Source organism: Limnohabitans sp. 2KL-51 (genome assembly GCF_003063645.1).
Taxonomy (GTDB): domain Bacteria; phylum Pseudomonadota; class Gammaproteobacteria; order Burkholderiales; family Burkholderiaceae_C; genus Limnohabitans_A.
The window spans coordinates 1-177,697 of sequence record NZ_NESJ01000011.1 but is presented as its reverse complement, the minus strand read 5'-3'; the positions used below and the strand labels follow the sequence as shown (position 1 = coordinate 177,697).

At 60.3% G+C, this 177,697-nt stretch carries 170 protein-coding genes, 2 tRNA genes and 2 riboswitches; of the genes, 98 read left to right on the top strand and 74 right to left on the bottom strand.

Translation table 11 applies throughout. From position 1 onward, the window contains the following. Positions 1–138: 138 nt before the first annotated feature. From B9Z49_RS13385 to B9Z49_RS13365, 5 genes are all read right to left on the bottom strand, one after another. Complete coding sequence (locus tag B9Z49_RS13385) at positions 139–1,167, bottom strand: S1C family serine protease (RefSeq protein ID WP_158273499.1); 1,029 nt, start codon at positions 1,165–1,167, stop codon at positions 139–141. A 226-nt stretch (positions 1,168–1,393) separates the two neighbouring features. Continuing rightward, complete coding sequence (locus B9Z49_RS13380) at positions 1,394–3,055, bottom strand: long-chain fatty acid--CoA ligase (RefSeq protein ID WP_108353941.1); 1,662 nt, start codon at positions 3,053–3,055, stop codon at positions 1,394–1,396. A gap of 110 nt (positions 3,056–3,165) precedes the next feature. Beyond that, on the bottom strand, positions 3,166–3,801 hold the full coding sequence (locus tag B9Z49_RS13375) for a flavin reductase family protein (protein WP_108353940.1): 636 nt from the start codon (positions 3,799–3,801) through the stop codon (positions 3,166–3,168). A 104-nt stretch (positions 3,802–3,905) separates the two neighbouring features. Next, the gene (locus tag B9Z49_RS13370; RefSeq protein WP_108353939.1) at positions 3,906–4,328 is read right to left on the bottom strand and encodes a type II toxin-antitoxin system VapC family toxin; all 423 of its coding nucleotides are present in this window, start codon (positions 4,326–4,328) and stop codon (positions 3,906–3,908) included. A gap of 9 nt (positions 4,329–4,337) precedes the next feature. Further along, on the bottom strand, positions 4,338–4,568 hold the full coding sequence (locus tag B9Z49_RS13365) for a CopG family transcriptional regulator (RefSeq protein WP_108353938.1): 231 nt from the start codon (positions 4,566–4,568) through the stop codon (positions 4,338–4,340). A 242-nt stretch (positions 4,569–4,810) separates the two neighbouring features. On the opposite strand from B9Z49_RS13365, the gene B9Z49_RS13360 reads away from it, so the two are divergent. Then, positions 4,811–5,239: a hypothetical protein gene (locus tag B9Z49_RS13360; RefSeq protein ID WP_108353964.1), complete on the top strand. Its 429-nt coding sequence runs from the start codon at positions 4,811–4,813 to the stop codon at positions 5,237–5,239. Positions 5,240–5,241: 2 nt separating this feature from the next. Here B9Z49_RS13360 and B9Z49_RS13355 read toward each other — a convergent pair whose 3' ends face one another. Beyond that, positions 5,242–6,222: a tripartite tricarboxylate transporter substrate binding protein gene (locus tag B9Z49_RS13355; RefSeq protein ID WP_108353937.1), complete on the bottom strand. Its 981-nt coding sequence runs from the start codon at positions 6,220–6,222 to the stop codon at positions 5,242–5,244. Between the two features lie 377 nt (positions 6,223–6,599). On the opposite strand from B9Z49_RS13355, the gene recC reads away from it, so the two are divergent. Genes recC through recD form a run of 3 tightly spaced genes read left to right on the top strand, consistent with a single transcriptional unit; the run spans position 6,600 to position 15,927 of the window. Next, entirely contained in the window at positions 6,600–10,133 is a 3,534-nt protein-coding gene (gene recC, locus B9Z49_RS13350) for an exodeoxyribonuclease V subunit gamma (protein WP_108353936.1), read from the top strand. Beyond that, positions 10,130–13,843: an exodeoxyribonuclease V subunit beta gene (recB, locus tag B9Z49_RS13345; RefSeq protein ID WP_108353935.1), complete on the top strand. Its 3,714-nt coding sequence runs from the start codon at positions 10,130–10,132 to the stop codon at positions 13,841–13,843. Before recC ends, recB begins: the two co-directional genes overlap by 4 nt. Continuing rightward, a complete protein-coding gene (recD, locus tag B9Z49_RS13340) occupies positions 13,834–15,927 on the top strand; it encodes an exodeoxyribonuclease V subunit alpha (RefSeq protein WP_108353934.1) in 2,094 nt (697 codons plus the stop codon). Before recB ends, recD begins: the two co-directional genes overlap by 10 nt. Positions 15,928–15,982: 55 nt before the next feature. On the opposite strand, the gene B9Z49_RS13335 is transcribed toward recD, so the two are convergent. Beyond that, positions 15,983–16,261 carry a hypothetical protein gene (locus B9Z49_RS13335; RefSeq protein ID WP_199225055.1) on the bottom strand — a complete coding sequence of 93 codons (279 nt, stop codon included), beginning with the start codon at positions 16,259–16,261 and terminating at the stop codon, positions 15,983–15,985. 101 nt (positions 16,262–16,362) lie between these two features. On the opposite strand from B9Z49_RS13335, the gene B9Z49_RS13330 reads away from it, so the two are divergent. Next, positions 16,363–17,559, top strand: coding sequence for a pyridoxal phosphate-dependent aminotransferase (locus tag B9Z49_RS13330; protein ID WP_255418907.1), 1,197 nt, complete (start codon positions 16,363–16,365; stop codon positions 17,557–17,559). A gap of 110 nt (positions 17,560–17,669) precedes the next feature. On the opposite strand, the gene B9Z49_RS13325 is transcribed toward B9Z49_RS13330, so the two are convergent. Beyond that, positions 17,670–19,064, bottom strand: a complete 1,395-nt coding sequence (locus B9Z49_RS13325) for an N-acetylmuramoyl-L-alanine amidase (protein WP_108353932.1) — start codon at positions 19,062–19,064, stop codon at positions 17,670–17,672. Next, positions 19,054–19,623 carry a tRNA (adenosine(37)-N6)-threonylcarbamoyltransferase complex ATPase subunit type 1 TsaE gene (gene tsaE, locus B9Z49_RS13320; protein ID WP_369913553.1) on the bottom strand — a complete coding sequence of 190 codons (570 nt, stop codon included), beginning with the start codon at positions 19,621–19,623 and terminating at the stop codon, positions 19,054–19,056. Before tsaE ends, B9Z49_RS13325 begins: the two co-directional genes overlap by 11 nt. Here tsaE and queG point away from each other — a divergent pair, their 5' ends adjacent. After that, positions 19,624–20,733 carry a tRNA epoxyqueuosine(34) reductase QueG gene (gene queG, locus B9Z49_RS13315; RefSeq protein ID WP_233254621.1) on the top strand — a complete coding sequence of 370 codons (1,110 nt, stop codon included), beginning with the start codon at positions 19,624–19,626 and terminating at the stop codon, positions 20,731–20,733. 48 nt (positions 20,734–20,781) lie between these two features. On the opposite strand, the gene B9Z49_RS13310 is transcribed toward queG, so the two are convergent. After that, positions 20,782–21,690, bottom strand: coding sequence for an AEC family transporter (locus tag B9Z49_RS13310; RefSeq protein WP_108353931.1), 909 nt, complete (start codon positions 21,688–21,690; stop codon positions 20,782–20,784). 153 nt (positions 21,691–21,843) lie between these two features. On the opposite strand from B9Z49_RS13310, the gene B9Z49_RS13305 reads away from it, so the two are divergent. The 4 genes from B9Z49_RS13305 (at position 21,844) to B9Z49_RS13290 (ending at position 26,779) form a co-directional block, all read left to right on the top strand. Beyond that, positions 21,844–22,818, top strand: a complete 975-nt coding sequence (locus B9Z49_RS13305; RefSeq protein WP_108353960.1) for a tripartite tricarboxylate transporter substrate binding protein BugE — start codon at positions 21,844–21,846, stop codon at positions 22,816–22,818. A gap of 10 nt (positions 22,819–22,828) precedes the next feature. Then, positions 22,829–23,737 carry a site-specific tyrosine recombinase XerD gene (gene xerD / locus B9Z49_RS13300; protein ID WP_108353930.1) on the top strand — a complete coding sequence of 303 codons (909 nt, stop codon included), beginning with the start codon at positions 22,829–22,831 and terminating at the stop codon, positions 23,735–23,737. A 127-nt stretch (positions 23,738–23,864) separates the two neighbouring features. Further along, entirely contained in the window at positions 23,865–25,559 is a 1,695-nt protein-coding gene (locus tag B9Z49_RS13295; protein ID WP_108353929.1) for a glycosyltransferase family 4 protein, read from the top strand. Beyond that, positions 25,556–26,779, top strand: coding sequence for a glycosyltransferase family 4 protein (locus B9Z49_RS13290; RefSeq protein WP_108353928.1), 1,224 nt, complete (start codon positions 25,556–25,558; stop codon positions 26,777–26,779). The genes B9Z49_RS13295 and B9Z49_RS13290 overlap by 4 nt, the downstream gene beginning before the upstream one ends. Before the next feature lie 37 nt (positions 26,780–26,816). Here B9Z49_RS13290 and B9Z49_RS13285 read toward each other — a convergent pair whose 3' ends face one another. The 3 genes from B9Z49_RS13285 to B9Z49_RS13275 are packed head-to-tail and all read right to left on the bottom strand — an operon-like array spanning position 26,817 to position 29,836. Further along, positions 26,817–28,568, bottom strand: coding sequence for a glycosyltransferase family 4 protein (locus B9Z49_RS13285; RefSeq protein ID WP_108353927.1), 1,752 nt, complete (start codon positions 28,566–28,568; stop codon positions 26,817–26,819). 10 nt (positions 28,569–28,578) lie between these two features. Continuing rightward, entirely contained in the window at positions 28,579–29,031 is a 453-nt protein-coding gene (locus tag B9Z49_RS13280; protein WP_108353926.1) for a hypothetical protein, read from the bottom strand. Beyond that, the gene (locus B9Z49_RS13275) at positions 29,024–29,836 is read right to left on the bottom strand and encodes a ferritin-like domain-containing protein (RefSeq protein WP_108353925.1); all 813 of its coding nucleotides are present in this window, start codon (positions 29,834–29,836) and stop codon (positions 29,024–29,026) included. The genes B9Z49_RS13280 and B9Z49_RS13275 overlap by 8 nt, the downstream gene beginning before the upstream one ends. 86 nt (positions 29,837–29,922) lie before the next feature. Here B9Z49_RS13275 and B9Z49_RS13270 point away from each other — a divergent pair, with 86 nt between their 5' ends. Both B9Z49_RS13270 and B9Z49_RS13265 read left to right on the top strand, forming a co-directional pair. Beyond that, positions 29,923–30,447, top strand: coding sequence for a gamma carbonic anhydrase family protein (locus B9Z49_RS13270; protein ID WP_108353924.1), 525 nt, complete (start codon positions 29,923–29,925; stop codon positions 30,445–30,447). Between the two features lie 79 nt (positions 30,448–30,526). After that, on the top strand, positions 30,527–31,513 hold the full coding sequence (locus B9Z49_RS13265) for an Hsp33 family molecular chaperone HslO (protein WP_108353923.1): 987 nt from the start codon (positions 30,527–30,529) through the stop codon (positions 31,511–31,513). 81 nt (positions 31,514–31,594) lie between these two features. On the opposite strand, the gene B9Z49_RS13260 is transcribed toward B9Z49_RS13265, so the two are convergent. The 13 genes from B9Z49_RS13260 to B9Z49_RS13195 form a co-directional block, all read right to left on the bottom strand. Then, entirely contained in the window at positions 31,595–32,854 is a 1,260-nt protein-coding gene (locus B9Z49_RS13260; protein ID WP_108353922.1) for an acyl-CoA dehydrogenase family protein, read from the bottom strand. Between the two features lie 41 nt (positions 32,855–32,895). Continuing rightward, entirely contained in the window at positions 32,896–33,981 is a 1,086-nt protein-coding gene (locus tag B9Z49_RS13255) for a phosphotransferase (RefSeq protein WP_108353921.1), read from the bottom strand. Between the two features lie 64 nt (positions 33,982–34,045). Beyond that, positions 34,046–34,765 (bottom strand): Crp/Fnr family transcriptional regulator, encoded by a 720-nt coding sequence (locus tag B9Z49_RS13250; RefSeq protein ID WP_108353920.1) that lies wholly within the window; start codon positions 34,763–34,765, stop codon positions 34,046–34,048. Positions 34,766–34,822: 57 nt separating this feature from the next. Then, positions 34,823–35,602 carry an oxepin-CoA hydrolase, alternative type gene (locus B9Z49_RS13245; RefSeq protein ID WP_108353919.1) on the bottom strand — a complete coding sequence of 260 codons (780 nt, stop codon included), beginning with the start codon at positions 35,600–35,602 and terminating at the stop codon, positions 34,823–34,825. Between the two features lie 134 nt (positions 35,603–35,736). After that, the gene (locus B9Z49_RS13240; protein ID WP_108353959.1) at positions 35,737–37,257 is read right to left on the bottom strand and encodes a 3-hydroxyacyl-CoA dehydrogenase; all 1,521 of its coding nucleotides are present in this window, start codon (positions 37,255–37,257) and stop codon (positions 35,737–35,739) included. 131 nt (positions 37,258–37,388) lie between these two features. Next, a complete protein-coding gene (locus B9Z49_RS13235) occupies positions 37,389–38,396 on the bottom strand; it encodes a D-2-hydroxyacid dehydrogenase family protein (protein ID WP_108353918.1) in 1,008 nt (335 codons plus the stop codon). Between the two features lie 587 nt (positions 38,397–38,983). After that, the gene (lexA, locus tag B9Z49_RS13225; RefSeq protein WP_108353916.1) at positions 38,984–39,655 is read right to left on the bottom strand and encodes a transcriptional repressor LexA; all 672 of its coding nucleotides are present in this window, start codon (positions 39,653–39,655) and stop codon (positions 38,984–38,986) included. A 318-nt stretch (positions 39,656–39,973) separates the two neighbouring features. After that, the gene (gene adk / locus B9Z49_RS13220; protein WP_108353915.1) at positions 39,974–40,630 is read right to left on the bottom strand and encodes an adenylate kinase; all 657 of its coding nucleotides are present in this window, start codon (positions 40,628–40,630) and stop codon (positions 39,974–39,976) included. A gap of 106 nt (positions 40,631–40,736) precedes the next feature. Beyond that, entirely contained in the window at positions 40,737–41,540 is an 804-nt protein-coding gene (gene kdsB / locus B9Z49_RS13215) for a 3-deoxy-manno-octulosonate cytidylyltransferase (RefSeq protein ID WP_108353914.1), read from the bottom strand. 10 nt (positions 41,541–41,550) lie between these two features. Further along, positions 41,551–41,757: a Trm112 family protein gene (locus tag B9Z49_RS13210; protein ID WP_108353913.1), complete on the bottom strand. Its 207-nt coding sequence runs from the start codon at positions 41,755–41,757 to the stop codon at positions 41,551–41,553. Positions 41,758–41,819: 62 nt separating this feature from the next. Continuing rightward, a complete protein-coding gene (gene lpxK / locus B9Z49_RS13205; protein ID WP_108353912.1) occupies positions 41,820–42,812 on the bottom strand; it encodes a tetraacyldisaccharide 4'-kinase in 993 nt (330 codons plus the stop codon). A 5-nt stretch (positions 42,813–42,817) separates the two neighbouring features. After that, complete coding sequence (locus tag B9Z49_RS13200; RefSeq protein WP_108353911.1) at positions 42,818–43,240, bottom strand: biopolymer transporter ExbD; 423 nt, start codon at positions 43,238–43,240, stop codon at positions 42,818–42,820. An 11-nt stretch (positions 43,241–43,251) separates the two neighbouring features. After that, the gene (locus B9Z49_RS13195) at positions 43,252–43,869 is read right to left on the bottom strand and encodes a MotA/TolQ/ExbB proton channel family protein (RefSeq protein ID WP_108353910.1); all 618 of its coding nucleotides are present in this window, start codon (positions 43,867–43,869) and stop codon (positions 43,252–43,254) included. 353 nt (positions 43,870–44,222) lie between these two features. Here B9Z49_RS13195 and xseA point away from each other — a divergent pair, with 353 nt between their 5' ends. Both xseA and B9Z49_RS13185 read left to right on the top strand, forming a co-directional pair. After that, the gene (gene xseA / locus B9Z49_RS13190) at positions 44,223–45,578 is read left to right on the top strand and encodes an exodeoxyribonuclease VII large subunit (protein ID WP_108353909.1); all 1,356 of its coding nucleotides are present in this window, start codon (positions 44,223–44,225) and stop codon (positions 45,576–45,578) included. Between the two features lie 189 nt (positions 45,579–45,767). Beyond that, complete coding sequence (locus B9Z49_RS13185) at positions 45,768–46,349, top strand: superoxide dismutase (RefSeq protein WP_108353908.1); 582 nt, start codon at positions 45,768–45,770, stop codon at positions 46,347–46,349. 215 nt (positions 46,350–46,564) lie between these two features. Here the strand turns inward: B9Z49_RS13185 and B9Z49_RS13180 are convergent, their stop codons facing one another. After that, positions 46,565–47,326: an SDR family NAD(P)-dependent oxidoreductase gene (locus tag B9Z49_RS13180; protein ID WP_108353907.1), complete on the bottom strand. Its 762-nt coding sequence runs from the start codon at positions 47,324–47,326 to the stop codon at positions 46,565–46,567. A gap of 111 nt (positions 47,327–47,437) precedes the next feature. Between B9Z49_RS13180 and B9Z49_RS13175 the strand changes: the two genes are divergently transcribed. The 5 genes from B9Z49_RS13175 to B9Z49_RS13155 all read left to right on the top strand — a co-directional run bounded on the left by B9Z49_RS13175 (position 47,438) and on the right by B9Z49_RS13155 (position 50,759). Further along, entirely contained in the window at positions 47,438–48,547 is a 1,110-nt protein-coding gene (locus tag B9Z49_RS13175; RefSeq protein WP_108353958.1) for an NAD(P)/FAD-dependent oxidoreductase, read from the top strand. A 158-nt stretch (positions 48,548–48,705) separates the two neighbouring features. Further along, positions 48,706–49,209 (top strand): hypothetical protein, encoded by a 504-nt coding sequence (locus B9Z49_RS13170; RefSeq protein WP_146188528.1) that lies wholly within the window; start codon positions 48,706–48,708, stop codon positions 49,207–49,209. Positions 49,210–49,281: 72 nt separating this feature from the next. Further along, the gene (locus B9Z49_RS13165) at positions 49,282–50,109 is read left to right on the top strand and encodes an acyl-CoA thioesterase II (protein WP_108353905.1); all 828 of its coding nucleotides are present in this window, start codon (positions 49,282–49,284) and stop codon (positions 50,107–50,109) included. A 70-nt stretch (positions 50,110–50,179) separates the two neighbouring features. Next, complete coding sequence (locus B9Z49_RS13160; protein WP_108353904.1) at positions 50,180–50,479, top strand: BrnT family toxin; 300 nt, start codon at positions 50,180–50,182, stop codon at positions 50,477–50,479. Further along, complete coding sequence (locus tag B9Z49_RS13155) at positions 50,469–50,759, top strand: BrnA antitoxin family protein (RefSeq protein WP_108353903.1); 291 nt, start codon at positions 50,469–50,471, stop codon at positions 50,757–50,759. The genes B9Z49_RS13160 and B9Z49_RS13155 overlap by 11 nt, the downstream gene beginning before the upstream one ends. 24 nt (positions 50,760–50,783) lie before the next feature. Here B9Z49_RS13155 and B9Z49_RS13150 read toward each other — a convergent pair whose 3' ends face one another. Continuing rightward, positions 50,784–51,827 carry a quinone-dependent dihydroorotate dehydrogenase gene (locus B9Z49_RS13150; RefSeq protein WP_108353902.1) on the bottom strand — a complete coding sequence of 348 codons (1,044 nt, stop codon included), beginning with the start codon at positions 51,825–51,827 and terminating at the stop codon, positions 50,784–50,786. 92 nt (positions 51,828–51,919) lie between these two features. Between B9Z49_RS13150 and rpiA the strand changes: the two genes are divergently transcribed. Then, positions 51,920–52,591 carry a ribose-5-phosphate isomerase RpiA gene (gene rpiA / locus B9Z49_RS13145; RefSeq protein ID WP_108353901.1) on the top strand — a complete coding sequence of 224 codons (672 nt, stop codon included), beginning with the start codon at positions 51,920–51,922 and terminating at the stop codon, positions 52,589–52,591. A 17-nt stretch (positions 52,592–52,608) separates the two neighbouring features. On the opposite strand, the gene ribD is transcribed toward rpiA, so the two are convergent. From ribD to B9Z49_RS13120, 5 genes are read right to left on the bottom strand one after another with little or no spacing between them, the layout of a single operon-like run. Beyond that, positions 52,609–53,712 carry a bifunctional diaminohydroxyphosphoribosylaminopyrimidine deaminase/5-amino-6-(5-phosphoribosylamino)uracil reductase RibD gene (ribD, locus tag B9Z49_RS13140; protein WP_108353900.1) on the bottom strand — a complete coding sequence of 368 codons (1,104 nt, stop codon included), beginning with the start codon at positions 53,710–53,712 and terminating at the stop codon, positions 52,609–52,611. Between the two features lie 52 nt (positions 53,713–53,764). After that, positions 53,765–54,265: a hypothetical protein gene (locus B9Z49_RS13135; protein ID WP_108353899.1), complete on the bottom strand. Its 501-nt coding sequence runs from the start codon at positions 54,263–54,265 to the stop codon at positions 53,765–53,767. Beyond that, positions 54,262–55,524: a hypothetical protein gene (locus B9Z49_RS13130; protein ID WP_108353898.1), complete on the bottom strand. Its 1,263-nt coding sequence runs from the start codon at positions 55,522–55,524 to the stop codon at positions 54,262–54,264. The genes B9Z49_RS13135 and B9Z49_RS13130 overlap by 4 nt, the downstream gene beginning before the upstream one ends. Next, on the bottom strand, positions 55,521–56,198 hold the full coding sequence (locus B9Z49_RS13125) for a PilW family protein (protein WP_233254618.1): 678 nt from the start codon (positions 56,196–56,198) through the stop codon (positions 55,521–55,523). Before B9Z49_RS13125 ends, B9Z49_RS13130 begins: the two co-directional genes overlap by 4 nt. A gap of 49 nt (positions 56,199–56,247) precedes the next feature. Beyond that, positions 56,248–56,709 carry a type IV pilin protein gene (locus tag B9Z49_RS13120; protein ID WP_108353897.1) on the bottom strand — a complete coding sequence of 154 codons (462 nt, stop codon included), beginning with the start codon at positions 56,707–56,709 and terminating at the stop codon, positions 56,248–56,250. A gap of 125 nt (positions 56,710–56,834) precedes the next feature. On the opposite strand from B9Z49_RS13120, the gene B9Z49_RS13115 reads away from it, so the two are divergent. Further along, the gene (locus tag B9Z49_RS13115) at positions 56,835–57,386 is read left to right on the top strand and encodes a GspH/FimT family pseudopilin (RefSeq protein WP_158273500.1); all 552 of its coding nucleotides are present in this window, start codon (positions 56,835–56,837) and stop codon (positions 57,384–57,386) included. A 78-nt stretch (positions 57,387–57,464) separates the two neighbouring features. On the opposite strand, the gene nrdR is transcribed toward B9Z49_RS13115, so the two are convergent. The 3 genes from nrdR to B9Z49_RS13100 all read right to left on the bottom strand — a co-directional run bounded on the left by nrdR (position 57,465) and on the right by B9Z49_RS13100 (position 60,219). Further along, positions 57,465–57,914, bottom strand: coding sequence for a transcriptional regulator NrdR (gene nrdR / locus B9Z49_RS13110; RefSeq protein WP_108353895.1), 450 nt, complete (start codon positions 57,912–57,914; stop codon positions 57,465–57,467). 12 nt (positions 57,915–57,926) lie between these two features. After that, positions 57,927–59,171 carry a serine hydroxymethyltransferase gene (glyA, locus tag B9Z49_RS13105; protein WP_108353894.1) on the bottom strand — a complete coding sequence of 415 codons (1,245 nt, stop codon included), beginning with the start codon at positions 59,169–59,171 and terminating at the stop codon, positions 57,927–57,929. A gap of 51 nt (positions 59,172–59,222) precedes the next feature. Continuing rightward, a riboswitch (ZMP/ZTP riboswitch) is annotated at positions 59,223–59,389 on the bottom strand. 38 nt (positions 59,390–59,427) lie between these two features. After that, positions 59,428–60,219, bottom strand: a complete 792-nt coding sequence (locus tag B9Z49_RS13100; RefSeq protein WP_158273498.1) for a transglycosylase SLT domain-containing protein — start codon at positions 60,217–60,219, stop codon at positions 59,428–59,430. 361 nt (positions 60,220–60,580) lie between these two features. On the opposite strand from B9Z49_RS13100, the gene B9Z49_RS13095 reads away from it, so the two are divergent. Continuing rightward, on the top strand, positions 60,581–63,439 hold the full coding sequence (locus B9Z49_RS13095; RefSeq protein WP_108353892.1) for a DUF349 domain-containing protein: 2,859 nt from the start codon (positions 60,581–60,583) through the stop codon (positions 63,437–63,439). A 31-nt stretch (positions 63,440–63,470) separates the two neighbouring features. Here the strand turns inward: B9Z49_RS13095 and B9Z49_RS13090 are convergent, their stop codons facing one another. The 4 genes from B9Z49_RS13090 to B9Z49_RS13075 all read right to left on the bottom strand — a co-directional run bounded on the left by B9Z49_RS13090 (position 63,471) and on the right by B9Z49_RS13075 (position 66,045). After that, positions 63,471–64,274, bottom strand: a complete 804-nt coding sequence (locus B9Z49_RS13090) for a UDP-2,3-diacylglucosamine diphosphatase (protein WP_108353891.1) — start codon at positions 64,272–64,274, stop codon at positions 63,471–63,473. An 11-nt stretch (positions 64,275–64,285) separates the two neighbouring features. Next, entirely contained in the window at positions 64,286–64,792 is a 507-nt protein-coding gene (locus B9Z49_RS13085; RefSeq protein WP_108353890.1) for a peptidylprolyl isomerase, read from the bottom strand. A gap of 4 nt (positions 64,793–64,796) precedes the next feature. After that, positions 64,797–65,495: a peptidylprolyl isomerase gene (locus tag B9Z49_RS13080; protein ID WP_108353889.1), complete on the bottom strand. Its 699-nt coding sequence runs from the start codon at positions 65,493–65,495 to the stop codon at positions 64,797–64,799. A gap of 64 nt (positions 65,496–65,559) precedes the next feature. After that, positions 65,560–66,045 (bottom strand): tetratricopeptide repeat protein, encoded by a 486-nt coding sequence (locus B9Z49_RS13075; protein ID WP_233254617.1) that lies wholly within the window; start codon positions 66,043–66,045, stop codon positions 65,560–65,562. A 295-nt stretch (positions 66,046–66,340) separates the two neighbouring features. On the opposite strand from B9Z49_RS13075, the gene cysS reads away from it, so the two are divergent. The 6 genes from cysS (at position 66,341) to B9Z49_RS13045 (ending at position 71,939) form a co-directional block, all read left to right on the top strand. Beyond that, positions 66,341–67,717, top strand: coding sequence for a cysteine--tRNA ligase (gene cysS / locus B9Z49_RS13070; protein WP_108353887.1), 1,377 nt, complete (start codon positions 66,341–66,343; stop codon positions 67,715–67,717). Continuing rightward, positions 67,714–68,364, top strand: coding sequence for a DNA-3-methyladenine glycosylase (locus B9Z49_RS13065; protein WP_108353886.1), 651 nt, complete (start codon positions 67,714–67,716; stop codon positions 68,362–68,364). The genes cysS and B9Z49_RS13065 overlap by 4 nt, the downstream gene beginning before the upstream one ends. 47 nt (positions 68,365–68,411) lie before the next feature. Then, positions 68,412–69,386: an acetyl-CoA carboxylase carboxyltransferase subunit alpha gene (locus B9Z49_RS13060; RefSeq protein WP_108353885.1), complete on the top strand. Its 975-nt coding sequence runs from the start codon at positions 68,412–68,414 to the stop codon at positions 69,384–69,386. A gap of 27 nt (positions 69,387–69,413) precedes the next feature. After that, entirely contained in the window at positions 69,414–70,370 is a 957-nt protein-coding gene (gene tilS / locus B9Z49_RS13055) for a tRNA lysidine(34) synthetase TilS (protein WP_108353884.1), read from the top strand. A gap of 195 nt (positions 70,371–70,565) precedes the next feature. Further along, entirely contained in the window at positions 70,566–71,828 is a 1,263-nt protein-coding gene (locus B9Z49_RS13050; RefSeq protein ID WP_108353883.1) for an aspartate kinase, read from the top strand. 18 nt (positions 71,829–71,846) lie between these two features. Continuing rightward, positions 71,847–71,939 (top strand) — tRNA-Ser (locus tag B9Z49_RS13045). Positions 71,940–72,173: 234 nt separating this feature from the next. On the opposite strand, the gene B9Z49_RS13040 is transcribed toward B9Z49_RS13045, so the two are convergent. Beyond that, on the bottom strand, positions 72,174–73,088 hold the full coding sequence (locus tag B9Z49_RS13040) for a LysR family transcriptional regulator (protein WP_108353882.1): 915 nt from the start codon (positions 73,086–73,088) through the stop codon (positions 72,174–72,176). Between the two features lie 153 nt (positions 73,089–73,241). Between B9Z49_RS13040 and B9Z49_RS13035 the strand changes: the two genes are divergently transcribed. Genes B9Z49_RS13035 through B9Z49_RS13010 form a run of 6 tightly spaced genes read left to right on the top strand, consistent with a single transcriptional unit; the run spans position 73,242 to position 78,363 of the window. Then, positions 73,242–74,237 carry a tripartite tricarboxylate transporter substrate binding protein gene (locus B9Z49_RS13035; RefSeq protein WP_108353881.1) on the top strand — a complete coding sequence of 332 codons (996 nt, stop codon included), beginning with the start codon at positions 73,242–73,244 and terminating at the stop codon, positions 74,235–74,237. 11 nt (positions 74,238–74,248) lie between these two features. Then, complete coding sequence (locus tag B9Z49_RS13030) at positions 74,249–74,968, top strand: isochorismatase family protein (RefSeq protein ID WP_108353880.1); 720 nt, start codon at positions 74,249–74,251, stop codon at positions 74,966–74,968. 23 nt (positions 74,969–74,991) lie between these two features. Then, entirely contained in the window at positions 74,992–75,696 is a 705-nt protein-coding gene (locus tag B9Z49_RS13025; protein ID WP_108353879.1) for an isochorismatase family protein, read from the top strand. After that, the gene (locus B9Z49_RS13020) at positions 75,696–76,649 is read left to right on the top strand and encodes a D-2-hydroxyacid dehydrogenase family protein (protein ID WP_108353878.1); all 954 of its coding nucleotides are present in this window, start codon (positions 75,696–75,698) and stop codon (positions 76,647–76,649) included. The genes B9Z49_RS13025 and B9Z49_RS13020 overlap by 1 nt, the downstream gene beginning before the upstream one ends. An 8-nt stretch (positions 76,650–76,657) precedes the next feature. Then, positions 76,658–76,972 carry a DUF4387 domain-containing protein gene (locus B9Z49_RS13015; RefSeq protein WP_108353877.1) on the top strand — a complete coding sequence of 105 codons (315 nt, stop codon included), beginning with the start codon at positions 76,658–76,660 and terminating at the stop codon, positions 76,970–76,972. An 8-nt stretch (positions 76,973–76,980) separates the two neighbouring features. Beyond that, positions 76,981–78,363 carry an acyclic terpene utilization AtuA family protein gene (locus tag B9Z49_RS13010; RefSeq protein WP_233254616.1) on the top strand — a complete coding sequence of 461 codons (1,383 nt, stop codon included), beginning with the start codon at positions 76,981–76,983 and terminating at the stop codon, positions 78,361–78,363. Between the two features lie 114 nt (positions 78,364–78,477). Here the strand turns inward: B9Z49_RS13010 and B9Z49_RS13005 are convergent, their stop codons facing one another. Further along, positions 78,478–79,452: an NADPH:quinone oxidoreductase family protein gene (locus tag B9Z49_RS13005; RefSeq protein ID WP_108353875.1), complete on the bottom strand. Its 975-nt coding sequence runs from the start codon at positions 79,450–79,452 to the stop codon at positions 78,478–78,480. Positions 79,453–79,624: 172 nt separating this feature from the next. Between B9Z49_RS13005 and surE the strand changes: the two genes are divergently transcribed. The 5 genes from surE to rlmD all read left to right on the top strand — a co-directional run bounded on the left by surE (position 79,625) and on the right by rlmD (position 84,397). Further along, positions 79,625–80,395, top strand: a complete 771-nt coding sequence (gene surE / locus B9Z49_RS13000) for a 5'/3'-nucleotidase SurE (RefSeq protein ID WP_108353874.1) — start codon at positions 79,625–79,627, stop codon at positions 80,393–80,395. After that, a complete protein-coding gene (locus B9Z49_RS12995) occupies positions 80,392–81,228 on the top strand; it encodes a protein-L-isoaspartate(D-aspartate) O-methyltransferase (protein WP_233254615.1) in 837 nt (278 codons plus the stop codon). The genes surE and B9Z49_RS12995 overlap by 4 nt, the downstream gene beginning before the upstream one ends. Positions 81,229–81,242: 14 nt before the next feature. Further along, positions 81,243–82,073, top strand: a complete 831-nt coding sequence (locus B9Z49_RS12990; RefSeq protein ID WP_108353955.1) for a peptidoglycan DD-metalloendopeptidase family protein — start codon at positions 81,243–81,245, stop codon at positions 82,071–82,073. A 36-nt stretch (positions 82,074–82,109) separates the two neighbouring features. Then, complete coding sequence (locus tag B9Z49_RS12985) at positions 82,110–82,895, top strand: 3'-5' exonuclease (RefSeq protein WP_108353873.1); 786 nt, start codon at positions 82,110–82,112, stop codon at positions 82,893–82,895. Positions 82,896–82,960: 65 nt separating this feature from the next. Next, positions 82,961–84,397, top strand: coding sequence for a 23S rRNA (uracil(1939)-C(5))-methyltransferase RlmD (rlmD, locus tag B9Z49_RS12980; protein WP_108353872.1), 1,437 nt, complete (start codon positions 82,961–82,963; stop codon positions 84,395–84,397). An 88-nt stretch (positions 84,398–84,485) separates the two neighbouring features. Here rlmD and B9Z49_RS12975 read toward each other — a convergent pair whose 3' ends face one another. Continuing rightward, on the bottom strand, positions 84,486–85,178 hold the full coding sequence (locus B9Z49_RS12975) for a Bax inhibitor-1/YccA family protein (protein WP_108353871.1): 693 nt from the start codon (positions 85,176–85,178) through the stop codon (positions 84,486–84,488). 196 nt (positions 85,179–85,374) lie between these two features. On the opposite strand from B9Z49_RS12975, the gene B9Z49_RS12970 reads away from it, so the two are divergent. Next, entirely contained in the window at positions 85,375–85,782 is a 408-nt protein-coding gene (locus B9Z49_RS12970; RefSeq protein ID WP_108353870.1) for a heme-binding protein, read from the top strand. 104 nt (positions 85,783–85,886) lie between these two features. Here the strand turns inward: B9Z49_RS12970 and ilvD are convergent, their stop codons facing one another. Next, positions 85,887–87,590, bottom strand: coding sequence for a dihydroxy-acid dehydratase (gene ilvD, locus B9Z49_RS12965; protein WP_108353869.1), 1,704 nt, complete (start codon positions 87,588–87,590; stop codon positions 85,887–85,889). A gap of 103 nt (positions 87,591–87,693) precedes the next feature. Here ilvD and lgt point away from each other — a divergent pair, with 103 nt between their 5' ends. Together lgt and B9Z49_RS12955 are read left to right on the top strand one after the other, a co-directional pair. Continuing rightward, entirely contained in the window at positions 87,694–88,491 is a 798-nt protein-coding gene (gene lgt / locus B9Z49_RS12960) for a prolipoprotein diacylglyceryl transferase (protein WP_108353954.1), read from the top strand. Between the two features lie 87 nt (positions 88,492–88,578). Further along, entirely contained in the window at positions 88,579–89,961 is a 1,383-nt protein-coding gene (locus B9Z49_RS12955) for an alpha/beta fold hydrolase (protein ID WP_108353868.1), read from the top strand. Here the strand turns inward: B9Z49_RS12955 and B9Z49_RS12950 are convergent. Further along, positions 89,955–90,968: a helix-turn-helix domain-containing protein gene (locus B9Z49_RS12950; RefSeq protein WP_158273497.1), complete on the bottom strand. Its 1,014-nt coding sequence runs from the start codon at positions 90,966–90,968 to the stop codon at positions 89,955–89,957. The two genes, B9Z49_RS12955 and B9Z49_RS12950, sit on opposite strands and share 7 nt — an antisense overlap. A 157-nt stretch (positions 90,969–91,125) precedes the next feature. Between B9Z49_RS12950 and B9Z49_RS12945 the strand changes: the two genes are divergently transcribed. From B9Z49_RS12945 to B9Z49_RS12900, 10 genes are all read left to right on the top strand, one after another. Beyond that, positions 91,126–91,854 carry a type 1 glutamine amidotransferase gene (locus B9Z49_RS12945; RefSeq protein ID WP_108353953.1) on the top strand — a complete coding sequence of 243 codons (729 nt, stop codon included), beginning with the start codon at positions 91,126–91,128 and terminating at the stop codon, positions 91,852–91,854. After that, positions 91,851–93,116, top strand: coding sequence for a cytochrome P450 (locus B9Z49_RS12940; RefSeq protein ID WP_108353866.1), 1,266 nt, complete (start codon positions 91,851–91,853; stop codon positions 93,114–93,116). Before B9Z49_RS12945 ends, B9Z49_RS12940 begins: the two co-directional genes overlap by 4 nt. Positions 93,117–93,127: 11 nt before the next feature. Beyond that, the gene (locus B9Z49_RS12935) at positions 93,128–94,420 is read left to right on the top strand and encodes a glutamine synthetase family protein (protein ID WP_108353865.1); all 1,293 of its coding nucleotides are present in this window, start codon (positions 93,128–93,130) and stop codon (positions 94,418–94,420) included. An 18-nt stretch (positions 94,421–94,438) separates the two neighbouring features. Then, entirely contained in the window at positions 94,439–94,753 is a 315-nt protein-coding gene (locus B9Z49_RS12930; RefSeq protein ID WP_108353864.1) for a 2Fe-2S iron-sulfur cluster-binding protein, read from the top strand. A 42-nt stretch (positions 94,754–94,795) separates the two neighbouring features. Beyond that, complete coding sequence (locus B9Z49_RS12925) at positions 94,796–96,280, top strand: aldehyde dehydrogenase (RefSeq protein ID WP_108353952.1); 1,485 nt, start codon at positions 94,796–94,798, stop codon at positions 96,278–96,280. 18 nt (positions 96,281–96,298) lie between these two features. After that, positions 96,299–97,663: an aminotransferase class III-fold pyridoxal phosphate-dependent enzyme gene (locus B9Z49_RS12920; RefSeq protein ID WP_108353863.1), complete on the top strand. Its 1,365-nt coding sequence runs from the start codon at positions 96,299–96,301 to the stop codon at positions 97,661–97,663. Then, a complete protein-coding gene (locus B9Z49_RS12915; protein WP_108353862.1) occupies positions 97,660–98,919 on the top strand; it encodes a Tm-1-like ATP-binding domain-containing protein in 1,260 nt (419 codons plus the stop codon). The genes B9Z49_RS12920 and B9Z49_RS12915 overlap by 4 nt, the downstream gene beginning before the upstream one ends. Further along, on the top strand, positions 98,912–99,580 hold the full coding sequence (locus B9Z49_RS12910; protein WP_108353861.1) for an HAD-IA family hydrolase: 669 nt from the start codon (positions 98,912–98,914) through the stop codon (positions 99,578–99,580). Before B9Z49_RS12915 ends, B9Z49_RS12910 begins: the two co-directional genes overlap by 8 nt. Positions 99,581–99,728: 148 nt before the next feature. Continuing rightward, a complete protein-coding gene (locus B9Z49_RS12905) occupies positions 99,729–100,724 on the top strand; it encodes a tripartite tricarboxylate transporter substrate binding protein (RefSeq protein WP_108353860.1) in 996 nt (331 codons plus the stop codon). A 76-nt stretch (positions 100,725–100,800) separates the two neighbouring features. Next, positions 100,801–102,366, top strand: coding sequence for a malonyl-CoA synthase (locus tag B9Z49_RS12900; protein ID WP_108353859.1), 1,566 nt, complete (start codon positions 100,801–100,803; stop codon positions 102,364–102,366). A 63-nt stretch (positions 102,367–102,429) separates the two neighbouring features. Here B9Z49_RS12900 and B9Z49_RS12895 read toward each other — a convergent pair whose 3' ends face one another. Together B9Z49_RS12895 and B9Z49_RS12890 are read right to left on the bottom strand one after the other, a co-directional pair. After that, positions 102,430–102,696 carry a hypothetical protein gene (locus B9Z49_RS12895; protein WP_108353858.1) on the bottom strand — a complete coding sequence of 89 codons (267 nt, stop codon included), beginning with the start codon at positions 102,694–102,696 and terminating at the stop codon, positions 102,430–102,432. Positions 102,697–102,720: 24 nt separating this feature from the next. Then, positions 102,721–103,563, bottom strand: a complete 843-nt coding sequence (locus B9Z49_RS12890) for an ABC transporter substrate-binding protein (protein ID WP_158273496.1) — start codon at positions 103,561–103,563, stop codon at positions 102,721–102,723. Between the two features lie 4 nt (positions 103,564–103,567). Between B9Z49_RS12890 and B9Z49_RS21810 the strand changes: the two genes are divergently transcribed. Continuing rightward, positions 103,568–103,735, top strand: coding sequence for a hypothetical protein (locus B9Z49_RS21810; protein WP_158273495.1), 168 nt, complete (start codon positions 103,568–103,570; stop codon positions 103,733–103,735). Positions 103,736–103,871: 136 nt separating this feature from the next. Here B9Z49_RS21810 and B9Z49_RS12885 read toward each other — a convergent pair whose 3' ends face one another. Then, positions 103,872–104,315 (bottom strand): universal stress protein, encoded by a 444-nt coding sequence (locus B9Z49_RS12885; RefSeq protein WP_108353856.1) that lies wholly within the window; start codon positions 104,313–104,315, stop codon positions 103,872–103,874. A gap of 107 nt (positions 104,316–104,422) precedes the next feature. On the opposite strand from B9Z49_RS12885, the gene B9Z49_RS12880 reads away from it, so the two are divergent. From B9Z49_RS12880 to B9Z49_RS12840, 9 genes are all read left to right on the top strand, one after another. After that, a complete protein-coding gene (locus B9Z49_RS12880) occupies positions 104,423–106,819 on the top strand; it encodes a cation-translocating P-type ATPase (RefSeq protein WP_108353855.1) in 2,397 nt (798 codons plus the stop codon). A 9-nt stretch (positions 106,820–106,828) separates the two neighbouring features. Beyond that, the gene (gene ccoS, locus B9Z49_RS12875; protein ID WP_108353854.1) at positions 106,829–106,966 is read left to right on the top strand and encodes a cbb3-type cytochrome oxidase assembly protein CcoS; all 138 of its coding nucleotides are present in this window, start codon (positions 106,829–106,831) and stop codon (positions 106,964–106,966) included. Between the two features lie 69 nt (positions 106,967–107,035). Then, positions 107,036–108,484, top strand: coding sequence for a cytochrome-c oxidase, cbb3-type subunit I (ccoN, locus tag B9Z49_RS12870; RefSeq protein WP_108353853.1), 1,449 nt, complete (start codon positions 107,036–107,038; stop codon positions 108,482–108,484). 13 nt (positions 108,485–108,497) lie between these two features. Next, a complete protein-coding gene (gene ccoO / locus B9Z49_RS12865) occupies positions 108,498–109,124 on the top strand; it encodes a cytochrome-c oxidase, cbb3-type subunit II (RefSeq protein ID WP_108353852.1) in 627 nt (208 codons plus the stop codon). A gap of 9 nt (positions 109,125–109,133) precedes the next feature. Then, positions 109,134–109,274, top strand: coding sequence for a cbb3-type cytochrome c oxidase subunit 3 (locus B9Z49_RS12860; protein ID WP_108353851.1), 141 nt, complete (start codon positions 109,134–109,136; stop codon positions 109,272–109,274). Between the two features lie 39 nt (positions 109,275–109,313). Then, complete coding sequence (ccoP, locus tag B9Z49_RS12855; RefSeq protein ID WP_108353850.1) at positions 109,314–110,246, top strand: cytochrome-c oxidase, cbb3-type subunit III; 933 nt, start codon at positions 109,314–109,316, stop codon at positions 110,244–110,246. Positions 110,247–110,354: 108 nt separating this feature from the next. Next, positions 110,355–111,761 (top strand): cytochrome c oxidase accessory protein CcoG, encoded by a 1,407-nt coding sequence (gene ccoG, locus B9Z49_RS12850; RefSeq protein ID WP_108353951.1) that lies wholly within the window; start codon positions 110,355–110,357, stop codon positions 111,759–111,761. Positions 111,762–111,787: 26 nt separating this feature from the next. Further along, positions 111,788–112,072, top strand: a complete 285-nt coding sequence (locus tag B9Z49_RS12845) for a FixH family protein (RefSeq protein WP_108353849.1) — start codon at positions 111,788–111,790, stop codon at positions 112,070–112,072. A 17-nt stretch (positions 112,073–112,089) separates the two neighbouring features. Beyond that, positions 112,090–112,326 carry a hypothetical protein gene (locus tag B9Z49_RS12840; protein WP_108353848.1) on the top strand — a complete coding sequence of 79 codons (237 nt, stop codon included), beginning with the start codon at positions 112,090–112,092 and terminating at the stop codon, positions 112,324–112,326. 38 nt (positions 112,327–112,364) lie between these two features. Here the strand turns inward: B9Z49_RS12840 and fnr are convergent, their stop codons facing one another. Beyond that, a complete protein-coding gene (gene fnr / locus B9Z49_RS12835; protein WP_108353847.1) occupies positions 112,365–113,087 on the bottom strand; it encodes a fumarate/nitrate reduction transcriptional regulator Fnr in 723 nt (240 codons plus the stop codon). Between the two features lie 207 nt (positions 113,088–113,294). Between fnr and hemN the strand changes: the two genes are divergently transcribed. From hemN to B9Z49_RS12820, 3 genes are all read left to right on the top strand, one after another. Then, on the top strand, positions 113,295–114,677 hold the full coding sequence (gene hemN / locus B9Z49_RS12830) for an oxygen-independent coproporphyrinogen III oxidase (RefSeq protein WP_108353846.1): 1,383 nt from the start codon (positions 113,295–113,297) through the stop codon (positions 114,675–114,677). 98 nt (positions 114,678–114,775) lie between these two features. Next, positions 114,776–115,453, top strand: a complete 678-nt coding sequence (locus tag B9Z49_RS12825) for a sulfite exporter TauE/SafE family protein (protein WP_108353950.1) — start codon at positions 114,776–114,778, stop codon at positions 115,451–115,453. A 100-nt stretch (positions 115,454–115,553) separates the two neighbouring features. Beyond that, positions 115,554–116,294 (top strand): SIMPL domain-containing protein, encoded by a 741-nt coding sequence (locus B9Z49_RS12820; RefSeq protein ID WP_158273494.1) that lies wholly within the window; start codon positions 115,554–115,556, stop codon positions 116,292–116,294. A gap of 42 nt (positions 116,295–116,336) precedes the next feature. Here B9Z49_RS12820 and B9Z49_RS12815 read toward each other — a convergent pair whose 3' ends face one another. From B9Z49_RS12815 to B9Z49_RS12805, 3 genes are all read right to left on the bottom strand, one after another. Beyond that, complete coding sequence (locus B9Z49_RS12815) at positions 116,337–117,152, bottom strand: sulfite exporter TauE/SafE family protein (RefSeq protein WP_108353844.1); 816 nt, start codon at positions 117,150–117,152, stop codon at positions 116,337–116,339. A 253-nt stretch (positions 117,153–117,405) separates the two neighbouring features. Next, positions 117,406–117,738 carry a cell division protein ZapA gene (locus B9Z49_RS12810; RefSeq protein WP_108353843.1) on the bottom strand — a complete coding sequence of 111 codons (333 nt, stop codon included), beginning with the start codon at positions 117,736–117,738 and terminating at the stop codon, positions 117,406–117,408. Continuing rightward, entirely contained in the window at positions 117,735–117,974 is a 240-nt protein-coding gene (locus tag B9Z49_RS12805) for a DUF904 domain-containing protein (protein WP_108353842.1), read from the bottom strand. The genes B9Z49_RS12810 and B9Z49_RS12805 overlap by 4 nt, the downstream gene beginning before the upstream one ends. Before the next feature lie 84 nt (positions 117,975–118,058). Next, a riboswitch (cobalamin riboswitch) is annotated at positions 118,059–118,306 on the top strand. Between the two features lie 169 nt (positions 118,307–118,475). On the opposite strand from B9Z49_RS12805, the gene B9Z49_RS12800 reads away from it, so the two are divergent. The 6 genes from B9Z49_RS12800 to B9Z49_RS12775 all read left to right on the top strand — a co-directional run bounded on the left by B9Z49_RS12800 (position 118,476) and on the right by B9Z49_RS12775 (position 124,899). After that, positions 118,476–120,287, top strand: a complete 1,812-nt coding sequence (locus B9Z49_RS12800; protein ID WP_158273493.1) for a TonB-dependent siderophore receptor — start codon at positions 118,476–118,478, stop codon at positions 120,285–120,287. Between the two features lie 13 nt (positions 120,288–120,300). After that, positions 120,301–121,104, top strand: a complete 804-nt coding sequence (locus tag B9Z49_RS12795) for an ABC transporter substrate-binding protein (protein ID WP_108353840.1) — start codon at positions 120,301–120,303, stop codon at positions 121,102–121,104. Positions 121,105–121,168: 64 nt separating this feature from the next. Next, positions 121,169–122,068, top strand: coding sequence for an ABC transporter substrate-binding protein (locus B9Z49_RS12790; RefSeq protein WP_108353839.1), 900 nt, complete (start codon positions 121,169–121,171; stop codon positions 122,066–122,068). Next, complete coding sequence (locus tag B9Z49_RS12785) at positions 122,065–123,087, top strand: iron ABC transporter permease (RefSeq protein WP_108353838.1); 1,023 nt, start codon at positions 122,065–122,067, stop codon at positions 123,085–123,087. Before B9Z49_RS12790 ends, B9Z49_RS12785 begins: the two co-directional genes overlap by 4 nt. Beyond that, positions 123,084–123,872 (top strand): ABC transporter ATP-binding protein, encoded by a 789-nt coding sequence (locus B9Z49_RS12780; RefSeq protein ID WP_108353837.1) that lies wholly within the window; start codon positions 123,084–123,086, stop codon positions 123,870–123,872. Before B9Z49_RS12785 ends, B9Z49_RS12780 begins: the two co-directional genes overlap by 4 nt. Before the next feature lie 37 nt (positions 123,873–123,909). Then, positions 123,910–124,899: a TauD/TfdA family dioxygenase gene (locus B9Z49_RS12775; RefSeq protein ID WP_108353949.1), complete on the top strand. Its 990-nt coding sequence runs from the start codon at positions 123,910–123,912 to the stop codon at positions 124,897–124,899. Positions 124,900–124,914: 15 nt separating this feature from the next. On the opposite strand, the gene B9Z49_RS12770 is transcribed toward B9Z49_RS12775, so the two are convergent. From B9Z49_RS12770 to B9Z49_RS12740, 7 genes are all read right to left on the bottom strand, one after another. Continuing rightward, on the bottom strand, positions 124,915–125,523 hold the full coding sequence (locus B9Z49_RS12770) for a DUF2894 domain-containing protein (RefSeq protein ID WP_108353836.1): 609 nt from the start codon (positions 125,521–125,523) through the stop codon (positions 124,915–124,917). After that, on the bottom strand, positions 125,520–126,161 hold the full coding sequence (locus B9Z49_RS12765) for an OmpA family protein (RefSeq protein ID WP_108353835.1): 642 nt from the start codon (positions 126,159–126,161) through the stop codon (positions 125,520–125,522). Before B9Z49_RS12765 ends, B9Z49_RS12770 begins: the two co-directional genes overlap by 4 nt. Next, the gene (locus B9Z49_RS12760) at positions 126,161–128,332 is read right to left on the bottom strand and encodes a DUF802 domain-containing protein (protein WP_108353834.1); all 2,172 of its coding nucleotides are present in this window, start codon (positions 128,330–128,332) and stop codon (positions 126,161–126,163) included. The genes B9Z49_RS12765 and B9Z49_RS12760 overlap by 1 nt, the downstream gene beginning before the upstream one ends. Next, entirely contained in the window at positions 128,329–129,177 is an 849-nt protein-coding gene (locus B9Z49_RS12755) for a DUF3348 family protein (RefSeq protein ID WP_108353833.1), read from the bottom strand. Before B9Z49_RS12755 ends, B9Z49_RS12760 begins: the two co-directional genes overlap by 4 nt. A gap of 208 nt (positions 129,178–129,385) precedes the next feature. Then, positions 129,386–130,276 carry a tRNA glutamyl-Q(34) synthetase GluQRS gene (gluQRS, locus tag B9Z49_RS12750; RefSeq protein ID WP_108353832.1) on the bottom strand — a complete coding sequence of 297 codons (891 nt, stop codon included), beginning with the start codon at positions 130,274–130,276 and terminating at the stop codon, positions 129,386–129,388. A 6-nt stretch (positions 130,277–130,282) separates the two neighbouring features. Continuing rightward, positions 130,283–131,329 (bottom strand): NAD(P)/FAD-dependent oxidoreductase, encoded by a 1,047-nt coding sequence (locus B9Z49_RS12745; RefSeq protein WP_108353831.1) that lies wholly within the window; start codon positions 131,327–131,329, stop codon positions 130,283–130,285. A 77-nt stretch (positions 131,330–131,406) separates the two neighbouring features. Continuing rightward, positions 131,407–132,345, bottom strand: a complete 939-nt coding sequence (locus tag B9Z49_RS12740) for a LysR family transcriptional regulator (protein ID WP_108353948.1) — start codon at positions 132,343–132,345, stop codon at positions 131,407–131,409. Between the two features lie 130 nt (positions 132,346–132,475). Between B9Z49_RS12740 and B9Z49_RS12735 the strand changes: the two genes are divergently transcribed. After that, complete coding sequence (locus tag B9Z49_RS12735) at positions 132,476–133,189, top strand: pirin family protein (RefSeq protein WP_108353830.1); 714 nt, start codon at positions 132,476–132,478, stop codon at positions 133,187–133,189. Between the two features lie 88 nt (positions 133,190–133,277). Continuing rightward, positions 133,278–133,811: a flavodoxin family protein gene (locus B9Z49_RS12730; protein ID WP_108353829.1), complete on the top strand. Its 534-nt coding sequence runs from the start codon at positions 133,278–133,280 to the stop codon at positions 133,809–133,811. Between the two features lie 26 nt (positions 133,812–133,837). On the opposite strand, the gene B9Z49_RS12725 is transcribed toward B9Z49_RS12730, so the two are convergent. Further along, positions 133,838–135,226 (bottom strand): serine protease, encoded by a 1,389-nt coding sequence (locus B9Z49_RS12725; protein ID WP_158273492.1) that lies wholly within the window; start codon positions 135,224–135,226, stop codon positions 133,838–133,840. Positions 135,227–135,361: 135 nt separating this feature from the next. Here B9Z49_RS12725 and B9Z49_RS12720 point away from each other — a divergent pair, with 135 nt between their 5' ends. Continuing rightward, on the top strand, positions 135,362–136,057 hold the full coding sequence (locus tag B9Z49_RS12720; RefSeq protein ID WP_108353827.1) for a DUF599 domain-containing protein: 696 nt from the start codon (positions 135,362–135,364) through the stop codon (positions 136,055–136,057). Between the two features lie 86 nt (positions 136,058–136,143). Continuing rightward, positions 136,144–139,671, top strand: a complete 3,528-nt coding sequence (dnaE, locus tag B9Z49_RS12715; protein WP_108353826.1) for a DNA polymerase III subunit alpha — start codon at positions 136,144–136,146, stop codon at positions 139,669–139,671. Between the two features lie 114 nt (positions 139,672–139,785). Here dnaE and B9Z49_RS12710 read toward each other — a convergent pair whose 3' ends face one another. The 10 genes from B9Z49_RS12710 to B9Z49_RS12665 all read right to left on the bottom strand — a co-directional run bounded on the left by B9Z49_RS12710 (position 139,786) and on the right by B9Z49_RS12665 (position 147,161). Further along, positions 139,786–140,409, bottom strand: coding sequence for a hypothetical protein (locus B9Z49_RS12710; RefSeq protein WP_146188527.1), 624 nt, complete (start codon positions 140,407–140,409; stop codon positions 139,786–139,788). A gap of 187 nt (positions 140,410–140,596) precedes the next feature. Next, positions 140,597–141,571 carry a cell envelope integrity protein TolA gene (tolA, locus tag B9Z49_RS12705; protein WP_233254614.1) on the bottom strand — a complete coding sequence of 325 codons (975 nt, stop codon included), beginning with the start codon at positions 141,569–141,571 and terminating at the stop codon, positions 140,597–140,599. A gap of 11 nt (positions 141,572–141,582) precedes the next feature. Continuing rightward, positions 141,583–142,002, bottom strand: coding sequence for a biopolymer transporter ExbD (locus B9Z49_RS12700; protein WP_108353824.1), 420 nt, complete (start codon positions 142,000–142,002; stop codon positions 141,583–141,585). 12 nt (positions 142,003–142,014) lie between these two features. Further along, the gene (gene tolQ, locus B9Z49_RS12695) at positions 142,015–142,719 is read right to left on the bottom strand and encodes a protein TolQ (RefSeq protein WP_108353823.1); all 705 of its coding nucleotides are present in this window, start codon (positions 142,717–142,719) and stop codon (positions 142,015–142,017) included. Then, positions 142,716–143,162: a YbgC/FadM family acyl-CoA thioesterase gene (locus B9Z49_RS12690; protein WP_233254613.1), complete on the bottom strand. Its 447-nt coding sequence runs from the start codon at positions 143,160–143,162 to the stop codon at positions 142,716–142,718. Before B9Z49_RS12690 ends, tolQ begins: the two co-directional genes overlap by 4 nt. Further along, a complete protein-coding gene (locus B9Z49_RS12685) occupies positions 143,159–144,346 on the bottom strand; it encodes a pyridoxal phosphate-dependent aminotransferase (protein WP_108353822.1) in 1,188 nt (395 codons plus the stop codon). The genes B9Z49_RS12690 and B9Z49_RS12685 overlap by 4 nt, the downstream gene beginning before the upstream one ends. 19 nt (positions 144,347–144,365) lie before the next feature. Further along, positions 144,366–144,890: a transcription antitermination factor NusB gene (nusB, locus tag B9Z49_RS12680; protein ID WP_108353821.1), complete on the bottom strand. Its 525-nt coding sequence runs from the start codon at positions 144,888–144,890 to the stop codon at positions 144,366–144,368. Beyond that, the gene (ribH, locus tag B9Z49_RS12675) at positions 144,890–145,396 is read right to left on the bottom strand and encodes a 6,7-dimethyl-8-ribityllumazine synthase (RefSeq protein ID WP_108353820.1); all 507 of its coding nucleotides are present in this window, start codon (positions 145,394–145,396) and stop codon (positions 144,890–144,892) included. Before ribH ends, nusB begins: the two co-directional genes overlap by 1 nt. A gap of 2 nt (positions 145,397–145,398) precedes the next feature. Beyond that, positions 145,399–146,526, bottom strand: a complete 1,128-nt coding sequence (gene ribBA, locus B9Z49_RS12670) for a bifunctional 3,4-dihydroxy-2-butanone-4-phosphate synthase/GTP cyclohydrolase II (RefSeq protein ID WP_108353819.1) — start codon at positions 146,524–146,526, stop codon at positions 145,399–145,401. Then, complete coding sequence (locus B9Z49_RS12665) at positions 146,523–147,161, bottom strand: riboflavin synthase (protein ID WP_108353818.1); 639 nt, start codon at positions 147,159–147,161, stop codon at positions 146,523–146,525. The genes ribBA and B9Z49_RS12665 overlap by 4 nt, the downstream gene beginning before the upstream one ends. Positions 147,162–147,455: 294 nt before the next feature. On the opposite strand from B9Z49_RS12665, the gene phaR reads away from it, so the two are divergent. Both phaR and rimO read left to right on the top strand, forming a co-directional pair. Then, positions 147,456–147,959 carry a polyhydroxyalkanoate synthesis repressor PhaR gene (gene phaR, locus B9Z49_RS12660; RefSeq protein WP_233254620.1) on the top strand — a complete coding sequence of 168 codons (504 nt, stop codon included), beginning with the start codon at positions 147,456–147,458 and terminating at the stop codon, positions 147,957–147,959. A gap of 57 nt (positions 147,960–148,016) precedes the next feature. Next, positions 148,017–149,414, top strand: coding sequence for a 30S ribosomal protein S12 methylthiotransferase RimO (gene rimO / locus B9Z49_RS12655; RefSeq protein ID WP_108353816.1), 1,398 nt, complete (start codon positions 148,017–148,019; stop codon positions 149,412–149,414). Positions 149,415–149,555: 141 nt separating this feature from the next. Here the strand turns inward: rimO and B9Z49_RS12650 are convergent. Then, positions 149,556–149,640 (bottom strand) — tRNA-Leu (locus tag B9Z49_RS12650). A gap of 51 nt (positions 149,641–149,691) precedes the next feature. Here B9Z49_RS12650 and rnr point away from each other — a divergent pair. After that, complete coding sequence (rnr, locus tag B9Z49_RS12645) at positions 149,692–151,935, top strand: ribonuclease R (RefSeq protein ID WP_199225054.1); 2,244 nt, start codon at positions 149,692–149,694, stop codon at positions 151,933–151,935. A 14-nt stretch (positions 151,936–151,949) separates the two neighbouring features. On the opposite strand, the gene B9Z49_RS12640 is transcribed toward rnr, so the two are convergent. Together B9Z49_RS12640 and B9Z49_RS12635 are read right to left on the bottom strand one after the other, a co-directional pair. Beyond that, entirely contained in the window at positions 151,950–153,440 is a 1,491-nt protein-coding gene (locus tag B9Z49_RS12640) for an NAD(P)H-hydrate dehydratase (RefSeq protein WP_108353814.1), read from the bottom strand. 4 nt (positions 153,441–153,444) lie between these two features. Next, complete coding sequence (locus tag B9Z49_RS12635) at positions 153,445–154,800, bottom strand: amidase (RefSeq protein ID WP_108353813.1); 1,356 nt, start codon at positions 154,798–154,800, stop codon at positions 153,445–153,447. A gap of 224 nt (positions 154,801–155,024) precedes the next feature. Between B9Z49_RS12635 and rpsB the strand changes: the two genes are divergently transcribed. The 17 genes from rpsB (at position 155,025) to greA (ending at position 173,287) form a co-directional block, all read left to right on the top strand. After that, the gene (rpsB, locus tag B9Z49_RS12630) at positions 155,025–155,774 is read left to right on the top strand and encodes a 30S ribosomal protein S2 (RefSeq protein ID WP_108353812.1); all 750 of its coding nucleotides are present in this window, start codon (positions 155,025–155,027) and stop codon (positions 155,772–155,774) included. 78 nt (positions 155,775–155,852) lie between these two features. Next, entirely contained in the window at positions 155,853–156,746 is an 894-nt protein-coding gene (gene tsf, locus B9Z49_RS12625; protein ID WP_108353811.1) for a translation elongation factor Ts, read from the top strand. A 60-nt stretch (positions 156,747–156,806) separates the two neighbouring features. After that, positions 156,807–157,529 (top strand): UMP kinase, encoded by a 723-nt coding sequence (pyrH, locus tag B9Z49_RS12620; protein WP_108353810.1) that lies wholly within the window; start codon positions 156,807–156,809, stop codon positions 157,527–157,529. 24 nt (positions 157,530–157,553) lie between these two features. Continuing rightward, positions 157,554–158,114, top strand: coding sequence for a ribosome recycling factor (frr, locus tag B9Z49_RS12615; protein WP_108353809.1), 561 nt, complete (start codon positions 157,554–157,556; stop codon positions 158,112–158,114). 73 nt (positions 158,115–158,187) lie between these two features. Further along, the gene (locus B9Z49_RS12610) at positions 158,188–159,036 is read left to right on the top strand and encodes a phosphatidate cytidylyltransferase (protein WP_108353808.1); all 849 of its coding nucleotides are present in this window, start codon (positions 158,188–158,190) and stop codon (positions 159,034–159,036) included. 16 nt (positions 159,037–159,052) lie between these two features. Beyond that, complete coding sequence (gene ispC, locus B9Z49_RS12605; protein WP_108353807.1) at positions 159,053–160,246, top strand: 1-deoxy-D-xylulose-5-phosphate reductoisomerase; 1,194 nt, start codon at positions 159,053–159,055, stop codon at positions 160,244–160,246. Positions 160,247–160,455: 209 nt separating this feature from the next. Then, positions 160,456–162,774: an outer membrane protein assembly factor BamA gene (gene bamA, locus B9Z49_RS12600; protein WP_108353806.1), complete on the top strand. Its 2,319-nt coding sequence runs from the start codon at positions 160,456–160,458 to the stop codon at positions 162,772–162,774. Next, on the top strand, positions 162,774–163,289 hold the full coding sequence (locus tag B9Z49_RS12595) for an OmpH family outer membrane protein (protein WP_108353805.1): 516 nt from the start codon (positions 162,774–162,776) through the stop codon (positions 163,287–163,289). Before bamA ends, B9Z49_RS12595 begins: the two co-directional genes overlap by 1 nt. 23 nt (positions 163,290–163,312) lie before the next feature. Beyond that, on the top strand, positions 163,313–164,305 hold the full coding sequence (gene lpxD / locus B9Z49_RS12590; protein WP_108353804.1) for a UDP-3-O-(3-hydroxymyristoyl)glucosamine N-acyltransferase: 993 nt from the start codon (positions 163,313–163,315) through the stop codon (positions 164,303–164,305). Continuing rightward, positions 164,302–164,748: a 3-hydroxyacyl-ACP dehydratase FabZ gene (fabZ, locus tag B9Z49_RS12585; RefSeq protein ID WP_108353803.1), complete on the top strand. Its 447-nt coding sequence runs from the start codon at positions 164,302–164,304 to the stop codon at positions 164,746–164,748. Before lpxD ends, fabZ begins: the two co-directional genes overlap by 4 nt. Positions 164,749–164,753: 5 nt before the next feature. Further along, positions 164,754–165,548, top strand: coding sequence for an acyl-ACP--UDP-N-acetylglucosamine O-acyltransferase (gene lpxA, locus B9Z49_RS12580; RefSeq protein WP_108353944.1), 795 nt, complete (start codon positions 164,754–164,756; stop codon positions 165,546–165,548). A gap of 56 nt (positions 165,549–165,604) precedes the next feature. Next, entirely contained in the window at positions 165,605–166,723 is a 1,119-nt protein-coding gene (gene lpxB / locus B9Z49_RS12575; protein ID WP_233254619.1) for a lipid-A-disaccharide synthase, read from the top strand. Beyond that, complete coding sequence (gene rnhB, locus B9Z49_RS12570) at positions 166,695–167,312, top strand: ribonuclease HII (RefSeq protein ID WP_108353802.1); 618 nt, start codon at positions 166,695–166,697, stop codon at positions 167,310–167,312. Before lpxB ends, rnhB begins: the two co-directional genes overlap by 29 nt. Then, positions 167,309–168,082 carry an RNA methyltransferase gene (locus tag B9Z49_RS12565; protein WP_108353801.1) on the top strand — a complete coding sequence of 258 codons (774 nt, stop codon included), beginning with the start codon at positions 167,309–167,311 and terminating at the stop codon, positions 168,080–168,082. Before rnhB ends, B9Z49_RS12565 begins: the two co-directional genes overlap by 4 nt. A 200-nt stretch (positions 168,083–168,282) precedes the next feature. Then, positions 168,283–169,446 carry a glutamine-hydrolyzing carbamoyl-phosphate synthase small subunit gene (carA, locus tag B9Z49_RS12560; RefSeq protein ID WP_199225053.1) on the top strand — a complete coding sequence of 388 codons (1,164 nt, stop codon included), beginning with the start codon at positions 168,283–168,285 and terminating at the stop codon, positions 169,444–169,446. Position 169,447: 1 nt separating this feature from the next. After that, complete coding sequence (gene carB / locus B9Z49_RS12555) at positions 169,448–172,708, top strand: carbamoyl-phosphate synthase large subunit (RefSeq protein WP_108353800.1); 3,261 nt, start codon at positions 169,448–169,450, stop codon at positions 172,706–172,708. Positions 172,709–172,810: 102 nt separating this feature from the next. Continuing rightward, entirely contained in the window at positions 172,811–173,287 is a 477-nt protein-coding gene (gene greA / locus B9Z49_RS12550; protein WP_108353799.1) for a transcription elongation factor GreA, read from the top strand. 68 nt (positions 173,288–173,355) lie between these two features. Here greA and B9Z49_RS12545 read toward each other — a convergent pair whose 3' ends face one another. Next, positions 173,356–173,829 (bottom strand): YhbY family RNA-binding protein, encoded by a 474-nt coding sequence (locus B9Z49_RS12545; RefSeq protein WP_108353798.1) that lies wholly within the window; start codon positions 173,827–173,829, stop codon positions 173,356–173,358. Positions 173,830–173,860: 31 nt separating this feature from the next. On the opposite strand from B9Z49_RS12545, the gene B9Z49_RS12540 reads away from it, so the two are divergent. The 3 genes from B9Z49_RS12540 (at position 173,861) to folP (ending at position 177,486) form a co-directional block, all read left to right on the top strand. Next, positions 173,861–174,523, top strand: coding sequence for an RlmE family RNA methyltransferase (locus B9Z49_RS12540; RefSeq protein ID WP_108353797.1), 663 nt, complete (start codon positions 173,861–173,863; stop codon positions 174,521–174,523). A gap of 106 nt (positions 174,524–174,629) precedes the next feature. Further along, on the top strand, positions 174,630–176,546 hold the full coding sequence (gene ftsH, locus B9Z49_RS12535) for an ATP-dependent zinc metalloprotease FtsH (RefSeq protein WP_108353796.1): 1,917 nt from the start codon (positions 174,630–174,632) through the stop codon (positions 176,544–176,546). Positions 176,547–176,637: 91 nt separating this feature from the next. Continuing rightward, complete coding sequence (gene folP / locus B9Z49_RS12530; RefSeq protein WP_108353795.1) at positions 176,638–177,486, top strand: dihydropteroate synthase; 849 nt, start codon at positions 176,638–176,640, stop codon at positions 177,484–177,486. Positions 177,487–177,697 lie beyond the last annotated feature (211 nt).

Sequence of the window (177,697 nt, the reverse complement as noted above, 5' to 3'; positions counted from 1 at the left end):
GTCGCCCAATCAGCCTCGTAGTCCCTGATCCACAGTCACTGACCGAGAAGACAAAAGAAACAGAGAGAGAAAGCTGAAAAACAACCGGCACCTATTGACAGGTCAATCCATACCAGGAGCCCACCCCTGTGGGCGATGTCAAATCCCGCTGGGCCGTTTGAGTGCCGTTGCACGATCGGTGCTTAGAAACTCTACCTCACGGCTTTGGCCCTCCTTGCGCACCGTGAGGGTCAAGCGGCTGCCCGCTGGCCCCAAGGCCCGCAGGCGGCGGTAAAAGTCAGGCAGGTCCTGCAGCATTTGGCCTTGCAGGGCCAGCAAGGTGTCGCCCACGGCAATGCCCGCCAGCGCGGCCGGGCTGTCGGGCGATACACGCAATACGGCCAAGCCTCCGCTGGGCAGGCGCTGGCTGGTGATGCCCAGCCAGGGCGTGGCCGGGCCAGTGCGTTTGCCGCTGCGCACCAAGTCAGGCAGAGGGTCTTTGAGCAGGTTCACCGGCACAAACAAATTGCCCGGCAACGGGACTTGGTCGCCAAACACGTCTTGCACCAACAAGGAGCCGATGCCGACCAATCGGCCTTGGTCGTCGAACAAGCCCGCGCCACTCCAGTTGTTCACCGCGGGCAGCGTCATCAGGGGGGCTTCCAAAAGGTATTCCCAACTGCCTGCGAAGACCTTTCTGGAGACCAACTCCAGCTCGGTGGGGGCGCTCTCGCTTTGACCCAGCGTCCAGAGCTTACCGGGTGTGGGCAGGCTGTCCGAGTCGCCCAGTGGCACGGCATCCAGGCGCAAGGGAATCAAAGTGCGGATCAGCCCCAGGCCACTGAGGTTGTCCACTGCCCGCACTTGTCCTGGAATGCGACGGCCCTGGTGGTCGATCAGGTCCACGCTTTCGGCCTCCAGCAGCAGGTAGCCAATGGTCAGCACCAGGTCGGGGCCAATCACCACGCCCGTGCCTTCGCGGCGCTGGCCCAGAGTGCGACTGGTGTTGGCCTGCGCATCGCTGCGGCTTTGCACCGTCACCACAGATTGCATGACCCTCTGAAGAGGCTCTGGCGGCAAGGTGATGGTTTCGCCTGGCTTGGCTTCAAGCGGGCTGACAGGCTGCGCCCAAGCCAGCGTGCAAAACAACAAGACTGCGCATAAAACGGTCAAGAACCGGTGATGCATGCCCATCCCCTAGAAAAATTGGCGCTACAGCAGCGCAAATCTATTTTGTGCCTTGCCTCTTAACCCCATGCACGGAAAGCCTAATGATCCAGCGCTTTGACGTTATCAAATGTCGGCGAAAGCGGATGGACCCCGGGTCTTCGCCCGGGGTGACAGACAGAGGGATTGGCCCCGGGCCTCCGCCCGGGGTGACAGCAGCAGGGGCTGCGCTGACCATTCAACTTCGTCAGGCCGGAAAGCGCTCGCGCAATTTGAGCTTGTAAAACTTGCCCGTGGAGGTGCGGGGCACGGCGTCGATAAACTCATAGCGGTCGGGCGCCTGCCACTTGGCAAAGCCGTGTTGAAGCAGGTGCGCGGCAAAGTCTTCGGGCCGGGGCGCTTTGCCAGGTTTGAGCACGATGCAAGCCAGCGGCCGCTCGCTCCACTTGGGGTCAGGGATGGCGATCACCGCCGCTTCGGCCACGTCGGGGTGGGCCATCAGGGCGTTTTCAAGATCGACCGAGCTGATCCATTCGCCGCCGGACTTGATCAGGTCTTTGGTGCGGTCGGTGATGCGCACAAAGCCCATGGCGTCCACGCTGGCCACATCGCCCGTGCGCAGCCAGCCGTCGGCGCTGAATTTTTCCTCGTTCACGGGCACCTGGTGGTAGCTGCCAGTGATGAAGGGGCCACGAACCTGGATTTCGCCAACATGCTGGCCATCCCAGGGGGCGTCTTGCCCGTCTTCGCCCCGTATGCGCAGCTCGGTCAGTGGCACAGGCACGCCCGCCATGGCGGCGCGTCGGTAGCGCTCGTCCATTGACGCGTTCTTGAGCTCCGACTTGGGGTAAGACACGGTGCACAAAGGCGAGGTTTCGGTCATGCCCCAGCCTTGCAAAAGCCAAATGTCGTGCCGGTCAAAGGCGCGGATCAGCGCCTCCGGCACGGCCGCGCCCCCCACCAAAGAGCGCATACCGGCGGGCAGCTTCCAACGGCCCGGCTGGGTGGTTTGCGCGGCCTCAAAAGCCTGGATCAGGCCCATCCAGATGGTGGGCACGCCCAGCGACAGCGTGGGCGGTTCGGCCGTCATCAGGTCCAACAAATCCTCCGGGTGCAGGTGCGGCCCGGGGAACACAAGCTTGACGCCCATCATCACGGCGCCGTAGGGGATGCCCCAGCTGTTGGCGTGGAACATGGGGGTGACGGGCAAGACGACGTCGCTGCCTTTGAGGGCCCAAAAGTCGCCCAAACAGCCCACCAGGGTGTGCAAGATGGTGGAGCGGTGCGAGTACACCACGCCCTTGGGTCGACCCGTGGTGCCCGAGGTGTAGCACATCGACACCGCATCGTCTTCGGCATGCGGGGCGTATTGAAAGCCCTGGGCGTCTGTGCTGGCCAGCAGCTGTTCATAGTCGGTGAAGGGAACGGGCACGGCTGCACCGGAGAAGGGAAACACGATCACGTGTTCGAAGTGGTACAGGTGCGCAAACTGCTGGTACAGCGGCAGCAACACGTCGTCGATGATCAGTACTTTGTCTTGTGCGTCGCCCGCGATCCAGGCGATCTCTTCGGGCGACAGGCGCAGGTTGAGGGTGTGCATCACGCCACCTGCGGCCGGAATGCCGAAATAACACTCCAGGTGCGCGTGGTGGTTCCAGCACAACGTGGCCACGCGTTCGCCTTTTTGCAGCCCCAGGTTTTGCAGGGCTTGCGCCAGTTGACGGGTGCGTTGGTAAAACGCGCCGTAGCTGTGCCGGCGCAGCGACTTGTCGGGCAGGCGCGAGACGATCTCGTTGCTGGCAAACAAAGTGCCTGCGCGTTCGAGCAAGTGGTTCAGCGACAGCGGCACCTGCATCATGGTGCTGCAGATGGGGGGCTGGGCAGGGGCTGGTGAGGTTACTGTGGTCATGAAGGGCGTGGGTTGAACGGGTCAGCCCAAATCATGCGGCCCACCGTGCCCCGCTTGGGCTAGGGAAAACCCAAGGCCCGTGTCACTTGGGTCAAGTCACTTGGGCAAGCTCACTTGGGCAGGTCGCGGGCACCGCTTTCGGGGCGGTACATCTTGAAGAGTTGTTCCGGTCCGATGCTGAAGTAGTCGGCTGGGCCTCCCCCGCGCAAGATGTGCCCCGCATTGGCCGTGTCGTAGACCCCGTTGTTCAGCAGCCGCTGGTCGATGTGGACGCCCACCACCTGGCCAAACACCATCCAGGTCTCGATCTTTTTGCCGTCCAGATTTTCGAGTTGCAGGATTTGTGTGCAGCGGCATTCAAAGCTCACTGGGCTTTCGGCCACACGCGGCACGCTCACGATGCGTGAGGGCTCTGGGCTCAAGCCCGCCAATTCAAACTCGCTCACCTCGGGCGCCACCGCCTCGCAGGTCTGGTTCATCACCTCGGCCAAGTCACGCGTGACCAGGTTCCAGACAAACTCACCCGTGGCTTCGATGTTGTTGAACGAGTCCTTGCGCCCGACACTGGAAAACCCGATCAGCGGGGGCACGTAGTTGAAGGCGTTGAAAAAACTGTAGGGCGCCAGATTGAGCACCCCGCTGGCGCTGCGGCTGGACACCCAACCAATGGGGCGGGGACCCACGATCGAGTTGAACGGGTCGTGCTTGAGGCCGTGGCCCAGATGGGGTTCGTAAAAGTGCATCATGACTGGACTTTAAATTGAGGTGGGGTTCAAACCAGTCATGTGCATGACAAACCGACAGTTGACCTGGGGTGTGGGACGAACTGGCGTTGGGCCTTTTTGTTCGGTCAGGGGTTAAGGGCTGGCCTGTCGTCGTGCCAGTTGATCCATCGCAGGCCCGGTACCCGAGAAAACTCGCGCACATTGCGCGTGATGAGTGTGGCCTGATGGCGCATGACTGTGGCCGCTATCAAGGTGTCGTGTGGGCCGATGGGTGTACCTGCCGCTTCCAAAGCGATGCGAATTTTGGCGGCCTGCAAGGCACATTCATCATCAAAGGGCAGCATTTGCATGGGTCGAAGAAATTGTGCCAAGGCGACCAAGCGAGGTTCGGCCGCTTCTTTGGGTAAGCGCATGAGTCCGTAGCGTAACTCGTACGCCACAACGGCCGAAACGCCAAGCGTGCCTGGCCTCACCGCTTGCAAGCGAGGCACCACCTGCGGGTCGCCTCTGAAGTAATAGCTGATGGTGTTGCTGTCAAGGATCAACATGGCCGGGCATCAATAAATCAGGCGAGGCACATCGGCAGGCTGGATGCCGGGCGCATCTTCCTTCAAGGGGAAGTCTGCAAAACGGCCCGCCAGCGCCAAGCAATCTTGCGGCCAATCGTGCGCCGCATAAGTGCGGATGATGTCCGCCACCCATCGGCTCTTGGAAACCCCATTGGCTTTGGCGGCTTCATCGACCAGGGCTTGCGTAGCGTCGTCCAAATACAGCGTGATTTGTGCCATGTTCAACTCCGGTATAAAAAAGTATATGTGGGAGTATATGTGCTTTGTACCTGAGTGCCAATTTGGGCCCGACACTCAACGCCAAACAGGGTGCCCAAGCTGTTGAGCCTGTCACCATCGACCTGTTCGAACGGGTGGTCCGAAGGGCCGTAAAACTGATAAATTCTGATCGCTAAAACTTTTCTCTCACCCCTGCGGCAGCGATCGCGATCCGTGCCGACAACCCTTGGAACTCCATGGCCATGAAACCACCACCGCGCCTCGACGCCCCAGGCTTGAAAGCTTTGGCCAAAGCGGCTTCACCCCAAAAATGCCAATGCGCTTTGGGGCCTTGTGCCGGCTGGGAAAGCATGACGGAAGACCGTTGGCCCGGCCCACTAATGACGGCTGTGGGCAGCTTGCGTGCAGCACTCTCTGAAGAGGGAAATGCTGCAGGCAGCGAGCCCACCTTTGAAGAGTTCCACCCTCAAAGCACCCGATACGACAGCCCGCTTGCGCCCTTTGCACCACAATTTTTCCCCTGCAACCGAAGCGATGTTTTTTCTTGCAACCGCTGCCAACGCTTGTTGCTCAGGTACACCGAGTTTGGCGGCTACTACGTGGACCACCGGGTCCGCGCACTGAACGCGGATTTGGTGGTCGACGCATCGCCGCCGGATGCGGCGGCTTGAACTTAGTCGGGTTTGATGCCGTTGTCGCGCACCACTTTGGCCCAGGTGTCGATCTGGCCGTCGATGAAGGTCTTGGCTTTTTCAACACTGCCGCCTGAAATTTCAATGCCCTGAGCCACCAAGCGCTTGGAGACGTCCGGGTTGGCCAGCGCCTTGTTCAGCTCTTCGTTCATGCGTTTGATGATGTCCGGGGGCGTTTTGGATGAGGCCAACAGCGCCCACCAAGCGGGGGCTTCGAAGCCTGCAAAGCCTGCTTCGGCAATGGTCGGGACATCAGGAAAATCGGCGACACGTTTGGCCGATGTCACCGCCAGAGGCCTCAAGCGCTTGCTGTCGATGTGCGGTTTGTTCAAAAATACGGTGGCCATCGACAGGGGGATGTGCCCTGCGATGGCGTCGTTCATCAAGGGGCCACCGCCCTTGAAAGGGACATGGTTGAATTCCATGCCGCCGCTTTTGCCCAACAAAGACATGGCCAAATGCGCCAGACTGCCATTGCCAATGGAGCCATAAGAGACGTTCTTTTTGGCCTTGGCTGCGGCCACCACATCGGCAAAGGTTTTGTATTCGGTGTTGGCGTGCGTGGTCAGCATCATGGCCGAAGTACCCACCAGAATCAGAGGGGTCAAGTCCCTTTTGCTGTCGTACGGCATGTTGGGCATCAGGCTTTGGTTGACGCCATGCGTGTCGAACACCACCGCAAAGGTATAGCCATCGGCGGGGGCGCTGAGCACGCCCGCCGTGCCGATCACGCCCGATGCGCCGCCTTTGTTTTCGACCACCACGCTTTGGCCCAGTTGCTGAGACAAGGGGCCAGACAAAATGCGCGCCACTTGGTCCACCGATCCACCAGGCGGGAACACGGCCACCAGTTTGATGGGCTGTTTACTGGGCCATGCTTGGGCCCAAGCGCACAGGGGCATGCCGATGGCCAGTAGCGCGCCCGTGAGGCACACCGCGCGTTTGATCCAAGAGACGGTCATGGGGGTTCCTTTTGTATCGATGACCAAAGTATGTTCTGGCTGCAGGTTTTTCTCTTCAGCGTATTCCCTTAAGCGGCTCAGCTCTTTGTGCACCAAGTGCTGGGGCTACAGCAGGTGCCACTTGATGCCACTACTTTGGTATACCTCTGTGGCATGGCTTGCTGAGGTGAAGTTTACCCAAGGTGTGATTTCCCCCCAAACCCCGTGCCCAAAGGTGTGGATAAGTCCTTGCACAACTGCGCCAAGCCGCATCCTGATTGGCGTGGCAGCTGGTGCTTAAAAATTGGGCAATGCAGGGTTCATGTCATGAGCCTGGTGGCGGGCACGATTGCGGCTATTCTTGTCTCTTCGCTTCCATGTCTGCACTTGTTCACCGCATGTCTGTCTCCACCATTTCCCCCGGTTTCATAGCCTTGCACAGCCACCGCTCCGAGCGGCTGGCCGACACCCTGACGGGTTGGTTGCGTGCGCACCCGTTGCACCCGCTCGAGAGTGAAGTGGTGCTGGTGCAAAGCAACGGCATGGCCGAGTGGATCAAGATCGAGCTGGCGCGCCAGGCTGGCGTGTGCGCGGCCACGCGGGTGGAGTTGCCTTCGCGCTTTTTGTGGCGCACTTACCGGCAGGTGCTGGGCGCGCACAATGTGCCGCCCGACTCGCCGCTGGACAAACTGCCCATGACCTGGCGGCTGATGGCTTTGTTGCCGAGCTGCTTGGGTGACCCCGCCTTCAAGCCCGTGGCGGGTTTTTTGCGGGGCGATGAGCCGGACCGCCTGCTGCAACTGGCGAGCCGCTTGGCGGATTTGTTTGACCAGTACCAGATTTACCGCCCTGACTGGCTGCAGGACTGGGCCGCCGGACGTGATGTACTGCGCAAGGCCGCAGGTTCGGACACGCTGGCCGAAGACCAACTTTGGCAGGCCGAGTTGTGGCGGCGCGTGCTGGCCACACTCGATGATGCCCAGCGCCAAGCCACCCGCCCAGCGCTGCATGCGCGGGCGCTGGCGCACCTGCAGTCGAGCTTGCCGCTGGCCAGCGCCGTGGCGCGGCGGGTGTCGGTGTTTGGCATGAGCCACATGCCGGGACAACTGCTGGAGATGCTGGCGGCGCTGGCCACGCACAGTCAGGTGATGCTGGCCGTGCCCAACCCGTGCCAGTACCACTGGGGCGATATCATCGACGGGCGCGAATGGCTGCAAGCCGAGCGGCGTCGCCACGCTTACCGGGGCGAGGCCTTGGCCAGTTTGCCGCTGGCGCAGATGCACTTGCATGCGCCCACGCTGTTGGCCGCTTGGGGCCGCCAGGGGCGCGACTTCATCCGCCAGCTCGACGCCTTTGACGACCTGCAAGCGGCCCAGCAACTCACGCAGTGGCCGCGCCTGGACTTTTTTGACGATGTGCCTGGCGAAGACGGCACGCGCTTGCTGGCGCAGTTGCAGCGGCGCATCCGCGACCTGGAGCCGTCCAGCGGTGGTACGGCGCCTGAGCTATTGGTAACAGGCGATGAATCGGTCGTTTTCAAAATCGCCCACAGCCCGGTGCGCGAACTGGAGGTATTGCACGACCAACTGCTGCAGTGGTTCCATACCCCGCCGGGCGATCAACCTGTGTCACCTCGCGACGTGGTGGTCATGGTGCCCGACATCGAAACCATGGCCCCGGCGATCCGTGCCGTGTTTGGCCAGTACAAGCGCGCCGATGCGCGCTTCATCCCTTACGACATTGCCGACTTGGGCGCGCAGGCCACAAGTGGGCTGATTCATGCGGTGGAGTGGTTGCTGGCCTTGCCGCAGCAGCGCAGCCGCATGAGCGAACTGGTCGAGCTGCTCGAAGTGCCAGCGCTGGCCGCCCGCTTTGGTTTGAACGAAGACGGCCTGCCCACGCTGCTGCGCTGGATGGCCGGATCGGGCATCCGCTGGGGCCTGTCGGCCGAGCATCGCGCAGGCCTGGGGCTGGGCATGTGCGGCGACGACAACTCGGCGTTGTTTGGCGTTCAGCGCATGCTCATGGGTTATGCCTGCGGGGCAGACCCTGTGAATGTCGATGCGCCCGGTGCCACGCCTTACCCCGAAGTGGGCGGGCTGGACGCTGAGCTGGCCGGGTCTTTGGCGCACCTGCTGCAGGCCTTGATCGACTGGTGGCAAACCTGCACGCAAGAGGCCAAGCCCGCGCAATGGGCTGAGCGAGGCCGAGCCTTGCTGGCCGCGATGTTCAAGCCGCGAGACGACAACGACCGCAACGCGATCGCGGCGCTCGACCAGGCGCTGACCGATTGGGTGCGCGCCTGCGTCGAGGCTGGTTTTGCAGAGGCCGTGCCGCTGGCGGTGGTGCGATCAGCCTGGCTCGAGGCGCTCAAAACGCCCCGGCTGGAACAACGCTTTCGGGCTGGGGGCGTGACCTTTTGCACGCTCATGCCCATGCGGGCGATCCCATTCAAGGCGGTGTGCCTGCTGGGCATGAACGACGGCGACTACCCGCGCCGCAGCCCGCGTGCCGACTTTGACCTGATGGGCCTGCCCGGCATGAGCCGCCCCGGCGACCGTTCGCGCCGCGATGACGACCGCCAGCTCATGCTCGAAGCCCTGCTTTCGGCGCGCCAAGTGCTTTATGTCAGCTGGAGCGGCCGCAGCGTGCGCGACAACAGCGAACAACCGCCTTCGGTGCTGGTCTCGCAACTGCGTGACGAGATCGACCTGCTGTGGGGCAAGGGCACGGCCGGGCGCCTGACCACGGAGCACCCGCTGCAAGCCTTCAGCCGCACTTATTTTGAAGAGGACAGTGGTTTGCAGACCTATGCCAAAGAGTGGCGTGCGGCGCAGAGCACTTCCCCCGCAGGCGTGGTGTCCGACCGCGAAGCCCTTGCCGAAAAGCCATCGCGGTCAGAGACCGCTCTTACCGGATCATCGGTCGACTTGCTGCCCCCGCTCGAATCCGCGCAGGGCGTGCCCGTCATCACGCTCACCCAACTCACCCGTTTTCTGCGCAAGCCGGTGGGCGCGTTTTTCCGCGAGCGATTGCAGGTGCATCTGGAGGACGAACGCAGCGAATTGCATGACGAAGAGCTGTTTGGGCTGGCGGGCCTGGACCTGTACCAGTTGATCGACCACGAGCTGCAGCATGTGCCCACCGAGTTGAGCGCCGACACCTTGTCCGCGCATGTGCAGCAGGTGGTGCAGCGCCTGTGTCAAGCCGGGGCCTTGCCGCTGGCGGGCGTGGGCAAGCTCGCCGCAGAACATCTCAAGGCCCGCCTGCAGGCTATGTTGGGCGCAGCGTTGCGCGAGCGGCAGGTTTATCCCGAAGCGGCCGAGCGGCTGTTGGTGGACCTGGGCCACCCCCAAGTGGCCTTGCAAGACGCGCTGGGCGATGTGGGTGTGGGCGAGGGAGGTCAAATGTCCTTGCACCTGCGCGCCAGCGACCTGGCCAACCTGAAAACCAAAACACCACAGGCCCATCCGGACAAGCTGATCGACATTTGGCTGCTCTCTCTGGCCGCTGCCGCCATGGACCAGCCCTTGCGGTGTGTGGTGGTGGGCCGCAACGCCGTGCTGCGCATGGCCGAGCCAGAGCCAGAGGCCGCCCGCGCCCAGTTGACCGTGCTGTTGGCCGTTTGGGCTGAGGGCATGTGTTGGCCGCTGCCGCTGCCGCCCGGTGTGGCGCTGCAGTGGCTCAAAGACCCGGACAACCCCAACGCGCTGGCCGATGCTTACGAGGGCAGTGACTTCAAGCGCGCAGAAAAAGACAAAGACCCGGCACTGGCCCGCACCTATGCCACGGTGGAGGACTTGCTGGAGACGGGCGCTTTCGAGCGCTTGGTCCAAACCGTTTACGCGCCCTTGAAGGCCTGGGCCGAGCAAGCCGAGATCGAGGCCTTACCCGATGCGTTGCACGACAGCGAAGAGGGAGAGCTGGCATGAGCACCACCCACACTCCCACCCCCCACGCCCCCCACGCCCTCAATGCGCACACCTTTCCCCTGCGCGGCAGCCACCTGATCGAGGCGAGCGCAGGCACGGGCAAGACCTGGACCATTGCCGCGCTGTATGTGCGCCTGGTGCTGGGCCACGGCCAAGAGGGCACCACACCTGTGCGCCCCATGCTGCCGCAAGACGTGTTGGTGATGACCTTCACCCGCGCCGCCACCCGCGAGCTGTCGGATCGCATCCGAGCCCGCTTGACCGAGGCGGCGCAGGTGTTCCGGGGCATGGCCACAACCGACGACGCCTTCCTGCAGCAACTGAAAGACGAGTACCCCGAAGGCGAGCTGCGCGAGCAAGCCGCGCACCGCTTGGCGCTGGCCGCGCAGGCCATGGACGACGCGGCCGTTTACACCATCGACGCCTGGTGCCAGCGCATGCTGCGCGAACACGCGTTTGACAGCGGCAGCTTGTTTGAAGAAAACCTGGTGGGCGACGAAGCCGCGCTGCGACTCGAAGCTGTGCAGGACTACTGGCGTCAGCAGCTCTACCCCATGGGCACGGCCTTGGTGACGCAGGTGCTGGACGTTTGGCGCGATGTGCCCGCGCTTGAACAAGACATGCGCGCCCTGATGGCTGTGCCGCTGGACGATGCCGAACCCGGCACGCTGGCGCAGGTGTTGGGTGCGGCGCAGGCCGAGCGCGACGCGCAACTGCAGGCCCTCAAACTGGGCTGGGACGTGAAGGCCGACAATTTGTTGGGTTGGATCGAGGCGCAGCTGGAGCATCACAAATCCAGCTGGGATGGACGCAAGCTGACGTACAAAAAAAGCGCCGAGTGGTTGGCCCTGCTCAAAGACTGGGCGCAAGGGCCAGAAGATGGCAAGCGCCTTGAAAAAGCCATGAAAGCCGGCTGGGCGCGCTTCACGCCCCAAGGCCTGCTCGAATGCCGAAAGCCCGGCGAAGCGCCCGTGGATTGGCCGCCAGAGTCTCAAGCCTATTCCGATCTGCAAGCCGCTTTGTTGACCTTGCCCGATCCCACCCAAGTCGCCCGCCTGCACGCCCGCACCCATGTGCTGCAGCGCATGGCCGAGCTCAAGCGGCACAGCGGTTTGTTTGGTTTTGCCGACATGCTGCAGCGCCTCGATGTCGCGCTGGCCGACCCGGAGGCGGGCGAGCGCTTGGCGCAGCGCCTGCGCGAGCAGTTCCCGGTGGCGATGATCGACGAGTTTCAGGACACCTCGCCGCTGCAGTTCCGCATCTTTGACCGCATCTACCGCACGGCCGAGAACCTGCCTGAGATCGCGCTGTTGTTGATCGGCGACCCCAAACAATCGATCTACGGTTTTCGGGGCGCGGACATTCACAGCTACTTGGCTGCGCGCCGCGCCACCGCAGGCCGTCACCATGTGCTGGGCACGAACTTCCGCTCCACGAAAGCGGTGGTGGCGGTGGTCAACCGCTGGTTTGAGATTTCGAAAGACGCTTTTGGCTACCGCCAAGGCGATCAAGATGATCAAGATCCATTGCCCTTCCAGCCCGTGAGCGCGAAGGGCCGCGATGAAATCTTCAAAACCAGCGCAGGCGATGTACAAGCCATGACCGTGGTGCACGACGCCACTTTGCGCAGCACACGCGATGCGCAGACGCATTTGTCGTCCCTGTGCGCCGAGCAAATCGTGGCCTGGCTGAGCGACCCACAAGCGCGTTTTGCCGATGCACAAAACGGCGACAAACCCTTGCAGCCCAAAGACATTGCCGTGCTGGTGCGCACCGGCAAAGAGGCCGCCGCCGTGCGCGACGCGCTGCGGGTGCGTGGCGTGGCCTCGGTGTATTTGTCAGACCGCGACTCGGTGTTTGCCAGCGACGAAGCGCAAGACCTGTGCCTGTGGCTGCGCGGCGTGGCCGAGCCGCAAGACATGCGCCGGGTGCGTGCTGCGCTGGGCACGCGCACGGTAGGCCTGTCGTTGGCCGAGCTGTACGACCTGGCCACGCAAGACGAATTGCTGGACACCCGCGCCGAGCAAATGCGCGAGCTGCACCAAACTTGGCAAAGCCAAGGCGTGCTGGCCATGCTGCGCCAGTCGCTGCATGTGCTGAAGTTGGCCGGGCGCTGGCGCGGCCAGAGCGACGGCGAGCGGCGTCTGACCAATGTGCTGCATTTGGCTGAATTGCTGCAAGCGGCCAGCAGCCAGATCGATGGCGAGCAGGCCCTGATCCGCTGGCTGGCCCAGCAAATGGACGAAGCGCAGTCGGGCAACACCAGCGGTGGCGAAGAGCAAACCGTGCGGCTCGAAAGCGATGAAGACCTGGTCAAGGTCATCACCATCCACGCCAGCAAGGGCTTGGAGTACCCGGTCGTGTGCCTGCCTTTTGCGCACAGCCACCGCGTGGTCACGGCCGACAAAGCCGCAGTGCTCCAATTGGACGATGGCGAGGGCGAGCGCCACTGGACGCTGGACTTCGACAAGGAAGACTCCAAGCTCGCTGACCACGACCGCCTGCGAGAAGACCTGCGCCTGTGGTACGTGGCGCTCACGCGGGCTTGCCATGCCCTGTGGGTGGGCTGGAGCGCAGTCAAACGCGGCAACGGCAAAACCTGCGTGAACCACACCTGCGCCGCCGGGCATTTGCTGAGCAGCGGTCAAGAATGTGAGGCCGCCGATTGGCTGAACAAGTTGCAAGCCCTGCAGACGGATGCGCAAGGCCAGGCCTTGTCGGTGCACATGCAAGTCGCCCCCGCCGATGTGCCGCTGACACTGTGGCAAAAACCTGCGCAAACCACCGCACTGCGCGAGGCGCTGAACTGCACCGCCCGCATCGACAAGTCGTGGACCATCGCGAGTTTTTCGCGCCTGACGCGTGACCTGTCCTCGCAGACCCTGACGCCCTTGGTCTTGCACCTGAATCCGCCGCGCCCCGCCGACGACGAACCGCCTGAGGATGCGGCCATGCCCATGGCCTCGGTGGCCAGCCCCGGTGCTTCGGCCCCGTGGCACGGCTTTGCCAAAGGCCCCACGGCAGGCAACTTTTTGCACGACCAACTCGAATGGTTGGCGGCCGATGGCTTTGCGCTCGATGCGTCCAAGGCCGAGCGCCTGAAACACCGCTGCGAGAACGCAGGCTATGCAGCCCAGGCCGACCTCGTGCTGCAGTGGCTCAGCCGAGTGGTGGCCCAACCTTTGCGCGGTCCGAACGCGCCGCTGAACGCTCTGGGTGACCTGCTGCCCGAGATGGAATTTTGGTTGCCCGCCGAGCGTCTGCATGCACGCCAGGTCGATGCCCTGTGCCAGCAGTACCTGTTGCCCGGTGTGAGCCGTCCGCAGCTGCCCGATGCGCAACTGCACGGCATGCTGATGGGCTTTGCCGATCTGGTGTTCGAGCACGAAGGTCGCTATTGGGTACTCGACTACAAATCGAATTACTTGGGGGCCGATGACGCGGCGTACACCGCACAGGCCCTGGATGCGTCCATGGCCCAGCACCGCTATGAGGTGCAGGCTGCGCTCTACATGCTGGCGCTGCACCGCTTGTTGCGCGCCCGTTTAGGAACTGCCTACGACCCGGCGCAGCAGCTGGGCGGTGCGGTGTATTTGTTTTTGCGCGGCATCGACGGGCCTGCGGGGGGCTGCTGCACCTTGCCCGCGCCACTGGCATTGCTCGATGGCCTGGATGCCATGTTGAACAGCGAGGTGGTGGCATGGGTTTGAAAAATTCATCACGCCTCACGAATGTGCCCACCGCGCAAATGGATTGGCTCAAGGACCTGCCCGCCCAGGGCTTGAACGCTCTCCAAACCCTGCAATGGCTGAATCTGTGGACCGGCCAAGGCCTGCTGCGCCACATCGACAGCGCTTTCGCCGCGCAAGTGCTGCGGCTCGATGCCGGGGCGCCTGCACCTTTGCTGGTGGCTGCGGCCATGTTGGCGCACATGGAAGGTCGAGGCCACACCTGTCTGCCTTTGGCCGATCTGTGTCAGCCGCCCGTGGCCTTGCTGGCCTGGCCTGCGGCGGCGGTGGACGGTGCGCAGGGCCTGAAGGCCTTGTGGACGCACCTGCCCGCCACGCTGGTCGATTGGCAAACAGCTTTGCAGGGCACTGTGTCAGGCCCGTGTTGGCGTGGGGTCGATGCCCCCGACCAAGGCCAACCGCTGGTGCTGGGCGGATCGGCCGATGCGCCGATCTTGTACTTGCGCCGCTATGCGGGCTATGAGCAGCGCGTGGGCCAGAACCTGTTGCAGCGTGCCAGCGAGTTACTGGCCGTGCCCGAAGCGGCGGCACGTGAATGGCTGGACCGCTTCTTTGTGCCAAACCCCGAAGAACCCACCCCCCAAGCGCACAACCTCACCGACTGGCAGAAAGTGGCCTGCGCCGTGGCGCTGCGCGCGCGGCTGTCGGTCATCACGGGTGGGCCCGGCACCGGCAAGACCTACACCGCCGCCCGTTTGCTGGCGCTGCTGTTGGCGCTGCACCCCGATGGCAGCCCGTTGCGCGTGGCGCTGGCAGCGCCCACGGGCAAGGCGGCGGCGCGCCTGAAGCAGTCGATCGACGATGCCCTGACCCGCTTGCCCGTGCCCGCTGATGCGGGCTTGGACCTGAGCGCGCTGATCGCCCGCATGGGCCCGGCGCGCACGCTGCACGCGTTGCTGGGCGCGCGGCCCGACACCCGGGCTTTTCGCCACCACGCCGCCAACCCGCTCGATGTGGATGTGCTGATCGTGGACGAGGCTTCGATGGTGCACTTGGAAATGATGGACGCGCTGCTGTTGGCCTTGCCGCCCACGGCGCGCTTGGTGCTGTTGGGCGACAAAGACCAGCTGGCCTCGGTTGAAGCCGGGGCTGTGCTTGGCGACTTGTGCCAAGACGCGGCAGCGGGCCGCTACAGCGCGGCCACGGTGCAGTTTGTGCAGCACGCAGCCGGGCAGACATTGGCTGCCGAATTTGTGCTTCCTGACCCGGCCCCCGTGCTGGCCCAGCAAACTGTGATGCTGCGCCAAAGCCGCCGCTTCAAAGGGGCCATTGGCCAATTGGCGCTGGCCGTGAATTTGGGCGACGCGACGGCTGCCCGCGCCTGCTTGGCTGGCCCAGGCAACGCTGTGACCTCGCCGGTGCTGGCGCTCCAGCCGAGCAGCCCCCAAGCCGTGTGCGCCTTGGCGCTTGGCGCAGCGGGAAAGCCTTCGTATGCCGATTACCTGCGGCTTTTGCAAAACGGCCCGGCAAGGCGGGGCGCTGAGGTGTCAAGCGAAAGCCACGCCCAATGGGTGGGCAACGTGCTCCAGGCCTTCGAACGGTTTCGCATTTTGTGCGCGGTACACCAAGGCGACTGGGGCACGCAAGCGCTGAATGTGGCGGTGCAAAAAGCCCTGGCCGATGCGGGCCTGCTGCAAGTCAAAGGCGAGTGGTACGAGGGGCGGCCCGTCATGGTCACGCGCAACGATGCGCAGTTGGGCGTTTTCAACGGCGACGTGGGCGTGGTGTTGCCGGGTACCGAAGGCAAGCCCAAGGTCTGGTTTTTGGACGGTGAAGCCTTGCGTTCGGTGAGCGTCATGCGCTTGGCGCAGGTCGACACCGCGTTTGTCATGACGGTGCACAAAAGCCAGGGCTCGGAGTTCGAGCACACCGCTTTGGTGCTGCCGCCAGGTGGCGCCGAGGTGCTCAGCCGCGAGCTGGTCTACACCGGGCTCACGCGGGCACGCGAGCAGTTCACTTTGGTCGAGGCCGAAGCCGGTTTGCTCGAAGCAGCCATTAACCGCCCCAGCGTGCGCGCCAGCGGTTTGAGCCAATGGTGGTTTTGATCACTCGGGCACAGCGCTGAAGAGCTGAAGAGCTGAAGAGCTGCCCCCGAAGTCCTCAACTGGCAAAGCCTTCGCACGCGCCCGCATTGGCCTTGCCCCGGCATTCGCGCAGCAGGCGTTTGTCGCGTTCGGCTTTACTTTCGCCCGAGCCGGACGGGGCCGGTTTAGGTGGCTTAGGTGGTTTGGCTGCTTTGGGTTTTTGGGGTTTTGCCGTTTTTTCTGCAGAGGTGACGGCCGTGAAGCTGTCTGCTGCGGCGCTGGCAGGGGGCATGGCCAGCAAGCAAAGTCCACATCCGAGGCTCGCAAGTGTTGACGATAAATGCCGTGTGTTCATGGCGATCTCCCTGTCTTTTGTTGTGGTTCTCATCATAGGCAAGCGCAGCTTTTGCGCAAGTGGCGACACATTCCTTGACGGGTAGCCATTAGGATGGCGGCATGAACAAAAACACCGCCCCTTTCATGCGCCAGGCCGTCATGGACCTGGAAGAGTCTCGCATCCGTGAAGTTGCCAACGCGGGCATGGGCCGTCCCGATGTACTGGCCTTTTGGTTTGGTGAATCTGACGAGGTCACGCCCGACATCGTGCGCCAAGCCGCCATCGATTCGCTGCAAAAGGGCGAGACCTTTTATTCGCACAACCTGGGCCTGCCGGAGTTGCGCGAGGCGGTGGCTGATTACATGTCGGCCCTGCATGGCCCCGTTGGAGTGGACCGTTTGGCCATCACCTCGGGCGGCGTGAACGCCTTGATGCTGGCGGCGCAAGCCCTTATCGATGCCGGTGACGAAGTGGTCGCCGTGACACCCGTGTGGCCCAACCTGACGGCGCAGGCGCTGGTGATGGGCGCGAATTTGAAGTGCGTGTCGCTGAGTCCCGTGAACGGCCAGTGGCAGCTCGACATGGCGGCGCTCAAAACCGCCGTCACGCCCACGACGCGTGTGTTGATCGTCAATTCGCCCAACAACCCGACAGGCTGGACGCTCAGCCGCGCCGAACAGGCTGACATTTTGGCGCACTGCCGCAACACCGGCACCTGGGTGCTGGCCGACGAGGTGTATGAGCGCCTGTATTACGAAACCGACACCGCCAACGGCTGCGCACCGTCTTTTCTGGACGTGGCCGAGCCGGATGACCGCCTGGTCGTGGTGCACAGCTTTTCCAAGAGCTTTTTGATGACCGGCTGGCGTTTGGGCTGGCTGGTCATGCCCGCCGCCATGACGCCGCACATGGGCAAACTGATCGAATTCAACACCTCCTGTGCTTCGGTGTTCACCCAAAAGGCGGGTGTGGTGGCTTTGCAAAACACCGCCGACATCACGCCGGGTGTGGTGGCTCACCTCAAAGCCTGCCGCGACACACTGGTGCCGCTGTTGCAAGCCGTGCCGGGCGTGCAAGTGGCCCCGGCCAAGGGCGGCATGTACGCGTTTTTCAAGCTCGACGGGCACCCCGATTCGGTGCAGACGGCCAAACGTCTGGTGGCCGAGGCCGGACTGGGCTTGGCCCCGGGCGAGGCCTTTGCGCCAGAAGCGGCCGGTTGGCTGCGCTGGTGCTTCGCGTCCAAAGATCTGGCGCGGTTGGCGCAAGGTGTCGAGCGGCTCAGGGCTTGGCTGCTCGCCAATGAGGCAGGGGGCTGATGTATGGGCAGTAGGGTGGGCTAAAGATTGACGGTGAATCAGCCGATTCACCTTTAAATACTTTCACAACGGCACGTTGAGGCGGTCTGGGTGGGTGAGCCCAGCGACCGTCAAATGGAACGATTGCGCGCCAGCGGTGGGTTGCGCGAAAAATACTGCAGGATGCCGCGCAGCAGGGCGTCAGTCAGTTGCTTCTGGTACGCCTCGCTGCGCAGTTTTTCTTCTTCTTCCGGGTTGCTGATGAAGGCGGTCTCGACCAGCACGCTGGGGATGTCGGGGGCTTTTAGCACCGCAAAACCGGCTTGCTCGACACGGGGTTTGTGCAACTTGCCCACGCTGCCGATCTCGCGCAGCAAGCTGTTGCCCAAAGACAAGCTGTCCTTGATTTGCGCTGCGGTGCTCATGTCGAGCAAGGCGTGTTGCACCTGAGCATCTTGCCCGCCCAAGTTCACGCCGCCGATGTCGTCGGCCTTGTTTTCTTTTTGCGCCATCCAGCGCGCCGCAGCGCTCGTGGCCCCGCCCTGGCTGAGCGCGAACACGCTGGCGCCTTGCGGACGTGGGGTGTAGAAGGCATCGGCGTGGATGCTGACAAACAAGTCAGATTGCACGCGCCGGGCTTTTTGCACGCGCACATGCAGGGGCACAAAAAAGTCAGCATCTCGCGTCAGGAACGCCCGCATGGGGCTGCCGCCCACGCTGCTGGCGTTGATGCGCTCGCTCAACATTTTGGCGATTTTGAGGACCACGTCTTTTTCGCGCGTGCCGCCTGGGCCAATGGCACCCGGGTCCTCGCCGCCATGGCCCGGGTCCAACGTGACCACGATCAGCCGGTCGGTGCGTGGTGGCTCGGGTGTTTTGCCCGGGCGGCTCGGGTTGTCCATGAAGGGGCCTTCGCTGCGGGACAGGTCGGGTCGGCGGGTCGTTGGCGCGGGCAAAGGCAAGGCACTTGCGCCGGGCTGGGTTTGCCGGGCGATCAGATCGCCCAAGGGGTCATTCACTGCGGCCGAGGCTCCGGGCAGGTTGTCCACGGCAGACGGGATTTTGGCCGCGGTGCGCTCCTGGATCAGTTGCTCCAGAGGGTCAATGGCCTGGCTGGGGTAGAGGTCGAGCACCAAGCGGTGTGCGTAAGGGGCCACGGGTTGCAGGCTAAAGACCTGCGGTGCAATGGGGTGCTTGAGGTCGATCACCAGGCGCACCACGTTGGCGCTGAATTGGCCCACGCGGATGCCGGCAATGTTCGGGTCAGACGCTTGAACCTTCCCCACCAGCTCGCGCAATGCGGCGTTCAGTTGCATGCCTTGGATGTCTACCGCCAGGCGCGGTGGTGAGGCGATGAACGTCTGGGTGCTTTGGATGGGCGCATCCGATTCGAGCGTGACTCGGCTGTAATCGGCCGCAGGCCAAATGCGCACCGCCAGCATGTTGGCGCCCCGAGCGATCTGTGCAGCGCCCAGGCTCAGCACCAGAAAACCCGCCTTGATCAGGCAACGGCGGTCACTTCGCATGGGCTGCGCCTTGCATCCAGGCTTGAAGCCACATGCGCCCGCGCTCTGTGCCTGTGCTGATGCGCACCTGGCGCTGGTTTTCGTCGATGGCGTCGAGCGCGATCACCCAATCGGGCGGGGGCAGTTGCCCGGCCACTTTGTCGGGCCACTCCATGAGTTTGAGGCCCGGCCCGGCAAAGATGTCGCGAAAGCCGGCGTCTTCCCATTCTTGGGGGTCGTTGAAACGGTAAAAGTCAAAATGCCAGATGGGCCAGACGGCATCGTTTGTGCCCGCAGGGTTGACCACTTGGTGCGGCTCCACCACGGCATAAGTCGGGCTTTTGATGCGCCCCGTGACCCCGGCGGCGCGCAGCAGGTGGCGCACCAGGGTGGTCTTGCCCGCGCCCAGGTTGCCGCGCAACTCGATGCGCGCATCGCGTCCGCCGGGCCAGCTTTGCAGGCCTTGCGCCAGCAGCTCACCAAAGGCTTGGGTGTCGACCTCGTGCAGCCACAAACCCTCCCAATGCGCCGGGACGGCGGGGCTTTCTACAATCGGCGGGTGACTGCTCAACGTACTCAAATCGACCTTCTTGAACTGTGGCCCCAGATCCAGATCTGGGCGCTTGAGTCGGGATTGTCCCAAATCGGCGTGAGCGGTATCGATTTGTCCTCGGCAGAGCCCGGATTACAGGCTTGGTTGGCCGCAGGATTTCACGGCAGCATGGGCTACATGGCAAGCCATGGCATGAAGCGCGCCCGCCCGGCCGAGCTGGTGCCGGGCACAGTCAGCGTGATCACCGCCCGCATGGACTACTTGCCGCAGGACACGCCGCCCGACTGGCTGGCCCACGAAACCGCCCGCAGCCTGCAACCAGGAGAGGCGGTGGTGTCGCTCTATGCCCGGGGGCGTGACTACCACAAGGTCTTGCGCAGCCGCCTGCAAAAACTGCAGGACCGCATCGCCCTGGCGATTGGCCCCTTTGGCCACCGCGTGTTCACCGACTCGGCGCCAGTGCTGGAGGCCGAGCTGGCCACCCGCAGTGGCTTGGGTTGGCGTGGCAAACACACCTTGGTCCTCTCACGCGAGGCCGGGTCGATGTTTTTTCTGGGCGAGTTGTTTGTGGACTTTGCTTTGCCCGAAACGCCCGCCGTGTCGGGGCATTGTGGCCAGTGCACCGCCTGTATGGACCTGTGTCCCACGCAGGCCATCGTCGGCCCCTACAAGCTCGATGCGCGGCGCTGCATTTCTTATTTGACGATCGAGCACGCCGGGCCGATCGACGAGGCCTTGCGTCCGCTGATCGGCAACCGCATTTATGGCTGCGACGATTGCCAACTGGCCTGTCCGTGGAACAAGTTCGCACAAGTCAGCCCCTTGCCCGACTGGCAAGCGCGCGAAGGCTTGGGCGCGGGCAGCATCGCTGAGTTGATGTCTTGGAATGAAGCCGAATTTTTGCGCCGCACCGAAGGCAGTGCCATCCGCCGCATCGGGCACGCCCGCTGGTTGCGCAATTTGGCGCTGGCGGCGGGCAATGCGCTGGCCTCGTCGGCCTTGTCTGAAAGTGAACGTCAGGTTTTGCTGCAGGCTTTGGCTGTGCACACAGGTCACCCAGATCCGGTGGTTCAAGAGCAAGTGGCATGGTCCCAGGCCCAAAATGCAGCCCGCCTTGCGCCAAGAAGTCGGACCTGAAGGCGCCGTCCTACAAAACCGAGCCTTGGCTGGTGGTGCCAATTTTGTTCAGCCGCGCAGCACACCCAATGCAAAAGGCAAGCTCAACATGCCGGCCAAGGTGGACAGTGTGACCAGGCCCGCCACATAAGGTCCGTTGTAGCCCATGCGGGCGGCCAGGACATAGCAAGTGGAGGCGGTGGGCAAGGCTGAAAAAGCCAGCAGCATGGTGGTTTGGTTGGGGTTCAGGCCAAAAAGCAGCGACAGACCCATCGCCATCAGGGGCATCAACATGTGTTTGATCAGCAGCACAGCGGTGCTCAGCAGTTTGCCTTGGCGCAATCTGCCCAGTTGCATGCCTGCGCCGGCCGCCATCAAACCCAGCGCCAAAGAGGCTGCACCAATGCGGCTGACGCTGGGCTCCAGCACATCGGGCATGCGAAAGCCCAGCAAGTTGGCAGCCAAGCCTGAAACGGTGGCGATGATGAGGGGGTTGCGTACCAGTTCTCGCAAAAAGCCAGTCTGGGCTTGTCGGGCCATAGGCCAGACCGCAGCAATATTGAACAGGGGCACGCAAAAACCAATCAGAACCGCAATCATCAGCAAGCCTTCGGGCCCGGCCAAGCGTTCGGCCAGCGCCAGTCCTATGAAGGAGTTGAAGCGAAAGCCAACCTGCGCCGCCGCAGCGTGGTCACGCCGGTCCAGATAGCGGCCCAGCACAGGCCAGTAGGGCAGGCTATAGGTCAGAGCAATGGCCCCCAGCGCCAGGCTCAGGCCCGCTCCAATCAGGCTGGAGGCAGCCGCCAGGTCCAGTGGGCTTTTCACGATGGAGTGAAACAACAGCACCGGGAACAAGAAGAAAAACACCAGGCTCTCCACCTGTTGCCAGACCGGGCGGTTCAGGGCCGTGAAGCGGCAAATCAGATAGCCGCACAGGATCAGGGAAAAATCAGGAAATAGGAGTTGGGCAAAATTCACGGGGCTAGGATAACCCAGTGCGGGTGTGTCCTTGACGAGCGGCTGTCACCTCTAACGCCTTCTTGCGCGGTTTCAGGGCTTTGTGGGTTTCCCCCCTCACGCCAGACCCCATTTTTTGCCTATCATGTGAGATCTTTTATGGAGTTTTATCAAATGAAGCGTCGTAGTTTGGTTTCTGCAGCCAGTTTGGCTGCCACCGTGTTGGCCAGCGGTTCGGTATGGGCCCAGGCTTACCCCAGCAAAACCATTCGTCTGCAGGTGCCGTTTGCCCCCGGTGGCACGACCGACATCGTGGCCCGCGTGATTGCCGAGCCTCTGGGCAAAGCCCTGGGCCAAAGCGTGATCGTTGAGAACAAGGCCGGTGGCGGCGGTGTGGTGGGCGCGACCGAAACCGTGCGAGCTGCGCCCGATGGCTACAACCTGGGCATGGCCACCGTGTCGACCACGGCCGCCAACCCGGCCATCAACCCCAAGATTCCGTACAACGTGCTGACCGACTTCACGCCCATCATCAACATTGCGGCCACACCCAATGTGATCGCGGTACACCCCAGTTTTCCGGCCAAGGATTACGCCGGCTTTGTGGCCGAGTTGAAGAAGAACCCCGGTAAATATTCCTACGCATCCTCGGGCACGGGCGGCATTGGCCACCTTCAGACCGAGCTGTGGAAGAGCCTGGCGGGCGTGTTCATCACCCACATTCCTTACCGCGGTGCAGGCCCGGCCCTGAACGACACCGTGGCCGGCCAGGTGCCGATCATTTTTGACAACCTGCCTTCGGCGCTGCCATTCATCCAGTCCGGCCGTTTGGTGCCCATCGTGGTGGCCGCACCCCAGCGCTTGTCACAGCTGCCCAATGTGCCCACCTTCAAGGATGTTGGTCTTGAGCCTGTCAACCGCATGGCCTATTACGGCATCCTGGGCCCGAAAAACCTGCCCAAAGAGGTGGTCGACAAAATCAGCGCGGGTGTGAAAAAAGCCCTGCAAGAGCCGGGCGTGACCAAGCGCATCAATGACACCGGTTCTTTGGTGGTGGCCAACACGCCTGAAGAGTTCACGGCCCAGATCAAGGCCGAGTTCGAGGTCTACAAAAAGGTGGTGGACCAGCAAAAACTCAAGCTGGACTGATTTTTAGTCCATGCACGAGGCCAGCCAGAGCGCCATCGACCGATTTGCCGAGGCCCTCTGGCTGGAGGACGGACTGGCCGCCAACACCTTGGCGGCTTACCGTCTCGATTTGTCCCTCTACGCCACCTGGTTGTTTTTGACGCACAGGCTGGCGCTGGAGGCGACCCAAGAACACCACCTGCAGGCTTACTTTGCCGAGCGCCATGGCCAGACCAAGGCCACATCGGCCAACCGCAGGCTCACCGTGTTCAAGCGTTTTTTCAGGTGGGCGCTGCGCGAACGCCTTGTGCAATCCGACCCCACCTTGCGCATGCTGGCCGCCAAACAGGCGCTGCGTGTGCCCAAAACGCTGGGCGAGGCGCAAGTCGATGCGTTGTTGTCTGCACCCGATGTGGCCACACATCTTGGCCTGCGTGACCGAGCCATGCTGGAGCTGATGTACGCCAGTGGCCTGCGTGTCAGCGAGTTGGTGAGCCTCAAAACCCTGCATGTCTCGCTCAATGAGGGTGTGCTGCGCATCATGGGCAAGGGCAGCAAAGAGCGTTTGGTGCCTTTTGGCGAAGAGGCGCGTGAATGGTTGCAGCGCTACATGGGCCAGGCCAGACCGGCCATGTTGGGCCAGCGACAAACCCAAGACCTGTTCGTCACCACCAGCGGCAGCACACCCGGCACAGCGATGTCTCGCGTCATGTTCTGGAGCTTGGTCAAGCGCTACGCCATCGACGCGGGCATCACCGCGCCCCTGTCACCGCACACCCTGCGCCACGCTTTCGCCACGCATTTGCTCAACCATGGGGCCGATTTGCGCGCCGTGCAGATGCTACTTGGCCATGCCGACATCTCCACCACCACCATCTACACCCATGTGGCGCGTGAGCGGCTTAAGACGCTGCATGCGCAGCACCACCCGCGAGGATAGGATCTGGGCCTCAGTGGGCCACCTGGTTTTTTTGAGCGCGCAAGGCAAAACAAATGCGCAGACAAGAGCACAAAAAGTTGTTCAAGACCTTGCAAGGCCTCATGGATAATTCTCACTAGGAAAAAACATGAAACCAGTACTTCCCTCTGTCTTTTTGTCGCCCGATGCCGTGCAAACACAAACCGCCAAATTGATGGGGCGACAGTCAGCGGGCAGGGGGTTCATGCGTGGCTTGGCTGCCGCTTACCGTGATGACGACCGCAGTTTGGTGCTGGTGCATGGTGGTGGCTCGCAACAAGCTGTGCTCGAAATCGAGGCGCGTGACACGGGGTGGGTGCGGGGCATTGAACATCGGCGGGTGCAAGAGCCCTCCACTTGGCCCCAAGGGGTCATGCATTACCCGGCACCTTTCAATACACGGATGGGGTGGCAGCGCCACCGCCAAGGGCCAGCGGGCCTGGCCTTCAGCGGGGTGACACACACCATCAGTTCGTCTGGCGTGCTGGCGCAAATCGCCGACTACGTGCAAGGGCCGTTCACAGTCGCTGACGCGTTGATCTGCACCTCGCAGAGCGTGCACAAGGCGGTGCACCAGGTGTGGCAGGCGCAAGCAGAGTGGCTGGGACGACGATTGGGCGTTGAGGTCAAGCCTGAGGGCCCCATGACGCCCGTGATTCCCTTGGGCATTCCTACACAAGATTTCACACCCGAAGAGGCCACGCGTGCGCAGGGGCGGGCGCGTTGGGGCCTGCAGCCCGACGAAGTGGCCGTGTTGTTTGTGGGTCGGCTGAGCCTGCATGCCAAGGCCAATCCTTTGCCCATGTATTTGGCGGTGGTGCGAGCAGCGGCCCTGACTGGCCGACGCTTGCGTGTGTTGGAGTGCGGCTGGTTTTCCAATGACGCCACATGCCAGAGTTTTGATGAAGCGGCCCAATTGGCAGGGGTTCAGGTGACGCGCATGGATGGCCGAGAAGCCGGCGTGACGCGTCTGGCCTATGCCAGCTCAGATGTATTCATGTCCTTGTCCGACAACATCCAGGAGACTTTTGGTCTGACACCGCTCGAAGCCATGGCCAGTGGCCTGCCAGTTATTGCGTCGGATTGGGACGGTTACCGCGAAACGCTGCGCGACGGGGTGGATGGCTTCCTGATTCCCACCCTGCAAATCGGGGTGCCGGCTGCAGCCCAGGCCAGCAGCGAGGCCTATGAAGACGGCCGACTCAACTACGACCATTACATTGCCCATGCGCATTTGCAGGTGTCCGTGGATGTGCAGGCCTGCGCTCAGGCATTGGCACGCTTGGTGCAAGACGACGCTTTGCGCCAGCGCATGGGCGCGGCAGGCCGAGAGCGTGCTGTGCAGGTTTATGACTGGGCTGTCGTGATGCGCCAATACCAAAGCTTGTGGGCTGAGCAGACCGAACGCCTGGCCCATTTGGCGGCCGATGCTGCTGCAGCAAAGCCGCAGCGCGACCCTGCCTTCATGAACCATTTGCAGCTTTTTGACCATTACCCCAGTGCCCTGCTGCAGGGCCACCACCGACTTTGGCGCGCAGCCGAAGTGGACGAGAACGCTTTGGGCCGCATGCGCGATTTGGCTATGTGGCAGTTTGCTGGCAACAGGCTGTCAAATGTGGAAGCTTTGACGCAAGCCTGGCGTGCCTTGCCCGAGGGCATGACCGAGGCGCCCGAACTGCAGGCCTGGGCGCGATCGCAGGGCTGGATTTTGCCGCTGGCGCTGCGCAATGCGACGTGGCTCGCCAAGGTGGGTGGGGTGCACACCGATGCACAGCCCAGCCCAACGTTGGGAGCGATGACTTGAAAATTTTGCTCGTCCACCAAAATTTTCCAGGCCAGTTTCGGGGCTTGGTGCCCGAGCTGATCGCGCTGGGTCACGACGTGCGTGCCATCTCCATGCGCCAGGAAACGGTTTTGGCCGGGGTGGCCAACACGCCGTACAAACCTGCGCGCAGCAACGGCAAAGACACGCACCCCTGGCTCGGCAATACCGAGACCGCCGTGCTGCGCGGCGAAGCTGTGGCGAGTGTCGTGCGCAGCATGCAGACTTCAGGCTGGGTGCCTGATGTGGTGCTGGGGCACACCGGTTGGGGTGAAATGCTGTATCTGCGGCAAGCTGCACCCGGGGCGCGTTTGCTCGGGTTGTGCGAGCTGTATTACCAGGCCGAAGGCGGTGATGTGGGCTTTGACCCCGAGTTTCCGGCCCCTCCACGATTGGCCGAGCGGCTGCAAACGCGCAACATGCACTTGGCATCGAGTCTGCTCAGTTGCGATGTGGGTGTTACGCCCACCCAATGGCAAGCCAGCTGTTTTGTGCCCGCTTTGCGTGAGCGCTTGCGCGTGATCCACGATGGCATCGAAACCGATCAACTGGTACCCGATACCAGCGCTTGGATTAGCCTTTCACGGGATGGGCTGAGGCTGAAGGCGGGCGACGAAGTGGTGACCTTCGTCAACCGCAACCTGGAGCCGATGCGTGGTTACCACCAGTTCATGCGCGCTTTGCCGCGCATTTTGGCCGAGCGACCGAATGCGCGCGTGGTGATTGTGGGTGGCGATGGCGTGAGTTATGGCAGCCAGCACAGCAGCGGTGAGAGTTACAAAAACATTTACCTCAACGAGTTGCGCGATCAGCTGGATTTATCCCGGGTGCATTTTGTCAACCGCGTGCCCTACAAAGTGTTGCTGTCGCTGTTGCGTGTGTCGGCTGCGCACGTTTACTTGACGGTGCCGTTCGTGTTGAGTTGGTCCATGCTGGAAGCAATGAGTTTGGGCGCTTTGGTGATTGGTTCCGACACAGCGCCGGTGCGCGAGGTCATTGAGCATGGTAAGAACGGGCTGCTGGTGGATTTTTTTGATTCGCAGCAATTGGGCCGGATGGTGTGCGATGTGCTGGCTGAGCCTCAGCGCTTCGCCCACTTGCGCGAGGCTGCACGCCAAACGGTGGTGGACCGTTACGACTTCAAAACTCGCGCCTTGCCCGCCTATCTGGCATTGATTGAAGGTCGCCAAGAGGCTTTGTGATTCCTGAGCATTCTTGAGAAATCGGACACTTTGTGGCTTATGCCACACGCACCAAACCCGTTTTGATGAGCCAACCGAGATGCCGAAGCACTGGTGGGGTTTCTTTGTCGGAGGTGCTCCAGCTGGACCATGCCAGACCCTGGGGCGCTTGGGCCACTTGGTGGAGCAATTGTTGCAGCTGCGCTTTGTCCAGTTCTTTTTTGATCCCGGCATAGACAGGCCGCTCCAGCAGCTGCGCGAGGGCTTTCTCGCGGGCCTTGGGATCGGTGGGCAGCAAGGGACCGGGCAGCAAGGTCAGTGTGCCTGACAGGGTGTGGGTCGGGTAGTGCGAGAACGAATGAAAGGGATCGCTGCGGCGCGGGTGGCGATGGCCCCACTGTGAGTTGTGGTGTTGACCATGGTGATGCCAATGGCTCACCTTCTGCGCTTGCTGGCGTACGCGGGCCAGTTCCGTAAAAAGCGCTGTGTAACGCTGAATGAGTTGTACCCAATCGTAATCTCGCCGGGCGTGTTGCTGGCCGGCTTGGCCCATGCGCTGGCGCAAAGCCGGATCACGGGCGAGTTGGGCATAGGCCATGGCGGCCTGCGCGATGTCCAGGCCAATGAACGCGCTGGCCCGGCTGACGTAGTCGCGGTAGTCGATCGCCAAATCGGCGTGTCCATCCATCAGATCGATGCCTTCACCAGCGGCCGGCTGCCAGGTGCGGATGCGCATGCCGTCAACGCCATCGCGCACCGATTCCCGGTAGCCGTCATAGTCACTCACCACCACGGGCAAACCAGCGGCCATGGCTTCAATAGGGGTCAGGCCAAAGGTTTCCTGGATGTTGTCGACCAAGCTGGTGAACAGGTCAGCGGCGTGCCACACGCCTTGTCTGGCTTCGGGTGTTCGGCCGTCTTCAAACACCACACGCACATCCGGGCAGACTTGGGCGACGGCGGCGCGCAGTTGGTTTTCGTCCCATTCGCTGGCAAACCAGCCCGCCAGCACCAAGTGCAGTCGGGGGCCGTTTTCAGCCTGCAGTTGCTGCGCGGCCAATTGCAAGGCGTCCAGCATGGGCAACAAATTGGCTTTGGTGCGCAGGTCAAGACGGCCCATGTACAGCACGCAAACATCCCGGTCGCTCAGCGCCCATTGCTGACGCCAACGTGCTCGGTGTTGGGCCTTGTCAGCCGCAGGCAGATCCAATGCAGCGCAGTCAACTCCCAGCGGCAGCACGGGCAGTGGGGGGCTTTGCACGCGGGTAGCGCCCAGGTGTTCGCGCAACCAGGCGGCTTCGTCATCCAGCAGACGCTGCACCATGGTTTGCACAGAGACGCTGGGGCAGATTTGTGCATCCCAGGGGTAAACCGGGGCGGTGAGCATGTTGGCCAGGCCATCTTGAATGGACAGTTCGCAGCTGGTGTGGGTCATGCCCACGATGCTGAAATCGGTGGCGCTCGCTAGCGCATCACGTCGGCGCATCCAGGCCAGGTCGGCCACTTGAGGGCCCGGTGCATAAAGTGTCCCAACGCTGCGTATGCGGTGGATCTGCTGCTGAGCAATCCATCGGTACACCGGTTTGGCCTGGCGCCCCTGATGAACTTGCTCGCCAATTCGGGCAAATACCTGCGCCTCGTCGCGAAACCGGGCCATGCACCAGAACTCGGCGTGTCCACTGTGCCTAAACCAAGAGGTCAGAAAGCCCTCGTTGGCCGACTGCCGGCCCATGAGTGTGGGGCCCGATGTGCTGTAGCTGTCTTTGGCCGGGACGCGAATGACGCAGTTGAGCGCGGTGGATGTGTTCATGGGCTTGGGCTTAGGCGTTCTTCGCTGGGGATGATGTGCGCGTGGCTTTGGCCGGTGTGGATTCTTTGCAGAAAAGACATGGGTCGACCCACAAAGCGGCTGATGTCAGGAATGTGTTGGGTGTAGCCCCAAAAGCAAACGTCAGCGGGACTGAATTTTCCCGAAAGGGGTTTGACCTTTCCTGAGTAATGCAGAACTTGGCTACGCTCAAATGCCGGAAGTCCAGTCCGCTCAGGAATTGGGTGATTGATACGGCATGCAGCGCCAGACGATGCCCGAAGCGCAACACGATTTGCCCCAGGACATGTTTGGCTTCGTGATTCAGGGTCTCATCGTGCAGCAGGTGCACCACCATCGGCACGCTGGTGTGCTGGCACACCGATGTCACCGTCACCGCCACATACGGCCAGTAAGTGCCGTGGCGGTCGTGCAAAGCCAGTGCGATGTGGGTGTTGTCAGACATGTTGGCGTTGATTATTTTTCAACAGGTCGTTGCCCAAGCATGCCAATTCCACCTCTTCAAAACCTGCCAATCGCCGTGCTGGCATGTTGAAGGGCGGACGCAGCTTGGGCGCGTCGTATTGCGCGATCAACTCGGAATAGGTGTGCACGGGGTCCAAGCCGCGCTCTTTGCACAGGTAGCGGTACCAGCGGTTGCCCGCGGCGACATGGCCGATTTCTTCTTCCAGAATGATGTCGAGGATCTCACCGGCGCGATGGTCGCCCACGCTGACCAGTTTGTTTTTCACGCCCGGTGAGGCGTCCAGACCGCGCGCCTCCATGGTGCGCGGCACGATGCCGATGCGGGCCAGGATATCTCCCTGGGTGCGTTCGGCCATGTCCCACAAGGTGTTGTGGGCCGGAAAGTCGCCGTAGTCAAAACCCAAGTCCAGCAAGTGCTGGCGCAGCAAGCTGAAGTGCTTGGCTTCTTCTTGGGCAATGCGCACCCAGTCGGTGTAAAAAGCCTCGGGCATGCCCGCAAAGCGCCAGACCACATCCAAGGCCAAATCGATGGCGTTGAGCTCGATGTGGGCGATCGAGTGCACCAGCATGGCACGGCCTTCGGGCGTGGTCATGGATTTGGCTTTGAGCTGGGTGTGCGGCACCAGCAGCGGGCGGGCGGCGCGGCCGGGGCCAGCAGTGGGGGCGCTTAGGCTGTCGTGTGCGCCCACGGGCAGGCTCAGGTCCAGTGCCAAAGTGGCCTGGGCCTTCAGGTTCGGGTCGGTTTGCGCCCAAGGGAGCAGGGCGGCAATGCGCAGGGTGTGCATGGTGATGGGTGACTGCGCCCACGGCCAGTGGTGGGCATCCCTACAATTGTAGGTTTTCAAAACCCCAACACCGACAGGAGAGACTCATGGCACTTTACCAACTGGATGATCAAAGCCCCAATGTGGCCGACAGCGCCTGGGTGGCCGACAACGCACAGGTGATGGGCGCGGTCAAAATTGCCGCCGATGCCAGCATCTGGTTCGGCGTGACGGTGCGCGGCGACACCGAAACCATTGAGATCGGTGAGGGCAGCAATATCCAGGACGGCAGTGTGTTGCATGCCGACCATGGCAAGCCGATCAAGATCGGCAAGCACGTCACAGTGGGCCACATGGTCATGTTGCACGGCTGCACGATTGGTGATGAGTCGTTGATCGGCATTGGCGCGGTGGTGCTCAACGGTGCCAAAATTGGCAAGAACTGCCTGGTGGGGGCGGGCTCGCTGGTGACCGAGGGCAAAGAGTTCCCCGATGGCTCCATGATCATGGGCACCCCCGCCAAGGTGGTGCGGGAACTCAGCCCCGAGCAGATCGAAGGCTTGCGCCAAAGTGCTCGCCATTACGTGGAAAACGCCCGCCGCTTCAAGGCAGGTCTGAAAAAAATCAGCTGACATTTTGGATGATTTTTTTTACCAGTCCAAACGCTTTTTAACTTTTGAGGATCGGCCCTACGGGGCTGTCAACTGAACTTTGTCCGAACTTCATAAATTCATTTTCGAAGGCCTGCCGGTGCGCGGCATGCTGGTGCGCCTGACCGACGCCTGGCAAGATATTCTGGCGCGGCGCGCTGCCAACTCCGAAACCGGTGCCTACCCCGCGCCCGTGCGCCAGTTGCTGGGCGAGATGGCTGCAGCGGGCGTGTTGATGCAGGGCAACATCAAGTTCAATGGCGCTTTGGTGTTGCAGATTTTTGGGGACGGACCGGTCAAGCTGGGCGTGGTCGAGGTGCAACCGGATTTGAGCCTGCGCGCCACCTGCACCCAAGTGGGCGAGGTGGCCGACAACGCCACCCTGAGCCAGATGGTCAACGTGAACAACGAAGGCCGTTGCGCGATCACCCTCGACCCGCAAGACCGCTTGCCGGGCCAGCAGCCTTACCAAGGCGTGGTGCCGCTGTTTGGCGACCGGGGTGAAAAGCTGGAGAACATCAGCGAAGTGCTGGAGCACTACATGCTGCAGTCCGAGCAGCTGGACACGGTGCTGGTGCTGGCGGCCGATGACAAAGTCGCTGCAGGCCTGCTGATTCAGCGATTGCCCACCGAGGGCGAGGGCAATTTGGCTGGGCAGGTGGATTCGTTGATGCGTGAATCGGTGCTGGGCCAAAGCGAGGACTTCAGCCGCATTTCGATCTTGACCAAAAGCATCAAGCGCGAAGAGCTGCTGGGTTTGGATGCAGAAACAATTTTGCACCGCTTGTATTGGGAGGAGCCGCTGGCGCGTTTTGAGCCCTTCATCGGCGAGACTGGACCGCGCTTTGCATGCCGCTGCAACCGCGAGCGTGTGGGCAACATGATCCGCAGCCTGGGCTCCGAAGAGGTGGAAGGCATCATCGCCGAGCAGGGCCAGGTCGAAGTGGGTTGCGACTTTTGCGGCGCGCAATACCGATTTGACCCGGTGGATGCGGCGGGCTTGTTCACCGGATTGCCGAATGGTTTACCCCCGGGCTCGGTCCACTGAACTCAGGCCAGGTCAATCAAAGTGGGCCTTTGCATCTAGCAGCGGTCTTGAAGCCGCTGCCGGACGCTGCACACAGGGCGATCAGCTGCCCCGGGTGATGGGCATCCCCAAATCACCGGGCAATGCCAGTTGTTTGGCCAGCTCCAGTTTGGCCAGTGAGTTGCGATGTACTTCGTCCGGACCATCTGCCAGTCGCAAGGTGCGCTGGTGGGCGTAGGCATAGGCCAGCGGGAAGTCTTGCGACACACCGCCACCACCGTGCGCCTGAATGGCCCAGTCGATGATCTGGCAGGCCATGTTCGGGGCCACGATCTTGATCATGGCGATCTCGGCCTTGGCCACCTTGTTGCCCACAGTGTCCATCATGTGTGCGGCCTTGAGTGTGAGCAGGCGGGCTTGTTCGATCATGCAGCGCGATTCGGCAATGCGTTCTTGCCACACGGTCTGGCGAGCCACTTCACGGCCAAAAGCCACACGCTCGTTCAGGCGTTTGCACATCAGCTCCAGGGCTCGTTCGGCGATACCGATGGTGCGCATGCAGTGGTGGATGCGGCCAGGGCCTAAGCGGCCTTGGGCGATTTCAAAGCCACGGCCTTCGCCAAGCAAAATGTTCTCGGCTGGGACACGCACGTTTTTGAGCAACACTTCCATGTGGCCATGCGGCGCGTCGTCGTAGCCAAACACCGACAAGGCCCGCACTACGGTGATGCCGGGTGAGTTGGCGGGCACCACAATCATGGACTGCTGCTCGTGGCGGCCTGCGTCGGGATTGGTTTTGCCCATGACAATGTAGACCGTACAACGCGGGTCACCCGCGCCAGACGACCACCACTTGCGGCCGTTGATCACGTAATCGTTGCCATCGCGGCGAATCTCGCATTCGATGTTGGTCGCGTCGGACGAGGCCACATCGGGCTCGGTCATCAAGAAAGCCGAGCGGATTTCACCGCGCAGCAAAGGCTCCAGCCATTCGTCTTTGAGGCTTTCACTGGCATAGCGTTCCAGCGTTTCCATGTTGCCGGTGTCGGGTGCCGAGCAGTTGAAAATTTCGGCGGCAAAGGGGACGCGGCCCATGATCTCGCACAGGGGGGCGTATTCCAAATTCGACAGCCCTTGTGGTGCGCGTGTGGATTTGGGCAGGAACAAGTTCCACAAACCGGCGGCCAGCGCCTTGGGCTTGAGTTCCTCGACAATTTTGGTGGGCACCCAGGCGTTGCCCTTGGCGCGGTTTTCGGCAATCTCTTCAAAGAACCTCGCTTCGTTGGGGTAAATGTGCTCGTCCATGAAGGCCAACAAACGGGCCTGCATGTCTTTGACCTTGGGGGTGTATTCAAAATCCATGGTCTATCTCCTTGAAGTGATGGGTCGTAAAAAAAGGGGGGTTAGGCTTTGCAGGCGAACTGCCAGGCCAACTCGGCCATCGGGCGCGCACCGGCACCGGAGGTTTTGGCTTGCTCGCTGGACGCAGTGCCGTCTTCGACGCGTTTGGCAATGCCTTGCAAAATCGCGGCAATTCGGAACATGTTGTAGGCCAGATAAAAGTTCCAGTCTTTGGCTAAAACCTCTGGTGTGGTGAAGCCGGTTCGCTCGCAGTAGCGGCGAATGTATTCTTGCTCGGACGGAATGCCCAAGGCCGCAAAGTCCAGACCGCCAATGCCACGGAAGGTGCCGGGGTTGATGTGCCAAGCCATGCAGTGGTAGCTGAAGTCGGCCAGCGGGTGGCCCAGCGTGGACAGTTCCCAGTCGAGCACGGCCAGCACGCGCGCTTCGGTGGGGTGGAACATCAGGTTGTCCAGGCGGTAGTCACCATGCACAACGCCAACCATGGACGCGTCTTTGGCGCTGTCCGGGATGTTTTTGGGCAGCCATTCGATCAGCTGGTCCATCTCGGGAATGGGCTGGGTGACGGAGGCGGCGTATTGCTTGCTCCAGCGGCCAATTTGGCGCTCGATGTAGTTGCCCGGTTTACCGTAGCTGGACAGGCCTTGCTGGGCCACATCGACCTTGTGCAGCGCGGCCAGCACACGGTTCATTTCGTCGTAAATGGCGCCCCGCTCAGCAGTCGTCATGCCGGGCAATGATTGGTCCCACAACACGCGGCCTTGCACGAACTCCATGACGTAAAACGCGCGACCAATCACCGCTTCGTCGTCGCACAGCACATGCATCTGGGCCACGGGTACGTCGGTGCCGTGTAGGCCTTTCATGACCGCAAACTCGCGCTCGATGGCGTGAGCCGAAGGCAGCAGCTTGGCCACCGGGCCGGGCTTGGCACGCATCACGTATTGTCGTGTGGGCGTGATGAGTTTGTAGGTGGGGTTGGACTGGCCGCCTTTGAACATTTCCACGCTCAAAGGGCCTGCAAAGCCGTGGAGTCTGGCGCTGAGCCAGGCTTCTAGGGCTGGGATGTCGAAGGCGTGGGTGCCCGTGACAGGCCGGGTCCCCACGAAATGATCAAATGCACTCATGGGTTGACCCGTTGAAAATCAGTGGTCGCCGCAGTCAGCGGCGATAGGGTGGAAATGTGTCGTGTCAGTGGTCCGCGTTGACGATGAGCAGCAGCGCGTCGCGGTCCAACACCACCAGGCCGCCCGGCTCGATGCGGATGATTTGCTCGCGCTCCATTTGCTTGAGTTCTTGGTTCACGCGTTGGCGTGAAGCCCCCAGCAATTGCGCGAGCTCTTCCTGGGCCAGTTGCAAGCTGATGCGGATTGCCTTGGCGTCCGACAAGCTCGGCACACCATAACTGCGCAACAAATGGTTGAGCTGTTTGGCCAAACGTGCACGCAAGGGGAGGGTGTTGAGGTCTTCCACCAAGCCGTAGAGCTGGCGAATGCGCCGCGCATGCAGGCGCAACATGGCGTCGTAAAACTCGACGTGCTGCGTCAGGATTTTCTTGAAGTCGGCCTTGGCCACGTTGAGCGTGGTCGTGTCGCCGTGTGCGTAGCAGTCGTGCGTACGCCTGTCTCCGTCGAAGATCGAGACATCGCCAAACCAGATGCCCGGCTCCACATAGGTCAAAGTGATTTGCTTGCCCGACACCGAGGTGGAGCTCACGCGCACTGCCCCCTTGGCACAGGCGATCCACTGCTCGGGTGGATCCCCCCGTGCCGCGAGCATGTCGCCGTCCTTGTGGCGTTTGACGTAAGCGCATCGAAGTATGTCGTGACGAAGTGAAGGTGAAAGGCTTGAGAACCAGCGACCACCATTGATCGCCTCTCTTTCCTCCATTGTCAGAATGGGTTCGTCCATGCTCTGTCCTTTGAGTGACTGATGATCGGGTTTTTGTCGCCTGGGGGACCAGCCGCTTTACTCGTATTCGGGTTTTTGCTTGTTCAAAAACGCACCAATGCCAATACCGGCGTTGGGGTGGTGCAGGTTTTTGACAAAGTGGTTGCGCTCACGCGCCAGTTGCGCGTTCAAGCTGCTGCCATCGGCGTCGGCCAGTAAATCCTTGATGCTGGTCAAGGCATTGGGAGCGCGGGCGTTGAGTTGTTGGCACAGATCCAAAGCTTGCTGCAAGGCTTGCCCTGCATCCGCGAGTCGATTCACCACGCCCAGCTGCTGCAGGCGCTCGGCACCGATGCGCTCGCCGCACATCAGGAGTTCGGTGGCCAGCTGGCGCGGCACTGCGCGCGACAGGCCCCAACTGCCGCCACCATCGGGTGACAAAGCAATGGAGCTGTAGGCCATCACGAACACGCTGTTGCGGGCTGCGACGATCATGTCGCAGGCCAGCGCCAGTGAAAAACCAGCACCAGCTGCTGGGCCTTCGACGGCGGCGATCACGGGCTTGGGGAAGGTGCTTATGGCTTCGATCCAGTTGTGCAGGCCTTCGATGCTTTGCGCCTGGTGTTCCGGCGGCAATTGGCGGTTGTTTTGCAAGCGCTGCAAATTACCGCCTGCGCTGAAGATGCCGTTGGCCCCGGTGATCACCACGCTGCGCACATCGGGGTTCGATTCGGCCACGCTCAGGGCTTCCACGCCTGCGGCGTACAGCTCGGGGCCAAGGGCGTTGCGAAACTCCGGGTTGCTGAGGGTCAGGACCAGGGTCCGGCCTTCGCTGGTGCTGAGCAGTTGTGCGGTCATTTTGCTTCTTAATTAGTTGGGGACAGAGCTAAAGATCTGTCCCACAAAGTCATTCAGATCGGGGCAGAGCTAAAGATCTGTCCCACAAAGTCATTCAGATCGGGGCAGAGCTAAAAATCTGTCCCGCAAAGTCATTATTCTTCCGTGTGCATGAGCGACAGGCCAATCGCACCGCGGCGGCGCAACCAGGGGCTGGGGCGATAACGGGGGTCGCCATAAACCGTTTGCAGGTTGAACAGCACTTCCAGGATGCTGTCGGGTCCCAAGCGGTTGCCCATGGCCAAGGGGCCCATGGGGTAGGCCAGGCCTAGGGTGACGGCGGTTTCCAGATCTTGCGGGCTGCAGATGCGTTGTTGGCACATGTCGGATGCGATGTTGACAATGGACGCCACCACGCGTTGCGTGACAAAACCGCCACTGTCTCGGATGACCGAGACGGCTTTGCCGTCTCTGGCAAACAAGGCATGGGCCGCATTGCGCATGTCGATGCGCGTGGCCGGGTTGGTGGCCAGCACCCGGCGCTTGGTGGAAGCGTCCTCAAACAGCATGTCGATGCCCACGGTGCGGGCCGGGTCCAGGCGCTCGACCACCGCGACGGTGGTGATGTCGAAGCCCAGCGGAGCAGCGATCGTCAGCGCATCGGGCGAGGGCGATGCGCCGGTTTCGATTTGGGCACCCAGGTCTTTGAGCAGCTGCAGAAGTTCCATGCGGCGGGCGGCGCGGGGCGAGACCCACACGGGCGGGATGTTCTCCACCACGGGCACGGGTGGCTCGGCGGGTACTTGGGCTGCGCCATCCACGTATTTGTAAAAGCCTTCGCCCACTTTTTTGCCGACCACGCCCCCAGCCAAGCGCTGGGCGGTGATGACGTTGGGGCGGTAGCGTGGCTCTTCGTAGTACTGGTGGTAGATCGCTTCGATGACATGGTGCGATACGTCCAGGGCTGTCAGGTCAAACAGCTCAAACGGGCCGAGTTTGAAGCCCACCTGATCGCGCAGGATGCGGTCGATGGTGGCGAAATCGGCAATGCCTTCGCTCACAATGCGCAGCGCTTCGGTGCCATAACCGCGACCCGCGTGGTTGACGATGAAACCCGGTGTGTCTTGTGCTTGAACGGGTGTGTGACCCATTTGGCGTGCAAAGTCGGTCAGGCGTTGGCACACCGCAGGGTCGGTTTTGAGGCCTGCAATCACCTCGACCACCTTCATCAAGGGCACGGGGTTGAAGAAGTGGTAACCGGCAAACTGGGCTGGCCGCTGCAAGGCGGCAGCAATTGCAGTCACGGACAGCGAGGAAGTGTTGGTCACTAACACGGCGCTGGGTGCCAGCACTTTTTCCAGATCGGTGAACAGGCTTTTCTTGATGTCGAGCCTTTCGACGATGGCTTCGACCACCAACTCGCACTCGGCCAGGTCTTGCAGGCTGACAGCGCCCAGCAGGCGGCTTTTGTGGCCTGCCACGGCTTCGGCGCTCAAGCGGCCTTTTTCTTGCAATTTGTCCCATTGCTGGAACACCGCATCTCGGGCTTTTTGAGTGGCTTCGGCTTGCGTGTCGAACAGCCAGACTTGGCTGCCAGCTTGCGCGGCGATTTGGGCAATGCCCCGGCCCATGGCGCCGGCGCCGATGATGGCAACTTTGGAAAATGCGAGAGTCATGTTGAAAGTATGAATGCAAGGGCGCACAAGGCCTGGTCAAAAAACGTGTTGAATTGCTGCGCGAATGGACGTGTGGGTCAGACGGTAACCGACGATTATGTCCTCAGTTATTGCGACTTTGGCCAGGCTGTTCAGCGTCGAACCTGCAATGCGCCCGGATTGACGATGTTGGTCGGCGTGCCTTTGATGAAGTTGATGACGTTGTTGAAAGCAGAGCTGAAATACAGTTCATAACTGTCTTTTTCGACATAGCCAATGTGGGGAGTGCAGATGCAGTTTTCAAGCCGCAGCAAGGCCGAGCCTTGCAAAATCGGCTCGGATTCAAAGACGTCGACTGCCGCCATACCGGGCCGACCCCGGTTGAGAGCGCCAATCAGGGCATTGGTTTCGATCAGTTCGGAACGCGAGGTGTTGACCAGCAAGGCCGTGGGTTTCATGAATCCCAAGTCATCGCTGGTGACGATGCCGGTGGTGGTTTCATTCAACCTCAAGTGCAAGCTCAGCACATCCGCGGTTTGAAAAAAAGCTTCTCGACTGGTGGCTGCGGCATGCCCGTCCTTGACCGCGCGCACGCGTGATTCGTCGCTGCCCCAGATCTGCACATGCATGCCGAAAGCTTTGCCGTACCCGGCTACCAGTTGGCCTATTTTTCCGTAGCCCCAGATGCCCAGGGTTTTGCCTTTGAGCACGGTGCCCAGACCAAAGTTGACCGGCATCGAGCTGGATTTGAGCCCCGATTGCTGCCATGCACCGTGCTTGAGGCTGCTGATGTATTGAGGCAACCTTCGGGTGGCCGCCATGACCAGGGCCCAGGTGAGTTCAGCTGGGGCCGTAGGCGAGCCCACACCCTCGGCCACGGCCACGCCGCGCTCGGTGCAGGCTGCCAAGTCGATGTGGCTGCCCACGCGGCCGGTTTGGGCGATCATTTTGAGGCGGGGCAACTTCTCGATCAGGGCGCGGTTGAGACCTGTGCGTTCGCGGATCAAGACAATCACGTCGGCGTCTTTGAGCCGAACCGACAGCTGACCAATGCCTTTGACCGTGTTCGTGTACACCTTGGCTGGGTAGTTCTCGAGTTTGGCTGCGCAGTCGAGTTTGCGGACGACATCTTGGTAGTCGTCAAGGATCACAATGTTCATGCTCGACATTGTGCCTTGTCAAATGCCGGACTTTCGTCAGCTGGGCACATATCGGTCATGCGTTAACGCGTGCGCAGGCCAATCGCTTTGTGCCACAGCACCCCCAACCTGAATAAAGGGGGTGTTTGTGTGCACAAGCCAGATGTCAGCCTCAGGAGGGGCGGTGTCGCGCTTCCAAGGCCACCAGTCGATCGAGCTCGGCGCAGACGTCGGCCATGCGTCCAGAGATCACCATGCGGCCGGCACCAAGGGAGTTTTGACCACACTCATGGACACGCAGGACGCGCAGACTGGGTTGACGTTTGTTCGCGGGCGTCTTGCCTTGGGATGGTAAGGCACAAGGTAAGGACCGAACAGCCCATTCAGGATGCGGGCGTACAGGCTGTCTTTTTGGTAAAACCTGCACTGGGGTGCCGGTGGAGAAGGAGGTCAGGTTCTTGAACAGACCTGAAAGGGCAAGCAGAGCGATTCCCATGTGAAACCTTTCAAAAGCATGGAGGTTGGACACAGGCAGGATTGATGGAGAAAGTCGTCGGCTTCAGGGCTGATGAACAGCGCCCGCCACCTGAGGCCGCGACCGAAAAATGTCACATGACGAAGCTGTTGCGGATCAGGCCCACGGCCAGGCCTTCAATGTCAAAAGGCTCGCCGGGGTGCACCACGATGATCGGGTAGTCGGGGTTTTCGGGCAACAGTTCGATGCCCGTGGCCGTTTTGTTCAGGCGTTTGACCGTGACCTCGTCACCCAGGCGGGCCACCACGATCTGGCCATTGCGTACTTCCTTGGTGGATTTGACGGCCAACAAGTCGCCGTCCATGATGCCCGCATCCCGCATCGACATGCCACGCACCCGCAGCAGGTAGTCGGGTTGCTGGGCAAACAGGCTGCTTTCGAGTTGGTAGGTGCGGTCGACATGTTCTTGCGCCAGAATGGGTGAGCCCGCAGCCACACGCCCCACCAAAGGCAGGCACAGCTGACCCAGCCCGGGTAGGCTCAGGCTGAACAGATCAGACGGTGCGCGCAAGCTGCTGCGCGAGCCGCCTTTGAGGCGTATGCCGCGCGAGGTGCCACTGACCAACTCGATCGCGCCCTTGCGAGCAAGGGCCTTCAGGTGCTCTTCTGCGGCGTTGGGTGATTTGAAACCCAGCACGTTGGCGATTTCGGCGCGTGTAGGCGGCGCGCCGGTGTTGGCGATGGTGTTCTGGATCAGTTCCAGAATTTCTTGTTGGCGGGCAGTGAGTTTGGGGCTGTCGGTCATGGCGGTCTCCTGGTGGGGATTCGGGCTGTTTTTTCATCCAGTGACTGTATTTTTAAACAGTTTTATAGGTTGTGCAAGCTCACAATGAAAAAAAAGCTTGAAATTAACCCTCACTGGCGCAGCCGGATGGAAGGTGCAGTGGTCGAAAACAGGGGCTTGCACGCAGGGGCTGGCGCGAGGGGCGCTAAGGCACATTTGTGCGGAGCGCTGCTGAACCAGCCGGTGCACTGGGGGGGCGTGGTGTGTCGTCCGCCAACAACAAAGCCCCTAAAAGGGGCTTATCGGGAGGGTGCAGCCTGACGGCTGCGCGCCATGGATTTATTGGGCCAGTGCGGCAAATGCGCGCGCGGTGATGTCTTCCACGCTGCCCGTGCCGCTGATAGCTCGGTACTTGGGGGCGGAAGCGGCATCGGCCAGCGCCCAATTGGAGTAGTAGTCCACCAGGGGGCGGGTCTGGTCGCTGTAAACCTGAAGACGCTTCTTGACGGTTTCTTCCTGGTCGTCAGAGCGCTGCACCAGGGGCTCACCGGTCACATCGTCCACGCCAGCCACTTTGGGCGGGTTGAACTTGACGTGGTAGGTACGACCCGACGCGGGGTGTGAGCGGCGGCCGCTCATGCGTTCGATGATGGCGTCAAAGGGCACGTCGATTTCGAGCACGTAGTCGAGTTTGACCCCAGCAGCCTTCATGGCGTCAGCCTGGGGGATAGTGCGGGGAAAGCCGTCAAACAGGAAGCCGTTGGCACAATCAGCCTGGGCGATGCGTTCCTTGACGAGGTTGATGATCAGGTCGTCACTGACCAGCCCGCCCGATTCCATGACGGCTTTGGCTTGCAGTCCCAGCGGGGTGCCGGCCTTGACGGCGGCACGCAGCATGTCGCCAGTCGAAATTTGGGGAATGTCGTATTTTTGGCAAATGAAAGTGGCTTGGGTGCCTTTGCCTGCGCCGGGTGCGCCCAACAAAATCAGTCTCATGGAAGTTCCTTATGGCTTGTCATGGAGTGGGTCTGCCGGGCCTCGAGGGGACCCATGGTGTGGCAAACGACTGCAGTGAGAATATCACGCGAGGCTCAAACCAGGCTTACGCTCCGATCGCTGCCCGAACGCGTTCCAAATCTTCTGGGGTGTCCACTCCTGGTCCGGGGGCCTGGTCGGTGGTGTAAACGGCAATGCGGTGACCGTGCCACAGGGCGCGCAGCTGTTCCAGAGACTCCAATTGCTCTATAGGGGCGGGAGGCAACTGGGGGAACTGGGCTAAAAAACCGGCGCGATAGGCGTAAATGCCCACATGTCGCAGGGGTGGCGGGGTGGGCAGTTGGGTGAAGGGTTCGTGGTCCTTGCCCAAGTTGGAAGCGGCACTTTGCCCATCACGCCACCAGGGAATGGGTGCGCGGCTGAAATAAAGCGCTATCTGGCGGGCGTCCGTGACCACCTTGACCACATTCGGATTACAGAAGTCGGCCAGCAGGGTGATGGCATGGGCGGCTGTGCTCATGCTGGCCTCGGGCCGATCGATGAGCAGTTGCGCCACTTGGTCAATCAGTGCGGGATCGATCAGCGGCTCGTCGCCTTGCACGTTGACCACCACGGCCTCATGGCTCAGGCCCAACAGCTGGCAAGCTTCGGCCAAGCGGTCGCTGCCACTGATATGGTCTTGGCGGGTCAAGAGGGCCTGCACGCCGTGGGCCGCGCAGGCAGCCACGATGCGTTCGTCATCGGCGGCCACCACCACTTGGCGGGCGTTCGACAGCATGGCGCGCTGGGCTACCCGCACCACCATGGGCAGGCCGGCGATGTCGGCCAGGGGTTTGTTCGGCAGGCGACTGGACGCCATGCGGGCGGGAATCAGGACGCTGAAGTTACTGTCGGGAAGGCTCTGACGCATGGGCAGGCTTTCAGAGCGGGGGACGCAAAGCAGCCAGTTTCTCGATTTCCTCGTCACTCAAGGTGCGCGCTTCGTTTTCGAGCAGGATGGGAATGCCCTTACGCACGGGATAAGCCAGGCGGGCGCTGCGCGAGAGCAGCTCCTGGGTCTCTCGGTCAAAATCCAGCGGCCCTTTGGTGACCGGGCAGACCAGCAGTTCAAGCAGTTTGGTGTCCATGCGGCAATGATAACGGGGTAAGGCCAGCCGGCCAGCGGCTTAGGCTGTCCAATCGGGTCGTTTCATTGAAAGGATTTTTCAGCAAGCCGCTGGTCCAGCGCTTGCCAGAACGCAGATTCGGGCGTCAGCACCAAGGGTACGGCCAAGGCCTCAGGATGGTGCAGCCAGAGTTTGACCGCGTCTTTTTCTGTGCACAGCAAGAGGCGATCTGATGGGTTTGGCGACCCGTCTGCGTAGTCAAAATGGTCGGGCAAAGCGTGGGTGTGCTGCAGTTGCAGACCGGCTGCGCGCAGCATGGTAAAAAACGCCTCGGGGCGGGCCAGACCGGCCACCGCATCGACGGGCTGACCGATCAGGCTGGTCAAAGCCATGCTGCGGCCTTGCGCGTCATGCGCCAGTGGGGCCAATTGACGCTGCGCCTGAAAGCCGCCTGGCAAGCCATTGGCTCCGGTGTGCAGCAGCAAGTCCACCGATCGAGGCCAGGGCTCGCGTAAAGGCCCGGCCGGCAGCAGCCAACCGTTGCCCACGCCGCGCTCGTCCATGACGCAAATTTCCAGGTCCCGAGCCAAGGCCCAGTGTTGCAGACCGTCGTCGCACACCAATACATTGACCTCGGGGTGCGCTTGCAACAAGCTACGACCGGCCTCAGCACGGAGGGTCGCTACCCACACGGGGGCACCGGTTTTTTGATGGATCAGCAAGGGCTCATCTCCCACCTCGCTGGGCAAGCTGCCGGGCGAGACGCCACGGATGTCATCGAACACGCGGCCATGGCCACGTGAAATCACACCTGCATTCCAGCCCTGCTGCTGTAGATGTTTCACCACGGCGATGGTGAGTGGGGTTTTGCCTGCACCGCCGGCCACCACATTGCCCACCACAATCACCGGCACCGGCAGACGATGCGAATGACGCCAGCCCCGGCGCCACAGCAGGGCTCGGGTCCAGAGTAAAGCTGCATGGATGATCGCCACGGGCCGCAGCAGCCAAGCGATCAAACCCCTAGAAGTCCAGATCCGTGGCAATTGCTGGTGCAGCCAGACGGACAGGCGCATGGGTGTCAGGAGCCCGAGGACTCTGAAGATTGGGTGGCGAAGGTGATTTGCGACAGCCCCGTGCGGCGAGCCGCTTCCATGGCATTGACCACCGATTGGTGACTGGCCTTCGCGTCTGCGCTGATCACCAAGGTCGCCTCTTTGGAGGCCAAGGGCCCCAAAACGGCAGCCAAAGCGCCCACTGAGGAGCCATCAATGGGGGATTTGTTCACTGCATATTGGCCTTGCGCACTGACCGTGAGCACAATCTGCTGCGGCCGATCTTTTTGCTTTTGGGCATCTGCCAAGGGCAATGTCATGTTGATTTCGGTCAGCCGAGACCAAGTGGTGGTGAGCATCAAAAAGATGAGAACCACCAACAAAACATCGATGAAGGGGATAAGGTTGATCTCGGGCTCGACCGAGGGGGTGCGTTTGCGAAAGTTCACAGCGGACTCGTTCAGTGGCGCAGGTGCGTCAAGTGGCGGGCAAATTGTTCGCTGGCCACCTCCATCGACAAAAGCATGCTGTCCACCAGGGTTCTGAAGTAGCGCCAAAACATCAGTGATGGAATGGCCACGACCAAACCAAATGCGGTGTTGTAGAGCGCCACTGAAATGCCGTAGGCCAATTGGGCCGGTTGACTGCTGCCTGCTGTTTGAGCCGCGAAAATCTCGATCATGCCAATGACGGTCCCGAGCAAGCCCAGCAAGGGGGCTGCTGAAGCGATGGTTCCCAAGGCCGTCAAATAACGCTCCAGTTGCCGACCGGCCAAGCGGCCTGCCATTTCCATTTGCGCCCGGATGTCTTCATCCGAGGCGGAAGGATTTTTTTGCAGGCAGCGCAGTCCACTGGCCAGAACTGGACCTAAAACCCCATTTTTCTCAAGTTGCAAAACAGCTTCTTCGGGGGCAAGACCACGGCGGGTGATTTCAAAAGCCTGTTCCAAGGTTTGTGGGGGTATGACTTTGTGCTCGCGCAGCTGAACCAGTCGATCAATGATCAAGGCCAAAGCCAAAATGGAGCAAAAGATCAGCGGCCAGATGGGCCATCCAGCGGCTTGAATGATGGATAACAAAACAGTTCCTTCTTTGGGAGGCAAAGTGTCAAAAGAGCATCATTATGGATGATGGCAAGCTCTTCAGGCCCGCTGCGAGCACCAAGCCAACGACCAGCCCATCGCTTGAATGGGCTGTGGATAACTTTGTGGAAAAGTTTTACCATTTCTGTGTTTCCCCATTTTTCGTGATGGACACATATGTTTCATGTACTCATTAATAATTAAAAAAAGCAATTAAATCAAAGGCTTATCTTTTGGCCAAACCAGTGTGTTGGCCATGCTGCATTGTTGTGAACCACGTTGTCCTCTGTGGACGAATGGCAAAAGACGCACTTGTTGTTGGATCTGCAGGCTGTAGGACAATCAAGGGCATGAGCCCTCCAGAGATGCCCCCTACACGCGCTTGGACCGTTTCAGCTTTGTGCCGAGCTGTGGCCGATAGCCTGGATGCCCAGTTCAACCCGGTCAGCTTGCGCGGCGAAATTTCGGGCTTTTCGCGCGCGGCCAGCGGGCATTGTTATTTCTCGATCAAGGACGAAACGGGCCAGATCCGCTGCGCCATGTTTCGGCGTGCCGCCAGTCTGATGGACTTTGCGCCCCGTGATGGCGAACTGGTCGATGTGCGTGGGCGTCTGGGCGTGTACGAGGCCCGAGGCGATTTGCAACTGATTGTTGAGTCCATGGAGCGTGCCGGGCAGGGGGCTTTGTTTGAGCAGTTTTTGCGCCTCAAGGCCAAGCTCGAAACCGAGGGTCTGTTTGACACGACGAACAAACGCGCTTTACCCACCCAGCCCCGTGCCATTGGGGTGGTGACTTCTTTGGGGGCCGCCGCTTGGCATGATGTGGTGACCGCCTTGCAGCGGCGCGTGCCACACATTCCAGTGTTGATGGCCCCAGCGTTGGTACAGGGGGCGGGGGCTGCGGCCACGCTGGCGCTGGCCTTGCAAAATATGTACGCTCTCACGGCCGAAGACAACCCGCTGTGTCCGCCCGTGGATGTGATCTTGTTGGTGCGCGGTGGCGGCTCGATGGAAGACCTCTGGACCTTCAATGACGAGAACCTGGCCCGTGTGATCGCCCAAAGTCCGGTGCCACTCATTTGTGGCGTGGGCCACGAGACTGATTTCACCATCGCTGATTTTGTGGCCGATGTGCGCGCCCCGACGCCCACGGCGGCTGCTGAGATGGCCGCTAACGACCGGGGTGTGGGGCTTGAAGCCCTGTCTGTGCTGGAGCAGCGCCTGAGTCGGGGCTTGATTCGTCAGCAAGATCGGCAGGCACAGCGTTTGGACGCTGTGGCAGCTCGGTTGGGTGTGGGTTTGGTCCGTCAACAAGAGCGACAGAGTCAGCGGCTGAATGCGGTGGCGTCACGGCTGGGCCGTCCGCAAGCCTTTCTGGGCCAGCATAACCAGTGGCTGGACCGGTTGGCCGGTCGTTTACAGACGGGGGTGCGGAGTCAATTCATGGCGCAGGGCCATCAGTTGGAGCGCCTCAATGACCGTTTGGATTTTAACCAGGCTCAGCAGGTGCCGCAACGCGCTCAACGCTTGGAGCGTGCCGCTTTGCGCTTGTCGGCGGTGGACCCGCGTCAGGTGCTTGAGCGCGGTTATGCCTGGCTCAGTGACGACAAGGGTCAGGCGCTCACCCACGCCGGGCAATTTCAACCCGGTCAGAGCGTTCAGGCCACTTTGTCCGATGGCGTGGTGCCTTTGGCCGTGAAAGTCTGAGACGCCAGCGCGTTCGGGCGGGGTGGGGCCGGGGCGACGATTTCTGGTACCCCAGCATGAGGAGCCCCGGCCCCACCCTGTCTGAAAGCACCGCTAACACTGCAGTGACCCTGAATACGGTAAGGGGCATCGCGCTCCCTTAAAATGTCTGAAACATTTTTTTAACCTGCAATAACCTAAGGACCCCTCATGGAACACACCTTGCCCGCACTGCCTTACGCGATCGACGCTTTGGCTCCTCACTACAGCCAGGAAACCCTGGAGTTTCACCACGGCAAGCACCACAACGCTTACGTCGTGAACTTGAACAACCTGCAAAAAGGCACTGAGTTCGAAGGCATGGCTCTTGAAGAGATCATCAAAAAGTCCAGCGGCGGTGTGTACAACAACTCGGCCCAGATCTGGAACCACACTTTCTTTTGGAACTGCATGAAGCCCAACGGCGGTGGTGAGCCCTCCGGTGCTTTGGCTACAGCCATCAACGCCAAGTTCGGCAGCTACGCCGCATTCAAGGAGGCCTTCGTCAAGAGCGCCGTGGGCAATTTCGGCTCTGGCTGGACATGGCTGGTCAAGAAAGCCGACGGCTCGGTCGACATCGTCAACATGGGCGCTGCAGGTACCCCATTGACCACAGGCGACACGGCTTTGTTGACCGTGGACGTTTGGGAACACGCTTACTACATCGACTATCGCAACATGCGTCCCAAGTTCGTTGAGACTTTCCTTGGCAACTTGGTGAACTGGTCGTTTGCTGAGAAAAATTTCGGCTGATCGAGGTTTTCTTGAAGTTAAAAAAAGCCCGCTGATGCGGGCTTTTTTAATGGTGTCGATCAGCATTGGGATGTCGGACCTGATGGCACCGACCTAAAGTGAACAGCAGACCGCTGAGCTGATAACGGGGTGGGGCCGGGCGCCGATTTCTGGTACCCCAGCATGAGGCGCCCGGCCCCACTCCGTTCTCAGCGGACTTCGCACAAACAAGCAAGTCAGCGAATCATCATCCCACCATCGGCCACCACGGTCTGACCGGTCACGTAATTGGCCGCCGGGCTCGCCAAAAACACCGCGATGCCCCCAATGTCATCCGCCTCACCCATGCGGCGCATAGGGGCTTGGCTGTTGTATTTGGCGCTCAGCACCGGGTCCTCGTGCAGTGCCTTGGCAAAGTCGGTCTTGATCAAGCCCGGGGCAATGCAGTTGACGCGGATGTTGTCCGGTCCCCATTCCACCGCCAGGTTGCGCGCCAGCTGCATGTCGGCCGCTTTGGACAGGTTGTAGGCTCCGATGACCGAGGAGCCGTGCAGCCCACCAATGGACGACACGATCACGATGGCCCCGTCTTTTTGGGCCTTCATGTCGGGGTAGACCAGGTTGCACAACCAGGCATTCGACAGCACGTTGTTGCGCATGACCTTGTCAAACACCTCGTCGCTCATGCCCGTGGCCGGGCCGTAATAGGGGTTGGTGGCCGCATTGCACACCAAAATGTCGATCACCCCCCAGGTTTGGCGGGTTTGCGCGATCAAGTTTTGCAGCTGCTCCTTGCTGGAGATGCTGGCCGCAATGGCCATGGCTTCGCCGCCAGCGGCCTGGATCTCTTTGACCACCACTTCACAGGCGTCTTGCTTGCGGCTGGACACCACCACTTTGGCGCCTTGCAGTGCCAACTGGTGTGCGATGGATCGGCCAATGCCCCGGCTGGAGCCGGTGACGACGGCGACTTTGCCTTGCAGATTGAACAGCGACATGAAACGGCCTCCTTGTTGAATGTTTGGCAGTCTGCCTGTGCGCGGTGCGGGTGTCTGTCTTGCGGGTGTCACCGCTTCAGGACTCTCAACGTCTGAGCCACAATGCTGCCCATGGAACAAGTTGATGCTGTCGTGATTGGGGCTGGCGTGGTCGGCCTGGCTGTGGGGCGGGCGCTGGCGCTCTCGGGACGTGAGGTGCTGGTGCTCGAATCGGAAAACGCCATTGGCACCGGCACCAGTTCGCGCAACAGCGAAGTCATCCACGCGGGCATTTATTACCCGGCCGGCTCGCTCAAGGCGCGGCTGTGCGTGCAGGGCAAACAGGTGCTTTACGCCTATTGCGCCGAGCGTGGCGTGGCGCACCGGCAGCTGGGCAAGCTCATCGTAGCCACAACTCCAGAGCAAGTGCTGGCGCTGGACGGCATCATGGTCAAAGCCGCCGCCAACGGCGTGCACGACCTACAAAAACTCACGGCTGCCCAAGCCCAAGCGCTGGAGCCCGCGCTGTCTTGCGAAGCGGCGCTGCTTTCGCCCAGCACCGGAGTGATTGACAGTCACGGCTACATGCTCGCGCTGCAAGGCGATATGGAAAACGCAGGCGGCTTGCTGGCGCTGGTCTCGCCTGTGCAGCGCATTGCCGTGCGGCAGGGCACAGCCACACACCCGATTCGGGTGTGCACACAAGACGGTACCGAACTTGCGTGCAAGGTGCTGGTCAATGCCGCCGGGCTGAGCGCCGTGGCGATGGCCGAGCGGATGGACGGGCTGGACACAAGCCTTTTGCCTCAGGCCCATTACGCCAAGGGCAACTATTTCACGCTGGCGGGCAAGGCCCCGTTCTCCCGCCTGATCTACCCCGTGCCCGAAAAGGCTGGTTTGGGGGTGCACTTGACGCTGGATTTGGGTGGCCAAGCCAAGTTTGGGCCGGACGTGCAATGGGTCGAAAACCCCGCTGACCTGCAAGTCGATCCGCGCCGGGGCGACGCCTTTTATGCCGAGGTGCGCAAATATTGGCCGGGTTTGGCCGATGGCGCTTTGCAGTCGGGTTATGCGGGCATACGCCCCAAGATCAACGCACCGCACGAAGCAGCAGCTGATTTCATGATCCAAGGCCCCGCAGAGCACGGCGTTCCCGGTCTGGTGAACCTGCTGGGCATCGAGTCGCCGGGCTTGACCAGCTCGCTGGCGATTGCCGAAGAGGTCTGTGCTCGGTTGGCCTGAGGCCAGCATGATCCGCTGCTAACCCCTTCATGCACGCTTCGTCTTCATTCTTTCAGCGCTTGTTTCAAAGGGTAGTAACCGCGCTTTTGCGCCATGGCACTGAGCCAAAAACCATTTTTCTCCTGGCCATTTTCTCAATTTTGGACGGTTTTTTGCCCATGTTGCCCGCAGAAATGTTTGTGCTGGCCTTGTGTGTTCTTCAGCCGCAAAAGGGCAAACTCATTGTGTTGGTGTTTGCACTGGCTTCTGCTTTGAGTGCTTTTTTGTTGGCCTTGGGCATGGGGACGCTGACGGCGTCTGCCGATTCGTTGAGCCAAAAGCTGATGGGTGCGCAAGGGCCGCAAGTATTGGCCATGCTGCGGGACTGGGGACCGGTCAGCATGGTGTTTTTCTCGGTCTTTCCAGACTCTCCGCGTTCCTCCATCGCTTTGTTCGCCTTGAGTGGCGTATCCCCCAAGTCGATTGGCGCGATGGTGTTCATCGGCAAACTGATCCTGTACACCGGGCTGTTGTTGTTGATCCATCATTTGCCCTCCAGGGTAGGGCGTTGGCGTGGTGCAGGGCCATTTTGGGTGAGGTGGTTACAGCGTCGCGCGAGCCGCTTCGTGGCCTACTGCCGCCACATCCGTTGGCGTGCGAGGTGCCTCAACCAAGGCACTTAAACTTCCCGAGGGAGTTCACGACGCGCAATGGATCGCTTTTGAGACAGCGCAGGGGGACCAGTCGCACCTATCATGGCCCGCATGCATCCTTTTGACGAAGCCATTGACCTGCGCGCCTCTGAACTTCAGGTCACGCCCCACGAATTCACGGGTTCCACCCACCCCGGCTACGCCAACATGATCGGGCCGTTTGGCGGCACCACTTCAGCGCAGTTGCTGCAGTCGGCCATGTTGCACCCCGATCGCCTCGGTGACCCCGTGGCCCTGACAGTCAACTTTGCGGCTCCGGTGGCCGATGGCGCGATCCGTTTTGTGGCGCGGCCCGTGCGCACCAACCGATCGACTCAGCACTGGATCATTGAAGCCCATCAGGCTGAAGGCGTCGTGGCCACTGCCACAGCCGTGTTTGCCGTGCGCCGCGAAACCTGGTCAGACGTCGAGGCGGTGATGCCCGCCAACATTCCCGCATCCGATGCTGTGCCCCGCATGCCCGTCAAAGGCATGCCCGCCTGGCCACAGCGCTACGACATGCGTTTTGTCGAAGGCGCTTTTCCTGCTGCCTTCGATGAGCAAGAGCAAGCCCATTCCCGTTCGATCCTGTGGGTGCGCGACGAGCCCCAGCGGGCCCTGGACTTTGCTTCTTTGGCGGCCATCAGCGACAGCTTTTTTCCGCGTATCTATATTCGCCGCCGCCGCCAAGCGATGGTCGGAACGGTGTCCCTCACTACCTATTTTCACACCGACAGGGCCTTGCTGGCGCAGGTCGGCACGCACCATGTGCTGGGCGTGGCCAAGGCCCTCAACTACCGCCACGGCTACTTTGACCAGACCGGCGAACTGTGGAGCCCCGAAGGCCAGTTGCTGGCGAGCACGCACCAGTTGGTCTACTTCAAGGACTGAGAACGAGGGGCAGTTCACCGCAGGCTTCAAAAGCCTTGACGTTTTTATTAAACGCATCTACATTAATTTAATGTATACCAAGCTGAGCTGGGATGAGACCAAGAGGCAAATCAACCTGCGCAAGCACGGTCTGGACTTTGCCTTGGCAGGTGTTGTTCTCGATTCACGCTATCGGCTGGACATTCCGGTGGTTCGCGGCGCCGAGCAACGAACCTTGTCCATGTCCTATGCCATGGGATTTTTGGCTGTTTTGACGGTGGTGCACATGGCGCGGGATGCGTCGGTCCGGGTCATCAGTTTCCGCCGTGCCAGCCGCGAAGAAAGAGAGGCTTACCTTGTCTGGATCGAAAATGAATGCGATGAGCCGTAAAGACGTGATCACGGCTTTGAAGGCCAAAGAGCGCGAAGCACCTTATGTGTGGGACGGCCAGGACGAGGTCGAGCGCCCGGCAACGCCTGAGGAGTTGGCGCATGGCGTGGAGCAGGCCCGGAAACGCGGCAGGCCTGCGGGCAGTGGCGTCAAAGAACAGGTGGCCATCCGCCTGGATAAGGACATTTTGGAAGCTTTTCGCGCCCAAGGGCAGGGGTGGCAAACGCGAATCAACCAGGCTTTGAGGTGCTATCTGGCTGAGCACCCGGTGCAGTCGTGAGGACTGTTGCGGGGGCCATTGGGCTCAGCGCTTCATCTGCTGCAGCGCACTGGCCACTTCCGTCACCAGCGCCGGGCCTTTGTAGATGAGGCCGGTGTAGATCTGCACCAGGTCAGCGCCCGCTTCGATTTTTGAAATTGCGTCGTGTCCGCTCAGGATGCCGCCCACGCCAATGATGGGAAAGTCTTTGCCTAAAGCGGCGCGCAACTGGCGGATCACGCGGTTGCTGCCTTCAAGCACAGGCGAGCCCGACAGGCCGCCCATTTCTTCAGCGTGTGGCAGGCCGCTCACCGCGTCACGCGCCAGCGTGGTGTTGGTGGCGATCACGCCGTCCATGCCGTGTTTTTGAAGCGTGACGGCGATCACGCCCACTTGTGTTTCGTCCAGATCGGGCGCGATTTTGAGGAACATGGGCACGCGTCGACCGTGTTCCGTGGCCAGCTCTTCGCGCCGCGCCACCAGGGCGCCCAGCAGGCCGTCGAGCGCTTCGTCACTTTGCAGGGCGCGCAGATTTTTGGTGTTGGGGCTCGAGATGTTTACCGTCACATAGTCGGCATGCGGGTAGACGCCTGCCAGCGCGATCAAATAATCGTCGGTGGCGTTCTCGATGGGCGTGGCAGCGTTTTTGCCGATGTTCAACCCCAGCAAGCGTCCTTGCTGACGGAACTTGGAACGCTTGACGTTGGCGATGAAGGCGTCCAGCCCGTCGTTGTTGAAACCCAGGCGGTTGATGAGCGCTTGCGCTTGAGGCACACGGAACATGCGGGGTTTGGGGTTGCCGGGTTGGGCTTTGGGCGTCACGGTGCCCACTTCGACAAAGCCAAAGCCCATCGCACCCAGACCGTCGATGCAGCGGGCGTTTTTATCGAGGCCTGCGGCCATGCCGACGCGGTTGGGAAAGTGCAGACCCGCCAGCGTGATGGGTTGCGCCACAAAAGGCTGGCGGTAAGCGCAGTCGAGCGGGGTGTTTTGGGTGCGGGCCAGGCCTTCGATGGTCAGGTCGTGGGCCGCCTCGGGGTCCATTTTGAACAAAAAGGGGCGGGCAAAGGCGTAGGGGATCAGGGACATTGGATAATTCCGGGCAGCAAAGGCGTTGACAACAATTGACCTGATTGTCTCAAACCCCGGCGTGCTTCTATTTTTTACACACACCCAACCCCATGACCCAAGACGAACTCAAAGCCCTGGTGGGCCAAGCCGCCCTGAAATACGTTGTTCCCGGCGAAATCGTTGGCGTGGGCACTGGCTCCACAGTCAATAAATTCATTGACGCCTTGGCCACGATGAAAGACCAAATCAAAGGCGCGGTGTCCAGCTCCGAGGCTTCCACCGTGCGCTTGAAGGCCCTGGGCATCCCGGTGTTTGACAGCAACGATGTCGAGAGCTTGTCGGTCTACATCGACGGCGCGGACGAGATCGACCAGCAAGGCCACATGGTCAAGGGCGGCGGTGCGGCGCTGACCCGCGAAAAAATCGTGGCTGCTCAGAGCAAACAGTTTATCTGCATCGCGGACGAGAGCAAATTGGTCGGTGCTTTGGGTGCGTTCCCTTTGCCGGTAGAAGTCATCCCCATGGCGACTGCCCGTGTCATGCGCCAGTTTGTGGCCATGGGCGGCACGGCCGCTGTGCGCCTAAAAGACGGTCAGCCTCTGGTGACCGACAACGGCCAGCACATCGTTGATGTGAAGGGTTTGACGATCACCGACCCGGTGGCTTTTGAAACCGAAGTCAGCCAGTGGCCTGGCGTGGTGACTGTGGGTGTGTTTGCGCTGCAAAAAGCGCAGGTGTGCCTGCTGGGCACTGCTCAAGGCGTGAAGACGCTGGCGTTCTGACGCGTGGTTCTACAGCCTCAAGCCCGGCGCAGCAACAGGCGCAAATCGGGACCCACCCGGTCCACCGCATGAAAGGCCAGTTGGACCGCACCACTTAACTCGGTGAGCGCAGGTAAATTGGCCAGGCCCTGGCCTGGGCCCAGCAGCTGTGGGGCGAGGTAGACCAGAAATTCGTCCACCAGCCCTTCGCGAATGAACGAGCCGTTGAGCTTGTGCCCAGCCTCGACATGCAGCTCGTTGATCTCGCGAAGGGCCAGGTCGCGCAACATCGCCGCCAGATCGACCTTGCCGCCGGGGCCGGGGCAGTCGATCACGGTCACGCCGCGTGCCGTCAGCGCGGCGCGTTTGTCCAGGTGTTCTGTGGTGGCGGTGTAAACCCAGATTTTCCGGGCCTGATCGCCTGTGCCTTGCGTGTCCAGCAGCTTGGCATTCAAGGGCATGTCCAGGCGGCTGTCCACCACCACCAAGTGCGGCTGGCGCGGGGTGTCCATACCGCGCACATTGAGCAAAGGGTCGTCTTCGAGGACGGTGCCGATGCCGGTCAGGATGGCGCAGGCCTGGGCGCGCCAGGCATGGCCGTCGGTGCGGGCTTCGGGGCCGGTGATCCACTGGCTTTGGCCGTTTTGCAGGGCGGTTTGTCCGTCCATTGAGGCCGCCACTTTCATGCGCACCCAGGGCAGGCCCCGTTCCATGCGGCTGAAAAAGCCGATGTTCAATTCACGGGCCTGAACGGCGGTGTCATCCTGCGCATCCAAGATGTCGGTCTGCACACCCGCAGCCGCCAGCCGCGCCATGCCTTGGCCCGCGACTTGGGGGTTGGGATCGGTCAGTGCCGCAACCACGCGCCCAATGCCAGCTGCCGCCAGCGCATCGCAGCAAGGGCCTGTGCGGCCGTGGTGGGCGCAGGGCTCCAGCGTCACCCAAGCGGTGGCGCCTTGCACGCTGAGCCCGCGTGTGGCGGCATCGCGCAGCGCCATGATTTCGGCATGAGGGCCACCTGCACGCTGGGTGTGGCCTTGGCCCAGCACCGTGCCGTCGGCGGCGGTGATCACACAACCCACACGCGGGTTGGGTGAAGTCAACCACAGGGCCTGGCGGGCCAGGTTCAGGGCCAAGTTCATGGCTTGGGGTGTCGGTTTCGAAAGGGTCACGGCGAAAGACGGGTGCAACAAATCATGGCAAGGATACGCCAAGCCAAACGGGCACCGCATCGCGGCTGCTGTGCAGGGTGAGTTCGCCCATGCGCGGCTGGGCCTGCCCAGTCGAGTTCCCGCCAAAGCCGCCACCTGTAGCCCCTAATGTAGGTCCCACGGTGGGCCACTGCACACGCACCTGCAGGTCCTCCAAGGCCAGACCGGAGCGCGTTTGCACCTGGCTTTGAATTCTGTAGGTGGTGCCCTGTACCGTGGTGGGGGCCTGCAGTGAGCAGCCAGAGCGGCTGGACTGAAGGCAGTCCATGGCATCCAGGGCCAGAGCGAGGGCCACGGTGTGTTGCCGAGTTTCACTGGCTGTGAGCAGGGTGTGCAGGGTCAGGCGCGTGGCCGCGGCCAACCCAATGCCCAGCACCGCCGAGGCCACCAGCGCCTCGATCAGTGCCATGCCTTGGGCTGTGCGCCCTGAGTTGGCGTGGGATGGCTGGCCAGGCGCTCGGCATTTGGCGGAAGCGGCTTTCATGGCTCACCCTCGCGCCAGCTGCCAGGCACGCGCTGTACCTGCCGCGCGTTGATGCCCGGGGGCCAGGGCAGTCGGTGAGGGGATTGGTGAAGTTCGCGGGCCTCGATGCGGCTGCCGCTTTGTAACTCGGGCAAGCCCGACTCGACCAACAGTTGCCCTTCAATGTGCCCGGCGTGCCAGGCCCGGGCTTTGTCGTCCTGGCATTGGGTTTGCAGAACCACGGTGCCCACCACGCGCACGCCAGGGGCCATGGACGGGCAGCGCTGGGCGCAGGCTTGGGCTGAAAACACCAGCAGCACCGGGGAATCTGGGGTGCCCAGGCTTTGGCTCCAGGTGGCGGAGCTGTCTATCCAGTAGACGCTGCGTGCAGGTTGGCTCAGAGTGCTCAGGCCGTTGCGCGATTGCGCCTCAGACCAGGCGCGGATCTGTTCGGGAGTGATGTCGCCCAGCACGCTGCTCCAGGCTTGGGTCCCGCAGTTTGTGCGGGGCGTGGCGGTGTCCGGTCCTGTGAGTGTGCCGCCTGCGGGCAAATGCTCTGCGCCAAAAGCCAAGCAATTGCGCCGCTCGGCTGTGGAGATCAGGCCGTTGTTGTTTTTATCGGCCAACCAGAAACTGTGTACCGCTGCACCGGTTGCCGTGCCGCTGCAGGCAATGCTCGTTTTGCTGAGCGGACACACGCTGACCGCAGCACCGTTTGCAGGCGCGGCGCAGCCATTGAGCACCACGGCGGCCGTATTGGGTTGTTCTGGGGCTGGTGCCACGGTGGGGATGAACACCTGGGCCTGAACCTGCGCTCGGCTAGTGCCATCTTTGAGGCTGGCGCTGGCCAGCAATTGGGTCACATGGGGCGAGCTGATCAGGTCACGCACGGCCATCACCCGCACCACCGCGTCAGGCAAGCCCGGGTGTGCAGGCGGCAGCAAGGCCACGCACTGCCAGCGTGGTCCGCTGAAAGCGGCAGGGCAGGGCGCGGCGGCTGGGCCTGGGGCCCAAACGGGTGGCGTCGGGCTGCTGGCGTGTTCCCGCTGCATCTCGGCCCGCGCCCAGGCCAAGGCCGCTTCCGCGGCCAGTCGCGCCTGAGCGGCCTGGCTTTGGTTGTGACTGGCCAGACGGTCCACCAGCACGCTTCGGGCGCTGTAAAAACTGGCCAGACTGGCCAGCAGCCCCAAGCTGATTGCCACCAGCAAGCTGATGGCACCGCCTTGCACTGCGTGCCCCAAGGGGCCGCATGGACGGCGCAGCTTGCTTGGCTGGATCATGGGACAGCGCCACAAACCGCAGGCCAGGGCGAGGCGGGCACGTCGTTGCGCAGCGACACGGTCTGCGACAGGCTCAAGGCGCGCGTGGCATCGCGCGGCCACTGCGCGCTCAGCTCCACCGTGACCCAACGCGCCAACCAGCGCCCGCGTTTTTCGCAGTGCACCTGCCAAGCCAAGCTGGTCATTTTCAGGCTGCCTGCATCGGTCAAATCGGTCCAGACCTCGGGTGTGCAGGCGGTGCGGATCTGCAACTCATGGTCCTTCAATCGAAAGCCTGAACACTCGTTGTTGTCCAACAGCCCATTGAGGTTGCGGTCCTGTCCAAAGCTGATGCGCTGGCCCTGCACCAGCAAGTCGGCCTGGCCGGCGCAAAAAGCGTCTGTGCAATGGGTTTTGGCACGTTCACGCCAAGCTTGTCCGAGCGATTGCGCCTCGCGCAACTCTCGGGCGATGGTGTCCAGCGCCGAGCGCAGGTCGTGGTGCACATGGCTGTCTTGCAGGGCCAGCCGATGTCCCTGCAGGTGCTGCGCCAGCATTTGGCTGCCAGCGGCCAGCACCACCAATCCCACGCTCAGACCCACCAACAAGCCCACCAGGGTTTCGCCTTGTTGAGCGCTGGTTGCGCAAACACCGGCCTGGCCCCTGCCGCAAAAAACCTCGAGGTCCTCAGTCATGGGCTGGGATGCGCAGGTGTCAGCACTGGATCTTGTGGGCATGATCAACTCATTGCCGCCAGCAACGACCTGGATCGCCCGCAAGATCGGCCCCACTGCTGAGCACCACGGTGGCCATGTGCCGCAGTTGCAGGCGCATGGGTGCGCAGGCGCTGTCGCGCGCTTGCGCCCCGATGGGGGTCGCGATCAGGCTGTAGCCCTCCCTGCTGGCGTCTTCGATTGCGAGGCGGTAATGACCGCCAGGGGACAAGTCGCTGGCCCAGCCCAAGTTGGCCAAATCGCTGGCATGGCTGCTTTGGGTGCCACGCCAGCGCGCTTGGGCCAGTTGCAGTTGCTGTAAGGCGCTTTGTGCATCGCTGCGCCGAGCCTGGCGCTGCTGCCCCTGAAACGCGGGCAAGGCCACGGCCGCCAGAACGGCCACCAAGGCCAGGCTGACCAGCAGCTCACTCAAGGTCCAGCCCGATGACTGGGCAGCAGCACCCGTGGTTTGGCAACTTGCAGGCATCTTCATGTTCCCCTCCTGTTTAAGTCTCACATTGTGAATACTTAATAATGACTTGTACAGCCGAGCCGATCGGGTGTTTGGGCAAGCCAAACCGACTGCAGGTTTTCACGGATCAAACAGGAGTGCAGGTTATGAGCAACCGAGGTTTCACGCTGCTCGAAGCGCTGGTGGTGCTGGCCATGCTGGCAGTGCTGCTGTCATTGGCGGCCCCTGGCCTTCAAGGCTTGAGGCAAAAGCACCAGATGCAAAGCCAGGCTGAGCAATTGCAGGCCAGCTTGCTGTTGGCGCGTTCTGAGGCCTTGCGACGCCAGCAGCGGGTGACCCTGTGTGTGCGTGCGACAGCAGTAGATGCGGGAGAGGACTGTGCGCTGGCCGGATCTTGGTCGCAAGGCTGGGTGGTGTTTGTGGACGGCAACGACAGCGGTCGCCGCGAGGCGGTTGAGACCGTGTTGCAAGTGCAAAAGGCTTTGCCTGACTTTTTGACGCTGCAAGGCAATGCCATGGTGGACCGCTACATCTCTTACGGTCCGCAAGGCCGCAGCCAAAGCACATCGGGTGCTTTTCAGGCAGGCACCTTGACCCTGTGTGGGGCAGGGCAAAGCCATGTGTGGCGTGTGGTGATCAACGCGGTGGGCAAGCCCCGACTGGAAAAAGCCCAACGATTGAACAGTGGCCCATGCTGAAGCAAGATCGGCTAAGACCAATTCTCAGCCCATGCCCGATGCCGTGAAGGTTTGAAGGCGCCCCAGCACGGGTGAGGGTCAGCGCTGGACCTCGTCGACCAGTGTCTTGAATGCGTCGATGTCTTCAAAGTTGCGGTACACGCTGGCAAAGCGTACGTAGGCGACTTTGTCGAGTTTTTTCAGCTCGCGCATGACCAGTTCGCCAATGCGGTGCGAGGCCACTTCGCGGATGCCCAGGTTGAGCAGCTTTTCTTCGATCCGCTCGATGGCACCGTCGACCTGCTCGGTGCTCACAGGGCGTTTGCGCAAAGCCAAGTTGAGGCTGGCGCGCAGTTTTTCGCGTTGGTAATCGATGCGCCTGCCATCCTTTTTGACGATAGCCGGAAAATTGACTTCAGGCTTTTCGTAAGTGGTGAAGCGTTTTTCACACGCACCACATTGGCGGCGACGCCGAATGAAATCCCCGTCTTCGGCCAAACGGGTCTCGACCACTTGGGTTTCAAGGTGGCTGCAAAACGGGCATTTCATCGCGCGAGCCGATCAGCCGTAGACCGGGAAGCGGCTGGTCAGGGCGTGCACCTTGGCGCGCACAGCGGCCAGGTTGGCTTCGTCCAGCGGGTTGTCCAGCACATCTGCAATCAGGTGGGCCGTGGCGCGGGCTTCTTCGTCCTTGAAACCACGGGTGGTCATGGCAGGGGTGCCGATGCGCACGCCACTGGTCACAAACGGCTTTTCAGGGTCGTTCGGGATGGCGTTTTTGTTGATGGTCATGTGCGCGTTGCCCAATGCGGCTTCGGCCACTTTGCCGGTGATGCCCTTGGCGCGGAGGTCCACCAGCATGACGTGGCTCTGGGTGCCACCGCTGACGATGCGCAGACCGCGTTGGGTCAAGGTCTCGGCAATGATTTGCGCGTTCTTGATCACTTGGGCTTGGTAAGCCTTGAACTCAGGCGCCATGGCTTCCTTGAAGGCCACGGCCTTGGCCGCAATCACATGCATCAGAGGGCCACCTTGCAGGCCAGGGAAGATGGCGCTGTTGATGACTTTTTCGTGCTCGGCCTTCATCAAGATGATGCCGCCGCGGGGGCCGCGCAAGCTCTTGTGTGTGGTGGATGTGACCACGTCAGCGTGGGGCACGGGATTGGGGTAAACGCCTGCGGCGATCAAACCCGAGTAGTGGGCCATGTCGACCAAAAAGATCGCGCCGACTTCTTTGGCTACTTTGGCAAAGCGGGCCCAGTCGATGTGCAATGAATAGGCCGAAGCCCCCGCAATGATGAGCTTGGGCTTGTGCTCACGGGCTTTTGCTTCCATGGCCTCGTAATCAATGGCCTCATTGGCATCCAAGCCGTACGAGAGGGCGTTGAACCATTTGCCAGACATGTTCAGCGGCATGCCGTGGGTCAGGTGACCGCCTTCGGCCAAGCTCATGCCCAAGATGGTGTCGCCCGGCTTCAAGAAGGCCAAAAACACAGCTTCGTTGGCCGAGGCGCCGCAGTGCGGCTGCACGTTGGCGGCTTCGGCACCATAAATTTGCTTGATGCGGTCAATGGCCAACTGCTCGGCCACGTCCACATGCTCGCAACCACCGTAGTAGCGCTTGCCGGGGTAGCCTTCGGCGTATTTGTTGGTGAGCTGGCTGCCTTGGGCTGCCATGACAGCGGGCGAGGCGTAGTTTTCGCTGGCGATCAGCTCGATGTGGTGTTCTTGGCGGGCGTTTTCGGCTTGGATAGCGGCGAAAATTTCGGGGTCGGTTTGTTCAATCAAGTGGTCGCGGTGGTACATGGCAGTCCTTTGGATGGAGGTGACCTTGACCCGAACCGGCGGTTCATTGACAAGGGCTGCCCAGGCGAACGGCTGAAAACCTGGTCCGCCATGCAAGACGAGCGGTCAGGCTGCGCGCTTCCCAGTGGTTCGGCAGTGAATTGGGTCACCACGCTCCACGTCAGAGTGCCCTGTTTCACAGTTAAAACAGGCTCCTATCGCCAGTTGCGCACCCTGTGAGTGTAGCCCAGCCTGTCGACGGATCTGGACCTCAAATTCACATGTTGGCTTGAGGTGATTTAGGTAAGGCGGGGTTGATTTTGTCTGACCAGGCTGTTTTTTGGTTTTTGCTCAGGTTGTCCAGCAACTTTTTTTCAGCCAAAACGCGCTCCACGTATTGGTCGTGATTGCCTTGCCCAGAAGCGATGGCGTACAAGCGCAGAGCATCTTCCAGAGTCCCCGCATCCTGAATCAAACCCTGCAGCTGCCGCGTGCCGATCCTCAGATTGGTCAGAGGGTCAAAGGCAGCCAGTCGGCCTCCAAAAGGGGACAATGCACCGATGTGCGCGCTAGGTTCTATTTGCATCAGCCCCAAGCCACCTTGTTCGCCAAACGCAAATGGGTTAAAGCGCGACTCAATGGCCATCACAGCCAAGATCAAAGTAGGAGAGACCTGGCTGCGCTCACCCAACGACCAGGCTTCTGTAACCAAGGCTGCCAAGGGCTCCTTGGAGACTTTGTATTTGCTGCTGAGCCAACGGGTGACGGACGCTTGATCGCTGCTCAGGTTCTGCATATGGGATGCGGTGGAACGGGCTGCTGCTGTCGGTATCTGAGGTTCCGAGGAGGCATTTTGTTCCACCTGACGCAATTCAAGCCATCCCATCAATGTCTCGCTGGCCGTTTGCTGCAAGGTGGGACGAGCCAAAAGCGCCAAAGCCAAGGCCACCACAGCCAACCCGATCACGGCCAGGCTGTGGCGGGTGATTTCCACGAAGCCTTCTCGCACATCGAAGGCCACGGTAGACATGGCCTGTTTGAGGTGGGGCCAAGTCAATGTTGCTGTCATAGCACTTCCTCTCATTTCAAGAACCAGTGGCATGTGCAAGAGGCTCTTGGTGGGTTGGGGTAGGAAAGTCGCAAATTGCGACCCGCACTGTCGTGGGTTAAGCCGGTGACGGCTGTGATGTCGGTTTATCCCGTATGGTCACCAAGTGGGGCGGATTTTAGGAACTTTTCATACCTGGTCAAGTATATTAAATTCTAAAAACATTTGAAAATATTATAAAGAAATCTTCTGTGTCTGTAATTCATCAGAGATTTCGTCCGAAAACAGGCCAACAGGCTGTCCAGCGCAAATAACAGCGAAAATAGCGACTTCTTGCCCGCGTGGCTCACTTGTCGATTCAAGTGCCGCCATTTCTGCCTGTATGCCCATTTGGCAACACCGTGCTTTTAAAGTTTTAACTGTGACTTCTTCCAAGCCTTTCGACATCGCCGCCCTAGACCCTTTGACCGCAGGGCTTTTCAATGCCCCGACTTCCAGCGAGCGCAGTGCCCGCTTGCGCGATTGGTTGCTGACCGAGCCCTCTGATGATTTGATGGCCGAGGTCTATCGCGAACTGTCGGGCCGAGACAAGGGCGTGGCCAAGTTGCTCAAAGAAAAACTCGACGAACTCAAGCGCCTGCATGGCCAGGAAGCCTTGGCCACCGAGTGGGCCCATAAAGCCGAACAGTTGCTGCAAGCGCCGCGTCTGAACATGGCCGATGCGCTGGCCTGGCAGCGAGATGCCGCCAAGGCCGGTGCGCCGCTGTCACGCGAACCCTTGGCGGGCCTCAAACATCGCTTGACCGAAGTGGTCAAGGGCGTGGAGGACCTGCAGCACCAGGTCATGGTGCAGCGCGAAGCGGCGGTGCTGCTGGCCCAGCGCATTGAGGTTCTTTCTACCAAATCGCTGGCCGAGGCCCTGGGCGGTCAAACCGGCTTGGAGGCCGACGTGGCGCAGTGGCAAAACCAGGCCCAGGCCCTGACGCAGAGCAGCGTCTGGCCCAGCGTGGAGCTGAAATACCCACCTCAATTGGACGCTGCAGGCAAGCAGCTGCAGGCTGTTTGGGACGGTTTTTCGGCCGCAGCGGCTTTGGCTGCTCTGGCCCAAACCGATGTCACAACTGCTTTGCCACCAGTGCCCGTGTGGGCCGACGAGATCCGCCGCCTGCGAGGAGAATTTTCGCAACAGGTCCCTGCTGCAGCCGAATCGGCCAAGCCCGCCAAAACAGAGCAAGCTGAAAAAGCGGTTAAACCCAAAATCGACCCCGCCCAGCGCCAGGCGCTGCGTGAGCAAGCCATGTTGGCTGTGACCCAAGCTTTGGAGGTGCTGGAAAAGCAACTGACCGAGGGCGAAGGTGCATCGCCTGCCGATGCTGTCGTGGCTTTGCGCAACGTGCTCAAGACCCACGGCAAACAGTTGGACACCAGTCTGGACGAGCGTCTGCACAAGTCTTTGACGGCCGGCGGCGATGCCGAAGGCTGGCAACGCTGGCTAGCCGATCAGGTGCGCACCGACCTGGTCACTCAAGCCGAAGCCTTGCTCGACGCCAACAAGGTCCCCACCGTGGGGGGCCGAAAAATGCAAGACAAGTTGCGCCAATTGCGCGACGGCTGGAAGCAAATTGACCAGGGTGGCTTGCCCAACCACGCGCTGTGGAAGCGTTTTGATGCCGCTTGCAACGAGGCCTACAAAGCGGTGCTGGCTTGGCTGGAGCAAATGAAAAAAGACTCTGCCGATCAGCGAGCCCAACGGGTGGCGCTGATGGACGAGGTCAAGGCCTGGACCGAAGAGCATGCCCAAAGCGACGACTGGCGCGCCCAGTTGCGCGCATTGCACCAGTTTGCCGACCGTTGGCGCAATGCCGGCCACTTGAGCGAGAAAGCCTTTGGCGAAATGCAGGGCCAGTGGAAAAGCATTTTCAAAGCCGCCGCAGCCCCCCTCGAAGCGGCGCAAAAAGCCAGCATTGAGCGCCGCCAGGCGCTGATCAACGAGGCCCGCGAAGTGGGTGCTGCTCCGACCTTGCGTGTCGACGCCGTCAAAGCCTTGCAACAACACTGGCAAGTGGAGGCCCAGTCGGTGCCGCTGGACCGCAAGACCGAGCAAAAACTATGGGAAGTGTTCCGCGCCCCGCTGGACGAGGCCTTCCAACGCAAAGGCACAGACCGCCCTCAGCCCACAGGCCCTCTCAGTGCCCACGATCGCGTGGTCCTTGATGCTTCCAAAGCCTTGGATTCGGCCAACGCCAGTGGCGATGCGGCCAAAATCCGAGCGGCCATGAACGCGCTTGACGCGGCCTTGCGTGGGCAAGCCTTGCAGGCGCAAGCTGCCCAAGCAGTCCAGTCACTCGTTTCGACATCCACTTCAAGCGCTGCGGCTTTGGTGCCCCCTCAAGCATTGGCCGAGGCCCAAGGTGATGAAACTTCAGCCCCTGCAGACGCAACCGCAGAGGTTCCAGCAGACGAACAAGACAGCGACGCGGCAACTGCCCAAGCGCCGCAAGCAGCACCCGATTCGGACAGCGTGCTCCCAGAAGAGCCTGCGCCGCCCGTGGTTGCACCCAAGCCCGCCAAACCTGTGGTGGCGGTGCGCGGCGACGATCGGCCTGGCCAAAAGCGACCCGAAGCACCTGCTGGGCGCGATGGCCGCCGTGATGGCCGCCCTGGCGAGCGCGGGGCGCGCCCCGGTGGCGACCGGGGTCCAGGTGCCGGCCGTTTTGGTGACCGAGGAGCTGAACGCGGGGGCGATCGCTTTGGCGACCGCGCTCCGCGAGAAGACCGCGGCCCGCGCCTGGGAGATGCGGCTTTCCGCGCCCAACGCGAAGCCATGGAGCGGGCTGAAATGTCGCTGCGAAAGCTGGCGGCACAAGCGCACGGCGAGACCCTGGGTCGTGTGATGACGGCTTGGCAAGCGCGCCAAGTCGAGGACTTGCCGACTGTGCAAGAGCTGGGCAAAGGCATCAACGCCGCCACCCGCCAAGCCTGGGCTCAAGCCGTGAGCGCCGAGCCTAAAACCTCGGGTGCCACAGCCTTGCTGCGCTTGGAGATGGCAGCCGATGTGCCGACGCCCGCTGACCATCTGAGTGACCGGCGCGCTTTGCAGTTGCAATTGCTGACCCAGCGCAATCAACCTGGCCCCAATGAAACCTGGGCACTCGATGTGGCACAGGTCCTGTCAGGTCCGCACGACGAATCCACCGCACGACGCTTGCAAAACGTTCTGAAGAACTTGTTGCGAAGCTGACAACTCGTGAGTCGGACCTGAAGGCACCGACCTACAAAATGTTTTGGGTGTTTGGCGTCAGGTCCAAGCGGGTGAAATCACTGCAGCGCTGTATCCTGAACACTTGGGCCCGAGCGGGTGCATGATCCAGTGACCAGTCGCTCAGCACATGCCTTTGCCCTGATCCCAGTGGGTGGTCTGCGGGCTGGTGGGTGTGGCCATGCACCAGGCGATCGGCCTCGGCGCCGTTCATCCAATTCAAGGCCATGTCCGAGTCGGCATCGGCATAAACGGTGCCGCTGTGTTTTTGGGATTCGCTTTGCGCTCGCATGCCGCGGGCCAGCGCCAGGCGCTCGTGCAGGGGTTTGGCCAAAAAATCAGTTTGCCAGTCGGCGCTGCGCACCTGCTGGCGAAATGCTTGGTAGGGGCGGTCGTCTAGGCACAGCTCATCCCCGTGGCTGAGCAAAATGCTTTTCTCGCCCAAGAGCAGCAAGCAGGGGTCGCTCAAAGCGTGCACGCCGCAATCGGACAAGAAGCGCGGCCCTACCAGAAAGTCCCGGTTGCCTTTCATGAAAGCCACATGCAAGCGCTCTGCGGTCTGGCGCAAGACCTGAGCACAACTTTGTAAAAAGGGGTCAGTTTCGGCGGCGTCGTCGCCCACCCAGACCTCGAACAGGTCACCCAGAATGAGCACCGCATCGGCCGTCGTATTCGCCATGTAATGGCGCCAAGCTTTGAAAGTGGCTGGCTCTGATGCCTGAAGGTGCAGGTCCGAGATCAAGTCTACCGTCTGCCATGCCGCTGGCGCTGTCAGCCGACGGAGCGTCGGGGCTGTGGTGCGCGGGTCAGCGGACACGGCTCAATCCATCAAAGGGCAACAGCTTTTTCGATCACGACGTCTTCTTTCGGCACGTCACCGTGGCCGCCGCGGTTGCCGGTTTTCACGCCCTTGATCTGGTCGACCACTTCGGTGCCCTTGACCACTTTGCCGAACACGGCATAGCCCCAGCCTTGCATGGAGGGTGCGGTGTGGTTCAAAAAGTCATTTTTGGCGACATTGATGAAGAACTGGGACGAGGCCGAGTGGGGCGCCGAGGTGCGGGCCATGGCCACGGTGTACTCGTCGTTTTTCAGACCATTGTTGGCTTCGTTTTCGATGGTGGCATCGGTGGGTTTTTGGGTCATGCCGGGCTCAAAACCACCGCCCTGGACCATGAAGCCGGGGATCACACGGTGAAAAATCGTGTTGTTGTAGTGGCCCTTGTTCACATAGGCCAGAAAGTTTTCGGTCGACTTGGGGGCTTTTTCAGCGTCCAGTTCGAGGGTGATGACGCCGTAGCCGGTGATGTGCAGTTCGACTTGTGGGTTGCTCATGGTGTTACTTCAACAAAGTGATGGATTGGATGACAACCGGCGTCCGGGGAACATCGGTCGGGAAGGGGCCGCCTGCGCCCGTGGGCGTGTTGCGGATTTTTTGGACCACGTCCATGCCGGACGTGACTTTGCCAAAAACGGTGTAGCCGAACAGTTGGGGGGCGTTCAGCAGTTGGGCTCGGGCCACGTTCTCGTATACACGGCCTTGGTATTGAAATTTGGCGACCGGGTCACCGTCGGGGATCGGGGTGGGGTCCAAAAAGGCGTTGTCCACCACGTTGATGAAAAACTGCGCGGTGGCCGATTGCGGGTCGTTGGTGCGGGCCATGGCCAGTGTGCCCGTGGTGTTTTTCAGGCCAGCAGCCAGCGATTGGCGGCCTTCGTGCTGCACTGGGGCGCGGGTTTTCTTTTCTTTGAATTGGGCGTCGAAGCCGCCGCCTTGCACCATGAAGCCGGCAATCACGCGATGGAAAATCGTGCCCTCGTAGTGCTTGTCGTTCACGTATTGCAGAAAGTTGGCCACGGTTTTGGGGGCCTTGTCGGCGTACAGCTCGGCTTCGATCTCACCCATGGAGGTGCTGATGCGCACTTTGGGCGTGTTGGAGGGCGTGCTGGGGTTTTGGGCCTGTGCGCCCCATGGGGCCAGCAAGCTCAGGCTCAGGGCCAGGGCGGCCCAGCGGCGGTGGTGGTTCAGAGGGGACATGGTTAAAGGCATGGGAGGTTGATCGGTGGGGGCGTCATCCAGGCGACGCTGGCGACGCGGGTTTTCAGGGCGTGCGCATCACCTGTTCGGTGGCCAGTTGTTTGGTTTGCAATCGGGTTTGGGTGGGTGTGACGAGTCGGGCCCGCGCGAAGGCCTGTGAGGCCATGGCAAGGTGCAGATCACCCAGGTTTTCCAGGGCCAGCGCGTAGTCAGGCCTAGCCCTGAGGGCCGCGTGCAAGGCGGCCAGCGCCTCGTCGTGGCGGTTTTCGCGCACCAGCATGGCCGCCAGGTTGTTGTGGGGTTCTGGCAATTCGGGGAATGACTGGGTCAAAGCACGCAGCGTGTCCATGGCCGCTTGGGTTTGGCCCAGTCCGGTCTGGATATGGCTTTGCAAAAGGCGCATTTGCGGGTCGGTGGGCGCGGTTTTCAGACGGGCATCTGCCAAAGCCTGGGCTTGCGCCCATTGGCCGCTTTGGACCAAGGCGTTGACATCGTTGTACACGTCAGCCCGCACGCCCAGACTGCAAGTCCACAGAGTGCAAAAAGCCATACAACTGAGCCAGTTTCGCATGCGTACCCAAAGAAATAGGGGGGTTAAAAAAGACGCACCCGAGCCGCTGTGGGTGACGCGGGCCGGCGCAAAAAGAGCACCAGAGGCCTTGGCTCGGGGATATACTGATTGATCATTGTAGCGGAGCCCTTCGCTGTTTCCCGATAGACGAAAGTTGCCGCCAGCCCCGTGTGCGCTGGCTTTTTTGAGCCGTTGTAGCGTCGTTGTCTGAGCTGCCGTCATAGATGCGCAATGCTCAAGCGGCATTTGTTGACTGCCATTTTTTCGATTTGACATGAGTTTGCGCATTTTCAACACACTCAGCCGAGCTGTTTCCGAGTTTTCACCTGCCGATCCCGGCCATGTGCGCATGTACGTCTGTGGCATGACGGTCTATGACCTGTGCCATCTGGGCCATGCCCGCTCGATGATCGCCTTTGACGTGGTGCAGCGCTGGCTCCAAGCCAGTGGCTACCAGGTTACTTATGTGCGCAACGTGACCGATATCGACGACAAGATCATCAAACGTGCCCTTGAAAACGGCGAAACCATCCGCGGCTTGACCGATCGCATGATCGATGCGCTGCACCAGGACGCTGACGCCCTTGGGATTGAGCGCCCCCAACACGAGCCCCGCGCGACTGACTACGTGCCCCAGATGCTCAGCATGATTGGCACGCTCGAGCAAAAGGGCTTGGCTTACCGCGCTGGCAATGGCGACGTGAACTATTCGGTTCGCAAGTTTGCGGGTTACGGCAAGTTGTCTGGCAAGTCGCTGGACGAATTGAACGCCGGTGAGCGCGTGGCGGTGGAGGCGGACAAAAATGACCCGCTCGACTTCGTGCTCTGGAAGAGCGCCAAGCCCACCGAGCCCGAGGACGTTAAATGGGCGAGTCCCTTTGGCACGGGCCGTCCCGGCTGGCACATCGAGTGCTCAGCCATGGCCTGTGAGCTGCTGGGCCAGACCTTTGACATCCATGGCGGCGGGGCCGATTTGCAGTTTCCGCACCACGAAAACGAGATTGCCCAAAGCGAAGGCGCCAATGGCCAGCCTCTGGCGCGCTTTTGGATGCACAACGGCTTCATCAACGTGGACAACGAGAAGATGTCCAAGAGCCTGGGCAACTTCTTCACTATCCGCGATGTGCTGAAAGAGTTTGACGCTGAGACGGTGCGCTTTTTCATCGTGCGCAGCCACTACCGCAGCTCGCTCAATTACAGCGATGTGCACCTTAACGATGCCAAAGGGGCCCTGAAGCGCCTGTACACCGCATTGCAAACCGTGCCGGCCGCTGACGTGAGGCTCGATTGGGCTGACCCCATGGCCGCCCGATTCAAGGCCGCCATGGACGAAGACTTTGGCACCCCCGAAGCGGTGGCCGTGTTATTCGAATTGGCTGGTGAAGTCAACCGCAATGGCTCGGCCGAGCGTGCGGGTTTGCTCAAGGCATTGGGGGGCTTGCTGGGTTTGCTGCAAACCGACCCCACGGTTTACTTGCAAGCGGGTGCTGGCTTGGACGATGCCGCCATTCAGACCCTGATTCTGGCCCGGGCAGACGCCAAAAAGGCCAAGAATTTTGCCGAAGCCGACCGCATCCGCAACGGCTTGCTGGCCCAAGGTATCTTGCTGAAAGACTCGGCCGCTGGCACGACTTGGGAGTCGGCGCCATGACACTCAGCTCAAGCCTAGCGGTGATCCCTGTCACGCCCGCTTATTGGGCCGAGGCGTGCGCGCACCTGGCCAAAAAAGACCGGGTCATGAAAAAGCTTATCCCGCAGTTTGGCGATGCCATTTTGGAGACTCGTGGCGATGCTTTTGTGACCTTGGCGCGCTCCATCGTGGGCCAACAAATTTCGGTCAAGGCCGCACAGTCGGTGTGGGACCGTTTTGCGGCATTGCCCAAACGGATGTCGCCGGCTTCCGTGCTCAAGCTCAAGGTCGATGACATGCGGGCGGCGGGTTTGTCGGCGCGCAAGGTGGAGTACTTGGTTGATCTGGCGGTGCACTTCAGCTCGGGCGCGGTTCATGTGCAGGCTTGGCAAGAGATGAACGACGAGGCCATCATTGATGAGCTGGTGGCGATCCGCGGCATTGGCCGCTGGACGGCAGAGATGTGCCTGATCTTTCACCTGCTCAGACCTAATGTGTTGCCGCTCGATGATGTGGGTTTGATCAACGGCATCAGCCGTAACTATTTTTCGGGCGAGCCGGTGAGCCGCAGCGACGCCCGCGAGGTCGCGCAAGCCTGGAGCCCGTATTCGACCGTGGCAACTTGGTATATTTGGCGCTCGCTGGACCCTGTGCCGGTGGCGTATTGAGGGGCTGGACACCGCGTCCACCCGGAACCTGAACAGAGGAGTCAAACTTGGCCAAAAAAACATTTCTCGATTTTGAGCAACCTGTTGCCGAACTCGAAGCCAAGATCGAAGAGTTGCGCTATGTGCAGACCGAGTCGGCGGTGGACATCACCCTTGAAATTGATCAACTGAGCAAGAAAAGCCAGCAACTGACCAAAGACATCTACAGCGACCTGACCCCCTGGCAGGTCACCAAAATCTCGCGTCACCCCGAGCGCCCTTACACGCTGGATTACATCCACGGCATCTTCACCGACTTTGTGGAGATGCACGGTGATCGCCACTTTGCCGATGACCTGTCCATCGTGGGCGGTTTGGCCCGATTCAATGGCCAAGCCTGCATGGTGCTGGGCCAACAAAAAGGGCGCGATACCAAAGAGCGAACTTTGCGTAACTTTGGCATGAGCAAGCCCGAGGGCTACCGCAAAGCGCTGCGCCTCATGAAGACAGCCGAAAAATTCAAGCTGCCCGTTTTCACATTTGTCGACACGCCTGGCGCCTACCCTGGTATTGACGCCGAAGAGCGCGGCCAGTCTGAGGCCATTGGCCGCAACATTTTCGAGATGGCCCAGCTTGAGGTGCCCATCATCACCACCATCATTGGCGAAGGCGGCTCTGGCGGTGCATTGGCCATTTCGGTGGCCGATCAGGTGCTGATGCTGCAGTACTCGGTCTACTCGGTCATCAGCCCCGAAGGTTGTGCCTCGATCCTTTGGAAAACCAGCGAAAAAGCCGAGATCGCAGCCGACGCCTTGGGCATCACCGCCCACCGCCTGAAGGCCTTGGGCCTGGTTGACAAGATTGTCAATGAGCCTGTGGGCGGCGCCCACCGCGATACCGACCAAATGGTGTCCTTCCTCAAACGCGCTTTGGGTGATGCATGGCGTCAGCTGGCCGACCTCAAACCCAAAGAGCTGCTCGAACGCCGCCATGAGCGGCTGAACAGCTACGGGCGTTTCACCGACACCAAAGCGGGTAAATAAAAACTGCTGGTGATTCAGGCTTCACGCATGGCCCTAACACCGTTGCTGCCCATCGAACAGGCCCTGGCTGACTTCAGCCCGGGCCTTCCTTTTGCGGTGGCCTTCAGCGGTGGGGCCGACTCCACGGCTTTGCTGTGGGCCTGCGCCCGCCGCTGGCCTGGGCAGGTGAGGGCGGTGCACATTCACCACGGCTTGCAATTAGCGGCCGACGCGTTTGAAGCGCATTGCCGAGCGCTGTGCCAACAACTGAACGTGCCTTTGACCGTGAGAAAGGTGCAGGCGGGCCATGCCCAAGGCCAAAGCCCCGAAGACGCTGCCCGCAAAGCACGTTATGCGGCTCTGGCCGAAGCAGTGCAAAGCGAGTGGCCCGAGGTGCACGGCATCGCACTCGCCCAGCATGCCGACGACCAGGTGGAAACTTTGTTGATCGCCTTGTCGCGTGGCGCGGGCTTGCCCGGCTTGGCCAGCATGCCCTCTCATTGGCAGCGTCAGGGTCTCGATTGGTACCGGCCTTTTTTGGCGGTGCCCGGCGCGGCCTTGCGCGCGTGGATTCAAAGCCAAGGCCATAGCTGGGTCGAAGACCCCAGCAACACTGACGAAAGCTTCACCCGCAACCGCATCCGCGCCCGCGTGCTGCCCGCCTTGGCCGAAGCCTTGCCCGCTTTTCGTGAGACCTTTGCCCGCAGTGCCGCCCATGCCGCGCAGGCGCAAGAGATTTTGAACGAGGTGGCCGCGCAAGACATGGCACACATCGGTGCGCCCCCCCGCATCGAGGCTTTGCAGCGCTTGAGCCGAGCCCGCCAGGCACTGGTGCTGCGCCATTGGCTGCGGCTGCAGCACGCCACCACACCCAGCGCAGCGCAACTGAACGAGTTGCTGGACCAACTGACCGCTTGCACCACCCGGGGCCATCGGATCCATTTGAAGGTCGGTGTGGGCTTTGTGCAGCGCGAAGGCCAACACCTGAGTTGGCAAACCGCCTGACGCATCCGCCTGAATCCACCCTCTGAACCGACATGGGTGGGGCGGTTAGGTGGCTTGGCGGGTCAAGAACGCGTCAGCCTGGTGGATACAATCGAATGGCTTTGCCAAGGGTAAACCACTGGCAATCCATTGCAATCATTGAAGATGTGGCCTTGACAGAGCGCATCAGTAATTTTTTTCTATTCATCACTTCACATGGCTTTGATCGTTCACAAATACGGCGGTACCTCGATGGGCTCGACCGAGCGCATTCGCAATGTCGCCAAGCGCGTGGCCAAATGGGCCCGCGCTGGCCATCAGATCGTGGTGGTCCCCAGCGCCATGAGCGGCGAGACCAATCGCTTGCTCGGCCTGGCCAAAGAGTTGGCCCCGGCCAAACCCGGCGATGACTACAGCCGCGAACTCGACATGCTGGCTTCGACCGGCGAGCAAGCTTCGTCTGCACTGCTTGCCATTGCCTTGCAATCCGAAGGCCAGCCCTCGGTCAGCTACGCTGGCTGGCAAGTGGCCATTAAGACCAACAGCGCTTTCACCAAGGCACGCATCGAGTCGATCGATGACATGCGTGTGATGGGTGACTTGAACGCTGGCAAGGTGGTCATCATCACCGGCTTTCAAGGCGTGGACGACAACGGCAACATCACCACGCTCGGCCGTGGCGGCTCGGACACCTCGGCCGTGGCCGTGGCTGCTGCCCTCAAAGCGGCCGAATGCCTGATCTTCACTGATGTTGACGGCGTTTACACCACCGACCCCCGCGTGGTGCCCGAGGCCCGTCGCCTGAAAACCGTGAGCTTTGAAGAGATGCTCGAGATGGCCTCTCTGGGCTCAAAGGTCTTGCAAATTCGTTCGGTCGAATTTGCTGGTAAATACAAAGTGCCTATGCGCGTGCTCTCGAGCTTCACGCCCTGGGACATTGACATCAACGAAGAAGCCGCATCTGGCACCCTGATTACTTTTGAGGAAGACGAACAAATGGAACAAGCTGTCGTTTCCGGCATCGCTTTTAACCGCGACGAAGCCAAAATCTCCGTGGTGGGCGTACCTGATAAGCCTGGTATTGCGTACCAAATTCTTGGCGCTGTTGCCGATGCCAACATCGAAGTCGATGTGATCATTCAGAACCTGAGCAAAGACGGCAAGACCGACTTCAGCTTCACAGTGCACCGCAACGACTACGCCAAGACCATCGACCTGCTCAAGGAAAAAGTGCTGCCTTCATTGGGCGCGGCTGAAGTGTTGGGCGACGCCAAGATCTGCAAAGTTTCGATTGTCGGCATCGGCATGCGCAGCCATGTGGGCGTGGCCAGCAAGATGTTCCGAAGCCTGAGCGAAGAGGGCATCAACATCCAAATGATCTCGACTTCCGAAATCAAAACCTCGGTTGTGATCGACGAGAAATACATGGAACTGGCCGTTCGCGCCCTGCACAAGGCCTTCGACCTGGACCAAGCCTGAGTTATAATTTATCCCACTGGAAACGTGACCGAGTGGCCGAAGGTGCTCCCCTGCTAAGGGAGTATGGGGTGTAGAGCCTCATCGAGGGTTCGAATCCCTCCGTTTCCGCCAGTGACTCCTTTCAATGTTTCAATCCTTCAAACACCTGTTTAAAGTGATTGATCTGATTGGATTTTTTCTTCTAAAAAACAGGTACCTCGCAGCCTCTGAAAAACCACTTTTTCAGAAAGGCGCCAACCTTTTTCTTTCGGGGAAAAAAGTCCGCTCCGAAAAAAACAGACTTTGGGCGAAATTAGCTCCGAAACTTTGGGGTCCAACTTGCTGGCTAGCTTAACCCGAGCCCGTCTAAGCTCCTGCTAGCTCAACCATGTCGAGATCGTTCATCCAGGCCGCCATGAAATCCACAAATACGCGCACTTTCGCCGAAACTGGCTTGTAGTCTAGGAAAACGGCGTATACATCGCGGCTGGGCAGTGAGTACTCTGGGAGCACCACGCGAAGTAGCCCAGAGCGAACATAGCGTGCGATATCCCAGCCCGATCGCATCATGATGCCTTGGCCGTCGAGTGCCCAGTTGAGCGCAACCTCGCCGTCGTTGCAGCTCATACGCCCGCGCACCCGTACGTTTTCAACGGTGTCACCTCGAACAAAGCTCCATACGCCAAAAGACGTGTCATTACTTCGCACGACGATACACTGATGATGCGCGAGATCGTTCAGTGAGTGGGGTGTGCCGTGCGCCTCTAGGTAAGTCGATGCCGCGCACAGATGCCGTCGGTTCAATGCAATGCGGCGTGCCAGCAAGTTTGAGTCGGGCAGATCGCCAAGCCTTATGGCAACGTCGATGCCTTCATTCGACATGTTCACGGGATGGCCTGAAAGAACCAGCTCAACCTCTAGGTCGGGGAACTCGCGCATGAATGCGGAAATGGCAGGCGCGACGCGAACCCGCCCGAAATTGAGCGGCGCATTGACGCGTAGCAGTCCCACCGGCAGTTCGGCCGAACGAACCATCGTTTGGTCGAGCGCATCAATCGCAGCAAGAATTTCCCTACCCTTGTCGAAATAGATCTGCCCTTCCGGCGTGATGCTAAAGGTGCGCGTCGTGCGATTGATAAGGCGCACTCGCAACCTCTTCTCAAGATGCGCAAGGCGTTTACTGAGCGCCGCGGGTGTCAGACCCAGCGCGCGCGCTGCAATTGACAGGTTGCCGTACCTGACGATTTGCTGAAAGAATGCGATCTCTCCCTGGTCATCCATCTTTAACTTTCTGGAACGATTGAATTGAAGCAAAGCAACAACTGCACGGGCGCATCAAGCTCTAAACTAAAGATTCGGGTCGACGAGATGTTGCTTCATGTCGCAACACCGTTCTGATGCGTTTAATTTTAATGTTTTATCCGAGGATCATCTGTGGCGAATATTGTTAACTCCCTTCCGGGCGCCCGCCTTCGGGTAATTCTGGCTGCATTCATATCGGTGTTGTCTGCAGGGGCTTTTGCCCAGGCTGCGTATCCGACTCAGCCGATCCGCATCATCAATCCGTCGGCCGCAGGGTCATCTTCCGACATCTCGGCGCGTCGGCTCGCGGACGGCATGGCAAAAATTCTTAATACGACTATAACGGTCGAAAGCCGCCCTGGCGCTGGCGGCGGAATCGGCTCCGAGTTCGTGGCTCGCGCACCCGCTGACGGCTATACCCTACTGGCCGGCACCATCAACACGCACGGAATAAATTCAGGCCTTTACAAAAGCCTACGCTATGACCCTGTGAAAGACTTTATCCCGGTCATCAAAATCAACTCTTTCGCAAACGTCTTCGTGGTTAATCAGCAAGTCAAGGCTAATAGCTTTACTGAATTCGTGGCACTGGCCAAGAGCAGGTCCGCTGAGCCGATGACCTTCGCCTCGGGCGGACAAGGGACGACTATGCACATCCTAGGTGAGCTGATTAAGAACGACGCCGCCATTCCTTACACGCACGTGCCCTATCCAGGCAGCCCCAAGGTGTTCAGCGACCTGATCCCTGGTCGCGTCGATAGCTTCTTTGCGGGTAGCGCGTTGCTCAAACCATTCATTGATGCTGGAACTCTCAAACCGCTCGCCGTCAGCTCAAGCACCCGCCTTCCATCGCTACCAAATGTGCCGACTATGCGCGAGCTCGGTCTGCAGCGCGCCGAAATGCAGATTTGGATCGGCCTGTTCGCACCGGCCAATACCCCTGCTAACGTGATTGAGACCCTTACAAAAGCCGCCCGCCAAGTGCTCGGAGATCCTGCAATCATCCAAGCCTTCCGCAATGAAGGCTCGACTGTCGAGAAAGGTACACAGCCCGAGTTCGCGGCCGAAGTGCAATCCGAGGTGACCCGCTGGAAGAAAATCGGAACCGAGCTGAACCTAACCAATTAATATTTAACCCAATGACGACGCAAGATATTGATTCATCGGAGGAATTCTTCGAGCGCAATGCACACCTGATGTCAGCGGATGAAATTGATGCGCTTCGCAGGTTCGGCGTAGGTCGGCGAATTGGATTCGGAAGAAAGCCCGCATTGCTAGTGATCGACGCGCAGAAGTACATGGTCGAGCCAGCGGATTCCTCAAAATCAGACCAGTACCCTGCCGCTTGCGCTTCCGGCGCGGCGGCCATGCCGGTCATCGCACAAATGACCGCTGCATTCCGTGCTGCCGGTACGCCGATAATCTACACGCGAAACCTGCTGCGCCGCGATGGCGCAGACCGCGGGCTAAAGCGCTTTCCCGAAAAACTGCTAGCGCTTGAAGGGTGGTTCATTGAAGGGAGCAAAGGTGCAGAATTCATCGATGCTGTTGCCCCTCATGCCGAGGATATCGTCATCACCAAACCCAAGCCGAGTGCGTTCCATGGTACCCCTTTGACTGGCCTGTTGATTAATCGTGGGATAGACACGGTGGTGATCGTCGGTGGCGCCACCAGCAACTGCGTGCGAGCCACTGCTATCGAAGCATCGGCCTACAACCTTCGCACGATTATCGTTCGGGAAGGCGTGTTCGACCGCGTGCGTCTGTCTCATGAAGTGACACTGATGGACATAGATCGGCAAATGGGTGACGTGGTTGATGCGGATGAGGTGGTACGTTATCTTTCCAGGCTTAACTAAGTAGCCGCCGCCAAGGCCACGCCATGACGAAACGCATTTGGGATTCGTACCTTAGTGAGACCGACCGGCAATGGGTCGATTCACGCCCGGCGCGTCCGATGCGCCTGGGAAAATACCCCGCGCTGCTGCTGATCGACCTCTACAGAGGCGGTTTTGGCGATGTACCGGAGCCGCTTCTCGATTCAGTTCGTACCTGGCCATGGAGCTGTGGAATGAATGGCTGGAACGCGCTTCCTAACATCTTGAAACTGCTGACAGCCGCGCGGACCGCTCGCATTCCTGTCATACATTCGACCATGCGCGATTCATCGGACGGACTCGCTGGCTGGATGGATGCGCTGCACTCTAAGGGCGCTGGGTCGCTCGCGGGCCTGCAGGCAGGCAATTCCCGCCGCGCGCGAGAGATCATTCCTGAAGCAGCGCCGTTGCCGGGAGAACCCGTGATCGCGAAGTCCGCGCCAAGCGCGTTCGCATTCACACCTCTCCTCGCGCACCTGCGTGATCTCGGTATTGACACCGTTATGGTCGCGGGAATGGCGACCAGCGGCTGCGTCCGCGCCACAGTGATCGACGGCGCCACAAACCGATACCGGATGGTCGTGGTCGAGCCATGCGTATTTGACCGTATCGAGGCATCGCATGCGATGAGCCTATTCGACATCGATCAGAAATACGGCGACGTCGTGGGACTCGATGTCGCTCTTTCATTCATAAAGGAAAATTCCTGATGAGACTTGCAGTTCTTGATGACTATCAATCTGTTACTTTCCGGTTCGCCGATTGGGCGCGGCTTGCTAACCAAGGCGTGAGCGTAGTGCCTTTTGCCGACCATGTGAACGATCCAGATGCGCTGGTCGCGCGCCTGTCAGATTTCGACGCGGTGATGCGGGTGCGCGAGCGCACTGAGTTCCCGGTCGCGGTTCTCAATAAGCTGCCGCGCCTCAAGCTGATTCTGGCAACCGGCATTCGCAACGCCGACTCGATAGATCTGCATGCCGCGCGGGCGCTGGGTATCACGGTATGTAACACCGAGGCCTTGCAGCGTGAGACCGTTGAAGTGACTTGGGGCCTCCTGATCTCGCTCTTCCGCGGGCTCCCACGCGAGATGGTGTCGCTTCGTAGTGGCGGCTGGCAGCTGGGCATTGGCCGGCGCATGACAGGTAAAACCCTGGGTGTTGTGGGCTTTGGCACTATGGGCATTCCAGTTGCACGCGTGGCGAAGGCATTCGAGATGGAAGTGCAGGCCTGGAGTCCAAATCTTACATCGGTGCGCACCGATCCGCATGGCGTGAAAGCGGTGTCGAAAGAAGAACTGTTCGCGACCTCCGACGCGATCACGGTCCATGTGCCGATGAGCCCGGCTACGCGCGGCTTGGTTGGTCGCGAGGACATCGCTCTCATGAAGTTGGATGCGGTGATCATCAACACCTCGCGCGCACCAATCATCGACCAAGCCGCCGTGATTGAGGCACTGCAGCAAAAGCGAATCGGCGGCATGGGCGTCGATGTGTACGATAGCGAGCCGCTCGCGCAGGACCATCCGTATCGCCATCTCGTCAACGTCGTCGCCACGCCGCACATCGGCTATGTGACGGAGGAAAACTACCGACTGTTCTTCGGACAGTCCCTGGAAAACCTCGAAGCGTTCCTCAAAGGCGCACCCTTGCGCGTCATCAACTGATCGTCACCATGCAACTGAAAGACATTGCGCGCGTTATCCGCAGCAAGAATGCTGGGCCAAGGACAACGACCCTCGACATCATCTTCTCAAATTTGGACGATTTTGACAAAGCTCGCGAGAGTGGTGCATTAAATGTATCTGCCATGAGCGTCCTTTATGGAGTGGATGCGACAAAGGTGAAGGTTATCGAATACCCACTTGGCTGCGCCATCAAGGTTGTCATTCCACGTCGCCTGACTGCCGGGGACCCTGGGGATCGCGACGTGTACGGGGCGCAACAGCACCGCCGGCTACTAGGTATTGAACTGAAGGTACAAACATGAGCGCGAGCATGAAACTCATCAACGAGTTCCGCAACGGAAAGCGCAGGCCACTGCTTTTGCTGGGAGCATCTGGTCAGCTCGGCTATGGTATCCCCACCCCGGCTTTTGAAGCTGGCCTCCAACGAAAGCCAGACCTCATCGGCTGCGATATGGGCTCCATTGATATTGGGCCGTACTATCTGGGCAGCGGGCAGATGGCGACTTCGTCTGCCGCAACCAAGCGAGATCTACGCAAGGTCATACTGGCGGCCCGTCGGCTCGACATTCCGCTTGTGATCGGTTCGGCTGGCTCGGCAGGCGCGGCTTCCCATCTTGAGCAAACTCTCGCGCTGGTACGCGACATCGCACGCGAGGAAAAACTGCACTTTCGCCTTGGTGTGATTTCGGGTGATATCGACAAAGGCATTGTCATTGCCGCCATCGAAGCTGGTGGCGTAGTCGGCATCGACGACATGCCGACGCTGACCGCGGAAGAAGTAAAAGCATCCGCGAATATTGTCGGCCAAATGGGCATGGAAGCCTTCCAGCGTGCCCTTGCCGCGGATGTTGACATATTAATCGCAGGCCGTGCATGCGATACCGCGATCTTTGCCTCGTTGCCGGCGATGCTCGGCTTTCCGGTCGGACTCTCGATCCACATGGCTAAGATCATCGAATGCGCCTCACTTTGCTGCTTGCCGGGAGGTCGTGACACTATCCTCGCCACCCTGGACGACGAGGGATTCGAGCTCGAAAGCATGGCGGTTCAAAGAAGCGCAACTCCAATGTCAGTCGCGGCGCACAGTCTCTATGAACAGAGCGACCCTTTCGTCATCATCGAGCCCGAGGGTCGAGTCGACCTGACCTCGGCAATATACGAAGCCATCGACGAGCGCCGGACACGGGTGAGTGGTGCCAAATGGATCGAAGCTCCTCGCGTCAGCGTGAAGATTGAAGGCTCGTGCGTGGTGGGCGAACGCGCGACGCTGCTTTGTGCCGCTGCCGACCCACTCTTCATCAAGGGCCACCGGGATATTCTTGAGGGCGTGCGTATCGTCGTTCGCGATCTGGTCTGCGAAGATACAACCGAAGATTATTCTCTTTTTTGGCGTGTTTACGGAGTAGATGGTGTAAGCGAGGCGCCGCCAGACGCAGTGCTGCCGCACGAGATCTTTTTGCTTGTTGAGTGCATCGCGCCGACGCTGGAACGTGCGGAGGAAGTCGTGCGTACCATGAAGCAGTACCTGCTTCATTATGGATATCCCGGCCGGCTTTCAACTGGCGGGAACTTGGCTTTTCCGTTCACGCCACCAGAAGTCTCGCTAGGCACTGCCTATCGCTTCAACGTCTATCACATCATGACAACCGACCGGTACGCCGAGTTGTTCCCGCTAAAAGTTGAAACGCTATAGACGAAGTTGGGAGGGAACTAAAATAGAATAACAGCCAGAACCAAGCCTGTGAGATTCGTTTCACAGGCTTTTTTCTTGGCCACTGCCCTTTGCCGAGGGGCAGTTTTCAGTCCATCAGTTCACCATGACCAGCTTTCCCTTGACGCTGCGCGAACCCATCAAGGCGTAGGCGGCTTTGATGTCGCTCATGGGCAGGGTGCGGTCCAACACGGGTTTGATCTTGCCTTGGCCATACCACTGGGCCAACTCGCCCATCATGGCCGCGTTGGCTTGGGGTTCGCGCCTGGCAAAGTCGCCCCAAAACACACCGACCAAAGAGGCGCCCTTGAGCAAGGTCAGGTTCAGCGGCAGCGATGGGATGGGGCCACCTGCAAAGCCCACCACCAAGTAGCGTCCACGCCAAGCAATGGAGCGGAAAGCGGGCTCGGCCAGATCGCCGCCCACAGGGTCATACACCACGTCGGGGCCTTTGCCCTCGGTCAGGGTTTTCAGGGCTTCGCGCAGGTTTTGGGTGCTGTAGTTGATGGTGGCATCGGCCCCCAGTGCGGTGCACAGGGCGCATTTTTCGTCGGTCGATGCCGCCGCAATTACTTTGGCTCCCACCGCTTTGGCAATCTGAATGGCTGCTGTGCCCACGCCGCCTGCAGCGCCGAGCACCAGCACGGTTTCACCCGCTTTGAGGGCGGCGCGGTCCACCAGCGCATGGTGCGATGTGGCGTATGTCATGATGAAGGCTGCGCCATCGGTGGCCGGAAAACCAGCGGGTAAGGGCATGCACAGTTTGGCCGGGGCCAAGGTGTGGGTGCCAAAGCCGCCCGTGCCCGACAGACAGGCCACGCTTTGGCCGACCTTCAGGTGCGTCACGCCTTCACCCAGGGCTTGCACCGTGCCTGCGTATTCCGAGCCCGGCACAAAGGGCAACTCGGGCTTCATCTGGTATTTGTTTTGCACGATCAACAGATCGGGGAAATTCAGGCTGGCCGCCTGGATTTGGATGAGCACTTGGCCTGGCCCGGGTGTGGGGGTGGGCAGCTCTTTCCAGGTGAGGGCGTCAACGCCCGTGGGGTTCTCGCAAAGCCAAACATGCATGCCGTGTCTCCAAATGGAATCAGATTTCAAAAACGGTGATCTTAGGCATTCAGGCTCGGCCCTTCATGTCCCCCTAGCGACCGCATGCCAAGTCTGGCCGTTTCGCTGAAAGCGTCATGCCGATTTCGCCACATCCTCGCCCTACAATGGCCTATTCCACAAGCGTTCACCTATGAAAATCCTGATCTCCAACGACGATGGCTTTCGGGCAGAGGGCATCGTGGCCTTGTACAACGCGCTCAAGGATATTGCCGATGTTGAAGTGGTGGCCCCAGAGCACAACAACAGCGCCAAATCGAATGCCCTGACCCTGCACACGCCGCTGTATGTGAACCGGGCCGACAATGGGTTTCGGTATGTCAATGGCACGCCCGCCGATTGTGTACACATCGCCTTGACGGGTTTGTTGGGTTACCGGCCCGACTTGGTGATTTCGGGCATCAACAACGGCGCCAACATGGGCGACGACACCTTGTATTCGGGTACCGTGGGCGCAGCCATGGAGGGCTATTTGTTTGGCATTCCGGCCATTGCAGTGTCGCAAATCGACAAGGGCTGGGCGCATCTGGATGCAGCAGCCAGCACAGTCCAACGCATGGTTCAACAAATGGTACATCAAAATTTGATTGGCACGCAGCCTTGGTTGCTGAATGTGAACATTCCCAACTTGCCAGTGGCGCAAATCAAGTCGCCCAAGGTGTGCCGCCTGGGTCGGCGTCATGCGGCCGAGCCGGTCATCACCCAGGTGGACCCACGGGGCCAGACCATGTACTGGATTGGCGCAGCCGGTGCCGCCATGGACGACAGCGTCGGCACCGATTTCCACGCGGCAGACCTTGGGCATGTGGTGGTCACGCCTTTGAAGGTGGATTTGACCGAGCATGACCACCTGCAGGCCTGGAGTCAGAACTGCGCTCGCCTTTGGCCACAGGATGAGGCATGAAACCCAGGCCCAGTTTTCCGGCCAAATTGCCGCCTGCTGGGGGGCAACCTGCGTTGGCTTTGAACCCTCTGGCGGTCCAGGTCAATCCCCGCCCTGTTGCAGTGGGCCAGGAGCCACGCATTGGGCGGGTCAGTCCGGCGTCGGGGCGGTCATCGCCTTTGTTGTCCGTGCCTGTGTCCAGCGGTTTGGGGCTCGATTCGGGCGCAGTGCGTGCCCGCATGGTGGCCAAATTGGCCGAGCAGGGGGTGCAGGATCCGTGGGTCTTGCAGGCTATGGGCCAGGTGGAGCGGCACCGTTTTGTCGAAACCGCTTTGGCGGGGCAAGCGTACGAAGACACCAGTTTGCCCATTGGTTTGGGGCAGACCATCTCCAAGCCCAATGTGGTGGCCCGCATGATCGAGTTGCTGAGACAAGACGCGCCGGGCAAACTGGGTCGGGTGCTGGAAATCGGCACCGGCTGTGGCTATCAGTCTGCAGTGCTCAGCCACCTGGCGAGTGAGGTTTACAGCATCGAGCGCTTGCGCGGATTGCACGAAAAAGCCAAAAAAAATCTACTGCCGTTTCGCCTGCCCAATGTGCACCTGATGCTGGGCGACGGCATGTTGGGTTTCCCCAAAGGGGCGCCTTACGCCGGGATCATTTCGGCAGCCGGTGGCGATGAGGTGCCCGTAGTCTGGCTGGAGCAACTGGCCGTCGGGGCCAGGCTGGTGGCCCCCACGGTCACTGCCTCGGGGCATCAGGCTTTGGTGGTGATCCGCAGAACGGCCACAGGCTATGACCGACAAGTCTTGGAGGCCGTTCACTTTGTACCCCTAAAATCGGGTATTGCATGAAGGAATGGCACCGGATGATGTTGCGTGAAGTTTTTCGTTTGGGTTTCTCAGCTTTGACGCTGCTTGTATTGGCCGCGTGCACATCTTCGCCCCGTACCCCGGCACCGGTGGAAACACGCGGTTCCAGCCCCAAAGTGAGTGCCCAGGCAACTGTGACTGCGCCAGCGCCTGCGGCCGAGACGGTGAAGGCGATGCCGGGTACAGAAAACGCCGGCAAGCCAGGGTTTTATACCGTGCAGCGTGGCGACACTTTGACCCGCATTGCCTTGGACCACGGCCATTCCTGGCGCGATCTGGCCAGTTGGAACAGCTTGCCCAATGCCCACTTGATCGAGGTGGGGCAGGTTTTGCGTGTGGCACCTCCAAACGCCACGGTGGAAGCCAGTGGCGTGGTGGTGCAGCCCTTGGGCAGTGCAGAAACGGCGGCAGCGCCCAAACCAGCCTCGGCACCCACACCAGCGCCGTCTGCCAACGACGAAGGTCTTGGCTTTGCCTGGCCCGCCAGCGGCAGCGTGATTGGCGGTTTTGACGAGGCCAAGAACAAAGGCCTCGACATTGGCGGCAAGGCGGGAGACCCGGTGCTGGCCGCAGCCGATGGGCAAGTGGTCTATGCAGGCTCAGGTTTGCGCGGCTATGGCAACTTGATCATCCTCAAGCACAACAACACCTTTTTGACCGCCTATGCGCACAACCAGGCCTTGTTGATCAAGGAGGACCAGAAAGTACGCAAGGGCCAAAAAATCGCTGAAATGGGCAAGACGGATGCCGACCGTGTGAAGCTGCATTTCGAGATTCGCCGTCAAGGCAAACCGGTGGACCCGGCCAAATACCTGCCTGCGCGCTGAAGCGCAGAGTCGACCGTCAGCCCAACGGGACCGAACATGACTTGGCCTGTTTTGGTGTTTGACATCGAAACCATCCCCGACATGGCGGGGTGGCGTAAGCTGAATTCGACGGACTCGGAGCTGACAGACGCCCAAGTGCATGCCCAGTGGCAAGCCGCGCGGGCCGCAGAAGGAAAAAGCGATTTCATGCCCCTGTACCTGCAGCGCATCCTGTGCATCAGTTGTGTGTTTCGCAATGCCGAGGGTTTGCGCGTTCACTCCTTCGTCGACCGCGACGGGCAAAGCGAGGCAAAGGTGGTGCAGACCTTTTTTCAGGCCATCGAAAAGCACGCCCCGCAATTGGTCAGCTGGAACGGCAGCGGCTTCGATTTGCCGGTGCTGCACTACCGAGGCTTGATGCACGGCGTGGTGGCCGACAAATACTGGGATCTGGGCGACGATGACCGCGAGTTCAAGTGGAACAACTACATCTCGCGCTACCACATGCGCCACCTGGACCTGATGGATCTGCTGGCCAAATACACGCCCAAAAACAATGCCCCTATGGACGCGCTGGCCAAGCTGTGCGGCTTTCCCGGCAAGCTGGGCATGGACGGCTCACAGGTTTATGCGCAGTTTCAAGCCGGGCACACCGAAGACATCCGTCGCTACTGCGAAACCGATGTGATGAACACCTACTTGCTTTATTGCAGGTTTCAGAAAATGCGCGGCGGTTTCACCGAGGCCGAATACACGCAGGAAATTGCCTTTGTCAAAGACCAGCTGGGCAACTTGGCCATGCAAGAGTCTCACTGGCAGGAATACTTGAAAGCCTGGATCTGACGCTTCCTTGTGAAACTGTGCGTTGGGCCCTTAATGCAGGCCTCACATCCTGAGACAATCAGGGCATGAGCGATCCAGACATTTCCCTTTCCCAAGCCCAAGCCGAAGAACCCGGTCACAACAGTGACGATTTACCTGAGGGCTGGCTGCGTGTGGGCTCTCTGGACATGGATGCCCAAGGCATCGCCCGCCGCCCTGACGGCAAAGTCGTGTTCATTGAAGGGGCCTTGCCCTTTGAGCTGGTGTCGGTCAATGTGCACCGTAAAAAGAACAACTGGGAGCAGGGTACCGTCACCCAAATTCACCACGAGTCGTCGCAACGCGTACGGCCAGGCTGCCCGAATTTTGGTCTGCACGCCGGCGCCTGCGGCGGCTGCAAGATGCAGCACCTGGAGGCTTCGGCCCAAGTGGCCATCAAGCAAAGGGTGCTCGAAGACAACCTTTGGCACCTGGGCAAAGTCAAAGCCGAAACCATGCTGCGCCCCATTGAGGGGCCGACTTGGGGCTACCGTTACCGCGCACGTTTGTCGGTGCGTTACGTGATCAAAAAAGGCGAAGTGCTGATCGGATTCCATGAGCGCAAAAGCCGTTACATCGCCGACATGAAAGTGTGCCCTGTGCTGCCGCCGCATGTCAGTCGCATGTTGCTGCCATTGCGCGCCTTGATTGGGCAGATGGAGGCCCGCGAAACCTTGCCCCAGTTGGAGCTGGCCTGCGGCGACGAGGTCACGGCTTTGGTGCTGCGCCATCTGGAAACCTTGAGCGAGGGCGACAAAGCCCTGCTGCGGGCATTTGCCGCCGAGCACCAAGTGCAGTGGTGGCTGCAGCCCAAAGGCCCGGACACGGTGCATTTGCTGGACGAGGGTGGTGCGAAGCTCAGTTACGGTCTGCCCGACTTTGGCATCACCATGCCATTTCGGCCCACCGATTTCACCCAGGTCAACCCCTTCATCAACCGCGTGCTGGTGGCGCGCGCGCTGCGCCTGCTGCAGGCGCAAAAAACGGAGCGGGTGATCGACTGGTTCTGCGGTCTGGGCAACTTCACCTTGCCGCTTGCCTCGCAAGCGGGGGAGGTGCTCGGCATTGAAGGGGCCGAGACCCTGGTCGCGCGTTCACGCGACAACTACGCCCGCAACCAAGCCACACGGACCGAAGGCCAGGCCTTGGCCCCCACGCAGTTTGTGGCGCGCAATTTGTTCGATATGACGCCTGAGATGCTGGTGGCCGACGGCACCGCCGACAAATGGCTCGTGGACCCACCGCGCGAAGGCGCCTTTGCCCTGAGCAAGGCGCTGGCCGAGTTGCACGTCAACCAGGACCTGCGCCAGGGCTGGACTCCGCCCCAGCGCATTGTTTATGTGAGTTGCAACCCGGCCACACTGGCCCGAGATGCCGGAATTCTGGTGCACCGTGCAGGTTACCGCTGTGTGGCTGCAGGGGTTATCAACATGTTCGCGCACACCGCGCATGTGGAGAGCATGGCGGTGTTTGAGCTGGCCTGAAGACACTCAATTGGAAGCGGGCTATTGGCCACTCAGGCACAAAAAAGGCTCCCGAAGGAGCCTTTTTGGTTTGGTAAGCTGAAACGTCTCAGTCTTTTTCACCGCCCATGATGCCCAGCAGGGCCAACAGGCTTTGGAAGATGTTGAACACGCTCATGTAGAGGGCCAAGGTGGCGCTGATGTAGTTGGTTTCGCCGCCATCCAGGATGCGCTTGATGTCATACAGCAAGAAGGCGCTGAAGATGCCGATGGCCAAGGTTGAAATCACCATCATGCCGACTGTGGAGCCCACAAACACGTTGATGATGCCGCCCACCATCAGGACCATGGCCCCGACGAACAACCATTTGCCCATGCCCGACAGATCACGCTTGATGACGCTGGCCAGGCTGGCCATGACAAAGAACACACCGGCGGTGCCCGCAAATGCGGTCATCACCAGGTCAGAGCCGTTCTTGAAACCCAGCACCATGGCGATCATGCGCGAGAGCATCAGGCCCATGAAGAAGGTGAAGGCCAGCAAAACAGGCACGCCAGCGGCCGAGTTTTTGGTTTTCTCGATGGCGTACATGAAACCGAATGCGCCACCCAGGAAAACGATCAGGCCCATGAAGCCTGTCAAGGATTGGGTGATGCCTGTTTCCACGCCGACCCATGCGCCCAGCACGGTGGGCAGCATGCTCAGGGCGAGCAACCAATAGGTGTTGCGCAGAACGCGGTTGCGTGCGGCCAGGTCCACATGGCCCCACTCGGCGGAATTGAGAGTGCGTAAGTCGCTCATGGTTTATCTCCTTAACTCGCCTTGGATCAAGGCTGAGCATTATTCTAAATGCCCCGCTCTGCAAGGTCGATGGGTTTAGGGATTTCCGTCAGGCCATGGGGTTATCCGGGTGATTCAGTTTTGCCTTGGGGTGTGCAATTGACGAGTCAGCGCCCGTGTATGCTTGATGTTTTTAACCCCAGTCCTTTAAATCAACATGAAAACACAAGCCACTTTGGAACTGTCCGATGTGAAAGCCATCGCCGCTGCGGCCGAAGCCGAAGCCCTGAAAAACAGCTGGGCTGTGAGCATTGCCATCGTCGATGGCGGCGGCCATTTGCTGCATTTCGCCCGTTTGGACGGCGCGCCACCGATTTCATCCCACATCGCACCCGCCAAAGCCCACACGGCCGCCCTGGGCCGCCGTGAATCCAAAGTCTACGAAGACGTCATCAACGGTGGCCGCACGTCCTTTTTGTCGGCCCCGACCATTCAAGGCATGCTAGAAGGCGGCGTGCCGATCATGAAGGACGGTTTTTGCTTGGGCGCTGTAGGCGTCAGCGGCGTCAAGTCGACCGAAGACGCGCAGATCGCCAAAGCCGGAATCGCCGCCATCGGTCTGTGATCTAGCACGAGCCCGTGGCTGCTTGGCAGCCGCTGGGACACAAAAAAGCCCGCTAATCGAGCGGGCTTTTTTGTGGGACGCTGTTGGTACTGCGTGGCCTTCGATCAATACAGGTCGAGTACAGCGCCTTTGCTGGCGCTCGAGGCGTTGAAGGCAAATTTGGCTTGCACGCCGCGGGTGTAACGCGGCGCAGGTGCAGTCCAGCCTTCGCGGCGCTTGGCCAGTTCGGCCTCAGGCACGTTCAACTCAAGGACCAATTTGTGCGCGTCGATGGTGATGCTGTCGCCTTCATGCACAAACGCGATGTTGCCGCCGGCTGCGGCTTCGGGGGCAACGTGGCCCACCACCATGCCCCACGTGCCACCCGAAAAGCGGCCGTCGGTGATCAGGCCCACACTCTCGCCCAGACCTGCGCCAATCAGCGCGCCCGTGGGGGCCAGCATTTCGGGCATGCCGGGGCCGCCTTTGGGGCCGAGGTAGCGCAAAACCATCACATCGCCTGCCAGAATCTTGCCTGCCAAGATGGCTTCGAGGGCCGATTGCTCGTCATCGAACACGCGGGCCGGACCAGTGATGACCGGGTTTTTCAGGCCGGTGATCTTGGCCACAGCACCTTCGGGTGACAGGTTGCCCTTGAGGATGGCCAGATGGCCTTCGGCATACATGGGCTTGTCAATCGGGCGGATCACGTCTTGGTCGGCGCGTGGAACTTCCGGCACGTCTTTCAGGTTTTCGGCAATGGTTTTGCCCGTGATGGTCATGCAATCGCCGTGCAGCAAGCCGGCTGCCAGCAAGGTTTTCATGACTTGGGGGATACCGCCCGCTTGGTGCAGGTCCACGGCCAAGTACTTGCCGCTAGGCTTCAGGTCGCAAATGACGGGGATTTTCTTGCGCATGCGCTCGAAATCATCAATCGTCCACTCCACGCCAGCGGTGTGGGCAATGGCCAAAAAGTGCAGCACCGCGTTGGTGGAGCCGCCCGTGGCCATGATCACAGCCACAGCGTTTTCGATGGCTTCCTTGGTGACGATGTCGCGGGGCTTGAGGTCTTTTTTGATGGCTTCGATCAAGACCTTGGCAGACTCTTTGGCAGAGTTTTGCGTTTCATCATGGGGGTTGGCCATGGTGGACGAGTAGGGCAGGGACATGCCCAAAGCCTCAAACGCCGAGGACATGGTGTTGGCGGTGTACATGCCGCCGCAAGAACCCGTGCCCGGAATTGCCCGCTTTTCAATTTCCTTGAGGTCAAAGTCGCTGAGTTTGCCCGCAGCGTTTTCACCTACCGCTTCGAACACGCTGACGATGTTCAGGTCTTTACCCTGGTAGCGGCCTGGCAAGATGGTGCCGCCGTAGACGTAAATGGCGGGCACGTTGGCGCGCAACATGCCCATCATGCCGCCGGGCATGTTTTTGTCGCAGCCACCGACGACCAAAACGCCATCCATCCACTGACCACCGACGCAGGTTTCAATGCAGTCTGAGATGACTTCGCGGCTGACGAGCGAATATTTCATGCCCTCGGTGCCCATGGCCATTCCGTCCGAGATGGTGGGTGTGCCAAACACCTGAGCGTTGCCGCCGGCTTCTTCAATGCCTTCGATGGCTGCATCGGCCAGTTTTTGCAAGCCGCTGTTGCATGGGGTGATGGTGCTGTGGCCGTTGGCCACGCCCACCATGGGTTTGACGAAATCGCCCTCTTCGTAGCCCATGGCGTAGTACATCGAGCGGTTCGGGGCACGGGATTTGCCCTGCGTGATGTTGGCGCTGCGGCGGTTGATGGGGGTGATCGGGATGATTTTGTCGCTCATGGTGGTGTCTCTGTAGAAGCCCAAAAGAAGGTCGCCACATTCTAACGGGCGCTTGCCTGGCCTTTGTGTCCAGTGCGAGGCATCTCCGGTGCACAATCCGGGCATGCTGATCCATCCTCAAATTGACCCCGTCGCCCTGCAGTTGGGCCCCTTGGCCATCCACTGGTATGGCCTGACCTATTTGGCCGCTTTTGGTCTGTTTTTCTGGCTGGGCGTTCGGCGTCTGGGCCATGCGTCCTTCCAGCACCTGCCGCAGTGGCAAAAACGCGATGTAGAAGACATCTTGTTTTTGGGCGTGCTCGGCGTCATTTTGGGTGGTCGCGTGGGGTACTGCCTGTTTTACAAACCGGCGTATTACCTGTCTAACCCGCTCGAAATCTTCGCCATCTGGCAAGGCGGTATGAGTTTTCATGGGGGTTTGTTGGGCGTTATCTTGGCCATGGTTTGGTTTGCCCGCAGCCGAGAGCGGTCGTTTTTGCAGGTCATGGATTTTGTGGCGCCTTGTGTGCCAACGGGACTTGCCGCCGGTCGAGTGGGCAATTTCCTGAATGGCGAGCTTTGGGGCCGGGTGGCCGACCCCTCGCTGCCTTGGGGCATGGTGTTTCGGGGGGCGGGCGATTTGCCACGCCATCCGTCGCAGCTGTACCAAATTGCATTGGAAGGCTTGCTGCTGTTTGTGCTGTTGTGGTGGTTTGCCCGCAAAGACCGACCCACGGGCCAAGTGTCAGCGGCCTTTTTGCTCGGTTACGGTTTTTTCCGTTTCGTGGCCGAATTCTTCCGCGAACCCGATGCGCATCTGGGCCTCTTGAGCTTGGGCATGAGCATGGGCCAGTGGTTGTGTGTGCCGATGATGTTGGGCGGCGTGGTGTTGTGGGTCATGGCGGCACAAAAGAAGTTTTGATGTTGCCTGGCCACTGACACAATCGGGTCAAGCAACTGAGAGAAACTCATCCAGAATTTATTTCTCCAAACTCAAAGGATCAGGCGCATGACTTTGCAACGCAGACATCTCTGGCTCTTTGCCTTTTCCACCCTGTTGCTCGGTGCCTGCTCGGGCATGCGGCCCACCAGCGAAGCACCCCGGCCACCGGTGGTCTTTGTTCACGGCAATGGCGACTCGGCTGCCTTGTGGCAAAGCACGATGTGGCGCTTTGAATCCAATGGTTGGCCGCGCGAGCGCCTGCATGCCATTGATGTGCCTTATCCCTTGGCGCGAGACGCAGACAACAGGCCCCAAGCGGGCCGCACTTCCACTGCCGAGCACATGGCTTTTTTGCGCGAAGAAGTGCAAGCGGTCTTGAAGCGCACGGGTGCTGCGCAGGTGGTCTTGGTCGGCAACTCGCGGGGTGGCAATGCCATCCGGAACTTCATCTGCAATGGCGGCGGACAAAACCTCGTCAGCCATGCGGTGCTGGGCGGCACACCCAATCATGGTGTTCAGGCCATTCCAGGCGTCAACGAAGCCAATGAATTTTCTGGCACCGGACCCTTTTTGAGTCAGCTCAATGCGCCCAAAAATGCGCAAGGCGACGAGGTGTGTGGCCCCGCCAAATGGCTGACCATCCGCTCGGACAACAACGACAAATTTGCCCAGCCCGATGGCCTTTGGATTGGCATGAAAGGCAAAGCGACTAACGTGACTTTTGCCGGCCCGGAGCTCAAAGGCGCGACCAACGTGGTCATCCCGCGCATTGACCACCGGGAAACGTCTTATTCGGCAGCGGCTTTTGAAGCCACCTACCGGTTCATCACGGGTCGCACGCCTGCTTTGGACATCCAAACCGAGGCTTCGGTGCTTTTGAATGGCAAAGTGGTGGGTCTGGGTTTGAATCCGATCGACGCGCAGAGTGGCAACTTTGTGAACAATTTGCCATTGGCCGGTGCAAGCCTTGATGTGTACGAGATCGACCCTTTGACGGGCCAGCGCAAAGGTGCTGCGGTGCACCAAAAAACGGTGGGTGCCGACGGGCTTTGGGGGCCCTTCAAAGGCACATCACAAGCAGCCTATGAGTTTGTCATCACGGCCAAAGGCTATGCCACGACACACATTTACCGCAGCCCATTCCCGCGCTCGAGCGGCATCGTTCACATGAAGCCCGAGCGCGTGGCCGAGGCCGACCGGTCGGCTGCGGCACTGGTCAGTTTTGTGCGACCCCGTGGCTACTTTGACCCGCCGCGTGACAGCATGCGCCTGGACGGCAAGACGAGCTTGCCGGGGGTGCCCCCCGGAGCGGGCGTGGCCAGTTCCAAACTGCGGCTGGATGACAAAATCCAGCGAACTGTGGCCGCTGAATTCAACGGCGAGCGCTTGGTAGGCTTGACCTGGCCCATGGCCGAGGGCCGCACCACGGTGCTGGAGTTGACTTATTGAGCATTGCCCTGCGTGGGCTTGGTTTTTTTTCGGTTCTCAATGACATTCAGGGTGGCAGAAGGCAATTCGCCAAACAGCTTCTTGTAATCCTGCGCAAACTGGCTCAAATGCCAGAAGCCCCAATGCGAGGCGATGTCTTGGATAGTGACGCCCGGGACAGCGTGTCTTAGTGCGCGGCGCACCCCGTTCAGCCGCAGTGAACGCAGGTATTTGACCGGGGTTGTGCCCAACACGTCCTGAAAACAATAGTTGAGCTTGCGTCGGCTCGTTCCGACGCGGCTGCACACCTCCAGAATGGACATCGGTTCGTCGGCATGGCCTAGCATCAGTTCGCAGGCGCGGTCCACCAGTTTTTTGCGCCGCTCCAGGGTGGGCAGCTCGGAGGTGTCGACCCGCGCGGGCAGGGCTTCAAGCCACTCCATCAAGATTTCGTCACGCAATTGGCGCAAGGCCTGCTCATCATGTTGCCGGTGGGCCAATGCGCTGGCCTGGTCGAGCACAGTGAGCTGCAGGTCGCGCAGGTTCTGTGCCTTGATGTCGGTGGTTTGCAGCACCAGCTGCTTTTCGAGCCAATGGGCCAGTGGCTTTTGGTACATGCGCTCCCACAGTGGGTTCAGCAGGCTGCGGTTAACCACCACGGCCATCAGGGTGAAGTGGGGCGGAGTGGTCAGGTCCACTTCGTCGCCCTTGCCACACATGATGGCGTGGGCGGGCACCCGTTGGCCGTTGAAAAACAGGTCCGGCGAGTCCTGCAACGCCATGGCAAAGCCATACACGCTCTCGTCGAGCCTCCCGCGCTGGCGCAGGGCGATGCTGGTGTCTTCGCGCAGCAGGGTGACTTCGGGCAGTTGCACCTGGTGGATGCGCCCCTTGAACTGGCCGGGCGAGAGCTGCTCGTATTGCAGCGCCCAGCCCTGTTGGGCCAGGGCGTGCTGGTCCATGTCCTGGGTGTCCAGCACCTGGACCCAAGGTGAAGAGGGGACATGAAGGGGGGCGGGTGTGCTCATCAAAGGCTCAAAACACGGCGCAAATGCATAGCCCTGAGTGTGCCTGCTTAGGGAGCCGAGGCTTTTTCGTGAAAACCCGGGGTGTCCCGTGCCTAAACTTGATAGTGCTCGGACAGGCTTGTGCCTAGCATTGGAGAAACCCTGAAAGACACCCTCAATGAGCCTGCGCATTGCCGTTTTGCTGACCAACGACGATACCTCGGCGTTTGCCGCGCATTTTCCGAACGACGGTCAAAAGGTGGTGCAGCTGCTGCAGCCTCTGCGTCCGGACTGGTCGTTCGATGTGCTGTCGGTCAAAGACGGCGTGCTGCCTAGAGACCCGCATGCCTTTGACGGCTACGTCATCACCGGCAGCCCGGCTTCCGTCAACGACGACAACCTGCCTTGGATAGGGCAGTTGCTGGACTTCATCCGAGCCGTGCACACCGCACGCCAGCCGCTGATCGGCCTGTGCTTTGGCCACCAGGCGGTTGCCCGGGCGCTGGGCGGGCAGGTGGAGCGCAACGCCGCAGGCTGGGGCCTGGGCACCGCGCCCACGCACTGGCAGCACACCCGCCCCTGGATGCATCCCGCGCAAAGCACCACCACCTTGATGGCCGCCCACAACGAACAGGTCACCCTCATGCCCGAGTGGGCCGAGTGCCTGGGCGGTAGTGACTTTTGCCCCATCGGCTCGATGCAGATCGGCCAGCACTTTTGGACCACCCAGTTCCACCCCGAGATGCCACGGGTGTTCATGCAGGCTTTGCTGGGTTACCTGGCCGACAAGCTCGATGCGGACACCCTGGCCCGTGCCCACACCAGCCTGAATAACGCTGCCGATGTGCCCTTGTTTGGGCAATGGATGGTGCAGTTTTTTGAAAACGCAAGGACAACAAACCCATGACCGTCTGGCATCCCACCGACGATGGTTACGCCGATTTGGCGGACCACGACAGCTATGTGAAAGGCACGCCGCACAACACCTTTCAGCGCCTGCGCGACGAGGACCCGATGGCTTGGTGCGATTGGGCAGATGGCAAAGGCTTTTGGTCGGTCACGCGGCATGCCGACATCCTAGAGCTCAACCGCAACCACCAGCGCCTGTCTTCGGCCCAAGGCATCCGCATGGAAGACCAGTCGCACGAGGAGTACATGGCGCGGCGCACCTTTCAGGAAACCGATCCGCCCGAGCACACCCGCACCCGCATGCTGGTGGCCAAGGCCTTTTCCAAGCCCATGATGGCGTTGTACGAAGAGCAGATTCGAGAACTCTGTGTGGGCATCCTCGACCAGGCCCTGGCGCTGGGCGAGTTTGACGCCACGCACCACATTGCCCGCCAGCTGCCCATGCGCATGCTCGGGCGCATCGTGGGCCTGCCCGAAGAAGACCTGGACTGGTTGGTGGACAAGGGCGATGCGCTCATGGGCAACACCGACAGCGATTTCACCTCCCATGTGGTCGACAAGATGGACACCGAGGCCTACCGCTTCATGCCGTTTCGCTCGCCCGCCGGGGTTGACTTGTACGACTACGCAGCCCAGTTGATGGAACGCAAGCGCGCAGCGGGCGACACCAGTGGCGTGCTGCACCTGATCACCCAGCCCGATGCGCAGGGCAACGTGATCAGCGACACCGAGTTCCGCAACTTCTTTTGCCTGCTGGTGGCTGCGGGCAACGACACCACGCGTTATTCGATCGCTGCCGCTTTGCACGCGCTGGCCAACCAGCGCGGCCTGATGGCGCAGCTCAAGGTGGTGCAGGGCGAGGCCGCCTGGGAGGGCGTGGCCGACGAGTTCATCCGCTGGGCCTCGCCCGCCACGCACTTTCGCCGCACCGCGACCGAAGACTTTGAATACCACGGCAAGCGGGTTTTGGCGGGCGACAAGGTGCTGCTCTGGTTCATCTCGGGTAACCGCGATGAGCGCGCTTTTGACCGCCCATTCACTGTTGACCTGAACCGGGGCGCGAACCGCCACCTGGCGTTCGGGCAGGGCGGGGCGCATGCCTGTTTGGGCATGTGGCTGGCGCGGCTGGAGTTGCGCGTCTTGATGCAGGAACTGATCAAGCGTGTGGACCGCATTGAGCAAACGGGTGAGCACGCCTTTTTGCGATCCAATTTTGTCTCCGGTATCAAACGCTTACCCGTGCGCATGCACCTCATCTGAAAGGAACCACCATGTCAAATGTTCAAGAACGCCTGAGGGTGCTGTTTTGTGACCACCTGGCCATCGCGCGGGGGAAATACGTCACGCTCAAGCCAGGGCAGGGTGGTGGTGCCCGTTTTTGCCGAGGCACCTTTGGCGTCACTTACGAAAAAGAGCTGATCCCGGCCCCAGGTGCGATGGTCATGGAAGGCCTGCCCGACATGGAGGCCGTCTACACCCCCGAGGATATCCGCCCCGGCTGGCAGCCGTTCACCCAAGTGGCCATTGGCGACCTCAAAGCCAACGACGGCACGCCTCTGCCCATGTGTGGGCGCAGCGCCTTGAAGCGCGCCGTGGCCGACTGGCAGGCCATGGGCTATGACCCGATGGTGGGCATCGAGCTCGAAGCCTTTGCCTTCCAAATCGAGCCTGACGGCTCGCTCAAACCCTACGACACGCCTGCGGCCCATGTGTATTCCACGGGCCCATTTTCCGACCCGAGGGGCTTCACCGACGCCCTGTGGGAAAAGGCCACGGCAGCGGGCTTTCGCATCGACAGCATGAACACCGAATACGACGCGCCGCAGTTCGAATTCACGCTGACCTACGACCGTGCCGTGAAGGCGGTGGACGACATCTTTTTGTTCCGCCTGCTGGCACGCGAAGTCGCTTTCCAGCATGGCATCGTGCTGACCTTCATGCCCAAGCCCATCCTCACGGTGGGAGGCAGCGGCGTGCACATCAACTTCAGCCTGCGCGATGGCCAAGGGCACAACGCGATCTCGGGCGGGCACGACGCCAGCCATTTCAACGCCCTCACCCTGGGCTGCACCGCCGGGCTGATGCACCACCACCAGGCGCTGGCGGGCTTGTTGGCCCCCAGCACCAATTCTTACCAACGCCTGCAACCGGCCAGCCTGTCTGGCTTTTGGAAAAACTGGGCCGTTGACCACCGGGGCGTGACTGTGCGCCTGTCGGCCGAAACCGGACCCGGCGCGCGCATTGAGCACCGCATGGGCGATGCTGCGGCCAACCCTTATACCCACACCGCCGCAGTCTTGCAAGCGGCGCGTCTGGGCGTGGTCAATGCTTATCCACTCCAACCCTTCGAAACGGGCGACTGCCTCGAAAACAAGGACGCTACCCAAAGCGTGGCAGAAAACTTGGCCGGTGCCTTGGACGCGCTGGAAGCCGACACGGTGCTCACGCAAGCGTTGGGTGAAGGTCTGGTGGCCAACCATGTGGGCATCAAGCGCCACGAAATTGAACGTACGGCGGGCCTGGAAGGCGACGCCCTGCGCGATTACTACATCCGATTCATCTGATCTGAAAGAACCCAACCCATGCCCCAAGTGCACTGGATCATGAGCAACGGCGATCGCGTGAGCGACGACGTCAACGACGGCACCAACCTGATGGACGCCGCGCAGATGAATGGCATCCCCGGCGTCGCGGGCGAATGCGGCGGCTGCCTGTCGTGCGCTACCTGCCACGTCTATGTGGATGAAGCCTGGCTGGCCTCCTGTCCGCCAATGGCCGACGTGGAAAATGCCATGCTCGACATCGTCATAGCGCCCCGCCAAAGCGGCAGCCGCCTGAGCTGCCAGCTGATCGCTTCCGGCGCACTGGACGGCATCGTGTTGCATGTGCCGGATTGAATCTTGATGGACCATTGATGCCTTGAACGGTTGGAGAAAAAATTGAAACAAGAACACATCGACGCACTGCGTCACCAAACCATTCCTGATCAGGGCTTGTTGATCGACGGGCAGTGGGCAGCTGCGGCATCGGGGCAGACGATGCCGGTGGTCTCGCCCATCGACGGGCAGACCTTGTGCAGCATCGCTGCCGCTGGGGCTCAGGATGTCGACCTCGCCGTGCAGGCGGCCCGCCGCACTTTTGAGCAGGGCGTTTGGTCGCGCATGGCGCCTGCCGAGCGTAAGAAAATTTTGCACCGCATTGCCGACCGCATCGAAGCCCACCACGCCGAACTGGCGGTGCTGGGTGTGCGCGACAACGGCACCGAGATTGCCATGGCCTGGAAGGCCGAGCCGGGCAGCGCGGCGGGCACCTTCCGCTACTACGCCGAGTGCGTGGACAAGATCAACGGCGAGATTGCACCCACGCCCGAGGGCACGTTGGGGCTGATTCATAAGGAAGCGGTTGGCGTTGTCGCGGCCATCGTGCCCTGGAACTTTCCGCTGATGATCGGTGCCTGGAAGATCGCGCCGGCCTTGGCGGCTGGCAATTCGGTGGTGCTCAAACCTTCAGAAGACGCGTCGCTGTCTTTGCTGCGTCTGGCGCAGCTTTGCCTGGATGCGGGCTTGCCCCCGGGCGTGCTCAATGTGGTCACCGGCACTGGCGCAGAGGCGGGCGAGGCGCTGGCGCGGCACATGGATGTGGACATCCTCACTTTCACGGGCTCCGGCCCGGTGGGGCGCTTGCTGCTCAAAGCTTCGGCCGAGTCCAACCTCAAGCGGGTGTATCTGGAACTGGGAGGCAAGTCGCCCAACGTGGTCTTTGACGATGCGGTCGATCTGGCGCAGGCAGCCAAGGTGTCGGCCATGGGCATCTTCCGCAACAGCGGTCAGGTCTGCGTGGCGGGTTCGCGCCTTCTGGTGCAGCGCTCGGTGCACGATGAATTTGTGGATCGCCTGCAAAACATCGCCGCCAGTTTGCGTGTGGGTGACCCGCTGGATGTGACGATGGACATTGGTGCGGTCAGTAGCGCCCGCCAGCTGGCCCGCAACCAGAGCATGCTGGCCCGTGCTTTAGAGCAAGGTGCTCGATTGCGCACGGGTGGTCAGGTGATCGCGCCAGTGCCCGGTGGCCAGTACATGAGCCCCGCAGTGCTCGATGGCGTTCAGCCCGAGATGCAGATTGCCCGGCAGGAGGTCTTTGGCCCGGTGCTGGCCGTCATGCCGTTTGACGATGAGGCCCATGCTGTGCGCCTGGCCAATGGCACCGAATATGGGCTGGCCGCAGGGGTGTGGACCGGCAGTCTGTCTCGTGCCCATCGCATGGTGCGCGCCATCAAGGCGGGGCTGGTGCACGTCAACACTTATGGCGGCCCCGACATCACCGTGCCGCTGGGCGGCGTGCGGCAGTCGGGCAATGGGCATGACAAGTCGATGCATGCCATGGACAAATACCTGGACCTGAAAACGGCCTGGATTCAGCTTTGAACAAACCCTGGGAAATCAATGAATAACGACCAACTCAAGGCCGACAACGCCCAATACCTGTGGCACCCCATGGCCCACCCGGGGGCGATGAAAAAATCCACACCCGACATCATCGCCAAAGGCGAGGGCTGCTGGATCTGGGACGTGGACGGCCACAAGATGCTCGACGGCGTGGGGGGCCTGTGGGCCTGCAACCTGGGCCACAGCAACAAACCTGTGCGCGACGCCATCGTGGCGCAGATGGATGAGCTGCCGTTTTACAACGTGTTCCGCGGCACCACCCATGTGCGGGCCATCGAGCTGTCCAAACGCTTGGTTCAGATGATGGAACCTGAGGGCGTGGCCACGGTGATGTTCTCCAACGGCGGTTCGGACGCGGTGGAAGGCGCTTTGAAGGTCGCTCGTCAGTACTGGAAGCTCAAAGGCCAGGCCGACCGCTTCAAGTTCATCAGTTTGCGCCAGGGCTACCACGGCGTGCACTTTGGCGGCATGAGCGTGAACGGCAACACCAATTTCCGCCGCGCTTACGAGCCACTGCTGCCCGGGTGCTTTCATATCGACACGCCTTGGCTTTATCACAACCCCTACACCGATGACCCGATTCGCCTGGGCGAAATTTGCGCCGAACTGCTGGAGCGCGAAATCGTGTTCCAGGGCCCGGACACGGTGGCGGCTTTCATTGCCGAGCCGGTGCAGGGCGCGGGTGGCGTGATCGTGCCGCCGCCCAACTACTGGCCGCTGGTGCGCCAGATTTGCGACAAGTACGGTGTGCTCTTGATTGCCGACGAGGTGGTGACCGGCTTTGGCCGCAGCGGCGAAATGTTCGGCACACGCCTGTGGGGGGTAAATGCCGACATGTGGTGCCTGGCCAAGGGCATTTCGTCAGGCTACATCCCGATGGGGGCTACCGCCATCAACCACCGCATTGCCGATGTGTTTGATGCCGACACCACGGGCACGGCTTCGGTCTCGCACGGCTACACCTACAGCGCGCACCCGATCGCAGCCGCTGCAGCACTGGCCACGCTCGACCAGATCGAGGCGCTGGACATCCCCGGCCACGCCGCCCGCCTGGGCGCTCACCTTCAGACCCGTTTGCGCAAGCTCGTAGACACCTGCAGCTTTGTGGGCGATGTGCGAGGTGTGGGCCTGATGCTGGGCATCGAGATGGTGAGCGACAAGGCCAAGCGAACGCCCATGACCCGCACCAGCGACATCCCGGCCCGGGTTGCCAAAGCCGCCTACAAAGCGGGTCTGATGGTGCGCATTTCTGGGCCAAACCTGATTTTGTCGCCGCCGCTGATCATCACCCGCGAGGAGGTGGACTTGATGTGCGACGTACTCGAAGCCGCGTTTGCAGCCGTGCAGGAGGGCCGCGCATGAAAAGCTCCGTCATCCTGATCGTCGGCACCATCGACACCAAGAGCGACGAGATCAGCTTCATGCGCGAGCAGGTGCAGGCCGCTGGCGGGCAGGCGCTGATCATGGACGTGGGCGTGCTGGCCAAAGGCCGGGTGATCCCGGACATCGCCAACACCGATGTGGCGGCGGCTGCGGACGTGACGCTGCAGCAGGTCATGGACAGTGGCGACGAAAACAGCGCTATGGCCTTGATGGCCCTGGGTGCAAGTCGCTTGGCGGTGCAACTCCAAACCAAGGGACGCATTGACGGCTTGCTGGTGCTGGGCGGCACCATGGGCACCGATCTGGCGCTCGATGTCGCCAGCAGTTTACCGCTGGGCGTGCCCAAAGTGGTGCTGTCCACCGTGGCGTTTTCGCCGCTCTTGCCACCTGAGCGCATGCCGCCCGATTTGATGATGGTGCTGTGGGCGGGCGGCCTTTACGGCCTCAACAGCCTGTGCCAGTCGGCCCTGGCCCAAGCCGCAGGCGCGGTGGTCGGGGCCTGCCGTGTGGCGCGGGTGCCGCGCTTTGACCGGCCGGTGGTGGGCATGACGTCTTTGGGCTCGAGCTGCCTGAAATACATGGTGCAGTTGCAGCCCGAACTGGACCAGCGTGGGTTTGACCTCGCCGTGTTCCACACCACTGGCATGGGCGGCAGGGCATTTGAATCGCTGGCCGCGCAAGGCCAGTTCGCCTGCGTGATGGACTTCAGCCTGCAAGAGATGGTCAACCAGATGGGCGGCTCGGTGGTGAGCGCTGGGCCAGACCGCTTGATGGGCGCTGGCCTGAAAGGCGTGCCGATGATTGTGGCCCCGGGTGCGACTGATCTGGTGGACTACCCGGCCTGGGGGCAGATGCCCGAGCGATTTGCAGGGCGCCCTTCGCACGACCACAACCGATTGATCGCCTCGGTGGGCATTGATGCCGAGATGCGCCGAGAATTCGCCCGCGAGCTGGCCAGCCGCTTGCGCCAGGCCCAAGGCCCGGTGCACTTGGTGCTGCCCTTGCAGGGCATTCAAGAGTGGGACCGGGCCGGAGCACCGCTGCACGATCCAGAAGGCCTGGCGGCCATGATGGACGAAATGGCGCAATGCGACTGGGGTTCGGCCGAAGTCTCGCGCATCGACGCCCACATCAACGATGCGGCCTTTGTGCAGCAGGTGCTGAAGGTGTTTGACGATTGGCTGGCCCGTGGGCTGGTGGCGCCCGATGTGGGCAAGAAAGCCTCACATGTCTGATGCCGTGAAACCCGAAGACAAGGCCTTGATTCTGGACTTTGGTGGTGTCATCAGCCGCACCCTGTTTGAAACCCACGCCTTGAGCGAAGCGGCTTTGGGCCTGGCTGCCGGCACGCTCACCTGGCAAGGCCCGTTTGTGCCCGAGGCCGATGCGCTGTGGCAAGCCATGCAGGCCGATCAGATCAGTGAACGCGATTACTGGATGCAACGCACCCGCGAGGTCGGTCGCTTGTTGGGCGAAGACTGGACCGAGATGCAGACCTTTGTACAGCGCGCGCGGGGCGCGGACGTGCAGGCCGTGATCCGGCCTGAAGCGGTGGCAGCCATCCACCAGGCCAAATCGCTGGGCTACAAGCTGGGCATTTTGTCCAATGAGCTGGATCTGTTTTATGGGGCGGATTTCCGCGAACGTTTGCCCTTGCTCCAGCAGTTTGATGTGATCGTGGATGCCACTTACACCCAGATCCTCAAGCCCGACCCACGCGCTTACCAGGCGTGTTTGCAGGCTTTGGGGGTGCAGGCCGAGCACGGGGTATTTGTGGACGACCAGCTGCGCAACGTTTTGGGGGCTCAGCGCTGCGGCTTGCCCGTGGTGCATCTGGATGTTTGCCAACCCGGTGCCGGTTTTGTCAAAGCCCTGCAGATGCTGGCGGCGCTCTGATCCCGTGACGAAAGAGGGGGTGTTCGGGCAGCCGTGGGGTTTTTGAGGCTACTGGCTGGATTGTTGGCGGTTCTGTGACACCCCGTCGCAGGGCTGAGTTTGCAAAAACTTTATGATGCTGTCTCTGAACAAAACCAGGAGACACGACATGAACGACTTGAACCCATGGGGCCAACGCCGCGATTTTTTGAAGGCCATGGCCGCCGTGACGGGCTCGCTGCCCCTGTGGGCCCAAGCCCAAAGCACTTGGCCTACCAAGCCCGTGAACCTGATTGTGCCTTTTCCGGCTGGTGGGGGCACCGATGCGTTTGCTCGGCCCATGTCGGCCCAGTTTGCCAAGCTGACGGGAAAACAACTCATCATTGACAACCGGGGCGGTGCCGGTGGCACGCTGGGCGCGGGCATTGCGGCCAAGGCAGCGCCGGACGGCTACAACCTGTTCATGGGGGCGGTTCACCACACGATTGCGCCCAGCATGTACCCCCGCCTCGACTATGACCTGGAACGCGACTTGGTGCCCTTGATCCAGGTGGCCAGCGTGCCCCAGGTGCTGGTGGTCAATCCCAAAAAAGTGCAGGCAGCCGACTTCAAGGCCTTCCTCGATTTCGTGAAGAAGAACCCCGGCCGACTGAACTATGGCTCCGCCGGGGGCGGCACTTCGCACCACTTGGCGGGCGAACTGTTCAAGTTGCAGACCCAAACCTTCATCACGCACATTCCTTACCGGGGTGCTGGCCCGGCCCTGCAAGACCTGATCGCAGGCAATGTGGACATGATGTTCGATGGTCTGGGTTCGTCGGCGGCGCACATCAAGGGTGGCCGCATCAAGGCCTTGATGGTCTCGGGGGCTAGGCGCAGTCCGGCTTTTCCCGATGTGCCTTGCTCGGCCGAGCTGGGTTTGCCCGATTACACCGTCTCCACCTGGTATGGCGTATGGGCCCCCAAGGGCACGCCCGCTGATTCACAGGCCAAGGCCATCGAAGAGCTGCGCCGCTCTTGTCAAACCGATGAGGCCAAGGCCGTTTGGGCCAACCAAGGGGCTGACTTTCCCAACCTCACGGGCGGGCAGTTTGATGCCTTCATCAAAAAAGAGCTGACCAAATGGGCTCAGGTGGTCAAAGCCTCAGGGGCCAAACTCGACTGAGTTGGCCAATCGACAACGAGGGGCCCTTGCATCAGCGGTGTGACGGGCCTTTTTTTCTTGTTTGCACTTTGAATCCATGAGCTCTAACAACTTGTTTTCTGCCCTGCGGGCTGCTTTCCCTGCCGACTTGACTGCGGTGGCGGTCGAAACCGATGAAGGCCTGCGCTACAGCTGGCAAGACCTGGACCGCGCCACGGCCATGATGGCCAATTTACTGCAGTCACTCGATTTACCCGAAGACAGCCGGGTGGCGGTGCAGGTTGAAAAATCGGTCGAAGCGATGGTGTTGTATTTGGCATGCTTGCGCGCTGGCTGCGTGTTCTTGCCGCTCAACACCGCTTACCAAAGCGCCGAGATCGACTACTTCATTGGCAACGCCGAGCCCGCCGTGGTGGTGTGCAGTCCGGCCAATTTCGGCTGGGTCAGCAAACTCGCCTTCAAGGCGGGCACCCAGCATGTGTTCACGCTGGGCGATGACCGCACGGGCAGCTTGCTCGAGCGCGCAGCGCACCACAACGACCAGCACACACCTGCGGCGCGCCAAGCCGATGACCTGGCCGCCATTTTGTACACCAGTGGCACCACTGGCCGCAGCAAAGGGGCGATGCTTACGCACGGCAACTTGCTGAGCAATGCGGCCACGCTCAAGGATTACTGGGGCTGGAAATCAACCGGTTGGCCTGAAGGCCGTGGCGATGTGTTGATCCACGCCTTGCCCATATTCCATGTGCACGGCTTGTTTGTGGCCATTCATGGCGCCTTGATCAACGGCAGCAAGATGATCTGGATGGCCAAGTTCGACCCGAAACGCGTCATTGCCCGCATGCAAGAGGCCACAGTGTTCATGGGTGTGCCCACGCTGTATGTGCGCATGCTGGCCGAGCCCACGCTCGACAAGGCTGCGGTGAAAAACATGCGCCTGTTCATTGCCGGGTCGGCCCCCTTGTTGATCGAGACCTTCACCGAATGGCAGCAGCGCACAGGTCACACCATTTTGGAGCGCTACGGCATGAGCGAGACCGCCATGCTGACCTCAAACCCTTATGCGGCGGATAAGCGGTATGCCAAACAGTCCGAGCGGCGTGGCGGCACGGTGGGCTTTCCTCTGCCGGGCGTGTCTTTGCGGGTCTTGGGTGACGATGGGCAAGCCTTACCGGTGGGTGAGATCGGTGGCATCCAGGTCAAGGGCCCCAATGTGTTCAAAGGCTATTGGCGCATGCCCGAGAAAACGGCTGAAGAGTTCACTGGCGACGGTTTCTTCAAAACCGGCGATGTGGGCAAGGTCGATGAGCGCGGCTATGTGGTCATCGTCGGCCGCAGCAAGGACCTGATCATCAGCGGCGGCTACAACGTGTACCCGGCCGAAATCGAGGGCTATATCAACGAGATGGCCGGCGTGGCCGAAAGCGCTGTGGTGGGTGTGGCACACCCCGACTTTGGCGAGGTGGGCGTGGCCGTGGTCATTGCCAAGCCTGGAGCCACTGTGCAACCTGAGGCCATCCTGGCCGAGCTCAAGGCCAAACTGGCCAACTTCAAGATTCCCAAGCGCTGTTTTGTGGTGGCTGAGTTGCCGCGCAACACCATGGGCAAGGTGCAAAAAAACTTGCTGCGCGATCAACACAAAAACCTGTTCTTGGCCTGAGGGGTCTTATCCGCCCATGGCGGGTTCAGCCCCTAAAAGCGCTGCCTGCGGCTATGTGGGGCTTTATTTGAGGTAGACGTTTTTCTCGTGCACGCTCTGGATGTGCCGAGCCGCTTGTTCCGGGCTGATGTCCTGGTTGATGACTTTCACGTTGGCGTACCAAAGCTCCTCTTCCATAGAGGGCCAGACCCGGTTGATTTTCTGGGCGTTCAGGCGGATCGTGTCCTGACAGCTGCGTCGCCAACTCATCATCTCCTGACCCAACGGGTCGTTGAATTGGACCGGGTGGTCACCCAACGGAAAGTAGCCGGTCAGCGTGTCGGTGAGCAACTGGGCGAAATCGGCCGTACCCAGTCAGGCGATGAACTTGAGCGCTGCCGCCTGGTTCGGGCTGTTTTTGTTCACGCCAATGCCGAAATCGGGGTGAACAGAAATATGGCAAGCCTGACCTTCATGTTCAACCGGGGGCTTGAACACGCCCAGCTCAAGGGGTTTTTTGTAAGCAAAGCTGGTGCTGCGCAAAAAGTCGATGTCCCACGAGCCTGAGGGGTAGACCGCTGCGTTGCCCGTGGCAAACAGCAGCTGGGTGTCACCGTTGGACATGCGGTTTTGTTGGGGGTGCATGTAAGGCTTGAGCTGGGCCATCATCTGCCAAGCCCTGAGGAAGCCCGGATCGGTGAATTTGACCGTGCCATCCATCAGCCCTTGCCGGGCTTTTTCCCCTTCCCAAAAATTGGGACCCAGTCCGGTGAACACCACTTGGGTGGATTCCCACATGTCGGCCGTGCCCAATGCCAGCGGGGTCACGCTTTGGCTGGCCGCCACGTGGCTGAGCAATTGGTAGAACTGATCCCAGGTCGATGGGGGCTCGAGTTTCAGGTCCCGCAGGATCTTCTTGTTGTAGAACAGGCCATGCATGACATAGGCCACGGGCATGCAGTGGGTGGTGCTGCCGTCGTCGGTGGTCCAGGCCCGGCGAGACTGCGGGTTGAAGTTTTTGAGCGATTCTTCCGAAAGAGGCAGCAGGTAACCCTTGGCCTGCATGCGCACGCTGGCGTCAAAGGGTCTGCAAAAAATCAGGTCGCCTGCGCGTCGGGTGGTCAGCCGGGCCTCCAGCCGGGAATCGTAGGCCAAGGGTTCCTCGGGTTTGAACTGGAGCCTGATTTCAGGGTGGAGCCGCTGAAACGCAGGGATCAAGACCTTGTCCCAGAAAATCTGGTCGTCCTTGCGCCAACTCTCCAAGATCAACTCCTGGGCGCTGACGGCTCCCGCCCAGCACGCGCATGCCAAGCAGGCCGTCGCCAAAGCGCGTCTGTGCTGTTTGGACTCAGGGGCCGGTGCTGGCAACCGGCCTTTGCCAGTCGTTTGAAACCTGTTCATTTGTCACACTTTCGTATCAAAGTGAGATCATTCTAGGTTTGAAAGGACCCGTCAGCATGAAAAAAGTTCATGCTGGCGCGGACCTGAGTCATCTCAGGCCCATTCACGGCCTAAATGGCAGGGGGTCAGCGCAGCACCAGTACCGGAATGTGCGAATGCGTCAGCACCTGTTGGGTTTCGCTGCCCAGCAGCAGACGTTTGATGCCTTTGCGACCGTGTGACGCCATGACGATCAGGTCCGCTTTGTGTTTTTTGGCCGCCGCAATGATGGCGTCAGAAACGACGTCAGATTTGACGGTGATGGTTTTGGTGCTGACGGCTTTGGCCTTGGCGCTTTTTTCGACTGCAGCCAATTGGACTTGAGCGGCTTCGGTCCACTGGCTTTCCACGCGGGAGATCTCATCGATGGACAGGGGGATGCTGCCTTCAAAGTACGCCTGCGGGTAGCGCGGTACCACCTTGATGGCGACCAGCTCTGCGCCGCAGGTGGCCGCCAGTTCGATGGCGCTGGTCACGGCTTTTTTGGACAAGGTGGAACCGTCGGTGGCCACAAGGATGCGTTTGTACATGAGGTGTTCCTGTTGAAAATGACAAAACCTCAGCTTATAAGAGCAGCAAATGGGCGCGCTTGATGTACATCAAGCTTTGATCGGGAGGGCTGACGTATCTTCCAAACATGACCCAAGTCAATGTTTTGCCAGGCCAGCGACCCGCTTCTCCCCAACCGGTGGAATCGGCTGCGTCAGAGTTGATGCAGGACAATCGCGACACGACGCAGCAAAGGTTGTCGTTGCTGGATACGCCTGAGGAATGGGCGGCGTTCAGCTTGCCCGAAAAAACCGAGTCGGGCTGCTGGCGCTCGAGCGTGGTGTTCGAGGGCATGCATTGCGTGGCCTGCGCCATCACGCTGGAAGATGCTTTGCGCGCCGTGCCGGGTGTGCAGTCGGTGCAGATCAGCGGTGCCAGCCACCGGGGCCAGATCGTCTGGTCGCCTGAGCTGACCCGACCCTCCGAGTGGATGCGTTCGGTTGAGCGCCATGGCTACAAGGCCTTGCCCGCCAACGACGCCCACGCCCATGCGCGCAGGCGCGAAGAGGCTCGGCGCATGGTCTGGCGCTGGGCGGTGGCGGCCCTGTGCATGATGCAAGTCATGATGTACGCCACGCCGACGTACCTCACGCAACCCGGCGATATTTCGGACGAAGCCGTGCATTTGCTGCGCTGGGCATCCTGGGTGTTGTCCTTGCCGGTGATGTTTTTCTCCTGCACGCCATTCTTGAGCAACGCCTGGCGCGACCTGCGTGAGCGCCAGATCAGCATGGACTTGCCCGTGGCCTTGGGCATGGTGGTGACTTTTGTGGTGAGCACGTTGGGCACCTTCGAGCCGCAGGGGCCGTTCGGTGCCGAGGTGTTTTTTGACTCGTTCACCATGTTCGTGTTCTTTTTGCTGACGGGCCGCTGGCTGGAGCTGCGCATGCGCGACCGCACGGCCGGGGCGCTGGAGGCGGTTCTTAACCGCTTGCCCGACAGCGTGCGCAAGCGCCAGAGCGATGGCACTTGGGCGCTGATGTCGATTCGCCGCTTGCAGGTGGGCGATGTGATCGAAGTATTGCCCGGTGAGGCTTTTGCGGGCGATGGCCTGGTGCTGGTTGGCCAAACCCAAGTGGACGAAGCATTGCTGACGGGCGAGTCGCGCCCGCTGGCGAGGCGTGGAGGTGACCGCGTGATTGCCGGCAGTCATAACCTGAGCGGCACACTGCAGGTGCAGATCGAGCACATTGGCGCGGCCACCCGCTATGCCCAAATTGTGGCGCTGATGGAGAGCGCCTCAGTCTCCAAACCTGACATGGCGCTGCTGGTGGACCGCTGGGCCAAGCCCTTTTTGGTGGCGGTGATGTTGGCCTCGTTGGCTTCGGCCATTTATTGGTGGCCGAGTGACCCCGCACACGCGGTGATGGTGGCAGTCGCCGTGCTGATCGTGACCTGTCCTTGCGCTTTGTCGCTGGCCACACCTGCCGCCATGTTGGCTACGGCCGGGGCCTTGGCGCGCAGTGGCGTGCTGGTGCGTCGCCTGAGTGCCCTGCAAAACCTGGCCCTCATTGACACCGTGATTTTCGACAAGACCGGCACCCTGACGCGCGATGCGTTTGAAGTAGCCCGCATTCACACCCGCGACGGTGTGAGCGATGCCCAGGCCTTGGACTGGGCAGGTAGCCTGGCGCGGCATTCCCTGCACCCGGTGTCGCGGGCATTGTGGTCTGAGGCACGGCGTCGTGCCGAGGCTGCAGGGGGTTTGCATACCTTGGAAGCGCTGGCCGCTCACGACGTGAACGAGCTGGCAGGGCAGGGGGTTCAAGGCGTTTTAACGCAGTCAGGCCAAGGGCCCCAAGCCTTGCGGTTGGGCTCGGCCGCTTTTTGCGCTGCCCCGACACACGCTGGGCACCACCTGCAGGTCAGCCTGGCCGATGCGTCAGGTTGGTTGGCCAGCTTTGAGTTGGCCGAGCAAGTGCGCCCCGAGGCCGCCGGTGTGGTGCGTGCCTTGGCGCAAATGGGCTTGGGCCTGAAGGTGCTGTCTGGCGACGGCCCTACAGCGGTGGCGCAGGTGGCCCAGGCCGTTGGCATTGCCGATGCGCAAGGCGGCTGCAGCCCACAGCACAAATTGCAAGCGCTGCAGGCCCTGCAGGCCCAGGGACACAAAGTGGCCATGGTGGGCGACGGCTTGAACGACGGCCCGGTGCTGGCCGGGGCCGATGTGTCTTTTGCGTTAGGCCAGGCCGTGCCGCTGGCGCAGTCCAAATCCGATTTTGTCTTGATGGGCGGGCAACTCGATGTGCTGGTCAGTACCTTGCAGCGCAGTCGCCAAACGATGCGCATCGTCCGGCAAAACCTGTGGTGGTCGGCGGCCTACAACGCCACTTGTGTGCCACTGGCCCTGATGGGCTGGCTGCCCGCCTGGGCCGCGGGCCTGGGCATGGCGCTGAGCTCTTTGCTGGTGGTGCTCAACGCCTTGCGCCTGTCGCAAGCCTTGCCTGAGTCGCTGCAGCAGCAGGCGCTGGTCCTTCAACCTGTTTGAGAAAGCAGCATGGACATCCTGTATTTGCTGATCCCCTTGTCCGTGGCACTGGTGTTTTTCATCCTGGCGGGCCTGTGGTGGGGGATTCACCGAGGCCAATTTGAAGACATTGAGGCCGAAGGCGAGCGAATTTTGCGTGACGATTGATTTTGATCAAGAGGCCTCGGTGTATGCCGGGGCAAACTGTGTTGGTAGCTTTTAAAACAAGAGGTAAAAATGAAATTTGCCAATATGCAGGCGACGTCATACAACGACAAAGTTGTACGGCAGTTCGCCATCATGACGGTGGTCTGGGGTGTGGTGGGCATGCTGGTGGGCGTGATCATCGCGGCCCAATTGGCTTGGCCAGAGCTGAACTTCGGCATTTCCTGGCTCAGCTATGGCCGCTTGCGCCCATTGCACACCAATGCGGTGATTTTTGCGTTCGGTGGTTGCGGCTTGTTTGCTGCCGCTTATTACGTGGTGCAGCGCACCTGCAACGTGCGATTGTTCAACGACAAACTGGCCGCTTTCACCTTTTGGGGTTGGCAACTGGTCATCGTCTTGGCGGCCATCTCTTTGCCTTTGGGTTTCACCAGCGGCAAAGAATACGCTGAGCTGGAGTGGCCGATTGACATCCTGATCACCTTGGTTTGGGTGGCGTTTGCCGTGGTGTTCTTTGGCACCATAGGCACACGCAAGGTGCGTCACATCTATGTTGCCAACTGGTTTTTCGCCGCCTTCATCATCGCCGTGGCATTGCTGCACATCGTCAACAGCGCGGCCTTGCCCGTGGGCATGATGAAGTCCTACTCGGCCTATGCGGGTGTGCAGGACGCGATGGTGCAGTGGTGGTACGGCCACAACGCGGTGGGATTCTTCCTCACGGCGGGTTTCCTGGGCATGATGTATTACTTCATCCCCAAGCAGGCCGAGCGTCCCGTTTACTCGTACCGTCTGTCGATCGTGCACTTCTGGGCGCTGATTTTCACCTACATGTGGGCGGGCCCGCACCACCTGCACTACACCGCCTTGCCTGACTGGACTCAGTCCATCGGCATGGTGTTCTCGCTCATCTTGTTGGCCCCCAGCTGGGGCGGCATGATCAACGGCATCATGACCTTGTCGGGTGCTTGGCACAAACTGCGTGACGACCCGATACTGCGCTTTTTGATCGTGTCTCTTTCTTTCTACGGCATGTCGACCTTCGAAGGTCCGATGATGTCCATCAAGACCGTCAACGCCCTGAGCCATTACACCGACTGGACCGTGGGCCATGTGCACTCGGGTGCTTTGGGTTGGGTGGGTCTGGTGACCATGGGCTCGATGTACTACCTGATTCCCCGCCTGTTTGGCCAAAAGCAGATGTACAGCGTCAAGGCCATTGAGGTTCACTTCTGGACCGCCACCATCGGCATCGTGATCTACATCGCCGCCATGTGGATTGCTGGGGTCATGCAGGGCCTGATGTGGCGCGCCATCAACGCCGACGGCACCTTGACCTACACCTTTGTGGAGTCGGTCAAAGCCACTTACCCCTTCTATGTTTTGCGCTTGATCGGTGGTTTGCTGTACCTGACGGGCATGGTCATCATGCTCTGGAACACCATCAAGACCGTGACCCAAGGTCGTTCGGTTGAAGTCCGCATCCCCACACTCGCCCCCCTCACCCCTCTACACGCCTGAGGAGAAATACAACATGGCTGAAACCCCAAAAACAGGCGGTCTTTCGCACGAGAAGGTCGAGACCAATAACTTCCTGATGATCGTGCTGATCCTGGTGGTGCTGCTGGTCGGCGGCATGGTTGAGATCCTGCCCTTGTTCTTCCAGAAGTCCACTACCGAGCCGGTGCCGGGCCTCAAACCCTACACCGCGATGCAAGTGGTGGGGCGTGATATTTATGTGCGCGAAGGTTGCTACAACTGCCACTCGCAGATGATCCGTCCCTTCCGCGCCGAGACCCTGCGTTACGGCCCTTATTCGCTGGCCGGTGAATTCGTCTATGACCGCCCTTTCCAGTGGGGCAGCAAGCGGACCGGTCCCGATTTGGCCCGCGTGGGTGGTCGCTACAGCGACGAATGGCACCGCACGCATTTGACCAACCCGCGTGATCTGGTGCCCGAGTCCAACATGCCCGCTTACCCTTGGCTGGAGAAAACACCCGCCAACGCAGCTTCCATTCAGGCGCACATGAATGGCTTGCGCACCTTGGGTGCCCCTTACAGCGACGAAGAAATCGCCAAGGCACCGGAAGACGTCAAGGGCAGGACCGAACTGGACGCCGTCATCGCCTACCTGCAGGTGCTGGGCACCCACCGCAAATAAGGAGTGGACATGGACATCAACACCCTTCGCTCTGTTGTGACCTTGCTCGCCTTTTGCTGCTTTGTCGGCATCGTGGTGTGGGCTTGGTCTCGCCGCAACCAGGCCGAGTTTGACGAGGCGGCGCAACTGCCGTTTCGTCAAGACGACTGAGCCGTCCGACAGCACTTAAAACAATACCAAGGAATCTCCATGAGTGACTTCATCAGCAATTTCTGGCACTTGTACGTGGCCGGCATCACGCTGGTCAGCATCATCGCCTGCTTGGCTTTGCTGTGGTTCAGCGGCAAGGCCAAGGCCATGACGGCCAACGACAACACCACCGGCCACGTCTGGGACGGTGATCTGCGCGAGATGAATAACCCACTGCCGCGCTGGTGGGTGGGCTTGTTCATCATCACCATCATCTTTGCTTTCGTTTACCTGGCCATGTACCCGGGCGCAGGCAGCTTCGCAGGCAAATTTGGCTGGTCTTCAGCGGGTCAGTACGAGGTCGAAGTGGCCAAAGGCAATGCCGAAGTGGCCCCGCTGTATGCCAAGTTCTCGGGCATGCCGCCCGCAGAAGTGTCCAAGGACCCGCAGGCGCTGGCCATTGGCGACCGTCTGTTCATGAACAACTGCGCCCAATGCCACGGCTCTGACGCACGCGGCAGCAAAGGCTTCCCCAACTTGGCGGATGCAGACTGGCTCTATGGCGGCACGCCCGATGCGATCAAAGCGAGCTTGGTGCAAGGGCGCATGGGCAACATGCCGCCCATGGCTGCGGCCGTGGGCACGCCCGATGACGTGCGCAACGTGGCGCACTATGTGCTGAGCATGTCGGGCAGCCCGCACGACTCGCTGCGTGCACAACTGGGCAAGTCCAAGTTTGGTGCTTGTGCGGCCTGCCACGGCCTAGACGGCAAGGGCAACCACGCCGTGGGTGCACCCAACCTGACGGACGACATCTGGTTGCACGGCTGGGGTGAAAACGCCATCGTGAGCATGATCAACAACGGCAAGGTCAACCAGATGCCCGCACAGAACGCCAAGTTGACGGAAGGCCAGATCCATGTCTTGGCTTCTTATGTCTGGGGCTTGTCCAACAACGCTGTAGCCAGCGCACAAGTGAGCCCAGCCAAGTGATCTGAAGCCCCTGCATCAGGCTGGACCTGGTGCAGCATTTGAACCAAGGCCTTTATTTTGTCCGCCCCTGAAGACCGCCCCTCTCGCAGCGTGATCCCGATCACACCCATGCCTGCTGAGGGCGGTGTGGAATTGGTGCCGCTGTACCAAGCGCACCAGAAAATCTACCCCCGTAGTGTTCAGGGCGTGTTCGCCCAATGGCGCTGGTTGACGGTGATCATCACGCAAGTGGTCTTCTATGGTTTACCTTGGCTGGAGTGGGGTCAGCGCCAGGCGGTTTTGTTTGATTTGGGTGCGCGCCGTTTTTACATATTCGGCCTGGTGTTGTACCCGCAGGACTTCATTTACCTGACGGCTTTGCTGGTCATCTCGGCGCTGTCGTTGTTTTTGTTCACGGCAGTCGCCGGGCGGTTATGGTGCGGCTTTGCTTGCCCGCAAACGGTGTACACCGAAATTTTCTTGTGGATCGAGCGCCAGTTTGAAGGCGACCGTTCCGCGCGCATGCGACTGGATGCCGCGCCCTTGAGCTTCAACAAGGTCTGGCGCAAAACCAGCAAGCAACTGGCCTGGATCGTGTTGTCGCTCTGGACAGGTTTCAGCTTTGTCGGCTACTTCACGCCGATTCGCGAGTTGACGGCGGCGATCCTGTCCTTGGGTTTTGGGCCCTGGGAAATTTTCTGGATTCTGTTTTACAGCTTGGCCACCTACGGCAACGCGGGCTTCATGCGCGAGCAGGTGTGCAAATACATGTGTCCCTATGCGCGTTTTCAAAGCGCCATGTTCGACAAGGACACCTTGATCGTCACCTACGACGATGCGCGTGGTGAGCCACGGGGTGCCCGCTCCAAAAAATCAGACCCTAAAGCTCTGGGGCTGGGAGATTGTGTGGACTGCACCTTGTGTGTGCAGGTCTGCCCCACCGGCATCGACATCCGCAAAGGCTTGCAGTACGAGTGCATTGGCTGCGGGGCTTGTGTGGACGTGTGCGACAACGTGATGGACAAGGTGGGTTACGAGCGCGGTCTGATCAAGTTCTCCACGCAAAATGCCATGGACAAAGGCTGGAGTTGGGCGCAAACCGTGAGCCACATTTTCCGCCCGCGCGTGTTGGTTTACACCGCTGTGCTGTGGGCCATCATCATTGGCGTTGGCGTGTCTTTGTGGCTGCGCGAACCGTTCAAGGTGGACATCGTGCGCGACCGCGCCACCCTGGCCCGTATCGTGGCGGGCGGCAAAATTGAAAACGTGTATCGATTGCAAATCATGAACGCGTCGGAACAAAACCTGACGTTCCACCTGCAGGTCGATGGCTTGCCGGGCCTGAACCTGGCCAGCGAAACGGACGTGCAAGTGGCCGCCACAGAATCGCGCTGGGTATCAGTGCGTTTGCAGCTGCCCTATGATGCGGCCCCAGCCGGTTCGCACCCGATTCTTTTCCGCATCGAGTCGCGCGCGCCCAACTGCCAGTCGGTCGGCCAGTTGAGCGAAAAAACCGTGTTCCTGGTCCCTCGCTGAGAGACCCCCATTTTTGAAAGACAGCCATGAACAATTTACGCAGTGTCCAACAAGAGGGTCAGCCTTGGTGGCGTTTTGGTTTGGTGTGGATGGTCTTTGGTGGCCCTGCCGTGGTCGTAGTGGCCGGTTTCACCACGCTTTACATTGCGATCACCAACCCGGACCCGGTGCTTCAAGACACGCCGCGCACCGCCATGCAAGAGCGCCAGGGCATCACCCACGTTCCGGCCATGCAGGGGCGCAACCATGCGGCCACGGGCGAGTTGCCCGCTGCGCTGCAAGCGCCTGCTGCTGAGCCCACCAAACCCTGATGCCGAAGGGAGACACGATGCTCGCTCAACGCTGGATGTGGATCGCTTGGCCAGCCTTTTTGGTCGCGGGCCTTTTGGAAATGCTGGTGTTCGCGTTTATCGACCCGCAAGACCTGCACTGGTTCAGTCAAGACCTGGACCTTTCCAGGCAAGCGATTTACACGCTGGCCTTTTTTGCATTCTGGTTCTTGGCCATGTTGTCGAGTGCGTTGACCACGCTGCTGAGCCTGCCCTCGGCAGAAGTGAACCGCTGAAAGCACCGAACCACCTGTTCAGTTCGGGAGCCCAAGGTTCAGTGGCAATGTGCGGGGTTGTTGACCAGGCGCTGCAGGCCTTCGGTGTCCAAAATTCGAACATGACGCTGCTTGACTTCCAGGGTGCCATCCTCGACGAACTTGGAGAAAGTTCGGCTGACGGTCTCCAGCTTGAGGCCCAGGTAGCTGCCGATCTCTTCGCGCGTCATGCGCAAGACCAGCTCGGATTGAGAAAATCCACGCGCATTCAGGCGCTGCACCAGGTTCAGCAAAAAGGCGGCCAAGCGCTCTTCGGCACGCATGCTGCCGAGCAACAGCATCACGCCGTGCTCACGCACAATCTCGCGGCTCATGATCTTGTGCACATGGTGTTGCAAAGCGGTGACTTCGCGCGATATTTCCTCGATCCGATCAAAGGGCATGACACACACTTCGGCGTCTTCCAGCGCCACCGCATCGCAGCTGTGCTGGTCGTTCACGATGCCGTCCAGGCCAATGATCTCGCCCGCCATCTGAAAGCCCGTGACCTGGTCGCGTCCATCTTCGGTGGCCAAACAGGTCTTGAAAAAGCCAGTGCGGATGGCGTACAGCGAAGTGAACTTTTCGCCGTTGGTAAAAAGGGTGTCGCCCCGCTTGATCCTGCGGCGCACGGCCACCAGTTCATCCAGGCGGTTCAGATCCTGGTCGCTCAGGCCCATGGGCATGCACAACTCGCGCAGGTTGCAATTGGAGCAGGCGACTTTGATGGCTTGAGGATTCATGGTTTATCTCTTGGTGGAGCAATGGATTTGCCTTGGATCAAGACTTGAGCTTATACCGAATCGTTCGCTGAATTTGAGGGGATACCCGGCACTTGCCAGAAATCCCCTAAAACCACGAAAAGGTTTGATTTGAGTCAACACATGGGCAGATGCAAGCAGGCAAAGTGCTGCCTTGTTCTGAACACATTTGAATTAAGGGGCAGACACATGTCCGTCATCACGCCGCAATTGCTGACACGCTTTGACGTGCCCGGCCCGCGCTACACCTCCTACCCCACAGCAGACCGTTTTGTCGAAGCCTTTGGTGAGGCCGATTACGTGCTAGCGCTCACGCAGCGCCAATCAGGCACGGTGGGCAAGCAGCCATCGCTGTCGCTGTACGTGCATATTCCGTTTTGCGAATCGCTGTGCTACTACTGCGCCTGCAACAAAATCATCACCAAACACAAAGACCGGGCTGCAGATTATTTGCGCTATCTGCGCAAAGAAGTCGAGTTGCACACCCGCCATTTGGGGCGTGGCCAGGCCGTCAGCCAGTTGCATCTGGGCGGCGGCACGCCCACCTTCATGAGCGACGAGGAGTTAAGGCAACTCATGGCCATGCTGCGCGAGCACTTCAGACTCGTGCCGGGTGGTGAATATTCGGTGGAAGTGGACCCCCGCACCGTCGACGAGCAGCGGTTGGCGGTGCTGGCCGAGTTAGGTTTCAACCGCTTGAGTTTTGGCGTGCAAGACTTTGACCCTGCGGTTCAAAAAGCCGTGCACCGCATCCAGCCTGCGGACCAGGTGTTTGCGTTGGTCGAGGCGTCCCGCCGACTGGGTTTTGAGTCGGTCAATGTTGACCTGATCTATGGCTTGCCCCTGCAAACGCCCGAATCCTTTGACCGCACCTTGGTGCAAGTCAACTGCCTGCGCCCGGACCGCATTGCCCTGTATGCCTATGCGCATTTGCCCGAACGCTTCAAGCCACAGCGCCGCATCCATACGGACGATCTGCCTGCGGGGCCAGCCAAGGTGGCCATGCTCTCGCGCTCGCTCGACGCCCTGACCGATGCGGGCTATGTCTACATCGGCATGGACCACTTTGCCTTGCCCGATGACGCCCTGGCCGTGGCCAAGCGACAGGGGCGTTTGCACCGCAACTTCCAGGGCTACAGCACGCAGGCCGATTGCGACCTGATTGCGCTGGGCGTGTCCTCGATTGGCCGCATTGGCTCGACCTACAGCCAGAACGCCAAGACGATGGAGGCGTACGTCGATCTGCTTGACCAAGGCCATTTCCCGGTGGTGCGCGGCTTGGCGCTCACACGCGACGACCTGATCCGGCGCTCGGTCATCATGGCGATCATGTGCCAAGGGCAGTTGCAATACGAGTCCATCGACCTGGCCTGGCTGGTCGACTTCAAAACCTTGTTTGCCCCAGAGCTGAACCAGCTTGAAGAGATGCAGGCGCAAGACCTGGTGCAGTTGAGCGAGAGCGGCATTCAGGTCACCGCCATGGGCTGGTTCTTTGTGCGCGGCGTGGCCATGGTGTTTGACCGATATGTGCAGGCTGACCGCAACCGCGCACGGTTTTCCAAAATCATTTGATGCCTGAGGACATGGGTTGGGCCGCATCGGGGTCGGTCTGCATCGAGGCCGGTCCCCATCGCCGACAATGCAGCTCTCGAGATTCAAGCGAACAAACCATGCAAAGTTCTTTGGCCATCACGGCCTTGATGATGGGGGTGCTGGGTGGCCCGCACTGCGTGGCCATGTGCGGCGCGGCTTGCGCGGGTCTGGGCCATGCTGCGGGTGAGCGCCGTGCCCAGGCTTTGCTGGCTTTTCAGTTGGGGCGCTTGGCGGGCTACTCGCTGCTGGGTGCCGTGGCCGCGGCCAGTGTGCAGGGCCTGGGTTGGTTGACCACGAAGTCAGCGGCCATTCGCCCAGTCTGGACCTTGCTCCACCTGACGGCCCTGGTGCTGGGTTTGCTACTCATGCTGCAGGCACGGCAACCCGTGTGGCTGGATGCCGCAGCGCGCCGTTTGTGGGCGCGTGTGCGGGCCTTCAACACCCGCTGGGGACGTGCTGCACCCTGGATGGTGGGCGGGCTGTGGGTCTTCATGCCCTGCAGCTTGCTGTATTCGGCCCTGATGGTGGCGGCCTTGACCAGCCAGCCGTTAGAGGGGGCGGCCACCATGGCCTTGTTTGCATTGGGCAGCAGCATCAGCCTGTGGGTCGGACCTTGGTTGTTTTTGCGCATGCAGACATTGGGTGATGGAGCTTGGGGCATGCGAGCGGCAGGCTTGGCGCTGGCGACTGTGTCGGCCTGGGCCTTGTGGATGGGGCTGCTGCACGACCAGGCGCCGTGGTGCGTTACACCCTGAAACCCATGCGCAGGGCACCTGGCGAGTGACATCCGCTGCGGGGTTCACAATCACGGCGGCAAGTGCCGATTGTTTTGCCACCTTCTGCGAAAGACTTTCCATGAAACTGATTCGAACACCTTCGATCGTTTGTGCCCTCATAACGGCGCTGGCCCTGCCTGTCGCATCCGTGCAGGCCCAAAGTGCATCCAATTCCCCCCATGCCGCACATACCCCACTGATCCAAGTCCTGCATTTGAGTGCCTCAGCCCATACCGAGGTCCCGCAAGACTGGTTGGTGATCACCCTGTCGGTGCAAAAAGAAGGCTCGCTGGCACCTGCATTGCAAAAACAACTTAACGCCATTCTGTCGTCCGCTTTGGCTGTGACCAACCCCATGGCCAAACCCGGGGCCCTAGAGGTGAAAACGGGCGAGATGAATGTGTCGCCGCGCTATGGCCGCGACGGCAAGATGAATGGTTGGGTGGGCTCTGCGCAACTTGTTTTGCAGGGCCGCGATACCGAGCAAATTACCGCGCTTGCTGCGCGCATGCCAGATTTAACGGTGTTGCAAATCGACTGGCGGCTGAGTCCCGAGCAGAAAGCTGCGGCCGAAGCGCGCATCCAGGCCGAAGCGGTGGCGCATTTTCAGAGCAAAGCCCAATCGCTGACGAAGCAGTTCGGCTTTGCGGCTTACACGCTGAGGGAAGTGCGCGTGAGCGCCCAGGAGGCGGGGGAGGGCGTTGTCATGCCGCGCATGGCCATGGCACAGATGGACTCGCCAGCACCGATGCCGGTGCCAGCGCTGGCTGGCAAGTCACGCGTGGTGGTGAACATCTCGGGCAGCATTGTGCTGCGCTGAGTTGGCAGGCCCGCAGCCCGATTCGGGGCTGCTGGCCCGGCATCAAGCGGACAGGCCTTTGTAGAGCATGTAGGCTGCTAGCAAGTACAACACGCTGGCAAAAAATCGCTTGAGTTGTTTGACCGGCAGTTTGTGCGCTGTGGCCGCACCGATGGGCGCCATGAACACGCTGCACAAGGCAATGACCCCCAAGGCCGGCAGCCACAGATAGCCAAAGCTGTAAGCAGGGAGGTCTTGCACGTTTTGGCCGCTCACGATGTAACCGGCCACGTTGGCCAGCGCAATGGGAAAGCCCAGCGCCGCGCTGGTGGCCACTGCGTTGTGAACGGCCACGTTGCACCAGGCCATGAAGGGCACGCTGATGAAGCCGCCGCCCGCACCCACCAAACCCGAGAGCAAGCCGATCAGGCCACCAGCACCCAGCAAGCCCTGAAAACCGGGCACTTGGCGAGAAGGGGCTGGTTTTTTGTCCAAAAACATCTGCGTGGCTGAAAAGCTGACAAAGGCCGCGAAAAACAAGGCCAGGAAAGCGCCTTTGGTAAAGGCAAAGATGCCCAAGCTGCCGATCAGGCTGCCCAACACAATGCCCGGGGCCAAGCCTTTGACCAAGTCCCAACGCACAGCTTTTTTCTTGTGGTGGGCGCGCACGCTGGAGACGCTGGTGAAGATGATGGTGGCCATGGAGGTGGCAATCGCCATCTTCACGGCCAGGTCAGCACTCACGCCTCGCTGACCGAGCAGATAGGTGATGACCGGCACCATGATCAGTCCACCTCCGATGCCAAGCAGGCCCGCCAGAAAACCGGTGCATAAACCAAGGACAGCCAATTGGGCCAGGAGCACAGGTTCAATGATCATGAGGGGGGGGGAAGTAAAGAAGGTGTCTGCGAGTGCCACCGGACCGGCATCCTGAACCGGGGTTCAGGTGGGCAAGGGCAGACTGGCGTTGGGTTCATCTGACGCGAGATGATCACGCTCACCAGCCAATGTTCCAAGCCCGGCTCTAAGAGCATTGGTTCAAGGAAATATAAAGCCCGGCATGCACCGCAGACAGAGTCATTGTAGGCGCTAAATTGTTGCGAAAGCAGTGGCCTGCACAACATCCCTTGCTTTAAAGCAACTGGCCGTCTTTCTCAATGACCTGGTCCAGGCGATGCAGCAATTGCGTCAGTCGGGATTGAGGATCTGGCTTCACCTCGTCGGCAGGGGTGGCAGGGGTGGCACTGGCTGGAGGAGCAGCCGCATCGGTTTGTTCGAAAGCCAGGTTCAGTGCGGCCAACACAGCAATGCGGTCTCGCGCCTTGATCTTGCCTGCATCTCGGATCTTGCACATGGCTTCATCCACTTTGCGCACCGCGCTCAGCAAGCGCTCTTCGCCTCCTTCAGGGCAACCCAAAATATAGCTTTGGCCCATGATCTGGACATCGATTTGCTTGTTGCTCATGTGGAGGCCTCAGGCGATGCAGGAGCCGCGGTGGTGGCCGATGTGGGCAGCCGTTCGATGAGGGCATCCACACGGGCTCTGGCGGCGGCCAGTCGCGACTTGAGTTGGTCTCGCTCCAAGCTCAGCGCCTGCACTTGTTGGGTCAGCAAAGCGTTGGTGCGTTGCAGCTCTTCGTGGCGCAGCAGCAAGTGATCCACACGCTCGGCAATTTGATCGATGGTGTCGGAATAGGCCATGGCAAACAAGAAAAATGGAGGTCTCTATTGTAGGGCGTGAAGTCCCGGGTCTAATGATTTTGTAGCTTTGACGACAGTTTTGCGCCTAGAATGAAAATTGTTGGTGCTCGCGATGCCGGTTCACGGCGCGCAGTTCAACGGGAAGCAGGAGGGACAAGCCATCACGGCCCACCTAACCTGCGCTGCCCCCGCAACGGTAAGCAGACGGGTTTTCAGTCAAACGAAACCCCAGCTTTCATCTCAAACCACTGGTCGCCCTGAAACAGGCGGCTGGGAAGGTGATGAAGGTCGCTCTGTCAGCCCGGATACCGGCCAACAAGGTGACCTGTCGCAAGACAGGTTGTAAAGCCCATGCACTGTCGGGGAAGGCGGTGAGGGCGTTTGACTTGTTGGTTTTAAATGAAAAATCGTTCCCTTGGTGCACGCCGTTTTGCGCTTGCACTTTCTACACCTGGATTTTATAAATCTGCACTTTCCATCCACGCGTTTTCGGCAGCTGCGATGGCAGTCTTGGCCTGCACTAGCGGCGCTGCGCTGGCGCAAACCAGCGGGACCGAAATCGTGGTCACCGCCAGCCGCACCGAGCAAATCCTGACCGACGTGCTGCCCCACACCACGGTGCTCGGTCGCGACGCCATCGAGCAGTCGCAGGTGCTGGACTTGCCCACTTTGCTCTCGCGCGAGGCGGGCTTTCAGTTCACCCAAACGGGTGGCCGGGGCGGGCAGGCCACGGCTTTCTTGCGGGGTGCGGCTTCCCTGCAGGTGCTGGTGCTGGTCGACGGTGTGCCCGTCACGAAGCAAGACACCACGGGCGCCGTGAGCCTGGAGCACATCATGCTCGACCAGGTGGATCGGATTGAGATCGTGCGCGGCAACGTCTCGGCCATTCATGGCAGCGGCGCGGTGGGCGGGGTGATTCAGGTGTTCACGCGGCAAGGCCAAGGGCAGCCCACGGTTTACGCCAGCGCCGAGCGTGGTTCGCAGGGCACCCAGCGCTGGCATGCAGGCACGCACGGTTCAGCCGGTCCATTGGCTTATGCGGTGTCTGTCGGGCGCTTTCGCACCGATGGCATCAACGCGGCCAATCTGTCACAAACACTCAATGCCAACCCCGATGCGGACGGTTACCGCAACGACAGCCATGCGCTGAACCTGTCCTACAAACTCAGTCCCGAACACAAGCTGGGCCTACGCTCGACCCACTTCAAGGGCCGCTTTGACTACGACGTGCCGGGCAGTTTTTCCGCGCCGACCGACTTGCACCAAGGCCGCACCCAACTCGACAGCCACACTCTTTACTGGGCAGGGCGGCTGGGGCCACTGTGGTCCAGCCGCTTGAACGTTACAGACGCCAAGGAGCGCAACGACACAGACACCTTAGGTGGCTACTCGTTCACCACCCAGGCCGTTACCCGCACGCGCATGGTGTCGTGGACGCACCAGTGGGACCTGCCCACCATGGTCTTGTCGGCTGGACTGGATCACCAGACCCAAGGCATCGACATGGCCACCGATGGTGTGTCTGGCCTGTCGCGTGAGCGCAAAGCCCATGCGCTGTATGGCGGGGTGCTTTACAAGCTTCAATCGCACAACCTTCAGTTCAATTTGCGGCACGACGATGTTGAGGGTCTGTCGGCCAAGGACTCGGTGTATCTGGGTTATGGCTACGATCTGAATGCGCAATGGAAGCTGATCGTCAGCCATGCCACGGCCTTCAACATTCCCCCTCTGGGTTATTTGTTTGACCCCTACAGCGGCAACCCAAACCTGCGCCCTGAAACTGCCAACACGCAAGAGGCGGGCGTGCAGTGGGCACAAGGGCCACACCGCCTTCGCTCGACCTGGTTCTCTACGCTCACCAAAGACCTCCTTCTTTATGACATGGGCAGTTTTCAGTTCAACAACGTCAGCCGCGTCAAAAACAGGGGTCTGGAAACCAGCTACAGCGGTCGCTTTCACATGACCGATTTGCGCGCCAGCTTGTCACTGCAAGACCCGGTGAACGAGGCCACAGGTCAGCAATTGGTGCGCCGGGCCAAAACACTGGCTTCGCTGTCGGTATCGCAATCACTGGGCTTGTTGTCCTTGGGCGGCAGTGTGCGTTACACGTCCACACGGCCTGACATTGAAGGCAAGCCCGGCTTGCCCAGCAACACCTTGCTGGACCTGACCGCTCGCTACAGCCTGAGCCGCGACTGGACGCTGTATGGCCGCGTGGAAAACGCCACCGACAGCCGGTACCAAACGGCTTATGGTTACAACCAGCTGCCGCGCACCACCACGCTGGGCCTGAGCTGGAAAATGAAACACTGATTGGACCCGGCCCATGCATCACCTCTCGCCCCAACGCATCGTTTGCTTGACCGAGGAAACGACCGAATGGTTGTACCTGATGGGGCAGGAGGCGCGCATCGTGGGCATCTCGGGCTACACGGTGCGCCCGCGTCGGGCCCGCGAAGAAAAGCCCAAGGTCAGTGCTTTTTTAACCGCCAAGATCGATAAGATTCTGGCGCTCAAGCCTGATTGTGTTTTTGGGTTTTCGGACCTGCAGGCCGACATCGCTTCTTTGCTGATCAAGGCCGGTGTGCAGGTCACGGTGTTCAACCAGCGCAGTGTGGACGAGATTTTTTCGGTGCTCTACCAAGTAGCCGCGATGGTGGGGCAGGGAGAGCAGGGTATGGCCCGGTTGTCGCGCATGCGCGCTGAGCTGGACGCCATCACCCAAAAGGCGGCGGGTTTCAAGCGCCGGCCGCGGGTCTATTTTGAGGAATGGGACGATCCCCACATGAGCACCATCCGCTGGGTGTCTGAATTGATGGGCATTGCGGGCGGGGACGATATTTTTCCTGAGCTGGCGCTGCAACCCATGGGGCGCGACAGGATCATCGCCAGCGGCCAAACCATCATCGAGCGCGCGCCCGACATCATCATCGGCTCTTTGTGCGGCAAGAAATTTCGCCCGGAAAAAGTCGCGGTGCGGCCCGGTTGGCAAGACGTGCCGGCCGTTCGTACGGGGCAGATTTTTGAAATCAAATCGGCCGATATTTTGCAGCCTGGGCCTGCAGCGCTCACCGATGGCGTGGCACAGATGTACCGCATATTCAGCCAGTGGGAAGCACTGCATGCCTGAGTGTTTGTCGTCAAGCCAGCACGTCGTGAGCCGATCACGCGTCTGGATTTCTACCTTCGCGGGAATGACGACTTCTTGGTTTTTGGGGGCGTTTGCCTGTTTCTTTTTATGCGCAATACTGCAGCCCGCACAGGCCGTCACCGTGCTCGACGACCGCCAGCAAAAAGTGCAGATCGACCAAGCCCCGCAGCGCATCGTGAGCTTGCTGCCGTCCCTCACCGAAACCGTCTGCGCCTTGAACCAGTGCCACAAACTCGTGGGTCTGGACCGCTATTCCAACTGGCCCGAGTCGGTCAAAGCTGTGCCGCGCGTGGGCGGTGGGCTGGACCCGAACATCGAGAGCATCGTCGCCCTCAAGCCCGACCTGGTGCTGGCGGCAGGTTCTACCCGGGGCGCGGACCGCTTGCAGGCTCTGGGCTTGAAGGTGCTGCGCCTGGAGCCGCGCAACCACGCCGACGCGCTGCGTGTGTGGCGAACCGTGGCGCAGGCGCTGCATGTGCCCGCCGCTGACAGCGAGCGGGTCTGGCAAAGCATTCAGGCGGGCCTGCAGGCGACGGTGCAATCGCTCAGCCCCGCCGCGCGGCAGCAGCGGGTTTACTTTGAGGTGAGCCCTGCGCCCTATGGCGCAAGTGAATCGTCTTTCATGGGCGAGACACTCAGCCGCATGGGCGTGGCCAACATCCTGCCTGCATCGATGGGGCCGTTTCCGCAGGTCAACCCCGAGTGGGTGGTGCAAGCCCGGCCTGATGTGATCATGGCGGGCGACAGCAGCCGCGCCAGCATGCTGCAGCGCCCGGGTTGGAGCCGCTTGCGGGCCATGCAAGGCCAGCGCCTGTGCGTGTTCAAACAGGGCGATTCGGACATGCTGGTGCGCGCTGGCCCGCGCATGGCCGAAGGCGCGCAGCTGATGGCCAACTGTCTGAACCGCGCAGCGGCCCAAGTTGACACGGGTGTGCAGCGATGAATTCCCAAGTCCACACCCACACCCACACCCACGCACCACGCTGGGCGCTGATGCTCTTGGCATTGGGCCTGGCCGTGGTGGTGCTGGGCACGGCCGCTGGCAGTCAGGGTTGGCAGGCCTGGTGGACGGCGGGGGCCGACGCGGTGTCGCGCCAGATTGTGTGGGACATTCGTTTGCCGCGCAGCCTGGGCGCATGGCTCGGCGGGGCTTTGTTGGGCCTGGCCGGGGCGGTGGCGCAAGGTCTGTTTCGCAACCCGCTGGCCGATCCTTATTTGCTGGGCAGTGCCTCGGGTGCATCCCTTGGCGTGGGTGTGTATTTGAGCTTGTGGGGTGGCAGCGCCTGGGCCATGACCGCTTGGCTGGGTTTGGGCCTGACCGGTGCGGCCTTTGTGGGCGCTGTGCTGGCGGTGGTGCTGACGCTGCTGCTGGCGCGTGGTGTGCAACAAACGCTGCGCCTGTTGTTGGCGGGCGTGGTGGTGGGCGTGGTGCTGGGGGCGGTCACGTCGTTGATTTCGCTGCTGCAGCCGCAGGTGCTGCAGGCCATGCAGGGCTTCATGCTGGGCTCGACCGCGTTTGTCAGCTGGAGCGCTTGCGCCACGATGGCGACGGTGCTTGCCCTGTGCTTGGCCTTGGCCTGGGTCTTTGCCCGTGTGCTGGATGCGCTCAGTTTGGGTGAAGCCACCGCGCAAAGCTTGGGCGTACCGCTGCCACTGGCCCGCATGGTGCTGGTGGGTGTGATTTCTTTGGCCACGGGGGCGGCTGTGGCCCACATCGGGCTGGTGGCTTTTGTCGGCTTGGCCGCGCCGCATTTGGTGCGCTCGCTGGTGCGCTGCACGCACGCTTGGCGTTTGCTCCTGTCAGCCCTGATGGGCGGGGCCTTGCTGGTGCTGGCCGATGTGGTGGCCCGCGTAGTGTTGGCGCCGCAAGAGCTGCCTGTGGGCGTGCTCACGGCGGTGTTGGGCGGGGGCTATTTGCTCTGGCGCGTGTACCGAGATGCCGACACGGGAGCGCGCTCATGAGCGCCGCGCTGCAAACCCGGCAACTGAGCGCCGAGTTGGGTGGCCGCAGGGTCCTGCAGGGCATTGACCTGCAGATCGCGGTGGGCCGCTGGACCTGTGTGGTTGGCCCCAACGGGGCTGGAAAATCGAGTTTGCTCAAAGCGCTGGCAGGTTTGTTGCCGCACAGCGGGCAAGTGCTGTTGCAGGGCCAGCCGCTGGACTCGCTCACTCGCCAGCAAAGGGCCTTGCAACTTTCCTGGCTGGGGCAGGGGGAAGCCAGCACGCTGGACTTGCGCGTGTGGGACGTGGCCATGCTTGGCCGCTTGCCACACCAAAGCTGGCTGGGCGCACCTTCAGCGCAAGACGCGCAAATGGTGGAAGCCGCCCTCAAGGCCACACAGGCCTGGGACTGGCGCGAGCGCACGCTGGGCGAGTTGTCGGGCGGCGAGCGCCAACGCGTGCTGCTGGCCCGCGCCATGGCGGGCAATGCGCCCACCATGCTGATGGACGAACCCTTGGCCAACCTGGACCCGCCCCACCAAGTGGACTGGCTCGAGCAGGTGCACTGCCTCTTGGCGCAGGGCACCACGGTGGTCAGCGTTCTGCACGAGATTGGCATGGCGCTGCACGCCGACGACATCGTCGTCATGCGCGAAGGCCAGGTGGTGCACCACGGTGCAGGCTGCGATGCGACCACGCACGCGGCCATCGAGGCGGTATTTGACCAACGCATCCGCATTCACGCACTCGACGGGCAGTGGGTGGTGTTGCCGCGGCTTGGCGGGGCGAGCTGCCGCATCGATTAAGCTGTTTTTTGCTGTCAAACACACCAAAGGAATTGCCATGGGCCTCATCATGAAACAAGCCATCACCGGACCGGCCGCCTGGAAGGGGGCGGACATGGTGGGTGACAGCGCGTGGTTGCACCACCTCAGCGCGTCCGTGCTGGCGACCCTTGACGCGGCCTTGGCCCACGTCCAAGCCCAAGGGCTGACGTTTCCGAACTTTGGCAAAGAAGACTTTCCGATCGGTGACTGGGCGCAGCAGCTCCAAGTGCACAGCGATGAACTGGAAAACGGCCGGGGATTTCTGGTCTTGCGCGGATTGCCTGTCGAGCGCTACAACGAAGAGCAGATCCAGATTCTTTATTACGGCATTGGCCTGCACATGGGTGTGCCCGTGCGGCAAAACCCCAAGGGCGAACTTTTGGGTCTGGTGATGAATGTGGGCGATGTGACGAAGAAAACCACCCGCGTCTACGAAACCAACCTGTACCTGCCCTACCACTCGGACCCGTCGGATGTGGTGGGTCTGCTGTGCATCCGCAAGGCCAAGCAGGGCGGTTTGAGTTCGCTGGTGAGCGTGGCCGCGATCTACAACGAGATTTTGGATAAGCACTCGGAGTATCTGGGCCTGTACTACCGCACTTGGTTTTTCTCTCACCTGTGCGAAGACCAGCCCAGCCTGTCACCCATCTTCAGCCATAACGATGGAAAACTCAGCTGCCGCTACCTGCGCCAGTACATCGAGTTGGGCCATGAAATCCGCAACCTGCCGCTGTCCAAGGTCGAAATCGAGGCACTCGATTTGTTTGACGAGATCATGCACCGCGCAGATTTTCGTTTGGACATGATGCTGGAGCCCGGTGACTTGCAGTTTGCCAACAACTATGCCGTGCTGCACTCGCGCAATGGGTTTGAAGACCACGGCGTGCACGAACTCAACCGCAAGATGCTGCGCCTGTGGGTCAAGATGCCCAACGCGCGCACTTTGGCACCCGAGTTTCCGGGGCGCAATGGCTTTCCTGCGCCTGCGGCTGCGGCTTTGGCCTGAGCGGTTCAGGCCGCATCACCGCTCTGACTTGCTCGCGGGCACGGCCTTTTTGGGTGTGGCTTTGACCGTTTGTGGCATGTCCAAAAACAAGAGCGTGTCCACATAACCCATGAAGCGGTTAAGGTAGTCGGGCGAGAGGTCGCGCATCAGGCCCAGCGAGCGCAGCACCAGCATGTGGGAGTTGATGGGCCCGGCGTTTTGCGGGGCTTGGGCGATGGCTTGGGTGACTTTTTTTTGCACGCTCATCTTGCCCAGCTGCTGGCGAAACTGCACGATGTGCGGCTTGTCCATGCGCCCATGGCCGCCGGGGCTCAAGGGGCGTTCGGCCGAGGGCGCTGACATGTCTCGCAGCAATGCCGACAAGGGCGATGGCGCGTCGCGGGTGGGTTGGATGTGCGGGATGTGCTGCTTTTTTTGCGCTGCCAGCCGCGCCTGCAACTGCGCAAGAGCCGAGTTCAGCTTGGCCTGCAGCAGCACTTGCGCCAGGCCTGTTTGGGTGCGGGTGCGTTCTGTCAGTACCTGGATGTGGTGCCAGCCCACGGGGTCCAGCTGGGCAGCTTCGGCGGCCTGTGCCGGTTGTAAAAGAGCCTGCGCATCCGAAGGGCTGGGTGAGGCTTCGGTCATGGCGCTGTTCGGGCCGTGTTGTTGGCCTTGGGCACCGGGGCCATTTCCACGCGGCGGTTTTGTGCGCGGGCTTGTTCGTTGGTGTTTGGCACCAGGGCTTGTTCCTGGCCAAAGGCGGCGGCGAACAGCAATGACGCAGGGATGCCTTCTTCGATCAGGGTGCGCGTGACGGTGAGGGCGCGCTGGGCTGAAAGTTCCCAGTTGTCCGCGAATTCGCGGTTGCGGCTGGTGATCGCCCGGTCGTCGGTGAAGCCGCTGACCATCAGCATTTCGTCACGCGTTTGCAGGTAGCTGCGCAGCGGCAGCACCAGGCTTTTGAGCAGTTGGCGGCCTTCAGGCTCGAGCTGGTCCGAGTTGAGCTTGAACAGCAGTTTGCCGCTGATGCCGATGCGGCCGTTGTTCAAGGTGATGCGGCCACTGGCCAGAGGAATGGCCAAGGCGTTCTCAAGCGAGAGGCGTTTTTGTTCTTCGATCTGGCGCTTTTGCACCTCCACCTCAAGCTGCGAGGCCATGTCCAGTTGGGCGGCCATGACGCCGACCAGCAGCAGCACAAAGGCGCCCAGCAGGCCGGTCATCAGGTCGGCAAACGAGATCCAGGTGGGCGAGGTGGATTCGATGTCGGCGTCTTGCTCGGGCATCAGATGGCCCCCTCACTGACCAGATCGGTGCGGCGCTGCAGGGCGTCGAGCACGTCCTTTTGGCTGCCGATGCTCAGGTCAATGATCTCGCGGGCTTGTGCCACGTAATAGGCCAGTTGCTCGTCGCTGCGTGTCATCGATTTGTCCAAAGCCTGTTCGATGCGCTGCAACTGGGCCATGAGTTGTTCGTTGGTCTGGCTGAAGGCGTGCACGGCAAAGCCCAGGCTCTCGCCCAGGCTGGCCACGTCCACCGCGCTGGCGGTGACTTGCGCGGCGATGCCGCCCAATTTGTCGGTCTCCTGCGCGACGTGTTGCTGGAACTGCTCGCTGGTCTGCGCCAGCGAGGCCTGGCTGCTCACCAACAGAGCGTCGATCACACCGCGCTGCTCGGTGGACGCGTGGTTGATCGCGTCGAGCAAGGTGCTGAGCGTGCCCAGAATGCGGGTGCGCTCTTCGAGCAAGGCGTTGTCACGCGCCACGCTGACCGAGATTTCCTGGCGCAACCGGCCAATGACTTCGGCCGCGGCTTTGGGCGCTTCGGAGGCGGTTTCGATGAGGCGGGTGATGGGCGCCTCCAAGGCGGTGCCCAGGGTGCTCAGGTGGGCCGTGACGGTGCTTTGCAGCTCGGCCAGGCGGGCCACGGCGGCTTGGCCGCGCGCGTCTTCGGCGTGGCGCAGGGCCGACAGTTCCTCGCGCAGCAGGGACGAGAGTTCTTCGGCGCGCTGGCTGTGCTGAGCGGTCCACTGCGCCTCGGCGGCGATGCGCGTTTGCACCAGCGCTTCGCTGCTGGCCAGCAAGCGGGTGATCTCGGCCAGGGTTTGGGTGGCCTGGGTTTGGCTGTGGGCGCTGATATCTAGTGCGGTGCGAGCCAGGGTGTCGCAAATGGCTTGTTGTTGGGCCAGGGTCTGCGTGCCCGAGGTTTGCCACTGCTGCTGCAGCCCATCGGCCATGCCGTGCAGCGCGGCTTGCCAGCTGGCCAGGCGCTGCTGGTCGGCAGTGCTTTGCAGGGCGTGTTGTTCGGTTTGGGTCTGGCCCACTTGTGCGACCAAGGCCTGGGCGCTGCGCTCGAAGTTCTGGCCAAAGGCCGCGAGCGTCTGGCCCACGCGCTCGCTCATGCGGGCGTTGCTTTGCTCGTGCAGGCTCAGTGTTTGGGCGCTGGTGTGCGCCAGCGTGGCGGCGGTGGCCGTGAGCTGCGTGTGCACCTCGGCCAGTTGCTGCTGGGTGTTGTGCGCCAAGCGTTCGTTCAGGGATTGGGCCTGTTCGGCCAGCTGCGCCATGGTGGCTTGCACCACGGGGCGTATGCCTTCGCTGGCCAGTTGCAGGCTTTGGCCGAGGCTGGTGCGCAGCGACTGGTCCACCGATTGCGCCAGACCCGTGTAGGCGCTGTGCACCTCTTGCTGCACCATGTGCTGAAAGCTGTGCTGGCTGGCCAGCAGTTGGGTGTGGGTTTGCGCGGTGCTGCTGGCCATCTGCGCCATCAGGGCCTGCAGTTGCTGCAGCACTTGCGGCAGGGCCTGGGCTTGCTGCGCCAGCGCCAGGTAACTTTGCTGGCGCTGGTGCGCGAGCGAAAAACGCTGCAGCTGGGTGTGGGCCAGGGTGTCGAGTTGCTGCGAAGACAGGGCCCGTTCACGGCGGGCCAGACTGCTCATCAGGCCCAGCATGGCCGAGGTGGCTACGCCCGCGACCGAGGTGCCAAAGGCCAGGCCCAGGCCTTTGATGGGTTCGGAAAACGCGGCCCGCACGCCCGCAATGGAGTTAGAACCTTCGAGCGCGAACACCGCGCCGTTGAGGGTGACTACCATGCCCAAAAAAGTGCCCAACATACCCAGCATGACCAGCAGGCCCACCAGGTAAGGGGTGAACACCGGGCCGGGCAGGGCCACGCGCTCGCCTTGCACCCGATGGCGCACCGGGTTTTGCAAGGCCGCAGGTAAGGTGATGAGCCAGTCGCTCAGCTGGACCAGGTCGGCGGGGACTTGGCCCAGGCCCTGGTTCAGCGCGTTCGTGGTGGCGCGGTATTGGCGCAGCTCCCAAGCACCAAAACTATAAACAGCGCCAATCAAAAAGGTCATGACCAGCACCAAAAAGTGGCTGTTGGCCACGGCAGCCGCGACCCAAATCAGGGCCAATGCGCCCAGACTAAAGGCGATCAAAAAAGAAAAACGTTTCATGGTGTGTGTGGGGCGTGAGCGGTGAGGGCTTCGAGCAGTCCGAGGCTCGGTTGTAGTCGGGTGTCGAGTTCGGCAAGCAAAGCCTGACGAAGGGTTTGACGAAGTGGCATCAGCCAGCGGCTCAGGTAGTCCTTGGGGGTGTCGTTTTGATTCGAGTTAATGACGTCAATATCGTCAGTGGCATCGGTGGTTTCGGTGGCCAGGGCTGCTGGCTGGGCTTGGGCCTGAAGCTGCATGTGCGCCTTGAGGGCTTGTACAAAGCGCTTTTCCAGCAACTTGGTTGTTTTGGCCAGCAGCGCCGCTTCGCGATCGACGAGGATGTTTTCATAAGCGGTGTCGAGTGCGGCCAGTTGCTGCCCTGCGCCGCCGCGTTGGCTCAGCTGCAGGCGCAACAGGGCTCGCAAGCTGCGCAGCGTGCTTTCCATTTGCCGCTGGTGTGCTGCCACAAAGCGGCGGTAGGGCTCAAACACAGTCTTGATCTCCACCGGCTCGTCCAAAACCGGAGCGGGCATGTCGATGCGCGCCAGGCCTGTGCCCGCTGGGGCGCCTTGGGTGATGGATTCGATCAATTGAGCGCGCACTTTGTCCACATGCTTGGCCAGTGCCTCGGGGGCGATCAGGACCATGCGTTGCACAGGGGCAGGCAGGCAGGTGGGTGGTGTAGCACTGGCGGTCTCGGGGGGCAGCACGCCGTGCAGCGCAATGGCTTGTCGAAAATCAAGCCAATCGCCCAGTTTTCGGCCCACATCTTCTGCCTGACGTGCAGGAGCAAGCAGGGCGTTCTCGGTCAGAAAACGCACCAAGCTGGCGCTGTAAAGGCTGGCACGCGGCAGGGCTCGCGTCATGGGTGTGAGAGGGTGTTGAATCGGACAAGCAGAGCCGAAGGCTCTTTTGGCAACGGGCGACGAGCGCTCACGTCATGAACTGCCGCATTTGGCAGAGGTTGGATTTTACCTGTTGAGATTCTGGCGAATTCTTCGGTTTTGAATTCCAAAGAAGTCAGTTGCCACACTTTTTCAGAGGTATGCACCGATGTCACTGCTCTCCAAGGGTTCAGTGGGTGCGGGAGATGAACAGGCGGGCCCATGAGCCCTGCGCCTGCGTGAGAAAGTTGTGCAGCCCTGGCTGAGCAGGTAAACCCAGCAGTTGGGCCGCCTGGCCCAGTGCCGCCAAGGGGTCAGACAGGTCCAGCGCCAGTGCCCCGTTTTGTTTGCTGAGTTTTTCGCCATCCGTGCCCAGCACCAGGGGGGTGTGCAGGTACTGGGGTGTGGGCAGCCCCAAAGCGTGTTGAAGTACGATTTGCCGTGCGGTGTTGTCGGCCAGGTCTTGGCCGCGCACAACATGGGTGATGCATTGCGCGGCGTCGTCCACCACCACCGCCAGCTGGTAGGCCCACAGGCCGTCGGCGCGGCGCAGCACAAAGTCGCCCACATCTTGGCCCACGTTTTGTTGCTGTGCTCCCAAGCGGCGGTCGCGCCAGTGCGTGATGGCGGGCAGGCCGAGCGCCGCTTGCACGGCCAGCACATTCAGCCGCCAGGCGCGGGCGGGTTTGCCATTCAGGCCTTCTCGGCAGGTGCCGGGGTACACGGCGGCGCTGTGCCGGGCCACGGCTTGGGCCGATTCAATCTCTTTGCGCGAGCAGCCGCAGGGGTAGGCCCAGCCTTGGTTCACCAGGCTTTGCAGGGCCGCAGCGTAGTGCTCGCCGCGCTGGCTTTGCCAAAGCACGGGACCATCGGATGTCAAGTCACAGGCGGCCAGTTGTTGCAAGATGATCTGGTCGGCCCCGGGCACGCAGCGGGCTGTGTCCACGTCTTCGATGCGCACCAGCCATTGGCCGCCGTGGGCACGGGCGTCCAACCAGCTGGCCAGCGCAGCCACCAGCGAGCCGGCATGCAAAAGGCCGGTTGGCGAGGGCGCGAACCGGCCTGCGTAGGGGCTTCCCATGGGAGGTCAACGTTTCTTGAGCACCGCCAAAGCCAGATCCAAGCCCGAGACGAAGGCGTCTTCGACCCGATGCCCCAGGCACCAGTCACCGCACAGGCCGATGCCTTGCGCTTTGGACCACAAGAAGCTTTGGCCCAAAGGCTGAGCAGTTTTGGCATACAGCCAGCGGTGCACCTCGGCCAGGTCAGGGGTGACGCGAATTCCGGTGATCTCGGCAAAGGCCTTGATGAGTTTGCCTTTGATGCGATCGGGGCTGTCGTTCACGTGCTCGGCCGACCAGGGCGCGCTGGCCTGCACGGTCCAGCGTTCGATGCGTTCACGCCCGGGCTTGGACGATTCGCGCGCCATCCAGGCGATGCGGTGGTGCGTGCTGCGTGCCGCGTTCCATTGCGGGCCGATGGTGATCACACCCGGTTGCACGGCTTGCGGATAAGCCAGCATCAGCGTCCAGCAGGGTTCTACACGCACATTTTTCAGGGGCTCGGCGAAGGCGCTTTGGCCCGAAGCTTGAAGCAAAGCCTGCGCCTGTGCGGGCGGGATGGCCAAGATCACTTGGTCAAAACCAGCGTAGATGTGCTGACCCCCATCTTCGCTTTCAGTGTGCAGTTGCCAGCCGTTTTTCTTCAGGGGGTCGGGCGAGATTTGCGTGACGCGGGTTTCTAACTGCACATTGCCGTCTTCGACCAAAGGCGCAGCCCAGGCTTTGACCAAGCCGTTCATGCCTGGGGTGGCCACCCAGTGGCGCTCGCCGCCGGGCAGGCCGGCTTCGATCACGCGGCCATTGGGGTCGAGCACGCGCACGGCGTTGGCGCTCCAGGGTTTGCATACACCAGGGGCGGTGGCAATGGCCAGCTCAAAGCGCGGGTCGCGCACGGTGAAGTATTGGGCCCCGTGGTCAAAGCCACCAAAGGCGCTGGCGCGGGTGGACATGCGGCCCCCAAAGCCGCGGCTTTTTTCGAATAAAGTGACGTTGTGGCCGGCTTGACGCAAAGTGCGGGCGCAGGTGACGCCGGCCATGCCGACACCGATGATGGCGATGTGTGGTGTGTTCATGGGGTCACTTTAGCTGAGAAAAGGGCCTTGAAACCACCCGGGTGGGTTATTCCCGATGTCGGTGGGGCTGGTCGTTTTCACACACTGTGCACGGGCCGCAGCAGCGCTTGGCGGGTGGCGGGCCGCTCCAATTGGCTCAACCACCAGCGCAAGGACTGTCCGGCGGGCGTTTGAGGCGTGTCGCGCCAGGCGAGGTGGCAGTTGTTGCTGCGCGGGTTGTGAACCTGCTTGGCCACCAGCAGGCCTTTGTCGATGTAAGGCCTGGCCAGCGATTCGGGCAAAAAACCGCCACCCAAGCCGCGCAATTGGGCTTCGAGTTTGCTGGGCATGTCGGGCACGGTGAACACGTCTTGCCCCCCTTGCAGCCCTATGGTCAGGCCCACGCCCCGGTTAACCGAATCGGCTACGGCCACGGCGCGGTGCTGTTGCAAGTTGGCGTCAGTCAGCGGCTCGGCAGTGTGGGCCAGCGGGTGGTGCGGGGCCACGGCATACACAAAAGCAATCTCGCCCAGCAACGCATGCCGGATATCGGTTTTCAGGCCTGGCTCCAGCACCACACCCAGCGCCAGATCGGCCTGGCCTGAAGTGAGTGCGGCCAGCGTGCCCGACAAGGTTTCATATCGCAACCGCATCAGGGTGGGCGCTCCCAGCGCCAAAAAGCTGGCACACAAGTCCATGATCACGCTGCGCGAGACGATGCTGTCCACCGCCACGGTGAACACCGCCTCCCAGCCGGTAGCCACGCGGCGCACGCGGTTGGCCACGGCGTCCATGTCGTCAAGCAAGCGGGTGGCTTCGCGCAACAACTCGCGGCCTGCGGCGGTGGGCACCGCTTGGCGGGCACTGCGGTCAAACAGCAGCACATCGAGTGCGTCTTCGAGTTGGCGCACCCGGTAGGTCAGGGCGCTGGGCACCAGATTCAGGGCGCGGGCGGCTGCGGCAAAGCTGCCTTTTTGATCGATGGTCTGCAGCATGAGCAGGGCTTCGGGAGTCAGCCAATCGCGGGGTGTTTGCATGGTGGTTGCTTGATCATTCAATTGGTTTGAATGATGCCAGCAAATGAAGGCAACTTTAAAGCACGCCCGCCGGGCTAAAGTTCAAAATCTATCCAGTCACGACCTCCAAAGACTCTAAAAGGACACGCTCATGCTGAACATCCGCAAATCTGCCGAACGCGGCTACGCCGACCACGGCTGGCTGAAGTCGTTTCACAGCTTTTCTTTTGCCAACTACTTTGACCCGGCGCACATGGGGTTTGGCAATCTGCGCGTCATTAACGAAGACCGCATTGCCCCCGGCACCGGTTTTGGCACGCACGGCCACCGCGATATGGAAATCATCAGTTATGTGCTGTCCGGCAATTTGGCCCATAAGGACAGCATGGGCAATGTCAAGGGTATTCCGCCCGGTGATGTGCAGCGCATGAGTGCAGGCAGCGGCGTGCAACACAGTGAGTTCAACCACGCCCAAGGCGAGCAGACCCATTTTTTGCAAATCTGGATCGAGCCCAATGTGACGGGCATCGAACCCGGTTACGAGCAAAAGTCGGTGCCCGAGAGCGCCAAGCGTGGGCAACTGGCTTTGGTGGCTGCGCCTGCATCGGACGCCCAAGCTGCCGCGCATACAGTTGAAATTCACGCTGATGCCCGCATGTACTCAGGCCTGTTCAATGGCCCTGAAAATGCCGTTTTGCCTCTGAACCCTTCCCGCAAAGCCTATGTTTTTTTGGTGCGTGGTGCGCTGCAGGTCAACGGCCAAGCACTGATTGCGGGCGACGCGGCGATGCTGCAAGCCGAATCGTCCCTGGCTTTGAGCCAAGGCCAAGACGCCGAAGTGCTGGTGTTCGACTTGTCGGCCTGATCCTTCGCACCATTTACGCCTGTGCGGGGATCCATCACCGCTCTTATTTTTTCTTCCCACTTTTCTCAACCTCCAAGAAGTTTTTCTCATGGCTAAAACAGTTGTTGTCTACCATTCCGGCTACGGCCATACCCAGCGCGTGGCCCAATTTGTGGCCCAAGGCGCCAACGCGCAAGTGATCGCGATTGATGCCGACGGCAACATCACCGACGCTGACTGGACCGCATTGGATGCGGCCGACGCAATCATCTTCGGCTCGCCCACCTATATGGGCATGGCCTCTTGGCAATTCAAGAAGTTTGCGGATGCATCCTCCAAGCGTTGGTTCACCAGCGCCTGGAGAGACAAACTCGCAGGCGGCTTCACCATCTCGGCCAGCCCGAGCGGCGACAAGCTGTCCACCATTCAGTACTTCATCACCCTGGCCATGCAGCAAGGTATGGTGTGGGTGGGTCAGCCCGCCATGAACGACGGCACCATCAACCGAATTGGCTCTAACTCGGGCCTGATGGCGCAAGTCGGCCCGACCAGCCCCGCAGAAGATATTCCCCAAGGCGACTTGGACACCGCCAAAGCCTACGGCCAGCGCATCGCTGCGCTGGCGGCCAAGCTGCGCGGCTGAACAAACTGGCGCTGCTTTCCCACCCTTCAAGGGATGGTCTGTGCCCAGACAGGGCCTGTATTGCCTGCCCGGTCACTGACTTTGACGCACAGGTGAACAGGCGCGTCCAGCACCAAGGGCACCCGAAAATAGGGCGTGAATGCCGAGTCGGGCAAGGCCCTGCACCGGGCTTCGGTGGTCGAGGTCGCGGTCTCATAGCCCGAGGCTTCGGGGGGCTTGAACAACAAGCTCACCCGGCGGGCAGCACCATCCAGTGGTGCCACCTCCACCATGGGCGCGGTGGTGGGAGCGCTGTTGTCCACCTCGATGGGGTGTACCGTCAGGCGATGGCCTTCACGCACGCAGGCCAGGTGCACGCCTTCTTGTGTGGGCAACAACGGCAAACGGTCGGACTGGTAAGTCTGGTAGCCCGTGTCGGTGTTGCAACGGTCCTGGCCCGCCGTGATGAATTTCACCTCGGTGGCGGCGCTGCTGGAGCCCTCCAATTGCCAGCGTCTGCTGCTGCTGGGGTGATGCATGGGGCTGAACAGGCCTTGTGGCAACAACGCCGGACCTGATGCCAAGGGCAGGGGACACACCCCGGCTTGCGGTGCCCATTGGCCTTGCACAAAGCAGGCGGCTAAGCCGTCAATCGGCACGGCGTAACTGGTTTGTGACCGGGGCCGGGTGCCTTGTGCGCTGATCTCGCAGGGTGAGCCGAGGTAACAGTTGCGGGTCTCGGACATGCCCACGGTGGTGGTGTTGATCACGCCCACGGCTTTGCGGCTGACGGTGTCAAAAACGGGTGAGCCTGACATGCCCGGGTAAATTTCGGCGCAGTCGTTCGATTGGAGTTGTGACCAGACCCAGACAAACTCGGTCACGTCCACGCGTGGGCCTTGTTGGCAGGCCACTTGTTGCAAAAATTCGCTGCTGGGCGCGCCGATCACCTGAATCGGGCTGCCACTGACCAGCGGGCTGTTGTGAATCTGAATGGGTTCAATGCCCTGTGCCCGCAGTTGGCCCACGGTGGCGTTGAGCCTCAACACCGCCAGGTCGGTCTGGTTCATGCTGCTGTAGGTGATTTCCGAGACTTGAACGGTTTTCTGGGCCGCTTGTGTGCTGGCGGTGTAGAAAAACACCAGTCGGTCGGTGGTGGTGGCGCGGTGGCGCAACACCGCATAAGGCGTGTCGGGGTCCGAAAAGTTTTGCGCGCAGTGCCCGTTGGTCAGTGCATAGGCCGGTGCGGCGTCGTTGCGCAGGTCTAACACAAAGGCGGTGCAGTCAGACTGGCCGTGGTAGCGGGCCACACCGGTTTGGTCGGTCAGGGTGATGGGCTTGCCCGTGGTTTGACCACCGGTTTGATCAGGGGAGCCCGAGCTGCCGCCGCAAGCATTGAGAAGGGCTACAAAAGCCAATGAGACGATGAATTTCATGGTTTGTATTTTTTTGAAGCTGCTTGATCTTAAGTTTAAATGAACTCTTTTGAATTCAAATGAGTCGGGCAAATTGCTCGACATGGCCTTGGTTGGACATGTTGCTCGCCGCTGTACCTTGTTACGATCAGGAGAATGAAAATCATCACCATGTTGCCCTGGGCCGATTGGCTGGCACTGTTTTCTTTTTTTACTTTATGGGTGGGCTATGCTTGGTTTGCTCGCATTCGCGGCAAGCGAGATCAAAGCCTGATCGCCACCACCAACAAGTACCGTCAGAAGTGGATGATTCAAACCACGGCGCGCGATCCGCGCATGCTCGATGGCTTGATCACGCAGAACCTCTCTCAAACGCCAGCGTTTTTTTCATCGACCAGCATCATCATCATCGGTGGCTTGTTTGCGCTCTTGGGAACCACCAACAAAGCCGCCGAGTTGGTGGGTGAAATTCCTTTTGCGCAGCCCACGCCCTTGCTGGTGTTTGAGCTCAAAATTTTGGTGCTGGTGGGCATTTTTGTGTATGCCTTCTTTCGCTTTTCATGGTCGATGCGGCAATACACCTTTGTGGCCCTGGTCATTGGTGGCATGCCGCCGCCAGAATCTTTTGCCAGCGGTGAGTCAGATCGCCAACACTATGCGCAGCGGGCGGGCAATCTGGTCAGCGCAGCGGCCGAGACCTTCAACGATGGTTTGCGGGCCTACTACTTTTCTTTTGCTGCCATGGCCTGGTTTTTCTCGCCTCTGGCACTGGTCTTGGCCACGGCGCTGGTGGTGCTGATTTTGTACGGACGCGAGTTTCGCTCGGAGGTGTTGCAAGTTCTGCGGGACTGAAGTCGCATACCAAAGAATGCACTAAGTCAGTCCTCGCACCCGTCTGCACCTACGTCCCCTAGGGTGAGCTTCTACAATAGTCGACTATGTTTGTTCACCTGCGCCTTCACTCCGAATTCTCTGTGGTTGACTCGACTTGCCGCATCGACGATGTGGTCAAGATCGCGGCCAAAGACGCCCAGCCTGCACTGGCCATCACTGACTTGAACAACCTGTTTGGCACGGTCAAGTTCTACAAGGAAGGGCGAGACAAAGGCGTCAAACCCATCATTGGCGCCGAGATCAACCTTGAGGGCTTGGGCGGCGACGCTGGCGTCATCAGCCGGGTGGTGCTTTTGGTGCAGAACCACCGGGGTTACTTGCACCTGTGCGAGTTGTTGGCCCGCGCCTGGACCCAGAATGTGCTCAAAGGCGTGGCCGTGGTCAAGCTGGCTTGGCTGAAAGAGCTGTCGGAGGGTTTGATTTTGCTTTCGGGCGCGCAAGCCGGGCCAGTGGGTCAAGCCCTTGTGCAGGGCGATACCGACAAGGCGGCCGATGTGGCGTTGCAGTTGGGCTCGATTTTTCCGCACCGTTTTTATCTGGAGCTGCAACGCGCAGGTCGCCCGGAAGACGAGCCGCAAGTGGCGGGTGCCGTGGCGTTGGCCGCACGTTTGGGTTTGCCGGTGGTGGCCACGCACCCGGTGCAGTTTCATGGACCTGACGATTACGAAGCCCACGAAGCGCGGGTGTGCATCTCGGAGGGCGAAATCCTGGCCAACCAGCGCCGGGTGCGCCGCTTCACGCGCGAGCAGTATTTCAAGTCCACAACGCAAATGTGCGCCCTTTTTGCCGATGTGCCCAGCGCGATTGCCAACACGCTCGAGATTGCCAAGCGCTGCAACCTGACCTTGGTGTTGGGCAAACCGCAATTGCCAGACTTCCCGATCCCACCTGTGAAGGGTGTGGTCATGTCGGTCGAAGACTATTTCCGGTATGTGTCTTTCGAAGGGCTTGAGGCGCGATTGCTTCACCTGTACCCGTCCCTCACCAAGCGAAATGAAGAGCGCTCGCGCTATGTGGAGCGTCTGGAGTTTGAGCTGAACACCATCTTGAAGATGGGTTTTCCAGGTTACTTCCTGATCGTGGGTGACTTCATCCAGTGGGCCAAGGCCAATGGATGCCCAGTCGGCCCGGGTCGGGGTTCGGGTGCGGGCTCTTTGGTGGCCTATGCGCTCAAGATCACCGACCTCGACCCGCTGCAATACAACTTGCTCTTTGAGCGTTTTTTGAACCCCGAGCGAGTGTCCATGCCCGACTTCGACATCGACTTTTGCCAAGGCAACCGGGACCGGGTGATCGATTACGTGAAGGACAAATACGGCCGCGACGCCGTCAGCCAAATTGTGACCTTTGGCACCATGGCCGCGCGTGCGGCGATCCGAGACGTTGGCCGCGTGCTGGACATGAGCTACACCTTTTGCGACGGCATCAGCAAGCTCATTCCCAACAAGCCGGGCATGTCGGTCACACTGCAATACCCACCAGCAACGCCCAAAGAAGGCGACAAGAACAACTACGCCATTGCCATGGAGCCCATCCTGGCCGAGCGCATCGAGCGAGAAGAAGATGTCAGGACTTTGATTGAACTGGCGCAAAAGCTCGAAGGCATGACCCGCAATGTGGGCATGCACGCCGGGGGTGTGCTCATTGCGCCGGGCAAGCTGACCGACTTTTGCCCGCTGTACCAGCAGCCGGGCAGCGAATCAGCGGTGAGCCAATACGACAAGGACGACGTGGAAGCGGCTGGCCTGGTGAAATTCGACTTCTTGGGCCTGGCCACGCTGACGATTTTGGAAATCGCCCGGGAATTCATCGTCAAGCGGCACAAGGGCCAGGAGAACTTCGCCTTTGAGAACATCGCGCTCGACGACGCGCAGACCTACAAACTGTTTTCGGACGGCAAGACCGAGGCCGTGTTCCAGTTTGAAAGCCGGGGCATGCAAGGCATGTTGCGCGATGCGCGTCCCAGTCGCCTGGAAGACTTGATTGCCCTGAATGCGCTCTACCGACCGGGCCCGATGGACCTGATCCCCAGCTTTGTGGCCCGCAAGCACGGGCGCGAAGAGGTGGCGTACCCACATCCGGCCGTGGCCGAGATGCTGAGCGAGACCTACGGCATCATGGTGTATCAAGAGCAGGTGATGCAGACGGCGCAGATACTGGGCGGCTACTCGCTCGGTGGTGCCGACTTGCTTCGCCGCGCCATGGGCAAGAAAAAGGCCGAGGAGATGGCCGAGCATCGCGAGAAGTTCCGCGCGGGCGCTTCGGCCACGCACAACATCCCGCAGGACAAGGCCGACGAAGTCTTTGACCTGATGGAAAAGTTTGCGGGCTACGGGTTTAACAAGTCGCACGCGGCCGCTTATTCACTGCTGGCTTACCACACGGGCTGGCTGAAGGTGCATTACACCGCTGAGTTCTTCTGCGCCAACATGACGGTGGAAATGGACGACACCGACAAGCTCAAGGTGCTTTACGAAGACGCCCTGAAGTTCGGCATCCGCTTTGATCCGCCTGACGTCAATCGGGGCACGCACCGTTTTGAACCCGTGACCGACAAGATCATTCGCTACGGTCTCGGGGCCATCAAAGGCACGGGTCAACAGGCGATTGAGGCGATCGTGGCGGCCCGCAACGAGGGCGGCCCCTTCACCAGCTTGTTTGACTTTGCCGTGCGCGTGGACCGCACCCGCATCAACAAACGCACGGTGGATGCGCTGATCAAGGCCGGGGCCTTTGATTCGCTGCACATGAACCGTGCCGCCTTGTCGGCCAGCATTGACCGGGCGTTCGAATTCTCGAATGCCACCACAGCCAACGCCAACCAGGGAGGCTTGTTCGACATGCTGGGCGAAGACTCGCACGGCTCCAGCACGCAAGAGCCCGATTTATTGGACGTGTTGCCATGGGGCATCAAGGAGCGCTTGCTGCTCGAAAAAACGGCCGTGGGCTTCTTTTTGTCTGGCCATTTGTTTGACGCGGTGGCGCTTGAAGTGCGCCAGTTTGCACGCCGCAAGATCGACGACCTGATCGACAGCCGCGAATCCATGGTACTGGCGGGTATCGTGAGCGATTTGCGCATCATCAACGGTCAGCGTGGCAAGGTGGCGATTTTCAAGCTCGACGACAAAACGGCCATGATGGAAGCCACGGCCGATGAAGCCCTGATCAACTCGGCCAAGCACTTGCTGAAAGATGATGAGCTGATCATCGTCACGGCCAAGATGCAGGCTGATCGTTTTTCGGGTGGTTTCCGCCTCAAGATTGAGCAGATCATGGACTTGGGCGCGGCCCGTTGCCGCTATGGCAAATACCTGCGCGTGGCCGTGAATGGCCGTGCGCCCGACATTGCTCGACTGGTGCGCGAGTTCCCCGCGCAACGTGAACGGACTGACCAGGGCGATCTGGTGCGCGGCTTGCCCGTGCGTTTGGCACTGGAGCGGCGCAGCGAAGACTTGGCCGCCCGCGCCGAGTTGGCGCTGGGCGAAGTCGCCAAATTTTTCCCCTCCGATGCGGCACTGGCCAGCTGGATGGCCCAAGCCGAACAAGGGCAGGCGCGAATTGTGTACGACTGAAGCGGCTGAATGGGTGTGGGCTCAGCCGCTGGCCGAGTTCAAAGTGCCGATGCGCCCTTCAGAGCAGGCGCTGCTTAGACACGACGAGCGATGCAAGCCTGAATCTTTGGGGTTTCAACGTGGTACCGACAGCTGGCCCTGAATGTTGGTGCCCGTTGAGTTGCCCTGACCCGTCGCGTTGTTGCTTGAATTGGCGCCGCTGCTGCTGGTAGCAGGACTGGCGTTGCTGTTGGCATTGCTCAGGTTGTTCGTGGTTTGGTTCAGGTTGGTATTGCCCGAAATGGTGCCGTAGTTCGCGCTGCCAGAAAGCACACCTGTGTTGACCATGGGCTGAACCACGGGGGCTCGGGCGGGAGGGTTGGTCAGGGTCACGCTGCCGCTTTGAACTTCTTTGCCCGAGGATTCGTAAAGACGCGCCATCAATTCAGGGTTTCCGGCGATGTTGGCTTCAATGGCACCTTCCAATATGGAGGCTATTTCCTGCGTCAAAGAGCTGCCCAACCAACTGGGGCTGTTGGCCTGAAGTGCGGACAGTTGGGCCTTGGTGCAGTTGGGGGCGTTCAATTGCAGCCACTTTTCTGCCAAAACCGCACGCATATCCGGACTGTGGGTTTTCAATGCCAAGGACTTGAAATGGGCCACAAAACACCCTTTGGATGGCGTCGCTTGGGCCAAGGCAAGATTTGAGTAAAGACCTAGCCCAGCAGTGGCTAAGCAAATACCAATGATTTTCAGCATGTCGTTTGTCTCGGAACGCGGTGGCTCGGGCCTGTCAGCAGGCCCGCTATGGAAGTCATGTGTTGTGTGTATCGTCAGTTGAAGGCCAAGCTTGACACCACCAGTCCATCATAGTGGAGCGGGGCGGTTCAAGCCACCCTGCACGCAAGACGTTGAGGCTTGCGAAGATGGAGGCGTTTTTTCTTTGTCAATCCAGCGGCCGGAACCCCAGCACAATCAAGGGTGGAACTCGACCGTCGGTGTCTTTGGGCAGGATTTCGGTTTTGTCGATGGCACGCAGCACGGCATCGTCCCAGGCCTTGTTGCCGCTGGACTGCACGATGCGGCGGCTGGTGATGGTGCCGTCGGCTGCCACGCGCACTTCCACTTCGGCGCGCGGGTTACCGATCATGTCGCCGGGGTAGGTGATGTTGGGTTTGATGCGGCCCACGAGTCGTCCCGCATAACTGGCCGAGGGCCCTGACGATTTGAGTGCAGTTCCCGTGGCGTTCGGGCCGCCCGATGCCCCGGCCATGCCTTGCATGCGTTGCATTTGTTCCTTGCGCAAAGCCTCGGCCACGGCTGCGTCAGCCTTATCCTCGGCCTCTTTCCGGGCTTGTTCTTGCTTGCGCTTATCCTCGTCGGCCTTGGCATTATCAGCAGCTTTCTTCTTGTCCAGTTCTTTCTTTTCCTGAGCGGCTTTTTCCTGCGCAGCCTTGTCCTTGAGGGCTTTTTCCTTAGTGGCTTTGTCCTGCGCGGCTTTTTCTTCGGCCTCTTTCTTCTTTTTCTCAAGCGCCTTACGCTGACGTTCAGCGGCTTCCTGCTTTTTCTTGTCTTCTTCTTTTTTCTTTTCGAGCGCAATTTGGGCATCGCGCAGGCTGTTGTCAGGCTTGGGTTCTGGCGCGGGCCGGGGAGGTGCCGGTTTGGGGAGCGGTTCGGGCTTGGGCTCAGGCTCGGGTGGCCGTGGCGGAGGCTCTTGCAGTTTGGGGGCTGCCGCTTGCGGCACGGCCGACCACAGTTCGGCTTCGGCTTGCACGGTCTGGGGCTGGGTTTTCCAAGCGGTGGCCAGGCCCAGGGCCAGGAACAAGGCCAGGTGCGCTATGCCGGCCACCACCCAAGCGCGGCCCATGCCCGGCGCAGCCGGGGGGGCGAACTCCAGATGGGGGGCGTGTTTGGCGCTCAAGGCGGTGACTTTCAGGGTGCCAGTTGTACCGACAGGCCCACACGGGCAATGCCCGCACGCTGCAGGCTGTCCATGACCTTGACCACGGTTTCATACTTGACGCTTCGGTCCGCGCTGATGACCACAGCGGTGTTGGTGCCGTCACCCACCAAGCTTTTGACGCTGGCGGCGACGCTGCCCAAAGCGGCGCTGTCTGTCTTGCCGTTGCTCACCAATTTCAGTCGCTCGTCTTTTTGGATCACCACCTGAACCACTTGGTCAGGTTGTTTGGCGGCTTTTCCCACACTGGGCAAATCGACCATGCTGGGGGTGATCATGGGTGCGGTGACCATGAAGATGATCAGCAGTACCAGCATCACATCGATGAAGGGCACCATATTGATTTCAGAGATGGTACGGCGACCGCGGTTTCGGGAAGAGGGGGATGGCATAGTGCAATCCGATCAATGGCCAGAGGCCGAGCTGCTGCTGCCAGATGAGCCCAGGCTGCGCTGCAGGATGTTGGAGAACTCTTCGATGAAGGTTTCGAGCTTGATGGCGATGCGGTCTACGTCGTGGGAAAACCGGTTGTAGGCCAGCACCGCTGGGATGGCGGCAAACAAGCCAATGGCGGTGGCCACCAGGGCTTCAGCAATGCCGGGGGCCACAACGGCCAGAGTGACCTGCTGCAAGCTGGCCAAGCCGGTGAAGGCATGCATGATGCCCCACACCGTACCAAATAAACCCACATAGGGCGAGATGGAGCCGACCGAGGCGAGGAAGGCCAGTTGCGATTCGGCCATGTCCATCTCGCGCTGGAAGCTCGCCCGCATGGCGCGGCGTGCGCCGTCAAGCAAAGTTCCCGCGTCACTGATGCGGCGTTCGCGCAGTTTTTGGTATTCGCGCATGCCGCTGGCAAAAATGCGCTCCATTGGGCCTGACAGTTTGGCATTCTGGCTGGCCGAGTTGAACAGCTCGTTCAGGCTGGTGCCGGACCAAAAGACGCGTTCAAACTCGTCGTTCAGGCTTTTAATTCGTGAGATGGCGGTGATTTTGCGCACGATGGCGGACCAACTGGCCACCGAGATGCAGAGCAAAATCAGCACCACCAACTGGACCACAAAACTGGCGTGCAGCAGCAGTGAGACGATGGACATGTCTTGGTTCATTTCAGGGCTTCCAGAACAGGGGCCGGGATGCGGCCGGGTTTCAAGGTGGTGCTGTCGACCCAGCCCAGGCGGATGGTACCCTCGGCAAGCAATCGGTCGTTTTTTTGATTTTGACCGGGCGTGCGAAAGTAGGCGCGCTGGGCAATCGTCAGGCTGGCTTTGCCGCCGGTTTGCAGTTCGGCAGTGACGATCAAGGTGTCGTCCAGGCGGGCTGGCGAATGGTATCTGAGGCTGGTTTCGCTCACGACAAACATGCCACCCGAGGTGTCGCGCAACACTTGCTGGCCAAAGCCCAGGGCACGCAGCCATTCGGTGCGTGCACGTTCAAAAAACTTGAGGTAGTTGGCGTAAAACACGATGCCGCCTGCGTCGGTGTCTTCCCAATAGATGCGGATCGGGTGCTCAAAAACGCTGTGGCTCATGCTGGTGATGGGCATCTTCATGACTGCAACCAGGCTTTCAGGCGGCCGATGGCGGTTTGCAGTTCGGCCATCGAGTTGGCGGTGGAAAATCGCACAAAACGGGCGGTCTGGTCGGTGCCAAAGTCGCGCCCGGGCGTGATGGCCACATGGGCGTGTTCCAGCGCGGCAAAGGCAAAGTCCCAGCTGTCTTTAAGGCCCAGCTTTTGGCAGGCGGCCGTGCAGTCGGCCCAGGCGTAAAACGCGCCATCGGGGGCCACAGGGACCGTCAGGCCCATTGCATTCAGGGCCGGCAGAAAATAGTCACGACGCGCCTTGAACTCGGCGCGGCGGCGTTCGTATTCCGCCAGGCTCTCGGGCTCAAAGCAGGCCAGGGCTGCCTGTTGCGCCACGGTGCTGGCACAGATGAACAGGTTTTGCGCCAGGCGCTCTAGCACGGGCGAGAGCTGTTCGGGCACTACCAGCCAGCCCAGACGCCAGCCGGTCATGTTGAAGTATTTGCTGAAGCTGTTGATACTGATGACGTCATCGCCCAGGGCCAGGGCGCTTTGGCCAAACTGCGCGTCGTGGCTCAAGCCAAGGTAAATCTCGTCGATCAGGGTGATGCCGCCATGGCTGCGCACAACCTCGACAATGCGCGCCAGCTCGGCCGGGTCAATCGAGGTGCCGGTGGGGTTGGAGGGCGAGGCCAGCAAAACGCCACGGGTTTGCGGCCCCCAGGCGGCGGCCACTTTGGCGGCGCTGAGTTGAAAGCGCTCTTCGGCGGTGGTGGGCACCAACACGGCCTTGCCTTCGGCTGCGCTCACAAAGTGTCGGTTGCAGGGGTAGCTGGGGTCGGGCATGAGGATTTCATCGCCCTGGTCAATCAGTGCCAGACACGCCAGTTGCAGAGCCGCAGAAGCGCCCGCCGTGACCACGATTCGGCTGGTGGGCACCTGTAAGCCAAAGCGCTGCGCGTACCAGTTGCTGATGGCTTGACGCAAGGCGTCCAGGCCCAGCGCGGGTGTGTACTGAGTCTGGCCCGACTCGATCACCGCCAACGCGGCTTGCTGCACGAGGGGTGGGGCGGTGAAGTCTGGTTCGCCAATGTTCAGAAAAACCACAGGCCGGTCGGTGTGCGCGACCTCGCGGGCTTTTTGCGAGGCGGCTTTTGCCACTTCCATCACCCAAAAAGGTTCGATTCGCTCGGCTCGCTCAGAGATGCGCATGGTGTCTGGGGTGTGGGGTTTATTTGGCGCGGCCAGATTGGCGGTCGGCTTGTACTTCGGCGCTGCGCAATTCGGGCGCCAAGCAACCCAGCACGGCATTCACGTACTTGTGCCCGTCGGTGCCTCCAAAGTCTTTGGCCAATTCAATGCATTCGTTGAGCACCACGCGCCAGGGCACATCGAGGCAGTGCTGCATTTCATACACGCCAATCCACATGATGGCGTGTTCAATGGGCGAGATTTCTGCAAATTTCCGATCGAGGTTGGGTGCAATCAGGGCGTCCAAGGCGGCGGCTTGGTCAATACAGCCGTAGAGCAGGGCGTCGTAATGGGCCGAGTCGGCTTTGTGAAACCCCGACAGGTCGCGGGTGAAGACGTCGATGTCTGAAGCTTCGTTGCGGCCCACGATGAACTGGTAAAGAGCTTGCAGTGCAAACTCACGCGAGCGGCTGCGTGCAGGCTTGGCCGAGGACTTGCGCGTGCCGACGGCGGCAGGTGGTGTGCCTTCGTTGGCGGTTTCGGGCGTGCTGGTCGAATCGGTCATCAGGCTGGGTCTTCTTCGTCGGTGTCGTCAGCCAAATCGGCCATGTCGGCGGCCAGGTCGTCCATGATGCAGGCCATTTCAACCGCAACGCGGGCTGCGTCGCGGCCTTTTTCGGTTTGGCGGGCGATGGCTTGGTCGAGGTTTTCGGTGGTCAAGATGGCGTTGGCAATGGGCAGGTTGTAGTCGAGGGACACGCGGCTGACACCGGCGCCGGACTCGTTAGCCACCAATTCAAAGTGGTAAGTCTCACCGCGGATGATGCAACCCAGCGCAATCAAGGCGTCGTATTCGGCACGCTCAGCCATAGCTTGCAAGGCCACGGGCACTTCCAGGGCGCCCGGCACCATGACGTGGTCGATGCTGGTCACGCCCAGGGCTTCGAGTTCTTCGATGCATGCCTTGGCCAAAGCATTGGTGATGTCTTCGTTGAAGCGGGCCTGAACGATGCCGATGTGCAGAAATTGGCCGTCGAGTTCTTCAGCCTGGCCTTTGTTGGCGTCGAGCATGTTTATTCCTTGGGAATGTAAGCGGTGATTTCGAGGCCGTAACCGGTCATGCTGGGCATGCGCCGCGGGTTGCCCATGAGGCGCATTTTATTCACGCCGCATTCGCGCAAGATTTGCGCGCCCACACCGTAGGTGCGCAAGTCCATCTTGCCGCGCTCAGGGGCTTGGGCCGAACGGGCACGGCCTTCAAACTGGGCCAGCAGTTGGTCTGCCGATTCGCCGCAGTTGAGCAGCACGGCCACACCGCAGCCTTGGGAGTTGATGTATTTTAAGCTGGCGTCCAGGCTCCAGGAGTGCATAGCCCGGTTGACTTCCAGGGCGTCGAGCACCGAGAGTGGCTCGTGCACGCGCACGGCCACTTCCGATTCGGGCAACCATTGGCCTTTGACCAGGGCCAGGTGCACAGCCAGGTTGGTTTGGTCACGGAAGGCATGGGCGGTGAACTCGCCGTGCGCAGTTTGAAGTGGGCGGCTACCAATGCGTTCAACCAGCGACTCGTTGCGGCTGCGGTGCTCGATCAGGTCGGCAATCGTACCTATCTTGAGGCCGTGCTCGGCCGCGAAGATTTGCAAGTCCGGTAGACGGGCCATGGTGCCGTCGTCCTTCATGATCTCGCAGATCACCGACGAGGCGCTGCAACCAGCCATGGCGGCCAGGTCGCAACCGGCTTCGGTGTGGCCTGCACGCATGAGCACACCGCCGTCAACAGCTTGCAGCGGGAAGATGTGACCGGGTTGCACCAGGTCGGTGGCTTGGCTGCCCTTGGCCACTGCCACTTGCACCGTCTTGGCGCGGTCAGCAGCCGAGATGCCGGTGGTCACGCCTTCGGCGGCTTCGATGGACACGGTGAAGGCCGTGCTGTAGACGGTGCCGTTGCGCGCCGCCATGGGCGGGAGTTTCAAAAATTCGCAGCGCTCGCGGGTGAGCGTGAGGCAAATCAGGCCCCGGCCAAAACGGGCCATGAAGTTGATGGCTTCGGGCGTGACATGGTCAGACGCCAAGACCAGATCGCCTTCGTTTTCACGGTCTTCTTCGTCCACCAGGATCACGATGCGACCGGCTTTCATTTCGGCCACGATCTCTTCAACGGGGGAGATCGCCACGGGGGTCAGTTGCTCGGGGGCGTTCATGGGGTGTCTTTCTGGATCAGGCCAGCGCTGAGCATGCGCTCCACGTAACGGGCCACGGTGTCGATTTCGAGGTTGACCCGGCTGCCCGTTTTGAGGCTGCCCAGGGCGGTGTTGTCCACGGTGTGCGGGATCAGGTTGATGCTGATTTCGCAACCTGCGGTCAGGTCGGTGACGCTGTTGACCGTGAGGCTCACACCGTTGACGGTGATCGAGCCTTTGTAGGCGAGGTATTTGGCCAAGGTGTGCGGTGCCAGTACGCGCAATTCCCAGCTTTCGCCAATCTGTTCGAAGTGGCTGATGTGTCCAACGCCGTCGACGTGGCCCGAAACGATGTGCCCACCCAATCGGTCATGGGCACGGAGCGCTTTTTCGAGGTTAACGGTGCCCTGTTGGTCCAAGCCGCTGGTTTTGTCAAGCGATTCAGCAGAGATGTCGATGGTGAACTGGCGGCTCTCAGGGCTGAAGGTGGTGACGGTCATGCAAGCTCCGTTCAGGGCGATGCTGTCGCCCAGGCCGACATCGTCAAGGTACCCGGCGGGTGCCTCGATGGTGAGGCGCTTGCCGTGGTGTAAAGAGCGACCCAGGTCGTGGATGGCGACGATTCGCCCCACGCCGGTGATGATTCCGGTGAACATAACTGTCTATTTTCGCAGGTAAAGAGAGTGAATCGGCAGGAGGCACAACAAAAATCCTCGCAGTCCAAGGTGTCTGGCTCTGACGTGACTCTCGAAAAGCTCAGGGTTAACCAAGGCGACAAGCCCCAAAGTGTGTGCCTAGAATGGTGCATTGCAGCAGATTTTTCATAGGCTGCCTGCCACCAGGAGTTTTCTTTGCCGGCCAAATCTCCAGTTCAATCGTCCCAAACCACAAAGACCGCCCGGTCCAAGAAGACGGCCAGCAGACCCGAAACGCCACAATCGGTTTCTCGGATCATTAAAAAATACCCTAACCGCCGCTTGTACGACACGCAGACGTCCAGTTACGTGACCTTGTCCGAGCTGAAAAAACTGGTCATGACCTCTGAGCCCTTGTTGGTGGTCGACGCCAAAACCGGTGAAGACCTGACGCGTTCCATTTTGTTGCAGATTATTTTGGAGGAGGAGTCTGCGGGGGTGCCCATGTTCAGCGAAGCTGTCTTGTCCAACATCATCCGTTTTTATGGCCATGCCATGCAGGGACACATGGGTTCCTATCTGGAAAACCACGTTCAGTCCTTCATGGACTGGCAAAGCAAACTGGGCCAATCCAGCCCGACCCTAAGCCCCGAAGTTTGGAACCAGTTCATGAAGTGGCAGACGCCGCTGATGCAAAACATGTTTTCAGGACTTGCCGATCCCTCCCAAACCGTCATGGCGCAAATGCAAGAGCAGGTGCAAAAACAGCTTCAGAAAAATACCGATCAGTTTTTGGGCGCGATGGGTTTGAAGACATAAGAAGGGCAATATGCCGTTTTGTCACAGGCCGGTCGTTTTTGCGGGGACAATGGAGGGATGAGTGAAATGACCGTAACTGCCCCCCTCCCGACCCCTAAAGTGGGTTTTGTCAGCCTGGGCTGCCCCAAGGCACTGACCGATTCTGAACTGATCCTGACGCAATTGAGCGCCGAGGGTTACCAAACCTCCAAAACCTTTGTAGGCGCTGATCTGGTCATCGTCAACACCTGTGGGTTCATTGACGAAGCCATCAAGGAAAGCCTGGACACCATCGCCGAGGCACTGAGCGAAAACGGCAAGGTCATCGTGACCGGTTGCCTGGGTGCCAAAACAGGCGAGGGTGGCGGCAACATGGTGCTGGAAATGCACCCCAGCGTGCTGGCGGTGACGGGGCCGCACGCCACGCAAGAGGTGATGGACGCGGTGCACACACATTTGCCCAAGCCCCACGACCCGTTTCTGGATTTGGTGCCGGGTGGTTTTGGCGAGGCGGGCCTCAAGCTCACACCTCGACACTATGCTTACTTGAAAATCAGCGAAGGCTGCAACCACCGCTGCACTTTTTGCATCATTCCCTCCATGCGCGGAGACCTGGTCTCGCGCCCAATTGGTGATGTGCTCAAAGAAGCCAAAGCCTTGTTTGCAGGCGGTGTGAAAGAGCTGCTCGTCATCAGCCAAGACACCTCGGCCTATGGGGTGGATGTGAAGTACCGCACGGGTTTTTGGGACGGCAAGCCGGTCAAAACCCGCATGCTCGAGTTGGTGCAAGCATTGGGCGAGATGGCCCGCGAACACGATGCTTGGGTGCGTTTGCACTACGTCTACCCCTACCCGAGCGTGGACGACATCATCCCTTTGATGGTGCAGGGCTTGGTGTTGCCTTATCTGGACGTGCCTTTTCAGCACAGCCACCCCGATGTGCTCAAGCGCATGAAGCGTCCGGCCAGCGGCGAGAAGAACTTGGAGCGCATCCAGCGCTGGCGCGAACTGTGCCCCGAGCTGGTGATTCGCAGCACCTTCATCGCGGGCTTCCCGGGGGAGACCGAAGAAGAATTCGAGCACCTGCTGGGCTTTTTGCGCGAAGCGCAGATTGATCGCGCAGGTTGCTTTGCCTACAGCCCCGTGAAGGGGGCCACGGCCAATGATTTGCCGGGCATGTTGCCCGAAGCGCTGCGCGAAGAGCGCCGTGCCCGCTTCATGGCGGTGGCCGAAGAGGTGTCGATTATCCGCTTGCACCAGCGTGTGGGTTCCACCATGCAGGTTTTGGTGGACAGCGCGCCGGCCATGGGCCGTCGTGGTGGCGTGGGCCGAAGTTTTGGTGATGCGCCCGAGATAGATGGCGTCGTGCGCTTGTTGCCGCCTGAAAAGCTGAGCAAGACCCTCAAAGTGGGTGAGTTCACTCGGGCCCGCATTGTGAGCGTGGAAGGCCACGATTTGGTGGGAGTTCCCGTTTGACGTGGCTAGGAGGTATGTGGTGCAGCCATTGGGCTGTCGGCGTGCACCGTGCTGTGTGTGGGTTTGCAGCGGGCAACAAAAAAGCCGTTGATCAGAAATCAACGGCTTGCTCAGTCTATAACCTATCGTACGGGATAAGATTGGTGCCCAGAAGAGGACTCGAACCTCCACGATGTTACTCGCTAGTACCTGAAACTAGTGCGTCTACCAATTCCGCCATCTGGGCGCCTCAGGGATCAAAGGATTGTATATCAAAAAAATAGCTCAACCCAGTGCAATGCTGGAAGAAATTGTTGGCAGTGTTCAAGGCCACCGTGATGGTCATGGATTTTTGATCCGTGATGATGGTGAGTCGGACATTTACTTGTCGTCCAATGAAATGCGTGCGGTCTTGCACCGCGACCGCGTCAAGGTGTGCATCGTTCGTCAGGACCGCAAAGGTCGCCCGGAAGGGCGAGTGGTCGAGATTGTCGAACGCCCTGAGCAACCGATCATTGGCCGTTTGCTGCACGAAGGCGGTTTGTGGCTGGTGGCGCCTGAAGACAAGCGCTACGGCCAGGACGTGATGATCCCCAAAGGTGCTACGGGCACGGCCAAGCCGGGCCAGGTGGTGGTGGTCGAGTTGACCGAGCCGCCTGCCTTGTTTGGACAGCCCGTGGGCCGCGTGAAAGAGGTGTTAGGCGAAATCGACGACCCTGGCATGGAGATCGAAATCGCCGTGCGCAAATACAGCGTGCCGCATGAATTCTCTGCCCTGTGCGTTGACCAAGCGAAGGGCTTGCCCGACAAGGTGCTGGCCAAGGACCGCAAGGACCGGGTGGATTTGCGCGATGTGCCTTTGGTCACGATCGATGGCGAAGACGCGCGTGACTTTGACGATGCGGTTTATTGCGAACCTGCCAAAGTCGGCCCCGCTAAGGGCTGGCGTTTGCTGGTGGCGATTGCCGACGTGAGCCACTATGTGCAAACGGGTAGCGCCATCGATATCGACGCTTATGACCGGGCCACCAGCGTGTATTTTCCGCGCCGTGTGATTCCGATGCTGCCTGAGAAATTGTCCAACGGCTTGTGCTCATTGAACCCCGATGTGGACCGTTTGTGCATGGTGTGTGACATGTTGGTCAATGCCAAGGGCGATGTGCATGCCTACCAGTTTTACCCGGCTGTGATGCACAGCCATGCGCGTTTCACGTACACCGAAGTGGCCGCCATTTTAGGGAACACGCGCGGGCCAGAAGCGGCCAAGCGCAAGGAGCGCGTCACCGACCTGATGAACCTGCAAGACGTTTACAAAGCGCTGCTGGCTTCGCGTGCGGTGCGCGGTGCCGTGGACTTCGAGACCACCGAAACACAAATCGTTTGCGACGAGAGTGGCCGCATAGAAAAAATTGTCCCGCGTGTGCGCAACGAAGCGCACCGCCTGATCGAAGAGGCCATGCTGGCGGCCAATGTCTGCAGCGCCGACTTCATTCAGCAGGGCAAGCACCCTGGCTTGTTCCGGGTGCACGAAGGCCCCACAGCCGAGAAAAAAGACATCTTGCGCAATTACCTCAAGGCCTTGGGCTTGGGGCTAAGCATCAGCGATGACCCGCACACCAGCGAGTTTCAGAAGATCGCGCAAGCGACCAAGGACCGTCCGGATGCGCAGCAAATCCACACCATGCTGCTGCGCTCTATGCAGCAAGCCATTTATACGCCTGTGAACAGCGGGCACTTTGGTCTGGCCTATGAGGCTTACACTCATTTCACCAGCCCTATCCGGCGTTACCCAGATTTGTTGGTGCACCGAGTCATCAAGGCGATTTTGCTGGGCCGCAAATACTCGCTGCCCAGCTTGCCAGTGCCTGGCGAGGCGCATGCCAAGCTGAGCAAACGGCTTGAAAAAAGCCGCGCGGCCAAGGGTGATGCGCCCGAGTCGTCTGCGCCACGGGTGCGCATGTCGGCCGCCGACCAACGTGCTTGGGAGGCTGCTGGCCTGCATTGCAGCGCCAACGAACGCCGCGCGGACGAGGCCAGCCGCGATGTAGAAGCCTGGCTCAAGTGCAAATATATGCGCGAGCACTTGGGCGAGGAATACAGTGGTGTGGTGTCGGCGGCCACCAGCTTCGGCATCTTCGTGACTTTGGACGCTTTGTATGTGGAAGGCCTGGTGCATATCACCGAGCTGGGTGGCGAGTACTACCGCTTTGACGAGTTGCGCCAAGAGTTGCGCGGTGAGCGCACGGGTATCCGTTATGCCATTGGCAGTCGGGTGCAGGTGCAGGTCAGCCGGGTGGATTTGGATGGCCGAAAAATTGATTTTCGCTTGGTTCATCCGGGTGACGATCTGGTGCTGCGCGCCATGCGTGACAAGGGGTTGTCTGCACCAGCTGAAGGCGGGCGCGACAAAAAGCGTGGCGCTCAAGATCGTCGTCTGGCCGATGCTGAGCGCAACCGGTCTCCGATCCAAGCCCTGAAAGCCTCGGTGAAAAAGGCTGCCGCCAAGAAAAAAGGGTCCCGCAGCACCAAGCCGCGCCGCTAAGGCACGGCTTTTATTCAGCGCAGGTGCTGTGCCATGGCGCTGGCGGTCAGTGGCAATTCGGCTGGCCAGTTATTGGCCAGCTGACCGTGCTGCGCCACTGCGCAGCAGGCGGCTTCAAATGGCCCCAAGCCTTGAGCCATGCGGGCGCCGACCAAGCCCGCCAGCACATCGCCTGTGCCGCCAGTGGCCAGCCTGCCATTGCCCGAGGTGTTGATGCGACTGGTCTGTCCGGTTGCAGCGATCACCGAGCCCGAACCCTTGAGCACCACGGTGCAGTGAAACAAGGTGGCCAAATTTTGCGCAGCTTGGAGTCGGTTGCTTTGCACCTGAGCGGTGCTGGTTTTCAAAAGCCTGGCCGCCTCCAGCGGGTGAGGGGTGATGACGGTGGGTTTCAGTTCTGCCCTTTGGCGCAGCAAGTTTTGAAGTCCGGGATCATCTGCCACAGCGTTCAAGCCATCGGCGTCCAGCGCCAATTGCGCGCTGCGCTGGAGCACCTCGGGCATGCGCGCACGGATGGCTTCGCCGCCCCCGCAACCGCAGACCACATGCAGCTGCTCCAGGTCCAGCCGCTGCCAGTCTCGTTGCATCAGGTCGGGCGGCGCATGATCTATGGCTTGTCCCGACAGCAAGCTCAAAATCACTCGGCCCGCACCGGCATGCAGTGCGGCGGTGGCGGCCAACACGGCGGCCCCGGTCATGCCCATACCCCTCAAGGCCATGGGCTCACCACCGATCACCGCCACATCGCCATGGCTGCCTTTGTGGCTGGCGTGGCTTTTGACGGGAGGTGCGTAAGCCGCATTCAGCCAGGCTTGTGGCGGCACATCGCTGTCATTTGCCCTGTGGCCCAAGTCGTCCAGCCAGATGTGGCCGCAAGCGTCGCGTCCATGGCCCATGAAAAGACCGGGTTTGGCGGCGATGAAGGTCAGTGTGTGGTCGGCGCGCACCGCCACCGTTTGGGCATCGGAGCTGCCCATCCATTGCCCGTTTTCCAGGTTCAGTCCTGTCGGGCCGTCGAGCGCCAGCACCTGACCGGGGAACTTTTGGATGGCCTGCACGCAGGCTTGCATTTCAGGCCCAAGTGCCCGATTGGCCCCCAGGCCCAGCAGTGCGTCAATGCACAAATCCTGGTCATTCATGTTCTTTGCCCAAGCCTCTGGTACAGCAGATTGGAGGGCGACACCTGCAGCGCTGGCCCGTTGCCAGGCCAGGAGGACATCGGGAGAAGTATGTGCCGTTGAGCCCATCCAGCTGACGAGAACCTGCTTGCCCCATTGGTGCAATTGCAAGGCGGCTTCCAGGCCGTCGCCTCCGTTGTTGCCAGGGCCTGCGGCGACCCAGATGCGCTGGGCATGGGGGGCGATGGCCAAGGCCAGTTGCGCAGCGGCCAGGCCCGCCAGCTGCATCAAAGGGCGTGGGCTGCCGGACTGCAAGTGGTGTTCAAGCTGACGCAGCGCATCTAGCCCATAAACAGGCCACAAGGATGAACTGCACAGCTTTTGCATGGTTTCAGTGCTTTTGCAACAAGGGCTCAAGCAACAAGGACAGTTGCAAGATGGTGTCGTCGTGCATGGCGGCATGCCAAGCCATCAGACCCACCGGCAAAGTGCCAGGCGCATGGCAGGGCAGGGAAATGCCGCAACCATCCAGGGTGTTGACCACGCTGGTGTTGCGCAGCAGCAGACCGTTGATGCGGAAGAACTCGGCGTCGCGCTCAGCGCCCGGCGCCACATCGCTGATCTTAGGACCGGTGATGGGGGTGGTGGGCGAAAGCACGGCGTCGTAACCCACCAATTCAGTTTCCACGCTGCGAATCCATTGCCGACGTGCCTCCACCAAATCCATGTACTCGTAGGCCTTCATGTCTGAGCCGCGCATCAGGCGCTGCAGGACGCGGGGGTCGTAGCGGGCACTGTCCCGGTCGAGCCATTCGCGGTGCCAGGCAAAGCCCTCGGCCGGACTGAAACCGCCGGTGCTCATCATGGGGGCCAACCCGTTCAGCTCGGTCAGGGCGATCTCATCGATGCGCGCACCCGCAGCCCGCAGCGTGTTCAGACTCTGCTCGAAAGCACGCGACACGGTCGCGTCCATGCCGTCTTGCATCAAGCTCTTGACCACCGCCAAGCGGTAGCCGGAAAGGGGCCGCTGCCCCGCGGGGACGTGTCTGGCAGAGAGCACTTCGTGGGCCAAAATCGCGTCTCTCACGGTGCGCGTCATGGCGCACACGGTGTCCAGCGTTGTGGACAGGGGTAGGGCACCTTGGGTGGGCACCAGGCGGGCTGTGTTCTTGAATCCAACAATGCCATTCAAGGCGGCGGGCACCCGGATGGAGCCGCCCGTGTCCGAGCCCAGACCGATGAAGGCGGCACCCGTGGCCACCGACACGGCCGCGCCCGAGCTGGAGCCGCCGGGCGCATGGGGCTGCCCGGGGCCACCGACGGCTTGGTCGTACAGCCCGTCCCATGCGGCAGGGGTGCCGTGGTGGGGGTTGGTGCCTATGCCGGAGAAGGCAAATTCGACCATGTTGGTGCGCCCGATCAGGCCTGCACCTGCGGCCCGCAAACGCGCCACGGCCAGGCAGTCTGTTTGAGCCGGCGGCTGATTTTTCAGAACGATCGAGCCCGCCTGGGTGATTTGCCCTTGGATGTCAAACAGGTCTTTGATAGACACCGCGAGGCCCGCGAGCGGGCTTTTCCCCACTTGCGGATGGCTGGCTGTGCGCTGCAGCGCATCGGGAGTCAGTTGCATGAAGCCATGCTTGCAGGCTGGGCTTTGCGCCACGGCCAGGCATGCTTGTGCGGCTGCTTGGACGGTTGTGGATCCAGCCTGTATGGCTTGTCGGGTGGCGATCAGGTCAGCTTTCATGGGATTAGGGCCGCTTTGGCAGAGTCAGGATGCTATAATCCTAAGGCTTTGCAGAGCGCGACAGTTGTCTTTTGGGTGTCATGACCAACATGAAGCCAAATCAGTGTTTTCACGCGCAAGCAAAGTTCATCCGCGAATCCGTCCCGACAAGGTGTTGCGAGCAGTCTTTTTGGCTGTGCGCAATGAGTGGACTGGATTTTAGACCCAACCTTTGGAGTATTTTTATGTCCGTTACCATGCGCGAAATGCTTGAAGCCGGTGTCCACTTTGGTCACCAAACCCGCTTCTGGAACCCCAAGATGGCCCCTTTCATCTTCGGTCACCGCAACAAAATTCACATCATCAACCTGGAAAAATCGCTGCCGATGTTCCAGGATGCTATCAAGTTCGCCAAGCAACTGTCGGCTAACCGTGGCACCATTTTGATGGTAGGCACCAAGCGCCAGGCCCGCGATCTGGTGTCGGCTGAAGCCCAGCGCGCAGGCGTTCCTTTCGTTGACCAGCGCTGGTTGGGCGGGATGTTGACCAACTTCAAAACCGTCAAGACCTCGATCAAGCGTCTGAAGGACATGAAGGCTCAGCAAGAAGTCGGCCTCGACAGCCTGAGCAAAAAAGAGCAGTTGATGTTCAAACGCGAGATGGAAAAGCTCGAAAAGGACATCGGCGGCATCCAGGACATGGCAGCTTTGCCTGATGCGATTTTCGTGATCGACGTCGGTTACCACAAAATCGCCATCTCGGAAGCCAAGAAACTGGGCATTCCATTGATCGGTGTGGTGGACTCCAACCACTCGCCCGAAGGCATCGACTACATCATCCCAGGTAATGACGACTCGGCCAAGGCTGTGGCTTTGTACGCCCGCGGCATCGCTGACGCCATCATCGAAGGCCGCGCCAATGCGGTCAACGACGTGGTCAAGGCTGTGACTGAAGGCAATGACGAATTCGTCGAAGAAGCCAACGCTTCTGCCTGAGTTGCTGCGACTCTATGAAAGGGGCTTCGTGGCCCCTTTTTTTTAATTTGACTTGAAGACTGAATACGGAGAAATCAAATGGCTGTAATTACCGCAAGCATGGTCGCCGAACTGCGCGCAAAAACCGACGCCCCCATGATGGAGTGCAAAAAAGCATTGACTGAAGCCGAAGGCGACATGGCCAAAGCCGAAGAGTTGTTGCGCGTCAAACTGGGTACCAAAGCTGGCAAGGCCGCTTCGCGTGTCACCGCCGAAGGCGTGGTGACCAGTTTCGTGAGTGGTACTACAGGCGCCATGATCGAAGTCAACTGCGAAACCGACTTCGTGACCAAAAACGACAGCTTTTTGGCTTTGGCCAACGCCGCTGCCAAATTGGTGGCCGAGCACAACCCTGCTGACCTTGCCGCCTTGGGCGCATTGCCTTACAGCCAGGACAGTTTCGGTCCCACCTTGGAAGAAGTTCGCAAAGGCCTGATCGGCAAGATCGGCGAGAACATGAGCTTCCGTCGCTTCAAGCGCGCCGCCGGTGGTGCCAAGATCGCCAATTACCTGCACGGCACTCGCATTGGCGTGTTGGTTGAGTACGAAGGTGACGAAACCGCCGCCAAAGACGTTGCCATGCATGTGGCCGCCATGAAGCCTGTGTCTTTGACCAGCGCTGAAGTGCCTGCCGATTTGATCGAAAAAGAACGTTCGGTTGCCGCCGCCAAGGCGGCTGAATCCGGCAAGCCTGCAGACATCGTGACCAAAATGGTCGAAGGCTCTGTGCAGAAATACTTGAAAGAAGTTTCTTTGTTCAATCAGTCTTTCGTTAAAAATGACAAGCAAACCGTTGAGCAAATGCTCAAGGCCTCTGGTACAACCGTGAAAGCATTCACCTTGTATGTGGTCGGTGAAGGCATTGAGAAGAAGGTTGACGACTTCGCCGCTGAAGTGGCTGCACAAGTGGCAGCGGCTCAGGGCGCAGCCTGATTCCCCTTCATTCCTTCAGTCACTATTTCATCGTCCACATTGATATTCAAGGAATCCATCATGTCTTCAGCCAAGCCAGCCTTTAAGCGCATTTTGCTCAAGCTGTCCGGCGAGGCCTTGATGGGGGACGATGCCTTTGGCATCAACCGCGCCACCATCGTGCGCATGGCTGAAGAGATTGCCGAGATCAACCGTCTTGGCGTTCAGGTTGCTGTGGTTATTGGTGGAGGTAACATTTTCCGCGGTGTCGCTGGCGGGGCTGTGGGCATGGACCGCGCCACAGCTGATTACATGGGCATGCTGGCCACCGTGATGAACTCCCTGGCTCTGGCCGATGCGCTTGACAAAGCAGGCCTGACGGCACGCGTCATGTCGGCGATCGGCATCGACCAAGTGGTAGAGCCTTATGTTCGCCCCAAGGCCTTGCAATACCTGGAAGAGGGCAAGGTGGTGGTGTTTGCAGCAGGCACTGGCAATCCTTTCTTCACCACCGACACGGCCGCTGCTTTGCGCGGAGCCGAAATCGGAGCCGAGATGGTACTAAAGGCTACCAAAGTAGATGGTGTCTATACCGCCGATCCTAAAAAAGATCCCTCTGCCACGCGATACAGTGAAATCAGCTTCGACGAGGCCATTTCACGCAATTTGGGCATCATGGATGCCACGGCTTTTGCCTTGTGTCGCGACCAGAAATTGCCGATTAAGGTGTTTTCGATCATCAAGAATGGTGCCCTGATGCGTGTGGTGCTGGGTGAAGACGAAGGCACTCTGGTTTATGCTTGACACCGTTCTGACGAGGAGAACCCCATGACCATTGCAGACATCAAGAAAACAACTGAAACCAAAATGGACCAGTCCATTGCGGCATTCAAAAACAATTTGACCAAGATACGAACCGGGCGAGCCAATCCCGCCTTGCTCGATACCATCCATGTCGATTATTACGGCTCGATGGTGCCCTTGTCGCAAGTTGCCAATGTGTCCTTGATGGATTCGCGAACCATCAGCGTACAGCCTTGGGAAAAAGGCATGGGTGCCAAAATCGAAAAAGCCATTCGCGAAAGCGAATTGGGTTTGAACCCCGCATCCATGGGTGATTTGATCCGTGTGCCCATGCCCCCCATGAGCGAAGAGCGCCGCAAGGAAATGACCAAGTTGGCTCGCACTGAAGGTGAAAACAGCAAGATTGCGATTCGCAATTTGCGCCGCGATGCGAATGAGTCGGTGAAGAAATTGGTCAAGGAAAAAGAAGCTTCAGAGGACGATCAAAAGCGTGCCGAAGCAGACACGCAAAAACTGACGGACAAGCGTATGACAGAGATAGATCAGTTGGTGACTGCCAAGGAACAAGAGATCATGGCAGTTTGATTTTGAATCTGGCGCCGTGGCATTGCACGGCCTGACGGGCCGCCCATAGGCGGCCTTTTTTTCAGGAGAATCCGTGCTCAAACAGCGCGTCATCACTGCACTTGCCCTGCTGGCCCTGCTGCTGCCTGCGTTGTTTGCGTCCCATTCTTGGCCCTTCATGGTGTTGACGGTGGTTCTGATTGCTGCAGGGGCTTGGGAGTGGGGGCGGCTCAATGGCGTGAGGCCTGTGCAAGCTTGGCTTGGGGCTGTGGTGTGTGTCTTCGTTTGTGCGATGGCAACTGTGGCCGGTTGGCTGGAATCCACCCCGCCACTGCTTTGGCTTTTGGCTGGGTCCAGTTGGGTCTTGCTGGGCGCCTGGATGGTCCAACGAGGCGTGTCTGGTTGGGCGCTATGGCCTCAATCTGTGCGTTGGTGGACGGGTTTGTTTTTGCTGGCCTTGGCTTGGTTGGCCTTGGCCCAAGCGCACCAGCGCGGCGTAAACTTTTTGTTGTCGGTGTTGGCCTTGGTCTGGGCGGCCGATGTGTTTGCCTATTTCTTTGGACGTACCCTTGGCGGGCGGATCTTTGCTGTCAAGTTGGCCCCCACGATCAGTCCCGGCAAAAGTTGGGAAGGTGTGTTCGGTGGCGTCCTGGGGGTCTTTGCGGTGTCTTGGCTCTGGATCATTTTTGACCAGATCCAGGCCCCAAGCTCAACCAGTTTTTTCACTCTGTTATGGGCCCGGGGCATTGGAGTGGCCGTGCCTGCTTTGCTTTTCATGTCGGCCATGAGCGTGGTCGGTGATTTGGTGGAGTCCTTGGTCAAGCGCAGTGCGGGCATGAAAGACAGCTCGGGCTTGTTGCCCGGTCATGGTGGTGTGCTCGACCGGGTAGACGCTTTGTTGCCGACTTTGCCCTTGGCCATGATGCTTGTGGCGTGGATTTGATGTGGAGAACTCTGGCATGAACAAACAACAATGCATCACGATTTTGGGCTCGACCGGATCCATTGGAACGAGCACGCTCGATGTGCTCAGTCGCCATCCTGACCAATACCGCATCCACGCCCTGACCGCATCCAGTCAGGTGGATCTGATGCTGGCCCAGTGTGCGCGATTCAAGCCTGATGTGGCGGTGATGGTGCAAGAGTCCGCAGGCCGCCAGCTGGCCGAACGGGTGCAGGCTGAAGGCTTGCCCGTTCAAGTGCGTTGGGGCGCTGCAGCCTTGGACGAAGTGGCGGCTGCCCCGCAGGTCGATGCCGTGATGGCCGCGATTGTGGGCGCGGCAGGTTTGTCGCCCTGCATCTCAGCCGCTCGCGCCGGCAAACGCTTGATGTTGGCCAACAAAGAGGCCTTGGTGGTGGGCGGAGAGGTTTTCATGCAGGCCGTGCGAGATGGTGGGGCTTTGCTGCTGCCGATTGACAGCGAGCATTCGGCCATTTTCCAGTCCCTGCCCGAGGACCCTTCGAGCTGGCAGCGGCGCGTTCAAAAGATCATACTTACTGCCTCGGGCGGTCCGTTTCGCACCCGCGACCCCCGCACATTCAGGGATGTCACGCCCGAGCAGGCCTGCGCACATCCCAATTGGGTCATGGGTCGGAAAATTTCCGTGGATTCGGCCACCATGATGAACAAGGCCCTGGAGGTGATCGAAGCGCGTTATTTGTTTGGCCTCTTGCCCGATCAGCTGGAGGTGGTCATTCATCCCCAAAGCGTCATCCATTCCATGGTGCAGTACCGCGACCATTCGGTGGTGGCGCAACTGGGCACGCCCGACATGCGCGTACCCATTGCCTATGGCCTGAGTTGGCCAGAGCGCATCGAGTCAGGTGCCGCAGCGCTGGACTTCCATTCCCTGGCTGCCATGACTTTCGAAGCCATGGATGAGCCAGAGCATGTGCTGCGTTTTCCCGGTTTGCGCCTGGCATGGGAGACCTTGCGTGGTGCGCCGGGCAGCTGTGCCATATTGAACGCGGCCAACGAAGTGGCTGTGGAGGCTTTCCTGAACAAGCGCATCCGCTTTGACCAAATCCATGAACTCAACCGCGCTACCCTGGACAGTTTGGTGTGTAATCCACCTGAGTGTCTGGATGACTTGTTGACCCTGGATTCGCGCAGTCGCCAAGAGGCTGAAAAAAACCTGTCCCGTCTTTCATGAAAGAACAAATGTGTTGGGACGTGTGGGATGGCCCCAGGCCTGTACTGATGTATTATCTTTTGATGTTTTTGGCCTGTTTTAATTGACAAGTCAAAACACCAAGGCCAATCGAGCCGTCCGCCTTGCTGTTGCCTGATTGTGAATTTGGATCCGGTTTTCAAAGCCTCATTTTCAAATCTGAAATGGGTTTTTTTTAGAACGATTGAACAATGACTTTTCATCAAATTTGTGCCCAAGTATTTCCTTTTGCTTTGAGGGCACTGGCTTGCGCCGTGGTCAGCTTGCCCGCTTGGGCAGTCGATCCCTTTACGGTGCGTGACATCCGTGTGGAGGGCTTGCAGCGTATTGAAGCGGGTACGGTGTTCGCGTCTTTGCCTTTGCGGGTCGGCGATCGTTACACCGACGACAAGGGCGCTGCGGCTATTCGTTCCTTGTTTGCTTTGGGCTTGTTCAAGGATGTGCGCTTGGAAACCCAGGGCGATGTGCTGGTGGTGGTGGTCCAAGAGCGCCCATCGGTAGCCTCCGTGGAGTTCATCGGGCTCAAGGAGTTCGACAAGGAAGTGCTGATCAAGTCCCTCAAGGATGTGGGTCTGTCCGAGGGGCGACCTTTTGACAAGGCTTTGGCTGACAAGGCCGAGCAAGAACTCAAGCGCCAATACATCAGCCGTAGCCTTTACGGTGCCGAAGTGGTCTCCACTGCCACGCCCATTGATCGCAATCGGGTGAACCTGACTTTCACGATCACCGAGGGCGGTCCCGCCAAAATTACACAGATGGACATTGTGGGCAACCAGGCTTTCAGTGACGCTGCTTTGCGTGACCAATTCAATCTGGACACGGGTGGCTGGATGAGTTGGTATACCAAGTCCGACCGTTACTCGCGCACTAAGCTGAATGCAGATTTGGAAGCCTTGCGCTCGTTTTATTTGTCCCAGGGTTTCCTGGAGTTCCGCATCGACTCCACCCAAGTGGCCATGTCGCCCAACAAGCAGGACATGGCCATCACCATCAACATCACCGAAGGTGAACGTTTTGTGATCTCTGGTGTCAAGCTCGAGGGCAATTACCTCGACCGCGATGATGAGTTCAAGGCTTTGGTCAAGATTGCCGTAGGCAAGCCTTACAACGCAGAGACGGTGGCTGAAACCACCAAGGCTTTCACCGATTACTTTGGCAAGTTTGGATTTGCGTTTGCGCGTGTGGAAGCCAAGCCCCAAATCGACCGGCGCAACAACCGGGTGCAGTTTGTGCTGCAGGCCGAGCCTTCGCGTCGGGCCTATGTGCGCCGCATTCAGGTCGCGGGCAACGATCGCACTCGCGATGAGGTCATTCGCCGTGAATTCCGTCAACTTGAAGCGGCTTGGTACGACAGCGACAAAATTCGTCTTTCACGAGATCGGGTCGACCGTTTGGGTTTTTTCACTCAAGTGAACGTTGAAACGGTGGAGGTGCCAGGAGCGCCCGACCAAGTGGATCTCTTGTTCACGGTGGCCGAAAAGCCCACGGGCAGTATTTCTTTGGGTGCGGGTTTTTCTTCTGCAGAAAAGGTGACATTGAGTTTTGGTATCCGCCAAGAGAATGCTTTTGGTTCGGGCAATTACCTGGCCGTTGAAGTCAACACCAGCAAGTACAACCGCAACTTGGTGCTCAGCACCACTGACCCTTATTTCACCCGAAATGGCATTTCCAGAACCGTGGATGTGTTCCAGCGCACCACGCGGCCGTATTTGGGGGACGTCAACGCCTATAGCCTGATCAACTCTGGTGCGGGTCTGCGCTTTGGCGTGCCGGTGACCGAAACCGACACCGTGTTCATGGGCGTCAACGCCGAGCAAACCGAGATTCGGTCGGGCACGGGATTGCCTGATGCCTACCTTGAATATGCGCAAAAATTTGGCGCCACCAGCTCGGCCTTGCCTTTGACGCTGGGCTGGTCGCGAGACGGTCGGGACAGTGCATTGGTTCCTACCCGGGGCAGCTTGCAGCGTGTCAACGCCGATGTGAGTGTGGGCGGCGACGTCCGTTACTTACGGGCCAGTTACCAATTCCAGCAGTATTTCCCGTTGACCAAAAAATACACCTTGGCTTTCAACACCGATTTGGGCTGGGGGCAGGGACTCAAAGGGCAGCAATACCCCTTGTTCAAGAACTTTTACGTGGGTGGCTTGGGAAGCGTTCGGGGTTTTGAGCAATCCACCTTGGGCCCAACTCGCCCGACCAGCAGTACCAACCTTGCCCCTATTTACTTGGGCGGTTCGAAAAAAGTGGTGTTCAACGCCGAATTCATCACCCCATTTCCCGGTGCTGGCAATGACCGAACATTGCGCCTGTTTGGTTTCACCGACATTGGACGCGCTTTTGGCGAGAATGAAAACATATCCTTGGGCGATTTGCGAGCTTCAGCAGGCGTTGGCTTGAGTTGGATTTCGCCGATGGGGCCTTTGCGTTTTTCCTATGCCACGCCGATACGCCAGCAGACAGGCGATAAAATCCAGCGACTTCAATTCCAAATCGGAACATCCTTCTAATGAACACCTTGCTTCAAAAAATGTCCGTGGCCTTGTTGGCCGCAGCCTGTGTGACCTCTGTGGCCCAGGCCCAGGAGTTCAAGATGGGCTTTGTCAACACCGAGCGCATCTTCCGCGAAGCGGCAACTGCCAAGCAAGCGCAGGCCAAACTCGAGCAGGAATTCTCGCGACGAGAAAAAGAGTTGGTGGAAACTGGCAACAGCCTCAAACTGGCTTCCGAAAAGTTCGAACGCGAAACCCCCACTTTGTCCGAGTCCCAGCGTACTGCCCGCCAAAAGCAGTTGATCGACCAAGACCGGGAGTTTCAGCGCAAGCGCCGTGAGTTCCAGGAAGACCTTAACGCCCGCAAAAATGAAGAGCAGCAAATTGTGGTCGAGCGTGCCAACCGCGCCGTCAAACAAGTGGCTGAATCCGAAAAATACGATGTGATTTTTCAAGAAGCTGTCTACATCAATCCCAAACATGACATCACCGAAAAAGTCATCAAGGCGCTCAACGCCTCGGCGGCCAAGTAACCCCGTTTGGCGGGTTTAACCCTGTGTTTTTGACGCTTGCCTCTTTAGTTGATCGACTTGGCGGGCGTTTGTGCGGTGACCCCGATTGGGTGATCGCTGGCTTGGCCCCCTTGCATTCGGCCGGGCCCGACCAGATCAGTTTCCTCAGCCACCCCAAATACCGTGTCCAACTCGCTGCAAGTCAAGCCGGTTGCGTGATCGTGGCGCCCGTTTTTGAAGCGCAGGCCAGTCAGGGGCGTTCCGTCATCGTGACCGACGACCCTTATGTGTACTTTGCGCGATTGACCCGTTTGTGGAAGCAGACCCAACAACCCCGCCATGGCCCTCGCATTCATCCCACCGCGGTCATCGACCCGGGCGCTTGGGTGGCCGAGGACGCGGTGATCGGCCCTTTTTGCGTGGTCGAGCGTGGCGCCAGGGTCGGGTCGGGCTCGGTGCTCAAGTCGCGTGTGACCTTGTCCGAAGGTTGCTCGGTGGGGGAGCGATGCGTCCTTCATTCGGGGGTGGTGGTTGGCGCAGACGGTTTTGGTTTTGCCTTGCACCAAGGACAATGGGAAAAAATCGAACAACTGGGGGCGGTGCGCATTGGCGACGATGTGGAAATCGGAGCCAACACTTGCATTGACCGCGGTGCGCTGGACGACACCGTGCTTGAAAACGGCGTCAAACTCGACAACCTGATTCAGATTGGCCACAACGTGCACATCGGTGCACACACGGCCATGGCGGGCTGTGTGGGGGTCGCGGGCAGTGCGCGCATCGGCGCGCATTGCACCGTGGGTGGCGGGGCGGTGGTGCTGGGCCATTTGAGTTTGGCCGACCATGTGCACATTTCGGCAGCCTCTGTGGTGACCCGATCCATTTTGCAGCCGGGGCAATACACCGGCATGTTCCCTCTGGACAGCAATGCCAATTGGGAAAAGAACGCCGCCAGCCTCAAACAACTTTCCCGCTTGCGTGACCGCATCAAGGCGCTGGAGAGCGAGATTCAAAATTACAAGGAAACACGACCATGATGGACATCCACAAAATTCTCAAGCAGTTGCCGCACCGCTATCCCATCTTGTTGGTCGATCGCGTGCTGGAACTGGAAAAAGGCGTGCGCATCAAGGCGCTGAAAAACGTGTCCATCAACGAGCCCCATTTTCAGGGTCACTTTCCGCATCGTCCGGTGATGCCGGGAGTGTTGATGCTCGAGGCATTGGCCCAGGCCGCTGCCTTGTTGGCTTTCGATACCCTGGGTGAGACGCCCGATGAACAAACAGTCTATTACTTTGCAGGCATTGATGGTGCGCGCTTCAAGCGCCCGGTGGAGCCAGGCGACCAGTTGATACTGGAGGTGGAGCTTGACCGCATGAAGGCTGGTATTTTCAAGTTCAAGGCCCGTGCGAAGGTGGGCGACGAGATTGCGGCTGAGGCCGAGTTGATGTGCACCATGCGGAAAATCCCGCAGGCTTGAGCGCCATGAGCAAGATCCACCCAACGGCCATCATCAGCCCGGGGGCCGAGCTTGACAGTTCGGTGTCCGTCGGGCCCTACACCGTGATTGGGCCCCATGTGTGCATCGGCGCGGGCACCACGGTGGCCAGCCACTGCGTGATCGAAGGTCACACCACGATCGGCCGCGACAATCGAATCTTTCAGTTCAACTCCTTGGGTGCGGTGCCCCAGGACAAAAAGTACAACAACGAGCCTTGTGAATTGCACATCGGTGACCGCAACACGATCCGTGAGTTTTGCACCTTCAACATCGGCTCCCCTGGCGACCGGGCCGTGACCTCGGTGGGCCACGATAACTGGATCATGGCCTATGTGCACTTGGCCCACGACTGCCAAGTGGGCAGCCACACGATCTTTGCCAACAACACACAACTGGCAGGCCATGTGGTGGTCGAGGATTGGGTGATCCTGGGCGGTTTCACCGTGGTGCACCAGTTTTGCCGCATTGGGGCGCACAGTTTCACGGCCATGAACTCTTTGCTGTTTGCCGACCTGCCGCCTTTCGTGATGGCACAAGGCCATCCAGCCCAAGCGCGATCGATGAACTTTGAAGGCTTGCGCCGGCGCGGGTTCTCGGCCGAACGCATCAGCGCCGTCAAGACCATGCACAAAGCGCTATACCGAGACGGCTTGTCGCTCGGCGATGCCATGGCCCGCATTGCTGCTTTGGCTCTGGAAAAGCCCGAGGCAAAGCCCGATGTGGACATGATGCTGGGCTTTTTACAAACCGCTTCACCCCAGCGTGGGATCGTGCGTTGACCCAGTCAGCCGCGGTCCCCGTGACTCAAGCCCCTGCGGGGGCTTTGTCCTTTGCCATGGTGGCCGGAGAGGCCTCGGGTGATTTGCTGGCGGGCTTGCTGATTCAGGGCTTGAACGGGCGCTGGCCGCAGGCGCGTGGCGTCGGTATTGGTGGGCCACGGATGCAGGCGCAAGGTTTTGACGCGTGGTGGCCACACGACAAGTTGGCTGTGCGGGGTTATGTCGAGGTGCTGCGCCACTACCGGGGCATCGTCGCCATTCGTGATCAGCTGCGTCAACGTTTGCTGGCCCAGCCGCCCGACGTGTTCATCGGGGTGGACGCACCCGATTTCAACCTCGATCTGGAGGCTGGACTCAAAGCCGCAGGCATTCCTACAGTGCATTTTGTGTGCCCCTCGATCTGGGCTTGGCGGCCTGAGCGCATCGAGAAGATTCGGCGTAGCGTGGACCACATGCTTTGCATTTTTCCTTTCGAGCCCGCTTTGTTGGCCCAAGCGGGCATAGCAGCCACTTATGTCGGTCACCCTTTGGCGCAAACGATTCCCATGCATCCGGACCGATTGGCAGCACGCCAAGCTCTGGGTCTGGCTGCGGACAGGCCTGTGGTGGCCGTTTTGCCGGGCAGCAGGCAGTCCGAAATTGAAAACCTGACGCCCCGCTTTGTCCAGGCTGCCCAAATCATGCAGCGACAAAACCCGGACTTGCAATTTGTCTTGCCCGCCATCCCCAGCTTGCAGGCCCGCATTCAGGCGCTCATCGATGCGCAAGGCGGTGTGCTGGGTTTGGAGGTGCTCCACGGCCAGTCGCACGCCGCGCTGGCCGCGTGTGATGTGACCTTGATCGCCAGCGGCACGGCCACGCTGGAGGCGGCTTTGTTCAAGCGCTCTATGGTCATTGGTTACCACATGAACTGGCTCAGCTGGCAGATCATGAAGCGCCAGCAGCTTCAGCCCTGGGTGGGTTTGCCCAACATCCTGAGCGGGGACTTTGTAGTGCCGGAGTTTTTGCAGGATCGCTGCACGCCCGAGGCCTTGGCCAAGGCTTGTCTGTCCTGGTTGACCGACCCTGACCGGGTGGACGCCTTGCAGTCCCGTTTTCAACAATTGCACCTGGCTTTGCAGCGTGACACAGCCCAGCTCTCGACCCATGCCCTCGAAAAAGTCCTCTCGCGCTGAGCAATCTGCCTTGCTTTTTCACGTCTCCGGCTTGATGGCGGGGGTGGACGAGGCTGGACGCGGACCACTGGCGGGCCCGGTGGTCGCCGCCGCTGTGATCCTCGACGAGTTGAACCCTATTCGCTGTCTGAACGACTCCAAAAAACTCACGGTCAAACGCCGCGAGGCCTTATTTGATGAGATAAGGGCGCGTGCCTTGTGCTGCGCCATTGCCGAGGCGTCGGTGCAAGAAATTGACCAACTCAATATCCTTCAAGCCACCTTGCTGGCCATGAGGCGGGCTGTGGAGGGCTTGCGACTGCCGCCTAAACTGGTGCTGGTGGATGGCAACCGTTTGCCCTTACTGCCCATGCAGGCCGAAGCCATTGTCAAAGGCGATGCGTTAGTGCCCGCCATCTCGGCCGCTTCCATTTTGGCCAAGGTGTACCGTGACCGTTTGTGCCAAACGATGCACCAACAGTACCCCTTGTATGGGTTTGACCAACACAAGGGCTATGGCACAGCGCAGCATTTGGCGGCCTTGCAAGCGCATGGCCCAGCGGACTGTCACCGCATGACATTTGCCCCGGTGGCCAGGAGTGTGCGATGAAATCGATCAGCTCGCGGGACAACCCGCAGCTCAAAGCCTGGCGGCGTTTGGCCCAAGACAGCACGGCTTACCGCAAGGCGGGGCAGTTCTGGCTGGAAGGCGATCACCTGTGCCGCGCTGCGCTTGAGCGCGACGTGCGTCCGGTGCAGGTGGTGCTGACCGAGTCGTTTCAAGCCGAGCAGGGCGAACAATGGCTGGGGCTGACCGATCAGGTTTTTGTGGTGCCTGATGCCTTGTTTGCCGGCCTCAGTGGCCTGGAGTCACCTGGTCGCATGGGTTTTGTGGTGGGGTGGCAAGCCGTCCATGAGGTGCTGCCAGACGCGGCCACGGTGGTGCTGGACCGGTTGCAGGATGCGGGCAATGTGGGGGCCATCTTGCGCTGTGCCTCGGCTTTCGGTTACCGCCAGGTGCTGGCCATCAAGGGCACAGCGGCCTTGTGGTCGCCAAAGGTGCTGCGCTCGGGCATGGGGGCGCATTTTGGCCTGCATCTGGTCGAATCGCTCAGCGAGTCCGATGTGGCGGCTTTGCAGGTGCCTCTGTTGACCACCAGTTCACACGAGGGGCCTTTTTTGCACGCCTTGCTGCAAGCGGGTGATTTACCCCAAAAGTGTGCCTGGGTCTTTGGGCACGAAGGGCAGGGCGTCAGCGCCAGCCTGATGGCCATGGCCCGGCACCTGGTGCGCATTGCTCAGCCGGGCGGAGAGGAATCGCTCAACGTGGCCACGGCGGCGGCCATTTGCTTGCACGCCAGCGCAACGGCGGGTCCCTGAGCCTATTTTTGACCGGGCCGTAGGGGCAGGACGCGTGATTTGTCAGGGTTTTCAACTAGTCCTCAGCTATAATAAGAGGCTTTCCCGCTTCAACCTGTACGCCACAGTCCATCCTAGGCCCAATCCTCGAACAAGCAGCCAAAAAGAGATCACATCTCTGGTGAGTGCTGAGGCGTACCCGAACTATTCCGGAGAACCCAGTGCTTTTGTCTCTTCAGGGAACTTTCCCGCCCGCCATCTTGGCGCTCGCAGACGGCACGGTCTTTATCGGCAACTCGATCGGAGCCACCGGCTCCACTGTCGGCGAAGTGGTGTTCAACACCTCGCTCACCGGCTACCAGGAAATCCTCACCGACCCCAGCTATTGCCAGCAGATCGTCACTCTGACGTACCCGCACATCGGCAATTACGGCGTTAATGTTGAAGACATCGAAGCCAACCAAGTCCATGCCGCTGGTTTGATCATCAAAGATTTGCCTTTGATTGCGAGCAACTTTCGCTCTAGCCAAACCTTGTCGTCCTATTTGGCCGATGCAGGCACCGTGGCGATTGCCAACATCGACACCCGCCAGCTGACCCGTATCTTGCGCACCAAGGGCGCCCAAAATGGCGCGATCGTGGGCTTGGCCAAAGGCCAAGAAGTCACGCAAGCCGCCATCGACCAAGCTGTGGCCGCTTCCAGAGGGGTGCCCAATATGGCAGGCCTCGATCTGGCTCAAAAAGTGACCGTGTGCCAGCCGTATGAGTGGACGCAAACCGAGTGGACTTTGGGTGAAGGCTACGGCAAATTGACCGCCCCCAAGTTCCATGTGGTCGCTTACGACTTTGGCGTCAAGAAAAACATCTTGCGCATGCTGGCCGAGCGCGGTTGCAACGTGACTGTGGTCCCTGCCAAGACGCCTGCGGCTGAAGTGCTCCAATACAAACCCGATGGCATTTTCTTGTCCAACGGCCCTGGCGACCCACAACCCTGTGATTACGCGATTGCAGCGGCGGCCGAGTTGATTGAAACCGGTATCCCCACATTCGGCATTTGCCTGGGCCACCAGATCATGGCTTTGGCCAGTGGCGCGAAAACTTTCAAGATGAAGTTTGGCCACCACGGTGCCAACCATCCTGTGAAAGACCTCGACTCAGGTCGCGTGTCCATCACCAGCCAAAACCACGGTTTTGCGGTGGATGAAAAGTCCTTGCCCGCCAACTTGCGTGCCACACACGTGTCTTTGTTTGACGGCACCTTGCAGGGCCTGGCTCGCACCGACAAGCCTGCGTTCTGCTTCCAGGGTCACCCCGAAGCGTCGCCTGGCCCCCACGACATTGCTTACCTCTTTGACCGCTTCATCAAACTGATGGAGGCGAAATAACATGCCAAAGCGCACCGACCTCAAAAGCATCCTCATCATTGGCGCGGGCCCGATCATCATTGGTCAGGCCTGCGAGTTCGACTACTCTGGCGTGCAGGCTTGCAAAGCATTGCGTGAAGAGGGTTACAAAGTCATCCTGATCAACAGCAACCCCGCCACGATCATGACCGACCCGGCCACGGCCGACGTGACCTACATCGAGCCCATCACTTGGCAAACTGTCGAGAAGATCATCGCTAAAGAGCGCCCCGATGCCATCTTGCCCACCATGGGTGGACAGACTGCGCTGAACTGCGCTTTGGACTTGTGGCACCACGGCGTGCTCGAAAAGTTCAAGGTGGAGCTGATTGGCGCGACACCCGAAGCCATCGACAAAGCCGAAGACCGCCTGAAGTTCAAGGACGCCATGACCAAGATCGGTCTGGGGTCGGCCCGCTCCGGCATCGCCCACAGCATGGAAGAAGCTTGGGATGTGCAAAAGACCCTGGGTTTCCCCACCGTCATTCGCCCCAGCTTCACCTTGGGCGGCACGGGCGGCGGTATTGCCTACAACCCGGAAGAATTCGAGACTATTTGCAAACGCGGCCTGGAGGCTTCGCCCACCACAGAGTTGTTGATTGAAGAGTCTCTGCTCGGCTGGAAAGAGTACGAGATGGAAGTGGTGCGCGACAAGGCGGACAACTGCATTATCGTCTGCTCGATCGAAAACCTGGACCCCATGGGCGTACACACCGGCGACTCCATCACTGTGGCCCCTGCACAAACCTTGACCGACAAGGAGTACCAGATTCTGCGCAACGCATCATTGGCTGTCTTGCGCGAGATCGGTGTGGACACGGGCGGCTCTAACGTCCAGTTCTCCATCAACCCGGTTGACGGCCGCATGGTCGTCATTGAGATGAATCCCCGCGTGTCGCGCTCATCGGCCTTGGCGTCCAAAGCCACGGGTTTCCCGATTGCCAAAGTGGCGGCCAAGTTGGCCGTGGGTTACACGCTGGACGAGCTGCGCAACGACATCACAGGCGGTGCCACGCCTGCGTCGTTCGAGCCCTCGATCGACTACGTGGTCACCAAGATCCCGCGTTTTGCTTTCGAAAAATTCCCGACGGCCGACAGCCGCTTGACCACCCAAATGAAATCGGTGGGCGAGGTGATGGCGATGGGTCGCACCTTCCAAGAGTCCTTCCAGAAAGCCCTGCGTGGTCTGGAAGTTGGCGTGGACGGCATGAACGAGAAAACCCAAGACCGCGAAGTGCTCGAGAAAGAACTGGGCGAGCCCGGTCCCGAGCGCATCTGGTACGTGGGCGATGCTTTCGCCATGGGTTTGAGCGTGGACGAGGTGTTTGCCTTGACCAAGATCGACCCTTGGTTCCTGGTGCAGATCGAAGAGATCGTGAAGATCGAGTTGGAGCTTGAAACCACGACGCTTGAAGCTGTCACGGCTGATGAGCTGCGTGCCCTCAAGAAGAAAGGCTTCTCGGACCGCCGCTTGGGCAAGTTGCTCAAGACCACCGAGCATGTGGTGCGTGCCCGTCGTCATGCCTTGAAAATTCGCCCCGTGTACAAACGCGTGGACACTTGTGCAGCAGAGTTCTCGACTGACACCGCCTACATGTACTCCTGCTACGAAGGCCATGGTGACGGCGAGTGCGAAGCAGAACCCACGAACAACAAAAAGATCATGGTGCTGGGTGGTGGCCCCAACCGCATTGGCCAGGGAATCGAGTTTGACTACTGCTGCGTGCACGCAGCACTCGCCATGCGCGAAGACGGCTACGAAACCATCATGGTCAACTGCAACCCCGAAACCGTGTCGACCGACTATGACACCTCAGACCGTTTGTACTTTGAGCCTGTGACACTCGAAGATGTGCTCGAAATCGTCGACAAAGAAAAGCCAACCGGCGTGATCGTTCAATACGGCGGCCAGACGCCTTTGAAATTAGCGCTGGACTTGGAAGCCGCAGGCGTGCCCATCATCGGCACCAGCCCCGACATGATCGACGCGGCCGAAGACCGTGAACGTTTCCAGAAATTGCTGCAAGAACTCGGTCTGCGACAGCCCCCTAACGCCACAGCGCGTACCGAGCCAGAAGCCTTGGAAAAAGCCGCTGCCTTGGGTTATCCCTTGGTGGTGCGCCCCAGCTATGTGCTGGGTGGCCGAGCCATGGAAATCGTGCACGAGCAACGTGATCTCGAGCGCTACATGCGCGAAGCGGTCAAGGTGTCGCACGATTCACCGGTGTTGCTCGACCGCTTCTTGAACGACGCCATCGAGTGCGATGTGGACTGCCTGCGCGACCCCGAAGGCAAGACCTTCATCGGTGGCGTGATGGAGCACATCGAACAAGCGGGCGTGCACAGTGGTGACTCGGCTTGTTCATTGCCGCCTTACTCCTTGTCTGCCGAGACAGTGAATGAACTCAAGCGCCAATCTGCTGCGATGGCGGGTGCTTTGCATGTAGTCGGTTTGATGAACGTGCAGTTCGCCATCCAACATGTGGACGGCAAAGACGTGATCTACGTGCTGGAAGTCAATCCACGCGCTTCACGCACCGTGCCTTACGTCTCCAAAGCCACAGGCATTCAGCTGGCCAAGGTGGCCGCTCGTTGCATGGCGGGTCAAACACTCGCGTCGCAAGGCATCACCAAAGAAGTCACGCCCCCTTATTTCAGCGTGAAAGAAGCGGTGTTCCCATTCGTGAAATTCCCTGGTGTGGACACTATCCTTGGCCCCGAAATGAAGTCCACAGGTGAAGTGATGGGCGTGGGCAAGACCTTCGGCGAAGCTTTTGTGAAGAGCCAGTTGGGTGCAGGAACCAAGCTGCCACGTCCCAAGAAGGCCGATGGCACGCCATCAGGAAAAGTCTTTATTTCGGTTAAAAACAACGACAAAGCGCGTGCCATCGAAGTGGCGCGTCAGTTGGTATCTCAAGGGTTTAGGCTGGTGGCTACCAAAGGAACCGCCAGCGCGATCACCGAAGCGGGCGTCCCTTGTGCCATTGTGAACAAGGTCACCGAAGGTCGACCACACATCGTGGACATGATCAAGAACAACGAAATTGTGCTGGTGATCAACACGGTAGAAGAACGCCGCAACGCGATCGCTGATTCGCGCAACATTCGCACCTCGGCCTTGCTCAACCGCGTCACCACCTTCACCACCATTGCAGGCGCGGAAGCGGCTGTCGAGGGCATGAAGTACATGGACCAGCTGGGCGTGATTTCTGTGCAAGAAATGCACGCCCAACTGGCAGCCTGAACCCTGGCCTGTAGCTCTGTACCGCTGACGGGGTGCAAGGCATAATGCTGACAATGACCGCCGAGTCTCAACGCTCGGCGGTTTGCTTTTGGAGAACCCAACATGTCAACCATCCCGATCACCAAACGTGGCGCTGAAAAACTCAAGAACGAGTTGCATCGGCTCAAAACTGTAGACCGCCCCGGCGTCATACAGGCCATTGCCGAAGCCCGAGCCCAGGGCGATCTGAGCGAGAACGCCGAATACGATGCGGCCAAAGACCGTCAGGGCTTCATCGAAGGCCGGATTCAGGAAATCGAAGGCAAACTGTCGGCCGCGCAGATCATTGACCCGGTCTCGGTCGATGCGGGTGGCCGCGTGGTGTTTGGCACCACAGTCGAATTGGAGGACGAGAGCTCGGGTGAGGCCGTAACCTACCAGATCGTGGGTGAGGATGAAGCCGACTTGAAGTTGGGATTGATCAACATCAGCAGCCCCATCGCCCGGGCCTTGATCGGCAAGGAAGAGGGTGATGTGGCTGAAGTGCAGGCCCCGGGTGGCGTGCGCCGTTATGAGATCGTGGGCGTGTCTTACGTTTGAGGCAAAACAAAGGCCGTTGTCTAACGTCCTGTGTTGGCGGTGCCAGCCAGATGCGGGCAGTTCGTCCCTCAGTCGTGGCGACCTTTTTTGACCGATTTTTGCTTGGGTTTAGCCCGTTTGATTTGCCCTCCCGCGGCCAGACGTTGATTGCCCAGCACACGAACGGTTTTGACTTCAGGGCGTTGCCCACCTCTTGAGCTGTATTTCAGAATTTTGAAATCCCGAGGACCTGCTTTGCGGTCTTCGTCTGTTTCTTTGATCTTTTCAGGCTGAGGTCGCCAGAGGATCAGCAGTTTGCCGATGTGCTGGATGGGCGCGGCGCTGAGTTGGTCGGCCAGTTGGGCGAACATGGCTTCACGTGCTGCACGGTCATCGCCCAGCACGCGGATCTTGATCAGGCCATGGGCGTTAAGGGCCGCTTCGGTTTCCTTGACGACGGCAGGGGTCAGGCCATCGCCGCCGATCATGACGACCGGATCCAGGTGATGGGCATCGGCGCGAAAAACTTTGCGCTCGGCAGGTGTGAGTTGTATTTGGGGCATCCCCGTATTATCCCCGCAAGGACGCAAAAGAATGAAAGTCAAAACCAAAAGTAAAAAGGTCAACAAAGCGTGGTTGAACGACCACGTCAATGACACCTACGTGAAACTGGCCCTGAAAGAGGGTTACCGGGCTAGGGCGGCTTACAAACTCAAGGAAATCGACGAAACCTTGGGCCTGATCCGGCCCGGCCATTTGGTGGTTGACTTAGGCTCTGCCCCCGGCGCCTGGAGTCAATACCTGCGCCGCCGCTTGTCACCCGATGGTGCAGCTATAGGTGAGCTTAATGGCAGCATCATCGCGCTGGATATTCTGCCCATGGAGCCCGTGGAGGGGGTGCAGTTCATCCAGGGGGATTTTCGCGAAAACGAGGTGTCCGCCCTGCTAGAAGCAGCATTGCAAGGGCGGCAGGCCGACGTGGTGGTGTCCGACATGGCCCCCAATTTGTCGGGCATCGAATCGTCGGATGCGGCGCGGGTCCAGCATTTGATCGAGCTGGCCGTGGAGTTTGCGCAAAATCACATGAAGCCGCAGGGTGCTTTGGTGGTCAAGGTCTTTCACGGCAGCGGCTATGGCCAGATCGTCAAGATGTTCAAGGAGACCTTCAAGGTGGTCAAGCCAATCAAGCCCAAATCCTCCCGGGATAAATCTTCGGAGACTTTTTTGGTGGGAATGGGTCTGATTCACGGGGCTTGATGTCTTAATTCCGAGCTTTTAGAGGGCTAAAACCCCTCGAATGTGTTGCCGGGGCTTCTGTCAGGCCTAGAATGGTGTCAGTCATTTTTTTCGATTGGAGTCTCTCTTGAATAACCCTTGGTTTTCTAAAATTGCCGTCTGGATGGTGATTGCCATGGTGCTGTTCACCTTGTTCAAGCAATTTGACAACCGTGGCGTCGCAGGTGCGAATGCCATTGGCTATTCGGATTTCCTGGAAGAGGTTCGCAGTAACCGTATCAAGAGCGCCACCATTTCCGAGAGCCCTGGTGGCACTGAAATTGTGGCTATTACCAACGATGACCGCCGCATCAAAACGACAGCGACGTACCTCGATCGCGGTCTGGTGGGTGACCTGATCAGCAGTGGCATCAAATTCGATGTCAAGCCCCGTGAGGAGGGCTCATTGCTCATGACCTTGCTGGTCAGCTGGGGCCCCATGCTCTTGCTGATTGGTGTTTGGGTCTATTTCATGCGCCAGATGCAAGGCGGTGGCAAAGGCGGTGCGTTCAGTTTTGGCAAGTCCAAGGCCCGCATGATGGACGAAAACAACAACAACACCACTTTCGCGGACGTGGCTGGTTGTGATGAAGCCAAAGAAGAAGTCAAAGAGGTGGTCGACTTCCTCAAGGATCCTCAACGTTTCCAGAAATTGGGCGGTCGCATCCCTCGCGGTTTGCTGTTGGTGGGGCCTCCCGGAACCGGTAAGACCCTGCTGGCCAAAAGCATTGCAGGTGAAGCCAAAGTACCGTTTTTCAGCATCTCGGGCTCTGATTTTGTTGAGATGTTTGTGGGTGTGGGTGCTTCCCGTGTTCGCGACATGTTTGAAAATGCCAAAAAGAACGCGCCTTGCATCATTTTCATTGACGAAATCGATGCGGTCGGCCGTCAACGTGGCGCAGGCTTGGGCGGCGGCAACGACGAGCGAGAGCAAACCCTCAACCAGATGTTGGTCGAGATGGATGGCTTTGAAACCAATCTGGGTGTCATCGTCGTGGCGGCTACCAACCGCCCGGACATTCTGGACGCTGCCTTGTTGCGCCCCGGCCGTTTTGACCGACAGGTGTATGTGACCTTGCCCGACATCCGTGGTCGCGAGCAAATTCTGAATGTGCACATGCGCAAAGTGCCCATTGGCCAAGACGTGAACGCGGGCGTGATCGCGCGCGGTACGCCCGGCATGAGCGGTGCCGATCTGGCCAACCTTTGCAACGAAGCGGCCTTGATGGCGGCACGTCGCAACGCCCGCGTGGTGGAGATGGTCGATTTCGAAAAAGCCAAGGACAAGATCCTGATGGGCCCTGAGCGCAAGAGCATGGTCATGCCTGAGGAAGAGCGGCGCAACACGGCTTATCACGAAGCAGGTCACGCCCTCATCGGCAATCTGCTGCCCAAGTGCGATCCGGTGCACAAGGTCACTATCATTCCCCGTGGACGAGCCTTGGGCGTGACGATGAGCTTGCCCGAGAAGGACCGTTACAGCTTCGACAAGGAATTCATGCTCAACCAGATCAGTATGCTGTTTGGTGGGCGCATTGCCGAAGAAGTCTTCATGAACCAGATGACTACAGGTGCCAGCAACGATTTTGAGCGTGCCACCTCCATTGCTCGCGACATGGTCATGCGTTACGGCATGACCGATGCTTTGGGCCCCATGGTTTATGCTGAAAACGAAGGCGAAGTGTTTCTCGGTCGCTCGGTTACCAAAACTACCAACATGAGCGAAGCCACCATGCAAAAGGTGGACTTGGAGGTGCGCCGCATCATCGACGAGCAGTACAGCTTGGCCCGTCGTTTGATTGAGGAACACAGCGCCCACATGCACGCCATGGCCAAAGCCTTGCTAGAGTGGGAAACCATCGACAAAGATCAGATTGCTGACATCATGGCGGGTCGTGATCCATTGCCTCCAAAGGACTGGACACCACGAACGCCTCCCTCGGGTGGCGGAAGCGGTGGTGGTACGCCGGTCGTCCAACCTGAACCCGCTACCACAGCGGCCTGAGCGGGTGGACGATGCCAGTTTGAAAACGGGGCCTTCGGGCCCCGTTTTCCATGGCGCCCGCCTTTGCGTTTTCTTTGAAAGTCCGTTGTACATGCATTGGCAAACCACACGTTTTAAGCTGGAGCTCACTCGCCCTTGGGTCATGGGCATCGTCAACCTGACCCCAGACTCTTTTTCGGATGGCGGCCAGCATGCGCAGTGCTCACAGGCCTTGCAGCATGCCGAGCGGTTGTTGCGAGAAGGTGCAGGCGTTTTGGATGTGGGGGCGGAGTCGACCCGACCTGGTGCCCAAGCGGTGCCGCTGGAAGAAGAGTTGGCGCGTTTGATGCCTTTTTTGCGGGAGGCCGTGCGCTGGCAGGTTCCGATATCGGTGGACACTTACAAGCCTGAGGTGATGCAGGCGGTTCTGGACTTAGGGGTGGACATCGTGAATGACATCTGGGCTTTGCGCCAGCCTGGTGCCGAGCGCGTGGTGGTGGCCCATCCATCCTGCGGCGTGTGTTTGATGCACATGCACCTTGACCCGCAGACCATGCAACTGGACACCATGAGCGGCAACGTCGTTTCAGATGTCAAGCTTTTTTTGCAAGCGCGGATGCAAAGTCTATTGGCGCAAGGCGTTGATGCAGTCCGTTTGGTGCTGGATCCAGGCATTGGGTTTGGCAAAACGGTGACGCAAAACTTCGAATTGCTGGCTCACCAAGCGGAATTGATGCTGGAGGGTCGTCCCATCATGTCGGCTTGGTCGCGAAAGTCGTCCTTGGGGGCCGTGCTGAACCAAGATGGTGTCATTCCCCAGCCCTCTGAGCGTTTGTCGGCCAGTGTGGCTGCGGCTTTACTGGCCGTTGAACGGGGTGCTCGCCTGATTCGAGTGCACGATGTTAAGGCCACTGTGGACGCCCTGAAAGTCTGGCAGGCTGTCCAAACAGCCGCAGCTTAAAAATGAGTCTTGGCACTCAGTGCGTGTCAGTGATTTGGCTTGCCTAGACCGATAAAATCAGACAACTCATTATAAAAAAAGGATCACTAGTGTCCCAACGTTGGGAAGAGGTTTTGTTGAATAGGGTGTTGGCCGATTTCAGGCCCATCCTGCAGTTTGCCCAGCAGGGTTGATATTGGTGTGGTTTCAAACATATTCAGGTCTAGCACTC

Bases quoted from the DNA above. Each gene is read 5' to 3' on its own strand.
- B9Z49_RS13360 (WP_108353964.1), top strand. From the start codon at position 4,811: ATGAAACCACCACCGCGCCTCGACGCCCCAGGCTTGAAAGCTTTGGCC.
- B9Z49_RS13380 (WP_108353941.1), bottom strand. From the start codon at position 3,055: ATGACCACAGTAACCTCACCAGCCCCTGCCCAGCCCCCCATCTGCAGC.
- B9Z49_RS13385 (WP_158273499.1), bottom strand. From the start codon at position 1,167: ATGCATCACCGGTTCTTGACCGTTTTATGCGCAGTCTTGTTGTTTTGC.
- kdsB (WP_108353914.1), bottom strand. From the start codon at position 41,540: ATGCGTCAGAGCCTTCCCGACAGTAACTTCAGCGTCCTGATTCCCGCC.
- glyA (WP_108353894.1), bottom strand. From the start codon at position 59,171: ATGTACCACCGCGACCACTTGATTGAACAAACCGACCCCGAAATTTTC.
- B9Z49_RS12795 (WP_108353840.1), top strand. From the start codon at position 120,301: ATGCATCACCTCTCGCCCCAACGCATCGTTTGCTTGACCGAGGAAACG.
- ribH (WP_108353820.1), bottom strand. From the start codon at position 145,396: ATGCTCGACGCCAACAAAGGCCAGGCTGAAGAACTCGACGGCCAATTT.
- carB (WP_108353800.1), top strand. From the start codon at position 169,448: ATGCCAAAGCGCACCGACCTCAAAAGCATCCTCATCATTGGCGCGGGC.
- B9Z49_RS13085 (WP_108353890.1), bottom strand. From the start codon at position 64,792: ATGAGCAACCCACAAGTCGAACTGCACATCACCGGCTACGGCGTCATC.
- lgt (WP_108353954.1), top strand. From the start codon at position 87,694: ATGCTGATCCATCCTCAAATTGACCCCGTCGCCCTGCAGTTGGGCCCC.
- B9Z49_RS12905 (WP_108353860.1), top strand. From the start codon at position 99,729: ATGAACGACTTGAACCCATGGGGCCAACGCCGCGATTTTTTGAAGGCC.
- B9Z49_RS12910 (WP_108353861.1), top strand. From the start codon at position 98,912: ATGTCTGATGCCGTGAAACCCGAAGACAAGGCCTTGATTCTGGACTTT.
- B9Z49_RS13155 (WP_108353903.1), top strand. From the start codon at position 50,469: ATGAGCCGTAAAGACGTGATCACGGCTTTGAAGGCCAAAGAGCGCGAA.
- B9Z49_RS13010 (WP_233254616.1), top strand. From the start codon at position 76,981: ATGAAACTCATCAACGAGTTCCGCAACGGAAAGCGCAGGCCACTGCTT.
- B9Z49_RS12785 (WP_108353838.1), top strand. From the start codon at position 122,065: ATGAATTCCCAAGTCCACACCCACACCCACACCCACGCACCACGCTGG.
- B9Z49_RS12970 (WP_108353870.1), top strand. From the start codon at position 85,375: ATGAAAACACAAGCCACTTTGGAACTGTCCGATGTGAAAGCCATCGCC.
- rnr (WP_199225054.1), top strand. From the start codon at position 149,692: ATGCTGGAAGAAATTGTTGGCAGTGTTCAAGGCCACCGTGATGGTCAT.
- rlmD (WP_108353872.1), top strand. From the start codon at position 82,961: ATGAGCGATCCAGACATTTCCCTTTCCCAAGCCCAAGCCGAAGAACCC.
- B9Z49_RS13020 (WP_108353878.1), top strand. From the start codon at position 75,696: ATGAGACTTGCAGTTCTTGATGACTATCAATCTGTTACTTTCCGGTTC.
- B9Z49_RS12945 (WP_108353953.1), top strand. From the start codon at position 91,126: ATGAGCCTGCGCATTGCCGTTTTGCTGACCAACGACGATACCTCGGCG.
- B9Z49_RS12755 (WP_108353833.1), bottom strand. From the start codon at position 129,177: ATGACGCGAGCCCTGCCGCGTGCCAGCCTTTACAGCGCCAGCTTGGTG.
- B9Z49_RS13185 (WP_108353908.1), top strand. From the start codon at position 45,768: ATGGAACACACCTTGCCCGCACTGCCTTACGCGATCGACGCTTTGGCT.
- B9Z49_RS12810 (WP_108353843.1), bottom strand. From the start codon at position 117,738: ATGAGCAACAAGCAAATCGATGTCCAGATCATGGGCCAAAGCTATATT.
- B9Z49_RS13365 (WP_108353938.1), bottom strand. From the start codon at position 4,568: ATGGCACAAATCACGCTGTATTTGGACGACGCTACGCAAGCCCTGGTC.
- B9Z49_RS12740 (WP_108353948.1), bottom strand. From the start codon at position 132,345: ATGCAAACACCCCGCGATTGGCTGACTCCCGAAGCCCTGCTCATGCTG.
- B9Z49_RS12790 (WP_108353839.1), top strand. From the start codon at position 121,169: ATGACGACTTCTTGGTTTTTGGGGGCGTTTGCCTGTTTCTTTTTATGC.
- lpxB (WP_233254619.1), top strand. From the start codon at position 165,605: ATGGTGGCCGGAGAGGCCTCGGGTGATTTGCTGGCGGGCTTGCTGATT.
- rimO (WP_108353816.1), top strand. From the start codon at position 148,017: ATGAGTGAAATGACCGTAACTGCCCCCCTCCCGACCCCTAAAGTGGGT.
- ribD (WP_108353900.1), bottom strand. From the start codon at position 53,712: ATGAACTTGGCCCTGAACCTGGCCCGCCAGGCCCTGTGGTTGACTTCA.
- ccoG (WP_108353951.1), top strand. From the start codon at position 110,355: ATGCCTGCTGAGGGCGGTGTGGAATTGGTGCCGCTGTACCAAGCGCAC.
- B9Z49_RS13005 (WP_108353875.1), bottom strand. From the start codon at position 79,452: ATGCATGTTTGGCTTTGCGAGAACCCCACGGGCGTTGACGCCCTCACC.
- B9Z49_RS13170 (WP_146188528.1), top strand. From the start codon at position 48,706: ATGTTGCCCGCAGAAATGTTTGTGCTGGCCTTGTGTGTTCTTCAGCCG.
- B9Z49_RS12540 (WP_108353797.1), top strand. From the start codon at position 173,861: ATGAAAGTCAAAACCAAAAGTAAAAAGGTCAACAAAGCGTGGTTGAAC.
- recC (WP_108353936.1), top strand. From the start codon at position 6,600: ATGTCTGTCTCCACCATTTCCCCCGGTTTCATAGCCTTGCACAGCCAC.
- B9Z49_RS13130 (WP_108353898.1), bottom strand. From the start codon at position 55,524: ATGATCCAGCCAAGCAAGCTGCGCCGTCCATGCGGCCCCTTGGGGCAC.
- B9Z49_RS13175 (WP_108353958.1), top strand. From the start codon at position 47,438: ATGGAACAAGTTGATGCTGTCGTGATTGGGGCTGGCGTGGTCGGCCTG.
- B9Z49_RS13040 (WP_108353882.1), bottom strand. From the start codon at position 73,088: ATGGATGACCAGGGAGAGATCGCATTCTTTCAGCAAATCGTCAGGTAC.
- B9Z49_RS12940 (WP_108353866.1), top strand. From the start codon at position 91,851: ATGACCGTCTGGCATCCCACCGACGATGGTTACGCCGATTTGGCGGAC.
- B9Z49_RS12685 (WP_108353822.1), bottom strand. From the start codon at position 144,346: ATGCGCATCTCTGAGCGAGCCGAGCGAATCGAACCTTTTTGGGTGATG.
- B9Z49_RS12920 (WP_108353863.1), top strand. From the start codon at position 96,299: ATGAATAACGACCAACTCAAGGCCGACAACGCCCAATACCTGTGGCAC.
- pyrH (WP_108353810.1), top strand. From the start codon at position 156,807: ATGTCTTCAGCCAAGCCAGCCTTTAAGCGCATTTTGCTCAAGCTGTCC.
- B9Z49_RS12935 (WP_108353865.1), top strand. From the start codon at position 93,128: ATGTCAAATGTTCAAGAACGCCTGAGGGTGCTGTTTTGTGACCACCTG.
- B9Z49_RS12665 (WP_108353818.1), bottom strand. From the start codon at position 147,161: ATGTTCACCGGAATCATCACCGGCGTGGGGCGAATCGTCGCCATCCAC.
- gluQRS (WP_108353832.1), bottom strand. From the start codon at position 130,276: ATGGGAAGCCCCTACGCAGGCCGGTTCGCGCCCTCGCCAACCGGCCTT.
- B9Z49_RS13260 (WP_108353922.1), bottom strand. From the start codon at position 32,854: ATGGATTTTGAATACACCCCCAAGGTCAAAGACATGCAGGCCCGTTTG.
- B9Z49_RS12725 (WP_158273492.1), bottom strand. From the start codon at position 135,226: ATGAAATTCATCGTCTCATTGGCTTTTGTAGCCCTTCTCAATGCTTGC.
- ilvD (WP_108353869.1), bottom strand. From the start codon at position 87,590: ATGAGCGACAAAATCATCCCGATCACCCCCATCAACCGCCGCAGCGCC.
- B9Z49_RS13240 (WP_108353959.1), bottom strand. From the start codon at position 37,257: ATGACTCTCGCATTTTCCAAAGTTGCCATCATCGGCGCCGGCGCCATG.
- recB (WP_108353935.1), top strand. From the start codon at position 10,130: ATGAGCACCACCCACACTCCCACCCCCCACGCCCCCCACGCCCTCAAT.
- B9Z49_RS13355 (WP_108353937.1), bottom strand. From the start codon at position 6,222: ATGACCGTCTCTTGGATCAAACGCGCGGTGTGCCTCACGGGCGCGCTA.
- B9Z49_RS13120 (WP_108353897.1), bottom strand. From the start codon at position 56,709: ATGAAGATGCCTGCAAGTTGCCAAACCACGGGTGCTGCTGCCCAGTCA.
- B9Z49_RS12595 (WP_108353805.1), top strand. From the start codon at position 162,774: ATGAACACCTTGCTTCAAAAAATGTCCGTGGCCTTGTTGGCCGCAGCC.
- B9Z49_RS13180 (WP_108353907.1), bottom strand. From the start codon at position 47,326: ATGTCGCTGTTCAATCTGCAAGGCAAAGTCGCCGTCGTCACCGGCTCC.
- B9Z49_RS13160 (WP_108353904.1), top strand. From the start codon at position 50,180: ATGTATACCAAGCTGAGCTGGGATGAGACCAAGAGGCAAATCAACCTG.
- fabZ (WP_108353803.1), top strand. From the start codon at position 164,302: ATGATGGACATCCACAAAATTCTCAAGCAGTTGCCGCACCGCTATCCC.
- folP (WP_108353795.1), top strand. From the start codon at position 176,638: ATGCATTGGCAAACCACACGTTTTAAGCTGGAGCTCACTCGCCCTTGG.
- rnhB (WP_108353802.1), top strand. From the start codon at position 166,695: ATGCCCTCGAAAAAGTCCTCTCGCGCTGAGCAATCTGCCTTGCTTTTT.
- B9Z49_RS13295 (WP_108353929.1), top strand. From the start codon at position 23,865: ATGAAACCAGTACTTCCCTCTGTCTTTTTGTCGCCCGATGCCGTGCAA.
- B9Z49_RS13080 (WP_108353889.1), bottom strand. From the start codon at position 65,495: ATGTCCCCTCTGAACCACCACCGCCGCTGGGCCGCCCTGGCCCTGAGC.
- lexA (WP_108353916.1), bottom strand. From the start codon at position 39,655: ATGACCGACAGCCCCAAACTCACTGCCCGCCAACAAGAAATTCTGGAA.
- B9Z49_RS12545 (WP_108353798.1), bottom strand. From the start codon at position 173,829: ATGCCCCAAATACAACTCACACCTGCCGAGCGCAAAGTTTTTCGCGCC.
- B9Z49_RS13030 (WP_108353880.1), top strand. From the start codon at position 74,249: ATGACGACGCAAGATATTGATTCATCGGAGGAATTCTTCGAGCGCAAT.
- B9Z49_RS12780 (WP_108353837.1), top strand. From the start codon at position 123,084: ATGAGCGCCGCGCTGCAAACCCGGCAACTGAGCGCCGAGTTGGGTGGC.
- ispC (WP_108353807.1), top strand. From the start codon at position 159,053: ATGAACAAACAACAATGCATCACGATTTTGGGCTCGACCGGATCCATT.
- B9Z49_RS12845 (WP_108353849.1), top strand. From the start codon at position 111,788: ATGAACAATTTACGCAGTGTCCAACAAGAGGGTCAGCCTTGGTGGCGT.
- B9Z49_RS12730 (WP_108353829.1), top strand. From the start codon at position 133,278: ATGGCTAAAACAGTTGTTGTCTACCATTCCGGCTACGGCCATACCCAG.
- B9Z49_RS12880 (WP_108353855.1), top strand. From the start codon at position 104,423: ATGACCCAAGTCAATGTTTTGCCAGGCCAGCGACCCGCTTCTCCCCAA.
- B9Z49_RS13135 (WP_108353899.1), bottom strand. From the start codon at position 54,265: ATGAAAGCCGCTTCCGCCAAATGCCGAGCGCCTGGCCAGCCATCCCAC.
- B9Z49_RS12995 (WP_233254615.1), top strand. From the start codon at position 80,392: ATGAAACCCAGGCCCAGTTTTCCGGCCAAATTGCCGCCTGCTGGGGGG.
- tilS (WP_108353884.1), top strand. From the start codon at position 69,414: ATGGCCCTAACACCGTTGCTGCCCATCGAACAGGCCCTGGCTGACTTC.
- adk (WP_108353915.1), bottom strand. From the start codon at position 40,630: ATGAGACTGATTTTGTTGGGCGCACCCGGCGCAGGCAAAGGCACCCAA.
- B9Z49_RS13050 (WP_108353883.1), top strand. From the start codon at position 70,566: ATGGCTTTGATCGTTCACAAATACGGCGGTACCTCGATGGGCTCGACC.
- rpiA (WP_108353901.1), top strand. From the start codon at position 51,920: ATGACCCAAGACGAACTCAAAGCCCTGGTGGGCCAAGCCGCCCTGAAA.
- B9Z49_RS13015 (WP_108353877.1), top strand. From the start codon at position 76,658: ATGCAACTGAAAGACATTGCGCGCGTTATCCGCAGCAAGAATGCTGGG.
- B9Z49_RS12640 (WP_108353814.1), bottom strand. From the start codon at position 153,440: ATGCAAAAGCTGTGCAGTTCATCCTTGTGGCCTGTTTATGGGCTAGAT.
- B9Z49_RS13100 (WP_158273498.1), bottom strand. From the start codon at position 60,219: ATGACAGCAACATTGACTTGGCCCCACCTCAAACAGGCCATGTCTACC.
- B9Z49_RS13125 (WP_233254618.1), bottom strand. From the start codon at position 56,198: ATGACTGAGGACCTCGAGGTTTTTTGCGGCAGGGGCCAGGCCGGTGTT.
- B9Z49_RS12805 (WP_108353842.1), bottom strand. From the start codon at position 117,974: ATGGCCTATTCCGACACCATCGATCAAATTGCCGAGCGTGTGGATCAC.
- lpxK (WP_108353912.1), bottom strand. From the start codon at position 42,812: ATGCGCCTGTCCGTCTGGCTGCACCAGCAATTGCCACGGATCTGGACT.
- B9Z49_RS12860 (WP_108353851.1), top strand. From the start codon at position 109,134: ATGGACATCAACACCCTTCGCTCTGTTGTGACCTTGCTCGCCTTTTGC.
- B9Z49_RS12900 (WP_108353859.1), top strand. From the start codon at position 100,801: ATGAGCTCTAACAACTTGTTTTCTGCCCTGCGGGCTGCTTTCCCTGCC.
- B9Z49_RS12990 (WP_108353955.1), top strand. From the start codon at position 81,243: ATGATGTTGCGTGAAGTTTTTCGTTTGGGTTTCTCAGCTTTGACGCTG.
- greA (WP_108353799.1), top strand. From the start codon at position 172,811: ATGTCAACCATCCCGATCACCAAACGTGGCGCTGAAAAACTCAAGAAC.
- B9Z49_RS13210 (WP_108353913.1), bottom strand. From the start codon at position 41,757: ATGGACACCAAACTGCTTGAACTGCTGGTCTGCCCGGTCACCAAAGGG.
- B9Z49_RS13165 (WP_108353905.1), top strand. From the start codon at position 49,282: ATGGCCCGCATGCATCCTTTTGACGAAGCCATTGACCTGCGCGCCTCT.
- B9Z49_RS12770 (WP_108353836.1), bottom strand. From the start codon at position 125,523: ATGACCGAAGCCTCACCCAGCCCTTCGGATGCGCAGGCTCTTTTACAA.
- lpxA (WP_108353944.1), top strand. From the start codon at position 164,754: ATGAGCAAGATCCACCCAACGGCCATCATCAGCCCGGGGGCCGAGCTT.
- B9Z49_RS12760 (WP_108353834.1), bottom strand. From the start codon at position 128,332: ATGAAACGTTTTTCTTTTTTGATCGCCTTTAGTCTGGGCGCATTGGCC.
- bamA (WP_108353806.1), top strand. From the start codon at position 160,456: ATGACTTTTCATCAAATTTGTGCCCAAGTATTTCCTTTTGCTTTGAGG.
- B9Z49_RS13255 (WP_108353921.1), bottom strand. From the start codon at position 33,981: ATGAGTGCATTTGATCATTTCGTGGGGACCCGGCCTGTCACGGGCACC.
- B9Z49_RS12565 (WP_108353801.1), top strand. From the start codon at position 167,309: ATGAAATCGATCAGCTCGCGGGACAACCCGCAGCTCAAAGCCTGGCGG.
- B9Z49_RS13280 (WP_108353926.1), bottom strand. From the start codon at position 29,031: ATGTCTGACAACACCCACATCGCACTGGCTTTGCACGACCGCCACGGC.
- B9Z49_RS13150 (WP_108353902.1), bottom strand. From the start codon at position 51,827: ATGTCCCTGATCCCCTACGCCTTTGCCCGCCCCTTTTTGTTCAAAATG.
- B9Z49_RS13235 (WP_108353918.1), bottom strand. From the start codon at position 38,396: ATGAACATTGTGATCCTTGACGACTACCAAGATGTCGTCCGCAAACTC.
- B9Z49_RS13075 (WP_233254617.1), bottom strand. From the start codon at position 66,045: ATGGCTTTTTGCACTCTGTGGACTTGCAGTCTGGGCGTGCGGGCTGAC.
- xseA (WP_108353909.1), top strand. From the start codon at position 44,223: ATGAGCCCTCCAGAGATGCCCCCTACACGCGCTTGGACCGTTTCAGCT.
- B9Z49_RS12815 (WP_108353844.1), bottom strand. From the start codon at position 117,152: ATGATCATTGAACCTGTGCTCCTGGCCCAATTGGCTGTCCTTGGTTTA.
- tolQ (WP_108353823.1), bottom strand. From the start codon at position 142,719: ATGAACCAAGACATGTCCATCGTCTCACTGCTGCTGCACGCCAGTTTT.
- B9Z49_RS13330 (WP_255418907.1), top strand. From the start codon at position 16,363: ATGAACAAAAACACCGCCCCTTTCATGCGCCAGGCCGTCATGGACCTG.
- B9Z49_RS13245 (WP_108353919.1), bottom strand. From the start codon at position 35,602: ATGACCGCACAACTGCTCAGCACCAGCGAAGGCCGGACCCTGGTCCTG.
- B9Z49_RS13270 (WP_108353924.1), top strand. From the start codon at position 29,923: ATGGCACTTTACCAACTGGATGATCAAAGCCCCAATGTGGCCGACAGC.
- frr (WP_108353809.1), top strand. From the start codon at position 157,554: ATGACCATTGCAGACATCAAGAAAACAACTGAAACCAAAATGGACCAG.
- B9Z49_RS12975 (WP_108353871.1), bottom strand. From the start codon at position 85,178: ATGAGCGACTTACGCACTCTCAATTCCGCCGAGTGGGGCCATGTGGAC.
- B9Z49_RS13250 (WP_108353920.1), bottom strand. From the start codon at position 34,765: ATGGACGAACCCATTCTGACAATGGAGGAAAGAGAGGCGATCAATGGT.
- B9Z49_RS13305 (WP_108353960.1), top strand. From the start codon at position 21,844: ATGAAGCGTCGTAGTTTGGTTTCTGCAGCCAGTTTGGCTGCCACCGTG.
- B9Z49_RS12745 (WP_108353831.1), bottom strand. From the start codon at position 131,329: ATGAACACACCACACATCGCCATCATCGGTGTCGGCATGGCCGGCGTC.
- B9Z49_RS13115 (WP_158273500.1), top strand. From the start codon at position 56,835: ATGAGCAACCGAGGTTTCACGCTGCTCGAAGCGCTGGTGGTGCTGGCC.
- B9Z49_RS12775 (WP_108353949.1), top strand. From the start codon at position 123,910: ATGGGCCTCATCATGAAACAAGCCATCACCGGACCGGCCGCCTGGAAG.
- xerD (WP_108353930.1), top strand. From the start codon at position 22,829: ATGCACGAGGCCAGCCAGAGCGCCATCGACCGATTTGCCGAGGCCCTC.
- ccoO (WP_108353852.1), top strand. From the start codon at position 108,498: ATGGCTGAAACCCCAAAAACAGGCGGTCTTTCGCACGAGAAGGTCGAG.
- B9Z49_RS12820 (WP_158273494.1), top strand. From the start codon at position 115,554: ATGAAACTGATTCGAACACCTTCGATCGTTTGTGCCCTCATAACGGCG.
- B9Z49_RS13095 (WP_108353892.1), top strand. From the start codon at position 60,581: ATGCCCATTTGGCAACACCGTGCTTTTAAAGTTTTAACTGTGACTTCT.
- tsf (WP_108353811.1), top strand. From the start codon at position 155,853: ATGGCTGTAATTACCGCAAGCATGGTCGCCGAACTGCGCGCAAAAACC.
- B9Z49_RS12700 (WP_108353824.1), bottom strand. From the start codon at position 142,002: ATGCCATCCCCCTCTTCCCGAAACCGCGGTCGCCGTACCATCTCTGAA.
- B9Z49_RS12985 (WP_108353873.1), top strand. From the start codon at position 82,110: ATGACTTGGCCTGTTTTGGTGTTTGACATCGAAACCATCCCCGACATG.
- hemN (WP_108353846.1), top strand. From the start codon at position 113,295: ATGTCCGTCATCACGCCGCAATTGCTGACACGCTTTGACGTGCCCGGC.
- rpsB (WP_108353812.1), top strand. From the start codon at position 155,025: ATGTCCGTTACCATGCGCGAAATGCTTGAAGCCGGTGTCCACTTTGGT.
- B9Z49_RS13275 (WP_108353925.1), bottom strand. From the start codon at position 29,836: ATGCACACCCTGCGCATTGCCGCCCTGCTCCCTTGGGCGCAAACCGAC.
- ccoS (WP_108353854.1), top strand. From the start codon at position 106,829: ATGGACATCCTGTATTTGCTGATCCCCTTGTCCGTGGCACTGGTGTTT.
- B9Z49_RS13370 (WP_108353939.1), bottom strand. From the start codon at position 4,328: ATGTTGATCCTTGACAGCAACACCATCAGCTATTACTTCAGAGGCGAC.
- dnaE (WP_108353826.1), top strand. From the start codon at position 136,144: ATGTTTGTTCACCTGCGCCTTCACTCCGAATTCTCTGTGGTTGACTCG.
- recD (WP_108353934.1), top strand. From the start codon at position 13,834: ATGGGTTTGAAAAATTCATCACGCCTCACGAATGTGCCCACCGCGCAA.
- B9Z49_RS12930 (WP_108353864.1), top strand. From the start codon at position 94,439: ATGCCCCAAGTGCACTGGATCATGAGCAACGGCGATCGCGTGAGCGAC.
- B9Z49_RS13335 (WP_199225055.1), bottom strand. From the start codon at position 16,261: ATGAACACACGGCATTTATCGTCAACACTTGCGAGCCTCGGATGTGGA.
- B9Z49_RS12915 (WP_108353862.1), top strand. From the start codon at position 97,660: ATGAAAAGCTCCGTCATCCTGATCGTCGGCACCATCGACACCAAGAGC.
- B9Z49_RS12955 (WP_108353868.1), top strand. From the start codon at position 88,579: ATGACTTTGCAACGCAGACATCTCTGGCTCTTTGCCTTTTCCACCCTG.
- B9Z49_RS13325 (WP_108353932.1), bottom strand. From the start codon at position 19,064: ATGCGAAGTGACCGCCGTTGCCTGATCAAGGCGGGTTTTCTGGTGCTG.
- B9Z49_RS12690 (WP_233254613.1), bottom strand. From the start codon at position 143,162: ATGAAGATGCCCATCACCAGCATGAGCCACAGCGTTTTTGAGCACCCG.
- B9Z49_RS13285 (WP_108353927.1), bottom strand. From the start codon at position 28,568: ATGAACACATCCACCGCGCTCAACTGCGTCATTCGCGTCCCGGCCAAA.
- nrdR (WP_108353895.1), bottom strand. From the start codon at position 57,914: ATGAAATGCCCGTTTTGCAGCCACCTTGAAACCCAAGTGGTCGAGACC.
- nusB (WP_108353821.1), bottom strand. From the start codon at position 144,890: ATGACCGATTCGACCAGCACGCCCGAAACCGCCAACGAAGGCACACCA.
- B9Z49_RS12765 (WP_108353835.1), bottom strand. From the start codon at position 126,161: ATGCCCGAGCAAGACGCCGACATCGAATCCACCTCGCCCACCTGGATC.
- cysS (WP_108353887.1), top strand. From the start codon at position 66,341: ATGAGTTTGCGCATTTTCAACACACTCAGCCGAGCTGTTTCCGAGTTT.
- B9Z49_RS12735 (WP_108353830.1), top strand. From the start codon at position 132,476: ATGCTGAACATCCGCAAATCTGCCGAACGCGGCTACGCCGACCACGGC.
- B9Z49_RS12825 (WP_108353950.1), top strand. From the start codon at position 114,776: ATGCAAAGTTCTTTGGCCATCACGGCCTTGATGATGGGGGTGCTGGGT.
- B9Z49_RS12720 (WP_108353827.1), top strand. From the start codon at position 135,362: ATGAAAATCATCACCATGTTGCCCTGGGCCGATTGGCTGGCACTGTTT.
- surE (WP_108353874.1), top strand. From the start codon at position 79,625: ATGAAAATCCTGATCTCCAACGACGATGGCTTTCGGGCAGAGGGCATC.
- B9Z49_RS12635 (WP_108353813.1), bottom strand. From the start codon at position 154,800: ATGAAAGCTGACCTGATCGCCACCCGACAAGCCATACAGGCTGGATCC.
- fnr (WP_108353847.1), bottom strand. From the start codon at position 113,087: ATGAATCCTCAAGCCATCAAAGTCGCCTGCTCCAATTGCAACCTGCGC.
- ccoN (WP_108353853.1), top strand. From the start codon at position 107,036: ATGAAATTTGCCAATATGCAGGCGACGTCATACAACGACAAAGTTGTA.
- ribBA (WP_108353819.1), bottom strand. From the start codon at position 146,526: ATGAACGCCCCCGAGCAACTGACCCCCGTGGCGATCTCCCCCGTTGAA.
- B9Z49_RS13065 (WP_108353886.1), top strand. From the start codon at position 67,714: ATGACACTCAGCTCAAGCCTAGCGGTGATCCCTGTCACGCCCGCTTAT.
- B9Z49_RS12950 (WP_158273497.1), bottom strand. From the start codon at position 90,968: ATGAGCACACCCGCCCCCCTTCATGTCCCCTCTTCACCTTGGGTCCAG.
- B9Z49_RS13375 (WP_108353940.1), bottom strand. From the start codon at position 3,801: ATGATGCACTTTTACGAACCCCATCTGGGCCACGGCCTCAAGCACGAC.
- B9Z49_RS13025 (WP_108353879.1), top strand. From the start codon at position 74,992: ATGACGAAACGCATTTGGGATTCGTACCTTAGTGAGACCGACCGGCAA.
- B9Z49_RS12885 (WP_108353856.1), bottom strand. From the start codon at position 104,315: ATGTACAAACGCATCCTTGTGGCCACCGACGGTTCCACCTTGTCCAAA.
- ccoP (WP_108353850.1), top strand. From the start codon at position 109,314: ATGAGTGACTTCATCAGCAATTTCTGGCACTTGTACGTGGCCGGCATC.
- B9Z49_RS12710 (WP_146188527.1), bottom strand. From the start codon at position 140,409: ATGCTGAAAATCATTGGTATTTGCTTAGCCACTGCTGGGCTAGGTCTT.
- B9Z49_RS12800 (WP_158273493.1), top strand. From the start codon at position 118,476: ATGGCAGTCTTGGCCTGCACTAGCGGCGCTGCGCTGGCGCAAACCAGC.
- B9Z49_RS12840 (WP_108353848.1), top strand. From the start codon at position 112,090: ATGCTCGCTCAACGCTGGATGTGGATCGCTTGGCCAGCCTTTTTGGTC.